Here is a 230,686-nt window from a genome sequence, read left to right as displayed (position 1 = left end):
CGTTGCACCATAAGCGTCGGTAACATAGTTACTAACGTTTCGATCATCGTATTTGGTTTCACGGTAATAAGCGCTGATACCTTGTGATACACCATTTTCTGTGAAGTACGGATCGGTATAACCCAAGCTATAAGAATCACGCGTCTCTGAGCGTGACAAAGAAGCTTTGACGCGGTCACCAGTACCCATAAAGTTGTTTTGGGTAAGATCTAACTGGAAGGTAACACCGCCACTTTGTGAATAACCAGCAGCAATGGTTGAGCTACCAGATGGCTGCTCTTCAACCGTATAGTTTACATCGACTTGGTCTGGTTGATTAGGAACCGGCTTCACATCAACGTTAACATTTTTAAAAAAACCTGTGCGCATCAAACGCGTACGTGACAGCTGAATCTTATCACTAGAAGCCAATGACCCTTCCAACTGACGCATTTCACGGCGAAGTACTTCATCTTGGGTTTTTAAGTTACCCGTAAAATTGATACGGCGCACATAAATAGGACGTGCAGGATCAATATAATAATCGATATCGACTACTTTGGTCTCATCATTGATACGGGGTACTGGTCTGATTTGCGCTAAATAATAACCCTCATTACCATAACGACTCTTAAGAGCGGCAGTGGTGGCATCAAGCTTGGCTTGTGAGTACTTTTCTTTAGCACCAAAAGTGACCAGTTCTTTTAATTCACTGGTTTCAAAAGTTGGCTTACCTAAGAAATTAATTTCGCCAAACTGATATTGCTCGCCTTCGCTAAGACTGACTTCGATAAATACACTGCTCTTATCTTCACTGATATTGAGCACCGCATTGTCTACCGAAAAGCGTACATAACCATCATTTAGGTACAGGGCTTTTAGATTTTCTAAACTTGCCGCGAGCTTCTCTTTCGCATAACGATCAGATTTAGATAATAGACGCGTCCATGAAGACTCTTTTACTGCAAAGACTTCTTTAATTTCTTTATCACTAAAGTGCTTATTACCAATGATATTGATATCAACTACTTTGGCCGGCTTGCCTTCGATAAAGCGCACATCAAGTTTGACGCGGTTGCCATCAAGCAGCGTCTGATCGACTTCAATATTACTATTGTAATAACCTTGGCTGATATATTGCTGTTGTAGCTCGTTTGCAACGCCTTGTAGGGTTGCTTGCTTAAGCACATTACCCACAGCAAGACCTGCATTATTTAAGCCTTGCTCAAGCCCTTCTTTGGGAATAAGTTTGTTGCCATCAAAATTAACTTCTGCAATCGTCGGACGTTCAACGATATCAAAGCGCAGCTTGCCGCCTTCAATACGGCTTTGAATGTCAGCAAAGTTTTCGGTCGCATATAGTGCTTTGATACTGGCAGCCAGATTTGCATCATTGACCGTATCACCTATTGTAATAGGCAGTACTGGATATAAACTATCAGGTGTTAGGCGTTGTAGACCATTAAAGCCAATATCAGTGACCACAAATTCTGCAGCCTGAACCGGCATACTCATCATTGCTACAACTAACGGCAACCCAGCCGCGCTCATAAATAAAGGCGTACGCATAAACACTATCCGTCAATAAAAAACTTGCTTAAGTTAAGTTGAAAAGCACATCTTATCTGGTCTCTTTTGTGTCATATCGTAAACACTTAGGGAACAGACTCAGAACACTTTATATAAAACGCGTCATAAAATAAACTAAAATATAAAATTAGTACAGCATCACGGCGATAAAAGAAATTGCTTATCAGCCTAACAATAGATACAGGATAAGCATAAAACCATTAGTCTATCGCATCTTACCATGCAAGAAGTATGCTATATCATCAAAACAGCCGACTGATATCATTACCAATTGCTAACACCATGAAACCTGCCAGCAAGAGTAAACCAATATTTAATCCTACCATTTGCACGCCTTCAGAGAGTGGCTTGCCACGTATCAGCTCAATCAGATAATAGACAATATGACCGCCATCTAATACTGGAATGGGCAACAAATTCAAAACCGCAAGGCTCAAACTGATTAAGGCTGCGGTAGATAATACCATTTGCCAACTGATATCAAAACTTTGCTTAGCGACTTTGGCAATAGTAATCGGACCTGATAAGTTATCAAGACCTATCATACCTGATAGCATCTTGCCCATTGAGCTAACAGTCATAACAGCCAATTGCTCAGTTTTCTCAAACGATTTGACTAACGACTCGCCAGGACCATAGACCACCGTAGTTTTGTACGCATCAGGAATGACAATCTCAGACTGTGCCACCATAGCACCAATTTGTCCATAATCGTTACCTAAATTGTCTTTTTTACCTTGCGGCATAATCTGCAATTCAATTGGCTTATCATCACGCAATATGCTAAATGTAAGCAAAGTCTCAGGATTGTCGCGGATAATACGAGTGGCGCTAATCCAGTCATTAATGGCTTCATCATTGATAGCAGTGATGCGGTCGCCAGCCTTGAGACCTTGACGACTTGCCGCGCCATCAGGCGTTACATCACCTACTATCGGTGCAATATTTGGTTGCCACGGTATCATACCAAAGCTTGATAAGGCATCTTTACCTTGTGCGGCACCTTGCATAAATTCTTTTATAGGTGCTTGATAAGTTTTGGTTGCATTATTATTGGCTTCTGATTGCAACGTCACGCTTATATTGGCTGTCTCGCCCATGCGCCCAGCAAGGCGATAATTAATCCCTTCCCACGTCTGTACGTCATGACCGTCAATCGCAACGATTTTATCACCGGCAGGCAACTGTGCTATCGCGGCAGGCGTATCCGGTAATACTTGACCAATCTTGGTGGCAAGCTGCTCTGAGGGGGTCATAAATAACACCCAGAACAATGCAATAGCAATAATGAAGTTCATGATAGGACCAGCAGCCACAATAGCTATTTTCTTAAGCGGATGCTGACGATTAAATGCTAAATGCTGCTCATCTTTTGCCACCTCACCTTCACGCTCATCAAGCATTTTGACATAGCCACCAAGGGGTAATGCCGAGATACGATAATCAATGCCACTTTTTTTGCTGGTCCAGCCAAAAAGTTTGGGACCAAAACCAATAGAATACGTAAGTACTCTAACGCCGCAAAGACGCGCTACAATATAATGACCCCACTCATGCAAAGCAATAAGCGGACCTAAGACAAATATTGCCGCAAGGAGTGTTAATAGAAACGTCATGATCTTTTCTCAGTAGGTACTCTTAACATCATTATAAAGGCGATAGCGCTTGATACATCTAGACCAATCTTGCCACTAGCTTCTCAGTATGCTGACGCGCTAGGTTATCGATTGCCAAAATCTCATCAATATCGGCAGTCTCAGTTAATGCCGAAACTTGTATCTCATTCAATGCTTGCTCATTAATATCAGCAATATCCGTCAGACGAATTTGATTATTCAAAAATGCCGATACTGCAATCTCATTCGCCGCATTTAGAATGATGGTCGCGTGAGTACCCGCTTGCATCGCCTCTCGTGCTAGACGTAAGCAGGCAAATTTTTGCAAATCAGGCTCGATAAACTTCAAACCATTGAGCGCAAATAGATCTAATGGTTGTGAGCCACTATCGATACGATCCGGATAGCTTAGCGCATGGGCAATGGGGGTTTTCATATCTGGGCTGCCAAGCTGCGCCAAAAAGCTGCCATCGCTATATTCTACCATTGAGTGAATGATACTTTGTGGATGAATCACCACATTTATCTTATTTTCAGGCAAATCAAATAAATGACAGGCTTCAATCAGCTCAAGCCCCTTGTTCATCATCGTGGCAGAATCGACAGATATCTTTTGCCCCATCGACCAGTTTGGGTGTTTGACCGCTTCAGCGACACTAGCTTGCTGCATCTGTGCAAATGACTGCTGTAAGAACGGTCCACCAGAAGCCGTTAGCCATAGCTTACGCACGCCATGATTTGGTCGGTGAATTTGGGTATTATCCTGCTGGATGGCAAATGGTAAACACTGAAAGATAGCGTTATGTTCAGAATCAAGCGGCAGCAAGGTTGCATGATGCGTTTTGACCGCATTGATCATCACTTGCCCTGCCATCACCAGCGCTTCTTTGTTCGCTAGTAAGATACGCTTGCCTGCACGGGCAGCAGCTAGAGTAGAAGGCAAGCCTGCGGCGCCAACAATAGCAGCAACGACAGTATCAGTTTGTGAATCGGTAGCGATATCCACGAGGCCTGTTTCGCCGCCGACTACTTCGATATCAAGTCCTGCCTCGCTAAGACGCTTGGCGAAGTCATCAACCGCAGCTGTCGGTACGCCTACCCGCTTAGGCGCAAACTGCTGACAAAGCGCAAGCAGCTTATCTAAACGGTGATATCCAGATAAAGCATAAACATCGTAATGCTGTGGTTGTGCCGCCAAGATGGCTAACGTACTGTCGCCAATCGAGCCTGTCGCGCCTAATACGGCGATACGTTGGGTCATAACCATGGGTGCCTATAAATGATACGGTAGTAATAAGATGAAAATTAAATGAGCAGCTAAGCTTATGTTCTGTCAGATAACTACATAAGCGATTTTGATAGTATTAGGCAAGTCAAACGACAATCAAACCAAACTGCTGTATTGCCCAAAAACCAAGCGCAAATATCGGCGTAGCAGATAGCAGCGAATCAATACGGTCAAGTATTCCACCATGCCCCGGTAGAATCGTTCCTGAATCTTTAACATCAGCACGGCGTTTGAGCATAGACTCAAACAAATCGCCCAGTACGGAAGCTAAAATCGTCAGAGCCGATAATGCCACAAAGGCGATGAGCGCTGCACCCGTCAATTGTAATTTAAAGACACTTATAATAACTACGACCAGTAGTCCTGTGACTAAGCCACCCGCCAGCCCTTCCATACTCTTATTGGGTGAAACGTTCGGTGCCATTTTTCGGCGCCCAAGCTTGCGTCCGACAAAGTAAGCACCACTGTCTGCACACCAGACCAATAAAAACACATATAGTAGCCACCATGGCGACAATTGCCATAAGTAAAACATAGCCGTAATTGAAGCCGTTAATATCACTGCTCCCATTAGCGCCAACTGCTTGCCGTACCATTTGGTAGACGTTGGGAAAACTCGTACCCAAGACAGCGCCATTAACCATATGACGAGAGAAGCTACCCACCAAAAAAGCCACGTGACTTTAAACATGAGTGACACTAACGTCAGCAGCAACACCAATACTACAAAGACCGCGGGCTGACGCCACTTTGGCATCAATTTAGTCCATTCATGGGCGGCAATAATCACCCCAATCCCTAAAAGTGGTGCAAATAATATAGGGGTTTGGCTCGCAAACATTGCAATACCAACGATAATAACGAGAACAATTGCCGTCTTAATTCGTTGCCACATACTTATTGAGCCTTATAATAATGAAGAACATTTGGTCAAATTGCGCGATAAATATTTACTATAGATAATGACGTATCATAGCCAGCTGCTGACTATAATAGCGTATTGATAGTGACGCACGCTATTGAAAGTGCTCCAAATTGACAAAAGTCGTCTAATGCTCTTAACATAACCTCTAAGATATTTGTTGAGCCGTCACTATTTGCTCGCTGGTTTTACCAAAGCGGCGTTGACGTTGAGCAAAATCCTCTAGCATTGCTGCTAGCTCATCGACGCTAAAGTCTGGCCACAATGTTGGGGTAAAGAACAGCTCTGCATAGGCTGATTGCCACAATAAGAAGTTGGAAAGACGGTACTCGCCGCCGGTACGTATCAGCATGTCTACTTCTGGTACATCTGCCAATTGCACATACTCTCCAAGTTTTTCCTTATCAATATCATCGATTGATAACTGACCTGCCTGCACTTGCTGTAATAGCTGCTTTGCTGCATGAGCGATATCCCACTGTCCACCGTAACTGATGGCGATGACCAATGTCATAGCATCAAAATCAGCCGTTTTTGCTTCAGCATCTGCCATCAATAATTGCAAATCATCACTAAGCTGACTGCGGTCGCCGATAAAACGCAAACGAATACGGTACTTAACCATACGAGGCATCTGCTCATTGATGGTTAAGCTCAGCAAATGCATCAGCAATGCCACTTCAGTCGGTGGGCGCTGCCAATTCTCACTGGAAAAGGCAAAGACGGTCAAAACCTCAATACCCGTACTGACGCAATACTCAACAATCGGGTCTAGCGCATCTTTGCCAGCGATATGACCCTGACCTTTACCTAAATTATGGACTTTACCATAGCGGTTATTGCCGTCCATAATAACAGCGATATGGCGTGGAAGAAGGGCTGGAGCTAAATTCTCTGACATAGACATAGGCTAACTTGCTTGTTGTTTAGGTAAAATAATCATAACGCGCGCCATACTTTATAAAAACCCTAACTCATAATTTATATAAAAAAATTCATATAAAGTGCTTATAAAAAAGGACAATATAAACAAGCTATAGAGTAAGCTTAGTTGTCTACACGGCAACAAACAGCCAATAGCACTTTGATATTGGCTGTTTGTTTTTAGCGACTTGTTATATAAAATATTGATAGCGCATCATTTTTGACAGCAGAAAAATGTACTTATACTGCCATCAAATCGGTTTCTTTTTTGCTTAAGCGGCTATCGATTGTTTCAATATATTTGTCAGTGATTTTTTGAATGTCATCACTGGCGCGGCGCTCGTCGTCTTCAGAAATCTCTTTTTCTTTTGCTAACTCTTTGATGTCACTCATCATATCACGGCGGATATTGCGAATAGAAACACGGCTGTTTTCTGCTTCGCCACGTGCCAATTTTTGCATATCTTTTCGAGTTTCTTCTGTCAATGCTGGCATGGGAACACGAATCACATCAGCAGTCATTGGATTAAGACCCAAATCTGCTTCGCGGATAGCTTTGTCAATCGCTTGCACCATGGTACGGTCAAATGGCTGTACCAGTAGCGTACGCGAATCTTCAACGTTAACACTCGCTACTTGATTTAACGGCGTAGGCGAACCGTAGTAGCTGACCATCACACCTGTCAACATACCTGGATGCGCACGACCCGTACGAACTTTACTAAAGGTGCTTTCAAGCGCTTCCAAGGTTTTTTGCATGCGCGCTTCGCCGTCTTGCTTAATTTCTTGAATCATGAGGTATCCTTATTTATCGCTACCGACAAATCATTTATTGTTTATTATAAAAACTATTCAGGTGTTTTCACAGATAAGCAGCTGTCTTACTTCTGCCTATCTTTTATCATATTTTTGGGTACGATATTAATGATAGACGCGTGTGCCTTCATTCTCGCCCATCACAACATTTAATAAAGCATTAGGCTTATTCATATCAAAGACTTGTAATGGCACATCGTGCTCACGACATAATGCGATGGCAGTCAAGTCCATAACTCCAAGCTTTTGCTCTAACACCTCATCAAAGGTCAGACCATCATATTTTACTGCATCGCTATGTAGGCTTGGGTCTTTATCATAAACACCATCTACTTTGGTCGCTTTTAGAATCAAGCCTGCTTCGATTTCAATACCACGTAAGCAAGCAGCGGTATCGGTGGTAAAGAAAGGGTTGCCCGTACCCGCGACAAAGATACATACTTCGCCATTTTTAAGATAACGAATCGCATTACGGCTGCTATAACTTTCAGTGACTTCACCAATCGGCAGGGCTGACATTAGGCGCGTTTTGATATTGCGGCGCTCAAGAGCATCACGCATTGCAAGGCCATTCATGACGGTTGCAAGCATGCCCATTTGATCGCCAGTGACGCGGCCGACCAAACCCTCTTTTTGTAATTGAGCGCCGCGATATAAGTTACCACCACCGACCACTATACCCACTTGGACACCAAGCCCGCGCAAATGGGCGATAGATAAGCTCATCTTATCGAGCACTTCGGTATCAATACCCATATCTTTCGTACCCGCTAAGGCTTCACCAGAAAGTTTTAGCAAGATACGAGAATAACGCGGGTTTTTGTCAGACATGAGGTCACCTTGTCAGTATTGAATTATAATTAAAGTTATCGGTAATATACAAATAGAGTTTACTTTGAGACTTGACGGCATTGCCCAACTTAAGGATAAGCAGGTACAAAGGTCAAATTGCGCTAATTGTAGCAAAAACTGCCCGCGATTGGGCAATTTTCATGCGCCTATTACAGTGACTGCTTAGCCTTTGTAACTGGCAAACAAATCATATTCACTAGCATCGTCGATAGTAACCGTTAAGAACTGCCCGACTTTGACGTGAGCGTCAATATCATCGACATAGACATGACCGTCAATCTCTGGTGCGTCAGCATAGCTACGGCAGATCGCAACACCTTCTTCTCTATCAATTTCGTCGACCAACACCATCAAGGTTTTGCCAATTTTCTCTTGCAGTTTTTGGGCTGAAATATCTTGCTGTAACGTCATCAAACGCTCGTAACGTTCTTGCTTGATGTCCTCTGGCACATGATTTGGCAAGTCATTGGCAACCGCACCTTCAACTTCTGAATAGGTAAAGGCACCAACGCGATCAAGACGGGCTTCTACTAACCAATCAAGCAAGCATTGGAAATCTTCTTCTGTCTCACCAGGGAAGCCAACAACGAAGGTTGAGCGAATGACGATATCAGGGCAAATCTCACGCCATGCATGGATACGCGCCAAGGTGTTTTCGCTGTGCGCTGGACGCTTCATTGCTTTTAGGATGCGATGGCTGGCATGTTGGAATGGAATATCAAGATAAGGCAATAATTTCTTCTCGCCCATTAATTCTACGACTTTATCCACATGCGGATACGGATACACATAGTGCAGACGCACCCAAATACCCAAATCGTTTAACGCTTGGCATAAGTCATAAAATTTAGACTTCAGCGGCATACCATTCCAAAAGCTTGTCTTATACTTTAAGTCCAGACCATAAGCAGAAGTATCTTGCGAAATAATCAACAATTCCTTCACGCCAGCTTTTTTTAGTGCCAGTGCTTCGTTCATCACACTATCAATCGGACGCGACACCAAATCTCCGCGTAAGCTTGGAATAATGCAAAAAGTACAACGGTGGTTACAACCTTCTGATATTTTTAGATAAGCATAATGGCTAGGCGTTAATTTGATACCTGCCTCATTAATCAAATCTATTTTTGGGTCATAACTGGCATCCAAACCACGGTCAGGCTTTGGTACATGCAACGCGACTGCTCTAATGACGTCATCATAAGCATGAGCGCCCGTCACTGCTAGTACAGCAGGATGCATTTCACGGATTTTATCTGCCTCTTTACCCAAGCAGCCTGTCACAATCACCTTACCGTTTTTACTGATAGCTTCACCGATTGCATCGAGCGACTCTTGTACCGCTGACTCGATAAAGCCGCACGTATTGACCACTACCAAGTCGGCGCCTTCATAATCACTGGCTACTTGATAGCCATCGCGGCTAAGCTCTGTGATAATGCGCTCACTATCGACCAAGGCTTTTGGACAACCTAGAGACACAAATCCAATCTTTGGCGCGGCATTGACAGGGGCATTGGTCGTTGCTGTTGTCGTTTTAGCTGAAGCTGCTGAAACTACCTCGCTGCTTTGTTCGACACTACGATTTTGATTATGATTGGCTTTATGATGGTAAGGTTGAACACTGTCCGTCGAGCTTTGCGCAGGCATTGCTGTCGGCTTAGCAGGATTAAAGAGAGTGGCAGTGTCTTTTGGTATAGAAGCTGGCTGTGAAGGGGCTATAGTCGTATTAACGGACTCGGTAGAAATATTGGGCATGGCTAACCTTGCTAGAGATAAATTGGCTGTGCGCATTGTACGTTTTTTTTACAAAAATCGCCAGTTTTGCCGCCCTATAGTGTTGATTTATGGTTAAATATTATATCGAGCCTCTATTTATCTAGGTATTACTCATGACCGCTGATTTTATAAGCACAAAACCAACGCCTGACTTAACCTTTATATCGCAGCATTTATTCACGGCTATCTTGTGGGTCAATGATGAATTGTCTATTACTTGGCTAAATGCCCAAGCTGAGCAGCTACTGGCGATCAGTAGTGGACGATTGCTTAATCAGTCGGTGTTGATGCTGCTTGCGCCCGAAGAGTTGAAAACCAAAAGCAGCACACTTATTGACAGTCTAAAAGACAAAACCTGCTCTTTGACTGAACGTTTTTTTCAAGCGAAGCAGTATCAACAACCTTTTATTGACCATGACCATCTGATAAACAGCCCATTAAATGGCAACTTATCACTCTCGATTGACTATAGCGTCACCCCTGTTATCTATCAGCAGCAAAATTACTTTATTATAGAGATATGGGGCAAAGACCGCCAAAGTCGTATCTCAGAAGAACAGCGCCAACAGCAGCAGTACAATGTTGCGCGTCATATGCTGCGCTCGGTTGCTCATGAAATCAAAAATCCGTTGGCTGGTATCCGCGGTGCCGCGCAATTATTGCAACGTCAATTTATCAAATTTAGTGAGCGCTCTTTTAATACTCACACTACTGATACTGACTACCCTAGCCTTATATCGAGCCCGACTTTAAACCCTGATAACAAGCTACAGAAAACCGCTGACAAATTACGCAGCTATACCGACATCATTATCTCAGAGACAGATCGCCTAACTCAGCTGATTGGGCAGTTTCTTGGTTCTAATCAATTACCACATTGGCAAATGCTCAATGTTCATGAGCCAATAGAGCATGTTTTGGCATTGATCATCCATCAATATCCGCAAGTTTTATTACAGCGTGACTATGACTTATCGTTACCTGAACTCTGTGCTGATAAAGACCAGCTGATTCAAGTCTTCTTAAACTTAATTAATAATGCTTGCGAATCCATGACGGAATTTGCACAAACGCTGCAGCAAAGCGTGCCAGCCGTATCCAATCAATTAACATCAGATAGTCCACTTAATAATCTTGATTTTGACGATGGCTATCAACCCAAACTCCATATTCAAACACGTGTTGCCTTTCAACATACGATTGCCGGGCAGCAACATAAACAAGTACTGCAAGTTGCTATCACCGATAATGGTTCTGGCATTCATCCTGATATCATTGGGCAGATATTCTTCCCTATGGTGACCAGTCGCGCGCTAGGAACTGGGCTTGGTTTATCCATTGTGCAAGATATTATCAGCCGTCATCATGGTATGATTGATGTCAGCTCTACTCAATCGCAGGGCACCAGTACAAATACTAATGTCGATAATAAAAACAGCAAGTATAGTCAAACCCGTTTTACCCTTTATTTGCCTTTTCATCAGCCAATTGCTGAAAATTAATGCCTTCACCTCAATTCTTCTCACTGCTTATTAGGCTAAATACATGACCCAGTATAATGACACCCAATCTCTTACAAGCAATGAGCGAACGCCAATGGTCACGGTCAATAACAATCCCGATAATGAGCTTGCTACTTTATGGCTCATTGATGATGATGCGGCGCTGCGTATGGTGCTTGCAGATACTTTTGAAGACGCTGGATTGACAGTTATCAGCTTTACCCAAGCACAAGCAGCGTGGACACGCCTCAATGATATTCTAAAATCGTCAGAGTCAACCGCCTTGTTACCTGATGTGATATTGACCGATATTCGTATGCCGATGATGGATGGTCTGTCGTTTAGTGACTGGGTACACAAGCACTTTCCTAAGCTTCCGATTGTCATTATGACAGCGCATTCAGACCTTACTTCTGCCATTAGCAGCTATCAGACTGGTGCATTTGAATATCTGCCCAAGCCGTTTGATTTAGATGATGCGGTCGCAACGATTTATAAAGCTATTAACTATCAGCCGAATCTAGTCATATCAAACCATTCAATCGAGTCTAATACGAATGTAAGTACCGATACCAAAGAACAGCCTGTGAACAAACCAAATGCAGCCAAATCAGCTAGAAAAACCCCTAAAGCTGCTGAAAGTAAAACTCATGAAAAACCCAAACCCCAAACCAATAACAATCCAAGCGGCATCATTGGTCAATCACAAGCCATGCAAACGGTATTTCGTGCCATTGGTAGACTTGCGCACTCACCGATTACCGTTTTAATCACTGGTGAATCAGGTACAGGTAAAGAGTTGGTCGCTAGCGCCTTACATCAGCACTCACCGCGAAACAATAAAACCTTTATTGCACTAAATATGGCAGCAATTCCCCATGATTTGATTGAGTCTGAATTGTTTGGTCATGAAAAAGGCGCATTCACTGGCGCCACAACTTCACGCCAAGGTCGCTTTGAGCAAGCAGATGGCGGCACGTTATTTTTAGATGAAATCGGTGACATGCCTTTTAGTACCCAAACGCGGCTGCTACGAGTGCTGGCAAATGGTGAATTTTTTCGCGTGGGTGGTCAGCAGCCCGTCAAAGTAGATGTACGCATTATTGCCGCTACCCATCAAAACTTGGAAGAATTGGTCAAACAAGGCAAATTCCGTGAGGATCTATTTTATCGCCTGAATGTCATTCGCCTGCCATTGCCGCCCTTACGGACTCGCCGCGAGGACGTACCAGCATTAACCACTTATTTTATGCAGCGCGCGGCTGAGCAGATGAATACGGCACCAAAACAGTTACATCCGGCAGCAATGCAAATGATGCAGTCTTTTGAATGGCGTGGTAATGTCCGCCAACTTGAGAATGTCTGTCTTTGGCTGACAGTAATGGCGACCGGCGACACCGTTATGATCGATGACTTGCCTCCAGAGTTGCTCGAAAACATCTCCTCTACTCTAGACAATCAACAGCAGCATGTATCCTCACAAGACGCTATTGAAAATAATCATCTACAAAGTCAGGATACTTTTGGCACCCAAAGCTGGCAACAAGCTTTAGGTATTTGGGCGAAGCAGTCACTACAAGCTGGCGCAACCGATATTTTACAGACAGCAACACCTGAGTTTGAACGGGTCTTGCTAACCGCAGCGCTCCATCATAGCGGCGGCAAAAAGATAGCTGCTGCCAACTTACTTGGCTGGGGACGCAATACGCTGACACGTAAATTACAGCAGCTGAACCTCTCATCATATCAAGAGTAATATTAATGTGAATAAAGTGATAAAAAAGATGAATTAAAAAATCAGTAATATCAATTGTTTATGATATTCAGCAAAAAAAATGGCTAAATAATTAAAAATAAGTGCAAATAGGGCTTGCCAAACTATTCAAATTCTATATAATAGCCAACCACTGAGACGCACTACCGAATCAGTTATTTATCTCGATGGGGTTTGAATATCAACACCAAAGATGATAAGGTAACGAAAATGGGGCTGTGGCGGAATTGGTAGACGCACCAGATTTAGGTTCTGGCGCCGCAAGGTGTGAGAGTTCGAGTCTCTCCAGCCCCACCATTTTCGGATAGTACATCTTAGACCAAATATTAAAGCCTGCTAAAAGCAGGCTTTTTTGTGTCTGGGATTTACTAGATTTATCCTTTCAACCTTAGTTGTTGGGCTTATTTACTTTTCAATACTTTCTAAATCTAAAAGCACCTCACCCATACTCTGATACCTTTCCTCTATCTGCTTCGCCAATACCTTATCAACAACGTCCTGATAGCGACTATATTCTAATGGCAAGGTCGGCACAGAGTGTTGGCAATGTTGTGTCGCCCAATCAATCATTGGATCACTACTTTGAGCATCAACGGCAAATGGTCGCTTGCCGACTAATATCTCATACAACATAATCCCAAAAGCGTATATATCGCTTTGAACCGTTGAGCCATACCCTTGCCAACGCTCAGGAGCAAGATAGGCAGGCGTGCCAGCAATATTTGCTACACTTGGCTGATAAAGAGTGCGCGCTAAAGCAAAATCCGTTAATAATAAATCAAAGGTGATACGGCTATTATCCGCATTATTTGGTAAAAAACCTTCTAGCAAAATATTACTGGGCTTAATATCATTATGTAGCCAGCCGATATTATGTAAATGGTAAATAAGATTAGCAGACTGTAGGATAAATTGATTTTTTTGTGCCTGTGTTAATAATAAATGCTTTTGAGCGCTCAGCTGATTTGCCAAGCTGCCATTTGGATAGTAAGGCATGACCAGGATAGTCAGCTGTTGCAACTGCGCTAATATTTTCGAAGTAATATTTTCATAAAACAATAGTGGTGGTACGATAGCGGAAAAGCTATTTTGAAGATTGTTTTGATTATTTGATAAGTTGTTTATAGATGTTAGGACGTCAGCTTCATAGATTAAATCAGACAGGTCTTGATGAGCATTAGCATATAACTGCCATTTAATCATTACGCTCCCAAACTGCGAATGTTGGGCGTGCGTCAAGCCCTGATAATCAAGGTCACTACCATGATTTTTCTGACTGAGTCGTTGATGCGAGATCTCGCTATAATTTAGGCTGAAAAAGAATGCCGTTAATGCTGGCAGGATTTGCTGCGCTTGTGTTCGTAATGCTTGTTTTGCATCTGCTTGTAATACGCGAGGAATACTGGCACTATTTTTCATGGTAAAGTGTTGCCTTTATATATCTAGTAAGCCAAACGTCATTTTAATTTTTATAAGCGACTGAGTATTATGCCCCAATCTACTAAGCCCGTTATGAATTATGCTCTGCCAGACCATTTATTAGATCTGCTAAGTCAGTATTTACAAGAGCAGATCACGCCAACCATTGAGATTGATCCTGCGCAGTTGGCTTATCGCTGGGTCGGTGGGCAGACTGGACATTTAGAGCCACTAGCTGTTAATTTGTTTTTAAATTTAGACGACCTACATGGTATCGACACGCAAAAATCAAAGCTGGTACAGAACACGCGTCAATTCCTCAAAGGCTATCCTGCCAATCACGTTTTGATGACAGGGACACGCGGCGCTGGTAAATCATCGCTGATTAGAGCATTGCTACAAGCCTATCATAACGAAGGTTTGCGCATCATTGAAATTGCCCGAGACGACTTACGGATGCTTGATAAAATACGGGCAGCGATTAAAGCCTTACCAGCTGACTGCAAATGTCGCTATGTGGTGTACTGTGATGACTTGGCATTTAATGGTCAAGATGAAAGCTACCGCACCTTAAAAAGTGTGCTTGATGGTTCTCTAGATTCAGAGCAAGACAAATTATTGGTTTATGCAACCAGTAACCGCCGCCATCTACTACCGCAGCTCATGAAAGACAATGTTAATATTTATAATGGTCAAACCGATGAGGTTAATCCTTATGAGACCATTGATGAGACGGTGTCTTTATCTGACCGTTTTGGTTTATGGCTGTCCTTTCATCCAATGGATCAAAATACTTATTTACATATCGTGCGACATTATTTATCTATTCAGCAAAAAACTGATGCTAAAACTAGTCATGATGACATGTACGTTGATGCAGCAAATAAAGGTGGAGACAGTATTGATGAGCTACCCACCTATATCAGATCAGCCGCATTACGCTGGGCATCAGAACGCGGTGGACGCTCTGGTCGAGTGGCGTATCAGTTCAGTCGTTACTGGATAGGTCAGACCCAATTGGCAGCTGAAGACAGTCAGTCTTAAAAACTCATATCATGTATTCTTACGGTCGCGTGCAGAGCCTAAATACTGTACGCGACTGCCTATATCATCACTCACCTCTTCCACTGTTCCATTCACCAGATATTGGTCAAAATCTGCTGCCAGCCATAGATTACCTTGGTAAATACTTTCGGTATCCAATCGAATATGCGCCATATTTGGCGTGCCGCTATTTGGATTGTCAAAGCTCTGATAACGGGCGCTAAAATGGGTGAGGATTAAGTTCTTAAGCCCATTGTCTTGGGCAAATCGACCCAATAACTGCGCGCTACTATGCATTGGATCAAAAGTTGGATTTTTTGCCTGAATCTTATTTAATACCTCATGAGTATATGTAGCTTCATGTATTAGTAAATCCGCATCAGCTATAGCATTGTTAAGACACTCTGGCGTATCGTTATCTCCAGCCACCACTACCCTTGTACGCTGACTCTCATTATCGACATAATCTGTTGAACGAAGCTTGCGACCGTCTTCGGTCATAACATCTTCGCCCTGTCGCAGTCTGCCCCACAGCGCGCTGGCTGGAATATTATCTGCTATCAGCTTGTCCTTATCAAGATGGCGACGACTGATCGTCTGGTTGATACCAAAGCCATAAGAGGGAACGCGATGCGATAACGGCGTGATATCAATCTCAAGCTGATGTTGATTGTCTAAGCTGATAGTTACCTGAGCTTTGTTTTTACTATCTTGCTCAGATAGCAAATCTTCTATCGCCATAAAGTTAATAGCAAATGGAAAGTGCAATTCGGTAGTCAAAATAAGAGCATCAAGCAGTGTGGCAATCGCTTTTGGTGCAAGCAGTATCAGCGGCGCAGTACGTCCTGACATTGCCGCACTTGCCAACAACCCCGGCAAACCATAGCAATGGTCGCCATGCACATGAGTAATGCAAATCGCTTGTAGCTGATGTAAAGATAACTTGGTATGTAAGAGCTGATGCTGCGTACCTTCACCGCAATCAATCAATAACCACGGCCGTGATTTCTTGTTTTGCTGTTGATTTGTCCCTGAGCTATAAGGATTGAGGCACTCGATGGCAAGCGCCGTTACATTACGTTGCTTGGTTGGCACGCCTGCTGAGGTACCCAAAAAATTGAGTTTTAGCATCGCTTATCTCTGCTGATTATCATTACGAGCTGTTATGACAACTGACATATCATAGTTTTTTTGCCTTCAATCATCTGTCCGCCATTTGCCGTACATTCATTGACCATATTGGATTCATACGACTTCCAGCCACCATAGAAGCTGGCAATGCATAGAATCACTACCAACAGTTTTTGTGACCATGCTTTAATGGAAACTTGCTGACTGTTCACATTATTATCAAACTCATTAAGTGGTTGTTCATTAGCACTGTTGGTATGGTCAGTATTATTCGACTTATTCAAATCTGTCATTTTTCATCCTAAAAAAAGGGTTTGTCTATAAATAAACAAAGCCCTTTATTGTTATATTAAATCAATAATTAATAATAAGCGTCGCACTTAGAACTGTAGACGACCGCCCTTTTCTTCTGCACGTTTGAAGGCGTCACGTTCTTCACAACGTTTAAGCCAAGTTAAGATATTGGTATATTTACTACTGTCTAAACCTGCGCCTGCATTGGCACCGACCACAGCCAGATGCATCTGAATATCAGCGGCGCTAAATTCTGCTCCGGCAAACCAATGGTTGTCTTGTAAATGCTGCTCCATCATATCGAGTATGGCAGTCAAGCTTTTGCTTATCATGCTTTTTTCGACTTGCTTCTTGATGCTTTTACTCACAGGTTTGATCAGCATCGGCGACTGCTCAACCACTTTAGTAAATACCAAACGCATGACTAACGGTGGCATCACTGATGCTTCGGCAAAGTGTAGCCAAAACGTATAGGCCTCCCACGCCGCTTCATTGTCATCAGCAGGCTTAAACTGCTTTTCTTTATCATAGTGCTTTAATAGATACTCGATGATAAAGCCTGACTCAATCAGCACACGACCATCGACCTCTAGCATCGGTGCATGACCGAGCGGGTGTATTTGCTTTAAGCTGTCAGGGGCACGGTATGCTTTGTTACGCTGGTAGCAGGTCAGTTGGTAGTCGGCATTCAGCTCTTCTAATAGCCATAAGATACGAAATGAGCGTGAGTTTGCCAAGTGATGAAGGTGTAGCATAAACCATCCTTATAATAAGTTTTTAGTATTCAATAGCAGATTTTATAAGTCAATTCTTCAATATTCTGTTTAAATAAAGGAGTTTAATAAATCAAACAACCCGATTTAAGTTAATAATAATGCTTGATAATAACTCACTTACTGTTTTTATTATAGCTTTACTATGTAGCTTGACTTATCAAACCACTTTTATCGGGCCACACTACTTATCATTACATCAATAACTACTTTGAATCTAACGCTTGGATTTTACGCGTGATTTTATCTATTCGCTGTTGGTATTTCCTGATTTTACGAAAACGGTGCGCCTTTAATACCCCTTCTATACGATGGTCGATAAAACGGCGACGCGGTGGAAAACTCCCAATTTGCGGCTCTCGGTAACCATGTAAATGATTGTCACGGCGTCGGATAAGAAAGCCTTTCATGCTATCAGCAATCATAATAAACAATGCCAGTGTAATCATGCCATACATGAATAACGAGCCTCCTTCATCCAGACTTTGATTCAACACAGTAATAGATAATACAAATAGCAGCATAGGCTCTATGTAGCTGAGTGCGCCAAATAACGACACTGGCAGCTTACTACTAGCAACCATAGTTAGAGACATGGCAAGCGCACTAAAAGCGCCTAGCAGGGGCAATATGTACCAAAATTTGGTGTTTTGCGCCGCCACACTAAAGCCGCCGCTGCTATAAAGCATAATCAGCACCACTGGCGTCAGTAACGTCAAATCTGATAACAGACCTGTAATAGGCGGCACAGCAAGCTTACGACGTAGCAAATAATAAGGCGGATAACCCAAGCATGCAAATGCGGTTACCCAAGATATACTGCCATATTGCAATATATCATAGCCGATACCGAGCGCAGCACATATCGCTGCTAACCATTGCAAAACACTCATATGCTCATGATAGAAAAAACGCCCAATCACAATCATGACCAACGGCAATAAAAAATAGCCCAAGGTCACATCAAGACCAAAGCCATTGACCGGTCCCCACATAAACAGCCAAATCTGCCCACCTAAAATTGGGGTTGGCAGTACAAAAATAATCCACTCTTTTGGCGTCTTTAGTGTTTTGAGATAATCAAATACATGCTGCCACTGTTTTGTAAGGCTGACCAATAGCACTAGGCTCAGGAGCATCATCAATACGCGCCACGAAGCCACCTGCGTACCCGTTAATGGCAGCATAAATAGCCCAAATAGAAACATCAAAGAAAACAAAAAACTTGATGATACTGAAGCCAAAGTTCCCTGAACGGTCTGATTGGTCGTAAGCATAACAACAGCCTTAAAAAACAGAAAAAAAACAAAGCCTCCAACGATAACGTCAGAGGCTTTTTTTATAAAAGATAATAAAAGAATAGACCAAAAAGCTAACTAATAAAAGCGTTATTCGTCAGTGTCAGTTTCTGTATGACTAGTATCATCAAAGTCTGTCTCTGTAGCATCACTATTCGCCGCATCAACATCCATCTGTTCTTGACCTTTTACTTCAAACGTTCCATCTTCTCTCATTGCATCAATCAGCTCATTGTTACCCTCTTCGTGCTCAACACGCGCCATAGCAACCAGCTTTTCATCTTTTGATAAACGAATCAGCGTGACGCCTTGAGTATTACGACCAGAGCTTGCTACATGCTCAACTGGGGTACGTACTAAAGTACCTTTGTCTGAGATTAAAATAATATCGTCTGTAGAGTCCACCTTAGTAGCACGAACCAGCGCACCATTACGCGTGCTAGTTTTAATAGCGATAACACCGCCACCGCCACGATTTTGGGTGTTGAACTCCTCGATAAAGGTACGTTTACCAAAGCCATTTTCACAAGCAATCAGAATCTCGCGGACATCATCTTCGATAACAACCAATGATTTGATAAACTCATCAGTAGCCAGACGCATACCACGGACGCCTTTTGCCGTACGACCCATCGCACGAGCATCATTTTCATTAAAGCGAATCGCTTTACCACTTGACGCAAATAGCATGACTTCTTGGCCACCATTGGTGATACGAGCGCTCACCAATTTATCGCCTTCTTCCAAGCCAACCGCAATCAAACCGTTCGAGCGGATATTGGCAAACTGTTTCAGCTCTACCCGTTTTACCGTACCATTCGCCGTTGCAAAGAATACAAAAGGCGGCTCTGCTTGCGTGCTGTCGTCTAATAGATCATCATCACTATCTACTAGAGCATCTGCTGATGTTTCCCCTTTGACCGATAACTCTTCTACGATTTTTGGAATAGGCAATATCGTTGTGACCGTTTCATCAGCATTTAAGCCAATCAAATTCACTAATGGACGTCCACGGGCACCGCGGCTGGCGATTGGCACTTCAAAACCACGTAAACTAAAGACACGACCTGTATCAGTAAAGCACAGTACGGTTGCATGCGTCGAGGTCACAACTAAGTGATCAATCACATCGTCCTCTTTCATCGCCGTCGCTGATTTGCCTTTACCGCCACGTTTTTGCGCCACATAATCGTCAATGGGCTGCGTTTTCGCATAACCAGTACGTGATACCGTCATCACAACTGTTTGCTCTGGGATCAAGTCTTCACGGTTAAAGTCCATACGCGAATCAATAATATCGGTGCGACGCTCATCACCAAAATTATCACGGATTTCAATCATCTCATTTGAGATAATGGTCATTAATTTATCAAAATCGCCAAGTATAGATTCTAGATGAGCGATTTCACGCAACAAGTCTTGGTATTCTTCAGTCAGCTTGTCTTGCTCAAGACCCGTTAGACGATGCAGTTGCATGTCTAAAATAGCATTGACCTGCTCAAGCGATAAGCGATAGCTTTCTTGATTATTAATCAGACCAAACGGCGCTTTTGGATCTTCGCCCTCGATAAAGTCAGGACGTACCGACTGGCTGCCTGCAGCGGTTAGCATCGCTACAACACTACCTGAACCCCAAGTATTACCCAGTAAGTTTTCACGAGCTAAGCCGCGGTTTGCAGACGCTTTAATCGTCGCAATAATCTCATCAATGTTCGCTAGTGCAACGGTCAATCCTTCTAATAAGTGACCACGGACACGGGCTTTATTGAGCTCAAAAATGGTACGGCGCGTCACCACTTCTTGGCGATGGCGTACAAATGCTGCAATCAGCTGGCGTAAGGTCAATAGCTTTGGTTGACCATTGTCAAGCGCCACCATATTGATACTAAAGCTCGATTCTAGCGGCGTTTGCAGGAACAAGTTGTTAACGATCACTTCCGCTGTTTCGCCGCGACGTAAATCAATAGCGATACGCATACCGTCTTTATCAGACTCATCACGAATCTCGGTAATACCTTCGATTTTTTTGTCACGCACAAGTTCTGCAATACGCTCAATCAGCTTGGCTTTATTGGTTTGATAAGGCACTTCGGTGAAAACAATACGCTCACGGTCACGGTTGACACCCGTCTCACTCATCGGCTCAATAATATATCGACCACGTACATGCAAGCGACCTTTACCAGTACGATAAGCATCTAAAATACCCGCACGACCATAGATAATACCGCCTGTCGGGAAGTCAGGACCTGAGATATGCGACATCAGCTCTTCAGCAGATATTTGCGGATTTTCAGCATAAGCTAAGCAAGCGTTAATCACTTCCGTCAGATTGTGCGGCGCCATATTGGTCGCCATACCAACTGCAATACCGGTAGCACCATTAATCAATAAGTTAGGAATACGCGCAGGCAACACGCTTGGCATACGCTCAGAGCCATCGTAGTTGTCTTCCCAATCGACGGTATCTTTATCCAAGTCAGCAAGCATTTGGTGGGTCAACTTGGTCATACGCACTTCGGTATAACGCATCGCTGCCGGAGGATCATCATCAATTGAGCCAAAGTTACCTTGACCATCAACCATCGGGTAACGCAAGCTAAAATCCTGTGCCATACGTACGATGGCATCATAGACAGCACTATCGCCATGTGGGTGATACTTACCAATGACATCGCCAACCACACGTGCAGATTTCTTGTAGGCTTTGTTATAGTCATTAGACAATACATGCATCGCATACATCACACGGCGGTGTACTGGTTTGAACCCATCACGCACATCAGGCAGCGCGCGCGAGACGATCACGCTCATCGCATAATCCAAATAGGACTGCTTTAATTCGTCTACAATGGCAATAGGACTGACCGATTCGCTCATATACACTCCCTCACTCACATCTACTCTCTAGCATTGGCATATCTAAGCCATAATGGGCAACAATAACGGCACCAAAGCGCCGTTATATAATAAATACAGTGACCATCAAAAAAGGCTTAGCAACCATTCAAATCTATAGAGAATTAGCGATAGTTTTAATGTTGAATAAAAGAAACTATTTTAGCACAAATTTGTTGATTTAGGGGGTTCTAGGTGCTATTAAAATCAAGCAAAACAGTTCAGTAATTGCTACTTTTTGCATCAATTACCATGATTCAAAAACCTTTCCCAACAGCATTGATATCACTGGCTAATTTTGCCATTGATATATATAAAGACCGTTATTTAGCCAATACCATTTAACGCCCATTTTTTCAAATAGCGCATAATCAGAGTTGGGTGTTGACGCAATTTAAAAACAATCCTAAAAAGACGTCAACGCTAGATTAGCGCCCTGCTTTATTGTACGATACGCCACCATACATCCTCCGATATAGACAACTCTTTATGCCAACCAATCCTCAATATATTAATAATAGCGATGCGGTAGACTCTACAGAAAATGTGACAGTACAAGCGTTAAAAGAAGATGTGCGTACTGACCGCAGCTTTGATGCGATTGCCGATCATTTTGAGAAAAAGGTCTATGGTGGCTTAAAGGGAGACATTCGATTAGCAGTATTGCGCCGTGATCTTTTTGAATACTGCGCGCAGATGAGCAGCACTCTTGGGCGACCTTTACGTATTTTGGATGTAGGCGCAGGGCTTGCGCAAATTGCGATTGAGCTTGCGACTCAAGGACATACACTGGTCATCAATGATATCTCAGCCAATATGTTAGAGAAGGCCCAAGAGCGCGCTGCACAAAGTAGTGCAAAAGATGAAAAATTGAATATTACGTGGTATGTATGCCCCTATCAAGAGCTTGAAGAAAAGCTGGCTGACAAGACGGAGAAATTTGATTTAATCATGTGTCATGCGCTACTTGAATGGTTGGCAGAGCCTGCCACGGTAATGGACTTTTTTGACCAGCAATTATCCGATAATGGAGCATTATCGCTGTGCTTTTATAATCCGGCAAGTTTTGATTATCGTAACTTGATAATGGGTAATTTTAACTTATTAGATAACACTGAATATAAAGCCGACAATAAAAAGAGCCTAACGCCCAATCATCCGGTTGCAAAGGAAGAGGTTGAAGCTTGGCTAAAGGCGCATGAGTATCAGACTCTGATCGCCAGCGGACTGCGCGTATTCCACGATTATTCGCCGCTAAAACGTGGTGGGCATAATGATCCTGAAGCGGTCATACGTATGGAGTTACGCTACTCGCAACTGGATCCCTATAAGTGGCTTGGACGCTACTTACATCTACTAGCGACGCGTGTCTCTTAACAACTTTAGAACTGAACTATCAGGCGTCCTTTTGGTAAAGACAACATAATAAACGCTATCATATGTCCTCAAACCGCTCTGACCTATCGTACTCCGACCACGTGGTGGCGTTGATGTCTTTTTCATCAAATACCACCACATGCTCCAGTATCGGCAAAATACCGATTTGGGTGCCGACTTCATGATTATGATGACTGGCGACCAATGACAATACCGTTTGACCATCATCTAGTTGCAAGCGATAGAGATAATTGGCACCGCGAAACACCCGACCAACCACTAAAGCGGTCTGCGTACTGTCATCATCATGGATAATGTCATCAGGACGTACCAATACCTTAATTGGTGTACCATTCGGATAATCGTACTCACAATACTGTGGCTGACCGGATGCATCGTAGACTTCCATCCGTCGATAAATATCACCAAGCGCCGTCTCAACATGACCTTCTTTGATGATGCCGTCTATCATCGCGCCTTCACCGACGAACTCAGCGACGAATGGGCTGACCGGCTCATGATATAGCTCACTTGGGGTTGCCCACTGTACCAGTTTACCTTTATGCATGACCCCGACTTTATCAGCAAGCGCAAATGCTTCGTTTTGATCATGAGTGACCAAAATGGCAGTGGTATTGGTACGTTTAAGAATATCACGAACATTCATGGCCAGTGACTCACGCAATACCACATCCAAGTTCGAAAACGGCTCATCGAGCAGTAATAACTTAGGCTTCGGTGCCAATGCACGAGCCAATGCCACCCGCTGCTGCTGTCCACCTGAGAGCTCGCTTGGGCGTTTATCGGCATGTTCAGACAATTCTACCAGCGCTAGCATCTCAGCAACACGGGCTTTTTTGTCGGCAGCCGACCATTTATTGAGACCAAAGCCGATATTTTTTGCCACACTTAAATGACCAAATAGCGCATAGTCTTGAAATACCATCCCCATACCGCGCTTGGCAGGCGCAACAGCAAATGAGAGTCGCGCTGCTTGCTCTGTCAGTCGCTGATTGTTAAGCGTGATTTTGCCGCTACGACTCTCTTCTAATCCGGCAATCGCTCTTAATGCCGTGGTCTTACCACAGCCGCTATAACCTAAAAAACAACCAATTTCACCTTGCTGTAGGTTTAGTGACAAACCATTGACTACTATGGTGTCGTCATAGCCAACCACCAAGTCTTGTACACTAAAATACGGCTGAGTGGCAGCGGTTTCATGATTCTGAATAAAGGTACTATCTAAGTTAGCAACACCTTGTTGTAACTCTCTTTCCGCTACAGCTTGAGCCATTTGCGCTTTGGTTATGATAGTCATAGGTGGCTTTTTCGCGTTACTTTGTCGTGCTTTACTCTGAGGCTCTAAAGAATCAGAGTCTGCTGGATTTATTGAATCGTTCATCAAGTCAGTATACATAGACAGTACCAATAAGCTATTAGTGAAGAAAATCCAGCGTCACAACATTCAAAATATTAGACGTTAAAAACATGAAACTTTAAAAGTGTGAATAACGTGAGAAGCACCAATTAGAATCCGTTGATCATTTAAGCACAATATTTTAATTAAAAAATACCTTAACCCTGCTTATCGCTTTGACGCAATAATATCCAAACAGGAATAAGACCGACCAATACAATCAACAAACTTGGTAATGCAGCGCGACCCCACATGCCTTCACTGGTCATCTCAAATACCCGAACGGCTAGCGTATCCCAACCTTGACGCCGCGTCATCAAAGTAATCGGCATCTCTTTCATCACTTCGACAAAACCCATCAACAAACCCGTTAATACCCCTGGGCTCAATACGGGCAACATCACTTGCCGCCAGCGCTGAAAAGGACTATCGCTAAGCAATTTAGCAGCCGCTTCTTGATTGACGGTCAAGCGCTGAAGCTGACGGTCTACCGGCTGAAAACTGACCGTCATAAAACGGGTCGATAGAGCCAGCAGCATTACGATCACACTCCCAGATAAAAACTGCGTGGAGGTTATGCTATAAGCAATCAGCTGATTATCCAGCCACGCAATCGGAATAAAGATCCCGACCGCTAATACCGTACCCGGCACCACATAGCCCAAATTAGCTAAAGTAGTCATAAGCTTGGTAGATTTGTCCGGATATTGACGCTTAATCCACGCAATCATAATCGCTAAGACCGCAATAAACGCAGTGGTAATACTAGCAATCATGAGGCTATTGGTGACAAAATCAATATAGCGGGCATCAAAATCTTGCTGAAAATTTGCCGCTGTCCAATAGATAAGCTGTGCAAACGGGATCAAAAATGCTATCAAGAATACCAGCGTACAAAGCAGCGTCATAGCAAGCTTAGCTGGTTTACTGACTTCAAAACGTTGGCTACTACCTTGGGTAATAATATTACCGCGTTTTGCTTGCCAATATTGTTCAAACAAGACAACAATGAAGACCACACCAATTAATAGTGCTGCCAACTGTGCCGCTGTCGTCAAGCTAAAAAACCCAAACCAAGCTTTATAGATGGCAGTAGTAAAGGTATCAACATTGAATACTGACACCGCGCCAAAGTCTGCTAGCGTCTCCATACTTGCCAGTAGCAAACCACCGATGACCCAAGGTAATGCTTGCGGTAATGCCAACCGAAAAAACACTCGACCACGACTTAAGCCAAGCATCTGCCCAGCTTCAATAGCTCGCCTACCTTGAGATAAAAAAGCTTGGCGCGCCAACAAATAAACATAAGGATAAAAAGCCAATGACAAGATCAGCCCTGCACCCCAGACGTTACGTACCGACGGAATGGCAGTCGTAAAACCAAAATCTCTTAATGCCGTTTGCAATGGTCCACTAAAATCAACGATACCAACTGTAACAAATGCTAAGACATAAGCTGGCATAGCAAGCGGCAACATCAGCGCCCACGAAAAAAACCGCTGTCCAGGGAAGCGGTACATACTCGTAAGCCATGCCAATGCCGTGCCAATCGTGCCAGAAATTACTGTGACCATTAATAATAAAATAGCCGTATTTTTGAGGACTTGCGGCAATACGTACTCACGCATATGCCCCCAAATATCAGCGACGGGCTGTGTCCATGACAATAACACGATTAAAATCGGTACTAGCATAAACAACGAAATCAGTCCTAAGACTGATTTCGAGATGACACGTTTACGGGTAGCATGGTCTTGGCGAATAGATTTACTCGTATTGCCTGTCTCATTACTTTCATTGACAGTATTGTTCTGACTTGCAGACGATTCTGGCATTGTTATCATAAGTTGTTACCGTGTCATACGCATCATAACTCTATTGAATAACTGACAGATTAAATGACTGGCAGACTTTTATTTATAGCCTGCTTTGTCCATCATTTGAATGGCTTGGGTTTGTAATGCACCAAATTTCTGTACATTGATATCGTCTGGTTTGAACTGACCCCAAGATCTAAGCATCTCTGACTCATCAATCCCAACTTTGACTGGGAATTCTTTATCAGCGCTAGCATAAAGACCTTGTGCGTCATCAGAAGACAACCATTCCATCAGTTTCAATGCGCCATCTGCATTGTCTGAACCCGTTACTACGCCAGCACCTGAGATATTAACGTGCGTGCCTGTCGTACCTTGGTTTGCCCAAAATATTTTTACTGGGAAATCAGGCTTTTCATCAAGCAGGCGACCATAGTAGTAACTATTGGCAATACCCACTTCACACTGACCAGCAGCGATAGCTTCTAGTAGATTGGTATCATCACTGAAAACATCAGTAGCTAAGTTAGCAACCCAACCACGGATGACCGCTTCTGTTTTTTCAGCACCTAAATGCTCCATCATGCTCGCAACCAATGACTGGTTATAAACCTTTTTCGAGGTGCGTAGACATAATTTGCCTTTCCACTTTGGATCCGCCAAATCTGCATAAGTGGATAATTGATCAGCGCTTACTTTACTTGGGTCATAAAAAATCGTACGGGCGCGCAATGACAAACCTGTCCAGCGACCTTCTGGATCACGATACTTAGCCGGTACATTTGCTTCCAAAACGCTAGAAGCAACAGGTTGCAGTAAACCTTGCTCAGCCGCTTGCCACAAGTTACCTGCGTCAACTGTCAAAAGCATATCGGCTGGGGTATTCTGACCTTCAGCTTGCAGACGCGCCATCAGTGGACCATCTTTGTCTGTAACCAGCTCAACCTTCACACCCGTCTGTTCAGTATAACGATCCAACAATGGCTTGATTAGCTGCTCATTACGTGATGAGTAGATAGTTACTGTCTGTCCATCAGCACTCGCCGCGTTGTCTTTTGCTACTTCTTGCTCAGTGCTTGGCGCTGGCGTTTCGGCATCAACACTTTCTTCTGGCGTCGATGATTTACTACAGCCAGCAAGCGCCAACATCATGCCAAATACGGCAACCGGTAAAGTAAGTTTAGCAGAAGATAAATTTGCACTGATTACATTCAATGACATGGTTTTCCCCATAATAGCGCGGCAGATAGGTAGAATAAAAAGACATTAAAAATCATGGATTGATGGGATTAAAAAGACCCTAATGTCTGGAAAGCATATACTAATGGAAATGATATTAATTATCAATACATTTATTTAGCCCGATTATTTAGTTAAATAATCGACAATTAATGCTGTGTATAGTGGTTTTTTAATGGGGTTTTGATGCCGTTGTAATGAATCTTGCCGCATTTCCAACTAAGACTTATATCAGTTATTATCTTACAATAGCCATTGTCCCAGAATAGCATTGACTGCCGCTTCGGTGCGCAATATTCGCGCACCGATATGTACTGTTTGGCAGCCTTGCCTTGCAAGCAGCTCAACTTCATAATCAATCCAGCCGCCTTCTGCACCGATAAAAACCATGCTTGGTAATACTGAGCTATGAGGCAATTCAGAGCTTTCTAATTGTTGTTGCACATATTGTGAAAACGATAATTCCGCATAAGGGTGAGCGACAATAGCGCGATTGGTGATTAAGTTTGCCAACTCATCTTCAACAAAGGGCTTAAAGCGTTTTTGCAAACTGATACGCGGCGCGACGGTATCAATGCCTTGTTGCAGACCTTCTAATATAAACTCATCAAGGCGACTCAGCATCGGGCTTTGCCAGTAGCTTTTTTGCGTACGATAGCTATTAATCAGAATAATATCGCTGACACCTAGCGCAGTCATATCCATAATCAGACGGCGCAATACTTTTGGGCGCGGCAGTGCCAGTACTACCGTCAGATTTAGCTTAGGTGGCGGTGCTGTGACCAAACTTACCTCACATAAATCAATACGCTTAGGCGTTATATCAGCAATGATAGCAGTGCCAAGATTACCTTCTAGCTGTCCAATTTTTAGGGTATCGCCTACTTTTGCTCCCAGAACTTGGTTAACATGCTCAATTTGCGCCACGGCATTGATATGTGCAGATTTATTAGAGAAGTTTGCAGCCGGTAATAAGATACAGTTCATAGTGGCTCTTAATTTGAATCTTGGCTAACGTTTTGAAGAGCATGCTGCTCGATGACTTTTTCTATCATCGATAATTGACGGCTCAATACTGCTTGCTGCTGATCGGTCATCCGCGCGCCTGCTTGCCCTGCTTGCTTAGCCAACGTTAAATGACTCATCCAATATTTTAGCTGCTGATAAATCAGCGTCTCATCATCGGCAAATTTTTGGTTTTCGTTCGCTTGTTCATCATGATTATTAGTATGATCAATCGCCTGATAAAAAGGGTTATGGGGCTGATATAACGCCCCTACGCTCGCCAGTTTATCCACGACACTTTGACAAGATTGAGTATGAATACCCATTAACACAGGTGTCGCCACACTTGCAGGCTCAACTGGATTATGTCCGCCAACCTCGACCAATGAGCCGCCAACCACTGCTACATCGGAAAGAGCATACCAATTCATTAACTCACCCATGCTATCCGCCAGATAGACTTGGGTAGTTATGTCGATAGCTTCTGCTGCACTGCGCCGTGCCATGGTCAAGCCTGAATTTTGAATCAGCGCTGCCACTTCATCAAAACGCTCTGGATGGCGTGGAACGATAATAAGTAGCGCTTTTGCCAATGCAGGGTTTGACAGTAATTGCTGCTGCCATGACAGTACCGTATTCTCTTCACCACCATGAGTGCTTGCTGCCACCCAAATTGGGCGATTGACCACGCCCAAATCACTCGCCGTCACACTCGTTTTTTCTGCTAACTCTGGCTGCTCGCTATTTTCAATATCGACATCGATAGTCTTGTCATCATCTGGCTCAGACACATTAGACAATTTAGGCGTATTAATGACCCACTTTAGCGAGCCTGCCACACGGATTTGGGCGCTATGCGCACCCAATTGTCGAAAGCGTTTGGCAGAGTCATTATCCTGCGCAATGATTAAACTCAAATTTTTCATCATGCTAGTGCTGACTGCGCCAATTTTTTGATAGCTTTTAAAAGAGGATGCGGACAGTCGCCCATTCACCAAGATACTTGGCATATGATGCTCAGATAATTTGGTTAAGATGTTTGCCCATAGCTCTGTTTCTACAAATAAAGCAGCAACAGGTTGTACATGAGTCAAAAAGCGCTCAATCACCGCCGGACTGTCAACCGGTACATAACTATGACTCAATCGACCTTGCGCAATGTCTTCTGCAAATCGACTGGCACCGCGCGCAAAACCAGTCTGGGTAGTGTTGGTCAGCCATATCCGATAACCACGAGACAATAGTGCATCCAATAATGGCGCAACGGTATTGGTTTCTCCCAAAGAGACCGCGTGGCACCAGATAGTTTTATTTCGCTTATTAGACTTGATACTGCTGTTTAAATCCGCAGCTGGCAGATACGTTTCTGTGGCTATAGGAGGCGCAGGATAACGCTTACCAAAACGCTGTTCAACTTCTTGCTTATAATTATCACGCGCATGCGAGCGGCGCCATACTTGCAGGCGATATAACGGCTTTAATAAGCTTATGCCGACTTGATAATACACAGGCGGCTTATATACCGCATGGCTTTGCAGAGGCTGTGCCTGAATAGAAAGATTTTTTGAGGTGTCAGAAGATGGCATGCAAAAGCCCAGATAATTAATGGAGCAGATAATAGGAGTCGCGCACAAAAAACGCACCAATTCTACCTGAATTTATTGCCAAACAATACGTTTTTAAATTCAAGGATGTTGGTCATCGTTTTTTAGACCAAAATAATAATGAGTAAGGCTATCACGATAATCACTGCAAACAATAGCTGATAGCGCTTAAGACTATGCTGCTCTTGCTTTTGGGTGTTGATTAACGTTTGTGCTTGTTGCCACTGACCGACCAAGCTTGCCGCTTCGATGTGCCCATTTTCTGCCGCTTGCTCGAGCCAATATTTACCAACCTTAAGGTCTTGCGTAACCCCTACGCCTTGATAATACATTTTACTCAGTAAACGCTGAGCGCGGCTGTCATTTTTACCCGCCGCTTGCTGCACCCATTCAACTCCAGCCTCTATACCAGCGACTTTATCAGCGCCTTCGTTTGCTATCAGACCTTCGCCGAGCAGCTCATACATCGCCAAGCGCAACATCGCAGCACTGTTTCCTGCATTTGCAGCGTCTTCTAATCCCAACAAGGCCTGCTGCTTTGCTTGCAGATGCGCCTCTGAAAAGACGACTTGCTTACGGGGTTTTTCTTGCTTGGCAATATGACGTTCAAACTGATCTAAAACCTTGCACGCCTTCTCATATTCAGTTTCGCCCGTGGTCTGTGTTACTTCTATCTCATGTAGCTCTGTTAATAGTTGGCTAAAAATCTCTGGCGTGGGTGGTTTTTTTGCGACTGCCGTGGTTTTTACTGGTTCTACTATAGGTATTACCGTTGCGTTTGTTATTTCTACATCTTCTGCTAGTGGCACTGATGTAATTGTAGTAGCTGATATAGAAGATACATTACCCATTTTGTCATCTGAAAGTTGAGTTGTCGCCCTGTCTATGGACGACTTACTATTCGAGTAAAGGGATGTGCTACTATTTTCAGGGCTTACTTTCTCAATAAATGCCTTTTCATTTGCTGTTTGAGTGTTTGGTTTATCTGCTATGGTCGCATCAACCAAATGAGGCTGATGATTTACAGCTTTTGGCAATCTGTCACTAACGGCTTGGTATAAGCCGCTAGCGACCTCACCACCTTGCGCCGATTTAAACGCGCGGTCGATATGACCAAATAAACGCATCCCTATCGGTTCTAAAGCAAAGAAAAGCGGGGTATTATCTTTATCACTGCTATCTTTGGTATTAACATCAGTATCAGCGCCATAAAACATCGCCATATGCTGATAAAAATCATCGGTCGTCAGTACTAACTCAGGATAGCGGGCATCTAGCTCAAACTGACCAAACCAACGTGGCGATTGTTGCCATTGCTGCGCCAATACTCGTCCTGCATAAAACGCCAAAAACACCATAAAGTTACGATAGCGCTCATCTTTTAATAACGTTGCTTCATCCCAAATGCTTGTTTTGACCATATCGCGGCGTATCTGAGACAGTAACGTATCTATGCGCTGCAAGCTTGCCAGCGATTCATCCAAACCACAGTGATGCAAATCCACTTCGTAAGCGATACCGCCTGCGACAGCACGCCTTGCCAAAAAATCTTGCCAATAACCTGCTGCAATATAATCAAGGGGCGTTAAGGGCGATGCAGACATAAAAAACGCGTATCCTTTAAAAAAGTAAATTAATCATAGAGGCAATGAACTACAGGCAGTTGTGCAAAATATAGTGCTTACCTTAACTTAAAATATGTAGGGCTACAATAATGGACTAAATAAGCGTATCACATTATCAAACAAGCGTTCAGTCTTATGACGCCGTTGCCACTGATCCAAGGTTAAAAAACGACAGCTTTGTAAATACGAGTCTTGACAAGCGGCAACTTGCGCGACCATTTCAGGCGTATAAATCGCCAAACTGACTTCCATGTTCAGATAAAAGCTGCGCATATCGATATTGACGGTGCCAAATATACAATAATCGTCATCTATAACTACTGTTTTGGCATGCAGCAGACCACCCTTAAACAGAGCAATGCTAACACCCGCTTCTAACAACTCTTGGTAATACGCTTGCGAGGCGTGCTGAACTAAGAATGAATCAACCTTTTCAGGGATAATCAGCGTAACTTTGACCCCGCGCTTGGCGGCCGTCACTAGCGCGCCTGACAAAGCTTCATCCGGTACAAAGTACGGCGTTGTGATACAAATACAGTGATTAGCACGATGTAAAACGGTTACTAAAGTATTATAAATAACGTGAGCGGTCACTTGTGGCGCTGAAGGAATCAGCTGCGCGACCACGCCTTTTACCACTGGCATCTGCGGAATCACTGTCGACATCGCACCAGTACAGGGGTTTTCTACATTTTCTAGCCCATCATCCAATACTTTGATACGACTATTGATGTCATTAATCGTCGGATTGCGCACATATAGCTTACGTGTATAGCTGTTGACTCGTTGATGCAGCGCATCTAGATTGTCACTGTTTTCCGCCCCGATATCGGTCACCACCACTTTTGCCATTGCAGTCGCAATGCTAATGTCATTCTCGCTGACACTGCGTATCGCCACATCAATCCATTCACCGACGTCTTTATTCTGCTTAAAAAACTTAGGATCAACCAAATTGAAGCTACCGATATAACCGATATAACCATCAATAACCACGATTTTACGATGATTACGCAAATCTGAACGCTTAAATAACGTTTTAAACAACCCTACTGGCAATGACTGATGGACAAAAACGCCTGCTTTTTCTAATTTTCGATGGGCCTTACTGTTAAAAAAACTAAAACTCCCCACACTATCAATCAGAATATGACACTCAACTCCGCGTTGAGCGGCTGCCATTAACGATTCTATAACATCAAGCACCTGCCCCTTAGGATAAATAATATAAAACTCCATCAAGATACTGCGCTGAGCGGCATTGATGTCATCAATCAAACGTTTAAAAATAATATTGGCGTGCGTCAACAGTTGCATATCATGGTTTGAGAATACCCCAAACCCTGTCCAGCGCGTACCGATATGACTGACCCCACGGTAATGAGTCGGCAATACCTCTTGCCCTTCATCAAACACCAAGCGCTCCCGTTGCGCCATCTCATTCATCAGTAGTCGCGCTTGATCCATTCGCTGGCGATAACGTCGACCTATCATCGGCTCACCCACCAGTACATAGGCAATCAAGCCAAATACGGGCAAAGTAAACAAAACCGCTATCCATGCAATTGCTACCCCAATATTGCGCTGTACCGAGACAATACGCAACGTCATCACAATCATAAGAATAATATGAAATATCAGACCTAGCCCAGCAAAGTCTGTCCAAGACCATGCTGCCACTTGCTGCTCAGTAGTAGATAAAGCTTCTATTGTTTTCGCCTCCAACTGGTAATAGCACAATATAATCAAATACAACCAATCAAGTATAGTAGCTTTTATCCGCCGCGCAATAGGTAACTATTAGTTGACTAGGTAGTTGTCATATGGGCTATCACATCATCTAGCCATACTCTCAAAAGCCTTTTTAGTAATCATTTTTTAAAAAATGTAAAATAGTGTTTGACAGCCATGTATAAATCTATATAATACACACCCACAGCAGCAGAGCTTAGTGACAAACTTAGAGCTCAGTTGATGTTGAATAAATTGCTTAGCAATTGTTCGAAGGGTGATTAGCTCAGTTGGTAGAGCGTCTGCCTTACACGCAGAATGTCGGCGGTTCGAATCCGTCATCACCCACCACTATTTAGTATAGCGTTACTCTAAAGTAGTAAGCTAAGTGGTTAAATAAACTAAGTACGACCTAAGCAGCGGTAGTTCAGTTGGTTAGAATACCGGCCTGTCACGCCGGGGGTCGCGGGTTCGAGTCCCGTCCGCTGCGCCATATTTAAAACTTAGTTTTAATACAAAAGTTTCAACCTCAAGTATTTATATTTGAGGTTTTTTTGTGTTTATTATTTACCTAAATCTCTATTATATGTAATCCCCGCCTTTTAAACCTTCTGTCCTCCCGTGGCTCACTGTCTCCTTACTCTCCTCCGTTATCTATCTTGAATAATAAATCATCACTATTCTTAAAGTCGCCATTTGAATAGTCGGTGATTAAACGATGACCATCTTTACACGTTTACATGACATACTCATGATGTGGTCAATTTTCATGAAAGAAAGTCTTATGCTAAATGTTGCTAAAAATAATTTTTATACTGGTCAGAACTCACCTCTATTCACTGTAAAAATTGCTAAGCCAGCTCGCGCATTTCATTGTCAAATTGATGAGTAGCAACCAACACCTTTGGTCTCGTTACCACTGCTGGAAACCAAACTCGGAGTTAAATCAATTTTAGTGGAAGATGAATCAAAGCGTTTTGGACTTAATGTCTATAAAACCCTAGGTAGTTCCTACGCGCTAGGATGCATATTAGCAAAACACCTTAATATAGATATAGTTGATATTGATTTAGCAACGGTCGACTCTAAGCTTGATAAACCTTTGGTATTTGCCACTGCAACAGTAGGTAATCATGGTATTGGCGTTGCATGGGCTGCACAGAAAATAGAACAAAAAGCAGTTATATTCCAAAAGGTTCCTTGTTAGTGAGTGCGGGGCGTATACGTGAAGTATAATCTATTGAATCATTAAGGGTTTTTATTATGAAACGCGCCAATCAATTACAGCCTTTATCTCGCCAACATCACCTTGGACTTAACCTATCTCGCCATGCTAAAGAATGTCCTGATGAGCCTGCTGAGATTGCCAAGCATTGGCATTATCTCATGGCTTATATTAAAGATATGCAAGCTCACTTTAATATTGAGGATACCTTAATCACTCATGCTTTGAAGCCTTACCATACCTCTCATACTGAGGTTGCCTCAGTGCTTGAGACTTTAGATGTTCAGCATAAACAGCTATATAAACTAATGGATGAAACTGAGCATTCACAGAAATCCATCAATAAAGAGGTAACCGCTGCGCAAGTTCAAGCATTAGGCATGCTTTTATACGACCTTATTCGTTTTGAAGAGCGTGAGTTATATCCAGCCGTTGAAAAACACTTGAAAGAAGCAGAGCTCAATGCCATTTATGAAGCGAGCTCTAACAGTATCAAACGTACTGATGAGCTGCGTTAAAAATTGAGACAGCCTTATTAATCATGACTCAAATAACACTTCTAGATTATAATTTGGATTATTTAATACAAAAAAGCCTTCAAACAAATTAGCCCAATCATAGCGCTTGATTCATCTGAAGGCTTTCTTGATACCTTTTTTTCTAAGGTGCCGATTTTAAGGTATCTGCTTTAAGGTATCAGTTTAAAGAAATGCTGACGATAGTGCTTAAGCTCACGAATTGAGTCACGAATATCATCTAACGCTAAATGACTGCCGCCTTTCTCAAAATTCTTGAGGACATCAGGACGCCAGCGGAAGCAAAGCTCTTTAATAGAAGACACATCAAGGTTTCGATAATGAAAAAACCGCTCTAGCTCAGGCATTTGACGCGCCATAAAGCGGCGATCTTGGCAGATTGAATTGCCGCACATTGGCGACTTACCACTATCGACCCATTTATTCAAAAATTTAATGGTTTCAGCTTCCGCCTCAGCCAGTGTCACCGTACTACGGCGTACACGGTCAACCAACCCTGATTGCCCATGCTGCTTGGTATTCCAGTCATCCATACCATTTAACTTTTGATCTGATACTTTAATCGCAAAGACAGGTCCTTCGGCAAGGACATTCAAATCTTCATCGGTGACAACAGTCGCTATCTCGATAATCTCATCATTTAGAGTATCAAGACCGGTCATTTCTAAATCAATCCATACCAGCCCTTTTTTGCCTTGGTTTCTGATTTTAATTTTATTGGGATGGTCGCCGGTGGTCATAAAATATCCTATGGTCAATAAAGTTTGAGACAACTTACAAGCAATGCTTTAATAGCAATGTGAATAAAATAATGCGTCTATCTAACTATCTCAGTGCAAAAAATGTTTGTACTTAGGCAGCTGTGAATTTCACTTAGAATTTATGAATACTAAAATATTACAAAATCTCTGTCCAGTGCAGGCGCTTTAGGCTGTATGTTAGCAAATTTTCACGCTACACTGAGCAATATTTTATAATAGGTCACCAACCCATGGCATTAATCCGACAACGCAAACTAACGAAACAACAGATTCGGCGCATCGATAAGCAGCAATTATTAAGTCAAGATAGTATCGATGACAGTTTGATGGATGGTGTGGTCATGGCGCATTATGGCAAGCAATTGGAAGTGCAAGTGACCAGCTTACCATCATTCATACCTGTGCAGCCTGAGGTTGCACCTGATGACCCTGAGCCGTTTTGGCAAGAGTTGGCACTCGGTGATATTTGGCGCTGCCACGTACGTACCAATCTACCAATGCTAGCAGCAGGTGATCAAGTGCGCTGGAATGCTGACTCTAATACAGGCTTTGGTCGGATAGAATCAGTCAAACCACGTACGTCATTGGTATCCCGACCTGACCGCTATCATAAGCTTAAGCCTGTCGCCGCCAATGTCGATATTTTGGCGATCGTATTTGCGCCCTTACCTGCTGCCGCCCCGACACTGATAGATCGTTATTTAGTTGTTTGTCATCATGCTGGGGTCAAGCCTTTATTGGTGCTCAATAAAGCCGATTTATTGGCGCAAGAAAAAGGCGTCGATACCAATGAGTTATTGGCGCAATATGCCGCACTTGGTTATGAGAGCGTTTTGACCTCAGTTGACTGTCCTGAAAACGTCGCGGATAGCGATGACCAGGAAGGACTTGATGAGCTAAAACGCTATATCGATAAAAAGCTGGTTATTTTTGCAGGGCAATCTGGGGTCGGTAAAAGCAGCTTGATCAATGCGCTGCTACCTGAATCAGCACAAAGCGTGAATATCATCTCTGATAATTCAAAGCTTGGTCAACATACTACCACCACCAGTCGCTTACTGCCCTTTAATCCAGCCGATTTGACTCAAGGCGGCATCGTCGATACCCCTGGTATTCGCGAGTATGGTATTTGGCACTTGACGCCTGATGACATTATTTCTGGCTTTGTTGAGCTTGCACCATTATCTGGTGACTGTCAGTTCCGCGACTGTCGCCATACTCATAATAGTAAAGGCTGCGCGTTATGGGAAGCAGTTGCTGATGGCAAAGTATTGCAGCGCCGCGTTGAAAACCTCGTGACGCTAAGAGAAGAGGCAGATACTAAGCCTTATTGAGCCTTATTAATTCTTATCCACTGTTAATCACGATGATGACCATCACACGTTTACTATGGATAGGCTAATCGGTATAATAGCGCCTTGTTCAATCCATTAGGCTGTCTTCTCAGCGTAATAGAACACTTATTTTTTTGGAGGTATGGTTTGGATCGTGCGCTGGAATTTGTGGGCAACCACCCGTTTTTATTTGGTATATTAGCCGTACTAGCCGTGCTATTTTTTGCTATTGAAAACAAACGTAGCGGTAAAAAGATTTCACCCAATACCCTTGGTATGATGGTGAACTCGCAAAATGCGCAGCTTATCGATATCCGTGCCAAAAAGAAGTTTGTCACCGGTTATATCCAAGGCAGTCGTAATATCCCATTTACTGAGCTAAAAGACCGCATTGAGGAAATTCGTGCGATTGAACAGCCAGTGATTATTATCTGCGATATGGGCGTACAAGCAGGTGCGGCCATTCAGATGATTGGTAAAGAAAACGTCTATCGCTTAGAAGGCGGTGTTGGTGGCTGGCAAGCTGCTGGAATGCCACTTGTTGGCATAAAGGATGCTAAGCCGAAGACTAAAGTCAAAGCAAAACCGAGCTTGCATAAGTAGTTTGATAGCGCACTTTATTAAACTATGACTTACTATCTATCGGTAGTGAATAAAAAAGACACCTCTTTATAGGGTGTTTTTTTTATGTGGCATTTATGATACTGACGACGCTTTTATATTTATTTGGCTTGAATTTATACTGCCTATCCCCACTTTATAGTGAGCATAATAGAATATAGGCTTGTGATTTACTTGATTGCAGCCTCTATAGGCAAATTTTATAATACTATCCTCTATCCGATAACAATTGCTCTATACATTTATAAATAAGGATTTATCATGACTGTATCTGTTAAAGTTTATACTACTCCTATCTGCCCATATTGCTCAAACGCTAAGCAACTGCTGAAATCAAAAGGCGTTGATTATGAAGAGATTGGCATGCACGATATGAGCAGCGATGATCGCCGTGCTTTAATGCAAAAGACCAATAACTATCGCACCGTGCCACAAATCTTCGTCGGTGAGACCTTTGTCGGTGGTTTTGATGAGCTCAATCAAATGAACCAACAAGGCAAACTTGACGAGCTATTAGCGGGTTAATTTGCTATCTTGCTATTCTGGCTGTCTTTATTTATTTTACTAGTCTATATGTGAGTCATTTATATAAGTAACGATAGGGACAGCTATAAAGGGCTTTGATAAAAAATATCGAGCTTTTGTCTCGAATTATATTACAATGCTATTTTACTAAAATAACAGTTTGCCCAATCACTTGATTAACTTTTAGAGGAATTATCATGGCTGAAGAACAAGCACAACCGCAATTAGCACTAGAACGTATTTATGTCAAAGACATGTCACTTGAAGTCCCAGGCGCTGGCGTATTCACCAAAGAGTGGAACCCTGAGCTTGATATTAATCTATCTAGCAATGCCGAAAAACTGGACGATGACCATTATCAGGTTGTATTGACCGTTAGTGTCACTGCGAAAAATGCTGAAGAAGCGGCGTTTATCGCGGAAGTTCATCAAGCAGGTATCTTCTTATTAAAAGACATCCCAGAAGATCAAATTGGTCAAATACTAGGTGCTTATTGCCCGAACGTTTTGTTCCCATATGCTCGTGAAGTCATCAGCGATATCGTAACGCGTGGTAGCTTCCCGCAGTTATTGCTTGCACCAGTTAACTTTGACCAAGCTTTTGCGCAAAGTCAGCAGCAAGCACAAGTTGATGCTGAAGGTAACGCTTAAGTTTTAAATTAAACGCTACTGGCTGTATCAATAAGACGTTTTAATAAAAAAGCCGTTTACTTATTATGAGTAAGCGGCTTTTTTATGGAAATTTTTAGAGTTTATTTTCAATCATTTAGATTTATGTTGCTATTGGTCATTATTTTTGACCCATTAAAAAACCCTGCTGATTGCTATTACTAGCGACAGGGTCTTTCATAACACTATTCGATTAATCCGCTATATTCTAGCGTCAGTACAAATATTAGCCTTTTAGGGCAGAAAATATTTGTTGCTTAACGTCATCAATACCTTGAGTACCATCGAACTTATCATACTTAGGTGCATCGCCGCCTTCTTTAGCTTTGTTCTGATAAAAGCCAACGAGGGCTGATGTTTGCTCATGATACGTAGCTAAGCGGTCGCGAATGGTTGATTCTTTATCGTCTTCACGCTGGATAAGCGCTTCACCAGTCACATCATCGATGCCTTCTTGCTTTGGTGGATTGTGATCAATATGATATACACGACCGGAGCCAGCATGTTGGCGACGACCTGATAATCGCTTGACGATTTCATCATCAGGTACACTGATTTCAATTACATGATCAATCGTCACGTTGGCATCTGCAAGCGCTTGCGCTTGTGGAATGGTACGCGGGAAACCATCTAAAATACAGCCGTTAACACAATCAGGCTTAGCGATGCGTTCTTGCACGAGGTTAATGATTAGATCATCAGAAACCAAACCACCAGCGTTCATCACGTCTTTGGCTTGTTTGCCAAGCTCAGTGCCTTCTTTGATTGCTGCACGCAGCATATCACCCGTTGAGATCTGCGGAATATCATATTCTTTAGAAATAAACTGAGCTTGGGTACCTTTACCGGCGCCTGGTGGACCTAGCAAAATAATACGCATCATTACACGATTCTCCTTAATAAATAGGATTTTGGGACTAATAAAACTTAGGGATTGGTGGTTTGCAGAGCTTACCTTACCTTGTGGCTTTCAAAACCTCAAGTATTTTTAGTATTGATGCAGCAACATATGATGACTTATCTGTTCATGAGAGAAGGTTGCGCGCCATAGATGAAACGATAGCGCGCACTAAATGTAGGATGATATTCTGGACTCAGCGAGTTAAGGAACCTGCTGATTAATGGCCACATTGACTTGATTCTGCTCGACGCTTATCACCACAGGATTACCTGATAGATCACCTGACTCGGCAATGGCAGTACCACTATGACTGATGCGAGCAATGACAGCGAGTTGAACTTTTTCATCACGCGCAGATTTTAATGTGCGCTCTGGCATCATGGCATCTAAATCACTTAGACTAACAGTTGCTTCGCCTTGCTTAATCACGCTAATCGGTAAACGCTTGGCGGCAAATGGCGGGCCACCTTTCACATCACGTATCGCGACAAACAATACATCTTCAGCTTTCACTAGGGGCAACAATGACCGATCAATAGAGATGGTAACTTCAATCCCTTCAGATGCTTGCTGCTCTTGTGCCGTGACATTGGCACTTAGCTCATCAAGACTGCTCAATGCTTGGGTATGGTCACCTGGTTTGGCAGCAATACTCTTACGTAACCGCTTAATCCAACCTTGCGCTTGTTCAAAATTATTACCGCGAGCCTCGCCCATTGCCATCAGCATTTGCGCACCTTCATGCTGCGGATTTTTGGCAAGAACATCTTGCAGCACACGGCGGCTATTGGCATCAAGCTGACCTTTATTAGCAAAAAAGCTAATCTGCGCATAAGTGGTGGCGATTTCTTCGTTGTCAGGCGACAGACGATAAGCACGAGACAAAGCCTCAATCGCTGAGTCAGTGGCTTCCAAGGATAAGAACAGCTCTGATAAACGCATCCAGCGATCAGGGTCATCGGCATGACGATAGACGTTGGTCTGCATCGCGCTGATCAATTGAGTACCATCTTCAATCGCCCAAGCGGGTGGCTGGTCAATCTTACCGGTCAATAAATCATCCGCCACTTGAGCAACTTTGTCTTCTGCTGCCCACAAATCAAAGACTGGTGTACGATCACCGACCAAGAAATAAGCCAACGCTGCCAGCACAGGCACCCATACCATGATAATCAGACGGCTCTTAATACCAGGCGCGACCATTGGGGTGACTTCACGCTGTGCATCCAATAGCTGACGCTCAAGCTCGATCTTTTGATTTTGATAATGGGCGTCATCAATCGTGCCGTTGTCTTTGTCTGATTGTAATTCTGTCAAACGCTCACGAAATACACCGATATTGATGTCTAGTAGCTGATTGTCAACAGGATTTTCTCGTAACCTTGAAGCTCGTAGCCAAGGTGTGATAACGATCACTGCCAGTACGAGTGCAATCAGTAAGCTTAGGGCAATAAATAAGCCAAAAGTAGAAAATAGGGTCATTTTTTGTCCTCTATGCTTGTGATGTCATGATCTGTTTTATTGCGATCAGCTCGTGATAACAGACGATCAAGTTCCGCTTCTTCTACTGCTGATAAGGCGGCGGCGCTGTCTACCAAGATGCCACTTTGACCACGAGCAGCGCGCTGACTGCGTTTGCTTTGCCAAAACCAGCCAACGATCAATACAATTAATAATAATGGCGGAAAGAACCATAATATCCACGTTGAAGGACGTACCGGCGGCTTATAAGTGATAAAGTCGCCATAGCGCTCTTGCATATAAGCGCGAATCTCACCATCACTACGACCTTCTTTAATCATGTCATAGGTTTTTTGCTTTAGATCTTGGGCAATCGGCGCATCAGAACCTGCCAAGTTTTGGTTTTGACATTTTGGGCAACGCAGCTCTTCGATAAGACCACGGTACTGGGCTTCTTGCTGCACTGAGTCAAAGTCGTAGACGTCAATGGCGGCATAAGCATTGATACTAAGCACGCCAAAAAGACAAGCAATGATCAAACTTGCCAAATTTTTCGTGATAGATTTTAATGGCATCATAATCATTTGCACGCCTCTTTAACTTGGTCAAGATCAGGGCTGACATTATTTTTATCAGCCTCATTGAGCACCATCAGACAAGGCGTGATACGGCTCTGCCAATTACTCTCATTAATCTCACCAACAATGTGCTGACGAATAATACCTTCACCATCAACCACAAAGGTTTCAGGTGCACCGGTCAAACCCAAATCTAAGGCAAATTGACCAGATAAGTCTTGGATAGACATCGAAAAAGGGTCACCGCCACGGTTTAAATAACCGAGGGCGTCGCCAATATCATCTTTATAATTGACGCCCACCAGATTGACGCCACGTTCCTCTAACTGCATTAAAAAAGGATGCTCAATGATACAAGTTGGGCACCAAGAGCCCCAAATATTCATCAAAAACGGCTGATCTGGCAGGTTGTCATTGGTCATGATACGACTGGTATCGGACAATAACGGCAACTCAAAAGCGGGCACCGGACGCTCAAGAGCGGTATTGGTTACGATTTCGGTCGGCTGACCTAAACGGAAATACAGCATGACTATAAAAGCGGCAAAGATGATCAACGGAATCAAAAACCATATTCTGATTTGGCTTTTTTTCATCGTTTGATTGCCTTTTTTATCAGTACCTTTTTGAGGAGACTTCTCTGATTGGGTCATCTTATTTCTCCCCTATTGTTGCCGTGGCATCTGTCGCATTGTTGCTATCTAAGTCAGCAACGGTCGCGAAACCTGACTTGCTTGCTGTAATTTGAGCGGGCGTCTTAGTTGTTTTGAGACGATAGCGCCTATCAAGCATACTCAATAGACCACCTAATGCCATAATAATAGCGCCGAGCCATATCCAGCGAATCAATGGCTTCACATAAATACGTACTGCCCATTGATTGCTACCCTCAGCGATAGGTTCACCAAGTGCGACATACAAGTCACGCATGAGGTTGGCATTAATTGCCGCCTCAGTCGTCGGCATCGTACTGATGATATAAGTCCGTTTTTCAGGATGAAGTATCGTTACTTCCTTGCCCTTCTTAGTTACTGTGACCTCGGCTTGCGTTGCATCAAAGTTACTGCCTCTCGTCTCTCTCAAATCCGTCAATGCAAAGTCATAACCTTGGACATTAACCGTTTCACCAATCCTTAGTGCCACATCGCGCTCGATGCTTAAGGTACTGGTAAACGCAACACCGATGACCGCTATAATAACGCCGATATGAGCGGTCTGCTGACCCCAGTAACTCAAGCGGAGCTTAGCTAAGCCCTTGAATAAGCTTGGGGCATTTTTGGTTTTGTCTTTAAAATCGACCACCATCCAGAACAATACCCAAAAGCTCACCGCTAGCGTCACACCAATATTGAGCATGGCAGAAGGGCTAACAAAATAGGCAATGACTGCAGCTAAAACAAGGCTACTTGCCGCAATGACCATGCCAGCGCCTAAGAGCGGGCGACTGTCTTGTTTCCAGCGGATATTGGAGCCCATGCCCATTGCTATCATCAATAGCCAAGTCAGTGGCACAAACAGTGCATTAAAGTACGGAGGACCTACGGATACCTGACCTAAATTAAAGGCATCGGCAATGATAGGATAGAGCGTACCAAGTAATACGACTAAGGTCGCAATCAAAATGATGACGTTGTTAATGACTAAAAACGACTCACGTGAAATCAGCTGATATTGACTCTCAATCGTGAGACGCCAGCCACGTACAGCGAACATCAAGAGACCACCGCCCACAATAATGCCAAGAATTGCTAAAATCACTAAACCACGCGTGGGATCCGCAGCAAATGAATGCACAGAGGTAATCACCCCAGAGCGGACTAAGAATGTCCCGAGTAAGCTTAAGGCAAAAGCAAAAATGGCCAGCATAATCGTCCACGCTTTAAAAACACCGCGTTTTTCAGTGACTGCCAGTGAATGGAGCAATGCCAAACCTGCCAGCCAAGGCAATAGCGAAGCGTTTTCTACTGGATCCCAAAACCACCAACCGCCCCAACCAAGCTCGTAATAAGCCCACCACGAACCCAGTGCAATACCAATGGTTAAAAAGCCCCAAGCAGCCAATGCCCATGGACGTGACCAGCGTGTCCATACCGCATCTAAGCGACCTTCCCACAGTGCTGCCATACAAAACGCAAACGGCACTACCATACCGACATAGCCCATATACAGCATCGGTGGATGGATAATTAAACCAAAATCCTGTAAGACAGGGTTTAAATCAGCACCATCAACGGGCAAATTTGGCAAAGTGCGGTCAAACGGTGACGAGGTAAAGATAAGCATGGCCAGCATCATCATCTGTACAGCGGCTAATATCACCAATACACGCGCCCGCATCGACAATGGCAAACCACGACTAAAGTATGAGACCAAGGCACACCACGTTGCCATAATAGTCATCCATAGTAGCAGCGAGCCTTCATGCCCGCCCCACGTCGCTGATAACTTATAATACCAAGGCAGCAAGGTATTCGAGTGCTGCGACACATAGACAAGGCTAAAGTCATTAAAATAAAAGCCTGCCATCAATGCGCCAAACGAGGTAATCATGGCGGCAAATTGCGCCCATGCCAAGCTCGGTGCCAAACGCTGCCAAGCAACATGGTCACGCATAACGCCTATCGTTGGTAATACTACCTGCAAAATCGCCAACATAAAGGCGGCTAGCACGGCAAAATAACCCAATTCTGTGATTAACATACGGTCTAACCTTGTTTACCTTAATACGGTCATTGTTTATTTTAGGGATTGGTATTGCAGGATAATCGAAAGTATCCAGTACTTGTTACTGCTTGTAGTTTAAGCGATTATTATTATCTAAATAACGCCCTAAGCCATTGCAGCTTAGGGCGCTTACAGCATGGTACATTAGCGTCAACTTGTCACGTTTCTGTATCCACTCTGTATGCGATGTGTATAAAAAGCATAAAACATTGCTTATCACTGCATGGCTGGGAAAAACACCAATACCAGATGTAACCAACCTGCCAAAAATCCAGTCAAGCCGCCAAGCACAATTAGCGTCATCTCATCTTCACGAAAGGCAGGACGTAATAAGTTTTGGAATTCATCAGGCGTCAGCGCTCGGATGCGATCACGAAACAGTCCAAATATCTTACTGGCACGACTTTCATTGAGCTCAGGGTCCCTTAGTGGCACCATCGTTGCAACGATAGATTTATCAATGATGGTATTTTTTAATTGCCCAAACTCGCGGCGACCCAGTCCTAATCGTAAAGTCGTATTAATCACTGGTGACTCTAAGACTTTATACAGATGCGACTTCATCAATTCACGCGTCTCAATAGCGCGGTCACCATACATCATCTCATTCATGATGTTCTCAAGCGTCACCAAATCTTTGACCACAATCTCAGCAAATACTTCAGATACCTCTTCTTGGCGCTTCATAAAGCCGCCTTGGAGTCGATATCGAGCGATATGCGGTAATTGTGGCTTAATAAAAGGAAAACGGCTCTGTAGCGCAAAAAACTTCACATAACGGATAAAATGCGGCTCTACAGGATTAAATACCATCCAAATCGCAATCCAATTGGTCAAAAAGCCCCAAATGGCCGCAAAAAACGGTACTGTCCAATGTTGCGGCACTACCAAGAATATAAACATTTGGATAATGCCAAAAATCAGCCCAATCAAAGCACTAATATGCCAAATAAAATTGATTTCTTTTTGTCCGACTTTTAAGAACATATTGACCATCAAACGACGATCACTTTCCATCTTATTGACAATCATCTTACGCATATCGACCAAATCTTCGACATGATAGGTCAAGTCAGTCACCAAAGATTGCATAATGCTTGGCAGCTCTTGGTGCGCTTGGGCATAGACACGGCGCTTGAGCGAATAAGGCAAATTGCCCCACAGTGCTGGCGAATGATCAAGCATAATTTCATCAATCAAGTTTTCAAGGTTTTTATCAACCGCCTCAGTGATGAACAGCGCCATCTGATCTGGTTCCATAGCCTGAAAAAACTCATCAAGCGAGCCAAGCTTAGATAGCGTCTGATCAACAATCACGCCAGATATCTTACCCGCTTTTCTTGGCACAATACCTTGCCAGCCAAGACCCGGCAGCCCAAAGAATGGGAAATTAGGGATGCGTATACCGCGAAACTTAATCGGATAAAACAACATCTTGAGCGCCATCCAGACATGAATCCATGTCACAAATGCTGTCACCGGCGGAATGGTAAGCATGGCAAAAAACTCAGGGTGCTCAGCGATTGTTTGCCACAATGAAGTTACATCCATGACTTTATGTATCCTTGCCGTGATGATCGATGTTGACCAAATATTCTGAGCACATTAACAATGCTTAGCAATAAGAAGCCCTCTCCCCAATAACTACTACAAAATAAATCGCCTGATTTTAGCATACTTGCCATCCATTAGCACATGTAGACCCTAGGCAAGTTGTGACTAGAGATGACACGTTTTACACTGCTACTGTGGCATAAAAAATCCTTAAAATAATCTACTGCCGTATGACCAGTAACCGATTTAATAACTACTTCTTTCGAATTTACTCGGTGATTAGATCCGTTGTGAAATGAGTCACCAACCACAGTCGTATGCATAATGATGCCACCTTTTATAACAGCGATAAAATAAATGACTGTCTACTGCGTCATCGCTTTTGATCTGTTATAATTTGCCGTTGTCGTTTGCGAGATGTTTGTAGATCTATGATGATAATATTTCAGATATTGAATGCTTCTTATATCACGCTATGTTTTTGAAAGTCCTTAGCTTATCCTTTATGCTCACCTCGTTTTGTCTACATGATATTTGACATGGTCGACTGCTACTTCATAAATACCTCCTTTGATAACTTTTTGATTTATTGTCTCACTGACTGTTTGGGTACTGACTTTATATGAACAAACCGCTCACTCCTGATACCGAACAGGTCAATCGAATTTTTACCAGTCGCATTCTTATTCTTGGATTAATCATATTTGTAGGCTTGCTAGGGCTAATAGTACGTTATGGATTTCTGCAAGTTTTTGCTCACGATAAATATACGACCCAAGCAGACAACAATCGCATCAAATTGATTTCTGCCCCACCAAGTCGTGGTTATATTTATGATCGCAATGGCGTTATCCTCGCTGACAATCAGCCGGTTTTCACCGCTATGCTCAGCCCTGATGAAGTCGAAAACCCTGAGCGTACCTTACAATTACTCGCGCCCATCTTTGATTTGACGGATGAAAATATCACCGATATTTTGGCGCGTGTGAGTAAAAGTAAAAATGATCCGGTAACCATCAAGATTGACTTAACCGAGGCGCAGCTGGCGCAGTTTAGTGAACGCAAACCCTTTTTTCGCGGTGTTAGCATCCAAAGTAAGCTCACACGCTCATACCCGTATGACGAACTTTTTGCCCACGTTATTGGCTATGTCGGACGTATTAACGACAAAGAATCGAAGAGAATTAATAAAGATCGCTATGCCGGTACCGACCTTATCGGTAAGATTGGGATCGAAGATTATTACGAAGATATTTTACTTGGGCAACCCGGTTATCAGTCAGTAGAAACCAACGCACACGGCAATGTGCTGCGTCAACTCGATACTAAGCCACCAATCGCCGGTAACGACATCACCTTAAGTTTAGATTATGGGTTGCAGGTTGTGGCGCAGCAGCAGCTTGATGGCAGGCGCGGTGCCATTGTGGCAATAGACCCCAAAACCGGCGATGTACTAGCCTTTGTCAGTAATCCAAGTTATGACCCAAACCCCTTCATCTCCGGCATCTCATTTAAAGACTATGATGATCTGCGTGAAGATTTGGATCAGCCACTTTATAATCGTGCCCTACAAGGTACTTATCCACCGGGTTCAACCATCAAGCCCTTTGAAGCCCTAGGCGGTATTCATTATGGTCTACGTAACTGGGAAACCACTATCTACGACCCAGGTTACTTTAGCTTACCGGGTGACTCACACCGTTTTCGTGATTGGAAAAAAGGTGGTCATGGCACTGTCGATCTCAAAAAATCCATCGTGATGTCAGTCGATACTTATTATTATAAATTGGCGTATGAAATGGGTATTCAGCGCTTACATAACTGGATGGTACGTTTTGGCTTCGGCGAAGAAACTGGCATTGACTTGCCCAATGAAAAATCTGGAATTATGCCTTCACCAAAGTGGAAAAAAGACACGTACGATAAGGGTTGGTTACCGGGTGAGACCATCTCTGTCAGTATTGGTCAAGGCTATTTCTTAGCGACGCCACTACAGATTGCCAATGCAACGGCCATGACAGCGAGTAAAGGTCTTCATATTACTCCGCATCTCTTAAAGAGTAGCGACGGTGCGGCAGCAGTCGATGTCATCACCAAACCGGATGGCAAGATTGATTATAATGGCAAACCCTCTGATTGGCTGCGTATGCATGATGCTATGGAGCAAACGGTCAAGGCAGGTACTGGACGCGGTATATACACACCGCGCTATCGTATCGCCGGTAAAACGGGCACCGCGCAAGTAAAATCCATTGCTCAGGGTAAAAGCTATAACAAATCCGCGCTGGATAAGCGCCACTGGGATCACGCTTGGTTTAATGGCTTTGCACCAGTAGAGGATCCACAAATCGCCCTAGCGGTATTGGTCGAAAACGGCGGTGGTGGTAGTGTCGTTGCTGCGCCTATTGGGCGAGCCTTGTTTGATTATTGGGTATTACAGCGCGACACCAATCCTATTTTGCCGCCCACTGCTGATCAGCTAAAGGTTATTAAACGGCAAAAAGCATTTGAGAAAGCCATGCGTGATGCGATACGTGAAAAAGAAGACAAAGCACTAAAAGCCGCAAAAGAACAGGCTCAAACCGCTACAACGACAGCGACTTCTGACTAACATATTCAGTATAGAATAGATAACTAAGCTAATTTTATGAAAAAATCTTCAAGCACGCGTAAGCCTAATAAAAACCAAAAAACCAAATCTATTACGGCTGGTGATGTACGTATTATCGGTGGTCAGTTTAAACGCCGTATCGTACGTTTTATTGATGCAGAAGGATTACGTCCGACCCCAGACCGGCTACGTGAGACCTTATTTAATTGGCTGATTTCTGATATTCATGACGCTCAAGTGCTCGATAGCTGCGCCGGTAGCGGCGTCTTAGGTTTTGAAGCCTTATCGCGCGGTGCTGCTCATTGTATTTTTATTGAAATGAATGCCGCCCAAACTCAAATGCTACGCCAAAGTGCCGAGATGTTACGTCTTGATAGTGACAGCCATAAAATCATTCACGGCACAGCCGAACAAGTTCTACAACAAAAGCAGCTTGTACCGCGTCCCTTTGATATCGTGTTTATAGATCCACCTTATGCTAAGGATTTATGGCAATCTATTTTGACCACTTTGTTTACCCAAGATCTGATCAATACAGACACGCTTATCTACCTAGAAGCGGATAAAGATTTAGATGAGCAATTGAGCCAACTGGCAACGGTTTTTAATACCACGCTAGCGCTGCAAAAAAACGATGAATCACAAACATTGTATTTTGATTGTTTGAAACAGACCAAAGTTGGGCAAGTTGTTGCTGGACTTTATCGTCTATTATCGTCATAATTGTCCGGTTAATGAATTCTGTTAATAAAATTTATAAATGTTTAAAACCGCTAAAAAACTGGCCAACGCTGCAGTTTAATGTATATAAGGCGAAAATAAACCCCAATGCAGCTTGCAAGCGTAGGCGCTACTGCTTATAATGTGCAGTCTGTTTTTTGAGAGCCCCGTTCCCAGCTAAACTCTCAACGAATTCTAATTTTAAGGTTTTATCATGAAAACACTTAGTGCAAAACCAGCTGAAGTGACCCATGACTGGTATGTCGTAGATGCTGACGGCAAAACCCTTGGTCGCTTAGCCACTCAAATTGCTACTCGCTTACGTGGCAAGCATAAGCCATCTTTTACGCCGCACGTTGACACTGGTGACTTTATTGTTGTCATCAACGCTGACAAAATCACGGTAACGGGTAAAAAAGCGCAAGATAAAAAGTACTATCGTCACAGTGGCTACCCAGGTGGTATTAAAGAAACCAACTTCAGTAAACTGCTTGCACATAAGCCTGAAGATGTTCTACACAAAGCGGTTAAGGGTATGCTTCCAAAAGGTCCTCTTGGCTATGCGATGATCAAGAAGCTGAAACTTTATGCGGGTACTGAACATCCACATGAAGCACAGCAACCTAAAGCACTAGACATCTAAGGATACACTTATGGAACGCAATTACGGAACTGGTCGCCGCAAAACTTCTACCGCTCGTGTCTTTTTAGCGAAAGGTACTGGTAGCATCGTCGTTAACGGCAAACCACTTGATGAGTATTTCAGTCGCGAAACGTCGCGCATGGTTGTTCGTCAGCCTTTAGAATTACTTGACACCCCTACTGCTTATGACCTTTACATCACTGTAAAAGGCGGCGGTATTAGTGGTCAAGCTGGCGCAATCCGTCACGGCATTACGCGTGCATTGATTGAGCTTGACGAATCTAACAAACCTGCTCTAAAAGCAGCTGGCTTTGTTACTCGTGATTCACGTCAAGTTGAACGTAAGAAATTGGGTCTACGTAAAGCACGTAAACGTCCACAATTCTCAAAACGTTAATCAAAGCTATCTCTTATATTTCTGCAACTGTTGTCTTTATCTCAGAGCAACAGCTGCAGCATTAAATAGAAGAATAGATTTGCAAAACCTTATAAGCTGTCCGCAGCTTATAAGGTTTTTTTATGCCTGATGCTTTTATAAAAAACGATTTTCATATATAACTATCTTGCCTATAAATCTGTCTTAACAAAGGATAAATCAACTTGCAAAGTCTCGCTTACTACCCCATCATAATCATAACTTTTCATTACTAGTAACAGTCTTATGAAAGCGCCTGAACAATACGATCCTAGCAAACCTGCCTCAAAGAGCAGCATGCTGCCACCAAGTATACAGCCGCCTGCTAAGTCTCCGGCTCTACCTGTTGGCACACCGACGATTACCCAAACGCATAAGCAGACCGATCAAGCAGAAAAGAAACCTTTTGAATGGCAGTTTTTAATGCCTAAATATTGGGGTATTTGGTTATTATTTGCTATTTTTTTGCCGCTGATTTATCTACCGTTACGGTGGCAATTTTGGCTCGGGCGTAAGCTTGGTATTTTAATCTATACTGTCGTAGGCTCACGCCGCCGTGATACCTTAATTAACCTCAAACTGGCATTTCCAGAAAAGCCAGAAGTGGAACGTGAGCTCATGGCAAAGCAAGTCTTTGTCAATCAAGGCATTGGTGTATTTGAAACCTTATGCGCTTGGTTCCGTCCGAATGTTTTTACCCGTACAGTGTCTATCTCAGGGTTACAGCACCTTGTTAATGCACAAAATGAGGGTCACGCGGTCATCTTATTGGGTGCCCATTATACGATGCTTGATCTAGGCGGTATGCTCTGTACCCAGTTCTTCCCAATGGATGGTATGTATCGTCCGCAAAATAACGCATTGCTTGATTGGTTTATTTATAATGGGCGCACAAGTATTCTGAGTAAACAAATCTCCAACCGTGATATGCGTAGCCTTGTTAGCTCTCTTAAAAAGGGTCGTGTGATTTGGTATTCACCGGATCAAGATTACGGTTTAAAACAAGGGGTCATGGCGCCATTCTTTGGCGTACCAGCAGCAACTCTGACGGCAACGCGGCGATTGGCAACCTTAGGCAATAAAGTGCATCCACCAGCCGTAATGGCGCTGCATACTTATCGACAGACGCCAGATAATTTGCCACGTGGCAAACGCCCCCATTATCATCTGACGATTACGCCAGAGCTGGAGAACTATCCAAGTGATAACGAAGTGGCTGACGCTACTCGCGTTAATGAAGTACTAGAGGGCTTGATTCGTATTGATCCCACTCAGTGGATGTGGTTCCATCGCCGTTTTAAAAATGGTCCCGAAGGTCGTAGAGATATCTATAAGTAAGCTTTTATTCCCACGAAAATCACTGTCAAAATTTGCTATAATTTACAGCTAATATTTTTTGCTATTATCAGCAGATAAATAACCATAAATTTATAATAATTTGATCAATAAATAACGGATTTCCCATGAGTAATAATCAGATTTCTGACGGCCAACCTACTATTAATAGCTCAGCAGCAGCCAAACGCATCCTTACTGGTATCAAACCGACTGGCACCCTACATCTGGGTAATTACGTTGGTGCGATTCGTCCAGCGATTCAGTCTATCCAAAACAGTGACGACGAAGCATTTTTCTTTTTAGCAGATTATCACGGTATTATTGGTTGTTATGACCCTGATATTATTCATGAATCGACTAAAGCCATTGCAGCAACTTGGATTGCCTGCGGTCTTGACCCTGAGCGCGTGACTTTTTATCGTCAATCAGATGTGCCTGAAATCCCAGAACTTGCTTGGATATTGAACTGCTCATGTGCAAAAGGTCTCATGAATCGTGCGCACGCTTATAAAGCGTCAGTCGATATCAATATGGAAAAGGAAGATGTTGATCCCGATCAAGGTATTAACATGGGGCTGTTCGGCTATCCGGTACTGATGGCAGCCGATATCTTGATGTTCAATGCTACGCATGTGCCTGTTGGTCGTGACCAAATTCAGCATATCGAGATGGCTCGTGATATTGCCGGTACTTTTAATCATCGCTATAAGCCACTGTTTACGCTACCATCTGCTGTTGTAGATGACGATATCCCACTACTCACAGGTCTTGACGGGCGTAAAATGAGTAAGAGCTATAGCAATACCATTCCTCTATTTGGTGATCTAAATCCACAAGTTAGCGCTGAAAAGCAGATGCATAAAGCCATCATGAAGATCGTCACCAACTCGCAGTTGCCTGCTGAGCCAAAAGACCCTGATGACTCTGCTATTTTCGAGATTTACAAAGCCTTTGCAACGCCTACTGAGATTGCCGATATGCGTGCGCAGTTTGCCGCTGGTATTGGCTGGGGCGATGCCAAACAAGCGTTGTTTGATAAAATCAATGATGAAGTTGCCCCATTCCGCGCACGTTATGAGGAACTGATGGCAAATCCAAAAGAGCTAGAAGAAATCCTACAGATGGGTGCAGAAAAAGCCCGCCGTCATAGTCGTAAGCAACTAGATAAGACCCGCCGCGCTATTGGTATCCGCCCACTTGCCAAACTTAAGTAAATTATTATTTATGATGACCATAGATTGCTATCATGCAAAGTAAGCGATTAATTGAGTCTAGCGCAGAGATTCATGATATGTCTCTGCGTATCTATCAGACGCCTGTACAGCATTTGCCAGAAGATCTGTATGTGCCGCCACAAGCGTTTGCTATTTGGCTTGAGCAGTTTGCAGGGCCATTAGACTTTTTATTGTATTTGGTTAAGAAAAACAATGTCGATTTGACACAAATGCCGATATTACCGATTACAGAGCAGTATTTGGCTTATATCAGTGAATTGGACACCAATCATTTTGAGTTGGCCGGTGACTATCTACTAATGGCATCAACCTTGATTGCGATCAAGACTGAGTTGTTACTTCCTAAACCAGAAACGCCTACCGATGAGCGCGATCCAAAAGCTGAGCTGATTGAGCGTCTTGAAGAATACGCCCAAGTCAAAGCTGCCAGTCAACGTTTAGACAATTTAATTCGACTTGAGCGCGATGTGTTTTTGGCGATGGTCAGTATGCCAAGCCAAGACATTATGAATGCTGAGCTACCAAGCTATTCACCTACTGTATTGATTGATAGCTTGTTTAAGATGCAGCTGCAACCCGACTATCAGATGCATAGCATCAAGGTCGATGCTGTGCCACTTGCTGATCGTATCGCTAGTATCAGTCGCCAACTGAGTATGGACGGCGCGCGTCCTTTTTATGAACTATTAGATAAAGCCCAAGGAAAAATAGGTGTGGTGGTCAGCTTTGTCGCGGTGCTTGAATTAATCAAGCGCCAACTGATTAGTGTGGTTGCTAATAGTACGGACAGTCGTGTTAACACAGCAAATAACGCTGATAGCAGCCTGCCCACTCATAACGATTTACTCGGAAAATTGACGTTAGAATGGTTAGCATAATCCTAACTGGCTCTATAGTAAGTCTAAAATCATTAAACTGAAGAAGATTATATTGAAATGGCAGATATAGACGACCCTAAGGACCACCTACTATCTATTGAAGACATAAGTAAACAGATTGAAGTTTTACTTCATGCTTCAGAAGCACCCTTAACTACTAATCACTTAAAAAAACACTTGTTCTTAACGACTAATAAGTTAGAGCAGGCACTAGAACTGCTAAAGCAACGCTTAAATCTTGGCGTATTAAGTTTGCATCATACTGCCAGTGGTTATCGCTTGCAAATCGCTGATAGCCATAGTGCCTTAATACAGAGTGTCTTTCCGCAGCGTCAAGAACGTCTCAGCCAAGCCTTGCTAGAAACTTTGAGCGTTATCGCCTACAAGCAACCGGTAACCCGTAGCGATATAGAACATGTGCGCGGCGTGACGCTATCGAGCAACATATTGCGTCAATTGTTTGATAAAGGCTGGATTGAAGAAAATGGTTATAAAGATACTTTGGGGCGTCCGGCATTACTGCATACTACGTCTCAATTCTTAGATGCTTTTGGATTGAGCCATTTAGATGAGCTACCGCCCATGCCAGAGATAGACAGTATTAGAGCATCCTCTTAAATAAATCCGATAAAATACTCCTGCTCAATAAAAAAGGACACACCTATTAGGTATGTCCTTTTTTATTATTCTAATCAGCTAGTTTAATGAATAAAACGCTGATCACTTCTACTGGTTGATAATATCAACACCTTTTGGCGGCGTAAACTTGAACTGATTGCTGCTAATGCTTGGGTTCATTTTGATACCGCTAAACTTAATAGAAGTAGTCTGTCCCAAACTGTCATTTAATACCATCATCACAGGCTTGCCACCGCTAAAGCTCATTGACAAGCTCTTAAAACTGGCACTATCTGACTTTGGATACAGCACATAGTAGTTTTTATTGGCATACGGCTGGGTGATTTTAAAGTTCTTATCGATTTTACTTGGATCACCTGAGAGTAATAGCGCTGGCGTATTACCCACTTGGCTGTCTACGTTTTGTTTAGTAGCTTGCTCCAAGTCCTTATCATAAACCCACATCGAGCTACCATTTGCCACAATCAGCTGCTCTGACGGTGACTTGGTTTCCCAGCGGAAATTATTTGGACGTTGCACACTCATGGTACCACTGAACGTACCACTATTAGCGCCCTTAGTCGTCTGGCTAAAGTTGGCCGTCATGCTCTTAGTATTGGTCAACAGCTTGTTTAAACGCTTAGCTGCCGTTATATTATCAGCTGGCGCTGCTGTCGCCGATTGCGTTATCGCCATCATAGGCGCTGCGACGCCAAGCGTAGTCATTAAGACGCCTGCCAATGCTCCGCCCATCATCTTTTGTTTTAGCGTTGTTGTCTGTTTAGTCGATTGATTAGTCAGTAAAGTCATTATAAATCCTCTCTAAAAATGCAAAATAGCATAAAAATAAAACGTTTTATCAAATTTTTGTTTTCGGTAAATGTTTATCATACGAGTACAAAACCGGTGTGATAAAACAATGAGGACAGTGTGCCAGTTTTTTTATTACGCGCCTAGTCATGATTTGCAATCATTACTACTGCTGGCATACAGGCTTGTAAATACAACAGTTACAAAGTAATAAATAGCCTTTATCGTAGTTTTAACCGTTTTAATCAGTGGTTAACATAAGCTTATAAGCATAAAAAACCCCTACTACCAAACGGTAATAAGGGCTTTTTTAGTCATCAAATTATTTTATCTAAGAGATAAAACAATCTAGATGGGCAACTAGGCGCTTTCAACCATCACATAACGACGGTTAAATTTACCTTTGGTCGCAAACTTTACCACACCGTCATTTAGTGCAAATAAAGTATGGTCACGACCCATGCCAACGCCTTCGCCGGCGTGGAATTCTGTACCACGTTGACGAACGATGATGTTACCAGCGATGATGGCTTGACCGCCAAAGATTTTTACGCCTAGCATTTTTGGGTTTGAATCACGACCGTTACGGCTTGAACCGGCAGCTTTTTTATGTGCCATGAGAAAATCTCCTTGTTAATGTGACTTATCGCTAATGCGACAACTCTTAAGCTTTTAGTGCGTTATTAATCATCAATAAACTGACAATCGTTAATTAAGCATTAATCGCTTTGATTTTTAACAAGGTATACCATTGGCGGTGACCTTGCTCTTTGTGATAATGCTTACGACGGTTGTGCTTGACGATACGGATTTTTTCGCCGCGACCATGCTCAACAACTTCAACTTCAACACTAGCGCCTTCAACGATAGGCTGACCGATCTTGACAGTTTCACCATCAACAATCATCAACACATCTTCAAATTTGATTGTTTCGCCTGTTTCTGCTTTAAGTAATTCAACTTTAAGCAATTCATTAACGACTACACGGTGCTGTTTACCACCAGTTTTTATTACTGCGTACATTGTATGACTCCGTTTAACCCGTGTGCCGTGGCTGATATCATACCAACACTTCGACGACGAACACGACAGGGAAAAATTAAAGGCAAGATTTTACGGCTTTTTGCTGATAAAAGCAAGCCGCACCTCTTGTTTTTGTATGGTGGTGATACCAAAAATCTATACTCGTATCAGACACAATGTCATTGATTAATCAGCGCAATGTATATCGCTATTAATATAGACCCGCCTAATAACACGCAGAGATAGTGGTTAAAATCCAACAGCGGCTATTATAGCTTATCTAATCAGATACTTACAGTTTTTTGTAAATAGACATGTAATAAGTATCTATTCATTAGTCATCGTTGTTTATTCCGCTTAGCTGCTAATAGCTACTTACCAGTGATTTGCTGATTTTCACCATAATAGACGCTGTAATATTCGCCTGAACCTCAAGCGCCGTATCGCATTTTGCTATACTTAAATCAACAATATCACTAGACAGCTATGCTATCATGCATAAAACGCTGGCTTTGCTAAGTATCACTATTAAAAGTATCGCTATTAAAATATTCTTTATTTTTATTGGTATGATTATCTATTATGACTTGTACTCCTTTATCTAAAACCGCTGCGCCATTGTCTACCGCGCCATCAGTCAATCTATCGTCTACACCAACCTATGCTGATATCCAGAGCATTGTGGCTGATGATTTCGATATTATGGACAAACAAGTGTTTGGCAGCCTTAATTCCAAAGTTAAGCTGGTGATGAATGTCTCACAGCACGTGATTAACGCTGGCGGCAAACGTATGCGCCCATTAATTACCTTGTTATGCGCGCGAATGCTTAATGATGAGCCATCGAAGCAAGCCATGCATTTGGCAGCGATTACTGAGATGCTGCATACGGCAACTTTGGTACATGATGATGTGATTGATGAATCAGGACAGCGCCGTGGTAAGCCTACTGCCAATGCCACTTGGGATAATGCAACAGCTGTCTTGGTCGGTGACTATCTAATTGCTCGTGCTTTTAATTTGTTAGTGGGCTTTCAAAGCTTGCCACTATTACAAGTGTTTTCAGACGGTACTTGTGATATTGCTGAAGGTGAAGTATTACAACTGCAGCATCAGCATAATCCTGAAGCAACTGAGCAAGATTACCTCAATATCATCGATGGTAAGACTTCACGGTTATTTATGATGGCAACTCAAGGCGCTGCGATTTTGCAAGGTCAAACGCAGCATTTGCAAGCATTGGCTGATTTTGGTCAGCACTTTGGCAATGCTTTTCAAATTGTCGATGACGTGCTTGATTACAGTGGCGATAGTGCGCTGATGGGTAAAAATCTCGGCGATGATCTAGCTGAAGGCAAACCTACCCTACCTACTATTAAAGCACTCGAACTACTCAAAGACAGCAACAAAGAAGGCTATGAGCAGCTGCGTATCGCCGTCCAAACGGGCAAAACACCCAATGCAGAACAGTTAATCGCCTTAGTACGCCATTCAGGCTCACTAGATTATTGTAAACAGCGGGCTTTAGAAGAAACCAAGCTTGCCCAACAAGCACTCAGCAGTTTGCCGAATAATCGCTATCGTCAGGGCCTATACCAGTTGACTGAACTTGCCAGCGCTCGCTTATTATAATTATCAAATAACAACGCTTAGTTACTATTTATATTGCTATTACATTGATAAGACTCAAATCGATACTGCTTATATTGATATAAGCAGTTAAATGTTTTTATTGCTAAATTTTTACTTAATTATTGCTATAGCAATGTTTTTCTGAACAGACTAAATATTGCTTCTTATGTGTCTCCCTTTATTAATAATGCACTTCTATATTTTTTAAATAAACAAAATTTAACAATGTTATCACTGACTAGACAATGTAAATTTTGCCCTTCATTTTTAGCGTAATGCTTGTGTTTTCAATAGGTTCTAATCTTTTATTATCATAAACGGCAATGATAGCCGCCAGAAACGGTTTTTTTCGCCTTGACTGTGGGGTATACCCTATAGTTTATAATCTCTTATTAAATTTACTTATCCGGTTATTGATCATTCGATGTACTGTGATAACGATAAATGCCTAATAGTTTTTTATATTTTCTACGTTAAGATGTATCCATAAACTTTTTATATTGTCACTATTTATTATTATATGATATTTATATTGCCGAGGACATTGATGAAGCACTCTTATCTTGCGCTTGTAATAGCAACTGTACTATCTGGAGCTGTACTGGTTGGCTGTGACAAAAAAGAGGATGCCGCTGGCGACGCGGCGGCGGCACAGCAACAAATGCCGCCCTCCGTCGTCAACGTTCAGACTGTTACTTTTGGTACTGTGCCACAAGTACAGACTTTTGCTGGACGTACAGCGGCTTATCAAACCGCTGATGTCCGCCCACAGGTGAATGGAATTATCGACGAAGTGTTGTTCCGTGAGGGCAGCAACGTCAAAAAAGGTCAACCTTTATATCGCATTAATACGGATAACTATGCGACGTCTATTACCAGTGGTCAGGCAGCAATAGCCCAAGCAGAAGCCAACTATCAGACGGCATTGGCTAATAATGCCAATGCAAAAGCGGATTTGGCCAGCCGTCAAGCGTCATTATCACAAGCACAAAATGATTTGCAACGTCTGCAAGGTTTGGTGGCTATTGATGCCATCTCAAAGCAGCAATACGATCAAGCACAAACCGCTGTGCGTACTGCACAAGCAGCTGTCCAAAGCGCCAATGCTGCTATCGGTCAATCACAAGCCGGTATTGAAAGCGCAAAAGCAGGTATCCAAACAGCGAAGGCTGGCTTGCAAGCGAGCACTTTAGATCTCAATCGTACCATCGTACGTGCACCTATCTCAGGTCGTACAGATCGCTCTAGCGTTACTGCCGGTACATTGGTTAGCTCAGGTCAACCTACTCCTTTAGTAACTATCTCACGCCTAGATCCTATCTATGTCGATATCAGTCAATCATCTTCTGAACTGCTTAAATTGCGTCAGCAGATCTCTGCCGGCAAAGCAAAAACTGGCATGAACTCAGTTGAATTGGTGTTAGAGGATGGTTCAACCTATCCTGTACGTGGCGAGTTGGCATTGTCAGAGGCGAAAGTCGATGAATCAACAGGGGCAGTGACCTTACGTGCCATCTTCCCAAATAACAGCAATATCTTATTACCCGGTATGTATGTCACTGCGCGCTTAACTCAAAGCGTCATTACCAATGCGGCATTAATTCCGCAAAGCGCAGTCACACGTACACCTAAGAGTGAAACGCAAGTCTATATCGTCGATGAACACAACAAAATCCAAGTTCGTCCGGTCACGATTAATGGTACTTATCAAGGACAATGGGTAGTCACTGACGGTCTTCAAGCTGGCGACAAAGTCGTGATTATCGGCGGCGCAAAAGTGAAGCCTGAACAAGAGGTTATTGCGAAGCCATTAGAAAATCCAAACCCTGCGCCTGCTGCAAAAGAAGCTGCTGCCAAAACACCGCAGCAAGCTGCACAATCAGCCGCCAAATAATTCCATTCAAAGCTAGGAAGACTTAGGGATTTACTATGTCACGTTTTTTTATTGATCGCCCTATTTTTGCATGGGTGATGGCTATTTTAGTCATGCTTATCGGGATAATATCGGTTATTAACCTACCGATCGAGCAGTATCCACGTATTGCACCACCGACCATCTCAGTCAGTGCCAGCTATCCTGGTGCTAACGCACAAACTGTCGAGAACTCAGTCATACAGATCATTGAACAACGTATGAAGGGTCTTGATGGTCTGATGTATATGTCGTCATCGAGCTCGTCAAATGGTAGCGCCTCAGTGACGCTTACCTTTGAGAATGGTACTGATTCTGATACCGCACAAGTACAAGTACAGAATAAACTGCAAGCAGCGATGAGCTCCTTGCCTGAGTCTGTTCAGCGTCAGGGCGTCAACGTCAATAAATCGTCTAGCAGCTTTTTGATGGTGCAAGCATTTATTTCTGAAGATGGCACTATGGATCGAGCGGATATTGCCGATTATATTAACTCCAATGTCGTCGATTCGATCAGTCGTGTAGAAGGTGTGGGTGAAGTTCAAGTCTTCGGTTCTACCTATGCGATGCGTGTATGGCTTGACCCTTCACGCCTACGCAGCTATAACATGGTACCGTCTGATGTCGTCAATGCAATACGAGCGCAGAACGCGCAAGTATCTGCTGGTCAGCTAGGTCAAGCACCTGCTGATACCGATCAACAGGTTATCAATGCCACCGTTACAGTGCAAAGCTATCTACAAACACCTGAAGAATTCCAAAATATTCTGTTAAAAACAGATACCTCAGGCGCACAAGTACGCTTAGGCGATGTGGCAGATGTCGAAATCGGTAGTGCAGACTATAGTGTAGTATCGCTATATAACGGTCAAGAAGCTGCCGCTTTGGGTATTTCACTCGCAGGTGGTGCTAACGCGCTTGAGACTCGTGAAGCCGTTGGCGCACGTATGGCTGAGCTAGAAAAAAACTTCCCAATTGGTCTAGCCTCAGTCGTTCCTTATGACACCACGCCATTCGTACGCTTGTCTATCGAACAAGTCGTCATGACCCTCATTGAGGCGATTGTGTTGGTATTTATCGTCATGTTCATTTTCTTACAGAACTGGCGTGCAACTATTATTCCGACGCTTGCCGTACCTGTCGTTTTATTGGGCACGTTTGCAGTGCTTTATGTAGCAGGCTTTAGTATCAACGTGCTGACCATGTTTGCGATGGTACTGTCCATCGGTCTACTGGTCGATGATGCGATCGTTGTGGTAGAGAACGTTGAACGTATCTTAGAAGAAGATCCTCATATTTCTATTAAAGACGCGACCATTCAATCGATGGGTGAGATTAGTAAGATTGTTATCGGTATTGCTTTGATTCTATCAGCAGTATTTGTACCGATGGCCTTCTTCGGTGGTTCAACGGGCGTAATTTACCGTCAGTTCTCCATTACTTTGATTACTGCTATGGTGTTATCAGCCATTGTCGCCCTTGTTTTCACCCCTGCGCTATGCGTGACCTTATTAAAACGTGGCAAGAGCCATGAAAAAGGCAACGAAGAAAAGCAAAAAGGCTTTTTTGGCTGGTTTAACCGCTCATTCTTTAAGCTTAGTCGTTCATACGAAGGCTTTGTCGGTAAAAGCTTTCGCTTCAAATGGTTATATTTGATTGGTTATGCGGCCATTATTGGCGTCATGGTGGTGGTATTCTTACGTATTCCCGGCTCATTTTTACCAGAAGAAGATCAAGGTATTATGTTTACCTTGGTTCAGCTTCCTTCCGGTTCGACGTTAGATGAAACACAAGAAGTGCTCGATAAAGTAAGAAACTATTACGACACTCAAGAAACCGATAACATTGCCTCCGTCTTTACCATTGCAGGCTTCAGCTTTGCAGGTCAAGGGCAAAATATGGGACTGGCATTCGTTCGCCTGTCAGATTGGGAAGCGCGTTCCGGTGATGAGAACACCGCTCAGGCTGTTGCTGGTCGAGCAATGGGTTACTTCTTTACCCAATTAAATGAAGCGCAAGTTTTTGCGATTGTACCGCCAGCCATTACCGAACTTGGTAACGCCAGCGGTTTTGATTTGATGCTCCAAGATAATGGTAACCTTGGTCATGATGGGCTACTTGAAGCACGAAACATGCTGCTAGGCATGGCAGCGCAAAACGAGCAAGTCGCTGGTGTACGTCCTAACGGTCAGGAAGACTCACCGCAGCTTAAGGTGAATATCAACCAAGAGCAAGCCGCCGCTTATGGCTTGTCACTAGGTAATATCAATAGCGTTATCTCCACCGCTTGGGGCTCAAGCTACGTTAATGACTTCATTGATCGTGGCCGTATTAAACGCGTCTTTGTTCAAGGTGAAGCGAGTAGCCGCACCAATCCGGATGATATTGGTAAATGGTACGTACGAAATGAAATGGGCGATATGATCTCATTTAATGCTTTTTCGACCAGTGAATGGCAATCAGGCTCACCACGTCTGACCCGCTACAACAGCTTACCGTCTATGAACATCCAAGGCAGTGCTGCGCCCGGTCTAAGTACTGGTGAAGCGATGAGCTCGATGGAAGCGATGATCGAAAAGCTACCTGAAGGTATCGGTTACGAGTGGACAGGTATGTCACTAGAAGAGCAAAAGTCAGGCGCTCAAGCACCGATGCTCTACGCACTTTCAATCTTAGTCGTGTTCTTATGTTTGGCAGCCCTCTATGAAAGCTGGTCTATTCCCTTCTCTGTCCTACTGGTCATTCCACTTGGGGTATTAGGGGCAGTCATATTTACGTGGTTACGAGGTTTCGCCAACGATATTTACCTGCAAGTAGGTCTACTGACGGTGGTTGGTCTATCGGCCAAAAACGCCATCTTGATTATCGAGTTCGCTAAAGAGCATCAAGAGGAAGGCTATAGTCTAAAAGAGGCAGTCATGACAGCAGCACGCCAACGTCTGCGCCCCATTATCATGACCTCACTTGCCTTTGGTCTAGGTGTTGTGCCATTATTCTTGGCGAGCGGTCCAGGTTCAGGCAGTCAAAATGCCATTGGTACCAGTGTGGTCGGTGGTGTTGTCTCTGCAACATTACTAGGCATCTTCTTTATTCCGATGTTCTATATCTGGATACGCAGTGTGTTCCCTCACAAGTATGAGAACAACAAGCCAAATAATGGTGGCAGTACGCCTGGCGGCTCTAACCCTGATAATCCAGACAGTCCTGCTGGACCAACAGAGTATAATGAACCACCGATCACACACGTTGACGACGATATGCAAAACATGACGCTTTCTAAGAGCGCTCAGCCTGCAAGCTTTGGAGATAATACACAATGAGTTTACGTTATTTTGTTACCCCCAACTCAGCAACTAAGGCAGTCTCTTTGACTGCCCGCGTTCGCCAAAACAGTGGCCGTTTTCTTGGCTTAACGGCTTTGGCATTCAGCATGGCGGCTTGTAATACCATTCCAAAGGCTGATACACGTCCTATATTGGCGGTGCCTAATATTCCGATCGAACAAACCTATGGTGCGTTTGATAAAGAAACTGTTAGTAGCGCTGAGCAAGGCAGTCTTGCTAGTCAACGCTGGCAGAACTTTTACAGCGACGAGCGGTTAAAGGGTCTGATTGCTCTAGGTCTTCAAAACAATAAAGACTTTGAAAGTGCTCGTTTAGCAATTGAAAAAGCCCGTGCACAATATCAAATTACTGATATCAATGATCTACCTCGCATTGATGGCAGTGGTGGCTATACTCGCTCAGCACAAAATAACCGTGATAGAAACTCTAGCGGTGCTTATAGCGTGAACCTTGGTCTTGCCAATTATGAGCTCGACTTTTGGGGTAAAATTGCCAGCTTAAAAGATCAAGCGTTGCAGAACTTTTTATCAACGACAGCGGCAAAAGACGCGACCCAGATCAGTCTGATTAGCAACATTGCTCAAAGCTATGCCAATTTGAGCTATAGCTTGGCGCAGCTACAACTGGCAGAGGCGACTGTAGAGAGCCGTGAGAAATCGCTATTTATTGCTAGCAAACGCTTTGAAGCTGGTATTGATCCTAAGCTGCCCTCTTTGCAATCTAGCGCCTCACTTGAAAATGCCCGACTTGCCGTTTTACGTGCCCAAAGCAGTATTTTAAAATCACGTAATGCATTGCAGTTTTTAGTTGGTGGACCGATTCCAACCAATCTGATTCCAACGCCTGCGGTCAGTAATATCACAAGTCAGCAAGTATTTAGTGCTGGCTTGCCAAGTGAGCTGCTACGCTATCGTCCTGATGTGTTGCAAGCAGAATATAATCTGAAAGCAGCTGGTGCGAATATCGAAGTGGCGCGCGCGTCTTATTACCCCTCTATCAGCTTGGCCAGTAATATTGGCTTAAGCAGCGGCAGTTTAAATGACCTATTTAAAAGTGGTTCTGTCGGCTGGTCATTCGGTCCAAGCGTTAGTGTGCCTATCTTTGATGCTGGTCGTTTAGATGCCAACTATGATGTGGCACAAATCGAGCGTAAGCAAACGCTTGCAGGCTATGAGCGCTCAATTCAAACCGCTTTCCGTGAAGTGTCGGATGTCTTAGCCACCCGTGCAACTTTGGGCGAGCAGTTAGAGGCGCAGTATCGTTTGCAAGACAACTTTGAGCAAACGTATCAGATTGCTGATGCGCGATTTAAAGCAGGTATCTCAAACTATTTAGACGTTCTTGATGCGCAGCGTTCGTTATTTTCAACACAGCAAGGCATTTTGGATTTAGAGCTGCAGAAAATCATCAGCCAAATCGAGCTTTATCAAGTGTTGGGTGGCGGTGCCAATCTAGATGTACCAACCGTGATTCCTGTACCGCAACATAGAAATCTGGTACAAGTAGTCAATGCAGCTACCAATAGCAACAAGGCAAAAGCGGTTCAGGCTATCGATGCGGCAAGTTCTGCGCGTGTGGTTTCTGCTCAAGAAGCCCTCGCCATTAAACAGGCACAGCCAGTAGAAAAATCGACCTTTAAGCCAACGGCTGTAGTCGATGTCAATAACGATGGCAAGACTGATGCCGCTATCGGTGTAATCACCGAAGAGACTATGCTTAAAGAGAACAGTGTCGAGCAAGTACCAGTCACGCAGATTATTGAGCCGTAAATCTTTATAAAGCCCTAAGCGCGTGACGTACTTTTATCGCGTTGATAGTCGATAACTACAATCAGCCCTACCGACTCATTATAGTAAGTCGGTAGGGCTTTTTGCTTTTGATAGTGCTTTTGCTTTTCATAGCTGGTATTGGGTATAGTATCGACATTGTGTGACGTATCTTTTTAAAACCTTAGTAGTAACCTCATTAAAAATCTCAGTAATTACAAAAATAACCGTGATTGCCATTCAGATAAGGAAACAATATGACTTATACTTTTAATCGCCAATTCCCTGAAACTCGCCTACGTCGCCTGCGCTATAACGACAATATACGGGCGATGATTCGTGAAGTTGAGCTGCATCCCAAGCACTTTATCGCCCCCGTTTTTGTATTAGAAGGTACTAACGAGCGCCAACAAATCGCTAGTATGCCGGGGGTTGAGCGCTTGTCGATAGACCTGCTCATTAAGCACGCCAAAGACTTGTTGAGCGAAGGCGTCACAACTATCGATATCTTCCCAGTGATTGATAATTCACTAAAAACCCCTGATGGTAGGTCTGCTTATGATGAAAACGCTCTCACTGCGCGTGCGGTAAAAGCGGTCAAAGATGCTGTGCCAGAGATGGTCGTCATGACCGATGTGGCATTGGACCCTTATACTTCACACGGTCAAGATGGCTTGCTAGATGACTCAGGTTATGTCGTAAACGATGCAACGGTTGAAGTGTTGGTCAAGCAGGCATTGGTTCACGCCCGCGCCGGTGCCGACATCATATCCCCTAGCGATATGATGGATGGTCGTATCAAAGCCATGCGTGATGCTTTTGAAGCCGAAGGTTTTGTGAATACCGCTATCATGGCGTATTCAGCAAAATACGCTTCTGCTTATTACGGTCCATTCCGTGATGCGGTCGGTAGTGCTGGCAACTTAAAAGGTGGGCATAAGAAGCAGTATCAGATGGACTTTGGTAATCGCGCTGAAGCGCTACACGAAGTTGCCATGGACATCAATGAAGGCGCGGATATGGTGATGATTAAACCGGGTCAGCCATACTTGGATTTAATCCGTGAAGTCAAAAATACCTTTGGCGTACCAACGTTTGCATACCAAGTCTCTGGTGAATATGCCATGCATATGGCAGCGATTCAAAACGGTTGGCTGACTGATGCCGTCATTTTAGAGTCATTAATTGGCTTCCGCCGTGCTGGCGCTGATGGTATCTTGACCTATTTTGCATTAGAAGCGGCAAGACAGCTGAATAACGCTTAATTTCAGCATATTTTTATATATAGTTAATCCACTTTTAAAAGGGTACAGAACTACTGGGGCTAATTATTCGCAGCCTCTGTCTGTGTAGGCACAGCAAGCAAGAAAAATTAACCCCAGTAGTACCTTATTATATTTGTATTTCTTTTATTTAGGATCGACTATACTAAAAAAACCGTACCCGCGACTTTATAGCAGCGGGTACGGTTTTTTATTTCTTTATCCTAAAAACTCAAACAGCATTTTATGAAATAGCACTCGATAAATGTGCTCGCCCATGCGGCTTATCAAAGTCAATAATAGGACCAGCCGGTATCACTCCAGTTGGATTAATCGTTGTGTGGCTGGTGTAATAATGCGCTTTGATATGTTCCATATTCACGGTGCCTTTAATACCCGGTACTTGATACAAATCACGCAGATAGCCCCAAAGATTGGGATAATCAATGATGCGGCGAATATTACATTTAAAGTGTCCGACATAAACGGCATCAAAACGCACTAAGGTCGTGAATAAGCGCCAATCCGCCTCAGTTATTGTGTTACCTATTAAGTAACGTTGGTCTGCCAAGCGCGTCTCTAACGTATCTAGCGCAGCGAATAGCGCAACGACCGCTTCTGTATAAGCAGCTTGCCTGCTCGCAAAACCAGCTTTATAGACGCCATTATTGATAGCATCATAAACAAACGTATTTATCTCATCAATGTCTATTATTGCATCGGATGGTAAAAAATCGCCAGCTACTGCCCCAACGCCATCAAAAGCTGAGTTAAACATACGGATAATCTCAGCGGATTCATTGCTGACGATGGTATTGGTCTTTTTATCCCATAATACCGGTACTGTCACCCGTCCCGTATAATTTGGCTTTGCCGCGAGATAAACTTCATATAAATAACTTGCATTGATAATAGGGTCAGCGACAACACCTACACTCTCTGCAAACGTCCACCCTTTATCGCCCATAAAAGGATGAACCACAGACATCGAAATAATATCTTCTAGACCTTTGAGCCTGTGGTAAATCGTGGTGCGATTTGCCCATGGACATGCCAAAGAGACATATAAATGATAACGGTTGGCTTCGGCTTGAAAGCCACCTTGACCCGATGGACCAACACTACCATCTAACGTTACCCAATTTCTAAAGCCTGCATCTTCTCGCTCAAAGCGTCCACCGCTAGATGCTGTATCATACCATTTATCCTGCCAGTGCCCATCGACCAATAAGCCCATACGGTGCTCCTAACCCTTTCACTGTTGACTTAACTTTATTGAATACTATTCGATTATCATCAGCGTTGTTTTCTATTATCTGCAATAGTGTTACTAGATTACCCAGTACCAAGCGACTCATCGCTATTAACAATAAAAACTAAATTATAATTCTATTATAGCAATTAAAACTACATAAAAATCCTTATTTGACTGTCGATACAAAGCTAAATCACAAGATCACAATAATAAGGCAGTTTTATTAGAAAAAAGGCTTGCAAAATAGTGGGAACTTGATAGAATACTCAACCTAAATAGGCGTATAGCTCAGTTGGTTAGAGCGCTACCTTGACATGGTAGAGGTCAGCAGTTCGAGTCTGCTTATGCCTACCAAATATTTAGAAAGCCCCGGTCTAACGACTGGGGCTTTTTTTGGCCTATAAAATATGGGCTGTAGGGGAAAATCCTTATTGGTATCGCTCTATAATCACAAGTATTTAAGCTCTATAAAATTGCTCAAAAAAGCGACGGTGACCAAATGGTGACCAAAACGTGACCAGCCTTCAAAAATATCTAAACCAAAAACCCTCTTTTTGACCTCTACTCTGAATTTTAGATTAACGTCTATTTTTTTATATCCTCTGGCTCAACCTCTGTTACATATTCAAAAAGATCTCCTACTCCTACTTCTAAATACTCGCAAAGCTTGTCTATAGTATCGAAATCAATTCTTGACGATTGGTCATTATAAATCTTATGTAATGTCGTTTTACTCACTCCTGTCGCTCGTACGGCATCCGCTACTTTTAGCCTTCTTTCAGCTAACAAAGTAGGAAGGTGATTAACTATCATCTTGCAAACTCCAATTATAGTTATAAAAAGTACTTGCATAGTTATAAATACATGGTAAATTACAACTATGGTATCTAAAAGTACCATTATGATTAAACTTTATATAAGGAACATATTATGTCACATACCTACCTGACTACCCAAGAGCTTTCTGAGCTTATCAAATACAATCCTCGTACTATCCGTAACGAGCTTAAGGATAGCGTCCTGATTGAAGGGATTCATTATATACGTCCTTTTGGAGGGCGTAAGATTTTATACATCTGGGAAGAAATTGAAAAAGATATGCGCACTGGCATTGCCGGTAGCATCAACGCCATGGCACTACAATAAGGAGAAGTATGATGGCTAGCATTAGAACTAGATATGGCAGACTTGTAGTCGATTTTTACTACATGGGAAAACGCTGTCGGGAGACGACAAACCTGATAGATACCCCAGCAAATCGTAAGAAGCTCGAAGATATTATTTTGAATATGGAAGCAAAAATCAGATTGGGTATTTTTAATTATGCTGAGTACTTTCCTAAAAGTGATAAAGCAGCAGAGATGGTTGCATTAAACGATCGTAAGGAATGTATTAATACTAACGTTCCTTCTTTTGAGCAGTTTGCCACACTCTGGTTTTCTGAAAAAGAAATTGAGTGGCGCGATACCTACAAACGTAAAATACAGGAGATTATTGATATGTATTTATTGCCTGAGTTTGGGACTAGACCCATTCATCTCATAAAAAAGACAGATGTATTAGCCTTCCGTTCATCGCTCGCCAAAGTAACGTACGGAAAATCTAACAAACATCTGTCAGCAGCACGCATCAATTCGATAATGGTACCTTTAGGTATGATACTAAAAGAAGCCGCTAAACGCTACAAGTTTGATAACCCTTATGATGACATTAAGTCGCTCAAAGAGCCTAAAACTGATATTCAGCCATTTACACTGGAGGAAGTCTGGAAATTCATCAATGGCGTTAGGGAAGACTATCGTAATTATTACTTGGTGCGCTTCTTTACTGGTATGCGTACGAGTGAGATTGATGGATTAACATGGGAGAATATTGACTTTAATCGTCGCGAAATAGTGATCAAGCAGGCGCTGGTTAAAGGCAAAATGGTTCCCCCTAAGACGCAAGAGTCTTATCGTGCGATTCAAATATCACCTTGGGTTTTTGATGCTTTAAAAGATCAGCAAGCCATCACTTATAAGCGCTCAGAGTATGTGTTTTGTGCCCATACTGGTTCGCCGCTTGATTATAACAATATCAATAAACAAGTATGGCATCCCACGCTTAGGCTTTTAGGACTCAAGACACGCAACGCTTATCAGACAAGGCATACGGCAGCGACGCTATGGTTAGCAGCAGGTGAGAGTCCTGAATGGATAGCCAGTCAAATGGGACACTCTACCACTAAGATGCTGTTTAATACCTACAGTCGCTATGTGCCGAATATGACCCGTCAAGATGGCAGCGCTTTTGAGGCTTTGGTTATTCGCAGTCAGACTGCACCAGCCTCTACTAGCAAGGAGGTATCACAATGAAAATCATTGATTACGATAAACTGCATGCGGCGTTCAAACCTAGTGGTTACGTTAGTAAAGATGCCAATGTCATTGCCAATAGTTTAATTTGTGAGTTTCCTATCCAAGCAGGTAATGGTTTAGCTAGGTTCTTAAATGTTGATAGTTGCTTCGATAATCATATGGCAATGCGTGTATGGGTTCAGAAGCGCTTAGATGCCAATAGTGGCTATCTTGTTGATGAGATGTGCCATCAACTGGAGGGCGAGCTTTATAGATTACTGCCACAAACTGGCTATGGTTACTGAGGAGAATGCTATGAGTGTTAAGCTTCAGCCAAGTATGACTCAAAATGCTCGAGATCTAAGAGTTTGTGCAGATTATTGGGCATATTCAAACAATGACGGATATGATGGCTATATTAAACATGTAAATGCGCTTTGTTGCCAATATGAGATCAGCTTACACGTTTTGTTTGAAACAATAGGTCAATGTTTTGCTTATTTAGATGATGTGCTATGCGAATACTGTGGCTATATTTGTCCTTTAGAGATACCAGCAGACATTCCTTATATGCGTGCAAAACAGAGTTGGTGTTGTGAAGTATGCGAGCATGCTGTGTGGCGTGAGCATAACAACCGATAAATTTTTTTAAATATTTAAAGCCAAACAACGTAGGTTGTTTGGCTTTTTATTGTCTCTAATTAACTGACGACATCTGTTGTCGTAAAGGCTTCTTTATACGTTGTTTTACCGACATAGTTCCGTTAAAGTAAATTTGTATTAAACTCTACAATAATTCCAATGGACGGAACTACTATGGCAAAACCTAGCAACGCCTATACTGACAATAGTTTCGCGTCCTCTGATCTAAAGACTATTTTGCATTCTAAACGTGCCAATATCTACTACCTTTCTCATTGTAGGGTAATGCAAAAAGTGACTTAGAAAACGCAAAACCAGTGCTCACCCCTGTGTCTATCCTTCATCACCGCTCAGGTGACTTAGAAATCTTGCGCTAACTCTGACACCGCCATTGATATCTTCATCACCGCTCAGGTGACTTAGAAAAACCGTGGATACCGTCACAGCGTGCTATTGCCCTTCATCACCGCTCAGGTGACTTAGAAAACGGGTGACTGAGCGCATGGCTGTAGCTACATCTTCATCACCGCTCAGGTGACTTAGAAAGTTCACTGTCTGTGAATGGTGAATCCCGTACTCTTCATCACCGCTCAGGTGACTTAGAAATGTTGTATCTCTTCTAAATAAATGAACGCCTTCTTCATCACCGCTCAGGTGACTTAGAAATAGACGCTAGTAGCTCAGCTATTAGCGCAGAGCTTCATCACCGCTCAGGTGACTTAGAAAGTTTAAGTAAGTAAGTGGATTTTTCCGATACTCTTCATCACCGCTCAGGTGACTTAGAAATTTGTACCATCTACCCATTCGTTGCCATTTCTCTTCATCACCGCTCAGGTGACTTAGAAATATGACCACGCCAAAACGTATTGTTTCCGCAACTTCATCACCGCTCAGGTGACTTAGAAATATTAAAACTAAATTTAAACTTCTACTAGCCACTTCATCACCGCTCAGGTGACTTAGAAAATGATGATAAATATAACATTAATTGTTACTAGCTTCATCACCGCTCAGGTGACTTAGAAAAATAGGCTTAGAAGTTGAGATTGAAAGTGAGACTTCATCACCGCTCAGGTGACTTAGAAATTTATATAAAATATTGCATCATTATTGATACGCTTCATCACCGCTCAGGTGACTTAGAAAGTTAGCCACGTTTCGACACTACCAACTGTTTGCTTCATCACCGCTCAGGTGACTTAGAAAAAATCCAGCAGTGGCATGTGTTAAAACCTGAACTTCATCACCGCTCAGGTGACTTAGAAATAAAATTTGAGTTCGTCCAAGTAGTCAGCCCACTTCATCACCGCTCAGGTGACTTAGAAAACAGACGCAAGCAGCGAATAGTGATAGCGACGCTTCATCACCGCTCAGGTGACTTAGAAAAGAAATAATAAAACCAAGAACACCGACAAGCACTTCATCACCGCTCAGGTGACTTAGAAAATCTATTCATATCAGTATCTTCATACTTATTACTTCATCACCGCTCAGGTGACTTAGAAATGATACCGATATTTCCTTTGGTGGCTCATGTCCTTCATCACCGCTCAGGTGACTTAGAAAGTCAAACAATCAGCAAGCGCCTAACCCATACGCTTCATCACCGCTCAGGTGACTTAGAAAGCTTGATATCTCACCGCTTGGCAATCGTGCGACTTCATCACCGCTCAGGTGACTTAGAAATCATCTAAGTCACCGACACCGATTGCTATCTCCTTCATCACCGCTCAGGTGACTTAGAAAGTCATCACAGCCATTCCATACGGCTTTATTAATATCGTCTTGATTAATCTTATTGGTCATTTTATTAGCAATGCTGGTTGGCATTTATGGTTCCTAAACACTTTGTAAAGTCGTTAATCATTTTATTAGTGATTGCTCATCACAGAAGTGAGCTAATGATAGCAGGCTCTAAAATACTTGGCAGATATCATTGCTTAAAAATTCGATTATAGTAAACAAAGGTATAAGCAGATTAAATAAACTAAGGGATTAAGCGATGAAAATACTAGAATTGTGTATCTTAGGCACACTCAGCTTAAATGCTTGTACAACGGGCGTGAATAATAGCGTAGTAATGAATACGCCTAATAAAATCGTCACCTACTACCCCGTTGAGACTGCCATGCTCAATGTCTATACTCGAGCGTATAGTGATCAAGTGGTGGATAAATCAGTAGGTATCAACTATTTCACTTTGGAGCCACTGGTGTTTCATAGCTTTACCATCGACGTAGGTGAGTATTCAATTGCAACCCAAACCTATACCGAAAATAGCCAACATACATGATTCAAGTATGTATCTGACTGAAGAGGTTTATAGCGATAGCAGTAAACGTAACAAGATAAAAACCTATAGGCAGATATGGTTATTCAAACGAGAGAGTAATAATACCGCATGGCTGTATATAGAAAGCTCAGAAAACTTATTACTCAGCTACGACCCTGACGGCACTTCGACAGAACGCTACAAGATAAATACCCAGGGTGATGTCTTATATAACAATGTGACTATTAATAACACTAAGACGGTTTTTTTTAACAGTATGTAGTTATAAGTCACTTAATTAAGCCTAGTCACACTTATGAGGTATTGAATAGATGCCAACTATATGGGCAACCAAATCGCTACAGCCTCTCCAATCCAAAAAAACTATCTGCGGTTAGCATGTGCGCCTTTTTTATCAATTTGTATTCGACCGCTACTAGTAGAAATAGAGTAATACTGTAGCAACAATGTTAAAACTAAAACTTTGTTTTGCAATTAAAAATAGCTTTGACTACTATTGAGCTTCTTATAGGATACTAACGATAGGTAACAACATGAAAATCAATAAGCTATATGCAAGTATTGCATTGACGAGTGCTTTGGCGCTTACAGGGTGTGGCGGCGATGATGATGGTGAATATGTATCAGGCGGCGATAACAATGGTGGCCCTATTGTTAAGAATGAGCTGAACTACACTGCATTCGATCCTTTCAGCGACGTGATCAATGGACAATACAAAACGGGATGGGGCAAGCTTGCTTTCAAGCTCAATAATAATGGCTTGATTCGTAGTATTTCTACCGTCGTGGGCAGCTCACCTACTGCCTATCAAGACAGCAGAAGCGGTGATAGATTAGAATATTATGTTGGTAACAATTTATTTGCCGCTGTTACTGAAGAGTTCGATAGTAAGTTCTATAAAATCAGCTTCGTAGATAGCGATACGTTCAAGCTAAACATTCAGTCAGGCAGCGGTACCGTCAATTCGACTTATGACATTATTACTCTCGACCTCACTGGCGTAGGCAAGCAACCAAAAAATGCTCAGACGGGGATAGATACAGATTTGGAGTATTTCCCCGACGGCTTTAACGCTACTTATCCTAGTGGCTCTCAGTGTTACATATTTTTAGAAACCCCTGATCAAGACTACTATACTTTTTCCGACGGTGAAGACGAAGGCAGTATGTCGATAGATCAGTGGCTTGCTAATGAGAAAAAACGTAATACTGTCAACAATGTGGTCAAAGAAAATGTCGGAAGCAAAAATGAATTGCAAGCGGTAAGATATACCGATGGAGATGGCGATATTAATGCAGCTGTGATATACAAAGGCTTAATTTATGACGCTTATTACTACCAAAAAGGCGTTCAAGAGAAAGAAGATACTAACCCTAATATCGCAGAGGTCTACTGTAACCAATACAATAACGTTGCCACCAATTTTTTAGAAACGCAAATTAAAGCTACTTATCAAAATTAACCAATACAGCTAAGATCTAACTTTGATGTTTGGTAGCTTTTATTAGTCAGTATTTATTATCCTTTTCATGAGAATGGAAAACAGCGCCTAATGTGGGCGCTGTTTTTTATACAAGTAAACTTAGCAGTTAAATACAGTATCCATGAGTATTCTTGCCTTAGTACTTATACTTTGCTCTTTTTGCAGCCGCTATTGTTTTTAATTTTTGCTGTAACGATATCGATTTTTTCTTAATTTTTGTATGTTTATTATCAAATTTCCTACTTACTTTATGGTGATTTACTTGAGCGGCATAATTCTTAGAAAATTTTGGTGCAGCGTTTGCTTGGCGAACCATTGTCAAACAAGCCGTGGCAGCTAAAATAAGATTATAATTATCTTTTTCATTATAATTACTTGATTAAATTCACATCGGTTATGAATAGTGATTGAAAGTGCCTTATTTAGTATCAAGCAAAATAGCTACCATGACAAAAAGCATCGTGATAAAGAGTTGCTTTATCGACAACGGAAATCATAAACGACTCTAAAGTTAAGTAGTTTTATAAAAACTAAAGAAAGGTTGCGATTTTTACTAGCACTTTGACCATTAAAACTCCATCTATCAGAATATAACGACAACCGTTGTCGTCTTAATCAACCTGCCCTTGAAGTTTCCAATCTCTTATTCATATAATCAAAGTCATATCATCTAAGCAACTATATACTCGTATTTAGATTCACCTTTTCTTTTATGCCAACAATATCCCAAATCTACCATGTATTCGCATATTGACTGCAACAGTTTTGATGCCAGCTGTGAGAAGTCTTTTGTTCCGATCTAAAGGAAAAACCTGTAGTTGTAATATCTAGTAACGATGGCTATAGTCAATTCCAAATAAAACAGATACGTTATGTTCCAACGCAGTACTGGTATAAATTTTTCTGGCGTGCTGTGACTACGCTGACAGAGGCTGCGTAAAATTCATCCCAGTCCTACTGTATCGCTTTAATACTGAACTCACTATATGTGATAGCACGTCCACCTAATTACCTCTTAGCTTCTAGCCAACTTGTTCTCAAATCACTATAAGTTACAAATAGATACAATAAAAAATCATTAGAATCTAAATCAAATGAGTATACATATAATATTTAAAATGAATAAAGATTAAGTTTTATGTCTACCTTAGAATTAAGTCAATACGACTGTCTGCAATACATACAATATCTTTATCAAAAAAACCAATATCCATATCGAATACACCCCATCATATTCTCTAAATATAATTAATCATTATTGACTATTATTTTTAATATTAATGAAGATACTTTCCATCTAATCTTTTATTTCTCACTCCAGCGAAGGCTTGTACTCATAAAAAATTTACTATAATATTTTTTATGAGCTAGCTTCATATTTTATATAAAAATACCAAGGTTATAAATCATATGATTAATTCCTTATATTTTATAGATACCAACTGAGTGAATCATAAGTGAAAACAACCACAATAGCTAAACTTAAAAAAGACACTATTCTCATATTTCCAAGTACTGTGGATCTTTTTCTTATCTACAGCCACCATATTCGACCATTTATTGATACTCACACCTTGACTATCGAACAAAATTCTAAGAAATCTAAACACACACTATTTGTTAAAAATGAAAAAAAGCTATTTTTAGTAAATAATTTTGAGCTTTATCACATTATAAAAGATCCAGATACTAATCAAAAAACTCCAAAAAAACAGGTAGAAATTATAAATATAACTGAAGATCAATTTGATTTTAAGATGATGTTTGATGAACTGATTGAAATCATAGCTCAACACAAAAATAATTTAAACGTCAAGATAATTCATAAACACCTCATAAAAATCCTAACAAAAGAAATGAACAAGCTGTTTTTTAATAAAAATATTTTTACTATTCCTAATTTCTGTCAGCTTATAAATATAACCGAGCCAACCTATCATAAAATTCGTTCTACGAGCATATCATGACAAAAAACAATCAAGGCGTTTATCGTCAGAAAAAGCAGCTTAGCTCTGAAATATTAAAAAATATCATTAACACATTTAATGAAGATAAAGACTTTATCTACCAAGAAGCTGTTCTGTCCGCCATCTCGGCAATCGTTACGGCTGTAAATGAAAGCCATATATCCTCTGATAACCCTATTCAGAAGTTGATTGAAAGTATCGTACATACACTGCAAACAGATCCCATCTCCTACCGCCATATGCAAATCAATAAATCTGCGTTAGCAAAAAAGCCGCTCGTGATGCAATTATTGATTCTCATGCAAGATATCGTCAATAGAGGGCAGCAGAGTCGCTCACAAGAAAAGCTAATTTGGCTTTCTATAGCAATGCATACTGCTGTCGTGCTAACGCATTACCAGAAAAAGACTTACGCTAATAATATAATGATGCAGTTTAAATTGGCTCAATTTTCAGGCTCATCTAGACGAACATGGATCTGGTCTGAATTACCTGATATGCCAACTATGAGTCACGATAATATATTATCAATATTGACAAATATATTAGAGAAAAATCAAGAGAGTACTACGGAGCTAGACAGTAAAAACTTTATTACTCAAATAAAACTAAAAGAAGATATGTCTATAGCAATCGCTAAGCTTGGTCAAATAGAGAAAATTGTGAACGCTTATCAAGACGCACACTACTTAAAAATTAGGAAATCTAAAAAACCGTGCAAAGCTCAGACAGATAATACCAAAGTTGAGCCTATTAACTTAGCCGAACAAAAACCATCTTATCAGTCCAACAATGAACACACTCCTTATTATGAGCTATGCTGAAGAAACCGTATAACTAAACTTGGTAAACTAAGCATATTAATCGGAGTTTACCATGACCAAAAAAATCAGAACTTATAGCACAGAATTTAAAGCTGAAGCCGTTAAGAAGATAGCAGACAATAACGGCAACATCTCATCGACCGCAAAGCAGCTTGGCATCGCCATGCAAACCTTATCTAATTGGCATAACAAAGCCAATCAAGGCAAGCTTGTCGGCACAGAGCAATATGATCCTGATCTTATGAGTGCTCTTCAAGAAATAAAGCAGCTCAAGCGGCAGATCAAAGTTGCCGAAGAGGAACGAGAGATACTAAAAAAGGCGACGGCGTACTTCGCGAAAAACAGCCCGTAAAGTACGCCTTTATCAAAGACAATCAGCAGATATTTAGCATCACTACTATGTGCCGTGTATTAAAGATTAAGCCATCGAGCTACTATGACTGGATTAGTCGTGACATCAGTGATCAGCAGATACATCGCAACCAGTCTGAATTACTGGTTAAAGCGGCTCACAGTGAAACGAAAGAACGTTATGGCGTAGATCGACTGCATGCTCATCTAAGCGAGCAAGGCCACAACATTAGCCTGTATATGGTCAGAAGCATTAAAGAAGAACATGGCATTAAATGCCGTCGCCACAAGCGCTTTAAAGTGACCACCGACTCTAATCACAACAAGCTGGTTTATCCAAACGTGCTGGATCAGAAGTTTGATGCCAATCGTCCTAATGAGTCTTGGGTCAGTGACATTACGTATATCTGGACCAATGAGGGCTGGTTGTATTTAGCTGGAGTCAAAGATTTGTACACCAAAGAGCTGGTCGGGTATGCGATCAATAAGCGAATGACAGCAGATCTAGTATGCCGTGCACTCAATATGGCAATCAAGAACAAACGACCTAGCAAAGGGCTAATAGTTCACTCTGACAGAGGCAGCCAATATTGCAGTCATGCCTACCACAAGATCATCAAGCGACATCAGTTTGCAGGCTCAATGAGCGCTAAAGGTAACTGCTTTGATAACGCACCTATAGAGAGTTTCTGGGGCGTATTAAAGAATGAATTAGTATATCACCAAGACTATAAAACAAGATTTGCAGCTATCAGCGATATCATTGGATATATTGAGTTGTACTACAACCAAACTAGGATTCAAAAGAGCTTGGGCCATAAATCGCCAAGACAGGTGTGGTTTGATTATTATCGTCAAGCTGCGTAATTAAATTTCCCAAGTTTAATTGTACGGATTTGACGGCAGGGGTCAAACTGCTAGTATTGTATGTATATTAATAACTACGAAATCGTTAGCAGAGATCAAAACAGTTAATGGGCAATTCAATGATAAAGATAGAACCAGTAATGGACGCAGATATTGTTCCAGGTATTCAGGCTGCTGGTATAAAGTTAGGGATAAGTTTTGACTACTTTAAAAAAAGCACAGAACATATTTATAAACCTACTAAGGAAGAATGTGATGTGCTATCAACTCATAATTTATGGTTTTTTTTCCATAGAGATGAGATGACTATAGGTGGTATACATATAAATGAGATTTATTGCTACTGGGATAATAATATAGTTTGACCCCTGCCGTCAAATCCGTACAATTAAACTTGGGAAATTTAATTACGCAGCTTGACGATAATAATCAAACCACACCTGTCTTGGCGATTTATGGCCCAAGCTCTTTTGAATCCTAGTTTGGTTGTAGTACAACTCAATATATCCAATGATATCGCTGATAGCTGCAAATCTTGTTTTATAGTCTTGGTGATATACTAATTCATTCTTTAATACGCCCCAGAAACTCTCTATAGGTGCGTTATCAAAGCAGTTACCTTTAGCGCTCATTGAGCCTGCAAACTGATGTCGCTTGATGATCTTGTGGTAGGCATGACTGCAATATTGGCTGCCTCTGTCAGAGTGAACTATTAGCCCTTTGCTAGGTCGTTTGTTCTTGATTGCCATATTGAGTGCACGGCATACTAGATCTGCTGTCATTCGCTTATTGATCGCATACCCGACCAGCTCTTTGGTGTACAAATCTTTGACTCCAGCTAAATACAACCAGCCCTCATTGGTCCAGATATACGTAATGTCACTGACCCAAGACTCATTAGGACGATTGGCATCAAACTTCTGATCCAGCACGTTTGGATAAACCAGCTTGTTGTGATTAGAGTCGGTGGTCACTTTAAAGCGCTTGTGGCGACGGCATTTAATGCCATGTTCTTCTTTAATGCTTCTGACCATATACAGGCTAATGTTGTGGCCTTGCTCGCTTAGATGAGCATGCAGTCGATCTACGCCATAACGTTCTTTCGTTTCACTGTGAGCCGCTTTAACCAGTAATTCAGACTGGTTGCGATGTATCTGCTGATCACTGATGTCACGACTAATCCAGTCATAGTAGCTCGATGGCTTAATCTTTAATACACGGCACATAGTAGTGATGCTAAATATCTGCTGATTGTCTTTGATAAAGGCGTACTTTACGGGCTGTTTTTCGCGAAGTACGCCGTCGCCTTTTTTAGTATCTCTCGTTCCTCTTCGGCAACTTTGATCTGCCGCTTGAGCTGCTTTATTTCTTGAAGAGCACTCATAAGATCAGGATCATATTGCTCTGTGCCGACAAGCTTGCCTTGATTGGCTTTGTTATGCCAATTAGATAAGGTTTGCATGGCGATGCCAAGCTGCTTTGCGGTCGATGAGATGTTGCCGTTATTGTCTGCTATCTTCTTAACGGCTTCAGCTTTAAATTCTGTGCTATAAGTTCTGATTTTTTTGGTCATGGTAAACTCCGATTAATATGCTTAGTTTACCAAGTTTAGTTATACGGTTTCTTCAGCATAGCTCAGTTTTAGAGTTCAGTGGAGATGAGTCCATATTAACTGGCATACATGTAATGAGCAAATATTCAGGGTATTTGTTAAAAAAATTAAAAATAGGGGATAGGCTTGATCTACTGAAATACGAACTTGGATTTGATTTTTACTATGGCCATGGAGATACTCATTACCTAAAGCCAAATCCGTTGGAATCAGAAGATATACTAGAAGGAGTGTATATTACTACAAATTATCTATTACCTTATTCTGCTGAATATCCAGATCATATTGTTACAGCAATCACAGTATATTTATAAATACACCGAAATCATTAGCGACTGTTTAGGCTCAAGCCTAACGATTAATCAACATAGTCAAATGGTTCGATTGGGTATACCCCAACGGAACCAGCTATTTCACCCTTCAAACCTATTAACAGACCACTTAAAACAGACTGGTATAATGGAACCACTTATAACAGACTACTTTAGGTGTTTATGTTTATCAGAGCGTATCTACGAGCGTCAACCAAAGAACAAGATGCTAAACGTGCCAAAAGCGAGCTCATAGCATTTGCCAACGATCATGGCCACAAGATTGCCGCCTTCTACGTCGAAAACGAATCAGGAGCTATCTTGGTGCGACCCAAGCTTATGCAGCTGATTGAAGATGCTCATAAGGGTGATGTTATCTTAGTTGAGCAGATTGATCGCTTGGCGCGTTTGAACCAAGCTGATTGGGATACGCTCAAAAGAATGCTATCAGAGAAAAAGCTATCTATCGTATCAAAAGAGCTGCCGACCTCATATATGGCACTTCAACCTGAAAGCAGCACTGAATTTATGAGCAGTGTATTGCAGGCCATTAACTCGATGATGCTGGATATGCTTGCAGCCATTGCTCGAAAAGATTATGAGGATCGCCGTAACCGTCAAATGCAAGGTATTGCTCGAGCTAAGGCAGAAGGTAAGTATTCAGGACGTAGAAAAGATACCGAAAAGCGCAAGATCATTGCTAGTCTACTCAAATCAGGCCGTAGCTATTCTGAGATACAAGGTATGACTAAGTGCTCACGGCATCTGATCGCTGATGTAGCCAAGGAAAGACCTAAACCGATCACTGATCATTAAGTGGTTCCACTACAGCGGTCTACTATGAGTAGTCTATTAATGGATTAATGAGCCTTTTTATCATGAACGCCAAGCGATTAGTCTATCAATAATTTCAATACATTCCTCTTGAGGTAATATGAATTCATCCATATCCATTGCTATCAAGCTGTGCAGATTACTCTGAAGTTCATAAGGTATCTCGTTAGAATAATCAAGCAAAAATTTCATAGCTTGTATTGATACCTTAGTAGGTTGGTAGTCGGTCAATATATGTCTTCTCAAGTCCAACAACTCAGCTTTTATAAGTTCATTCATATTCTCACCTCAAAATTGTCCATCGTAAATATAGTTGATGGTGTATCAAAAAGTATGCTGATTAGAACACCACCCTATCGTTTAATAACAGAAACAAGTCTAATGATAGATAGGTTGTCGTTTAGAGGTTTTATGTTTTGGGTATAGGTTAACGATAGAAAATATGGTCGCTACTAAGCATAGGCTGTTAAGAGCTGCTCATTCTAATTGCAGACTGTCTCGATTAGCTGTATCATATAGACTGTAATCTATATATTGGTTTTTATATGTGGACTGTCATCACAACAGAGCTGTTCAACCAATGGTTTGATCAGCAAGACGATTCAACGCAAGAAAAAGTGCTGGCAGCTTTGATGGTTTTAGAACAGCAAGGTCCAAGCTTAGGTCGCCCTTTAGTAGATACGGTGTATGATTCAAAATTTACCAATATGAAAGAGTTGCGTGTTCAGCACAGAGGCAAGCCACTCAGAGCCTTTTTTGCCTTTGATCCAAAGCGGCAAGCGATTGTGCTTTGTATCGGTGATAAAGGTAATAAAAAGCGTTTTTATAAAGAAATGCTAGCCACTGCAGACCAGCAGTATGAGTGTCACCTCAGAACCTTAGGAGATCCATAACATGACTAAGACACTACAAGAGATGTTAGCTGAGCGCTCTTTAGATAGCCGAGCGCGTATTAAACAACTGGCAGAGCAGTTGCTTTTAGAAAACCAGCTGTCTCGTATCCGTGAAGAGTTAGAGATCTCTCAAAAAGAGCTGGCTCAAACCATGGGTATTAAACAGCCTTCATTGTCTGCTATAGAAAATCGTGGCAATGATCTTAAAATATCGACCATGAAAAAATATGTTGAGGCCATGGGTGGTAAGCTTCGTATCGACGTTGAGCTTCCAACAGGGAAGCACATAGGCTTTAATGTGTAATAATAAATTCAAGTGATTCAAGCGCTAATAAGCCACCTTCTTATGGGTGGCTTATTTATTACTAAGAATAGGCTAATGTTATTAGGAAAGCACAGTAGCGAGTACCTTAATTCAAAGGCCTGTTATATATGGTTCCATTATAGCAGTCTGTTTTAAGTGGTCTGTTAATAGAGTTTTGGCGCTTTTTAGTTGGTTCCGCTGGGGCATAGTCTAACCAAACCTATTGAAATAGCTCATCTAGTTTTGCGACAGCATCATCATATTCTTTGCCTGGATCTAGAAATGCTGTTTTAAATGAATAGTAATCTGCCAAAAACTCCAATGAGCATCCGCCTAAAGATTTTGCTTTTTCCATAAGCTTCATTCTAGAATCAAAAGGTATATACCATGAGTCATCTTCTAATAAGCAATTAACTAACATATCAACATCGAAGCATTCTTCTACTGCTTTATCAAATTTACTGAAAACATCTCTCCATGCCCCCATATCTGCATCTACTTTTGCTTCAGACATTTTCCTAATTTGAGTACTAATGCTACAGATATTCACTTATACCTCTACTTAAGTTCCAGAAAATAAATATCCAAACATATCTAGAATATAGCTTAAAGCACCCTCAACATAAGCTACGATGGAGAGATTGCAAAAGCTAACTTAATAGTTTTCAATCAATGACCTCATAGGTATTAAGATTATATCTGAAACCTACTGTTCGATGCCTGTATAGCGCACCGATCACGAATAGAATATGTATGGTAGGTACACCATGAAGTACACTGTGACTATTTCAGTGAGTTAAAGCTTTGATACCATTAGCCTACAGCTGAACGGAGTTTTTTTGAGTGTATTCTATAGGCAACATAGGTTAGTTTTCCGTATGAGCTCCCTTTTGTAGTTACCTATTTAACTTTTCTCACAGTGTTGATGCGCTAAGCCAATAAACGCTTCAGTAGCCGCACTCTGATAGGCCCCTTTTCGTTGTAGTAGTACGGCAGTACGTTGTAGTAAAGAGGGTGCCAGAGCAATGGCAATAAGCTCATCTCGATTGCTCACGATATTAGAGGGTAATAAGGTGCTCAATTGCGTGTGGCGTACTATTTCAATCACGACACTTAATGAATTTGCCTCCATCATTACCTTAGGCTGGATGTCGTGTTGGCGCCAATAACGCTCAATTTGTCCACGGGTGACAAATTCATGGCTGAGCAACACCAACTCCTGTTCGCTTAGCGTCAGCAGATCAATCGCTTGATGCTTTGCAAGTGGGTGATTTTTGTTCACCACCAACGCCAGTGTTTCAATGAGTAGAATCTGTGCTTCTATATCGGCAGACCCTACATCTGCAAAAGCAATACCCACATCGAATTCATCATCAAGTAATTGCTTTTCCATCTGCTCCTGCGACATCTCTTGCACGCTCAAGGTAACGTTAGGATAACGGTCATGAAATGCTTTTATCAACGGACCAATCAGGTAGGTGGTAAAGGTTGGGGTAATAGCAATCCGCAATGCGCCGCGACTCAAGTTCTGCACATCATGAATTGCTCGTTGACCCTCTTCTAAATCCTGTAGCGCCTTATGGGCGTAGCGCACATATACCTTACCGGCTTGAGTAAGCTTAACACGACGTCCCGACCGATCAAATAAAGGCGCTCCCAGCGTCTCTTCCAATTGCTTAATTTGTTGTGATAAAGCCGGCTGCGAAACATAAAGAGACGCTGCTGCTTGGGTAAAGCTTTGATGCTTGGCAACCGCTAGAAAGTATTTTATGTGTCTGAGTATCATGGTTGCTCGATGGTTTTTCTTATGGTGATTACTTTATCGTTAAGGCGAACGTGGATGATTAGCATCCATCATAATTTATATCTCCCGTTTTATCTATAAGTATTTATTATCGATATCATAATATACCAGTATTTTACCTTATCAGAATAACGGCGTAGTATTCACTTTATCAACACAACAGAGACCGCCGTTATGAAAGATGTTATCGAAGGCTTTTTAAAATTCCACAGCGAAGCATATCCAAAACGCGTTGATTTATTTAAAAATTTGGCAACGCAGCAAAACCCGCGCACGTTGTTTATCTCATGCTCAGACAGTCGCTTGGTCCCTGAGTTGGTGACTCAGCATGAACCGGGTGGTCTGTTCGTGATTCGCAACGCTGGCAACATCGTTCCCTCTTATGGCCCTGAGCCGGGCGGGGTGTCAGCGTCGGTAGAGTATGCCGTCAGCGCATTACAAGTGACCGATGTGGTGATTTGTGGGCACTCAGACTGCGGCGCGATGACAGCAATTGCCAATTGCACCTGCATGGAGCATATGCCCGCGGTGGGTAGCTGGCTAAAGTATGCCGACTCGGCGCGGGTGGTCAATGAATCCATCACTCATCTGAATGACAGCGAGCGCGTGGCATCCATGGTGCGTGAAAATGTCATTGCTCAGATTGAGAATATCAAAACCCATCCCTCTGTTCGTTTGGCGATAAGAGAAAATCGTTTGACCTTACATGGCTGGGTGTACGATATCGAAACGGGTGGCATTGATGCATTAGATGGCGCTAACAACACATTTGTTGCGCTTGCTGAAAATACAGAGGTTCGTGCTTATCCTATAGCATTGCCACTCGCAATTTAAACCATCCTTACTGTTTTATTGATGACAAATACGGCTTACTTAATTGTCCTTATTTACTAATAACAACTTACTCACAACCACTAACCACTAACCACTAACCACTAACCAAGAAAAGGGATTCCTATGATTCAGTCTCAAGTTAGCAACACCGCCCGTCAAGCTTTAACCGATACTATCATTGCCGCTAAAGCTGATAAAAATTTATCTTTTGAGCAGATAGCCGAAGGCACTAATCTTAGCGATGTCTATGTGACTGCCGCGCTACTAGGTCAGCATCCGTTGCCAGCGGAAGCCGCACAAAAAGTCGGCGAAACGTTAGGTCTAGATGACGAAGCGATCGTTTTACTACAAGCAATTCCACACCGTGGTAGCGTCGGTAGTGAAATGCCGACTGATCCTACCATCTATAGATTTTATGAGATGATGCAGGTCTATGGCACGACTCTTAAAGCACTGGTACATGAGCAGTTTGGCGATGGTATCATCAGCGCAATCAATTTTAAAATGGATATCAAAAAAGTGGCCGATCCAGAAGGTGGCGACCGTGCGGTCATTACTCTTGATGGTAAGTTCCTACCTTTTAAACCTTTCTAATCGGTTGTAAAGTTTTATAAGTCTTTTTGAAAAAGCTAAAGGTCTCTCAATTTAAAACCTTAGAAAATGGAAAACGTCGGCTTTTTGTGGCTACACTTTTAGTAATAAAGGACACCACCTTACTAATGACTACTAAATGTATTTCCTCTACGAGACACCAATCGGCGCTGATGCTCTTTTGGCCTATGTTCGTGATTGCTGGATTGGCATTAACGCTACGCCCAACCTTGACGTCCACTGGCCCTCTGCTTGATGTGATTCGACAGAGTACTGGTATGGGCTTACAAGTAGCCTCTTTATTGGTCGTATTACCGATGCTGTGCATGGGTATTTTCCCTTTATTACTACCTTTGATTGGAAAACATCTGAGCGAAAACGCTTGGATAACAGGTGGGCTATTCGCCATTGCTGCAGCTGGTTTATGGCGTTTGGGTTTAGGAACAGGTTGGGCGTTGATTGCTAGCGCTTTAATAGGCGGTACGGGTATCGCTATCGTACAGGCGTTAGCGCCTGGCATAGTAAAACGTTGGTATCCTAAGCGTGTCCCATTAGCCATGGGGGTTTATTCAGCGCTGCTGATGGCTGGAGGCGGTATTGCTGCAACACTGAGCCCAGTAGTCGCTCAGTATTATGGCACTTGGCAAGCGGGTCTTGGAATATGGTTGCTGTTGCCTGTAGTAGCAATTTTTTTATGGTGGTTAAGACCGTCCGAGGTGATGGACAAGAAGCACAATGGCGTGGCAGTCAATTTTTTTAAGAATCGGCGCGCATGGTTATTGGCCAGTTACTTCGGTTTGGCGAACGCAGGCTATGCTTGTATGATTGCATTTTTACCAACCTATGCTCATGATTTAGGCTGGAGCACACAAGGTAGTGGCGAGCTGATCGGTATTATGACTGTTTTTCAAGTATTGGGTGCGTTAGCTGCGCCTGCGCTGTCCGCTCAGCGCTTAGATCGCCGCCCTTGGTTGTTTTTTGCTGTGGGTATTCAGATTATAGGCTTTGCAGGATTAATATTGATGCCAGAATCACTATTGATTTTGTGGGTCGCTATGATGGGGGGTGGTCTTGGGGCTTGTTTTTCATTAACGCTTACCGTAGCGCTTGACCATCTATCCGCACCTAGATTGGCTGGAGCATTGACGGCGTTTGTACAAGGCGTTGGCTTTATTATTACCGCGATTGTTCCTTATTTCGCAGGATTTTTACGGGAATGGTCAGGTAGCTTTCAGATCGTTTGGCTGCTACTTTTGATCACGCTGGTAGCAATGCTGATGGTCACGATGAAGTTTGCCCCCACAGGTTATGCTAAGGCGATGAATCTTCCAAATACTCAATAACGCTTATATTAAATAATCGCTAAACTAACTCTTAGGATTTAAAATGAAAAACTTACTTGTTTGTGCTGCTCTTGCAACGTCAATGTTGTCAATTACGGCTTGTGCCAGCACCTCCTCACACAGCCATCAAATAAAACCGAACGTAAATAATCCTGGAGCTTATGTGGCAACAATTCCTGTATTAACTGGTGAAATAGCACAAAAAATGGTGACAGCCGCCGCACTAGAAGCTAAGAAAAACCAGTGGATGGTGTCGATTACGGTCGTTGATGCCTCTGGGCAGACGCTAGCGGTGTTAAGAGACCATCGAGCAGGGGTGCATACTATCCGTGCCAGTTATAAAAAAGCATATACTGCTAATTCGCAGAAAAGAGAAACCGCCGTCATTGCTAAGGGTATCGCAGATGGAACGATTCCTAGCGATATTCGCTACTTGGATGAAAATATACTTATCTTAGATGGCGGTGTACCCATCTACATTGACAACGTTGTGGTTGGTGGCATTGGTGTCGGAGGCGCACACGGTAGTCAAGATGTGCAGGTTGCTCAAGCGGGCTTAAAAGTTTTAGAGTAGGGGCTGACTAACAATAACAGGATAGGCTTAATTTTTTTGTTTATTGATTATAGGGTAGTCATTACCTTCAGTTTCTGTTGTCTATATTGAACTCAATATACTGATTTATACTAAAGATCAAATATTCATTGATCAACCCCATTATTTCAGGGGTGTTAATTTTATTATGGCTCTTTTAATAATTTTTCAGTCGTTACGAATGAGCTGTAATATTTTAAAAAGATCACTATTTATTCCAAAAACGGATGTTATGGCAAATAAATTGGATAAAAGAAGTAAATCACCCTCCGATATAGTCGGGGCAATTCAACCTAAGGTGTCCCCGTTTGATCAGGCTGTATTTAAGGTCGCGTACTTAGAAGCCTAGCAAGCGTCGATCCGTGACTGAACATCTGTTTTAGATCGCTTTATGTTTGATGACCGTATTAGTAAGCCTTTAATCCAAACGGCAGTTACACAGAATCTAGAATAGACCCTCCAAATCAAAAAAGCCATAAAAGTCATTGCTCTTATGGCTTTACTATTTTTTGTATATTGAAGCTTAGACTTAGCTTTGAGTTAAATGAACTCCTTTAATTCAGTCAGCTTGTCTAAAATCGCATCAGGTGAATATTTCACTAGCTGCTGCTCATTTTGTGCACCAGATAGCACACCTAAAACCAGCCCACACCCTGCATTTTGGCCTTCCTCAATATCGATACCACTATCCCCTGCTTTTAACACCTGCTGTGAGTTATCAATATTAAATTGTTTCATCGCAAGAGTAATCATATCAGGGCCTGGACGGCCATTGTCTACATCATTGGCTGTTATTAATGCATCTACTTGATCCCCCACAGACCAACCTAAAATAGTCAAAATTTTATTAGCAGTCTTAGCATCATATCCTGTATTTAATACCACATGACGACCGCTCGCCTTCAACTGCTCGAACAACTCTGACATGCCTTCAAACTCAGATAAGGTGTCCTTGTTATAAGCAGTTGCAAGGTTGACTTTAAAAACTGCAAATGCAGTATCCGTTAACGATTCAATATCAGCATCAGATAAATCTAGCATGTCCAAAATATCACGGATGGCATTGCGTTTTTCTTTACCTGCACCATATTCTAAACATAACTCAAGACTCACTTGCTTATCTGACTTGCCAGCGCGCATCAGTACTTCATTGATGGCATTACGTACGATTTTATAGACCAGGTTACCTTCATCTACTGTTGTGCCAGCCATATCAAATACACAAAGCTTAATGTCAAAAAATTTATTTTTAATACTGTTTAAACTATCACTATGTGAGCTGCTGCTTGTTACATTATTATTTACTGTATTCATTGCTTTGACTCCAATACCAATTCAATTAACTCTTCGCCAAATGCGAAACCTGTTGATGCCCCTGTACCACTGGTGACTGCACCGACTACCACGCCTTTTTCAGGTGATGTCTTAAATACCACGTCATCTGCACTTGGATATACACCCAACCAGTGCTGAGTAATATCTATCTCACCAATATTCATCACCTGCTTAAATTCATTAATGATTAGATCATCAATTCGAGTGTCTCTAAACGGCAGTTCTCTATCACTATAATCATGACTATCGCCGATGATTAGTGAGCCATCTTCAGATTGAACCACAATTAGGTGGACACCTGCTTGACGCTCTACACTTTGAATATCATCAAGTAAGGTTTTTAGTACCGTAGCTTCAGGTAACTGAGCAAATCCATCATAACGGGCAAAGCTTAAATCTGACATGACAGCGGCATTTAATCTAAATGCCTGTTTGGGCATGACTCGCATCATATTTAGCGTGCACATTTTAGCTTTGGTCTTAGCGAACACGTCTGGATATAAGCCAGTAAAGTCAGATCCTGGGCAGACCACACAATGCTCAGCGTTAAGGAAACCGCGGCTGGTATGCACTTTTGGTAATTCCACCGAAGTCACGGTGGTATGATTATAAAAGTCCACACTCTGCGTCTCTTGTAACCAATGAGCCAGCTTAGCGACTGCAGTATTAGACTCCACTCTAAGCTCATGAGGACTATATAACACCCCTTCTCCCTTGTTCAGATAAGGCGCGGCTTCATTAATTTCAGACTGTGTCAGTAGTCGGCACCCCTCACCCATTTCCGTCTTTAAAAAAGCTTGTGCAACATCTACCGCTTCAGGTCGCTGCATTAACATATGCAGACCGATATGCTCTACCTGAATACCTGCTTTTGGCGCAATCTCGGCCCAAATATTACGTGAGTGCATGGCGCGTTGCCAATGCTCACCTCGACGCTGACCACTAACGGTCACAAATCCAAAATTACGAACGGAAGCATCTTTGTTCTGAGACTGGCGTTCTACAACCGCGACACTCAGGCCTTTTTTAACGGCGGCGTAGGCGCTTGCCAGCCCAACGATGCCGCCACCTACGACAACTACATCGTATGTTGTATCAGAAAGTATTTTGCTCATTGTCATATCTGCTCTTCCCATACATCTTTATTAATTAGCCCTCTACTTGCTTAACCTATGAACTAATATAGCTAAGCATGAATGGGCATTATTTTGATTCAACTAAAATTACTCACCATGGAAAAAAGCACGGTGCTTATCTAACAGCTCGGCAGTTAATGGCTCTGGGTAGGTCTTAGAATTATCAATCTGATTCTCAGCAGCTACTGTCTCGCCGTCATACACAATATTTGGATAAATCTCTAATAAACCTAGGCGAGCTTTAGTGACAATTAACTCAGCCATTTTCATTGCTTTAGGATTGGTTTTCTCTCCTTTATCAATAACAGCAACCGATTCAGTCAATGTGTAATTACCTTCACTGGGATCAACAAAATCAATTGGTAAACCTTTTGCTTTATTAGCGACTGCCTGATGACGTAGACCAAAACCGATAGGCACCTCACCTGCCATTACCTTTTTAAGAGGACCAGAGCCAGATAGTTCTAAATTAGGCCCTGCATTTTCACGAATAGCATTCATGATTTGTTGACCTTCAGCATCGGTGCCATATTCAGCAGCAATATCCTGTACAAATAGCCAACCGGTTGACGAGCCATTTGGATCAACCATAGAAATTTGATTTTTATAAATAGGATTTGCTAAGTCTTTGGCACTGGTAGGTATGGGAAGATTATTGGCTTCCATCTCTTTGGTATTGAGTAAGATGGCACCCGTAAAGCTGAGGATCGGTGCATAGTAATTAGGCGTCGCAATCTGTGGATTTGCCGTAAATGCTAACGCTTTAAACATTGGTTTTTTTGCTTGAGCACTTTCGATATAAAATGAGCTCATTGTCACCATGTCAGCTTCAATATTTTTTCCTTCAGCTAATAGTCGGCCACCCAGCTCACCCGTTCCGAATGATTGAAATATGTATTGACCTTCAAAGCCTGCCTCATCAAGCACCTCTTGAATAACCTCGACTGCCTCCTCATCAGCATTACTATAGATAATCACTTCCTCGCCAGCCGTATCACCTGAGCTTTGCGATCCACAGCCTGCCACTAAAACTCCGCAAGTCAATCCCGTTATTATCGTTTTGAATAAATTCATTGTTTTTCCTAATTATTTGAGTGGTTAACGGTTCAATTGGTTTTCGTCACATCAACGCCTAAACTGTGTTGAAATATCTAAGCGACCGTCGTCACTGTGGTTTTTTTCACTTTTATTTTTGTTGTGCCATTGATGCTTCTGGTATAAAGGTATCGCGCCACTGCGAAGAATATTAATGCCGTGATATTTGTGAGTAGCACCATCAGCGACAAGATAAAGATCTCATCAAAGCGGGCGAAGTGCTGTAATTCAACAATCTTTGTAGTCAGCACCATCGTCTTCGCACCTGAAATGAATATCACTGCACTGATGCTGACCATCGCACTGATAAAGAAGTGCGAGGCCACTTCGATAAGTGTAAATATTGAGTTGGGTACAACAATTCGGCGTAAAGACTGTAGCCATGAGTCTCCAAGTAAAGAAGCTGTGGTCTCCCAGCCTAAGTTCATTTTTGACAGTGCATTTTTGCTCATGAGATAAGGTGTCGAGAAGTAATGAATGATATTACTAATCACAATAATGAAGATGGTGTTCGATATCGATGAGCCTGAAAAAACCATCAGGTAAGCAATACCAATAACCATACCCGGCACTGTATTGGTTACTAAGGCTGAGCTTTCGATCGTCAGCTTTCCTATCTTGAATAACCCTGAGCGCTCGTATATCAACGCGGCAACATAGGTAATAATAGTGCCAAAAATAGCTGTTAAGGTCGCGACAATAAGTGAGTTTTTATACACTCGCATTAGGTTTGAAGACTCAATCACCTTAGTAAATGTGTCTGTACTAAACGCCATCTCATAAGGCCATGTCTTAATCCATGGAATGATGAATATCACAGCGAATACGAATAACAGTGAAATCAAAATGCCACTGGACAATACCCCAAGAAGCCTGTCTTTGATTTTTGAGGTAGGCAAGTTAAAATGCTCTACTGAGTCATACCTGACATTGAATCGAGCCACATACCAAAGCAGTAGAATGCTCAAAACAGAGGGGATTAGCATAAACAAGGCAACCACAGAGCCCTTTTCAAACGAGGGAGATGCACCCAGTATTTGGGTATAAAGCTCAGTGGCGATGACCTTGTACTGACCACCAATAGAGGCTGGAATACCAAAGTCAGTAAAGGCCAAAAAGAAGCATTGAATGATAGCGGCTGCAAACGTACCAATTAAAGGACGAATGACCGTCATATCTATCTGGCGTAAGCGTGAATCGCCCATCAGTTCTGATACGATTACGAATTTCTTATCCAAATACTGAAAGGTATTGTTAAGCAGTAAAAAGGCTATTGGCAAGGTATAGATGGTGTAGCCAAGCCACATACCATAGAAACCATATATGTCTTCAAACAACTGAAAGCCAATTATCTTGGTGAGTAGACCTTGCTTACCAAAGGTGTAAATAATGGCAAACCCATAAGTCACTGTTGGCAATAGCATAGGGAACAGTGACGCAAGCTTAATGGTTTGTTTAAAACCCTTTGGCAAGTTAGTCCAGTGCACCGTATAAGCAAGGATAAATGCCAAAAAGGTGGCACTCATCGCACTAACAATGGCGACAAAAAAACTATTTAACATCACTTGTCTGAAGTCATTACTGCTGATGATATCGACATAGTGGCTTAGACCTAATCCATCAGCCACATTAAATGACAGCATCAACATTTTGCCTAAAGGCACAAACATAAAGACGAGAAATAGCGCACCAATAAAAAGCCACAAGGCTTTCATTAGCGGTGAGTTATTAAGTTTCATAATGACCTACGCGCGAAATAAGTAAGTTTTGAGAGACCAGCGTTGGCCTAGTGCGATCAACCTTTATTAACCTTTGGAGGTATCTTTAATGGATTTAGCGGCTGTGCGCTGGATTATGGAGTTAATATCTTCAGTGACTGAGCTGCCATCTAGCACAGGTCTCATTTGAGTGTATTTTTCTAAGGGGTCAGTTGGCGCATTGTCCGCTTCAAATAGGCTCAAGATATTACGGCGTTTGATATTTAGCTGGTTCAAGATAAAGCTCTCAACAAAATCATTGGCAGGGTTTTTGATGATTTCTGATGGTTTAGCATATTGAGCTATTTTGCCGTCTGATAACAACAAAATGCGATCAGAGAGTGTCATCGCTTCTTCAGGATCATGTGTCACAATCAAAGTGGTTAGCTCATAACGCTCTGCAATCTCGCGAATACGTGCCTTAATGGTCTCTTTAATAACCCCGTCTAATGCAGATAAAGGCTCATCTAATAATAAAATCTTAGGCTTCATCACTAAAGTACGCGCTAATGCAACACGCTGCTTTTGTCCCCCAGAGAGCTGGCTGATTCGCTTGCTCAAATGCGGCTTAATCTCTAAAAGGTCAACCAGCTCATCAACCTCAGCTTGTGTGCTGACGTTAGGTCTATTACGTAGCCCATATTCAATATTCTGCTTTACATTCAAGTTAGGAAACAAAGCATAGTCTTGGAATACAATATTGAAACCTCTGTGCTTCATAGGCACACGTGTGATGTCTTCATTATCATAGGCAAGTCGACCAGAACTAATATCGGTTAGACCTAAAATAATATGCAGTAACGTGGTTTTCCCACAGCCAGATGGGCCCAATATTGAAACAATCTCACCCTTATTCACTTTTAGGGAGATATCCTCAAAAATAACTTTGCCATCATACTTCTTAGTCACATTTCTTAGTTCTAACATAATTCAAGCCCAAACTTATATTTTGGTATTGGCAGTGAGTGATAGCTCAAGCAAATACATTTAGGTAAATTGTTCAATGCTTTAATCGTTTACATGTAACTAATATAGAAGATGAATATGACAGTTTGGCGTCAAATATAAGGTTAGCTTATACATTTAATCATTCAGTCTTATTTATCGTGTATAACTTCTCGTACTTCCCAGAGATAGACCTGACAATCTCTGCAACCGAAAACCGATACGAAAGACGGCGGTCATATGACGAAAAAGCCCTACACCTATAGTCAACTAAACATCTTAGACTCTGTGCTTGAGGAAGGTAATTACACGCAGGCAGCTAAACGTTTAGGCGTATCTCAATCTGCCATTAGCCAAGCACTATCTACGCTTGAAAACAATCTTGGGTTTAAGCTATTTATGCAGCGTGGCAGACACCTTGTGCCAACAGATTACTGCTTAGAGCTTGGATCGTTAACGAGTAAAATACGAGCAGTTGAATATGATCTAGAGCAACTGATTCAAAGAAGTAAAGTTTTTGAAGCAGCTATATTGAAGGTGGGTCTATGCAGCCCGCTGCCGGGCACTGAAATTATCAGGCAGTTTAGTAAGCGCTATCCCAAGCTACAGACTGAAATCTATTTTGGTAATTTCTATGAAACGTTCAGTAGAGTAGTTAACGGTCAAGTAGATGTTGGCATTCTTGCAAATGTACCAAAGGATGACAGGTTGCAGTTTAAGAAATGTGCTACCCAAAGGCTTGTTGCTTTATGCTCACCTAACCATCCTTTTGCATCAAAAGATTCTATGAGTTTAACTGAGCTGGCGTCGGAAACCGTCATATTCCGCACGCACGGCTCTACCACTCAAAAACTTATAAATGAGGCGCTAGCAAAAATTAATTTAGAGATAACCCCTACGTATATCGTAAACACCCAAGAAAGTGTTTACGATGCGGTTTACCAAAACTTAGGTGTAGGATTTGCATGGAGCGAAAGCACAATAAGAAAGGATGGTTTTGTGAAGGTGCCCATTGCGGAGCTACCTTCAAATTATGACGAGGTGGTTTTTTCACTCAAAAATGTAAACAATTTAGTGGTGACTGCTTTGATGAACTCTTTAGATGCTTCTGGTTAGACCGTGTCAAAAGAGCATCCTAGTGTTTTCATTGTATACGTATCTTGCGAATTAAGTTTTTTGCATCAAATCCATTTATCATAATTGCTCTTTTGGGAACAATAAATGTGGTTGTGGAATAAGCATTTAGTTCATTTGAGTACCTGTCACGCTTGTTTTTGCCTGCATGATTAGTGATAAGCAATAAAGAATTACTGCTAAGGCTAAAAAAATAAAAGTCAGAGGTAAAAACAAGCTTTCTTGGAGCACGCCATCAGAAGCAATGTCACCATAAAACAAGCTTTCCATTAGTCCAGACAGTGTAGCGAGGGCCAGCATAATTGAGCCACTGATAAATAATTTAGATGTCATGAAATCTCCATAGGCTGATATTTAAGAATAATAAGTCATTTTAAATTTAGAAGCATTCATCAAGTCATGAGTGCCTAGCCATGTATCGTATATGAAATAATCCGCGGATTGGGCAGTCTCCTATTTTTTCATAAACTATTCATACTCGGTCTTTAATAACATTAACCTTTATGAAAGTGCATTTAGCAGTCATCGACTATAAAAATTTGTGCGATCAAGCTGTAGGCCCAAACTCAAATCGCTATCACGTGTTCTACCAAAAAATCCAAAAAAACGCGTGTTTTTGGTGAAACCATATCTCGCTTTAAATAAATAGCGTAAGTAGCACTAAGCTCTTCATAGGGACTAAAAATATGATCTGGCATGACTTGAACCAATGACCCATTCGCCAGTTCACTTTTAACAGCCCACAATGGGATTAGCGTCAGACCTGTATGATTCAATACCAGCTGCTTCTGACCATTCACCGAGTTCACTGAAACCTGACTATTAATCATCAACTTTTTACGATCTTCTGCTATCAAAAACCACTCTTTCCAACCGTTATAACCATATCGGATACATTGGTGATCAGCTAGATCGTCAATGCTACAAGGCGTGCCATTATTTTTTAAATATTGGGGGCTTGCACACAGCAGAAAATCATTAAATACCAAGCGTCGGGCAATCATAGTCGAATCAGATAGGCGTCCACTTCGAATAGCCACGTCAATATTTTCTTCTATAAGATCTACAACCCGCTCTGTTAACTCAATTTTTATATCAATATCTGGATATAACGACATAAATTTCGGTATTAACGGCAATACCATACTTTCACCAAAACCGACTGTCATGCTGATTTTCAGCTTACCCTGCGGCGTTATTTGTAAGTCATTAACGGCTCTTTTGGCATTATCAAACTCTGACACAATTCGCTGAGAGTATTCGTAATATTTGTGCCCCGCTTCAGTCAAACTGGTGTTTCTGGTCGTTTTATTGAGTAGACGTACCCCCAACTCTTTTTCAAGCACTGCTAACTGCCGTGAAATAGAGGACGGCTGTACATCAAAGATACGGCTAGCTCTGAAATGCTACCGGTTTCGACAACACTATTGAAGTATGCCAGTCGATTTATTGAGCTCATCGCCACTCCTTTATTAAGTTGATAGGTATTCCATTTAACTGTAACTATGGCTTGCTCAAAAAGCAAAAGTAATTTGTTTGCTGGGTAATGGTTTGCTGGATTAGCAATGTCTAAACTGATTGTCCTGAAACAAACAATAAGACATTCACACTAGTAAAGGGTAATAACATGAAAGCGATGATCATTAAAGAAATCGGTACAACTGCAGTTTTTCAATTGGCAGAAAAACCAAAACCAACGGCAACACTAGGTCACATGGTTGTGGAAGTGAAAGCCACTAGTGTGAATCCTATTGATACCATGCTGCGCTCAGTCGAGCTGCCTTGGTCGGAGAATTTGCCAGAGATACTACACGGTGATGTAGCTGGTATTGTGAGCGAGATAGGTGCCGACGTCACTGAATTTAGTATTGGTGACGAAGTTTATGGTATGGCTGGTGGCCTCAACGGTATTGATGGTGCACTTGCTGAATTCATGTTAGTTGATGTGCGTTTAATGGCTAAAAAACCTAAAACACTCAGCATGAAGCAAGCCGCAGCCCTGCCGTTGACCCCTGCCGTCAAATCCGTACAATTAAACTTGGGAAATTTAATTACGCAGCTTGACGATAATAATCAAACCACACCTGTCTTGGCGATTTATGGCCCAAGCTCTTTTGAATCCTAGTTTGGTTGTAGTACAACTCAATATATCCAATGATATCGCTGATAGCTGCAAATCTTGTTTTATAGTCTTGGTGATATACTAATTCATTCTTTAATACGCCCCAGAAACTCTCTATAGGTGCGTTATCAAAGCAGTTACCTTTAGCGCTCATTGAGCCTGCAAACTGATGTCGCTTGATGATCTTGTGGTAGGCATGACTGCAATATTGGCTGCCTCTGTCAGAGTGAACTATTAGCCCTTTGCTAGGTCGTTTGTTCTTGATTGCCATATTGAGTGCACGGCATACTAGATCTGCTGTCATTCGCTTATTGATCGCATACCCGACCAGCTCTTTGGTGTACAAATCTTTGACTCCAGCTAAATACAACCAGCCCTCATTGGTCCAGATATACGTAATGTCACTGACCCAAGACTCATTAGGACGATTGGCATCAAACTTCTGATCCAGCACGTTTGGATAAACCAGCTTGTTGTGATTAGAGTCGGTGGTCACTTTAAAGCGCTTGTGGCGACGGCATTTAATGCCATGTTCTTCTTTAATGCTTCTGACCATATACAGGCTAATGTTGTGGCCTTGCTCGCTTAGATGAGCATGCAGTCGATCTACGCCATAACGTTCTTTCGTTTCACTGTGAGCCGCTTTAACCAGTAATTCAGACTGGTTGCGATGTATCTGCTGATCACTGATGTCACGACTAATCCAGTCATAGTAGCTCGATGGCTTAATCTTTAATACACGGCACATAGTAGTGATGCTAAATATCTGCTGATTGTCTTTGATAAAGGCGTACTTTACGGGCTGTTTTTCGCGAAGTACGCCGTCGCCTTTTTTAGTATCTCTCGTTCCTCTTCGGCAACTTTGATCTGCCGCTTGAGCTGCTTTATTTCTTGAAGAGCACTCATAAGATCAGGATCATATTGCTCTGTGCCGACAAGCTTGCCTTGATTGGCTTTGTTATGCCAATTAGATAAGGTTTGCATGGCGATGCCAAGCTGCTTTGCGGTCGATGAGATGTTGCCGTTATTGTCTGCTATCTTCTTAACGGCTTCAGCTTTAAATTCTGTGCTATAAGTTCTGATTTTTTTGGTCATGGTAAACTCCGATTAATATGCTTAGTTTACCAAGTTTAGTTATACGGTTTCTTCAGCATAGCTCAAACCGCTGCCATACGGATTAAGTAACCAGCAACCAAACTGAGTTATGCTGAATAAGCCGTACACCTAAACTTGGTAAGCTAAACGTATTAACAGGAATTTGCTCATATATCTTGTCTTAACATAATAGACTTGGACCCATTATAAAACCTCTCCAGAGTTAACTCATAGCTCGTACTACGTCCTGAAGCCTCAGATTTTTTCATCATGCCCTTCTCTATCAAATCATTAAATCTTGCAGTAACTAATCACCTCATCACTGTAGAAAACAGACTGGACTATAGTTTATTTTTTGGTCCTCAAAATATAGATATTTAATACTATCACCGACTAAATAATCTCGATTTCAGTATCAATCTCAAAAGTAGCAGCTAGTCCTCCTGTCGCCCTTCGCTGAATATCAACCAGGAGAAGGCTCTGCTTACTTATTACTTATGTACTCAATATTGGTATTATCGGTCTAATCTGACAATAGAGTAGAGGTAAAAACACTATAAAAACACAGTGCCTAAATACGTGTTAAATTTTATTCGACTACAGTTTACATTGTGATTATTCAATTATATAATATCTGTAGGCCAATAATATAGGTACATGTAAGATATTGTCGTATTATGATATTTGGTCGACCTACTTTGACATGGTAGAGGCTATAATTCAAAAATCTGCTTTAAGTAGTCTATTAATAGGTTTGAAGTATGAAATAACTGGTTCCCTTGGGGTATACCTTATTAACTTACATGATGATAAAAAGTATAGCTCGATAACTACATTCTGATCAAAATTTTAAGGGAATCTATAAAATAAGAAAAATATTATAAGATAGAGAAATCATGAGTTACGACTTTAAAGATGTAAAAATAAATAGAGAGTTTAGATACTCTCTTGGAAAAGAAATAACCACAGGCAAGTGCTATTTGTCTTTTCCAGTAAGAAATAGCTATGTTGATTATATAGAGTATTATGAGCTATCTCTTGAGCAGCTTAATATTTTCATGAAAAACGAAGAAGAGTTATTAGATTTTTTAGATAAGTGTAAGAGAAGAAAGAAAGATGAGCTTATGGCATTTTTTCCTATAGCCCCAATTCGAGGATATCCAACCTGAAAAATGTGAAGTATAGAGAAGTGTGTTAGGTTTTCAAATGAACAGAATTACCAAGATTGTCTATAAAATCGTAATAGCGACATATCAAAGTTGTTAATGATTTTGTCTAAATTAGAATAGTAGACGCAAAAAGACTTTAAGTTACAGGTATACGACCTAGTGTTCGACTCCTGTATAGCGCATCGAACTATCGGCTAACTCTTTATCAGCCCATTATTATCATCGGTTTTTAATGCTGGTACACGTTCTTGTATTGCATGATAGAACCTATCTTTGTCTTTTGGTGATATCACTATGCTACCACCTTCATATCTTATCTCAATCCTATCTAAAGACAGTGCTGGAGCAGATAAAGTACTGCTGGTAGGAGTGATATTGTTAATGTCTTTCAATGAAATGCTCTGAGTAGAAAAACCATTTTTCACTAACAATGTGTCAGCTGTCAAAGTGTACTTTATATTAAAAAACAGTACCAATAGCAGTAACGCAGTTGGTATGGTAAAAAGGCTAATAAACATTATTCTTTTAATAGAACTATTGTTATACATCCATTCCCATACAGGCACCAAAACGAGTAGTAAACTAGAACCCAATATTAAAAACGCCAACCAAAAATCAATCTTTGATGTAAATATAGTACTTATCATAATTTGTTAGCAGAAAGCCTTTAGTTAATATTTATGTTTGAATAGCTCAGTTCATGTACACCACGAAGTACACTGCCATTATTTTAATAGATATATTTACTAGCGTATATAGCCTACAGCAAAAGCTTTAAGTCCTCACTAGGGAACCGAACCAATGAAAGCACTTGATTGGTTCGCCATAGGTATAATCAAATACGCTCGGCTTCTAACTTAGTTACTATGTCCTTAAAAACCTCTTCAAAATGCTGGCTATCAGTACATCTTTTGAATACGTTACCATTCCAAAATCCTAAATGAAATGTAATTGTAAGTCGCTTTTTATCCGCAGTTATCCGTCTTATTTCCGATAGGTTAATAATTTCATTGTCTACAACTATAAAACTTGGCATCTCACTCTCTTTATATGTTTTATTTAATAATAGTCAGCTATAAACCTCATTTCACAGCTTGCGCAATTTGGAGGCAAACAACACTGGCGCCAACTGTAGAATAAGTATTCTTATCAAATGATGTGAAATAATGAACATAACATTTAGTCCTGAAGCCACTGAGATTACCGTGACTGTCTCAACTCCACCGGGAGCGTATGAAAGGAAAAGTTGTGAGAACGCTACATTTAAAATTTTTGACACTAAAATAGAGAAGCTTACAGTACAGATCATACCTACACAAAAAACAACGACACTGTCTTTGATGCTAGTTTTAAACTCTTGAAATGAGATACCAGCGAATAAAGACCCTATCAGGATACCTAATACAATAGTGGCACTATCAATCATTAAAGAAGGAACTGTAAAACCAGCCAACAATCCAAACTTGACTAGAACTATCGTCATCAACATTGAAACCAATAAGTATGGAGCAGGTATTCGGTAACTTACTAATAATCTACCCAAGAATGCACATGAGATTAATAACATCATCAATACTATTGACGTTTCTATAGTAAAAATATGGCTCGCTGTATCTACAGCAGCGTACTGCACTGGTCCAAATAGAGTCAAAATTATAGTCAATAAGAACAACCTCACTATATGAGTAATCATCACCTTTGGACTCACTTTAATGATATTAAACATATCAATAACTACCGCTAGAGAGCCAGGATATACTGCAAGGATTGAATCTAACTTGGACCATTTTGCTTTTTTATGAAGCCAAATAAAAGATAGGAAGGATTGAAGGATAAGACAAAATATCATGACAATAATGCTTCCAGCAGTTATGTACAGTACCTCCATAGACCAGTCTTCAAAGTATAATCCTGTTGAGATGCCAAGAACTATTTGAATATATGGAAAATAGAATGTATGTGTGACTGCCCTTTTAGTATAAGTCACAAAAAAAAGTGAAACTAACATTCCCGATAATAGAAAACCATATTTTACACCGGTGACATTAAGAAAAACCCCAAGTAGAGTAGTTGCCACTATACAGATAAACAAATACATTCAATAAGCCTTGAAAAACTCAGCATTTAACTCTAATGACTCCTGACCTGTTTGCGCCGCAACGATAATACCTTCGCCAAATACAAACAAAATGTCAGATTTCTGCTTAGCATTTTCTGCACTTATCTGTTCAAGCTTATCAAATAGCCATTGCCTAACCTTAGTTTTATGCTGCTTGGCTATTACATGCGGTGAAGACTGCTTATCTGAATACTCTGCGCAAGCATTAATAAACATACAGCCATAAAAGTCCTCTGATAACGTCCAGTTCTTGAGGAAGTTTAAGTAGCAAGTGGCAACATCTGCTACTTGCTCAATCTCAAAATTATCAAAGTCATCCTTTAATTGAGTCATAAACATCTGATGACGATAATTAAGCGCCTCCTCAATCAATCCTTCTTTACTACCAAAATGGGCATACAGAGTCCGCTTGGTAGTCCCTGCTTGCTTTGCTAACAGCTCCACTCCACTATCGTGAAAGCCTTGCTTATAAAAGAGCTCATAACTTTTTTGTAGAATGACATCTCGTAATTCCATTGGTTTTGCTCCTGTTATTGTTACTCAATGAATCACAATAATAGCATTATCGGATACCGTTCGGTATACTTAGTATGTATACCAATCAGTATACTCGTAGTGATACCTTTTTATTTATGAGAGGAGTAAGTATGCATTCATTCTTTAACTGGCATAAGTTAAGCGGTCAAGTGAACCAATGCCCAAAGAGATTGCCTTTATCGATGATAGTAGTGGCTTGGCTAGGCGGCACCATTGCAACTGCAACGCTTGCTATGTTAGGAAGCTCAATAGAACTTATTATGATTTTAGGATCGTTTGGCGCGAGCTGTTTATTGATATTTGCCTATCCTGCCAGTCCTTTTGCCCAGCCGAGAAATGTTATAGGTGGACATGTTATTGCGACTTTTACAGGACTGGTATTCATGACGTTATTTGGTATTCACTGGTGGAGTATGGCAACTGCTGTTGGCACTGCCATTGCACTAATGCTGATATTTAGAATGCCTCATCCACCTGCTGGGTCTAACCCTTTAATAGTTATGCTAGGCGCAGTAAATTGGAGTTTTTTGATAACACCTACCCTACTCGGTTCAATCATTTTGGTCATGGTAGCGCTGATTTATAACAATTTGGGTAAAGGTAAACAGTATCCGACTTATTGGTGGTGAACTATCTGAACCGCCTCAGACTGTCTGGGACTTAACATTCTGAGAGTTAGCCTATAGTCAAAGGTTCAAGGTTCAAGCAACCGTATCTATTTAGTACACTTTATAACCCCTATGAACCTGCACCTTGACTCGCTTTACTGATGGCTTTCACTGAGTAAGTGCGATTAATATCAATCAGAAACGACCTACCATTTTTTTAGCGCCACGAACTCACCTTTACCAATGGGAGCTAAATAGGTGTGAAACTGTGGATTACCATTGAAATAATTAAAAACGTCTGTCATTTCATCCTTATGAGAGACTGCGTTATCAAACACAATGATACCTTTTGTCCTAGTTAACCGTATTACATCCTCCAAGATATCTAAATACAATTTTCGATCCATATCAACAAAAACTAAGTCAAAGCTTTCCGTTATTTTTGATAAAATCATGGGTGCATCACCCTCAATAATTTTAATCTTATCCACTAGACCTGTACTTAAAAAATTCTCTCTTGCAGCGCTGATCTTCTTAGGATCATTCTCTATTGTGGTGATCTGAGCGGCTTCATCAGTCCATAATGCTAGCCAAGCAGCAGAATAACCATTTGAAGTACCTACTTCTAATATTTTTTCTGCTGACGTGAATTGAGCCAGAAAACCTAAGAACTGACCTGTATCTGGCGTTATATTGAGGTACTTGTCAATTTTATTGGTAGATTTTGAATCATTAATCTGACCTTTCATATATAGTTCATTCAAAAAAATTTCAATATCTATGTCTTTCATTTAAGTAAAACTCCTCAATTATTAAAACGACTTTGAATCCTTTTTAGTCTCGACCTTACCACCAAGCATCTTTACTAAGTCTGAGCTATGCTGAAGAAACCGTACAGCTAAACTTGGTAAACTAAGCGTATTCATAGGAGTTTACCATGACCAAGAAAATCAGAACTTATAGCACAGAATTCAAAGCCGAAGCCGTCAAGAAAATAGCGGACAACAATACGAATATTTCAGCGACCGCAGAGCAGCTTGGTATCGCCCATGCAGATCTTATCTAATTGGCACAATAAAGCCAATCAAGGCAAACTTGGAACAGCTCAATATGACCCTAAACTCATAGCGGGGATCGAAGAAAACAAGCGTCTTAAATGACAGCTCAAAGTAGCTGAAGAGGAACGAAAGATCCTAAATGAGGAGGGAGAAAGCGAAGCACTGCTTCGCCCCGACGCAAGATGAGAGCTGTGCTCGCAGTGAAACCAGGAATCAAAAGGGTTTAGGCTATCGATCACCAAGACAGATGTGGTTTGACTTTTATCGTCAAGCTGCGTAACTAAAATCTCCCAAGTTTAACTGTAAGGATTTGACGGCAGGGGTCAGTATAGAAAATATAACACTACAGTGCGGCGTGGCTTAAGTCATATCATAACACCTAGACAAACACGCTCTTCCTTGCTTTATTTTTTATAGTTTATTAACTTGGTTAACATACCACTACATCATCTCCTTATTAATACAATCATCCTTATGCAGTGCGTTGTAGAGCTTCGTCTCTGCAACTTTTATCAATGCCTCACGCTTAGCATAATCGTAACTTTGGGTAGCATTGGCATCAACTAATCGGTCTTGATTGTTCTCTTCTTGCCACCCAATGATACTCTGCAAAAGCTGGGCACAATAGGCTTCGTGCGCCTCATCAAACAAGGGCGTATCAGCGGTAGGTGCACTACCAATATCATCTGAGACCGTAGTGATTGCTAACATCATAATGGCGTCAAAACTTTGCTGACTAACTTGTATATCACTTTGTTTTTTTGTGGCGAACATTATCTTTCCCGCTGTCTTGTACTTAAGAATTTATAACTCGCTATACTAGATTTCTGATGTGACAAACTAATGACATCATCACAATTATTGTAATTAATTACAGCTTTCAACCGAACCGCACCAGTATTGCCCGACACTCAACAGGAACGCGTATAAAGCCCATGAGAACCTATTGAACCTCAATTTTAGCCCAACTATGCCCAATCAAATTTGGACGGGCGACGTGACTTATATTCGTATTAAAAGCAGCTGATGCTATCTAGCCGTTGTTTTAAATTTATATGCCCAGCATATGGTGGGCTTTACCATCTCAGTCTCAGACTCCCCTGACAGACAGTGTGCTGACCGCTAAGGCGCTACAGATGGCATATCACAGCAGTCAGACATTCGCTGAAGCTAGGAGTGCCATTATTGATTATATCTGAGGCTATATTCTATCTAATAATGCGCCAACCTCTGAACTTAGCAAAGAAACCCTTAAGTCTTTCAGAAAAATTCAAAGCCTCCGATTCTGTCACTTCTTCGACATGATGGCGAGCCGCCAGTATCGGCTGTTCTACCAATCTTTCGTGATGATCAAAAGCACGATCAAGACTGATACTCATGATAGAGAAGTTGGTCGGCCGTGGTAGGCAGCGATATACTTGACCTTTATTAATTAAATCAATGACCATATGGGCGTCTTTGAATTCAGTCAACATAAGAACCATCAAATCTGGCTGGATGTTTTTTAAGGCATAAACAATAGGGGTAATATTTTCTTTATTGAGTGTCGAATCCGTAATAGTGACGCCAAAGCGTTTTTTTTGTAATAATTTTGCTGCCTGTTCAAGGTTACTGGCCCAGCTCACGGTATAAGCACTCTTAAAGTGACTTTTTATTTGCTGATAGACGCTCTCGTCGTCATCTAATACCAATATATTACGATTGCTACCAGTGCCACCACTAACTTTTTGAGTGTCATTACCTTGCATAGTGTTTTGGGTGATTTCTTGAGTTTGCTGAGCTATTTCTGTGGCTTTATTGACGATTTGTTTAAGCTCATCATTCTGCCATGGCTTTGTGATATAGCGATAAATTTCGCCCTCATTCACAGAATCCATCACGGCATTTAGATCCGCATAACCGGTTAGCAAGATACGAATAGTATTTGGCGAAGCCGCTTTAATGTCACTCAATACTTCCGTACCTTGCTTATCTGGCATGCGTTGGTCGCTGATGACCACTTGTACCTCATTCTGGCTGACATATTCCATCAGCTCAGTAGCATCGGTAGTAATAAATACGTCATGTGACTGGCGAAAATGCATTTTTAAGCTGCGCAAGATACGTGGCTCGTCATCAATAAAAGCGATTTTTGGTTTTTGCATGACGCTCTCTTTAAATAAGTGATGGGAAGTCTCTTAACTTTCAAATAAGGCTTGCGAAGGTTTCTTTTCATGAGCGATAGGCTGTATCGGTAGCATGAGGATAAATGTCGTGCCCTCCCCAACTATTGAGCTAACCTCAATGCGTCCATCATGTTGCTCCATAATTTGTGCCGTAATGGCCAATCCTAACCCTGTGCCATCGCCTGCTTTTTTGGTGGTAAAAAACGGCTCAAAGATATGATTTAAAACATCTTCTTTGATACCAGATCCATTGTCTATGATGCGTACCACAACAGATTTCTGCGCCTTATCCACAGACGACGTGACTTGTAATGTCCCTTTATGATCACTCGGTATGGCTTGGGCGGCATTATTAAATAGGTTTAATAGTACTTGGTTGATTTGTGAAGGATTACATTGAATCAGCGGCAGCTCGGCTAAGTTGGTTTTGACGTCTAGAGTTTTTAAGTTATTGCGAGCCATAATCAATGAGGTATTGATACACTCATTGATATCGATATCTTTTACCTTAGATTCGTCAATTCTAGAAAAATCGCGCAAACTCACGACCAGCTCGGCAATCTGATCGACGCCGTAAAGTCCATCTTTAATCAAATCGGCCAAATCTTCACTGACCTCATCTTCTTTAATTTCCTCACAGCATTGTAAGGTTTGCTCTATCAGTTGCTCGACTTGTTCTTGATTAATAGTTGGTGCTTTTAAGACCTGCAATAATTGATCAGTATGTTGTAGCAACTCATCAAAACGCATGAGATTATCGCCAACCAATTCCATGTTACTACGCACGTAGCCGAGCGGCGTGTTGACCTCATGCGCCACCCCTGCCACCATTTGACCTAATGTAGCCATTTTTTCAGAACGCACCAGATGCACTTGCGAGGCTTTTAATTCATCCATGGCTTGCTGTAAGTCTTGCGTGCGGGCAGCGACTTGTTTTTCTAGATGAACATTGATTTCAGCAAGTGCGCCTTCATTCTCGACGACGCGATCAATCATCTGATTGGTCTGCTCACTAATAATTTGAATCTCGCTGACATTTGAATAAGGCAGTTTATGCGCGCTTAATTGTTGATATTTTTTCTGCTCAATCAACAACCCCATATCAGCCACTGACTGTGCCATGTGCTTTAGCGGCCGCGTAAAGTAGCGACGAAACACCCATGCGGTCAACAATAAGATAGGAATGAAACCAAACAGCATGGCTTGAATCAGTTTATTAGACAGGGCATTTGCCACGCTCATCAGGTCATTATCAGGCTTGACGATGACCATCTTCCAATACGTAAACGGCATGCGAAACACGAAGGCGGTGGCGGGCTGCTGCAACACAAAATCATTGGGCACAGCGATGGTATCGACCAAATGACTGTCTACCAAATTAAACGTTTGGTCGATATTTAACAGCAATAATGCTGAGAGCAATTTGGACTCTTGCTCGCTAATTTTATTCAGATTGGTCGTACTTAGAATACTACGAGCAGCGAGCGTATAGCGGCTTTCATCTTTAGTTACTGCCTCATCTATCAGTGTCTGATTAATACTATCTAGACTGTCCGCAATAGGGGCAAAGCTAGGGTTGGCATCTGCCAACTGACGTGCCGTTACGACCTCGCCCTGACCGCTATCTTTAGTTGCGTGCATGACCATCGACTGATCGGGAAAGGTCAAAAACCGATTGTCCAAGTCTACTAAAAAGACATAACCACCGAGCTTATCTTGCCACTTTTTCATCGCCTCATCGAGGTTATCCAAGAGCAGATTAAAACTCACCACTCCATCAAAAGCCTGATTGCGACTGTCGTATAAAGCCTTGGCACACGTCATCATCGGCTGATTACTCACCGGATCGACATAGGCACGACTCCAAACACAGTGGTCATGACGCGCGTACATCGCAGGAATATACCACCAATCACGATAATAGGGATTCGGGGTTTGGCGCGCTTGATTATAGCCCGCTAATGGCTGCATCTTGCCTGAGCTATCGCGCGCCCACACAAATGACTGCCGCTCTCTACCTTCAGTGTACATATTTGGATCAAACCATACGCCACCGCCTACAATGCGTTGATCCATTTGTTGCATGAGATTACCAAAGGTTTCTTTATAAAGAATGTCTTGTTTTGGTAAGCCACCAGCCATCGTACTGGTGGCTTTGGCCAATCCGTCGACATGATTGATACTCGCCATAATGCTATTGATGGCTTCATTACCTGTTTCAACCACTGTCTCTGAGGTCATCTCCAGTATGCGCGGCTTGGCTTGGGTTTCGATGACCCAATACACCAGCAAAATAATGAGTAAAAAAGCCAATGTTAAAATAATCAGTATACGGGTGGAGATACTACCAAACCGATCAACAACCTTCATAAACACACCTGATATCTATGCGCTAACTGTTATCAACAAATCAGTGAATGACTAAAGATATGAGTGATACGCAACCGCTATTTATAGTGAGCTCAAGAATACGATGCCGTTATGACAATACGATGACAATAATCGTGTTTTACCGTATGGTAGCTATTATCTGTCTATACGCAGCAGCTATATGATTTCTTCATTGTTTATTTTTGCGACTTTTTTAGCATAAACGACATTCCGCTTATTGCGAGCCTACGTCAGGCTTGGCAATGCCATTATTGCTTTAGATAAGGAAAAAAATATAGCTAAAGAGACAGTCCTTATTATGGGAAAGCCCACTCTAATTGGACCATGGAGAAGAGAAGCGACTATAGTCAGTTTAATATAAAATCGATACAGCCCATATCATGAAATAGTTTAGGTAGATTATTCTCTATCCATCCTTAGCGTAGAAATTTAGCTTGTGCCCACTTCTTCTGGATAGGATTTAGATCAGGGCTATATGGTGGTAAAAATAACAGGCGATCGCCGTGCCTATTAATTAGCTTTTGCACGCGTTTATGAAAGCTTGCGTTATTGACCTATGCTGACAATACTGTAGAAACTAACTTAGGAAATTTTAATAATAAAGCTTAATGATGATGACCCATGCTATCGACCTCATAGCCATTAAATTCACATCCAACACTAGAATTTCGATTCCCATATAGGGAATTGAACCCAATTAAAGCACCATAACAAGTATTATGTTATTCAGTGATTTCGGTACCCTAGTGAGGACTCAAATGTTTAGCTGTAGGCTATCTATATCAGTAGTCAAAGTTATTTATGGTAGCTCAGTGTACATAGCAGTGTAATTTTCAATATAAAATGGCGAACCTTCATGTACTGATTCAAAATCAACGACCTGAGCTTGGCCAACGAGGATGATAGTCATCGACTACGAAAGGATGGGTATGACGTATCCCATTGGGTGTAGGAGATCCAGTAGCATGAGCATGACCTTCTGGCAAATCCGAATGCTCGTGTTCAATCTCTGTTAAATCAATAGACGGCCAGACTCTAAACGCCGCCCATACCGCTAGTGCAGCAGCACAGCCTAATACCGCAAAAGCTACGGTCATACTGTAGCGAGCACCTAACCAACCAGCCAAGGGATAAAATACCAACCAACTGACATGAGACAAAGCAAACTGAGCGGCAAACAATGCAGGACGATCTTCTTGATGTGAGGATCGCCATAACAAGCGTCCAGAGGGAGTTTGGGCAGCAGAATAACCCAAACCTAGCACGAACCATAAGGCCATAAGCGAGTTTTGTCCCATCATCAATGTACCAGCAAACATACCCACCACTAACAACCCCACGCCGCTTAACATGACCCTACGGTCTGTCAGCTTACTTAGTAGGCTTGGCAAAGCCAATGCAGCAATCATAGAGCCTGCACCAAAGCTTGCCAATGCTAATGCCACTGCGCTCTGAGTTAGTCCCATGCCACCCTGAATGATTACCACCGTATTTACAAAAACCATAGACGCTGCGGCAGAAACGGCAACATTGACTGCGAGCAATCCGCGCAATCGAGGTGTGGCTAAGTAGATTCGAATGCCGCGTGTGGTTCTATCGTAAATGCTTCGACGCTCTGGCATAGCATGCGGGGGTAGTACCACCGATACTACCAATATGGCAGAGACTAAAAATCCCAGCACCGTCCCCGTAAACAGATTGTGAAAGCTCATTACTGTCAGCAATGCTGCTGCTAACATGGGACTGACCAGACTTTCCATATCGTATGCAAGGCGTGAGAGCGATAAGGCTTTGGTGTAATCCTGCTCGTCAGGCAGAACATCAGGAATAGTTGCTTGAAAGGTTGGCGTGAATGCTGCTGAGGCAGATTGCAAGACAAAGATCAGCACGTAAACCTCCCAAATCTGGGAGACAAATGGTAAAAGCAGGGCTACACCCGCTCGTATCACGTCCAGCGTTACCAGCATCGTGCGTTTGGGCAGCCGTTCGGCAAAGGCTGCTGCAATTGGTGCAATACCAACATAGGCAACCATCTTGATGGCCAATGCTGTTCCCATAACGACCCCAGCATTATTACCAGCCAAATCAAAAGCTAGTAGCCCAAGCGCTACAGTAGCTAAACCTGTGCCAATCAGAGCAATCACTTGCGCGGCAAATAAATGGCGATAAGTTCGGTTTGCAAAGATACTGAGCATCCAATGTCTCCAATGCCTCTTTAGATCAGTCGATTGATCTTATAGGTAACGGGTTATCTCCTTAAACTCCTCGATAGAATTCTGCTGATCTTTGTCAACAGACCCTAATAAGTCTTCAAGGCAATGGTCCAAATGGTCTTGGATTAAAATTTTCTTGGCTTGGTGAATCGCATTCTCTACCGCTTGTAACTGTTGGGCTACATCAAGGCAGGTTCTACCCTCAACCAACATCTCTATCGTACTGCTTAGATGACCATTCGCTTTTTTAAGGCGTGTAATAACGGCTGGATGAGATGCGTGTATGTGCGGTTTCTTCATAGTTACAACGTCCTTCTTCTAGGGGATACGATTATACCCGATAAAAATCTAAGTTTTTATTGACAGTATCCCCCCCTAGGGGATAGTATCTTACTCCTTAATCACTCGGTTTGCATTCGAAAAATTCACGATTTTACTTACCAGTACGTAAGAAAATACTTAGTGACACAAATCATAATTACTCCATTGGTTAGGATTCACTGTTCTTATCGCATCACGCCACGCCACGCACTCATTATTTTCAGACCATAGGATTCTTAATGCACAGCCATGTTTTCAATAGGCTTTCAAGCTCGCCATGGGCGACTTGGCAGACCCGTCTGTTAGTATTCTTAATACTTCTTATTTGTCTTATTACCGGCAGCAATGAGGCTCTTGCTCATGCTGTAACCGCAGGGGATAAAGGGTATATTCAGGAGATTTCAGGGGTCAATATTTTGCCCTTTATGTACTTGGGCGCTAAGCACATGATAACGGGGTATGACCACATTCTGTTTCTCTTCGGGGTTATCTTTTTTCTCTACCGTATGAAGCACATTGGTGTCTATGTGAGCCTATTTGCATTGGGTCACTCCACTACGATGATTTTAGGCGTGTACTTCAACATCGGTATGAACAGTTATCTGATTGATGCCATTATTGGTCTCTCTGTTGTTTACAAAGCTTTAGATAACATTGGCGCTTTTCAGCGATGGTTCGGGTATCAACCAAACACCAAAATAGCAGTGCTTATATTTGGCCTTTTCCATGGCTTTGGGTTATCAACTAAAATTCTTGAATATGAGATGTCACCTGACGGTCTACTTCCTAACCTGCTCGCATTTAACGTGGGTGTGGAAATTGGGCAACTACTGGCTCTAGCGATCATATTGATTGGTATGAGCTACTGGCGACGCACGTCAAGTTTCATCCGTAACGCCTATACCGCCAACGTTGCCATGATGAGCGCAGGATTTATTTTAGTGGGCATGCAGCTCACTGGCTATTTAATGTCTCAATAATCTAAGGATTTCTAATATGTATAACAGTGATACCCCCTTGCAGGCTGAACTTCCCTCTTCAAAGCAGCTTATGAAATCTACTGTTCTGGCTGTAATTGCAGCCATAGTTCTTTTATTTACGGTGGTTCTCCCAGCTGAATATGGTATTGACCCAACTGGGGTTGGTAAAATGCTTCGTTTGACGGAAATGGGACAGGTTAAGCAGCAATTAGCAGAAGAAGCCGCCGCCGATGCTGCTGGTTTATTAGCAAATGACACACCGACATCCGAAACCCCAGACATTGATGATGTGGCAGAACAAGCAATGGATACCACACTTACTGATACTGCTGTCGCTAATGGACAATGGCGTGATGAAATTCCCTTTACTTTGACACCAGGGGAAGGGTTAGAGATTAAGATGAAAATGGCTGCAGGTGACAAGACTGAATACTCTTGGGTCGTGACAGGCGGTGATGTCAACTTCGACACCCATGGTGATGCACCAGGCAAAGCGATTAGCTATGAAAAAGGTCGCGGGGTTGCCGCTGATGAAGGCGTTCTAGAAGCGGCGTTCACAGGTAATCACGGCTGGTTCTGGCGCAACCGAGGACAATCAGATGTTCAAGTCGTTTTACGTACCCGTGGCGATTACAGCACTATTAAAACGATGTAAAAAAAGTAGCGGTTAGTTCTTGCCGCTACTACCTGATTAGAAACAGAGCTGTCTCACTAAGCTTAGAGTAACAAGCTAGACAAACTCAATCCTCGAATTGGAACACAAGCGGTCTAATGCGAGGACTTATTTAGGATTGGATAGCGATATATCTACTTCTAGGAGTTATTGAAGATGTGATCTACGAGAGAGGCACAAAAAAATGTAGTCACAGCTGTATCAAAACTTAGTGGCTCTGCCTAACCATGCTACCAACTCACGGGCAGGAGCCTGACTCAAACACTGCGGACAATTAATATAAGTCATCACGCAGTCGTTCAAATCGGTTAGCATATGTAGAAGTAACCCTAAACCAATTATTTTATAGGGCCTTGATAGACATAGCATAGCCGCATATGCTGCCATTGCATAGTAAGTATGGAGCGGATGAAAGTTAATACTGCAACGATCGGGCGAAAAGATAGGTGTTGCTAGCAAATGATCTAAATCAACTAGCATGGTTGCTAAAAGAATCAAATATACTCGTTTATAGTCGTTACGAAAAAATATATAGGCGATGACCAATGGCATACCAAAGTGTAGAAAATAATGGATAACGGTTTGAATCATCGTTTTTTCCGATTTAAGATGGTTTGTAGTGATACATCAATCTCAGATAAAACATAAGATATTTTCGTCTTTAGAATGCATGTGAAATATATGCATCATACACTCACTCTCTCTCTTATTATTGTACCTGTCCAAAAAATTAATAGTTAATATAGGGCATACCCCAGCGGAATCAGTTATTTCAGCCTTCATACCTATTAATAGACCACTTAAAATAGACCGCTATCACAATGCTGAACTAGCTCGTCTATTGCGTTACGCATCATAGAACCACATGTTCTTTATTACAAAGCCACCTCGTAACTCGTACTACGCCCCGAAGCCTCGGATTTTTTCAGCATCCCCTTCTCTATCAGATCATTGATATCACGCAGTGCTGTATCTATAGAACACTTGGTCATCACTGACCATTTTTTAGTAGTCAGGTTGCCATAAAAGTCTGTGAGTAAATTATTTAACATAGTGACTTGTCTGGTGTTCAATGCATGCTGTCGATGGTTCTGCCAAAAACTCGCTTTATCAATGATTTTATCTGTGGTCATTTGAGCAGCAATGAGTGCTTGTTCTATTGTTTGTAGAAACCAGCACAGCCAATCAGTGATATCAGTATCGCCTTTTTGTGTTCGTTCCAATATTTTATAGTAGTCATTGCGCTGTTCAAGTATCTGCGCTGACATACTATAAAAACGTTGGGCGCTATCCTCGCTTTGTGCCAGTACTCTCTCAGTAATGGCACAGGTCAATCGCCCATTGCCATCATCAAAGGGATGGATCGTCACAAACCATAAATGAGCGATACCTGCTTTAATCACCAGATCTATGTTCTCTTGCTCATTTGGTAACGTGTTAAACCAGGATAAAATTGTCTATCATATTGGCGACTGGTCACTTGTCGGCAACGTTCGCTATGACAATATGCGCTGTAGCGGAAATATAAAGCTAGGCTTGAGCAAAACTTGCCCAATTATAGCCATAGCCAAACTACATCAAAAAATCTATGTGCCCAAATTGGGCCTAAGTTGTGTCTTCTATCAATTTTAACTATAGTCAATCCACTATAAATCAACCACAGTGCTACTGGGATAATTTTTGCGCCGCCTCTGTCTGCGCAGGCACAGTAAGCAAGAAAAATTTATCCCAGTAGCGCTTTATAATATTTGTACTTATTTTATTTAGGACTGACTATATCTTTCAAAATAGCATTTTTGACCTCTACTTTAATGGTATCAATGTTTTTATTCTTTGAAATAGCTACGGTGTATTTCTTGATATACATGCCATACATATACTATTCGTGATCGGTGCGCTGTGTACGTATCAATCAAACTTTAGCATCAATGAAATCGAGCATAAAAAAGACAGTTTATACAAGGTTCATTAAGGTATATATTAATATCAATGACTCGAATTCGGGAATTAAGCCATGTTAACTTTTCATTCAAAATCATCATTGCCGATAATTAAGACGGCAGTGATTTCTACTTTATTAATCGGTACTGTGCAACTGATGACAGGCTGTGACTCACAGCCCTCATCTTCGAATAACGATGGCATTGCACAAACGAATACTGTAGATAAAGACATGGCTAAGAATGATGAGATGTCTGTCAATCCACCGCCTACAGATACGAGTGCTATGGATAAAGCACAAACTAACGAAGCAGCAGATATAGCTAATGAGCAAACCGTCAGCCCGTCAGGGTATCAAAATTTAAGCTTCGGTCAGGTTATTACCCCTGAGCTGCTAAGTAGCCTAGGAATGACCAAAGCAAAGAGCGATAACGAACAGTGCTATTACGTCAGTAATCCGAAACTGAGCTATATCGATAAAGAGTACGGTGAACGTGCTTCTATGCTATATCAAATCATAGATGGTAAAGTTGCTCTGATCAGTATTCAGGATCCAAGCATACCGTTTTATAAAGACATCAACGTTGGTAATTCAGCCACAGCAGTTATGAAAGCACATAATGACGAGCTTAGCTACGAGGTCGATAAATATGCGGTTGATGGTGACTACTATAGCCTGATTGCTAATGTTAATTTCAAGGTAATAAAAGAAAGCTCACTTGGAGAATCATTAAAAGACGAAAATATTGAGCTCAATAATAAACAGGATAAGTTACCCCTACAAATTGAATATCATGTCAAGGGCGGTCAAAAGCTTAATGATTATCAGATTAAGGCGACTGAATGGACAGCAGACAATAAAAGCCTATTAAAAGGTGAGGTAGAAAGCATCGATATGGGTATACCAGAAGCGATTTATTTGGTCGAAGGCTGCTCTTAAAAACTGAACGCAAAAAAACCCAGCATCTGAACTGACCCCCAAATGTTAGACGGTTTATTTTATATCAAGGACTGAGTTCTGTACTTAACAGGACTCAGTCCTTTTAGTTTGAGTTGAATTCTTTCATGATTATAGTAGTGAATATACTCATGAATCTGTTTCTCTAAACCTTCAATCGAATTAGGCTTTTCAATATAAATGGTCTCGCACTTCAGGGTACCGAAGAACCCCTCCATGAGCGCATTATCCAAACAGTTGCCTTTTCTGCTCATACTTTGCTTAATCCCATGCTGTTTCAGCACCTGTCCAAACAGTCTCATTTGATAATGCCATCCTTGATCAGAATGTAGCATGAGCGTCTTATCACGACACGCTTTCGTCTTTGCCAAAGCATCCTCTAGCATCTTGCCAACTAAGTCATAAGTCGGTCTCTTTGAGAGTGTATAACTGACAATCTCATTGTTATAACAATCTAGTATGGGCGACAAATACAGCTTATCATCACCGACCTTAAACTCGGTAATATCGGTGAGCCAGCGCTTGTTCGGTCTATCTGCATGAAACTGGCGTTTTAAATAGTTCTTCGCAATCTTACCTTGTTGTCCTTTATAGGAGCGATACTTCTGACGTCTTATCTTTGCGCTAAGGGTCATGTCATGCATAAGCTTAGCGATGAGCTTATGGTTATGATGACAATCTAACTGCTTTAGCGCGGCCGTTATTCTGCGATAGCCATACCTGCCTTTGTGCTTATGATACAGCTTAGCAATACGCTGTTTTAAGTCTGCATATTTGTCTTTAACGTCAAACTGGCACCTATGGTAGTAAAAGACACTCTTAGCCATCTTAGCGATGTTTAGCAAAGCAGATAAAGGGTGCGCTTGTCTTAGTGCTTCGATGAGCCTTGCTTTTTGCCTGCTTGTTCCTCCGCTTTGAGCAAGGCATCGAGCTTTTTTAGGTAGGCGTTCTCTGCACGTAGGTACTCATTCTCACGCTTAAGCTCTGCTAAGGTTTTCTCATCATCTGGTTTGTCTGTGATAAAGGGTTTACTCATGGCGGTTCTACCTTTGGGTTTGGATATTAGGCCAGACATGCCTTGTTGTCGATATGCTTTGTGCCAATGACTGATTAGCGCCGGTGAGCTGATGTTAAATGTTAAAGCGACCTCGGATTGACTTAATCCTTGCGTCAGCATGGTCGTAATCACTTTGTATTTAAACCCACTGCTGTATTTGGCCTTACTTGTCTTTGGCTTGATCGCGTCTATACCACCGCTTTGGTATTGCTTAACCCATTTTTGTACAAGTTTCGAATCTACTTTAAACTTCTCACTTGTGGCAAGTCCGGTATGTCCTTGCCGATAGTATGCGATGACTTGCATCTTAAAGTCTAGATCGTAACGCATAAAAATACCCCCATAAGTTGTGTCCAACTTATGGGGGTCGGTTCAATCTAGCTGGGTTTTTTATGAAAGGCTATTTTCTATAAGGTTGCTTTGTGACTCAAGATTAATTAACGAGTCATCGCACTCTCTAAAATCGTATAAGCTGCTTTAACCCTATCTGCATTTGGATAGTTTTTATTTGCCAGAATGACAATGCCTGATTTTTCGGCAGGAATATAAGCGATATAGCCACCAAACCCATTAGTAGCGCCTGTTTTGTTGACCCAGACGTTGTTCAAGGTAGGTGTTGGATGATTGTCTGTTTTAATGGCTTGAGGCTTTAGTACCACGTCCATCGAATTACCTTCGAGTAAGGTATCTAGCTGAGTAGGATAAGGGTACATCTCCCATCCTAACCCTTGGGTAAAAGTGCTCGCCTGATAGTAACCCTTTCTATTATTATTTAGTGCTTGCTGAATATTTTTATCCAGCGGTACTAGCCCCATATTAGCCGCCATAAAATGTGTCATATCTGTGATGGTGGATTTAATGCCATAGGCTTCGGCGTCTAACATACCAGGATTGACTCGGATAGCATCGCCAGCAGCGTTATAACCAAACGCATAATCAGCCATCTTGTCACTAGGCACATTGATAAAGGTGTTGGGCATATTGAGTGATGGTAGTATTTTTTCTTCCATCAACTGTGTGTAATCAGCGTCCATGCTCAATGCAGATATATAACCAAACAGACCGATACTGGCGTTGGAATATAAACGCTTTGAGTTGATAGGGAATACAGGCTGCCAAGATTTATAATAACGAAGCAACTCTTTATTGTTTTTAACGTCATCAGGTACTTGTAGTGGTAGACCACCAGCTGAATAGGTGGCTAGGTTTATCAGCTTGGTGTTGCCAATGGCGCTGTTTTTTAGGTAGGGAATATATTTATCAGTGGTATCTTCTAATTTAAGTGTGCCATTTAATTCTGAATAACTCGCTAAGGTAGCAGCAAATGTCTTACTGATTGAGCCTAGCTCAAAAATAGTGTTTTCTGAGACAGGTATTTTGGCTTTCTTATCAGCCAAACCATAATGATAGAAGTGTGATTTACCATCAATAATAATACCAAAAGCCATTCCTGAAATATTATGCTCATTCATTAGTAATTTGGCTTGTTGATCAACTGTGCTCTTTAGATAGTCATTGTTATCTGTTGCTTGTACGGTTCCAGATAGTAATGATGCTGTCACTAAAGCGGTAAGTCCCACTTGATTTAACAGGGTCTGAAAAGATTGTTTCATTATAGGGTTTCTCATTTATTCTGATAGATGTACTGATAATTTAGTGAGCATGCAAATAGCGCTTTGCTTTCAGTTCGGGTGTACCGTTTTACATTATCTCAGAATGCTGAATCCCCGACAATCTTGGCGATTTAGTATCATGGAATGGATCTTTTAGGATATGCCTCAAAGGGATCATTGAAAAATGGCTTCTTCTATCTAAAGCCATTTTTCATAATATTTCTTACTGGAACAAAAGGCGCGCTTCATACTTTGTGCTGATGATCAGCGGTAACAGGGCTAATCTTTATATCTTCAGCCTGAGTACCTACCTGCGTATTTAAATCATTACTTGCAGCGGGCGTACTATTTTCACGGCTAAGCATACGATTCTTGCGAGCATGCTCGGCTTCTTCATCTTTGACCGCTTCTTTAAAACCCTTTACCGCACCGCCTAAATCCTTGCCAGCATTTTTAAGCTTAGCAGTGCCAAATACGACAACAACCACAACCAGTAAAATCAGCCAATGTGTTATAGAAAAACTGCCCATAACGGTATCCTTATATTTTGAGATCTTGTTTAGACCAGTATTTGTAAGTGTGCTTTAAAACCCTCTTCACCGTACCAAAATTACAGCTTCAAACGGCGCAACCGCAGCGCGTTACCAATAACAGATACTGACGAGAGACTCATAGCCGCCGCCGCTATCATTGGACTGAGTAAAAGCCCGAAGAACGGATACAGAACACCCGCCGCAATCGGCACCCCAAGGGCATTGTAGATAAAGGCAAAGAACAGGTTTTGTCTGATATTGCGCATCGTAGAATGGCTCAGTTTATGGGCTCTTACGATTCCCATCAGATCACCTTTCACTAACGTGATCCCAGCACTCTCCATGGCCACATCTGTTCCTGTGCCCATAGCGATGCCGACATCTGCTTGGGCAAGAGCGGGAGCATCGTTAATACCGTCACCCGCCATAGCCACAACCTTGCCACTACTTTGCAACTCTTTGATGATACGGTTTTTGTCTTCTGGAGAGACGTCAGCATGTACCTCATCAATCTTTAACTTACTAGCAACCGCTCTAGCCGTTATCTCATTATCACCTGTCAGCATGACTACCCGCAGTCCCGCTTTGTGCATCAGCGATATTGCCTCACTGGTACTCGGCTTGATCGGATCAGCGACTGATATGAGACCAGCAGCTTGCCCATCTACTGCGACAAACATGACAGTTTCACCATCTTTTCTGCGTTTGTCAGCGCGTTCTGAAAGCGCACTGTCAAAGCTATTAAGGCGTTGCATGAATTTTGAGTTGCCTACGGCGACTTGCTTGCCATTGACCAGCGCCTGCGCGCCTTCACCGGTAGTTGAGCTAAAATCGCTTGCCTTAACCATATCGAGAGATTTTGCCTTTGCAGCCTTGACAATAGCTTCTGCCAGAGGATGTTCGCTAGCAGTCTCTACCGCTGCGACAAGTATAAGCAGCTCATCTTCATCTAAGCTGCCAAGCGCTTCGATAGCGGTGAGCTCTGGTTTGCCTGCTGTCAATGTGCCCGTTTTGTCGACAACGATGGTATCGACTTTTTCCATGCTCTCTAACGCTTCAGCATTCTTGATAAGCACGCCATTTTGTGCTCCTTTACCAGTACCCACCATAATCGACATCGGTGTGGCGAGCCCTAACGCACAAGGGCAGGCAATGATTAATACAGCGATAGCATTGACCAGCGCAAAAGCCATTGCAGGCGCAGGCCCAAATATCGCCCAGACAATAAAGGTAATGACAGAGCAAATAAGTACGATGGGCACGAACCATCCAGCTACCTTATCAACCAGTTTCTGTATTGGCGCGCGACTGCGCTGGGCTTCAGCAACCATCTTGACGATCTTGGACAATACGGTATCATCGCCAACATCGACCGCTTTGATCAGTAGTGTCCCAGTACCGTTGACTGTGCCGCCGGTGACCGTATCCCCTTGTGCCTTTAACACTGGGATTGGTTCACCAGTCACCATCGATTCATCAATGCTACTACTACCATCAAGTACCGTACCGTCTACAGGAAGCTTCTCTCCTGGCTTCACTCGCAATCTGTCGCCGCTGATCACTTCATCAAGTGACACTTCGGTTTCGACATCGTTCTCATCCACACGTCTTGCCGTTGGTGGTGCTAGCTCTAGTAACGCACGGATTGCTCCTGAGGTCTGACTTCTGGCTTTGAGTTCTAACACTTGACCCAATAGCACCAAGGTCACAATGACCGCTGCCGCTTCGTAGTACACCCCTACTTGGCCAGTGGCGTCCCTGAAGCTGTCTGGAAAAACATCCGGAAGGAAGGTTGCTACCAGACTGAAACCAAAAGCTGCGCCTACACCCACTGCAATCAAAGTGAACATGTTCAGGTTTCGGCTTTTTATTGATTGCCAGCCACGGACGAAGAACGGTGCGCCTCCCCATAACACCACTGGTGTTGCAAGCGCTAGCTGAATCCACTGAGCGATCTGTCCAGAGATATCACCTTGACCAAGGTTGTCTAAGCTTAGACCTACCATGTCACTCATAGCATACAGAAATAGCGGTATGGTGAGCACCGTACAAATCCAGAAACGGCGTATCATATCGTCGAGCTCTGAGGTGTCTTCTTCACCAATAGTAGCCGTCTCTGGTTCAAGCGCCATGCCGCATATCGGACAGCCGCTATTCTTCACATCTCTGACTTCTGGATGCATGGGACAAATATAGACTGTACCGCTATAATCAGCTGGGACTTTGTCGTATTTGCCGCCTTTGACAGATTTTACCTTAGTACGGTCAGTATCCTTGCCATGACAATGTGAATGACTGTCTTCATCAGTAACCTCTTCTTCGGGTTTAAGGAACATACTACATATTGGGCAGTCGCTTTTTTCAACATCTCTCACTTCGGGATGCATCGGGCAAATATAGACCGTACCGCTATAGTTCTCTGGTACTTTGTCGTACTTACTATCTTTAGTAGGATGAGTATCAGTATTCGACGCGCTGTGGCAGTTGGTATGGTCATTTTTCATTGCTGCCATCTCGGCAACATTATCTTCGGCAATACTGTCTTCAGGTTTAAGAGACATGTTGCATATTGGGCAGCCGCTATCTGTAACGTCTTTCACCTCTGGATGCATCGGACAAGTATAAACGGTGCCATTATAATCAGCTGGCACTTGGTTATACTCTTTGAAGGTAGTATATGTTTGATTAGTATTCTTCGAATCTTGACCACTAAGGCCATTCTTTTTATCGCTATTATTAGGATTCATCAGATAACTCCTTCACTTATATTGAGTAAAGATTGCGCTCTAACTCAATGGTTAAGAGATGCCCGTTATCATGATTACTATTTGATAAAATCTTAATTTTGATGTTAGAGACGGATGCTAGAGAAAAGGTAATATGTACCAATAGCACTTAAAATTGGGCTACTGTTAGGCTACTGAAGAAAGGCGTATAGCGAAAGTCTCAGCCATCCAATAATATATTTGCACCTAACATTGAAGAACAATAATTCTCTATTGAATAGTTGTATCTAAAATATAGATTCAGACTCTACGAGATTGCTACTCAAAAGCCATTTCTCGACGACTACACGCATCTCTTTATTACAAGCTTTAATCGGGTTTACGCAGATATTTTAGAATTGCCATTAATATCAACACAAGTACAGCAAAAAGAAGTAGCGCAAACAGTAGGCAGAGAATCATCCAGCCCCAGCCCATCCCTTGCATCATCGTTCCCTGCATCATTTCTCCATTCATTATGCCGTTCATAATAGTATTTCTCCGTAGATTATAGTATTGGCATTAATAGTAGTGTGCGCGCTAAGCATGGGAATATCAAATGCTCATTAATTACATCTCTTCAAGATCAGAGCCGATAAATTAACCATCATTAAACGTCGACTCTCTTAAAATCAGTAACGTTATCCTTGAGGGCTCTGCATCATCTGGCGACAGTAAGTGGCTAAATTTTCTGGTAAATCCTCTGGGCAGACGCCACACTGCTGGTTGCCAGGAACAGCATAATCAATGAATTTCGGATACGATAGATTTAGGTTGCTCATGATGACCTTGAATTCTTCGAGTGTTATGTCCCCGCCAAGCCGTGGATTGCGCTTTTTTTCCTGCGCGATTGAAGAGACAAAGCGCTCCTTGTAGTCGTGCGCAGGATAGACCAGCGTGTCGTCTGGTAAAGAAAAAAGTTTCTGCCGCACAGATTTATACAGTGCATCGGCATCGCCATTCTGGAAGTCGGTCCGGCCACATCCATCGATAAGTAAAGCATCGCCAGTGAATACCCGCTCATTAAAGAGATACGCAAAATGACCATCGGTGTGTCCCGGCGTATGCAATGGGTGCAAGGTAATACCAGCAACCTGCAAAGGTGTTCCTTCCTCCAGCCCGACATCCACACATGGTAGACGGTCAAAGGCAGGCGCTGCGATCTTGCTACCGACGGCACGCTTCATCTCCAACGCTGCAGTAATGTGATCTGCGTGGATATGCGTGTCAACTGTGTAGACCAACTCCAGTCCCAATCTATGGATTTCAGCCAAGTCACGATCCATGGTCGCGATGACCGGATCAATCAGGATAGCCTGACCTGTATCCTCGTCCCCTAACAGATAGGTATAAGTGCTCGAAAGGGGTTCGTACAATTGACGAAATATCATGATTATTCCTTGTCTAAGGTAAGGGATGATGCCCAACACACTGGTTATTGCACCTATTTTTTATATATTATGTTCTAATATAGTGTATTCATAAAGCATTACTCTGTATGGTTTTTATGTGACATTAGCAGACCAAAGCTGTTGGACTCGTGGGTCTTCGATATTTGCTCTTGAGCTGGTCAATACGGCAAGCGAGTGATGCGGTATCATCAATGAATTGCTGTATTAAATAACCATAGTGTTAAGATTGGTTCTTAGGTTATTACACGCCCTTTCATAATCTTCTCTCTTTATATAACCTTCCGTAATACTAAACATCATATCTTCAGTCTCAAATACAATTCTTTTAGCTTCCTCTAGAAATAATGACTATGACATTGACAGCACGGTTCATTATCATCGAGCTGACTGATTAAACTCTCCCAAGTTAGTGCCTAAAGATTTGATATCATAAAATCAAATTATTCACTCGGATCAGAACCCGGTGGAAATTCGTGACGGAGCTGAGCAACGTTGGCAGCAGTGACTGTATCGGTAAATTTATTAAGGTCACTATGCACATATTGAGTGACCGCTGCTATTTGTTCATCATTCATCATACTTTGAAAGGATGGCATACCGCGTAAGCCATTCATCACAACACTAATAATATAGTACTTTGATTGCATCTTACTGTTATCAGCAAGCGGCGGATAGTAACCTGCCCCCTTTGCACCCTTACCATCTTGCATATGACAGCCAGCACAAGAATCATTATAGAGCTTTTTAGCATTGGTAGTAATAAACCCCTTTTTACCTTCAGAGCTACCTTCGAATTTTGCTAACCACTTTTGCAAGCTAGCATCTTCTACCATTTTCGGTAGTGAGCTGACATCGACGATATTGGCTGTTGGCGATCTAAGCGCTTCTCTAGTCATATACACTGCACCCCATGCACCATTATTGCGACTGGCTTGATTATCAAAGACCATTTGCGTGGTTTGTTGCTGGCTGGCGAAAGTGACAGCGTTGGCTTTAGTGGATTGGCTACAGCCTGATAGCGCGACTGTGCTTCCGATACCTAATATCATTACCACAGCAAGCAGGTTTGGTTTGATCATGTCCATGATTACCTCTGAATTTATTATGATTAATTTACTGTAATAATCACTTCTACTAACCAAGTTTTTTTGCCTTTTGATGTAGTCGCTGAGCGGCATCCATGCCAGATAAAATTGCCCCTTCTTGCCATGCTGGAATATGCGAGCAGTGCTCACCTGCTAGTACGATACGGTGGTCAATCGCGCATAGCGTATCGTAGTATTGATCACGGCTTGACTCGCTCCAAATGCCATAGCAACCGAGCGACCATGGAATACGGTGCCAAGCGACGGACGTTCCAGAGCGGAAGTCTTTGGTATATTGCGGATGAATATGCTTGCCATACTGTAGTGCCGCATCAATACGCTCTTTTGGATTCAGCGTATTAAATCGATAAGAGGCTTCTCCAAATCCATAGGCACCGAGTAGCACCCCTGAGCCTGTGGTAAACATATCGTGTGAAGGATAGGATATCTGTGAGATAGGCATATCGGTATAGGTGATACCGCCGTAAATCCATTCGTCTTCTTCCCAAAAGCGGCGTTTGAACTCTAAACCTACTTTATAAGAGGTGTCATAAGGTACCGCTGCCATCGCTTGCTTCATCGGCGCTGAGACGTTAATGCCAATCTGGGTCAATACTGATAGTGGAATGTTGCAGATACACCAGTCAGCACGTACAGTTTTAGTTTCGCCATCTAGATTGTTACTGATGCTATCGACATAATCGACATAATCGACAGTGACGCCAGTCTCATCTTGATGAATCTTAGTGACTTTAGCGTTGAATGTAATCATGTCTCGACATTCGCGAGTGAATGCATCACCGATTTTTCCCATACCACCGACAGGCTGAAACATCGCTGGTTGATGGTCATATGTCGTATAGTTACTATAAATATCTGACCACATCCCTGAATTTAAGAGCTTGTCCATCGGTATCGGTGTCGAAGGTTTGGCATCAGGCATCAAACCGCCACCCGGATAAACGCTATAGCCACGATGCTTGCTGGTTTCGTGGCTTTTAACATAGCGATAATTATTATCAAGGACACCCCAACCTTTTAATCCTTCTAATAACTTCTCTTTATCCTCTTTGTTAACTGTCTTATCAAGGCTACCGGTATTGACTGCTTTGGATAATAGCTCTGAGACATAGCCACGTATGTCACTTTGTACTTCACCCAATCGCTGCGGTGCACCATTGAAATGGGTGGTGCGGTGCAAATAGGCGCGGTCATTGGTTTGGATAAAAGGCTGCAGTGCCACACCGAATTTTTTACAATAATGGAATACCGCATAATGATGAACGGGCAATCGCCATGGTCCACCATTAAAGTAATTGCCTTTTTTAAAGTCACAAGTCACCTCGCCGCCACCAAGCTCGGTATATTTATCACCTGCGTTTAGTGTCCAACTGCGACCACCACCGCGATTTTGAAACTCAAGAACAGTGACTTTATAGCCGGCTTTACGTAGCTCATAAGCAGCGGTGAGTCCGCCCAATCCTGCGCCAAGGATCACAATGCTCGCACCAGCAGGCGCACCCTTTAAATTCATCTCTTGTTTAAAGCTAGATTCAGAAGCAAACCCTAACGTAGTCATCGCCTGATACATTGCTGTCGCCCCTGCGGTCTTACCGATCATTGATAGCAGTTGCCGGCGTGTGGGCGATTGAAGCATATCATTCATTTTATTATCCTTATTATAGAACCGTCATCCATGTCATCAGGTTGCATTAAGTATTTTTATAGCTGTATCGATAGTGCGGTTAATGGCACTTACTTTAAGATGCGTTTAACGTCAGCAGCACTAACATCACTACTTTGTAGACCACCAAAAGTTACCCGCACGTAATTGGTAATACTGGCAATCTGCGCATGACTTAACTCTTTCTCGAAGCCTGGCATTTTGGGTGCGGTGTTTAACGCCCCTTTAGCACCATACGCAATGACATTAATGAGTGCGTCTGGCTTAACGCGACGAATACTACTCAGTCCTACGATAGAGGCGTAACGAGCATCGGGCTGCGCGTAACCATCGACCCCATGACAGCTGCCACAGGCAGCAAGATATAGCGCTTTTGGTGAGTTTTGGTCATTATTAGAATGAGCATTCGTAGATGTTTTTGCCTGTGCCAAATAGTCTTTTTGCTCTATTAAATTATAAGCAATAGAGCTGCTGACCGGATTAGGCAGCCGTGATGTATCTATAGGTATCACGTAATCGTCTGTCTTAATGATAGGGACGACTTTTAGATAAGCCGCCATTGCAATTAAGTCGCTATCGCTTAGATAGCGTGTACTATGGGCGACGGCTTCAGCCATTGGTCCACCTGCATAAGCCCGTTTGTCGAGCATGCCAGTACGTAGATAAGTGACGATATCACTCTCGCTCCAGCGCCCAATGCCGCTGTCATTATCTGGAGTGATATTAGGCGCATACCACTTACCAAGCGGCGCACCGGATAAATACTTGTCTTTATCAAGACCTTGCGTGAGGTTGCGCGGTGTGTGACAAGTACCGCAATGTTCCAAGTTATTAACCAGATATTCACCACGCTGCTGGGTTTGGGTGAGCCCTGCACGATTTTCGGTAGAAGGTACGTTAATCAAATTCCAAGCCAACATTAATGTTCGGATATTCAACGGAAATGGTAGCTTAGTTATTTTTTCAGGTGGCTCCTCTACTGGAGTTACGGTTTGAAAGTAAGCAAATAGTGCACTGATATCCGCATCAACCATACCATGATAAGAAGGATATGGCATCGCAGGATATAGCTGATGCGTAGGCGCACGACCTTTTTTCAAGGCATTTTTGAAATCAGTCTCAGTATAGTTGCCGATACCATAACGTGTGGAGGGCGTGATATTGGTCGAGTAAATATTACCAATGGGGGTTTCAATCGCGACGCCGCCGCTATAGTCCTCACTATGACACGCCATACAATCAGCAGTACGGGCAATATAGGCACCGCGATTAACCAAATCACTATTGGCAGGACTGACATTAGGTAAGCTGGTAGCGGGACTGATATTGAATAGGCTCGTCGTATTAGATAAGCCTGCACTATCAGCCATGACAGCGCTGGAAGCCATACTGAGTGCAAGTACTGATAACAGCATATAACTTGGTTTCATACTATCCTCACTAGGCTGGCAAAAACTCATTTTTAATCATTTTAGCCATGACTTTATGACACGTTTATTATTTATCGACGCTAAAAAGATTATTGTTTAGCCGCTTCAACTTTTATATTTAAAGTCAGATTTTTAGTCATACCGAACAAGACATATTTTTTGATATTCCACTGAGTACGGTCAATAGTGGCGGTAAAATTGCCTCCGCAGATATTCTTCTTATCTAGAGCGGTCAGATAGCAACTAAATTTGGTCGCCAATAAGCTAATAGGATGGGTCTGACCGTTTAAGGTTAGCTTGCCATCCACTTGTGTGACCTTTGGATTTTCTGTGTCAGAGGTAAAATGCCATTTGGTAGATTCAAAATGAGCCAATGGAAACTGTTCCATATTAAAAAAATCAGAGCCCATCAGTTTGAGAGTGACGCTTTTGTTGCCTGTGTTTAAGGATTTTATGGGGATAATAAGAGAGATGTCGCCAGTTTTTGCGCTCGGATCATACTGGAGTATTCCCGCCACATTATAGAAGCCGCCAGTGGTGGCAGAGGTTTTGAGGTGGTCAATAGCGAAACGTACGTTAGAGGTGTCAGGCTCAATTTTATAGGTGGCGGCAAAGCTACTAACCGTAAAACCTACCAGCAATAATAGTGTCCCTAATAGCTTGTAGTAATGCAATACTACTTTGTCAAATACAAGCTGGCTCATGACAACATTCCTTTGTTGTGTGATCTTACTTATGACACGATTTCTAAGCGTTTACTAGTATTGTTTTATTTAGAGGAGTTTTTAAGATTAGTGCTGTGTTTATTATTGAACCGCCTTACTATATTGATCGAAAACTCTCAGAATATGATAACCAAGCGGTTAAATGAATTGTAGCAGAGGGTTGGACTCATAATTCCCAACCATAATCACTAAGAATATCTTTCAATCAATCACCTTTTTACCAACCAGTTATACCACAACCGGCTTGCTGCTTTTTTTAGTCAATATGTAGTGAGCAATCATACCGATACAGATGCCCCAAAACACCGAACTCAATCCCAAAAACTGCATGCCAGATGCCGTGGCTAAAAAAGTAATCAGTGCCGATTCTCTTTGACTATCATCTTTCATGGCAACCGTAATATTGGCTGAGATAGCACCTATTAGCGCCAGACCAGCTAGAGCGGCGATCAGCTCTTTAGGTAATAAGCTAAACACCAGCACAATACTACTAGCAAACAATCCCCCCAATAGGTAAAAAATACCATTAGCGACACCGGCGACATAACGCTTTTCTTTGAGCTCGTGCGCATCTTTTCCTGTACATAGTGCAGCGGTGATTGCTGCTAATGTAATGGTGATACCTCCTACGCAAGCAACCGCTAGTGAGGCAATGCTAGTGGCCATGACAATAGGTTTCGCCGGCGTGTCATAGCCACTTAAATTCAAGATAGCCATGCCGGGTAAAAACTGACCACTTAAACTCACAAGAATAAGAGGAATTGCAAGGTTAAACGTTGCGTGCCATGACCATTCTGGCCAGATGAAGACGGGCATGGTCATCGTGAAATTGATATCAACAGGGTTCATCTTGCCAAATAGTAAGCTTAAGATGACGCCACATAATAATACCCAAATCATTGTATAGCGCGGTGACAAGCGCTTGGCCAATAAATAACAGCCCAACATACTAAAAATAATAAATGGCATGGTGTCAGTGGCGACAAATAACCCTAAGCCAAACTGAAATAGGATACCTGCCATCATACCGGCGGCGATACTGTTAGGAATCCACTGTAAAACCTTATCAAAATAGCCGGTCGCACCGACCATAAAAATGACAATGGCTGAGATAATGTAAGCCGCAATGGCCTCATTAATACTCATCTGTGGAAATAATGTCACGAGCAGCACGGTTCCTGGAGCAGACCAAGCAGTCACTATCGGCGCTTTATATTTGATAGAAAGATAAATACCAGGTATCGCAGTGCCTATCGATATACCCCAAATCCAAGACGCCATCATGGCCTCTGACACTTGTGCTGCTTGTGCCGCTTGAAAGAAAATAACCAGTGGCCCTGCATAAGCAATGAGTACCGCTAAAAAGCCAGCAACGGACGCTGAAAGTGACCAGTCTTGTTTTAAATCTTGTATTACAGTTACCATCTTACATTCCTAAAAACTCTATAATTTTATCAATTGATCATCTTTAGGATAAATATGACCTCTTATACGAGTCATTACTAGTCGATAAAATTTTATCTATAGAAACTAAGAAACTCTTAATTTTAAAAATTAAGAGTTTCTTACTACATATCATATCGACAAGAAAATAGATGTCCTTTATATTTTTACGACATACCTGCCCACTGATTTTCCCTCTAGCATCGATGCGTAGGTGTCTTTGATATCTTCTAGGCCAATCTCATTAGTGATACTATCTAAAGTAGCTATTTTAAACTCACCAGCCAGCTTATCCCATGCCGCTTGTTTCTTCTCAATTTTACATTCAACCGAGTCGATACCTATGAGTCTGACGCCTCTTAAAATAAATGGGAATACATTGGTATTGAGTTCATGTGACGCTGTTAGCCCACAGCAAGTAGCAACCCCATCGTATTTTATATATTTTAGGGCATTGGCTAAAATCTCACCGCCAACCGTATCGACAACCCCTGCATATCTTTCAGCCATAATAGGTTTTTTAGCGTCCTCATTAAAAGTATCTCTAAGGATGACTTCTGACGCGCCAATTTGTTTGAGATAATCAATTTGTTCCTCTTTTCCTGATACGGCAACGACAGTAAAGCCAATTTTATTCAGGATAGAAACCGCTAAAGAACCCACGCCACCAGTAGCACCAGTGACTAAAACCTCACCATCTTCTGGCTTGACACCGTTATCTAGCAACTCATTAACACTCAAAGCTGCGGTTAATCCTGCAGTACCGAAAGTCATAATTTCTTTATCAGTTATTGTGTCAGGAATACGGGCGACCCATGACGCTGGGACTTTGACAAATTCTGCATGACCGCCATCAGTATTCATACCCAAGTCGTAGCCAGTCACCAATACTTTTTCTCCGACTGCAAAGGCATCAGATGTCGTTTGGTGTACCACTCCTGCCACATCGATACCGGTGATATGCGGGAACTTTCTAGTCACACCCGGATTGCCTACGGAACTTAAAGCATCCTTATAATTTAATGATGAATAAGTTGTCTTTATGACCACTTCATCTTTATTACATTCTGGTACAGGAACTTCTTGTATTGCGCAAGAAAACGCTCTGTCCGCTACTTTCTCTACTACAAAAGCTTTCATATTTATTCCTTATATATTCTTAGGACTACAAAACCTCAGTATTTGCAACGAGAGGATTGTTCGCCTTTAATCACTTAAATTAGAAGTTAGCATGTCACCAATATATTTTTTATGCTACATTAATTTTCATATATCGATATATAAATTATCGTTATGTAAAATAACATAATTGATTTATCATAACAAGATGTAAACGCTCAAGCCTTCTCGTTATAATGGACGTAGCTATGCGGCGTTGTGTCGCTAAGGATATGAATTAAGCTATGAATAATGCTAAAAAAAAAGGCTCAAGCGTTGAGCGTGTGTTGCAGATAGTTGAAATGTTAGCCAAGTCTCAAAGACCTATGAGTGTCAGTGACTTAGCAGAAGCGTTAGACATACCGATACCAAGTATGTATCGATTGCTAGAACAGCTACAGAATCTTGGATTCGTCCAATTAGATCTACCTGGAAAAGTAACCTGCGGAAAACGAACTTATCAGCTAGCCATAGATTTATGGCAAAACAATCACTTTAAAACTGAAAGGCTGGCAATCTTGCAACAGCTTTCGGCACAAATAGGCGAAACGGTAGGTATTGCGATTATGCAAGATTTAGACGTGGTTTACGTCGATCGCGTATTGTCTGATTGGCCCCTGCAAATATACTTACCTGCGGGTTCTCATATTCCAGTTTGGGCAAGTGCCAGTGGTAAGTTACTTCTAGCACAACTGCCTACTGATAAGTGCGAACGTATTATTGATAAAATGTCGATACATGCCTTGACCACCAATACACAAACCGATAAAAACCAGCTATTGAAGACAATCGCTAAAACGCGTGATACTCAGATAGGGATAGATAACGAAGAGTTTATTCCAGGCATGGTCGCCTGTGCGGTACTCATTCCAAATGGTGAGCAGCAAGCATTTGCCACCGTATTTACTCATGGTCCCACTGTCAAAAAGTCTTTGGAAGAATTATTAAGCCATGTACCTCTTTTGCAGGAAGCTGCAAATGAGCTGTCTGTTGTTTTTAATCAAGACTCTCTATAGTCATTTGTCCAATTGGGTCACTAGCAAAACACCATAGCCGTTTTTTTTTCTTGATTAACAGGGTATAGATCATAAGTAATATAGTTCAAGCAGAACACAAGTTACTTAATAATTGACAACACAGTTGTTTTTTGCCAAGATATTTATGAACAATGATTTGGAGGCGATCATTAAATAGCCGTGATTTTAAATCAACTACTATTCATACCTTTCCGGTTTGTGTGTTAGTAGCTCCTACATCCGGGTTTAAGCGATTAAGATTTTTCTTAATCTTTTCTAAACCTGATGACTATTAGGAGTCACTATGCAGGTTAAATCTCAAAGAACTTGGATCAAAAACCCCCTCGACTGTTTAGACCCCGCTTATGCTGGCGGTATCGTTATTCAAAATGATCTTGTTGTCGAATTAATAAGGGCTGGTGAACAACCCTTGCAAGCGGTTGATGAGGTAGTGGATGCTCATGAACACGTTCTTATACCCGGCTTAATCAATAGCCACCATCACTTTTATCAGACATTGACCCGTGCTTTTCCTGCCGCCTTAAACAAAAATCTCTTCCCTTGGTTACAAAGTCTTTATCCCGTTTGGGCCAGACTAACCCCTGAAATGATAGCAACATCTACCCAAATAGCGCTTTGCGAATTACTACTCTCTGGTTGTACTACCGCCAGTGATCATCATTATTTATTTCCTAATGGTTTAGAGCATGCTATTGATATTCAAGTAGAGCAAGCGACCAAACTGGGTATCCGCGTTCACCTTACCCGTGGCTCAATGAGCTTAGGTGAAGATCAGGGCGGCCTGCCTCCTCGAACCACCATTCAAACAGATCGCGAAATCTTAGATGATAGCCAGCGATTGATTAAAGCCTATCACCAATATGAAGATGGCGCGATGACCCGCATAGCACTAGCCCCCTGCTCCCCATTTTCTGTTAGTGAAGAACTGATGCGAGCGACGGCTGATTTAGCCCAAGAGCTTGATGTCAGATTACATACCCATTTGGCCGAAACCCATGATGAAACAGACTTTTGTATAAAAATGTTTGGCGTGCGTCCTGTGGACTATCTTGAGCGCGTTGGTTGGTTAAATAATCGTACATGGCTTGCGCACGGTATTCACTTTAACGATGAAGAAATAGCACGATTGGGTAAAGCGCATGTGGGTATTGCCCACTGCCCTTCATCAAATATGTTATTAGCGTCAGGGCAGTGCCCTACCCTTGCCCTACAAGAGGCGGGTTGCCCTGTCGGTCTTGGTGTTGATGGCTCAATGACGGCTCGAACATGATTGGTGAAGTCCGCCAAGCATTATTGTTGCAACGCTTGCGCTATGGTGCTGAAGAAATAACCCATCAAAAAGCGTTTCAATGGGCAACTATAGGCTCAGCAGGATGTTTAGGTCGTGATGATATTGGCAAAATAGCGGTCGGTAAACAAGCCGATATCGCGCTATTTAAACTTGATGAAATACGCTTTGCAGGCGCAGGTTCTCCTGTTGCAGCAATACTACTTTGTGGTGCAACCAAAGCAGATAAGGTAATGGTTGCCGGTAAATGGCGTGTATTAGAGGGTCAAATAGTCGGTGTCGATATGAATCAATTGATGGCGAAACAAATTACGCTAGCAGCGAATTTAGCCCGTGCTTAAAAATATGTGAATCTAAACTAGATTGATGGAAATAATAGTGGCTCCCTAATTATGATTCAAACATTCGGGTATGCGGTATAGATAGTAATAATTTTAGATAACGTACAAGATATTTTTTGACACCAAACCAGAGAATGTTATCTATAAAAAACACGTTCACAATTTTATATAGAAGATTCTTTAAGAATACTTTATATTTTATAAAAAATCACACATGGAAAAGTGGCTAGCGATAGCCACTTTTTTTATGCTGCGTCTATAATAGACAACCTTAGCTTTACGCAACCAGACAGGATGTGTCATGAGACATTTTTATTTAGACTTCATCTTCACAGCTATCGCATTGATGGTAGCTGCATGGTGGGGATATTCACATGGCGGTATGGGCGGTTTGATAACCACCCTTTCTATTACTGCTATTTTGGCCGTCATGGAGATTTCATTATCCTTTGATAATGCGGTGGTCAACGCCTCAGTCCTTAAAGGCTGGGACGAGTTTTGGAAAAAGATATTTTTAACCGTTGGTATTTTAATTGCTGTATTCGGTATGCGCTTGGTATTCCCAATTGTCATCGTTGCGGTTACCGCAGACCTTGGCATGATGCAAGTGATAGATCTGGCATTGAACGACCCTAAAGAATACTCAGCAAGACTGATGGCGCATCATGCTGAAATCTCAGCCTTTGGTGGTATCTTCTTGTTACTCGTCTTCTTAAACTTTATCTTTGATGATAAAGAAGTGCATTGGTTTAACTGGCTTGAGAGCCGCTTAGCAAAGCTTGGCAAAGTCGATGCCATGAGCGTGTTTGTTGCACTTATTGTCCTGATGTTTGCTGTATCTTGGGCAAGTGCGGAACAAGCTTCTGCCGTACTGATTGCGGGTGTTTGGGGTATCTTGGTCTATCTTGGTGTCCAAGTTATCTCTGGTATGCTCGAGGGTGACCTTGAAGAAGACTTAGAAAATGAAGAGAAGGGTTCAGGCGCCGCAGCGACCAGCGCGATTATGAAGGGCGGTATTATTGGTTTCTTATACTTAGAAGTTCTTGATGCTTCATTCAGTTTCGATGGTGTGATTGGCGCCTTTGCAATCACCAATGACGTTATCGTGATTATGTTAGGTCTGGCGATTGGTGCCATGTTTGTGCGTTCGATGACCATTTTCTTGGTAGACAAAGGCACACTTGATGAGTTCATCTATCTAGAACATGGTGCGCATTATGCCATTGGTGCTTTGGCAATTATTATGCTGCTATCAGTGAAATTCCATGTACCAGAGATTATTACTGGTTTGATTGGTATTGCCTTTATTGGTTGGGCATTGCTTGCTTCACTTAAGCATCGCAAGCAACAAGCGAAGGCGATGACTTAGTGTTGATTTTAGCTTACGTTTAAACGCTACGTTCAAATTAAGAAAAAGCGCTTTGGTAGAAAATCGTAGTCATGCCAGGTTATATCAAGCGATTGGTATGACCTGTCTTCTGTCACGGATCACTTTCTATTGCCTAAGATAAGCATCTTATTTTATAACGCATATTTCCAAAAACAAGAGATATACATGATAAAGAAAGCTGAACAAACATTAGAGAAAACCATATTTAATAGTCGTTGGCTACTAGCCCCATTTTATTTGGGGCTAGTGATCGGTATTATTTTACTATTTATCAAGTTTTTCCAAGAACTATGGCACATGATTACCCATGTCTTTACTGCTTCTGAAGCCGATGTCATCGTCGGTACGTTGGCTCTTATTGACATGTCATTGGTCGCAAGCTTATTACTCATCATCATATTTAGTGGCTATGAGATCTTTGTCTCAAAAATTGATACAGGTGATCATGAAGATCGTCCTGAATGGATGGGAAAAATTGATTTCTCTGGTCTGAAACTTAAAGTAATCGGTGCCATCGTTGCCATTTCTGCCATTGATCTTCTCAAATCATTTATGGATATACCCAAAGAGATGAGCGATGCTGATGCTGATGTATTGATGTGGAAAGTCATTATCCATATGACGTTTGTATTATCTGGCTTGTTGTTTGCTTTGATGGATAAGATTGTCGGTGATACCAAAAAGCACTAAGAAATCTTTCAGTACAAAGTGAGCTATGCTGAAGAAACCGTATAACTAAACTTGGTAAACTAAGCATATTAATCGGAGTTTACCATGACCAAAAAAATCAGAACTTATAGCACAGAATTTAAAGCTGAAGCCGTTAAGAAGATAGCAGACAATAACGGCAACATCTCATCGACCGCAAAGCAGCTTGGCATCGCCATGCAAACCTTATCTAATTGGCATAACAAAGCCAATCAAGGCAAGCTTGTCGGCACAGAGCAATATGATCCTGATCTTATGAGTGCTCTTCAAGAAATAAAGCAGCTCAAGCGGCAGATCAAAGTTGCCGAAGAGGAACGAGAGATACTAAAAAAGGCGACGGCGTACTTCGCGAAAAACAGCCCGTAAAGTACGCCTTTATCAAAGACAATCAGCAGATATTTAGCATCACTACTATGTGCCGTGTATTAAAGATTAAGCCATCGAGCTACTATGACTGGATTAGTCGTGACATCAGTGATCAGCAGATACATCGCAACCAGTCTGAATTACTGGTTAAAGCGGCTCACAGTGAAACGAAAGAACGTTATGGCGTAGATCGACTGCATGCTCATCTAAGCGAGCAAGGCCACAACATTAGCCTGTATATGGTCAGAAGCATTAAAGAAGAACATGGCATTAAATGCCGTCGCCACAAGCGCTTTAAAGTGACCACCGACTCTAATCACAACAAGCTGGTTTATCCAAACGTGCTGGATCAGAAGTTTGATGCCAATCGTCCTAATGAGTCTTGGGTCAGTGACATTACGTATATCTGGACCAATGAGGGCTGGTTGTATTTAGCTGGAGTCAAAGATTTGTACACCAAAGAGCTGGTCGGGTATGCGATCAATAAGCGAATGACAGCAGATCTAGTATGCCGTGCACTCAATATGGCAATCAAGAACAAACGACCTAGCAAAGGGCTAATAGTTCACTCTGACAGAGGCAGCCAATATTGCAGTCATGCCTACCACAAGATCATCAAGCGACATCAGTTTGCAGGCTCAATGAGCGCTAAAGGTAACTGCTTTGATAACGCACCTATAGAGAGTTTCTGGGGCGTATTAAAGAATGAATTAGTATATCACCAAGACTATAAAACAAGATTTGCAGCTATCAGCGATATCATTGGATATATTGAGTTGTACTACAACCAAACTAGGATTCAAAAGAGCTTGGGCCATAAATCGCCAAGACAGGGGTGGTTTGATTATTATCGTCAAGCTGCGTAATTAAATTTCCCAAGTTTAATTGTACGGATTTGACGGCAGGGGTCAAAGTGTAGTGACATAATATATGGCACAGTTTTCAGAAAATCCACCCGTACAAGCAATGAGTCTTGTTGTAACGGGTATGCCTGTCGGTAGCCCCAGTATGGAGTATAAAGATAAGTTTGAACCGTATCAGATTATGCAGCGTAATAAGGATAGCATCACCTAAGCCTACGCAGATATCGACTCGGTTCAGCAGAAATTATAGTCGGGTAAATATTTTTCCTATTGTCTGTATCTAATCGCTATAAACCAAGAGTATCCATTCAATTAATTGGTGAATTGAATGGATACTGATCAGAGGTCTTACTCTTTTTATATATAGACTTCATAGCTGTGAATGCCATAATCTTCAACTGGTAATTTTACGAACCAATAAAGTAAGTTTGTCTTTGCCATTGTTAACTGTAGCTTCCTTATCATAGGCAACGGTCGTTTCATGTTCCGCAACATCATCACCAACTTTAAGAGCCGTAACGACTTTAGCAGTATGCTCATTATAGGGCTTTACTGTCAGGTTATACTGCAACTTAGTGTCAACAGCGATCGATGCCATCTCTTCAGCATTTACAAGCATCACAGGTGAAGCAATTAACTCACCGTCTTTAAATACAGAGGTAGAAACTTTATAAGCATCAGCAGCAAAGCATGATCCTGACGCCAACACGGTAGCTACTAACAAACCTAATTTTACTTGCATCTTAATTTCCTTGTTTATAATCAATGTATAGTCAATTCCAAATAAAACAGATACGTTATGTTCCAACGCAGTACTGGTATAAATTTTTCTGGCGTGCTGTGACTACGCTGACAGAGGCTGCGTAAAATTCATCCCAGTCCCACTGTATCGCTTTAATACTGAACTCACTATAACTATTCGAAAATATTTATAGCCCACTAAAAGTCTGATATTTCATGCATTCTATAACGGAAGCGCTATACGTTGAAAGTGACACATTACTTATGTAGCGCAGTCGCTGTCTCTTTTAGCTAAGCAACTGCTTCACTTAGTTAGTTTCTATAGGCTTGACATACATCTGCAGGTATTCACGAAAAAAACAGTCAGTCTTCAAGTTTGTGAAGTTCGGCAAACTTGAATTAAGACGGCGTATCACTTGGCAGTAGCTCCGCTATTCGTTTTTGCCATTCATCTTTAGAAAGAAGCGTATTATTATTTGATTTCATTTCTTCTAATACCCTATAACGAGTAGTAAGTTGATTAATGACATTGGTAAGAGCCGCTTGTTCGCTTTTCGCTTGAGCAAGCTTTTCGGAAACGGCAAGCATTCGTTTATCAATACTGAAATTGCCATCATAATAATCATTAAGACCATTTTTAATTTCATTAAGACTAAAACCGACAGCTTTTATATTTTTAATTATTTCGATACGCTCAATACATTCAGGATGAAACTCTGTATATAATCGTGACCCTGCCTGACGCTTACGAGATCTCAGCAATCCCAATTCATCGTAATGGCGAATAGTATCTTTAGTCGTATTGGCTTGTTTTGCCAATGCCCCTATCAATAAAAAGGCTGGATCAGATTTCATGTAATAATCTCGAAAAGGTACGTTTGTCTTATTTCAGACAAGTATACCTCAATGAAACCAGTGTAAACCGACTTCTTCTATCTAGAGTCATTTGCCATAACATTTCTCATGGAAAGAAGTGCGGTTCACGAGCCATGTCATGGTATTCCTTTATGTAATTTCATAACCATTTTCAATTAATACTTTATAGATTTCTAGAACCTCATCTAGAATCTTTGTAGCCATAGTGTCATCTTTCATCATTTGCCACGGCTTACTAGAGCTTCTCCAATCGAAAGGCTCAAACTTGTCCTTAGCTGGCCACCAGCTAGAACTTTCAAACTGCTTATTTTTAATATTCTCGTTTAGCAATCTGTTTATTTTACTTTTATGTTCACTTGCAAATTCAGAATGTCTGAATTTTCCTAAAAATCTTACGCCTAAGCTTGGTTTATTATAATAATCTTGAAATTCAAAACAAATAATTCCAATATTTTCTATACTTCCGAAGCTAAATTTTTCATACTTATTATCTACTTTCATATTTCTTAAAACAATTTTTTGAGGATAGCTTTTAGCATTTAGGTATAAATCTAATTTAAGCTTTCCGACAAACTCTTTTTTCATTTTTTCAACATTACTATGGAAAGCCAGGCTAGCCTCTATAGTATTCTTATTTCGGCTCATAATTTCTAAAGCTGTTTTACACTCATTCATATCTCCAACCTCCGTAAACTATTTTTTCTTGATACTTGTCTGTGAGGTAATATTGATGTTCTTAGAGACCGCGTCCTTGCGCATATGTTGACCCATGATTTATGTGATAACGAGGCTAAAGCGGTCAAAGTGATTTTGCCATATAGCGTCGTATACATTACAGACTGCTCTGTGGGTCAAAACGATGTCTTGGCGCGGATAATAGCGACCAAACTTATGCAGTTGTAGTTGGTCAGATACCTGTTGCATGATGTATGATTGACCTTGCAAAATGACGATCTTGTGAGTAGCTTGATATTGATAGCAAAAGACCACCTTGATAAGTGATCTTTTGTTGCTTATTCTTTTTTTCAGATATTCTTTTTTTTCAGATATAGTGCAGTCAGCTTTCATGAAACCCAATTTAAAAAATCATATGAGCACATAATGCAATAATTGGTAATGAAATAATGGTTCTTAATAGAAAAATTATTAACAACTGAAAAAAGCTCACTGGAATTTTTGTGCCTAGAATCAATCCCCCTACTTCTGACATATAGATCAGTTGAGAGACTGACAAGCAAGCGATGACAAACCGCGTTAACTCTGATTCTATTGAAGAGCCGATAATCGCAGGCAAAAACATATCTGCAAAACCCACCATAATGGTTTTTGACATTTCTGCTGCAAAAGGTATATTCATTAATTCTAAGAATGGAATAAACGGCATACCTAAATAATCAAATACAGGTGTTTCTTCTGCAACGATTAAACCCATCGTCCCGATTGCCATAACAACAGGCAATATTCCGATCCACATATCCAAAATATTTTTTAACCCATCATTTAAGAAAGTAAAAAAGCTTGGACTCTTTTCTGCTTTGTAAACGGCTTTATGTAAACTATGGGTAAATAACGTTTTTCCTTCAGGGATGGTTTCATGATCTCTATCACTATTTTCTACTACATACGTATTGTCAATTTTAGATAAAGGCAATAACCTTGGTACTATTAAAGCACAAACAATCCCGCATAAAGCAACCACCCCAATCATGTTGAGAAAGTAGCTTTCTAGCTTAACCTGAGAGATGACGACTAAACAGAATGTAATCGAAACTGCTGAAAAGCTTGTAGCAATAACAGCTGCTTCTTTCTTGGTATAAAACCCACCTTCCAACTGTTTATCAGTTAATAATACGCCAATAGTGCCATCACCCAACCATGATGTTAGACAATCTACAGATGACCTACCGGGTAAACCAAATAGAGGTCTCATTACTTTACTTAATAAAACACCAAAAAATTCTAATAAGCCAAAATCAAGCAATAACGGTAGCAGTAATCCAGCCAAGAAAAACACAATAAAAAGTATTGGCATTAATTCATATAATATTAAACCCCCAATATTATCTGAATATATTGCCTCAAACCCAAATTTAAAATAGGTAACGACAGCAAAAAACGCACCAAGCATTCTAATAATAAGCCAAGGTGTTGTAACGTTCAGTAAATTATTTAAAAATGCATTATTTAGAATCAATGAAGGCTTCATGATTTTAGTGTATAAAGTACAACACAATGTAATCATAATTGAGATTACAACAAACAGTGGCAAAAGGCTGCCCATGTAACCTTGTATATAATCCTTTAAGACAGAGATAGGAATGGTAAATCCTTCTGCATATGATACAAATTTACCATCTACATAGGGAATTGGAAATACGAAGAGCAACAAACCTATTATAGAGGGTATAAAGAATTTTAAAAATTGTCTAATACTGATACTGCTGACAGCTTGACTTGAAGCATTGGCTTTAATAATGTCCATATTATTTTTACTCGCAGTCCATTTTTTAACTAGCATAAATAGATTTTTTTATGCTAGATTCTTTAACTCATTTTAAATAATTTATACTAATAATTATTTAAAAGAGACTGTGTCACTTTTTCTAAAATTTTAAATATTCTGGTTGAGTCATCTTTTGAATTATTATACAAAGGATTGATTTCTGCCATTTCCCAACAGCATACTTTCTTATTCTTGATTAACTCTATGTTAAGTTGCATGGCTTGTTCATATGACAAACCATTCATTGCAGGCGTACCGGTTCCTGGCACATACAAAGGGTCAACGCTATCAACATCAAATGAGACATAGATATGATCACAATATTCCAATTTTTTGAAGATTTCCTCTACTGTGGAACTGATTCCTTTCTGAGTTATCTCAGCAACACTATATAAAGGGATTTTATGTCTTCTAATTAAATCCATTTCTTCTTCTTGATAATCCCTAACGGCGCAAAAAACCACATTTTCTGGCTTGATTGAGGGTTCGCTTGATGCCATGAACTTTAATTTTTCCCAATACTCTTTTTCTTTTTCAGAGAGTTCGTTACGCTGACATTCTAGATTGTCAATGGCACAAGCCATCGCCAAAGGCATACCATGCATATTTCCTGATCCACTGGTGTATGGTGAATGAAAATCAGCGTGTGCGTCTATATAGACCACACCAATTTCAGCATCAGGATGCGCCATTTTTAGGCCGTGCATCGTTCCTGCGCAGCTAGAATGATCTCCAGCTAAGACAATTGGGAATTTATTCTCATTTCTTATATCTTTTATTTTATGTGCTAACTTAGAGATGATCGGTTCAATCACATCGGCATATTTTGCATGCGCAAACTGTGACTCCCCCTCACTGTTGCTATCATCCTCAATACTGTCGAATTGCAATTTTTCAAAATAATCTGCATTGAGTTCTTTTGATGATGCTTTTAATGCATCAATGCCTAGAGAGGCGCCTTTTTTATATCCTGCAATATCTGAATAAACTTCTACTATTCTTATATTTTTCATCATATCAGTCATGATTTTGTCTCTATTAAATAAAATAATTTTTACATCATTTAAATTAAATTCATTTTTATATAGTAAAGCTCTTGAAAATTAGCAGATATATTTAAAACAATAAACATATCCATAACTGTCCAAGAGCCTTGCTAAATATAGATAAAATTTAAAAAAATAATGCAGATTTTAAACGCTACACAAAATGAGAAGTGCTTGTCGTTTTGTAGTATTAATAACTATTGTATTAATTACTTACGATATAGCCACAGATTCAGCTTCATTCGTCACTAGGCTATGATCTTTGCTATGTTCTTTCACTACCGAATATAAGTTTTTAGGGTCAGCTTGTTGCGGGATTAGATCTAAAATCTCATACCCTCCCTGCTCTCTGATTAAGTCGCGTAAGAAGACCAACGCCGTAAAGTCTTCTGAAGCAAAACCAACGCCATCGAACACGACTAGATCATCATCTGAAGTTCGAGCTTGCACTTCACCTTTGAGAATGCGATGAAATTCAGTAACAGGGAAATCGCTTGATAAATTTTGGATCTCTCCCTCAATGCGTGTCTGAGGCTCAAACTCCACAATCACATGATCTGCGCGCATCAATATGTTGCTATCCAGCTCTGTCTTACCAGGACAATCACCGCCTATCGCATTGATATAAACACCTTTTGTAATTATATCGTCTCGTAAAATAGTGGCATTGGTTTTGTCGGCCGTACAGGTAGTAATGATCTCTGCACCCAAAACAGCTTCTTCTAACGTACGACAAACAATCACTTTCAAACCTGAGTCTGAAAGGTTATCAGCCGTTTTCTGCGATGCTGCTGGATCAACATCATACAAACGAACTTCTGAGATACCCATGATGGCTTTCATACCCAATGCTTGAAATTCAGACTGAGCGCCGTTTCCTATTAACGCAAGTTTTTTGACGCCCTTTGGCGCACAATGTTTGGCCAACATAGCTGATGTGGCAGCCGTACGTAATGCCGTCAGGATACACATCTCTGTCAGCAAAATAGGATAGCCAGTTTCGACGTCAGACAAGATACCCATCGCCGCCACGGTCTGCAAGTTTCGTTTGGTATTGATTGGATGACCATTGACATATTTGCAGGCAAACATCTCTCCATCGCTGACTGGCATCAACTCGATGACACCGTTTTTTGAATGCGAAGCAAAGCGAGAAGATTTTTCAAATTGATCCCAACGAAGATAATCTTGCTCTAAAGCATCCACTAGATCTGTAATACATTGCTCAACGCCATAATCATGAATCATTTTAGCCATCGCTTGTACACTAACGAATGGCACGCCTTCCTTGGGTGATACGATAAATTTAGACATTAATGCTGTTCCTTTTCATGAATATTGTTTGTTGAACCGACAATTAATATCCTACCAACTATAATTGTCAGTTAAAATGTCAATAATTTATTAAATATGGACGTATTTTTGGCATATTGTTAGGTACTACTTATCATAATGTCAAAATTCAGTGAAGGAAGCATTTTTATGGCGTATTACACTTATGACTCTTTAGATAGCGAACTGATATCTGAACTGCGACAAGATGGTCGAGCAACCATCTCAAACCTTGCTAAAAAACTCAAAGTCTCTCGTGCCACTATCCAAAACAGATTGGATAGACTGATGCATAACGGCGCTATTTTAGGATTTACGATTCGAGTGCATGAGGCATTAGATAAAGAAACCGTCAAAGCGATGATGATGATTGAGGTAACAGGAAAGTCTACATCACAAGTGATTAGGAAGTTACGAGGCATCCCGCAACTGATTAAGCTACATACGACCAATGGTGCGTGGGATTTAGTAGCAGAGATACACACTACAAGCCTGAGAGAGTTTGATGAAGTGCTGCGTCAAGTCAGAGAGATTGACGGCATTCTTAATAGCGAAACCAGTGTTCTGCTTTCGAGTTTGTAATATAACTATACTCAGAAAAATATGTTCAGCACAGCCAAAGGTTCAATTCCCTAGTGAGGACTTGAATCTTAGGCTGTAGGCTAAGGGTATCAATGGTTTGATGTAGTGGCATAATAAAACTAGACAGCTTCTAAGAGGGTAGATAAACCCAAAGAAGGAAAATAGCATAACCAATAAACGCAACCAATATATCTGACCCCTGCCGTCAAATCCGTACAATTAAACTTGGGAAATTTAATTACGCAGCTTGACGATAATAATCAAACCACACCTGTCTTGGCGATTTATGGCCCAAGCTCTTTTGAATCCTAGTTTGGTTGTAGTACAACTCAATATATCCAATGATATCGCTGATAGCTGCAAATCTTGTTTTATAGTCTTGGTGATATACTAATTCATTCTTTAATACGCCCCAGAAACTCTCTATAGGTGCGTTATCAAAGCAGTTACCTTTAGCGCTCATTGAGCCTGCAAACTGATGTCGCTTGATGATCTTGTGGTAGGCATGACTGCAATATTGGCTGCCTCTGTCAGAGTGAACTATTAGCCCTTTGCTAGGTCGTTTGTTCTTGATTGCCATATTGAGTGCACGGCATACTAGATCTGCTGTCATTCGCTTATTGATCGCATACCCGACCAGCTCTTTGGTGTACAAATCTTTGACTCCAGCTAAATACAACCAGCCCTCATTGGTCCAGATATACGTAATGTCACTGACCCAAGACTCATTAGGACGATTGGCATCAAACTTCTGATCCAGCACGTTTGGATAAACCAGCTTGTTGTGATTAGAGTCGGTGGTCACTTTAAAGCGCTTGTGGCGACGGCATTTAATGCCATGTTCTTCTTTAATGCTTCTGACCATATACAGGCTAATGTTGTGGCCTTGCTCGCTTAGATGAGCATGCAGTCGATCTACGCCATAACGTTCTTTCGTTTCACTGTGAGCCGCTTTAACCAGTAATTCAGACTGGTTGCGATGTATCTGCTGATCACTGATGTCACGACTAATCCAGTCATAGTAGCTCGATGGCTTAATCTTTAATACACGGCACATAGTAGTGATGCTAAATATCTGCTGATTGTCTTTGATAAAGGCGTACTTTACGGGCTGTTTTTCGCGAAGTACGCCGTCGCCTTTTTTAGTATCTCTCGTTCCTCTTCGGCAACTTTGATCTGCCGCTTGAGCTGCTTTATTTCTTGAAGAGCACTCATAAGATCAGGATCATATTGCTCTGTGCCGACAAGCTTGCCTTGATTGGCTTTGTTATGCCAATTAGATAAGGTTTGCATGGCGATGCCAAGCTGCTTTGCGGTCGATGAGATGTTGCCGTTATTGTCTGCTATCTTCTTAACGGCTTCAGCTTTAAATTCTGTGCTATAAGTTCTGATTTTTTTGGTCATGGTAAACTCCGATTAATATGCTTAGTTTACCAAGTTTAGTTATACGGTTTCTTCAGCATAGCTCAATCCAAGAATTCAAACTTAAAGCTATCAGCTTAGTAGTTGATCACCAACGTAAAATACTCGATGTAGCAAACTCACTTGGTATTGGTAGATCAACTGTAGTGGTCAAATAATTTAGAACATCTGACCACTACAGTACAGTCTCATATTGCATATCTTAATGTATATTGTTTTGTTCTAAACGGGTTAGAAATGCTGCAAAACCTTCGGTTGCTCGAGCCTGTAGTCGGCTACTGGTCATTACACGGACACGATTGCTCCAAGTGATGGCATAGCTTTGAGCTTCAAATCTACTGACCAAGTCCACATCCTCATGACAAGGTATAGATGCAAACCCGCCGATAGCCAGATAAGCCTCACTACTAAAACTTAAATTTGCTCCATGAATATGATGATGTCCCATTCTATCTTGGTAATGAGCGATATAAGCCTTTCGAGTTTGCGGTGTTAACCGTGCCCAACTGTCAACTTGCACTACGCCGCAAATCATATCTGTCGGCTGGTGGCTAATATGTTCAATCTGCTGTGCTAACCAATCCACAGTTACCACGGAGTCAGCGTCTGTACAGGCAATCCATGTGGCACCATTTGTGATCGCATGACGAATACCAATATCTCTCACCCTTCCCACACATTGATAGTCACAGCATAAGTAATCAATGCCAGCGGCTTTGACGATGGACTGCGTATTATCAGTGCAGTTATCCAACACCACTAGCGGATACGCTTTAATCGTTGAGGGCAATTGCTCGATAGCGGTCCGTACTGATGCCAAGCATTTAGCGATGGTCATTGCCTCATTATGAGCGGGAATCACAATGCCAATTTTCATAGCCTATTCACCTCTCTACTCAGTTTTTTAAAACTTACACTCTGTTATATCAAGTTTTCTTGCATAGCTACCGAGCTTGGAGAACGTTGCCAAACGTCTAATAAGAAATCATTGTCTATCACTTGGCTTTGATGATTGAACGCAACCTGATGCTTCTCATTATTTGCAAAGTTAAAGGCATGGTGCAGGCGCTGATGTACGGTTTCACCTGTCATAGTAAAGCCATCAATAGCATAGCGCCAATGACAGCATAGCAACGTACCACCTATAACGAGGTTTTGCTGAGTCCAAGCGATCACTGTATCAATATCATTGGGTGATAAATAATATAAAATCTCACTAATGACAATTAAATCAAAGTCTGGCTCTATAGTAGGTGTATCGTTTGATAAAGGATAAGCCTCTATAATTGCCTCTCTTAAATTTAATAATCTATTAGGAACCACACCTTGAATAACCTTAACATGAGACAATTCTGCCAAGCGCTCTTTGGCAAGTTGCACTGCCCGTTCATTACCATCGATACTCACTAATGCCCGACAACGTTGAGATAATAACTCACTAAGTACGCCGTTTCCGCAGCCCAGTTCAATGGCATTGTTATATTGAGATTGGGGTAGTATCGCTAGGCAAATATCACGTTTTCGTTTTTCATACCAGCGAGTTTGATACTGCCATGGGTCTGTGTTGTCATTATATAATGCGTCAAAATACGATTCTGAATAAGCAGGTGATTGGTGCTTAGTAGCAGAATTATCGTCTAAGACAGTTTTAGCATAATCTAAACTGTCGACTAAGTTATCGGCATTCATTAATGGCTTAGGTTCAGAGGTGTGATTCATATAAATAAACCTCCCAAGGTTGGCTGATTCTAGCGATCGTTTGCGCGGATAAAATTGGCGGATTGCCCGTGCTGTCATCAGCAGTGATTTGACTTTCAAAGCAGGCAGTGGCTTCTATTTTACGCTGTAGCTGCTCAGTGGTTAAGTCAACTCTCATGGCACAGTGCCAAGGAATACGGCTATCCGCAGGTTTTGCCCAATGCCATGCCCAAATTAATACCTGATAACAGGCTAAATGATGCTGCTTGGCAAATGAGACAACCACTTGTCCAGTTGCTTCATGGTCAGGATGCCCGTCGTGCATAAAAGGCGTTATTAAAATATCGTTAGGTTTAATAATGGTGGATAGTTTCTGGTGAAACTGATCTTGTTGGGCAAAAACATTGCCATCTGTTAAGTCTAAAGCAATAGTCATAACTTGATGGGCCACACTCAATACTTCTAGCGCTTTAACACTTTCTTGTGGACGGATGATATTAAGCTTTTCTTGAGAATAAAATTGCGAATTTGGATGACTTTGTGTGCCATTAGTCACGTGAATAAGAACGATAAGATTGCCATTCGCCACCAGTTGTTGCAACAGACCGCCACAGCCTAGCACTTCATCATCAGGATGCGGGGCGAAGATACAGACACGCTGATGCGGGGCAAAGCTTTTTGCAATATCAAATCGAGGCATGTCTTGCAGTCCTGACCATTTTTTCCAAGCATCTTGACTGGTGCCATCACCTTCAATAACACGGTCACCTACAATCGGATGGTTGCCTTCAAGCGTGTCAACATGCGTGACGGCGACATCCTTGTTTATAAGTTTTATAACCTTATTGGATATTACAGTTGCCATATATTGTCCTGCCCATCAGTTAAGTCATTGGCTAAAATACCAGTTAATTCGCCGATTTTCTGTAAGTCAAAAGCGCCATGACTTTGGCGGATAAACACGGGCAAATCGGCTGACAATCTTGCAAAATGGGCATTGCGACAAAATGGTGCTGCTCCCAATGCCTGCCCGACAACCTCCATTACTTGGCGAGCGACTTTCTCAACTTGTAATCTTAGCTGGCGTATGGCAAGTTCATGACTCAGCTGTGGCTGGCTATCTATTAAATCAGCAACATAACGAAAATACTGCTGAGTGACTGCCAATGCCGTACTAATTTGACCCAAATACATGGCTTTATAATTGTTTGGTTTCTGCTGATAGGCGTTGATCAAGTAGCTTGATATGTAAGCGGTTGCCCCATACCAGCAAGCAGCAACGCCTGCCGCCCCATGCCAAAATCCTACACGTTCCAGATAAGCATTGGCTATCCCAACTTGACTGGCTGATACATCATGAAACTGTAAAGTTGCTGTATCAGTGGCTTGCATCCCTACCGCCTGCCATTCCTCATTATCAATTTCAATGCCAGATTGACTCATATCTACGACAAGCAATTGCGCGTGACCATTAGCATCACGATACGTTATGAGTCCATGATCTACCATATTGGCTCCTGAGCACCACTCTTTTGTACCGCTGATTTTACCCTGCTGATAATGAATAGGATTGGAGTGACCCTCTGCTGCCCAAACAGCCCATAACCCTTGATCCGCTTTATCATAGCCCACCTCATGTAAAATACTTAGCGCATCCAAGTGCGACTCAAACCATTTTGCAATCGTTAAATCGATTCCTGCAACGTAGGCCAAGATCTGCCAACGGATCAATGTACTTGATATTGCATCATTTACATTGGTAGCACCACTTGCCGGATGCGGGACTTTCTCGCTATAGGTGATTAAGGCTTTTAGAATGTCATGACGTAATGTATCAGTTAAGCCAAGCGTCCTAATGGTTTGATTATCAGTACATATGATATTGTCTATACTGGCTTTAATCTCTGATAATAAAGGGTTTGTTGCATCTAACAGTAGCATAAGGGTCTCCTAATCGTTCTTATGAGTCAGACATTTGGACTGTGACAGGTTTTGAAATATCTGTTTGTCGCCTTTTAGCATCATACAGATCATTTAAAAAACTCTGCTGCCAAGCTTGTAAATTATCTTTTTGCAGTCCTTGCAATAGCGATTGATAGCGTGACTGCCGCTCACCTAATGGCATCGTCAGAGCAGTGCTTAAACCTTCTGTCATGCTTTTTGGTTGATGTGGGTCGATAATGACCGCAGCTTGCATTTGCTCCGCTGCCCCAGCGTAACGTGAGAGCAATAGCACGCCAGGATTATCAGGATTTTGAGCGGCAATATATTCTTTGGCAACCAGATTCATACCATCTTTAAGCGAATTGACCCAGCCGATATCACTCTGCCAGAACATCGTCATTAATGTCTCATGGCTTATTACACTTTCGTCATAGTTGATAGCTTGCCAATTATCTGTAGAAGCATCTTTTGTATATTTACTATGCATAAACTGCTGATTAATATCATTAACAGCAGTTTTAACATCATGATGAAGTCGTTGATAAGCGGGCACATCTAAGCGACTAGGACAGGCGATTTGTAATAATTTCAGTTGATTCTGATAGGACGGATTTTGCTGTAAAAAATTGCGATATGCCGAAAAACGCTTTAACAAACCTTTTGAGTAATCAATTCTATCTACTGCAATAATCTGTTGGGCGTTAGACTTTATGCTTTTTTTGCTCTGATGGGCTTTGACGTATTGTACTGAGCACTGCGCAGACAAATGGCTGACCTGTTGTTGGATTCTCTCTACATTCACACCGATTGGATAAGCATTAACCACTAAAGAATGCTGGGATTTTAAATCTAAATTGAGCAGTAACTGCACATCAGATGATTCATATAGACTAGCAGCATGTTTGTCGTGTAAAACATTTATTGGTGAGAGCTCTAAAGAACATACTGCTAAAATCTTATCTGTTAAATAATATCTGCAAACCGCAAGGCAGTTGGCTCTACCTTGATGAGTTTGTGTACCAAGTACGTCATAATGAGCAAGGTGCCTAATGAGCTCATCGCTTTTATCAAGCGATTGCCAAAATGGCAATGAGACAAATGGGATGTGTAAAAAAAATCCGATACGATTGTGAATACCCAACTGCCTACAATGATATGCCACACTTAAAAAGTGATAATCATGAACCCAAATCACATCATCAGGCTTAATAATCTTCCTTAATTGCTTAGCAAAAAGACGGTTTACCTCTTGATAGCCTGTGTAATCCTCTGGTGTTTCATGAATTAAATCAGGTCGCTCGTGCAATAATGGCCACAATACATTATTGGCAAACCCACAGTAAAACTGCTGATATTGCTCAGTCGTAAAAGCAGTGGTCATATAAGTAATAGAGGTCTTACCCTGTGATATATCTATGCCTGATAAGACGGCTTGTTTGGTAATACTAAATTCATTAGAGAAATCATCATCAAGTATATTAACGATTTCACCATTCCATCCTATCCAAATGACTGATTTTTCCATTAATACGTCTTGCAGTGCTATCGCCAGTCCGCCTGCCATTGGATTTTTATCAGGCATTTTAACCCGATTAGACAAGACGATTAAGCGGCTCATATCACCTGCCTCACTGTTTCTTTTGCTAGCATTGAATGCTCTTGGCAAAAGCCTAAAAAGCTATTCAGTAATATGGTAACCTCATGGGTATTACATACATAGTAATTGGCATGCGTAGCCTCACTACCAACCTTAATCCCCATCCCTTTTAATGGCTGTGGTTGACTGGCTATTATTTGATTTTCACCTTGTACAGCCACAAACCCTGCTTCATCCGTAATATCATCACCGATAAAAATAGGGAAAATACTATTACTACTCTGCATTCTTTTTAATAAAGTCAGAATCGCGCTACCTTTATCCACTCCTTTTGGCACTATCTCCCAAACATACTTACCGAATTTCAATGTCCAGTTAGCATAAGTTTTTAAGGTTTCTACCATGATGGTATAAGCCACATCAGCCAAAACAGGGTTCTTTCGGAAATGGAGGGCGACAGAATAGGGTTTATCTTCTACGATGAAGTCATCAAAGGGAATGCAAGATTGGATAATAGACTTTCTTATTACAGCAAGTTCCATGATGTCAACAGATACAGCATGTGTCTCATTATGATCACTGATATCATCAAACGCTATTTCTAGTCCATGCGTTGCGGCAATCGGTAATGTTAAAGGAGACAGCATTTGCCTTGCTTCAGCCAAACTGCGTCCTGTTACGACAGCAAGTTTTATACCATGGCTTTGTATTTTTTGTAGAAGAATTAAGGTTGATGTTGGGATAACGCTGTCTTTTGGATTCAGTGTGAAATCAGCTAACGTACCATCTATATCTAGAAACAAATAATAATTTTGCTGAGGGCATAAATAGTCAGCAAAGTTTTTTGGTAGAATATAGATAGGTCGCCTATTTATGCTGGGATTTCTTCCTGAAGTCATGTTTCTTCCCTTTTAATATAAGACCATTTTTCGCTCTAACACCACCTAAGTTTGAAATAATTTAGCTGCTAAAAGTTACTGTCGTTTTTAATATAGATCTATAGGAAGGCCACTATTAAGCAACTAAACCTAATAAGAAGTGTGCCATAGCTCCAGTAAAAATCTAGTGACCAGAGTGTGCTGTTTGACGTGAGTTCTGTAACTCATTAAACACGGTTGCCATTTATAGCAGGCCGCTATACATTGTGTGTAATTCAATGGCGCTTATCTTTTCGCGTAGTGCGCTCATTTGTAACTTGCAGCTCTTGTAATACGCTACTTTCTCTTTATCCTCTAAGCTTTTTTGATAAGTAAAATCGTCCAATAGCATCAAACAATTTGTAATTAACTTGAGATTATTTAATGATAGATCCTCATACTTACCCAAAGTATGCGATTTGATTTTTGAGCGTAATTCAAATAATCCCAAATTACTGTCTTGATAATATTTTTTAATCAGTTCGTCCCTTGATTCTACGTTACTCTTATCATTTTCTTTCATCGCAATCCTCAAACTATATACTCCTGTGCTTATAACTACCCATTTTTTATAAATGACTAAACATCAAGCCAATGCTGTTGTCTGGCATAAAAAAGCTGTTTGGGCGTATCGATATCATAGCTAAGTTGATGGTTTATGACCGTATTTAACTGATTGGGCGGTAAGGCTCTAATCAAATAGCGCAGACCTTTATCCCCTCTCAGTGCTGGTTGCCACTGTTTAAGACGCTCAACATTAATGACTATCGGAAGACCGATGATATTATTTTTACTTGTATCAGCAGAATACACTGTATCTAGATATTGATAACTACTAGCGACCACTGTGCTTTTGAACGCTAATAATTCTTTCAAATGCTCACTATCTAACAATACTTGATCAACCCCCATGATTAACACCCGATTAATCAATGAGATCTTCAAGTTAGTCAGAGCCTCAATACCAAGAGACAAGCTATGCGCCATACCCGTTTCAGGTATTAAATTAATCACGGTATAGATTATTGGATTTTGACGGACCAACCCATTAATCGCATTGGTGATTGCTGGTTGATCTTTAGGGATGACAACAATAACGGCAAGAGGCTTTGTGGCTAATGCTATTTTAGTCATATAACAGATGAGAGGTTCGCCATGCTTGCTGAGCAGTTGCTTAGATTGACCAAGACGCTCGCTCAGACCACTTGCCAAGACAATAATAGCGTGGTTTTGTTCATCATTTTCTGTACTGCTGGGCAATGGATTTTTGGTTGGTAAAATAGAATGATTAGTATCAACGTCGCTAGTCATGGGCGTAATCATTTTTGTAGTTATTGGAGACTGATTGTTCTGAGGTTTGAATAGTATATTGGCTATTTGGCAGTGATGTTTGCGGCGCGTGTCCATAAATCACAGCGCTCATTTGTGCCATGATACTGAGTGCCAATGCTTCAGGTCCATCCCCACCCAACTTATAACCGATAGGATAATGCAGTTTACGAATACCATCAGCTAAAATATGTGGGTTAGCACTTGTCTCACTAATTTCTTTGATTAAACGCTCAGTACGATAGCGAGGTCCCAGTTGTCCAAGATAACGATATTGAGCAGAATGCTCTAGTAGTACGGCTAGTCGGGCGCGGTCTTGGGCCAGACTATGAGACATCACAGCAACGGCGGCGCCAGCACTGAGATTGAGCAATGTTTCACTATCATCCAAAGCCACGCACAGTACTGAGTCTGCTTGGCTAAAGCGCAGACGTGTTGCATATTGGGGTCGACTGTCTATGACGGTGACATACCAATCTTGTAGCTTTGCCATTGTCACCAGCGGTAGAACATCGTTACCTGCCCCGCAAATCACTAATCGTGTCTGTGGGTAAATCTGCTGCAATAACCACTCACTCTCATGTTGCCGATCACATGTGGCTTGTAGCTCTAGGTCGCTCGTTAACTTAATGTATTCAGCATTTTTTTTATGAAACTTATGCTTTGATAGTTTTTGAATGGCATTTAACAACATATCATCTATAAACGTATTCGAATCGCTTATCATGTTGCGGTTCAAATATAAATCGGTCAGACTTCCTGTCTTTAAATACGTATCTAAATAAATGCGGCTACCAACTTGCAGGTCGAGCGCTCCGTTTTCGCTACCATCCGACCTAATAAGAGTGGCAATAGTTACTGGCTGTTGAGTATTACGAACCTGACGGATTAAATCGAGTAGCGGTATCGCTGTCGCTAAACGCTCAAACAATACATGCACTCGTCCATTACAACCCAAGCCAAAATTGAGCTCGCCCTCTAAAAGATCGTCTTCAGAACTATCTGCATCTTTGACAGTAGTGCCTTCTTCTACAACAGTTGAATCAGGATCGTCATTGTTATGATATCCAATGTCATCCCCTGTTTGGTATATCTGGACGCTCGCGCCATGACGGGTCAGCCAAAATGCACGTTTGATAATATGCGGCTCAAGGCAGCCGCCGCTAATCATCCCAACCGAACGTCCATCGGCGCAGATAAGCATCATCGCACCTGGTTGCCGATACGCCGAGCCTTCTGTACGAACTACGGTAGCTAATACAGCATCAATGTTTTGTTGTATCGCTTGCGCAGCAAGGTCAAGGATATCAGCAGCTTGATTCATAACGTTCCTTATAGACTTATCAGTAAGCTTAGAGAATAAGCTAAAAAAACCCGCTGTTTAATCGGGTTTTTTTAAGCAAAACAGTATTTGATAAGAATCAATCTGGTAGTTGGTCAATAAGCTTATCTAGAGTAATGGGGAAGTCTCGAACCCGGATACCGACTGCATTATAGATAGCATTTGCAATCGCTGCTGCTGCGCCTGAAATTGCTGTTTCGCCAATCCCTTTGATATGCATTGGGTTGGTATAACGATCATCTTCTTCTAGCAAAATGACATCCAGTTGCGGTACGTCAGCATTCACAGGAATATGGTATTCAGAGAGGTCATGATTACACAAGCGTCCGTCATGCTTATCATGGATAACTTCTTCCATCAACGCCGAACCTATGCCAAAAACCATACCACCATAGCATTGTGAAATAGCAGTTTTGTGATTGAGGATACGCCCTGCGGCGAACACACCTGTCATACGCTTGACTCGAATCTCACCCGTCACTCGGTGCACAGCGACTTCCGCAAAATTGGCACCGAATGAAGATTGGCGATGGGTTTTTTCATTTTTACCCGGTTTAATCTTGCCTTTAGCACTTAACTTTTGGTCGTCATATTGCGCGATAATATCGGCTAGTGAATAACTATTATGGCCACTAAAATCATACCTGCTTTGTTTAGCCTCCTGCTTTTCCGGCAAGCGTTCCAATACAGATTTAGGGAGAGGCACGCTCGTTTTTTCTGCTAACTTCTCTACAAGTTCAGTGGCAACATCCTTACCAGATTCAATGATAGTCTCTGTTACTGTAACTTCATGCTCTCCTATTTCACTGATCTGACCGTCATTTAGCTGGATAGTGTCGGAATATAGGCCGACTTTGTCTGCTAGCATTTCACGCAATTGCTGACACGCCAGATAAATACTGCTACCTGAGCTTGCCGCACCCATGCTACCGCCTGAACCAACGGCTGACGGCATACTGGTATCGCCAAGTTTCATCTCAATATGGTCAACCGGTAGACCAAGTAGGTCAGCAGCAATTTGGCTAAATACGGTATAAGAGCCCGTACCAATATCGGTCATATCCGTTTCAATAATGGCTTTGATCCCAAGCGTTTTTGAGTCATCGATTTGTAGGGTTGCTCTTGCTTCAGAAAGCTTTAACTGATTACCACGGGCAGCGGCAGCCATACCGATACCCAACCACCAGTCTCCTTCTAAGCACTTAGCAGGCATCTTATTGCGCTTCTCCCAACCAAACTGCTCAGCCCCTTTTTCCATACAGGCGATCAGCTGCCGAGTTGAAAAAGGTATTTCTTGACTAGGATCCTGATGAGGCTCATTACGACGGCGTAGCTCTATAGGATCCATATCTAATTGAATGGCCAACTCGTCCATTGCACATTCAACAGCAATTAACCCCACCGCTTCCCCAGGGGCACGCATAGAACCTGATAGCACCTTATTGACATCAACCATCTGATATTCAACCTGACGATTTTCACCGCGGTATAGATAGTGAGTAGACAGCGCTGCAGGCTCAAAGAAGCTCTCACCGGGTAAGTTACTAGTAATAGTATTATGGATAAAAGTATTAATAATACCGTTCTTATTACAGCCGATGCCAATCCGTTGGCGCGTATCTGAGCGCCTTATGGTAGTTTCCATGACTTGCGGGCGAGTCATCACAATCAATACCGGACGCTTTAGCTCTTTTGCAGAAATGGCCGCGGCAATCGATTCAGGGGCAATACCAAGTTTACTGCCAAAACCGCCGCCAACGTAATGAGCAATCAGTTGTACATTATCTGGATCTAAATTTAAGGCATCCGCCACTTGTTGTTTGCAAGATGACAACATCTGATTGGCCGTATACATGATTAATTTCTCATCCTCCCAATAAGCCAATGTAGCATGTGGCTCCATGGGCGAACTACTCTGGCTTGGCGTATGATAAACCTGATCAAACGAAACGTCAGACTCTTTAAGTCCTTGCTCTGGGTAGCCCTGCTTATAATTCTTGTCCGAGCCTTTTTTTTCATCAACCGAATGCGCATTTACCAATGCTGAGCTGAAATCTATCACAGCATCTGCTGTTTCATCTTCATAAGTCACCTTGAGGGCTTTTGCGCCTTCAGTAGCCGCTTCAAAGGTTTCAGCGATTACGGCAGCTATGGGCTGACCATGGTAAAAAATCTCAGCGACGCCTTGAGTGGGTGCTTTTTTCTCTCCGCCTTGCTGGGCGTTACGCAAAAAATGCTCGGGATCAGTAACCACTTTAATAATACCTGGAATCGCCTCTACTGCATTGCTATCGATGTACTTTACCTTGCCTTTAGCAATGGTCGCACCAACTAAAACGCCGTAAACCTGTCCTTCAATATAAAATTCTGCGCTATAAGTCGCTTGTCCACTGACTTTCAAGGAACCGTCTACACGGTTGATAGGCTTACCAACCAATTGACTGGCAGTTTTATCAAAAAGAGTATCAACTGGATTATCCATGGTCAGTTTTTTTGTGGGTTCTGATGGCAGTACTGCGTCCAATAGTGACATGATTATGCTCCCTTACCCGTTAGTGCGCGCTCAATAACTTGCTTTAACAAGCGACGCGTCAGCGGTATCTTAAAATCGTTCTGACCACTACCCTTGGCATCTTTTAATAGCAAATCTGCCGCTTGCGAAATAATGTCGACATTACCGTCTGTACCTATGAGTAATGCTTCAACCGCTTCATTACGCCAAGGCTTAGTGCCAATACCACCAAATGCCAAACGTACCGTTTCTAATTTTCCTTGATTATTGACGTTTATTACTGCCGCGCATGACACTAAAGCAAAGGCGTAAGAGGCACGATCACGAACTTTGTCATAAGTGTGCATACCTTTCACTGGAGCTGGGAGAACAATATGAGTAATCAGCTCCCCTGTCTCTAAGACAGTTTCGATATTTGGCGTGTCTTTTGGCAAGCAATAGAAGTCTTTAATTGAAATCTGGCGCGAGGTGCCCTCTGCTTGGAGCGTCTCAATGGTGGCATCGAGTAAGCGCATCGCTACCGCCATATCTGATGGGTGCTGAGCAATACAATCATCACTCGTTCCTAAGACAGCAAGCGGACGATTTTCACCATTGATGGCTGGACAGCCAGAACCAGGATTGCGTTTATTACAAGGACTATCGGGCTGATAAAAGTAGTAACAACGGGTACGTTGTAATAGATTTCCGCCTGTAGTGGCTCTGTTGCGCAATTGACCTGACGCCCCTGCTAACATTGAGCGAGCTAATACAGGATAGTTTGCAATCACAGTGGGATGCGCCGCCAAATCACTGTTCGTCACCAGCGTGCCGATGCGTAATCCACCATCAGCGGTAGTCTCTATTTGTTGCAGCTCCAAGCGCGTAATATCAACCAATTTTTGAGGAGTCTCAATCTCAATCTTCATTAAATCTAGTAAATTGGTGCCGCCGGCAATAAAAGATGCATCCTCAGGCGTGGCAAACATCACGGCTTGTTGCGGTTCAAGGGCACGGATATATTCAAAGCGTTTCATAAACGTTCTCCCTTAGCACTGACCGCATTGGGAACATTGGCAACATTGGCAGTTTGCTTTACCATTGAATGACCGCCAATTTGTGCCTCACTAGGCGGCGGCGACCAAATCCCACTAATAGCTGCATCGGCTGGGCTATTATTAGGCGCATCGTCGGTCACTGAAGAAGAGTTTGATACTTGCTTTTCAAGTACCTGTGAGATGGCTTTGATAATATTAGGATAGGCTGAACAGCGACAGATATTGCCACTCATGCGTTCAGCAATTTCTTGTACTAACAGCCCATTGGGATTTTGCAAATCAGTAGTTACATGACTTGGCCACTGTTGTTTGATTTCCTCTATCAATGCCGTTGCAGAACAAATTTGTCCCGGTGTGCAATAGCCACATTGAAACGCATCATGATCTTTAAAGGCCTGTTGCAATTCTGATAGCGATTCAGGTAGTCCGATACCTTCAATGGTGGTAATCTCATCACCATCGTGCATGACCGCTAATGTCAAACAAGAATTGATTCGTCGCCCATTAATAATCATAGTACAAGCGCCGCATTGCCCATGATCGCAGCCTTTTTTCGGTCCTGTGATATGTAGATGGTGACGACATACATCCAGCAATGTCGTTCGCGGGTCAAGATTATCAAACTCATAATCCTGCTGATTAATCGTTAACATTAAATTAGACATGCTGGCTTCTCGCTGGCAAAAGATAATAAAATATTAGATTAGGTCTTGTAACTAGTCTATAGATTAAATGTTAACTGTTAACTACATTCAGTTATTGCTGTTGTATTTTTCGGGACCATGAGATTTTGGTAATTTGAACTACGAACTCATAATGGGCGCAGTTCGACTAATTTCCGACTGCGCTACTTGTTCAGGTGATCCTTGCGCTACAATTTTTCCACCTTCATCACCAGCGCCCTGACCGATATCAATAATCCACTCGCTACTTATGGCAACCTGCATATCTTGCTCAACCATAATAACCGTATTGCCAGTGTCAACAAGAACCTTACAATCACCTAGTTAGCTCTATCAGTACCAGTCAAAATATAAGAAAATCGTATCTCTAAAGAAGATTGGAGCAGTTAGTAACCTTTCGTCAAGTTTCATAAAGCTACGCAACGTCATAATCCTTTATTATTTCCTTTGTCGACAGAGTAAGGCTTCATCAAGACATTTTGTTTGATGGTAAGTCTTGCTTCTTAATCAATAATTCATGTTTGAATACGAATTTAGAAGGAAATGATAATGAAAAATACAATGATAAGCGCTATTGTAGCTGCTACCGTTTGTTTTGCTATGAGTGGTCAAGCAAGTGCTGCACCCGCGCCGCATGTTGCAAAACATCATGTTACCCATCCAAAGCAACATAAAGCTCCTCAGAAAGTAATGGTTAAAAAAGTTGCACATAAGAAGGTTGCACATAAGAGAGTTGTGGCTCAACACCATAAACCTGCACCTAAAGTCGTATATGTTCAAAACCGTCGTTAATTAGCATACATTTAATGGTATTATCTGATGAAAAAATAGCTCCTAGTTAGGAGCTATTTTGTATTGTGTTATAGGTTGTACTTTTATCTATGGTCGTTTCAGCAGCAATGAATGCTTGCTCTATAGGCTATACACCTCCTGCCCCTTTACTTGATGCCTCACTGTTTTCGACCAATATTGCTGCAGCACTTTTTTTCAGAGTTGCCCACTGCCCATCATCAACATAAATGCCTTCTTTCCATGCCCTTTGATGGGTTTCATACAACTCATCTGTTGATACTTTACGATCAAAGTACTGAATATCCTGTTCAATATCAAAGTTGGCCGTTGATAGCTCAATGACCATGTCATTGGTATTATAATTAGCCTGTGCCTCATTAAAAAAATACAGATCAGGATAGACAAATCTTTTATCTAAAGTAAATATCGTATGCTTGGGTGCGCTACCATTGTCCCACTTCGCCAAACAAGCAATGCCTTTTGCCGCCAATTTTGCAAGCTCACTATAAGCCAGCCAGCGGTTATGACAATTCTGCAAATACACTTTAAAATGATCGCGACTGCCCATCTTTTCAATCACATAATCCATTACTGCCGGTAAATGACAGACCAAACTGCTCCCATGCAAGTCTAATCTGACTTCACCCTCGCCTTGATAGATGATATCAATCGCAACATCACGTTCAGACAAAATAAAAGGACTGGCATTATTGAAATGCAAAATACCATTTAGACCAGCCATTTGTAGCTCAGCTACCATGGAAGCAATAAGGTCAGCTTCGCCTACTTCACGTTGCATGCCCAAAAAAGCTTTATTCACCATGGTCACTATTTCGTTATGCGATACGATCATGGGTTAGCCCTCTTTTCGGTACAGATAAATTTGGTAATAAAGGAAACAACCACTCATCGCTGTGTACTTCAGCAAACAAAGGCGCACCTTGGAATAGCGTGACACGCACCCAGCGATCTGATCTTGGATCGAACTTAGTCGCGCCAAACATAGACAATTTACAGCGTAACAAATGCATTGGTAATGCCGTTTTTTGCAGCACATTAATCTGAATATCGCCCATCTTTTTATGCCCCATTGTCCAGACGCGCCGAGCAATAGAACGATACTTTGGTTGCTTTAAGATAAATTCTGATAACAGTTGCTGTGGATCCGCTTGTTGTAATGCCAGATATAAAGTGTTCGCCTGCCTACCAATATCTAACAGGAATTCCTTATCATCACCCCGCTCTTGTCCGCGCACACCCATTCTTGGCTCTTCTTTATCTTCTGAGCGATACCAGAACCAATAGACATTATCTTCTGCCTCAAAATCAATACTTATCGCCCATTGATAACGCGCTTCTAATACGTCAATCAAATCTTGCACGACTTTGCCACCAGGCAGCGACATGGTTTCATCAGCATTGGCTTGCCCTGCAAACACATCAACAAGCTCAGGATACAGCTCCATTAGACAAGAGGTAATGACCTCTTGGCTCTCAAAACTAAGGTACGCCTGACGCTGTAAAAAATCAGCCCACGTAACACATCCTTCAATCTGGCTCATAAAGTTATTTTGTAGCTTATTCAGCTCATCAACGACGGTATTATTCAATAGAATTTGCGGCTCATTGATAGTCACCACTTCAGAGAAATGCTGTATAGCGCGCTTCATTAAGTTTGAGAGCTGCTGGATTTTATTATTACGATCATCTTCAATATCACAGACCAACACCGCTTGTAGCGCGCCTTCACGCGCACTCATCCATTGATCAACGACACAAGGATGATTGATCAAATAAGGCGCCATGCCAAGACCAGTCGCATTACCTATGCCCAGATACTGCTTAATCTCAGGATGCAAGCTGACCGCTTTATCACCGCCCTTTTTCTGAGCCAAGTAATCGACCCAGTCAAGGCTAAACTCTCGAATGAGATACACGGCACACATCTGGGCGCGAAAAGATTGATTAAAATCCTCGCTGTGATCTAGCGGTTTAAAGTCATAAATACCGAATTTACCATTGCCATAAACTGCCGTGGTACGCAGGATATAGCCGACTTGCGCAAGTACGTCCAAATCAGGCTGCTGACCTTCAGCAAGTGAGCTGACAATATGATCAAAGACCCGTACGCTTTTGTTGGCACGTGCCAGCACCATCACCATGTTGGAGTTACGACCCGCTTCTTGTAATGGCACATTGGCTTTTAGGTTTGCCAGCAGCTCGTCCCCTATTTCCCCGTAAACTAGGGCAAATGTAACATCCCATTTTTGCGCAATGACACGATCATTACGTTCTTCATCGGCAATCTGATTGCAAAATACCACCAAGTGATAGACGTGTTCAGGCGTTTGTAAACGATAAATGACCTGTCCATAGCCGTCGTTATCTAAATCCCATAGATGCTTGCTTAATGTCCAATGCTCTTTGTCGATTTTGCGCAATAACGTACGGACGAAGCTAATACGCGTTTGGTGCATAGCGCCGAGTCGTTCAGAATGCATCACCACATCGGGTGTACGGAAGCCGACTGCATCTAGCTTATCGTTGTTTGGCAAAGTATGTTCCATATAACTATCACCTTCAATAATGTGTTGAACCAACCACCTTTTAATACTTTTAATACTTTGGATTTACGGCTTTTATACGCAAATAAATGATCATCTATAATAAAGCGCTACCTAGTCGATTTTTTTATTTTTTTCGACAAGTTGCTCTTCGATGAGTTGATGAGCAGTTTCCACTCTATTAGGGCGATAAAGATCTTGATCCCGTGCCATTTGCTGGGCAATTTTTGGTCCATTCCATAATGATGGCAGCAAAACAAAGGATACAGGCACTGCCGTAATGACAATAAAGGATTGCAACGCTGTCACACCGCCTGCACCAAGCGAGATAAGAACAATCGCCGTTACCCCCATCATCACGCCCCAAAAGGTGCGAATAATAGCATTTGGCTCTCTCTCACCACTGATCACGACACTGATGGTATAGGTCATCGAATCACCAGTAGTAACAATGAAAACCATGGTTAGAATGATAAACAATAAGGAAGTAATTAAAGGAAATGGCAGCTGCTGAGTGATGGCAAGCAGTGCTCCAGGAAGATTAAAGCCTTCAAATGCTGTACTTACACTACCAGGATTGGCAATCTCAAACGCAAGACCTGAACCACCGATGACCGTGAACCAAAAGCAGGTAACCAATGGCGCCAAAATGCACACTGTCGTAATCAATTCGCGAATCGTGCGACCGCGTGAGATACGAGCAATAAATATCGCCATCATCGGACCATAACCCAAAAACCAGCCCCAAAAGAAAACCGTCCAACCACCAAGCCAAGCTTCATCACCGCGATAGGTTGCCATCGGGATAAAGTTTTGCACCATGGTACCAACACCTTGAATATACCCATTAACAATAAATTTGCTAGGACCAAACATCAAAATAAAGACCATCAGACCAAAGGCCAATATGACATTAAAGCGACTGAGCAGCTGCATACCTCGAGCAAGACCACTAATGGCTGAGAGCGTATAAAGTGCAATAGCAAAGATGATAATGATAAGTTGGGTAGTAAAGGTATCAGGAATACCAAACAGCGTATTCAACGCATAGCTGGTTTGTAAGCCCAAAAATCCAATAGGACCGATCGTACCGGCAGCAACAGCGACAATACAGCAAGCATCGATAATTGCACCCGTTTGACCTGTCAGCACGCGCTCACCAAACATAGGATATAAAAGTGTACGCGGTTTAAGCGGTAAGCCTTTATCATAATGTAGATGCATCACTACAATAGCCGTCAAGCTACCGACAATTGACCAAGCTAGAAATCCCCAATGCATAAAGGACTGAGATAGCGCATTGAAAGCGCGTTGTTGGATATCGGCGGTTTCAGCATAGACAGGCGGCGCGCTAACGAAATGAGCGATAGGTTCAGCGGCTGCCCAAAAGACGCCGCCGCCAGCGAGCAGCGTACAGAATAGAATCGCCATCCATTTAAAACCGTCCATCTCAGGCTTCGCTAGATTACCTAAAATAACGCGTCCCGTGCGACCTGCGCCGACTGCTAGTGCAATCACAAAGGTCGCTAACAATAAGATTTGCCAAAAAGGACCAAAGACCGTTGCCGACCAAGAAAATCCGATATTGATGAGTTTTGCCAACCGCTCTTCGGCAAAGATGGCCATAAGAACAAACACAATGATAAAGCCACCACTGTACCAAAATGCTGGGTTTTTTAGCCCTAAAGTATCTGATGGAGTCTCTACATGCATTAAATTATCCGCTATCTTATCGGTTTCGTGAGAGCGTCCTTGCTCATGTTGCTTACTGTTAAATCCTTTTAAATCAGCCATGATGTGATTCCATATGATAATGTTGCGTCATTTAAATTGGCGTTTTATCTAAATCGTCTTACCCATCTATACTTTAATGCTTGTGACTTTCATGCTCGTGAATTTGAGTTTTAGCCAGCATTTTAGAAAGCTACATCTGTGCCTAGCATTTATACTAAAGGCTTAATGCCACTTTCAAGAAAATTAAACCAGTTTTGTCCAATGATTTTTCCAGCATCAGCATCATTAAAGCCATGTTTGAGCAGACCGTTATAAATATTCTCCATCCCATCCTTGCCTGCAAACCATGGCAAAGTATCCGGCCAACCTGAATTGTTGGCATTGCCTTCGCCATAATCCATTGCCTTTGACCAGCGTCCATTGCGCATCCATTCAAGTACCGCTTGCGGTTGATTTAGGCACAAATCACTGCCTATCGCTAAATGATCAACCCCATATTTATCAGCACAATCAGCAACCATGCTGCAAAAATCATTGAGCGTACAATCACTGCCATTCGGCAAATGAAACGGATATAGGCTAAAACCTAACAGCCCGCCTGCTTTGGTTAAGGCACTAATAACGGTATCAGATTTATTACGCAACGCATCGTGTGCAGCCGTTGGATTGGCATGACTGATACATATCGGGCGCGTAGAATGCTCGATCGCTTCAAGCGTTGAACGCTCTGCGCTATGCGACATATCAATAATCATCCCAACTCGATTCATCTCTGCTATCGCCTGCTGGCCAAAGCGCGTAATGCCACTATCATTCTTCTCATAACAACCGGTTGCTAGTAGGCTTTGGTTATTATACGTCAGCTGCATGATCAGTAGTCCTAAGCGGCGCATCACGCTGATAAGACCAATTTCATCATCAATCGGTGAACAATTTTGCGCGCCAAAAAGGATACCGACTTTACCTTGCTGCTTTGCCATCGCAATATCAGTGACTGAATACACCGGCAAGATAAGATCTGAGTTTTGCTCAAAGCGTGCATGCCATTCTGCAAAGCGTGTCATTGTCTGCCGCGAATCCTCGTGATAAACCAAGGTGGCATGTACCGCATTGATACCGCTGGCTTGCAGCATTTTGAAATAGTCACGATCCCAATGGCTATACTGTAAGCCGTCAATGACGATATGGTCTTGATACATGGTTAATTCCTTTTATACTTTTACGAATGCATTGTGGCGGGAGAATCTTTACCAGCCACACATCACTATTAGCACCTGTCATTAACTGACTCTTAATAAGCCTTTTGATAAGCCGTTTTAACAATAGTATAAAACTCTTTAGCGTACTGACCTTGTTCACGCGGGCCAAAGCTAGACTCTTTACGACCACCAAACGGTACATGATAGTCCGTACCAGCAGTGGCTAGATTGACCATGACGCAACCTGCTTGTACTTGCTCTTTGAACATCGCACTATTACGCAAGCTTTGGGTAATGATACCGCCGGTTAGACCAAAGCGAGTATCATTGGTCATCGCAATCGCTTCTTCCAAATTTTTGACGCGCATGACACAAGCTAGGGGCGCAAACACCTCTTCTTGATTGATATCCCAGCTGTTATCAGTCTCAGTAAACAAGGTAGGCGACATATAATAGCCATCATGCGGCATATCTAAACGCTCGCCACCAAAGGCTAAATTGGCACCGGCTTGCTTGGCCTTTTCAATCCAGTCTAGGTTGGATGCAAGTTGCTTATCATCAACCACAGGACCCATAAAGATACCGTCATCAAGCGCATGACCAACTTTTAGGGTTTTCATTTTTGCAATGACACCATCGACGAAAGCATCATGAATGCCATCCATGACGATCAAGCGTGAAGATGCCGTACATTTTTGTCCTGAACCCCCAAACGCACCAGCAACCGCCGCATCAATCGCGACTTGTAAATCGGCATCATCAGCGATAACCAAGGCATTCTTACTACCCATCTCAAGCTGGCAACGGACAAAGTTTGGCGCGGTTGCCGCAGCAACTTTACGACCGGTTGGCACAGAACCTGTGAAGCTAACTGCATCAATATCTTTTGAATTAATGAGTGCATCGCCAACTGATGAGCCGCCACCCAATACCAAGTTGAATGTGCCTTCAGGCAACCCTTGACGATGAATGATTTCAGCTAAGGCGACCGCACTGGCTGGTGTTAAATTGGCAGGCTTCCAAATGACACTATTGCCAAATGCTAAAGCTGGGGCTATTTTCCACACAGCAGTTGCGGTTGGGAAGTTCCAAGGAGAGATAATAGCGACGACACCGACTGCTTCACGAGTGACTTCTACTTTAACCCCTGGACGTACTGAATCCGCAGTATCGCCCATTTGACGCAACACCTCAGCGGCATAATAATGGAAGAACTGACCTGCACGATAAATCTCACCGCGACCTTCCGCAAATGGCTTGCCTTCTTCACGTGACAACAAAGTACCTAATTCATCGCAACGGGCAATCATCTCATCGCCAATTGCCTGCAGAATAGATTGCTTCTTCTCTAACGGCGTTGCCTCCCACTTTGGCTGCGCTTGGCGGGCAGCAGCAATAGCGTCCTTGACTTGATCGCTACTGGCTTGGGCGAACTCGCCGATAGTTTCGGTGATATCAGATGGGTTAATATTAGCAATGGTATCGCTACCCGCTTGCCATTCACCATTGATATAAAGTGATTGCTGTGGGTCTTGCTGTAATACTTTTTGTGTGTTTTGAGCTGACATAGTGGCGTCCTCAGTTTATTAAAATTCAAGTGATAAAATGATTTAAAGAGCTGTATAAATATAGTGAAAAACTATGGTACGTTCGCGTATACGACTAGCTCAACCAACATCTCTTCACGAGCAAGTCCTGCTATCACTAAAGCCGCGCGATTTGGATAGGGTGCTGTAAAATATTCTGCATAGACTTGATTGACCGTTTTTAGATATTCACGATCAGTAACATAAATGAGTACCTGTAACACTGAGTCCATGCCTACATTGGCACATTCTAAAGTATGCTTTAAATTATCAAGGGTTTGCCGAGTTTGGGCTTCGATACCACCTGCGACCACATCACCGTTTTCATCAATAGGAATCTGCGCGGTGTATAATGTGCCATTACTCGTGACTGCCCATTCAAGAGGTGCTTTTGAGGCATAAAGTGAAGTCTGAACCGCTTGTTTGGTTGAGGGAGTCGTCATATCGTCATATCCTTTGAATGAATGGTTTGGCAATTTCTGTGTTATTGATTATCCTACGCAATAAATAATGACAAATCTAACTAATTAAATATTAAATATGATAGATTTAATCTATCGCTATAATAAATAGTATCTGATCAACGGCAGCAAGCACAAAGGCACTAACGATTATGAAACTACAACAGTTACGACATTTTTTGTTTGTGGTAGAAGAAGGGGGTTTTCGTGTGGCAGCCAACCGCGCCAATAGAACACAGGCCGCATTATCCGCCTCTATAAAAGAGCTGGAAAAAACACTGGATCAGCGTTTATTCGAAAGTGGCAATAAAGCAACACTGACGCCGTTTGGGGAAAGTTGCTTGCCAAAGATTCAGCAGTTCATTAGTGTTTATCAAGCGTTTGAAGAGGACTTAAGAGCGACCGCAGCAGGCGATAAAGGGAAGATAAGAATTGCTAGCGTACCATCACTGGTTACTAAGTTACTGCCTAGCGTATTGGTCGCCTATTCAAAGAAATACCCTGATATTGAAATTGTTTTGATAGATGATAACGCGGTTGGCGTCGCAAATCGGTTGCTCACGGGCGAGGTGGATTTGGCATTAGGTAACTGTACCAGTATCAATCAAACAGATATTGATTTTACCCCACTTATATCAGACCCTATCGGTGTGGTTTGTCTTAAAAGCAATGCGCTGAATCATGAATCGCGTCACTCTCAAGGGCTAAAATGGCAACAACTCATGGCAGAGCCTTTTATTTATAATGGCACCTGTCGATTACTCGAGAACACACCCGCAGAAGTGCTCAACCGCAAAGCTCGCTATACGGTAGAAAATATTACCTCACTGTTCTCATTGTTAAGAAACGATCTTGGTATCACCACCCTACCGAAACTCGCCTTTCCTTCTAATGAACCCGAGCTGGTTTGGATAAACTTACTTGACCCTTCTTTAAACAGACAAATCGGCATCTTTAAACTGGCTGACAAATCTATTTCCCCGCCCGCTCAAGCTTTTTATGAGCTATGTGTGACCTATGTTCAAGAGCACTATCTATTGTGATGCATCCAATAATAAAATCACTGATTGCGGGATTGTTGTCTTAATTAGTGAGTAATGACAGACTGAATGAGCCATCAAAGACTAAGACTTATCATGAAAGTAACGTCTAAAGATAGAGTGAACTCATTGATACCAGCGATACGTGATAGCGCTAGTTGTAACTAGCCCGAAGTGTGGCTGTAGCGCAGTGTCAACTTGTGATAAATGTGATAGGTGGTCGAAATACTGTGAGTGTGGTAAAAAGTAAATAGCGTCAGCACTTTTAAATCTTATAATGTATATCCATGTACAATATCGATGACATATAAAAAAGCAGCCTCTAGAATCAATTCTGTAGGCTAATAAAATCAATACATATAAGATATTGTCGTATTATGATATTTGGTTGATCTACTTTGAACGATATAGGGTGTTATCAGCAATTCAAGTCTGCTTATGCCTATCAAACATTAAGAAAGCCCCAGTCTAACGACTGAGGCTTTTTTTATTAGGGCAATATGGGATGTACCGGAAAATACTAGATTGATATCAATCAAAGCTTCGACTCTAACTCTTACGTTCTGTAAAGCACTTTAACCACATGCCAGCCAAATTTGGTTTTCACTAGGTGTGGGGTGAGGAGTTCGCCGCTGAAGCAGATTTTATCAAATGGCGGTACCATATCGCCTTGCTTAAACTCACCTAAGCTGCCGCCTTTTTTAGCTGATGGGCAGGTTGAGTATTTCTTAGCCAACACATCAAACATGTTGCCTTTTTTAAGCTTGGCAAGGATATCTTCAGCTTGTTCTTTGTCTTTTACTAAAATGTGTAATGCGCTAGCTGTACGAGCCATAAGGTAAACCCTTTATAAAATATCGATTGTCGGGGCATTATATCATTACTTACCTTAGTTGCTAACTTTACTGGTCTGCGCTACTTCATCAAAAGTCGTTATCTGCCTTTTGAGTGTCAGTACCATATATCTAGCAGACGCCCATAAACAGTTTAATCTGAGCTAAAAGTAATTGGCAGCTTATGTACCCAGTACTTATGCAGTCGATTTATTAATCGCTGCTAGCCATTGTAACTTAGTCAGCGGAAGAAAATAAACTGGTACTTGTGTAAGAATTTTAGTATTTATATTGCTTAGTACCATAAAAAATTGCTTGGCTACTCTAGGTAGCCAAGCAATTTTAAATTTTATTATTGTTGTACAATTGTTGTATTATTTTTTATAGTTATTGGCTTTTAATGACAAACGCTATTTAAACAACGGTAACATGCAAACGCACATCAACATTGCCACGAGTGGCATTAGAGTATGGGCAAACTTGATGAGCGGTCGCGATTAGAGTTTGTGCTTGCGATTCATCAATACCAGATACTTCGACAGACAGCTCTATATCTAAGTTATAGCTATTATCAGCTTTCATACCAATACCAACTTGAGCAGATGTTTTCGAAGCGGTTACCGGTAGTTTCATTTGTTGTGCAGTCATATTTAGCGCACTATCAAAACACGCAGCGTAACCCATCGCAAACAGCTGTTCTGGATTCACACCTTCTTTATCTTTTTCTTGAAAGGATACCAAATCAAAACCGAGCGAACCATCGTCAAGACCTGTATGTCCAGAACGACCACCAGTTGCTGTAGCACGAGTTTTATAAAATATTTTCATTATGCGTTCCTTATTTAGATTTATTGAATATGATTAAAATCAGACTTGATGCGTCGTGATAGGATTATTATAGATGCGCAACCAACAATTCGTTAGAACAGTCCTACGAAACTCTTGCCTAATTATCCAAAAATTTATATTATTAAGCAAACCCAAATGTAAGAAAAACATCATGCAGACAAAAACCATTGAGCAATTACTTAGACTATTACCCAAAAATAAAACAATCGAATCTATTATTCCAAACTTATTTTTCTATTGCGCTGACAGACCAAGTAAAACCGTCAGCTACATTCAAGAGCCTAGCATCTGTATCGTCCTACAAGGCGAGCGCGAGATTTACTTAGGAAAAGATTGCCAAAAATTTGACAATAGCAGCCTGATGTTTTGCCCTGTCGATATTCCTTTAAGTATGCATATTAAGCATGCTTCGTCAGACCATCCTGTCATCGTTTTATCAATGAAATTAAATCTTGTGATGATTCAAGAAGTACTCGCTAGAATACCGCCTCAACAACAAGTAAAAGAAGGTAATTTGGGAATAAAATGGCAATTAGATGACGCTATAATGCAAGCATTTGAGCGATTGGTAAACTTACTTGATTGTCCAAATGATACTGATTTTTTATCTTCTTTAATACAGCAAGAAATTTATTATCGCATGCTCTCGGCACAACAAGGGAATAAGTTGCGACAACTGGTCATCAATGGCAGTCATACTCACCGTATTGCACAAGCAACCGATTGGCTAAAAGCGCATTTAGACGAACCTGTGGTGATTGGAGACTTGGCGAGCCGATGTGGTATGAGTGTCTCAGGTTTTCACCAACACTTTAAAGAGATTACACAGTTGAGTCCGCTACAGTATCAAAAAAAAATACGATTAATGGAAGCGAGGCGTCTGATCATAACCAATGACTTTCAAATATCACAGATTGCCATGCAAGTAGGCTATGAAAGCCCCAGCCAATTTAGCCGAGAATATAAACGATTATTTGGAAACAGTCCAAATAGCGATTTGAGTTAAGGGGTTGAAAAACTGGTGAAGTTATTACTACAAATGAGTATTTTTTGAAATGGTAATCTTCCAAGTTGATGTCTTCCAAGTTAATGTCTACGAATTTGACAGCAAATGTCAGTTCAATTCCTCACTATGAACCTGAACCTTCGATTGCAGCACCCGTATTTTCGGTCTTTATTATTTTAAAACCTGCTAACTACACTAAGACCTGTATGTCGACTTCTTTAATATGACTTTTGAAGATAAACCCTAAACTTTACGCTGGTTAATCTTTGGCACTCTCTACCCAAGCAAACTCTTCCAAAATGCGCATCCATTGATCGTCTAATCCTGCTTTTAACAGTAATGGCTCACCGGTGACCGGATGGCTGAGCGCTAAACTCTGAGCATGTAGCAGCATGCGAGTACAATCATAGTGATTACGAAAAAATCGTGTGTGACGTATATCGCCGTGGCTGGTATCACCCACGATATGATGGAATAAATGTCTCATATGCCGACGCAGTTGATGCTTACGTCCGGTCTCGGGGGTTAAGCGCATTAGACTATAGCGGCTAGTGTCATGCTTTTTTGACACCGCAAATGGCAACTCAATTTGTGCCAAACTTTGCCAATGGGTCACCGCTTCTTGAGCAGGTTTATCCAAATTAGCGAACTTATCGGCAATAGCATCGGGCTGAAAGCTCAACGCATAATCAACGCTGCCTTGTTCTGACATATAGCCGCGCACCACAGCTAAATATTGCTTGGTCACTTTGTGTTCAGTAAAAGCCTCCGTAAGGCTGCGCGCCACGGCTGAGCTCTTGGCAAACAACAACACGCCTGACGTAGGCTTGTCTAATCTATGCACCGGAAATACATGGCAACCTACCGCATCACGGGTGAGCTGCATGGCAAAGCGTGTCTCGCCTTTATCCAGCCAACTGCGATGCACCAACAGCCCAGCCTCTTTATTAATCGCCACCAGAAATTCATCTTCATAGATGATTTCTATTTGATTAGCGATTTGATTGGCGGTGTCGCTTTCGATATTCATGTTTTCAGTGCCTATATTTTAGATATCATAATTATATATCTTTTTTAGCAAACGCTACCAATTCACGTATAAAAGGTATTCCAATAATTTTGCCCATATTTCTTGCCTATCCTATAATTTTCAATCTCACGCGCTTTTAACCGCCTCGGTATTGCCGCTAACTTAATCCGCTAACTTCTTTAATATGCGAAGTCACCCATGCTACACTTTAGAAGATAGCTTGCCAGCCTTTATCGTCTCATTATTGTGCTGATTCGCTTTTATCAAAAACACTGAGTCTTTGATAAAAGCGAATATTAGTCCTATTCACTGCTCATTACTAAACATTATATTAAGCAGTATTTTTCTTTATACAAAATTACAGATTTACTGCTTCACTATTTTTTAATTAATTTAAGGAGAAGGTCAAGGATGATAATAGATAATGACATATTACGTGAACGCATTAGTTTATTAGGTTCCTTCCTAGGGGATGCAATTTCTCGCCAAACGGGCGAACAGACGCTCGAGACGATTGAAACACTGCGTAAAGGTTTTATTCAACAACGCCGTGAGCCTAACGAAGCGAATAAGCGACAACTTATCGACTTCATCGCCTCGTTAGATAATCAATCCTTAAAAAATGTCATCCGCAGCTTTTCTATCTATTTTTTCTTAGCCAATCTAAGTGAAGAGAATTATCTACGTGAAGAGCGCCATGCATTACGTATGCAATCAGAGCAGAGCTGGGAAGGATCGTTTCGCCGTACTTTACTAGAGTGTCGTGAGCGCAATATTGAGCCAGCACAGATGCAAGAGCTCATTGAGCAACTAAAATTCATGCCTGTATTTACCGCCCATCCTACTGAAGCGCGTCGCCGTACAACGATGAACTTATTACAAGGTTTATTCACGCATAGCGATGCCTTAAATAACGTTGCACAAAACAGTTTTGCCTACGAGCAAGCCAGAGAAAAAACAGCGCAAACGATTGATCTGCTATGGTCGTCTGATGAAGTGCGGACGCGTAAGCCTTTGGTCTATGACGAGATAAATAATGGTCTGCATTATTTCAATGCCAGTTTATTCAACGCCATTCCTAAGGTTTATCGTAATATTAAAAACGCCATTATTGATATTTATCCTGAGCTAACAGACTACCCTCTACCTGCTTTCATAAGCTTTGGCTCTTGGATCGGTGGCGACAGAGATGGCAATCCCTTTGTCACTCATGACACCACAGAAATGGCGGTATTGATGCATGCCGATACCGTGCTACGTCACTATCAAGTGCTGCTTAAGAAACTACGTCGTCAGCTTATTCATAGTGATACGATTGTTACTATCGAACCTGATGTGTATGCCAAGATTGAAAGTTATAGTGAGCTTGACAGACGAGTCTTTGATTACAATCTTGATGATTACGGCAATGAACCTTATCGCAGATTCCTCTCCTTAATCCTAAATAAAGTCAAAGCCACCAATCTTCTAATCCAAAGCAAAGGGAATGATAGTGCGGCTAAAAAAGATGCCTACGCCAATCCACAAGAACTATTAGAAGACTTACGCATCATCCGTCAAAGTGTGAATACTCATGACACAGCACATGGCGAAGGCTTATTACTCGATATAATACGTTTGGTAAAGACCTGTGGCTTCCATTTGGCAGCGCTCGATATTCGCCAAGAGTCGTCTTATCATAGCGAAGTGATTGCCGATATTTTTGCCAATGCTTCTAACTTGCCTGACTATCAAAGCCTCAATGAAACCGAGCGCCAAAAATGGTTGACGCGCCTGCTTGAGAAACCAGGCACACCGCTCATTTATACCGATAATTTAACGGATAAAACCCGTGAACAATTGGCCTTGATGCACTCAGTAGCGACTTTACGCAAACTGGTTGGGCAAGATACTTTTGGCAGTTATGTTATCTCAATGACCAATAACGCCAGTCAATTATTAGAAGTATTGCTACTCATGCGCTTTGCAGGCTTATGTAAAGTGGATGACGAAGGGCGACTGTCTGCCGACTTGCCCGTAGCACCGTTATTTGAGACCATCGAAGATCTTAAAAATATCGATCAGATTTTACCTGCGGTTTTAGATAATCCGCTTTATCGAGGGTTGTTGCAGCATTCAGATAATACCCAAGAAATCATGCTGGGCTATTCGGACTCTTCAAAAGATGGAGGCATCATTACTTCTGCATGGCAGCTTTATAGCGCACAGCAGACCATTAACCGTATCGCAGAAGAATATGGCATCAAAACCCGCCTATTTCATGGTCGCGGTGGCTCCGTAAGTCGTGGTGGCGGCTCAACACATAAAGCGATTGCTGCTCAGCCCGCTGGTACACTGCACGGACAAATCAAAGTGACCGAACAAGGCGAAGTCCTTTATGCCAAATATGCCAACACCGATACCGCTGTATTTGAGCTAACCATGGGTATCACTGGCACGCTTAAAGCTTGCTCCTCAAGATTCGTGGTGCAACCGCCTGAACTGCCACATTATGAAGCGCTCTTTGCGCGTTTAGCAGACGCCGGTGAGCAGCGTTATCGCAAGCTAACGGATCATACCGAAGGGTTTTATCAGTTCTACTCCCAAGCGACGCCAGTGGCAGAAATCTCCTTATTAAATATTGGCTCACGCCCTGCCCATCGTAATAAAGGTCTACCAAGCAAGACGACTTTGCGCGCAATTCCTTGGGTATTTGGCTGGTCATTAGCGCGCTTTACGCTGCCCGCTTGGTATGGTGTCGGCAGTGCGTTGCACAGCGTCATCGATGATGAAGCACTGATGAAAGAAATGATTGACTGCTGGCCATTTTTTAACGTGTTTATTAGCAATATTGAAATGGCATTTACCAAGTCTGATATGAGTATTGCTCATGCTTATAGCCAATTATGTGACGATGAGATATTACGTGAACAGATTATGACAGCGGTGACGGATGAGCATGAGCTGACCTATTCAGGTTTAAACTCCTTGCTTAACCAAGAGTCGTTATTGGAGCATCAGCAGAATCTTGCCGCTTCCCTTGAATGGCGGAATGCGTATTTAGATCCAACCAACTATATCCAAATTGAGCTATTGAAGCGTGCCAGACAAAAAGACGCTACAAGCGATACCAATCATGGTGACCTCGACGTTGAAGATCCATTAATCCGTAGTATTAATGCCTTGGCAGCAGGTCTACGCAATACAGGGTAATTGATAAAACAGAAAAATGTATGCAAAAAAGACAGTACTTTTAGTATTTCCTAAAGGTACTGTCTTTTAATCTGTTTATCTCAAACGGTCACTTAATTATCGATATAGGTTTAATAAACGCCTAAATAATATTAATCTCATAGCTGAACTTCTCTGCCAGCCCATAGGATTCTCTATATTCGATAGGATCGCCTTCTAGATTCTTCGCAATGCGGCATACCTTAACTAAGTTTTCTTGCTTAGTATTGCCCAAATAATCGTCGCTGTGATCGGTTATAAAATACAGCGTCTCTACAGCAGACGACACAAATTGACCACACTTGGTATAGTAAAACGGATAGAGAAGATTCTCGAAATCTTCAGGATTTAAGGTTGCAAAAGCTTGGAAGCGACTCTTAGGTAACCAAATCTTTTCACTTAACAAGACTCTGTCTTCAACCATACGCGTACGCTCTATATAAATGAGCGCTTTGTTTTTACCTATATTTAGTTTTTTATTAATGTCATCAATACCGTCTATAACCATGATTTTTTTAATTATGCCTGTCGGTGTGACATAGCGAGCATCTTTATCACGAAACTTAAAAAACCTTAATAGTGAGCTTGCAAAATCTGGACGTTTTAAGAAGGTGCCTTTGCCTTGCTGCTTTATTAACACCCCATCTTCTACCAATTTTTCGACAGCTTTTCGGACAGTGCCTACAGATACTTCATACTTATCTGCAAACTCCTGCTCCGTCGGTAAGGGTGTGTTTTCATCCCACTTACTCTCTGTCAGTAACGTCTGTATATGCCATCGCACTTGCTCATAACGTGGCATTTTAAATTCTTTGAAATTATTTAGCATTTTTTTCACCACAGTGGAAAGGTTTTTATTAACTGTTTCAATCTCGTCAAGCACTGCTATTGCTGTAAAACTACGTTATCCCTGATCAACTTCTCTTAAGCTTTCAGCGCATTCGATAGGTATCACATTAATATTAAAGCATTATTATATTTTTATGATTAATCTTTCCTAATTAACGCCAACTTTTTTGCTATCATTCTATTCAAAAAAATGCACTTTGAAGATTTATAAGCTCTTCTAGTCCAGAAAACCCTGTGTCAATATTAGCGTAATACTCTTTACTCTGTAAAAACTGCTATAGTTTTTTATAGAATTCATACAGTTAAGGTCAAGGAGTAGTCGTGACTCTTTATATTCTAGCCGCCATCGTGATATGTATCATTTTGGGCTATACCACTAAGATTAATATTGGCCTATTTGCTATTGCATTTTCATATCTAATCGGTTGTTTCGGTATGGGGATGAAGGCACATGAAATTGTTGAGCTATGGCCTCTCAAAATTTTCTTTGTTATTTTTGCGGTGACTCTTTTCTACAACTTTCCCCTAGCTAACGGTGCTTTAGAAAAGCTATCTAATCATTTAATCTATAAGTGCCGTCACTTTCCCGCATTCTTACCTTTGGTTATTTTCCTTGTGGCCACAATTATTGCAGGCTTAGGGGCTGGTTATTATACGGTCTTAGCAACGATGGCACCGATGATCCTGCTGTTGTCTAAACGCACTAACTTGAATCTTGTCATTGCTACTTTATCGGTGAACTATGGTGCCTTAGCGGGTGCTAACTTTATCACCTCACAAAGCGGTGTTATTTTTAGAGAGCTGATGCGCGGCGCAGGCGTCGCAAATGATAATACCTTTACTTATGTGTTAGGGATATTCGCTGTCACTTTTATAATGCCTATGATTGTATTGGGTGCTTATAGCTTTATCAATGCCAAAAACAGCAAAATCGCGATTCAGACGACCATACCAGAGCCCTTTGACAGTAAGCAAAAACAGTCTCTTATACTGATTTTTATTATGATGGCTATTGTACTTATCGTGCCCATTTTAAATTTACTCATGCCACAAGTATCAGCGATTCAGTTTTTGAACGCTCGGATTGACATTGGTTTTATCGCCATATTTTTTGCTTTAGTGAGCTTATTTTTAAAATTAGGCGATGAAAAAGCAGTGATTGCTTTAATACCTTGGAATACCCTCATTATGATTTGTGGTGTCGGTATGTTAATCAGCCTCGGAGTAGAAATAGGCGTTATTTACGAGCTGACAGAATGGCTAAGTACCAATGTACCTATCTGGATGATACCGATTTTAGTCTTTGTGATTAGCGCCATTATGTCGATATTTGCCAGTACTCTCGGGGTAGTCGCCCCTACTTTATTCCCTATGGTCCTGCCCCTAGCCGTTGCCTCTGGACTAAGCCCTTTATTACTATTTACCTGTATTGTTGTGGGGGCGCAAAGCTCATCACTCTCGCCTTTCTCATCAGGAGGTAGTCTGATGTTAGGCGCTTCTCAAGTCGTTATAAACAAAGACAAGCTTTTTAATGCGCTACTATTCAAAGCAGTGCCCTTAGATATTGGTATTGGAATACTCGCAATTTTACTTATCCAGCTGATGTTTTAACGGCTCATAGGCAAAATATACCGTGGTTTTTTAAAAATTTTACACCTGCTTGCTATATTTTGATCCCCATATATCTATTTTTCTCACTAAATTCATAACTTCTTAAATCGTTGTTTTAGCCTCGTAATAGTATTTATATCAACGTGATTTTTGATACATCTAAATCATCTCGGCCATCACTAAATCATCTTATCTATCTGTTTTAGTTAAATTAAATATTTTCTTTCAAAGGTATTCATATCATTTATTCATCCTGAATATTGCTATAACAGGAGATATTATGTCGCCTTCAATTTAATATATTACTATAAAATTCATATATACATACATATGTTTCTTGTTATTTTTAAAATATTCTGTTACTTTTGGCAAGTGATAAATCTCTACTGTTACGAAGTTTAGTCATCTCGTTAATCGAGTCTTCACTTCACCTGTAATAACTTTATATTTTGGCCAAAATTCTATTGAATTTTTATTGTAAAAATACACACAAGGAGTGTCGTGTGAAAAAACTATCCTATCTGGCTCTTGGCCTGTCTATCCTATCTGTGACCGCTTGTAACAATGCAAATGAAACTGCCAGTACAGATGCGACTGCCGCAGATGGCTCAAGTGAGCTCACTGCCCCTTCACGTCCAGAATGTATTGCGCCTGCCAAACCAGGTGGCGGTTTTGACTTGACTTGTAAGCTTGCCCAAGCTGGCTTAAGAGATACTGGTATCTTAAAAGATCCTATGCGCGTCACCTATATGCCAGGCGGCGTCGGTGCTGTTGCTTATAACAAAATCGTTGCCAATGATCGGGATAATGGCGATGCTATTATTGCCTTCTCTACTGGCTCTATCCTTAATTTATCGCAAGGTAAATTTGGTAAATTTACTGAAAAAGACGTGAAATGGCTAGCTGGCGTTGGTACTGATTATGGCGCTATCGCAGTCAACGCAGACTCTCCTATCAAAGATTTAGCTGGCTTAGTTACTGAACTCAAAAAAGATCCAAAAGCGATCAGCTTTGGTGCTGGCGGTAGTGTTGGCGGTCAAGATTGGATGCAAACCGCTATTTTAGCTAAAGCCGTTGGGGTTAAGCCTAGTGACATGACTTATGTTGCCATGGAAGGCGGCGGCGAGGCGATCACAGCTGTGATGGGCAATCATATTACTGTTGTCAGTGCTGGTATTGCTGAGATTATGCCGCAAGCCAATGCAGGTAAATTACGTGTATTAGCAGTATTTGCAGATGAAAGATTGGGCGGGACGATGACCGATATTCCTACTGCGAAAGAGCAAGGTTATGATGTGACGTGGCCAGTCGTTCGTGGTTACTACATGGGTCCAGACGTAAGCCCTAGTGCTTATAACTGGTGGAAAGAGGCTTTCGATAAGATGCTTGTTGATCCGAAATTCGCTGAAATACGTGAGCAACAAGAATTGCTACCTTTCTCTATGACTGGCGATGAGCTACAAGCCTACGTTTATAAACGTACGGGCGAACTACGCGAGTTATCTGCTGAATATGGTCTTGTTGAAGCAGCACCAACCAAATAGTTACGTTAAGATTTAATAACCTTTAGTAATTGAATATCAAATGTTTTGGTATTTCTCAAAGGGCTGGCAGGATGTCTATCTGTCAGCTTTTTGCCCCCAAAATTCAAGGAATGCTCCTTATGACAATGGAACGTTTGTTTTCCGGGCTGATGGCACTGGTCAGTATATTCTTAATATACTTAGCCATTGGTTATGTTGCCCCTATTGCTTATGACCCAATTGGTCCTCGTCCTTACCCTATTTTAATCTTTTCTCTGCTTGCCTTTGGCTGCTTAGTCGTTGCTTTTCGTCCCGCCAGTTTTACTAAAGCGATTGAATTGGGTTTAAACAAAACGATCATCCGTAATCTTATTTTATGTGCGCTTGCCTTATTGGTCTATGGTCTCATTTTTGAAGTATTGGGCTTTATTCTTGCCACTATTCTGATGTCTTTCGCCGTAGGTTTACTGTTTGCAGGTAATCCTCTAAAGAGTTTTATCTTTTCAGTGTTAATCAGTATTGGCTTATATGTCTTATTTGACCTATTTTTAGATGTCAAATTACCACTCGGATTGTTGTCAGGGATAATAGGATAGCCAATATGGATACTTTTGATTTTTTGATGCATGGCTTTGCTGTTGCATCTACCCCAAAAAACTTACTTCTTGCATTAATCGGAGCTTTTTTAGGTACGATTGTGGGTATGTTGCCGGGTCTTGGCCCGATTAACGGTGTGGCGATATTACTGCCATTTGCTTTTGCCCTTGGTTTACCGCCTGAGAGTGCGCTCATTCTGCTTGCAGCCGTGTATCTTGGCTGTGAATATGGTGGTCGTATTTCTGCCATTCTCATTAACGTACCCGGTGATGCCGGCGCCATTATGACGACTTTGGATGGCTATCCATTGGCAAAACAAGGCAAGGCTGGTATTGCACTGTCTTTATCTGCTGTCAGCTCCTTCGTTGGTGCCACTATCGCGACAATCGGCGTGGTGCTATTTGCGCCGTTATTAGCCAAATGGGCAATCTCATTTGGACCTGCTGAATACTTTGTACTGATGGTATTTGCTATCACGTGTTTAAGTGGTTTGGTAGGTGATCAACCAGTTAAGACGGGTATTGCCGCATTAATTGGTCTTGGTCTAGCAACTGTTGGGGTTGATGCCGTTACGGGTATTTATCGCTTTACCTTTGATTCCGTCAACCTATCTGATGGTATTCAATTTACTACCATTGTTATTGGTTTCTTTAGTGTGAGTGAAATTCTAATCTTGCTCGAAAAAACCACGACTGGACACAAGGTTATTGAACAAGGTAAACGCAGTCTCTTAAACTTTAAAGAGTTTACTTTTGCTTTTGGGGCCATGCTACGTAGTGGTCTAATGGGCTTTGTCGTTGGTATCTTACCAGGTGCAGGCGCAACGATTGCCAGTGCCATGACTTATGCCAGTGAACGTAAAATCGCTGGTGATACCGGTACTTTTGGTGATGGTGATCTTCGCGGTGTTGCATCGCCAGAAGCGGCAAATAATGCCTCAGCTTGTGGCTCATTTGTGCCAATGTTGACGCTAGGTGTGCCAGGTTCTGGTACGACAGCAGTCATGATGGGTGCGTTGACGTTATATAACATCACACCGGGTCCGCAGTTATTTACTGAGCAGCCAGATATCGTATGGGGTCTGATTGCCTCACTATTTATCTGTAACGTGATTTTATTGATCATGAACATCCCTTTGGTGGGTTTGTTCGCCAAACTGCTTGACGTGCCGAACTACATCCTGATACCAGCCATTGCTGCGGTCAGTTTCGTTGGCGTATATTCTATCCATAGCACGACCTTTGACCTGGTATTTATGGTGGCACTTGGTGTCTTCGGATATTTCTTACGTAAACTAAACTTCCCCTTATCAGCGCTTATTTTGGGCTATGTATTGGGTGAGCTCATGGAATCTAACTTAAGACGTGCCCTGTCTATCTCTCAAGGCGAGCTTAGTATCTTATGGAGCAGCCCTATCACAGTAGTGCTATGGTTGTTGGCTATTTTGATGGTATTCATGCCTGTCATACGTAGTATCTACCGTAGAAAATTTAAGCCTGCTATTTAAGTTTTAGTTACTCTGTTCTCGAAATACTTCTCCGGTGGTGGTTATACTCTATGTATGACCACCATTTTTTTAGGTCAAACTAGTGGGCTACCCCAGCCTTTACCAAGTCGCTTTTATACTCATATAACAGTAAATAGCAGCAGTTAGCAAAGACTGAGTCATTTTTATTGATATCCTATAATGATAGACAGTCTGCATGAATCGAATCATTATGATCGTTCAGATATTGTTTAACAATATCTATAAATTGCCTTATATCAGAGAGGACGAATGATGCAAAACAAATCTATACCAAGCCTGCCAAGTATGAATCGGCAACCTTTAGGGTTTTTCCCAACGCCTTTAACCGAGCTGACCAGATTAAGCACAGCCCTTAATGGTCCTAAAATTTATATGAAACGCGATGACAATACGGGACTGGCATTAGGCGGTAATAAAACCAGAAAGCTTGAATTTATCATTGGGGACGCCCTTGCTCAAGGTGCGGATACAATCGTGACAGCAGGTGCCGCGCAGTCAAACCATTGTCGCCAGACCGCAGCTGCCGCAGCCAGTTTGGGACTTGAATGCCATTTAGTTTTGGGCGGACAAGAACCAGAACAGTTGCAAGGCAACCTCTTACTGGATAAGATTTTTGGCTGCCATATCCACTGGGCAGGCAGCAACCGTAAAGGGGAAGACATTCCTGATATCGTAGAACAACTTAAAAAAGAAGGAAAGAAACCCTATATTGTCCCTTATGGCGGCTCAAGCGAGCTTGGTGCTTTTGCCTTTGTTGAAGCGTTTAAAGAGCTTGAATTACAACGTCAAGAGAGGGATATTTCATTCACACATATCGTCTTTGCCTCCAGCTCCGGCGGGACACAAGCAGGCTTGATGCTGGGTAATAAAATCTTTAACTTGCCTTATCAGATAGTAGGTATCAATATTGATAAAGGTGAAACCGATAAAGTGCCGTTTGATCAGTATATTATCTCCCTCGCCAATAGCACGTCGGCATTGATTGGGGCAGATTACACCTTCTCAGAGACAGATCTAGTGCTTAACTCTGATTATGTGGGAGACGGTTATGGAGTGATTGGTGCACTAGAAAATGAAGCCATTGCCATGACCGCGCAAATGGAAGGGATATTATTAGATCCTGTTTATACGGGTCGTGCGATGGGCGGACTACTCGATATGATTCGTACCGGTAAAATCAAAAAAACGGATAGTGTGTTGTTTTGGCATACTGGCGGCGCGCCCGCTTTATTTGCTTATACTAGTGATTTAGCGGTATCTCAAAGCGATAATTAATCTGTCTAGCGGCACCAAAAAGGTCGGATACTCTTCATTAGCCGACCTTTTTAACAACCTCTCAATCATTATAAAATCTAAGTTTTAATTTTTAGATAACACCACCATGGGTATTTTATTCGCACAGTCGTTGTCTACCTCAAAGAATGACACTCTTGCTTAATTTTTTAACTGAGCGGTTGTCTGCTTAAAAATGCTATCTAAACTTATCTGCTAACCATATTACCAGTTCACGAGCAGGCGCATTATCAAACGCTTGGGGGATGTGAGAATACGTCATGACGCAGTCGTTTAGGTCAGTTAGTATATGTAATAGTAAGCCCAAACCAATGATTTTATAGGGCTTAGGTAGCAGTAACATACTCAAATATACTGCCATTGCATAATAGGTATGCAGTGGATGGAAGTTGATACTACAGCGATTGGGCGAGAATATGGGCGTCGCTAGCAGATGATCCAAATCAACCAGCATAGTAACCAGAAGTATTAGATAGGCTTTTTTGTAATCATTACGGAAAAACACATACGCAACGATCAAAGGCATGCCTAAATGAAAAAAGTAGTGAATCAACGTTTGCGTCATTGTCTGCTCGCCTATCTGATAGTAACCACAAATCTTTCAAATTTACTTTATTTGATGCTTGGTAAAATCGATCTGCTGACATACATTTATCAATGCACAACAGGCGTACCTTCCGTGCTAAAAGCAAAGCCTTTATTACTAAAATTACCAATCATGACTGCCTCAATGACAGGCGTAACGGTGTCGTCCACCCCTTCTACTTCAATGATAAAGTTGGCACCAGAACCCCCTTTATCCTCTTCTTTTTCGACAATATAATTTAGAGTTGCCATCGCTGGTAACTCAATAGGAGCTCTTAAGTAGGACTTTACTAAGGCACCATCAGTATCATAATAATCAATTTTATTGATATATAATGATTTTTTTAACGTAGTATTACGTACGCTGAGTGTTGCCGAAAGCAATACTTTGCGATTGTCTCGATCGGTATAAATGTCCGAATATATGGGCACATAAAACGTTTGTTTGTAGCCAAACTGGCTGTGATCCGTTTCTTTTGACGTTTTTTCCAGCTCTTGAATGGGGTCCTTATGCTTCTCTGAAAACATCACATTTGGATCTTGTATAGACCGATCACAGCCTGAAAACAATATCAGGGCAGTCAGACATAGCATAGATACTCGATATTTTCTCATGGCCTCTTTCCTTATTTAACGGGCTTTAACCCCAACACTACGTAAAAACTTATTAATATGTTCATTAGCACCATAAATGACCAGTACATCATTATCTTGTAGTACTTGTTCAGGTGCTGCCAAGCCTTGTATATTTGGTTTGGTTTGCATACGACCGAAGCTGTCTTCATAGTGCTCATAACGCATGGTGCTGAGCAATTTGATACTAAATCGGTGTTCAAGCTGTAGCTCGCCGATGGTTCTACCAATCAAATCAGTAGGAATACCAATCTCGACAATACTAAAGTTGTCACTTAACTCGAACGAGTCTACAAAATAACGCAAGGACAGCCGTTTTGCCCAGCGCATTGCCGCCTCTTTCTCAGGATGAAAAATATCATCAACCCCAATCGCTTGTAGGACTTTTTCGTGTAGTGGATTGATACTACGACTGATCAAACGCCGTGCTTTTAGCGTTTTAAAAAGCGCGGTTGCCATGACATTGGCACCTTGGTCTTCACCAATAGCTACCACGACAATATCGGTGTCTTTAATCGGTAGACCATTGACCGTATATTCATCGGTCGCATCCATACAGATGGTATGAGTAATCACTTCTTTATAGGTTTCAACCTTTTGCATACTGCTATCGATAGCAATGACCTCATGACCTTGACTGGTCAGCGCCATACCAAGCGAAGACCCAAAACTGCCCAAACCTGCGATAATGAATTTCATAATACTCCTTGTCACTCACCTCTATACTATAGTGGTAGTTATGGGACGGGTTAGTTAATAGTAATCTCTTCCGTTGGATAACGGTAGTTACGCTCATGTCTATTTTTGAGTAAAGCAATAAAAATCGTCAGCATACTGACACGCCCAACAAACATAATGAATGACACCACAAGCTTGCTAAAAGTAGACAGCTCCGTCGTCAGATTTAAGCTTAATCCCACCGTGCTATAGGCTGAAAAACACTCAAATATCACTTTAATCAAATCAAGCTCAGGCTGATCATAACTGATCAAAGTCACGCCCAGCCCAATGACCAATAAGGACAACCACATAACAGAAAACGCACGGCGAATTGAGTTATCTGCAATTTCGCGTTTGAATACTTCGACTTTGGTCTGTCCACGCGCCAAACTCAAGGTATTTAGGAAAGCAATGGCAAAGGTGCTGGTTTTAATACCACCACCAGTAGAGTTTGGAGATGCGCCAATCCACATCAAAAAAATGGTCAGCATGATGGTTGGAAAAGCCAAGGCATTCATGTCGATATTGTTAAAGCCTGCGGTTCGCGGTGTCGCAGCAGTAAAAAGACCTGCTACCAGCTTGCCATACCAACTGCTGTGCTCAGCCAACACACCATGATACTCAAACATCATCACTCCAATCAGCCCTACTAACAGCAAAGCACCCGAGGTGATTAAAGTGATCCGACTATTGATACTCAACAGCCACGGCTGGTAGGCATAGCGCTGACCATCACGACACAACGCTCTTTGCATACGGTGACGCAGATAGCGGAGCAAGTTAACGACAATTAAAAAGCCCATACCGCCAAATAAAAAGGTAATACTGATAATCAGCTGTAAAGGATAATTAAAGCGCAGTGATTCATCGTATAACCCTGCACTAAAAGTAGAGAATCCAGCATTACAGAATGCCGAAACGGCATGAAATATAGAGAAGAATAAACGCTCAAATATGCTCATGCCTGCCAAATCATAAACACTTATATAAATCAGTATTGCTGCCAGTGCCTCAATACCAAAGGTGACATATAAAATAGACTTTAAGGTTGTCACCATATCGCCCATACGTGGCGAATATGTCATCTCACTGATACTGAGCTGGGTCTCGTAACTGATACCACCCTTAAAGAAGTAACTAAAATAAGTCACAAACGTTAGGATGCCAAGACCGCCAATTTGGATAAGACCTAGGATAATCACTTGCCCAAAAGTAGTGAAATGGGTAGCGGTATCGACGACGATGAGCCCCGTCACACAGACGGCACTGGTCGCAGTGAATAATGCGTCTATAAAGGAGATGGGTTGATTGGTAGCATTTGGCATCATTAGCAATAATGATCCGACCAGTATCACTGATAAAAAACTTAAGATAAAAAATTGACCGGGGTTTAAAAAGGCTCGGTTAAGACTAAAATTATTATCTGATATTTCACGGATGAAAGTGACTAGTACGGCAATCTTGATGGCAATAAAACCATCAGCGGGCGTAGACAACCCCGATTGAAACAATTCAGTAAAATGTAGGACGAGCAAGATTAAAATGGCAATGCTTGTCAGCAAATCAAAGACAGCTACTTTATTGACCGTCAGGCGTGTTTTTGGACGTATATAACGTCTTAGCGTAGTGACGAAACTGAGTAAAATAATACTCATATAAAACAGGTGAAATACTTGTTGTAACCATGCGGACAATGTAAAACCACTATCAATTAAGGCAACACCGACACCAATAAGGCTTATTACAACGATAAATTTATTTAATAACCGATACGGTATGCCCACATACATAGCTTAGGTCCAGAAAAGGAATAACCAGAATACTTATACTCCTTTTTTCTGTCATATACTAAGCGTGGTTTTAGATAATCGTAACCAGTTATGTGCTCTAACATCAGCCACTACAATATTCGTCATAGTTACTTATCTAGCGGTTACTTTAACAAAATCATCTCTACCGTTTTATCAGCAGAGCACCTATGTTAACGGGCACTATTTATTATAATGTATTAACAATAAAACCACTGATTGCGGTAGCGATTATTGCCAGACTGAATAAACGATCAAGGAAGAGGATTTGTTATGAAAATGACTTCTAAAGATAGCGTACACTCATTGATACCGACCATCCACTATAATACTGGCTGTACCTGCCCAAAGTGCGGCTGTAGCGCGGCATCAACTTGTGATAAATGTGATCGCTGTTCGAAATGCTGTGAGTGTGGTGAAAAATAGTCATTCTTTCCATAGCCTTTTGAGCTACTGACATTAAAAAAGCAGCCTCTAGAGGCTGCTTTTTTATACTTCGAATTGCAAAATACTTAGTAAATATAGGGTCTACATTTCATTATAGTAAGGTTTAAGTATTAAAGTTTAGGTGTTAAATTTAACTTTTATTTGCTGCAATCCAGCTTTGCATCTGCTCAATCTCTGGCTGCTGGGCGTCGATGATTTCTTGCGCCAGCTTACGCATCTCAGGATTTTTACCATATTTAAGCTGCGTTTCTGCCATATCGACTGCCCCAACATGATGAAGTAACATGCCACGAGCAAATGCCATGTCTGGTACTGGGTCAGCAATACCTTTCATCATGTCACCATGCATCGCATCCATACCCTTAGCATAAGCTTGCTGCATGGCTTTAGTATCCGCTGTTGGCGTTTTGGCATCAGGATTGTTGGCGAGCCATGTTTTCATCTGCTCAATCTCAGACTGCTGGGCGTCGATTATTTCTTGCGCCAGTTTACGCATCTCTGTATCGGTGCCGTATTTTAATTCAATCTCTGCCATATCTACCGCGCCAATATGATGAGCAAGCATGCCTTGAGCAAATGCCGCGTCTGGATCGTTATAATCCATACCAATCATATCTTCATTCATTTTAGTCATTGAGTCAGTGTATTCTTTGAGCATAGCCGTCATTGGTGTTCCGTCTGCTACCATAGCGCCTGCACTCATATCATGAACTGCATGCGGGTCCGCTGCAGCAGTATTTTCTTGTACAGCCTTTTGCGATGCAGCATCCTCTGGGGCAGTCACGTCAACCTTATCATTGGCTGGTTGACAGGCGCTTAGTGCCAATAAGGCACTGGTAGCGAGAGCAAAGGTACTTAATTTATTATTCATGGTACCGCCTTGTCTGATAATGATTTAATTTAGGTATTACAAAGCAAAAAAGCGCTAGCTTATAGCTGTTGCTCGGTTGAGACAATATCAGCATAAACCTCAGTAGTACCATCTTTATTAAGCTGCATAATCTGATAAGGCGCAAATTTATTTTGATACTCCATACCTGGACTACCAACTGGCATACCAGGTACCGCAAGACCTAGGGCTTGTACTGGTGGGTTTTCTAAAAACTGCGCCACATATTTGGCTGGTACATGACCTTCAAAGACGTAACCGTCGGTTGTGACAGCAGTATGGCAAGAGCGCATCTCAGTTGGTACGCCGTAGCGCTCTTTAAATACTGCCAAATCCGTAACATCGTGCGCAGTGGCGCTCAGACCATTATCTTCTGCATGACTTATCCAGTCTTTACAGCAGCCGCAATTGGCATCTTTGTAGACCGTTGCTGAGACGTTTTTTAATAAATCTGGATTGCTGGCTGGCGTTGTTATTGCCGATTCCGTTTGAGCATTTGATTCAGCAACATTTGCGGTGACTGCTGCGCCATTGTCATTTTGTAAGGAGCTTGCATTGGACGCGCTATTGTCAGGTTGGCTACAGGCGAATAAGGCGGATGCAGCAACTAACCACACTGTACTTTGCAAGAGTTTATAAGAATGACGTTTGAAGGTAGGGCTAGAATCGGATGTAAAGGCGTTCATAATGCAATCTCATGTATTTTTTGCATTATACCAAATAACCCTTAGGCTCAATCAAGACAGTCAGGCGTTTAACACAGTGACTTTAACAAAACATGACATTCAGATAACAATGCTGGCAGGTTGGCATATCATTCACTTACTGACCCTTTCTCTGCTCTCATCATCTTTACACCACCATAAGTGACCAATATTACCCCCAGCGCGATTAATGAAGCGCCTAGGATTAGCCCTTCTGGTGGGCTTTCATTTTGTAAAAAAATAGCAATTGGCACACCGACTACCGCCCCTACTGCCCCTAATAAGCTCAGCAGCACAGGACCGCCCGTTTTTTGCAGTAAAAACAACAGTAAAAACTGCGCAGCGAATACAAATGCTTGTAGCACAATTACACCAAGCGGTAAAAGCGCTGTCATCGGAACCGCTAAAGAGTAATGAGGAATGATACTGACCAGAGCTAGCAATCCTGATGCAGCAATCAGCATACCAGGCGCAAGCGCACTAGCAGAGAGATTGGCTGGCCAATATAGCGTCCGATAAATATTACCAATGGCAAGCAAAACAGGACCACAAAGCGTCAAGACGATCCAAAACACACTGGCATCTGGCGCAGAAAACTTACGTGCTGCCAATACGCCCGCTCCCGCAAGTGCCGCGATCACGCCAAGTGCTCGAAGCTTAGTAAATGGCTCTATACGCAACACGATGGCGGCAAGATAAGTAAGCAGCGGCGGCAAGGAGATAATCAAGGCGACAAAACTTGCGCCAACATGGGGAATCGCTGAGAAAAATATTAAATTGGAACCTGCAACACTAACCAATGCTGCAACAAAATAATAGCTGAGGATAGGTTTATTTAAAGGCGGTAGCTCACGACGCCACAGTGCATAAATAAACAAAATAACTGCGGCACCTGTAATAGACCAAAACAGAAATGCCAGTGGCGTCAGACCAATCTCGCCTGCATATTTTGCCAAATTGGTAGAAATACCGATTAAAGCGCCACCAGCGAGCAGACAAAGCAGAGGAAGGAGCCATGTTTGCTTATGGCCTAAAGTCCCTTGTTGCGCTGACGACACCATAGCTTATCCTATTCATCCACCTTATTATGCCAACCACGATAGATTAGCATTCGCGCCATTGCAACCACAAACGCGTATCCAGCTCCAACTGATGATAATCAGGCTCCATATGACAGCACAGCTGATAGAACGCTTTGTTATGCTCCTGCTCCTTAAAGTGCGCCAATTCATGGACGACAATCATCCGCAGAAACTCAGGCGGCGCCTCTTTGAATAAGCTTGCGACCGTAATGCTATTATGCGCTTTAAGCTTACTGCCTTGTACGCGAGACTGATAAGTATGAATGCCTAGCGCATGTTTGAGCACCGTGAGCTTACTGTTATAAGTCACTTGAGACAATGGATTGCTTTTGCGCATATACTGATTTTTTATGTCATTAATATAATGGTATAACGCTTTGTCGTTTTGGATTTGGTGTCTCTCGGGATAGTTTTTGTCCAAATAATCGCCCAGTTTGCCGCTGCTAATTAACATGGCAGCTTGGCTTTGAATCTGCTCCGAATAATGAGCAATATATTTTAAGGTGGTCACTGCTTTTGTCCTTTATCTTGATGCGCGATATTTATCTATATCAATTATACGGTAAGGATATTTTTTTGCTTTAATAGTTTGCTCAAATAGATAGTGGTTGTTCTATTATTGAGTCATCAACATGTTATTAAAGTAGATAAAATAATGGTGTTATGGTCGATATTTAGACAATTATGATTAGATTTATAATTAATCTCATAATAAGGTTGACAGCTCATGACTACTTGGCTAAAATGTGCCCCACATAACGCAAACAAGACAAGCAATTGGGCATATTAAAGCCTTGCAAAACTTGACGTTATTACCAATTATTCTCCAATAGCTCAGTTGGTAGAGCAACGGACTGTTAATCCGTGTGTCCCTGGTTCGAGCCCAGGTTGGAGAGCCATATACGAAAAGACCTTCATCACTTATTTGATGGAGGTTTTTTTTGGCTTGTATTTATTAGTCCTTTATTAATATGGCTATTAATGCAGCTTCGGTGTTCTTTTGAGGACTTTTGTTGTATGGTAAGGGTAGATATGACTAAGTCAGTTTTGCCTGAGTGCTTTATTCCTACTCACTAATAGTAATGGTTTATTATGATACCTGCACGTATAAAAAATAAGTTTTCTGATCATCCGCAAAAAATCATGCGCCCTATCAGTATTCGCCTCTCTGAAGAGATGATTGAGCTTTTAACGGCGACCGCATCAGAGCTTGGATTTAAGCGTATTCAAGGCTTGATTCGCCTATATATCCGTCAAGGTCTTGATCGTGACCATCAAGACTATACGCTTGCCCATGATGAAGTTTTTATTGAGACATTACGCAAAAAAGGCGTGAGCCAGCGTATTATTGATGAGGCGATTGTGGTGACTCACAATAACAATATCACCCATTCATTGTCTGATCTGCAAGAAAATAAATAGCAGTAGCATTTGAGTGTTTACCGCTTGAGTAGCTAATATTCGAAGCCTTAATAAAGACTAAGTTAACCTAACGGTGCTTGGTCTTTTTTTGCGATTGATAATACTGTACTCACCTTTATTTAGCGATAAATAAACATACACAACTGTGAGATACAATACATTAAGATAACAACTATCACGGCTCATATGGAGGTATCAGATAATGGGTTTATACAAACGTTTAAACAAAGTTGTGTTATTAACTGTGAGCTTGGGACTGTTTCCTGCCCTGTACGGTTGCTCGCAGCCGCAAGTAGATCCTAGCCAGCAAACCATACCGACCAACTCTGATCAGTGGCAAAAGACACTGGGCGATACCTTTGAGCGTCTACCTGAAGCAGATAGAAAGCTGCTAAGTCGTTATATGCTACGTATGAAGCTTAGTAGCGCCTATGAATCAGGCGCGATGCCGCGTATTACTATTAAACAAGCTTTGATCCAGCAGCGCGAATATGAGCGCCTACATCCAAACAACCCAACGGGTAAGAAAAGTCCCATTGTAACCAGTCAAAAGCTCGAAACTGCCAATCACCTCAACTATCCTGTTGCCCTATTACCAGTCAAAACCAGCGATAGTGATAGCTTAAACCAAGTCAAGCTACAGTTTATGCTGTCAAATCATGGCAAAGTAGCTATCGAAAGTTTTCAAGGTACTCTCACGATGAAAGAGAAACGTTTGACCAAAAATAAACGCTTCAACGTGCCATTAACCCAGTTTGAGCCGCCTATCGCTCCAGAACAATCTGGCAAGATAATCATTGAGAGCAGTATTGAAGACATCAATGTTATGCGTGCTATTAAAAATAACACAGGAGTGAGCATTGAAATCACTGAAGGTAAAATGATATTAGCGGATGGGCAGGAAATCAAATTTGACGAGTTACTAGCCAAATAAAACAAAGGTTTTAAAATCTATAGCAATATAAAACAGCAACATAAAAAAATCCCCAATCATTGCTGATTGGGGATTTTCGAATTTGGCGGAGACGGAGAGATTCGAACTCTCGAAGGGCTATTAACCCTTGTCGGTTTTCAAGACCGGTGCATTCAACCGCTCTGCCACGTCTCCATTTGTGCATCATTATAGCGATCTGAAATGAGAATGCAAGCAGTTATGTCAAAAAAATTAAATTATTTTTTAAACGGCTTATAATCATGAGTCTAAAGCTTGTTTGAAGCAAGATGCAAGCACATATCAAGCATGCGATTGGCATAGCCCCATTCATTGTCGTACCAAGCAAAAACCTTGTATTGATTGCCGACTTGCATCAGTTGTTGCCCATCTATAATCAATGATTCAGTCTGATGGATAAAGTCACTTGAGACCAGCGGCTCGTCCGTATAGTCCATGATCGTCGCTAAATGCGCCTGACTCGCTGATTTTAAAACGTCACGTATCGCTTCAATACTGACATTTGGCGTCTCAAATACAAACGTCACATCAATCGCAGCAACATCAATAGTTGGCACTCTTATTGAATGACCATTTATCTTACCCACCATATTTGGTAACACGCGTTCCGTAGCAGCGATACTGCTGGAAGTCGTTGGAATGATATTATAACCAGAGGCGCGCGCACGCCTTAGGTCACGGTGCGCTTGGTCAAGTACAGTTTGATCAGCCGTCACTGCATGAATCTCAGTCATCATCGCCGACTCAACGCCAAATGCTTTATCAAGGGTATCAATAAGCGGTACGAGCGCCTGAGTGGTACAAGAGACGCTAGAGATAATAGGCAGATCACGCGTCAAAGCATCGCTATTGACGCCCATCACGATACAAGCATCGACATGGTCAAAGGGTGCGGCACCGATAATCACTTGTTTAGCGCCCGCCTCTATGTGCAAGTTTGCCTGCTCATATGAGCGATAGTGTCCGGTGCACTCAAGCACCACATCGACCTGCAACTCTTTCCATGGCAGTGTCTCTGGGTTTTCTCTTGATAATAAACGAATGCAGTAAGTAAGATTATTTTTGGTCAAGCACAGCTGAATATCATTTTTTGCTGTCGCACAGGGCTTTTGCTGACGATCGGTGAAGCCATCTTGTACGATATCCGCTGTCACGCCAAGCTGGCTCAAACGCCCATGTGTGCTATCGAACCTCAGTAAATGTAATAAGGTTTCGGCAGGTGCCAAATCATTAATCGCGACCACATGAATAGCACGTCCTAGCACCTCAAAGCGCTCTAATAACGCACGCAATACGTTGCGACCAATACGACCAAAACCATTGATAGCCACTCGCAAAGGCTGAGTCTGGTCACTGGTCGTATGAAACCCTGCCGTAGCAGGATTAGACGTCAAACGGTAGGTAGCACTAGAAAAATCAGGCATAACAAGTTATCGCTGTAATAGAAATAAAAAATGAAGGCTAAAATTGAATGCCATCGGCTGATCAAAAAAGCGCCACGCAGAATATATAGTGAGTTTACTACAAAAGTGTTATAGCGCTATTGGTATGAATTTTACGCAGCCTCTGGGAACGCAGCACGCCAGTAAAATTTATACCAATAGCGCGTTTAAATTTTCATAACATTTTTATTTTCATCTGACTATAGTCGTTTGCGAATAAAATAAATACAAATGTTATAAGGTACTACTGGGGTTAATTTTTCTTGCTTGCTGTGCCTACGCAGACAGAGGCTGCGAATAATTAACCCCAGTAGCTCTGCACCCTTTTAAAAGTGAATTAACTATATAGGCAGTCGCGAATAAAACAGTTGCAGATAAAAGAGTCATCTTTTAAAAAGTTATTTATGACTTCAGAATGACTACGGAGTAATAAATATCAATGCCAAACGAATGGTATTGTAATCAGCGCTTTGTTTTAAATGCTCAAATATCGGACGCAGCTTAATACTACCATCATCATTAAAATCATTTGGGTTATTAGCAACTTTAATCGCCACATAGGCATTACCCACTGCCGTCATAACCTCATCTTCTGGGCGCAGATGATCACAAGCGAGGCTAGGGTCTTGAGATTTCAGCTCAGCAATATGGCGCATAATGGTAGACTGTGACAGCTGCCGTGCTTGCGATATTTCTGCGATACATAAACTTTCTTCAAGAAGTATTCGTGTGGCAAGTAAGGTACTGTCTGACTTATCAGACACTTGATTGCCAAGTTTCTGTTTTTTTCCTATTTGCGCTTGCTGCTGTTCACGGCGCTTTGTCTGTAGGTTTGCGTAGGCTTCAATCACTGACTTGCTTAATGTACCGCCGGACTTTAGAATGAACTTCTCATGCGCCTGTGTCATGCTCTCTTCATCAAGCATTGCATAATTGGCATCCGCTTCATCAGACAGCACTAAAAAGCGCTTATCTGCACCGCGTGCCAAGGGATCAAGCTGCAAGCTCATTTCATTCATACCGAGCAACTGCAGACCTGCCAGCGATTTTAACCGTGATAACGCCACATATCCTTGCCCAAGCTCAAAGGTACGTGACAAGTCAATCTCAGCAGCTTCAAGCGTCATACCTTGCGACTTATGAATGGTAATCGCCCAAGCTAGACATAATGGCACTTGCTCATAGCTTGCGAGCACATCGCCCGTCTCGTCCTCGATAATCCATTCTTCCGGTTCAGCGATAACCTCACGCCCAGTATTTAACCTAACCACTGGCATTTTTAGTGTGGTCGGCTTTTTAATTTTTGCTTTATCTTTTTTGGCTTTTTCTTTTGCGCTTTTGGCAGCCTGCTTATCGTTACCAACATCACTGTCTTTATCGCTACCAATATCATCGTCTTCGATTAAATCGTCACTACCTTCTTTGCTATCATCAATTTTGACAGCGGCAAAGCCAATCAGCTCACCCATCGTACCGTTAGACACGCCAAGCTCGGTATTGTTTTTGATAAACATCACCTTTGAGCCAACTTTTAATACCAAGTCATCTTGAGTACGAACCGTCTTCTTTAGCGTCTCAACCAGTTTACTATCGCCAACAGATGTGGCTTCAAAGCGCATCATCTCGCCAGACAAATCAGCCAACTCTTTGTCATTGATTTTATTAACGTTTAGATTGTGCGTATAAAGACGCGTACGCTTGATATCGACATTTTGATCAAAGGTAGCTTCTAAGGCAGCAATCGCCTCAAAAGTCACTTCTTGACGACGGATTTGATTGAGAATATCGTCCAAATCAAGCCCACCATTCGCCGCTTCACTGACCTGTCGATGTTGCTCAGATAAGTAGCAGATGTGAAACTTGGCATCGAGCCAAGCTTCCGACATAAAAGCAAACTTCTCACGATTGCTCTCGCCCTTGCTACCAATCGGTGGTAACTGAAAAAAGTCTCCTGCAACAACGACTTGGATACCACCGAAAGCTTTGTCATCTTTGCGTACATGCTTAAGCACTTGGCTGACCAAATTAATCTGCTTGGCATGCAGCATGGATATCTCATCGATGATAAGTACCGCGGTGTCTTTTAATCTATCTGCCAAAAACTGCTTACGTGATAAATTGGTTAAATCGCGATCCGTTAGCTCATCTTTGATGCCGATACCCGACCAACTATGAATGGTCGTGCCGTTCATATGTGTCGCCGCGATACCCGTACTTGCGGTCACAGCAACCGGTACCCGACGCGCGCGTAGATAATCGATATATTGATTGAGCGTATAAGTCTTACCTGAACCTGCTGAGCCCGTCAAAAAGACGTTTTGACCTGTTTTTAAAATATCAAGAGCAGAAGATTGACGCATATATCCAAACCAACCAAGAGTATAAGAAAGAAAGCTGACAGGATTAAATTCATAACCATGACGAGCTAAAAGTATTTGACCTCAATTATAACAGCTACATCCATTTTGCGAACCACTTTAACCGTCCTACCTCACATAACTTTAAGTTATGTGATACAAAGCATATCATTATAAAAAGTCATTATCGCTTGGAGCCAAAGCTCAGTACGATAGAGTCATAGCTTGGTCGGGATGACCAAGTATTTATGTTAAAACAACCATAATACACAACAAGGAATCGTTCATGTTATACGCTTATCCCAATACTGAAAACAGTCCCGTCCAATTCCGCGAAAAATATGATAACTTTATCAATGGTGAGTGGGTCGCGCCAATCGATGGCGAGTACTTTGACAACTCAAGTCCAATCGACGGTAAAACCTTCTGCCAAATCGCACGCTCAAAAGAAGCAGATGTCGAAGCTGCCCTAGATGCCGCTCATGCCGCCAAAGACGCATGGGGCAAAACCAGTGTCACTGAACGCTCTAATATGTTGCTTAAACTTGCCGACGGTATCGAAGCCAATTTAGAGGCTATCGCTATCGCCGAGAGCTATGAAAACGGTAAACCGGTACGTGAAACTCTAGCCGCAGATATTCCAATCGCCATTGACCATTTGCGTTACTTCGCTGGTGTGATTCGCGCGCAAGAAGGCGGCATTAGCCAAATTGATGAAGATACGGTCGCTTATCATTTCCATGAGCCACTTGGCGTCGTCGGTCAAATCATTCCTTGGAACTTCCCTATTCTAATGGCGATCTGGAAAATTGCTCCTGCTCTTGCAGCGGGTAACTGTGTCGTTCTTAAGCCTGCCGAGCAAACTCCTGCTTCTGTTTTGTATATGCTTGATTTAATAGGCGCAGCGGACATTTTACCGAAAGGCGTGCTAAACGTCATCAATGGCTTTGGCGTTGAAGCCGGTAAGCCAATCGCTTCTAATCCACGTATTGATAAAGTGTCCTTTACGGGTGAAACCACCACTGGTCGCTTAATCATGCAATACGCCAGTGAAAATATCATTCCAGTCACGCTAGAGTTGGGTGGCAAAAGTCCAAACATCTTCTTTGCCGATATCATGGATGAAGACGATGACTTCTTAGACAAAGCGGTTGAAGGCTTGGTCATGTTTGCGCTCAACCAAGGTGAGGTCTGTACTTGCCCTTCACGCGCATTGGTACATGAAAGCATCTATGATGAATTTATGAAACGCTGTATCGCTCGCGTTAAAGCCATCAAAATGGGCAACCCACTTGATACCGATACCATGATAGGCGCGCAAGCAAGCTCAGATCAGTTAGAAAAAATTCTGTCTTATCTTGATATTGGTAAAAAAGAAGGCGCAAAAGTCCTTGTCGGCGGCGAACTTGCCAAACATGATGGCGACATGGCAAACGGTTATTATGTACAGCCAACCATCTTTGAAGGCACCAATGATATGCGCGTGTTCCAAGAAGAAATCTTTGGTCCTGTGCTAGCTGTCACTACTTTTAAAGATGATGAAGAAGCGATGGCGCTCGCCAATGATACCTTATATGGTCTAGGTGCTGGTGTCTGGACACGTAACGGCACTCGCGCTTATCGTTTCGGTCGTGGCATCAAAGCCGGTCGCGTTTGGACGAATTGTTATCACCTTTATCCTGCGCATTCAGCGTTTGGTGGTTATAAGCAGTCTGGTATCGGACGTGAAAACCATCTAATGATGCTCGATCATTATCAGCAGACCAAGAACATGCTGGTTTCATACAGTCCTAAAGCGATGGGCTTCTTTTAATCTAAAAACATGTACTGATTTTAGATAAATAAATGCAATCTATCGCAAGGTGGGTTGCATTTTTGCTTTAGCAAAGCATGAGCTATCCATAAATGATAAGGAAATTATTATGAACGTCACGGCGACAGAATCGTGTAAAGAGCTAATCGAACTATTAAAATCCAAGCATGGCGAATTGATGTTTCATCTATCAGGAGGCTGCTGCGATGGCAGCTCACCTATGTGTTATCCATTGGGCGAATTTAAAGTAGGCGGACAAGATGTGCTGGTCGGTGAGCTCAGCGGCTGTCCGTTTTACATGGGCAAACCTCAATACAAATTGTGGCAGCATACCGATCTGACCATCGATGTTGTCAATGGACGTGGTGCCAGTTTTTCACTTGAGATACCCGAAGGCAAGCGATTCATTGTGCGTTCAGAAGTCTGTGCGATCTGACCTTTACTAACAGATAATAAGATATCAGACTTACTACGCCGCCCTTTTTTATTACCCAAACAATTGATATATATGAAAATTTATAACAACCTTATACCTTGTAGTCATTTTTACTTCATTATTGCAGCAAAATAATAGATACTCTAAAGCGTAAGCTATTTCAATAAATACGTTTTAATGAGCATGGATGCTACAGGGAATATAAAATGGAACTTGATGGAAACTTTGATTACGTCATCGTTGGTGGCGGTTCAGCTGGCTGTGTGCTTGCCAGCCGATTAACAGAAAACCCAGACATCAGTGTCTGCTTATTAGAATATGGTGGTGAGGGCAAAGACTTGGCAGTTCGCGTACCTGCTGGACTGATTTTGATGGTGCCGGGCAAGCCACTAAAATTAAACAATTGGTGCTTTCACACTACTCCGCAAACACATCTTAATAACCGACGCGGCTTTCAACCGCGCGGTCAATGTTTGGGCGGCTCCTCCGCGATCAATGCCATGATTTATACGCGTGGCAGTGCGCTTGATTATGAACGCTGGGTTGAGCAAGGTTGCACAGGCTGGGGTTTTGATGATGTACTGCCTTACTTTATCAAATCAGAAAACAATATCCACGGCGCGGACGAGCTGCATGGTGATAGTGGACCACTGCATGTCAGTGATTTACTAAGTCCACGCGATATCTCAAAAGCCTTTGTAGAAGCTGCCATTGCCAATGGTTTAGATCAAAATGATGACTTTAACGGCAAAAAACAAGACGGTGCAGGATTATATCAAGTCACCCATTTTCATGGGGAAAAACAAGGTCAACGCTGCTCTGCGGCAGCGGCTTATCTACATCCAGTACAAAGCCGACCTAATTTAACCGTTATCACCCACGCACAAGCCAATCGCGTCATCTTTGATGGCAAGCAAGCGACTGGTGTGGTCTATGAAAAGGATGGTGTCGACCATACCGTGATGGCACGTCACGAAGTCATCTTATCAGGTGGTGCTTTTGGCTCACCCAAAGTTCTGATGCTATCAGGCATTGGTCCTGCTGAACATTTGCAGTCTCATGGCATCGATGTATTGGTAGATGCACCCGACGTTGGCGGTAACTTACAAGATCATTTAGATGTCGTCTTTGATTACGAGGTCAATACTACCGATGTCATCGGTCTTGGTATAGCAACTATTTCAACCTTGACCAAAAGTATTCGGCAATGGCGAAAAGATGGCACAGGTCTGTTATCTACCAATTATGCAGAAGCAGGCGCGTTCTTTAGCGTCGGTGACGACCCACAAGAATGGCCAAATACCCAGCTACATTTTGTGATATCTCGCGTGATTGAACACGGACGTGATCTTAGACGGGGTTTTGCCGTTTCTTGTCATACCTGCTATTTACGCCCTGAAAGCCGTGGTACGGTCAGACTCGATTCTGCCAATCCCTCTGACGCCGTATTAATTGATCCAAACTATCTCTCGCATCCGAAAGATGTAGAGTATATGGTCGCTGGTGCAGAGCGTACGCGCGCCATTATGCAAGAGTCGCCAATGGCTGAATACATCACTGAGGACTACCCTGCACCCTATATCGAAAAAGATGGTATGCTTGGCTATATTCGCAACAAGTCGGACACTATCTACCACCCTGTAGGCACTTGCCGTATGGGCTCAGACAGCGATTCAGTCGTTGATTTAGAATTAAAAGTACGCGGCGTAAATGGACTAAGGGTCATCGATGCTTCAGTGATGCCAACCTTAATTAGTGCCAATACCAATGCACCGACGATTATGATTGCTGAAAAAATAGCAGACCTTATCAAGGCGAATCACGTGCATGCTGAGTCAGTCTCTGCTTAACATAGTCCAAGATGATTATTTGAGCCCAAAATCAAGTTTCATTTGGGCTCAATTTGTATTGACTACTCCGTGACATTTTGGAAATTGGCTACAACCAAAAAAGGTCTGCCCAAGATGTGCGCCTTTTTTTGCAACGCGTTTGACCATCTCACTATTACATCTCGGGCAAGTTGGTGCTTGGATGAAATTAGCTATATTGTCTATCGCCACAAGTGTCGCAGGGTAATGCACTTGTGGCTCAGTCTCTATAACCTCAAAGGGTGTGAGAAAAACCTTATCAGTAATATCATGCGGCGAACTTATCTGCTGAGTACTCAAACTATCAATTGGTAAATTGCTAGATTCAATCTCAGTTTGACCAGACCATCGATGCACTTCTCTGCTTTTCAGCCTGGCTCGTTTAGCGGTTTCTTTTACTATCGGCTCAGATGTAGACTTATCAGTAGTTGTAGCAACTGACTTACCATTAGAGTTATTGCTAGACGACTTACTTGGATTGCTATGCTTATCCTTTAGATAGGCTTTGTGCTCTCTATTAGTGCGCCACGACTTACTAAATCTATTGCTTTCAATCTGCTCAACGATAGATTGAACCTCATCTTCGCTTAATATCTTATCCTGCTTTCTTTTAATATAAGACACCATCCCACTCGTCAATACGTGCTCCGGCAACTCATCGCGAGTTTTTAGCTCACATTCACCGATGAACGCAATCATCGAATGAAAGTAGCTCATATCTAATGCTAATAAATCCGCCAGCGTTTTAATATGCAAATAATTCTGACGTAATGGGTTTTGGAATTTATACTTGCGACCCATAATGACTTGCGTCCACTGTCTTTGCGCCTCATTACCAAATATCCAGCCTTTATAGTTTTTGGTTTCGATGACAAAGATGCCGTATTTAGAGACAATGACATGGTCAATTTGGGTACTACCACCATTGGCTAATGGCAAAGTGATATTATTTAAACGGTGATAAAGGTCTTTTTCTAGCTTTAACCACATGGCAACATTAATGACTATTTCGCCTAAGACACCTTTGAAGCTGGACATGAGGGACATAATCGTCTTCCAATAAAAAAGATAAAAATACTTATAATTAAAATAGTATGCTGTCTGTCTTAAACCATTTACCTAACACGCCTCAAGCGCTTATAACTTTAATAGTACATTGAAATCGCTTAATTGTAGTAGGATATCGCCTTACTATAGTCGATTGATTTTAAAAAGAATAGAGCACGGATTAATTACTATAGAACCACTTAAATTAAATTATTTTAACTACTGATATACCTCCTATTTCTCTTTGGATCAGACATATGACCACACCTGTCACCTCTTTGCTGAAAATCACACTCAGCAGCTGCCTACTATTATCATTACCAGTCATGGGATTGGCGGCGACCGTTCCGCAAAAATGGAAACTAGACGTCCCAAAGACCAATGTCGAGTTCGAGGTCAAGTATTTGGGTAAAGCCACGACTGACGGCAGGTTCAATAAGGTCAATGGAGCCATCAATTATGACGTCAATAAACCTGCAAGCACGACCATTAATTTTACCGTTTTTACCAATAGTATCGATACTGATCGTAGCTTGAGAGATTCATTTTTGCGCCGAAAAGAATTGCTGAATACGAAACAATATCCGACGATGACTTTTGTTTCTAAAAAAGTCAGCATGATAAATGCTAAGGAAGCCAATGTGACCGGCGACTTTACAGTGTTGGGTCAAACCAAACCTTTGACGGTGAGAGTAACGTTATCAGATGTAGAGAATGATCCTATCACCTCTAGACCTACCTTAAAATTTCGCGCGACGGGCTTGGTAGATCGTTACAACTACGGGGTTACTGCTTTTCCAAAAGTGATTAGCAATATCATCCCACTTGAGATATCAGGGAAACTGATTGCTGCTAATTAAGCTCTGAAAGACTTAAAAGAACATAAAAAAAAGAGTTGCTAGAAATCCTAGCAACTCTTTTTTTGGTTTGATGTTTGGCTATGTCCTAGGGTAAGCTACAAAATACAAACTAATATATAGCCTTCTATTTCGAAAAATATACTTCAGTAAATACATGCTTTTCTAAAAAATTGTCTGCTATCATGCCATTTAACTTAAGAAATTCTAGACGGACTTAATATGCTATCTATAAGTAAGCCTACCGAAGAAGAGGTGATTTCAAACTCCCTTCCCAATAAACTATATCAGCATAAACTTAGCAGCGGGAGTTTCTTTTATATCGTGCATGAAGATCTACAAGAAAGTACTACTGACTATACAATTCAACTAGCTCCAAAGACTCAAATAAAAGTTTTCTACAGTCATAATAGTGGTGAAGCTAGAAAGCTTGATATAACTAAAATTACAAATGGCAAAGTAAAGGATAAAATTAGTTTAAGCATTAGCTGCCTTGAACAGCTTAAAGCTTTTCTGAAATTGATGTGTGAAATTGATATAAAAAATTATCCAGAAAACAAATCTCGACACCCTTTTAACATGGTTTTTGCAAATAATGCAGAAAGGTTAGAAACGATTAAAGGTATTCTTGATATTGAAGAAGGTGAGGACGTATTAAAATCGATTCTTGCATCTGATAATATCACCTCTCACGATATCGTCAGTACTGGTTACAGAAAGACTCAACTAGAAATATTTAGAATGTTACTAGAGGAGGATTATATAAGTGAATATAAAAAAGATATCTTAAACAACCCTTCTACTCAAGACGAGAAGGCTTGGCAGGAATTTTTTACCTCAAACCAGTGGATATTCGGCTACGGTTTAGATTATAAATTTCAAAACATACTTCAAAAAGAGTTTCATACTTCTAATACTGATGCTGCAGGTAAAGGTTCAGTTATAGCAGACTTCTTGATTGGTGATAAAAGATTTACTTCCTTTGTAGAGATCAAATTACCAACCACTGCGTTGTTCAGTGGTCGACAAAATCGTTCCGGCTGTTGGAAGCTATCTTCTGACTTACTTGACTCTTACTCTCAGATTCTTGAACAAAAAGCTTGTGGTGAGATTAAAATAGAACAAGAAGAGCTTTACGATGATAATGAAGAGTTAATTACTCAACGTGCTTATGACTCTAAAACGTTCTTGATCATTGGATCATTGAAGAGCTTAGAGGAAAGCAATTGTTCAGCTAAAGAGAAAAAAATAAAGTTTAAAACATTTGAGTTATTTCGTAGAGACTCTAGGAAAGTGGATATCATTACCTATGATGAATTATATGAAAGAGCTAAATTTATCGTTGAACATACATCGTGATTTTTCTACTATATAACATTAAAGCCCCAAGCTAAGATAGTTAGCTTGGGGCTTTAATGTTATTTAAATAGCTCGTTAAACCAAGCTATTCACCGCCTCAACTACTGCGTCAGTCGTGATACCAAACTCTTTATATAGCTCATCAGCAGGCGCTGATTCACCATAAGTCGTCATACCAATCACTTTACCGTCTAAACCAACGAACTTATACCAGTAATCGACATGTGCCGCTTCTACAGCGACGCGGGCACGGATATTGGCTGGCAATACCGCTTCACGGTAGCTAGTATCTTGCTCGACGAAGATTTCTGCACATGGCATAGAGACCACACGTACACCGACGCCATTTTCGCTCAAGGTCGCGTAAGCTTGCATAGCAAGACCGACTTCTGAGCCAGTTGCGATGATAATCGCTTGTAGCTCGCCTTGCTCTTTTGCAAGTACATAACCACCTTTTGTGATATTAGCAACTTGCTCAGCATCACGTGCTTGATGTGGCAAGCTTTGACGGCTGAAAATCAAGGCAGATGGATTATTTTCTGATTTAATTGCCTCAACCCAAGCGCTTGCTGATTCAGTCGCATCACAAGGACGCCATGTACGTAGATTTGGCGTGGTACGTAAGCTAGTCAATTGCTCAACTGGCTGATGCGTTGGACCATCTTCACCTAGACCAATAGAATCATGGGTATACACATGAATCACACGCTGCTTCATGAGTGCGCCCATACGTACCGCATTACGTGCGTATTCCATAAACATCAGGAACGTCGCAACATAAGGAACAAAACCGCCATGCAGTGCGATACCGTTAGCAATAGCCGTCATACCGAATTCGCGCACGCCATAATAGATATAGTTGCCCGCGTCATCGTCTTGGATGCCTTTGGCGTCTTTAAATAGCGTGAGGTTTGAGCCTGCTAAATCCGCTGAGCCACCAAGTAATTCTGGCAATAATGGCTGTAAGGTATTGATGGCATTTTGGCTGGCTTTACGACTGGCAACATCACCGCCCTGCTCTTGAGTTTGCTGGATATACTCTTGCGCTTTTTGCTCAAAATCAGCTGGTAAGTCACCCTCTAAACGACGAAGCAACTCAGTTGCTAACTCTGGATAAGCCTTCTTATAAGCGTCAAAGTTCGCGTTCCAGTTTTTCTGTAAGACGTCGCCTTTGGCTTTACCATCCCATGCTTGATAGATTTCATCATCTAGCTCAAAAGGCGCATGCGTCCAAGATAATGCATCACGGGTTAAAACGATTTCATCATCGCCAAGTGGCGCGCCATGACTGGCTGCTAAGCCTTGTTTATTTGGGCTACCAGCGCCAATAGTCGTTTTGCAAATGATTAAGCTTGGCTTAGTCGTCTCTTTAATCGCTTGCTCAGTCGCTTGCGTAATCTCATCGGTATCATGACCGTCGACCTTGATAACTTGCCAGCCATAAGACTCAAAGCGTGCTTGCGTATCATCAGTGAACCAGCCGTCGACATCACCATCAATTGAGATGCCATTGTCATCATAGAAAAATACTAATTTACCAAGCTCTAACGTGCCAGCCAATGAGCAGACTTCATGACTGATGCCTTCCATCAAACAACCATCGCCTAAGAAGGCATAAGTATGATGATCGACAATATTATGACCATCACGATTAAATTGCGCTGCCAACGTTTTTTCTGCAATTGCAAAACCAACCGCATTGGCAATACCTTGCCCTAATGGACCAGTGGTGGTTTCAACACCTGGCGTATAGCCAAGCTCTGGATGACCCGGCGTTTTCGAATGTAATTGACGGAAACCTTTTAGGTCATCAACGCTAACGTCATAGCCTGATAAATGTAGCAACGAATAGATCAGCATCGAGCCATGACCGTTTGATAAGACAAAACGATCACGGTTGTGCCAGCTTGGGTCAGCAGGATTATGCTTTAAAAACTTGCGCCACAAAACTTCGGCAATATCAGCCATGCCCATTGGTGCACCCGGGTGCCCAGAATTGGCTTTTTGAACCGCGTCGAATGACAGTACGCGGATGGCATTGGCTAATTTACGTTCGCTAATTGGAGCTGGCATAGAGTGTCCTAATATTCGGGTAGAAGTATGGAGGATAAGAGGAGAGTTTACTCAGAGGGTCATAAAATAAGGACGCAATGGGCGCCCTTAACGAATAATCTGTAAATACAGAGGTAATATTAACATATTTGCACTCTATCTAGCGCAAAAATGCGCTGACAGAACCGTTCGTATTTAATAATAATTTGTATCAGTTTTATCAATTTGACCAATACTTACTGCAATAAAACACAATCAGCGAGCCTGAATACCAACTCACTAATTGCATCAATCATCAAATAACTATATGTCAAAAACCCGCATATCAAAAAACTATAATAAAATGGTGTCAGCACCGCCCATAAACGGACGCAATACTTCTGGAATCGTAATGCTAGCATCAGCATTTTGATAATTTTCCATCACTGCCAATAATGTACGACCGACTGCCAAACCTGAACCGTTTAAGGTATGAGCTAAACTGGTTTGTTTACCGTCCTTAACACGTGTACCCATACGGCGTGCTTGAAAATCGCCACAGTTTGAGCAGCTTGAGATTTCACGATAGGTATCTTGGCTTGGTAACCAGACTTCGATATCATAAGTTTTTTGCGCGGCAAAACCCATATCACCAGTGCACAATTTGACAGTACGATATGGCAAATTAAGCTGCTGTAAGATATATTCTGCTTGTCCAGTCATCGCTTCAAGCAACTCATCTGACTGCTCAGCGGTGGCAATATTGACCATCTCGACTTTTTCAAATTGATGCTGACGAATCAGACCACGGGTATCACGACCATGTGAGCCAGCTTCACTACGGAAACACGGCGTATGAGCGGTGAACTTTAATGGCAGCTCTTTGATATCTAAGCGCTCACCACGTACCAAGTTGGTCATCGGTACTTCTGCAGTTGGAATCAGGTAAAAATCCATGTCATCATTATTCGTATGATTGCTTAGCTTAAATAAATCATCTTCAAACTTTGGCAGCTGACCCGTGCCCTTTAAGCTTTCAGAATTAACAATATACGGTACATAGGTTTCAGTATAGCCATACTTGATCGTATGGGTATTGAGCATGAATTGAATCAACGCACGATGCATCTGCGCCAATTGTCCTTTTAAGACGTTAAAGCGACTTCCTGTAAGCTTGGTTGCTGCTTCAAAATCGAGCATACCAAGTGTCTCACCAATATGCGTATGATCTTTAATCTCAAAATCAAACTCACGCGGTGTGCCCCATTTGCGTACTTCGACGTTATCGTCTTCTGATGTACCAACTGGCACATCTGCTGCTGGGATATTTGGAATTTGCATTGCTGCTTGGCTAATGCGCTCTTGTAAGGTACGTAGCTCGTCTTCAGCTGTCTTAATCTCACCACTGACACTTTGCATCTCAGCAAGCAACTCACTAGCATCTTCGCCAGATTTTTTGAGCGCTCCAACTTGTTTTGCGCCTGTATTACGGCGCGACTGCAACTCTTCGGTCTTTACTTGTAGCGATTTACGTTCGTTCTCAATATTTTGCCAGAACGCTATATCAAGCGTATAACCACGGGTGGCCAATTGCTGCTGTAAATCTGTCAAATCGCCGCGTAAGAGTTTTGGGTCTATCATAGTAGGTGCCTGTCGCGCTAAAAGTGGATAAAAGTGGATAAAAGTGGATAAAAGGTGTGAAAATAATGAAAATCTGAGCTCTATAGCCTGATTTTGCTTAAAATTAGGTGGTAGCCGCTATAATACCAAGCTGCGGCTGTTTTGACCATGTTTTGGCAGTTTTTTGCCCATCTCTTGACTGAATTTTGAGTTTCTATTCTCTTAATCTTTACATAGGAAATAGTTATTCGTATTAACGTGCTAATAATATAACTTAAGGTCGCAAGTCCTCTATAAATGTGACTTACCTTTACTAATGGCTTAAATATGGTGTCTATTAGCGAACAGAGTGGCTTATATGTTTCATTTAAGGGCGATTTTCGGTAAGATAAGCGCATATCTTTATTCTATTTCCAGCCAAATATTACCTTGTTGTCGACGTTTGGCTCTTTTAATTTAACGTTTTCACTATAAGTCTTTGAGAAACCTTTATGGCTCTGTACCCCTACACGCTGCAACCTGTTGCCTTAAACCTAACCGAGGCAGAATTCCACCAAGCACAGTATGAGCTATTTTCTAGTGCCAGCCCGTCATTTGGTCTGTCGAGTATCAAGCTTAAAGAATGGATTATCATGGCAGTCGCTGTGGTTTTAGCCGTTGCTGGGCTGGTTTTTTTGACCGGTTATTCGACCATTATTTTTTGGCTGATGCTAGCAGCCGTTGTTATTTACCTACTGGTTCGTACGCTTGGTTTTAAATGGTATGTGAAAAGAGAGTTTGAAAAGCAAGTCGCTGAGCAAGAAATGCCTAACGAGATGCGCCAAATGAAACTGGGTGTACAGAAGCATGGTCTAGTAATGGCAGTGCCTGTTAATCAGTCAGATATGTTTAGTAGCAATCAGATGCGCGGTATGCAGATGCGTGCAGGCAGCACCCAACAAGCGGTGATTCCTTGGAGCGCTGTGAAGAGCTGGGATGAGACCGACGACTATATCTTTATGATGTTTGAGATGAAAGGTCAGCAAGGCAGTCAGATTATTCCTAAACGCTTGCAAGCTCAAAAATTCCCTATCGATACAGTACGCCAGCATTTATTAGAAGTAGTAGCAGTGAAAGGTCTGAACTCTGAAAGCTTACAGATACCTGCTAAATAGGCTTATTGCTTTCTGTTAGACCAAGGATTTAGTTGTTTTATAAAATATATTACAAATTTTAATTTGATTAATTTAACTTATTTTTGCATGCTTGCTACAATAGTAAGCATCAAAGGTTGAGTAACGCGTAGTAAGCGGTTATTTAGGCTTTAGTTCAATAATCGCTCGCTATAAATTGCTTAAGTTTAAAGGTTTAACAACTTGATGTTTGAACCCTACACTCAATGAAAAGGATAATATAATGAGTAACAATAATAACGACACTAACCAGATCGGTCTAGAAAAAGCAGATATGAGCGAAGTCATCAGCAAGTTAAATGGTCTGCTATCTAGTTATCATATGTTTTATATCAATGTTCGTGGTTATCATTGGAACGTCAAAGGTGAGCATTTCTTCACTTTACATCCAAAGTTTGAAGAGCTATATACCGCGCTGCAAATCCAAATCGATGAAATCGCTGAACGTATTTTGACCCTAGGCGGCACACCGTTACATGCTTATAGCGATTTTGCTCAGCATACCAGCATTCAAGAAGATAAGAACGTTAAAGACGGCACTACTTGTGTTAAAGGCGTTGTGACAGGTTTACAAGAGCTCATTGAAGAACAACGTCAAGTATCAACTCTAGCAGCAGAAGCAGAAGATCAGGGTTCAGCAGATCTTGTCGATGCATATGTGCAAGAGCAAGAAAAATTAATATGGATGTATAATGCTTTTTTGGGCTAAAAGCTGAATAGTCACAAAATCTAAGATATAAAAAAAGCACCTATTTAGGTGCTTTTTTTATATGCAATCTTTTTACTTTTTTATCTCAAAGCTTACTTTTGCATCCATTGACGCATTTTTTCACGCTCAGCAGGTGTGGCTTGTAGCCAAATTTGCATAAACTGATCAAGTGAACTGGTAGATGCGTTGACACTTGTCGTTTGCGTCACAGTAGCACCTGTAGTTACTGACTTGTTAGTACTTACGGATGGCTGATCGAGTGCAGCTATCGCACGCTGGTTTTGTAGCTCAGCATCACCGCTACCACCGAATACGCCACCTAATGCTTTACCAAGACCTGAGAATAAGCTATTGCTATTACCACCGACACTTTCTTGACTGGCAATGATGGTGTTATTACTTTGTATCGCAAGCGTTGGACGTTCAGCATACTTCTTGGCAGCTGCATAGTCTTCTGGCTGATTTGGCATGGTTAAGCGATAGGTCTGATTGTCTGCCAACTCAGCGGCAACACTGACGTTACCTGAACGCAAATAATCATGCTCATCACGGCGCAGATCATAAAGACGATCATATTTAGCGGTAATCACATGCTTGCCTGGCTGCAAGGTAAATGACTTGGTCAATGGCTGAAGAAGACTCTGTGTCAGCTCTTGACCATTGATTGCCGTCACTTTGATATGATCATCGACTACTAAAGTAACTGCCGCTTGCGACAGCATAGACACAGAAGCTGCGCTAATAAACACAGCGCTGATAGACAATTTTTTTAGCAAAAACGAATTTGATTTCATAAGTTTTCCAATAGTAGTAAAAAGCATTTCGGATAGAAAGTTTGTGTTCTGACTGCTAAAAATCAAGTGGCATCGTATGCTGAGTATGCTGGTCTTGATCAGCGGCATCATTGTCTACTTGCGATTCCTGTGCGATATCAGCAAGTTCAGCAGCAAGCGTCTGCTCATCAATCGTACGCAGCGCGTCAGCAATGACCGCTTTTGATATATTACTGCGACCCAAATTGGAGAACATGGGTTGAATGTAATTGAGCACCTCCATCATTGCACCAATACGATGCGGTCCTTCAGTGAGCAGATAATTGGTAATACGTTCATCAAACTGCCAACCACGTCTGCGCAATATCGACTGTAATAATGCTTCGCGGTCTGAAAAATCATGTCCTGTCGGTACTTTGAATGAGGGCGCTTGTGCCAAACGGGTGAGCAAATCTCTCAATTGAAACGGCAGCTCGGATGCAGGCTTATTAGCGGCAAATAAAAGTTGGCGCTGCCCTTCGCGGCTACGATTGATCAGATGAAATAAAGCTTCTTGCCATTGACTGTTTTGTTCAATGACTTCCAAATCATCGATCGCAATCAAAGAGAAATTTTCTAGCGATGATAATACATTGACATCGGTATGAATCAACTCGTTTAACGACAGACAAATCGCTGACTTGTCCATCTCAATAAACGACTCACAAATAGCGGATAATAAGTGCGATTTGCCAGTAGCAGGACTGCCAAATAGGTACAGCTGACCTATCAGGCCGACATGGAGCTGCCGTACTGCATCGATAATAGACATCCAACCCGGACCGGCGAAGTCGCTGAGACTTGCATCATGCTTTATGTCCAGATTGAGACTTAGCTGTGCTTCTGCCATGAATCATCAACTCGGTTTGCGTAGCACAATCAATAAAAAGGCTAAACGACTAATATACTTATAAACTGACTTTGGTAAAATTCATTTTAGCCAAAGCCAACCTAGTAAAGGTCAATACCGTTACTACTGCGCCTATATATAACATATTTGCAAAATGACTGACAAGTCTTTTACCCATAACACCCAATCAATCCCGTTTTATCACGCAGGCAAACGACTATGATATGCCCTGTCACATCGAGGACTTTCTGGCAGTTATACATACAACAACATTATTTTTTTTCAAACAATGCCAACTGCTTACGACCTTTATAAAAGTCAGTCGTTTGATAATGAGTATAAAAATGACGGAATAACACGTTCAAGACAGCAGACACTGGCAGCGCAATCAGCATACCAACGAAACCGAGCAAACTTGCACCTGCCAGTACCGAAAATATTACCCATAATGGCGATAGACCAATTTTGTCGCCCAATAGTAGCGGTTGCAAGATATAGCCTTCGGCAGCTTGTCCAATCAAGAATGCGCCAGCAATCAAGGATAAATACGTCCAATCTAGGCCAAACTGGAACAGACAGGCGATAATCGCGGCAACGAAGCCAATCCCAAAGCCCAAATACGGTACAAAGCTAGCAATACCTGCAACCATACCAATAATCAGCCCAAGCTCAAGCCCGATAAGCTGCAATTGCACAGCATAAATAGCACCTAGTAAGACCATCACCAATAGCTGACCTTTAATAAAAGCCATCAACGCACGGTCACACTCTTGCGCAATTTGAATCACTTTTTTACAGTATGGCGCAGGTATCGCCATTTTCCATGTATGTAAGCGTTGCTCCCAATTAAATAAGAAATAAAAGGTCAAAATCGGCACCAGTACAATCAGCCCAGCATTATTGATAAAGTTCATGCTAGACGCCAGTATTTGGCTCATCATGGTACCGGCATCTTCAAACTTATAATTGGTTTGCATGTATTCAACCAAGGTCTCAGAGAAGCCCTTAGACTCAAGCTCTGGTAAACGAATACGGCTATTACTAGCAAACCATTCACGGACGACTTCGTTATACCAAGTTAAAAGCTGTGGCAGATAATCCCATGCTGCTTGCAGCTGATGCCACAATGTCGGTATCAACCACCAGAGTAGTAGCACCATACTCAACGTAATCGTCGAATACACAATAATAATGGCAATCCAACGTTTGATATATTTTGATAAGCGTTTAACCAATGGATTAAACAAATAAGCCAATACAAAAGCAAAGACAAACGGCACAATGACCGGCATCATTAAATACAATAAAACCATAGCCACAACAATAGCAACGACGATAAATAGGCGTCGAAAAAAGGGGTCTATTGATTGGTTTGTCATGAAGGCTAGTCCTACGAATGGGCTTATTTAAAAGAGTGATTTGATTTAAAGTTGATGATAGATCTTATTGAACGACAACATTCCAATAGCAAACAGTTATTGACCATAATTTTAGCCTTCTATTATCGCAGAGTCCTATAAAAAAGCCGTCATTTTTTGTTTCTTAATTTTCATGTCATCTTTATTGCCGTTTTTCTGAAATATTAGATAGATATCAAGCAAATTTAGGTCAAATAAAAGCAAGTTGTTTTGCGAGTAAGGGTGATTTTTGGGTATAATGCGCGCACAATCTGCAAAATTCATATGACCGACACGCGTTTTTACTGACTGACCTTCATTCCCTATAAAATTTGTGAGATGACCATGAGTAACAAGCCTTCTTTAAGCTACAAAGATGCTGGCGTTGATATTGATGCTGGCGATGCGTTGGTGCAACGTATTAAATCCGTGGCAAAAGCCACCTCACGTCCTGAAGTGGTGGGCGGACTTGGCGGCTTTGGGGCGCTTTGTCGCATTCCGACTGGTTACACCTCACCGTTATTAGTTTCGGGTACTGACGGTGTCGGCACCAAGCTTAAACTGGCATTACAACTAAACCGCCATGACACCATCGGTATCGACTTGGTCGCTATGTGTGTCAACGACTTATTGGTTTGCGGTGCTGAGCCTTTGTTTTTCTTAGACTACTATGCAACTGGTAAGCTTGACGTCGATGTTGCAGCTACTGTTGTTACGGGTATTGGTGAAGGCTGTAAATTATCAAATTGCGCACTTATCGGTGGCGAAACGGCTGAGATGCCAGGCATGTATCAGGACGACGATTATGACCTAGCGGGATTCTGCGTCGGTGTGGTTGAAGAAGCGGAAGTTATCACTGGCGAAAACGTGGCTGAAGGCGATGTATTGATTGCCCTTGCCTCAAGTGGCGCGCATTCCAATGGCTACTCATTGGTACGTAAAGTCATTGAAGTCAGCGGTGTGGATGTGACTAGTAGCAATGAGCAGCTAGATGGTCAGTCTATCCAAGATGCCTTGATGGCACCGACACGTATTTATGTTAAAGCGATTAAAGCGCTACAAGATACCCTTGGTAGCTCATCCCTACATGCGATGTCACATATCACTGGCGGCGGCTTAACCGATAACCTGCCACGTGTATTACCTGAAACGCTAGCCGCTAGCATCGATACCAATAGCTGGCAGTTCTCAGAGCTGTTCACTTGGTTACAAACCCAAGGTAATATCGAGCAAAGCGAGATGTATCGTACCTTTAACTGCGGCGTTGGGTTTGTCATCGTCGTACCCAAAGATAAAGCAGATGCTGCTATCCAAACCTTGAATGATGCTGGCGAAAAAGCATGGAAATTAGGTGAAATGGTCAAGCGTGAAGCGGATGCTGTGGTGTACCGTTAATGTCAGACAGCCATACAAAAATTCATAACAAGCCGTTACGCATTGCCGTTTTGGTATCTGGTAGTGGTAGCAACTTACAAGTATTGATTGATGCCATGCAAGCTGGTGCGCTACCAATTGAGATTGTCGGCGTTATTAGTAACCGTGAAGATGCTTATGCCATCACACGCGCTAAAGATGCTGACATTCCTGTGGCGGTCTTATCTCACGTTGCTAGTGGCAAACGCATGGGAATCAAAACTTTTGAGAGTCATGCCAGCGCCCAACTAACCACATGGCAACCTGACCTAATTGTGTTAGCTGGTTTTATGCGTGTTTTAAGTGCTGGTTTTATTGATAACACGCCAGCACCAATGATTAATCTGCATCCTGCGCTCTTGCCTGCTTATAAAGGTTTGGATACTCATCAGCGTGTTATTCAAGCAGGTGAGCGTCAGCACGGCTGTAGCATTCATGTCGTTACCGCTGAGCTCGACGCAGGTGCTGTACTAACCCAAGCATGGCTAGCAGTGCATCAAAAAGATACTGCTGGCAGTTTGCAAACGCGCGTGCAAAAGCTTGAACATCAGCTGTTACCTTGGACAATTTTGCTACTAGCCAAAGGTGTATTATCGTTGAACAACGAGCAATTATTAAATCAGCAACGCACCTGTATGCCGATGCTACCTTTAAAGCTATATTTAAACAGTTAAAGCAATGGCAACAAGCACAAAAAGATAGCACTCATTTCAAACTATCGACCAAAAAAAGCCCAGTCACTCAATTTATGAATGACTGGGCTTTTCGCTACTTAATACTTAAAGCGTTTTAGCTTTAAAAGCTGTATACAGTCTTAGCTGTTATGAACATGTACACCTTTGATATTCACGAACTCTTTGATACCGAAACCACCATGCTCGCGACCATGACCCGAGTTTTTCACGCCACCAAAAGGTAATGCTGGATTTGCAAGGCCATAACCATTGATATAGACCATACCCGTATCAAACTGCTCATTGGCTAGACGAATAGCTTTGTCTTCATCTTTAGAGAAGATAGCGCCACCTAAGCCATAACGGCTGTCGTTAGCAATACGTAACGCATCGTCTTGATCTTTAGCACGTATTAGTGATGCTACTGGACCAAATAGCTCATCATCATAAGCTGGTTGACCTTTTTCGACATTTTCCAAAATAGTCGCTGGATAAAAGCTCCCTCTACCTTCTGGCAATTTACCACCAACAGAGATAGTAGCGCCTTTACTGACACTCTCCTCTACTTGCGCATGCAATTTTTCTTGAAGATCTTTACGCGCTAATGGACCAAGATCAGAGCTGTCATCCATAGGATCGCCGGCTTTTTTACTTGCAAACTCTTCAACGATGCGCTTACGGAACTCGTCATATAAACTGTCGACAACGATAAAGCGTTTTGCAGCAACACAAGTTTCGCCATTATTTATAAGACGCGCTAAAGTACAAGTTTGTACGGCAAGCTCCAAATCGGCATCTTCTAGAACGATAAATGCATCATTTGAGCCCAACTCTAAGACTGCTTTTTTGATTGCTTTTGCTGCTTGCTGACCGACGATGCTACCTGCACCATCACTACCAGTAAGCGTCACGCCGCGTACTTTATCATTACCAATTAACTTTTCTGACTGATCATGATCAATGAGAATAGTACGGAACAAATCATTCGGTAAGTCAGACTCATGGAAGATTTTTTCAATTAATAAGCCAGAACCAGTCACATTTGCTGCGTGCTTAAGCAAAATACTGTTACCTGCCATCAAATTGGCGATGGTATAACGGAACACTTGATACGCTGGAAAGTTCCAAGGCTGCATACCGTAGATAACGCCAATGGGCTGATAAGTGACAATACCCTTTTTGAGACCTTCGATGTCACGTTCATCATCAGCAAGCGCGGCCACACCTTTCTCTGCCGTATAATCACAAATCGCTTTACACAGATCAATTTCTTGTAGACTCTGACTATATAGTTTACCGCGCTCCTCTGTCATAAGACGGGACAGCTCCTCTTTGTACTTCATCAAGGTCTCGCCGATAGAGTTAATAACCTTCGCACGCTCTTCATGGCTAGTTTTACGCCATTCTAGAAACGCTTGATGCGAGGCTTCAACAATGTTGTTGACCTCATCGTTACTCATATAGTTATATTCTTTAATGTCTTCGCCTGTTGCTGGGTTTATAGTAGTAATATCTGCCATGATTGTTATCCTTATTTATTAGAATGTCTTTAGTCTATAAAACAACCTATTGCTAACAGCTCATCTTTATAGAAAAACTTAACAATAGAGATTTTATTCATCATTTTTCTTAATGTTTGACTATCATAACAAAGTGCTTGGTGAGTAGGTTTACAAGTTATAAAGAATTGTGCGTAAGATGTTAAGAATGTGACGGTGTTATTAAGCAAATCTAGATCTTGTATAGAGCCTCTCATGCAGAGAGTTTTGACAATTTTAAACAAATAAAAAACCAGCACGATGGCTGGTTTGATACATAATTGAGCTTTAGAAGACCATATACAGTTGTACAATAAACAACCTAAAACAAGTGATTGATCACAGGGATTTCTTGTGGTGGATTTTCTTCATCATTAACGATTTGACGTGCCACATGCATAATAAGCTGACGTAACCAGCGATGCGCCGGATGATGCTGCAATAACGGCGACCACGCCATCGTTAGTTCAAATTCTGGTATAAAAAACGGTGGCTCTTCCATAATAATGCTGTCGTTATTGGCCTGCATTTTTGCCACACGGGTCGGCAAAGTCGCAATCAAATCTTTGTTTGCTGCCAGCATAGCAGGCATCTGATAGTGACGGGTAAAGACGCTGATTTGACGTTTTTGACCTAAACGTTGCAAAGCTTGATCGATAGAACCTAAGCCACCAGATTTTTCCGGATTGACACCAAAGCCCACGCCCATACCAGTTTTCGATACCCAAACGTGCTGCGCTTTAAGATAGTTTTTGAGATTAAAGCGATGAGCATAAGGACTTTCAGAGGATAACAGGCAGCTAAAGGTATCACGCCATACCAATACTTGATGGAAGCTTTGCGGGATCTCGTTAAAGCGGTTGATTGCCAAATCTACACGCCCCTGCTCCATATCACGATAAGACACATCCGATGGCGTTAAGAAATCTAAAATGACATTTGGTGCCTCTGATCGTAGCGCTTTCACCAATTTTGGTACCAAGGTCGCCTCAGCATAATCTGAGGTCATAATCCGAAAAACGCGTGAGGTGCTATAAGGACGAAACTCGGTACGTGGCTCTAACACTTGTGTCAAATCGGCAAGTATCTCACGGATACGAGGCTGTAATTCAAGGGCGCGCTCGGTCGGTGTCATCCCTTCTGATGAACGCACCAATAAAGGGTCGTTAAATAACTTACGCAAGCGGCGCAAAATATTACTCATCGCCGGTTGAGTAATGCCTAGCTGCTCAGCGGCGCGCGTTACGTTTTTTTCTCGCAACAACACATCCAAATGTACCAATAAATTTAAATCAACCCGCTGCAAATTCATATATGTGTCTCTTTATCTTAGAATAAATATCATCATAAACGTGATATTTTCTATCCTATCATTTATTACAATTCATCCCTAACAGCATGATATAAGGATATTTTTATGTTAATTATTTTGGAATATGCTTATTATAACTGAATCTACCCACCACAAGCCATTGTTTTATATATACTATAATTAAACGAAATACCCAAGATAATAATCATAAACTAGATAAATCAAGGTAACCTAGCTATAGTGGCTAGCAAGCGCTCATTAGGGACTATTCAACATTAGACTGTTAATACATATTTCAATGAATGAGTAACTAAGTGCATTTTATCGTATTTTCATGCTGAAATACGGACATAAAATTTATAACAGCATCTTATAGAAACTTAGTTTTTTGTGCTTATTTTTCAGGCTTGGACAAATATCTTATACGCTTTAAGGCAATAGTTACTTCAGTAGCAAAACATACTTATAAAACAACCAATTAACTCTGAAATAATTGTTCATAAAAGAGACTTAAAAATAAAAGCTGACCAAAGAGACAGGTTTTAATTGCTTTTATCACCATTTTCTTATAGTTTAGTAGAGACTGCTCACGGAAGAAGCTTATATTTCAAATTTTTACTTCTGCCAGCATCTTTCTATATAGACCAAAATTATTTTAATTTACTTATTTATTCACCACCAAGGAGACTATAGATGTCAACTGCATATAAATCAGCGATCGATTTAGTACGTGAACTAAAACAGAAACACGGTAACTGGCAGAACATCAGCGAAACTGATGCGGCACGTATGATGGCACAAAACCGCTTCAAAACAGGTTTAGATATTGCTAAGTACACCGCAAAAATTATGCGTCAAGACATGGAAGAGTATGACAATGACACGTCTCAATACACCCAGTCTCTAGGTGCATGGCATGGTTTTGTTGCACAGCAAACCATGTATGCGAAGAAAAAATATTTCGGCACAACATCTAAAACTTACATCTACCTATCTGGTTGGATGGTAGCAGCTCTACGTTCTGAGTTTGGTCCTTTGCCTGACCAATCTATGCACGAAAAAACGTCTGTACCTAAGCTGATTGCAGAGATCTACACTTTCTTGCGTCAAGCAGATGCAAAAGTATTGAACGACTACTTCCGTGAGCTAAACGCTGCAGAAGAAGCGGGTCAAGATACCTCAGCCATCCTAGAAAAAATCGAAAACTTTGATTCACATGTTGTGCCAATCATTGCTGACATCGATGCAGGTTTCGGTAACGAAGAAGCCACTTACTTGCTAACCAAGCAAATGATTGAAGCGGGTGCTTGTGCTATTCAGGTTGAAAACCAAGTATCTGACGCGAAGCAATGTGGTCACCAAGCGGGTAAAGTCACTGTACCGCATGAAGACTTCATCTCTAAAATCAACGCTATTCGTTATGCATTCTTAGAGCTTGGTGTTGAAGACGGCGTTATCGTTGCTCGTACTGACTCTGAAGGCGCGTCACTCACGCAAAAAATCCCAGTATCAAATGAGCCAGGCGATCTTGCTTCTCAGTACATCGATTTTATCGAGATGGAAGAAGTCACGCTAGAAAACGCCAAAGAGAACGACAGCTTACTTAAGCATAACGGCAAATTAGTACGTCCAGTTCGTTTGCCTAACGGTTTATATCAGTTCCGTGAAGACACCAACATCGATCGCGTGGTCCTTGACTGCGTAACTGCTCTAGAAAACGGCGCTGATCTACTATGGATCGAAACACCGACTCCAGACGTAGCACACATCAAAATGATGGTTGACCGTATTAAAGAGCAACAGCCAAAAGCCAAGCTTGTATACAACAACAGCCCATCGTTCAACTGGACGCTGAACTTCCGTAAGCAAATCATCGCTCAGTGGGAAGAAGAAGGTAAAGACCTATCTGCCTATAATAAAGCTGACTTGATGAGTGCTGATTACGATGGTACTGAGCTTGATACAGCAGCTGACGAAGCGGCTAGAAACTTCCAACGCGATGCAGCACGTGAAGCAGGTGTATTCCATCACTTAATCACGCTACCTACTTATCACACCACGGCTCTTAGCGTTCATGAACTTGCTAAAGGCTACTTCGGTGAAGATGGTATGCTTGCTTATGCAGCTGGCGTACAACGTAAAGAAATCCGTGAAGGCATCGCTTGTGTTAAACACCAAGCAATGGCGGGTTCTGACCTTGGCGATGATCATAAAGAGATCTTCTCTGGTGAAAACGCCCTTAAAGCTGGCGGCGGCAAGAACACGATGAACCAGTTCTAATGTCTGACCACTTATAAGTACATTTTATAAGTAAAAGTTTTAAGAAAAGCCGTCCTACATGGTAGGGCGGCTTTTTTGTGCGCTATAAGTAACGATATCTACCCAAATAACAGAGCTATTCAATCACTTTTTTAATTAACTGATGCTCATTTACTTAATAATTATTTGGCTCGATTTAGCCAACCAAAACGAAAGTTTTACTTGTTATTCACTGATAGCTTTCATACGATGGTAATAATATAAATTTATTAAAACAATCAGGAGCCATCATGCAAGAAATAGAGCTGAAATTCTTGGTACCAGAGTCGCGATTAAAAGGGCTTATGCGCCAAGCGAAAGTCAAATCATCACAAGTAACACAACTGGCTGCGCATTATTATGACACCCCTGACCAGCAGCTTGCACAGGCTGGTATTGGCCTGCGTATTCGTCAGGAGGGTGATGCTTGGGTGCAGACTATCAAAGCGGGTGGCGATGGTATCGCAGCGCGCCTAGAGCACAATGCCACCTTAGATAATGAGCAGGTACAAACCATGCTCGAAAATAACGCGCTGATGCCTGATTTAACGATTTATAAAGATAGCCTTATTGCCCCAGCATTGACAGATTTTAAGCTCAAAAAACTGGCTAAAAAACTGATCCGTTTATATGTGACTGATGTAGAGCGTACCACCCGCTTATTGATAGAAGATACGAGCGATGAAGTCGTTAACAGTATTGAGATGGCTTACGACTATGGAGAAATTATCCATGGTACTGATGATACTCAAAGAGACGCCATTCAAGAAGTTGAATTTGAGCTCATAGCAGGTGAGTTAGATTTTTTATTTACGACGGCTAAAACATGGTGTCAGCGTCATAAATTGTGTCTCTCTACCGTAACCAAAGCAGAGCGTGGCGGCTTGCTTATTAAGGGACAAAATTATAGCTCAGCCACTGCTGCTGACTTGAGCACCCTTAGTATCAATAAAAAAATCACTATGCCTGCTTTTTTACGCGCTGTCGTGCATAACTGCTTATTGCAAATACTCCCAAATAGCAGCGCCATCGTGGCAGGCAGTAAAGACAATGATCACATTTTACAGCTATCTATCGGTATAGAGCGCTTGCACACTGTACTACAAGCATTTGATAGCTTCTCAGATGAAATCAATCCGGATTGGTCAGCCATACTGCAACAAACTGTTACTTTACTCGCTGATTATCGTAAGCTTGCTCATCTTAGTATTCATATTGAACCAATGTTACAACAGCACGGTGCACCTATCGTTGATTGGACAGCGGATATTGATGCTATCAAAATTACACCAATGACTGCAATCAGTGCTAACGACTTCCAGATTGTGTTGCTCGAGCTCATCGCCTTTACTATGAGCGACCCTAGCCTTGAGCCTCAAACAGATAAGCTGGCTATCAATAAGCTTGAAAAAGCACTTATTAAATACTATGACAAATTACTTGAAGCTGAGCAATATTTAGAGGACAGCTATGATGATTCAGATAGTGAGTTAGAGAAAGAATCCATCATAAAAGCATTGCATAACCTACATGCTCATCTAAAAAATCTATGTTCTATCAGCGAATTAGTAGCACCTTTGTATAGCAAAAAGAAAACCAAGCGTTGGCTAAAACGTGCCGTAAAAGCAAAGAAAGCACTGGGTCAACAGCTCGATATGATTGACTATCAGCAGTACTATCAAAGTAAAGCCAGCTCTGACTCTGCTGCTTTATATGCGGCAGGCTGGTTGAATGCTGCTTCGATACCAATCGCAGCAGCCACAGAAAAACATTTGGATAGATTTCATGAGTGCTCTGTATTTTGGTAATTGAGTATATTGTCATTTTATGTTTATAGATATTAGAGAAAAAGACAGCTCACTGAATAAGGGTTGTCTTTTTTATATCGTCGACTCAATTTATAATCTATACATTACTACTACAGCTACTTAATACTACTTTTATTGGGCGATAATATTCACTGGTGTCCCTTCCTCAACCTGCTCAAACAATTCGATAATATCTTGATTGCGCATACGTATACAGCCATGTGAGAGTGGCACGCTCATCGGCTCACTGTCAGGCGTTCCATGAATGTAGATATAACGCTGATAAGTATCGCAGCCACCTTGACTATTACTGCCTTTATTAAAGCCTTCCTCAACACCGCTTAGCCAAAGAATGCGGCTTAGTATCCAATCGCGTTTTGGGTTCAATGCTCTAAGCTCAGCATTATATATTTCTCCCGTCGCTATACGTCCAACAAATACCGCATGACTTGGCGCATTGCCGCCTATTTTTTCTGCAATGATATGCTGACCAAGTGGTGTACAACCACTGTCTTGTTGACTGCCTATTCCATTTTTGGCTGTTGATATAGCATATTCAGCAATAACTTTTTGCCGCCTATAAACGGTCAAATTTTGCTGAGCAATGCTAATCACTATCTGGGTCGTAAGATTTTCGTTATCTGTCATAGCAATTTTCCGGCAGTTATTTCGATTATGGCTGTTATAGTCGATTCAATTTAAAAACAATACAGTACTGTTTGAATAAATTTTGCGAAGCCTTTGGAGTGCGAAGCGCACAGCAAGCGAGAGAAATTTATCCCAGCATAATGCTATTCTGAACGTAACTCTTTTATATTGAACTCACCATAGCAGCATAAGAATGAATGAGTCTTTCTATTATCAAGGGATTGTATCAAGACATTTGACACCGTAATATAGGGGCACACTTTTTGATGCTAGCAGATTATGACGACTATTTCACCGACACGGGTGTCGATGTATGATTTTCTATATCAAGATACCAAGCCATTGGTGTCATTATTAGCAGATGCAGCAGCGCTGTCATTGCCGCAAGCGCGTTTGGCAATGGATGCCAGCTTGCAGGCGATTATCAGCGCCCTTCTCGCGTATCAGCAGCGCCATCAAGGACAGGCTCTAAGCAAAAAGCTATTTGGTCGCAGTGCCGTCAAAGAAATGCGCCAGTACAATTCTATGAATTTTGCCACTCTAAATACAACGTTATACCATCGCCATGATGCCGCCGATGCGATATTCCATGATAATGCACGGGTGAGCAAAGCCAGTGAGTATATTGCAGCACAGATTGACGCGACAGCGCCACAAGTACAAATCTTGCTTACTACCCTATGCGTCATTGTGCTACGTGAGCTTGCTATTTTGGTTGAGTATAGCCAACTTGATCATGATGAGGTGAATAAATGGTTCGCCTTACAGCCACAATTTTTGTCCAAAGCGCGTTTTGCTACCCCTGTCTCAAATTTAGCTCTTAACGAATCAGCTGATGATAGCGATGAGTCACAAACCACATTGTCAGCAATAGAAGCGGTAAAAATACAGTCAGTAGCTAGCGACGAGCGTTACTTATTAATCGCTGAGCAATTGACAGATAACCCGCCAGCTTTTGATCCTTACTGGTATGAGCTGACAGCATTCATACCCGAACAATTTGAGCCAGTAAAAGACGTGCAGTTAGCGACTGGTAACTACTTAAAAGCCATTGGACGCTCAGCTGAAAACATTCAACAAGGTAAACACAATGACTTATTGATGTTTGCACCGATGACGGCTATTGGCTTGCCACATCAACGCTGGCTAGTACAACTGGCTAAAATATCAGAGATATATTTGCAGCGTAATCGATTACGCATTACTTCTGAACCTATCAACCCACCAAAGCCGCCGTTGGTTAGCTCAGGATTGCTGAGCAGTAATAGCAACAATGATAATACACCAAGCACCCTTAGCGAAAAGCCGATTGAATACGAGGCATCAGTCCCCCTATGGAAAAATCCCGTCATTCTGCTGATTATTCTCGTGATTGGTGGGCTTGGAATATTGGCAACCATCAAGTATCAAACGCAAAAAGCCAACGGCGTCGTACTTGCTACCAATGAAGTGTTAGCGCAAGACTCTGAAACGGAAGAGCGAAAACAGCAAGATGTGGCTATCGTTATGGTAGACGATGATATCGCTGATGACGATATATCTAATGAGAATACGAAATCAAAACCAAAGTAAAATCCAAATACATTTAAAAATAGTTTGATAAAAAATATCGCCAATAAAAAATATTGATAATAAAAAAGAGCCACTATTTATATAGCGGCTCTTTTTTTTAATTATTTAAGAATATGATTGTGTTAAAAACAACTTTTAATCAGCAATACTTATTTTGACAAATCACGACCACGGCTGGCTTCAATTGCCAAACGTAGACCATTCAGACGAATAAAACCTTCTGCATCTTTTTGATCATAGGCACCCGCATCATCTTCAAAAGTCGCAATTTTTTCATCAAATAACGAATCATCTGACTTACGACCAACCACGCTCACAGCACCTTTGTATAATTTGACACGTACTGTACCATTAACATATTCTTGTGACTTATCAATCAGCGCCTGTAGCATCATACGCTCAGGGCTGAACCAATAGCCGTTGTAGATAGTCTTAGCATAACGTGGCATTAGCTCATCTTTTAGATGCGCCGCTTCACGGTCAAGTGTCAATGACTCAATACCGCGATGCGCTTTTAACATAATGGTACCCGCTGGCGTCTCGTAGCAGCCGCGCGACTTCATACCGACGTAACGATTTTCAACGATATCCAAACGTCCGATACCATGCTTGCCGCCAATCTCATTAAGCTTAATCATTACTTCATATGGCTTAAGCACTTCACCATCGATGGCAACGATGTCGCCTTTTTCATACTCTAATTCCAGATATTGGGCTTCATCTGGTGCTTCTTCTGGGCTTACTGACCAGCGCCACATGTCATCTTCTGCTTCAGCATACGGATCTTCTAAAATACCGCCTTCATAAGAGATATGTAATAAGTTGGCGTCCATTGAGTATGGGGATTTTTTCTTATTGCCCGCATAGTCGATGGCAATATTATGCTCTTTAGCATATTCCATCAAGCTTTCACGGCTCGATAGATCCCACTCACGCCAAGGCGCGATAGTCACGACGTCTGGAGATAAAGCGACAGCACCAAGCTCAAAGCGTACTTGGTCATTACCTTTCCCGGTTGCACCATGACTGATCGCATCAGCATTATGTTCTTTAGCGATTTCAACCAAACGCTTAGCGATGAGTGGACGCGCGATAGAAGTACCAAGCAGATACTCACCTTCGTAGATGGCATTGGCACGGAACATTGGGAACACGTAATCACGAGCAAATTCTTCGCGCAAGTCTTCAATATGGATATGTTTGATACCCATGGCTTCAGCTTTGGCACGCGCAGGCTCAACTTCTTCACCTTGACCAATATCCGCAGTGAAAGTGATCACTTCTGCATCATAGGTTTCTTGTAGCCATCGAGCGATGATTGAGGTGTCAAGACCCCCCGAATATGCCAACACGATTTTATTAATAGTTTTTGGATCAAGCTGAGCCATGAAACACTCCTAGTATGAGGAATTTAATGATAGGTAAATCGACTATATCACGAGGAAGATAGATTGCTCGCTCAGTGTACATCATATTTACCATTGGCAAAAGTGGCACTGCCGTTAGGCATGAGGTTTTTGCCCAAGTTTAGTTGCCACTAAAGCAATAATTTTCTCGCCAATAATAGAGTGAACATGGCATCTTACTTCTACAGATGAATAAATTACCTACCATTTCTGTAGAGATATTATGTATAGATATTCAGCCACATATTTAGTCAGGTAAGCAAATCTGTTATGATAGCCGCACAGCAAGACTCCCTTTTACTCCCAGATATGACGATATAGAGCGCGACGATACTATGACTGATTCAATTAGAGAATTGACCATCCTACAACCCGATGATTGGCACATTCATTTGCGTGACGATAAGGCGCTAGCAACCACAGTCCCTCATGCGGCAGAGAGCTTTAATCGCGTCATCTGTATGCCAAACCTTGTACCACCAGTCAAAAACGTCGACGACGCGCAAGCATATCGCGCGCGTATCATGCAACACCTAGAAATCAGCAATCTGAGCGCTGAGCGTAAAGCATCATTTGACCCGCGCATGACCTTGTATCTCACCGATCATACCACCGCACAAGATATTGAACTGGCGGCAAAGTCTGGCATCGTACAAGCGGTCAAGCTCTATCCTGCTGGTGCTACCACCAACTCTGCTGATGGCGTCACCGACATCAATGCCTGTGTCAATGTCTTTGAAGCGCTTGAAAAATATAATCTACCTTTGCTGCTACATGGAGAAGTCACTCACGACCATGTTGATATTTTTGATCGTGAAAAGCGCTTTTTGGATGAAGTGATGGTACAAATCATCGCAAAGTTTCCAACCATGAAAATTGTGATGGAGCATATCACCACTAGTGATGCCGCTGATTTTGTCTTGTCACAAGGCAATCAAATTGCTGCCACTATTACGCCGCAGCATTTAATGTTTAACCGCAATCACCTATTGCTTGGCGGTATTAAGCCGCACTTCTATTGCTTGCCTATCTTAAAGCGTGAAAGCCATCAGAAAGTATTACTTGATGTCGCTACCAGCGGCAACCCAAAATTCTTTTTAGGTACTGATTCTGCGCCTCATGCAACCGATAAAAAAGAAGCGGCTTGTGGCTGTGCTGGCTGCTATAGCGCGGCGACTGCACTACCTTTATATGCCACAGCGTTTGATAGTGTTGGTAAAATTGACAGATTAGAAGGGTTTACCAGTCGTTTTGGTGCACAATTTTACGGTTTGCCCGTTAACGAGAGCACTGTCACCCTTGTTAACGCACCTATGCAAATACCAACAAATTATCCTTATTTTGATGGTAGCTCATTAACTCCATTGATGGCAGGCGAGACATTACCTTGGTCGATCAAAGGATAATTTTGATACTTTTTAATTAAAACCCTTTTTTATAAAGTAAAATTATCTGTATTTTATCCTATGATAGCAATGCTATCTTTCCATTGAAAAATAGTATGAGTGTCATAGGATGTTTATTTTTTATTAAACACAATAGCCCGACTGATAAAAGCGATTTAACCTGATATGACCATTAAAAAAGATACCGCTTTACCCAAAATAGATGTAGCCGTTCCTATAGATTCGACGACAGAAACGCTAGCACCCATGAAACTAAAAGAGCGTTTTCGGAAATTCCTACCAGTAGTAGTGGATGTTGAAACGGCAGGATTTAACGCGCAAACTGATGCCTTGTTAGAGATTGCCTGTATTCCTGTACTACTGAATGAGCAGGGTGTTTTTTATCCGGGTGAGGCATTCAATGCTCATATCGAACCTTTTGAAGGGGCAAATCTTGAGCCAAGTGCCCTCGCCTTTACCGGCATTGACCCCAATAATCCGCTACGTAAAGCCATTGCTGAAGACGAAAAAACGGCGCTACGTCGTATTTTTAAAGGGTTAAAAGAAGTACGCCGTACTGAAGACTGCCGTCAATGTGTGTTAATCGGACATAATGCACATTTTGATTTGGCATTTTTAAATGCCGCGGTATTACGCACCAATAATAAGAGCCACAATCCTTTCCATAACTTCTCAGTCTTTGATACGGTGACTTTATCAGCACTTGCTTTTGGTCAAACGGTACTAGCACGCGCCTGTAAAGCCGCAGGACTTGATTTTGATGGTAACGACGCTCATTCTGCACTCTATGACACGCAAAAAACCGCTGAGCTATTTTGTTATATCTTAAATAATTATCCTATGCTCGCTAATGCCATGCACAGCGAGCCTGAAATCACAGAAACTGCGACTGATAATAGCAAATAAATCAGTTATTACAGAGTACGTGTTGCTCGCTACCCATAATAGTGCTATTTGTAAGGTCTGCTAACTTTAACCTTACAATTTAACAGGACGATTTAATCATTTGCGTACATCTTGCTCAAGCGATGATTAGATCTATAGATGGTTTAAGTTACCTATTGTGCTTTTAGCGTCTGTTATAGACGATTAAAGCTTATTATGAGGGACTTTATGATGGAACCACAGTTTAAATTATGGGCGACGATCATCGGCTATATGCTGCTTGCATTAACGATTAGTACTTGTACTTCGTTGTGGATTCGATATCATTTGAAGCGTAATGACCTGCATCCACGTCGCGCGCTTAAAAAAAGATATTTAATTTTAAAAAGACGTAGAAAAAGGCTTGACAGCAAGCGCAGACCCCATTAAAATACGCACCACTTCAGCATAAAGGTGAAAGCAGCTGAAGCGTTGTACTAGTCCCCATCGTCTAGAGGCCTAGGACACCGCCCTTTCACGGCGGTAACGGGGGTTCGAATCCCCCTGGGGACGCCACTATTTGGCGTCACTTATTAGCAAATATGCTTGTTAAGCATTAGATAAGACTAATAAGCGTACCACTAAAAACCCTATCACAACATACTGTGATAGGGTTTTTTTATGTGGATTAGTTTCTACTTTTCAGCATAAAATATATCTATTACGCCTTGTCCATGCAGCCTAACAGCCACTTAATACCTGATTGTAAAAACAAAAAAAGCCAGCAATTTATGCTGACTTCATAAATACATGTATAGATATTTAGAAAATCTTATCGGATAAAATCAGCCACAGTAGTGCTAACACAATCAATCCACCCAATATGGTTTGGATCAAGAAAAATGCTTGGTGCTGCCCTACTACTTTGCCTAATGTTAACCCTAGCGTGCTGTATTTTATCGGCTGAGAATCAGTATCACCAGTCACTTCCTGCGCTTCATAATAGCCTTGCAGAATATCTAAAAACTGCTGCCATTCGTTTGACTTCCAGCTATCAGGTCTAAAAGGCATAAAGGCTTTTAGCTTAGGCTCATTAACCATCCAGCGCTCAAGCGTAATAGAGCGTAATGACCATCCTTCAAAGCGGCGTTCATCAATCGCTGAAAAATCCAATATTTTTAAATCTTTGTGGCGATCATCTATTAACAAGCGATTTTTAAGGTTGGTCAGTGCTTGCTCAGTACCTTCGACATATTGAAAAAAGTAACCATTGCCGTAGCAAAGAATACCCGTAAGATCATCAATTTTATTCAGCTTATTTGCGACTTCTGCGATATCATTAAGCGTACTAGAGTTAGATAGACCAGTAGACGTAATGTGGCTCAGATATACAAGCTGGCATAGATCTGGCATTACTGGGTTTGTAGAATCAATCGTTGGTGACAATCAGCTTCTCCCTATAATTAGGTAAATGTAGCTAAGACAACCATACTCATTTTTAGAAAAAACCATAGAAGCAAGACGTTTCTAAACACAGATCGGCTTGGTATATTATTGATTTTATAAATATTTATATTAATTGTATTAAGTTGGTTACATCATAGGCTGTTTTAGTGATCAAAGCAATGTATGTTTATGGCAAATAACAAGTTGTTAATATTGAACAATATTTAGGTAATATTCATATAAAAAATATCTACAGCTATAAAAAATATTATAGGAAAAATAAACGGCTATTTAGCAAATATAAATAATAAAAATTTATGAATATAATTTCATGTCTCAAATTTAATACTAGCTATAAAGCTTGCAACGCAACCTTACAGAGGTAGATACAATGAATATTCGATATTTTTATGACAGAATAAAAAATCTATATAAAATTAAAAAATACAGAAATCAGAGTGTGATAAGAATTTTATGAGCTAGGGGCAAATTGAGCCTTGAGAATGGCTGTCAGTAAAATAATATCATCAGGATAAGTCAGTTTGATGTTTTGACGGCTGCCTGTTACCAATCGAATTGGCAGTTCTAAATGCTCAAAAGCACTGGCTTCGTCAGTAATAGCCAGATTATGCTCAGTGACATAGTTCAAGACTTGTTGCAATTGTCCAAGCCTAAATACTTGCGGTGTTTGTGCCTGCCACATATGGCTGCGATCAATGGTTTTTTGAGCATAAGTATGAAGCGTGTCATAACCACTCTGACTATTAGCAAGCTCCGGCTGAGTATTCAGTTGCTGAAGATATAGTGGAGCTTCATATGCTGGCGTTGATAGTGTGTTAGATGCTATGTAAGACTGTTTTAGGGTATCAGCAACCGGTGTCGCTAAAATAGCACCATAAGGCTCTAGCATCGCTGCTTGAATGACGGCATCAATATCATGACTTGGTACGGCAGGACGAGCTGCATCATGGATCACAACCAAATCCGACTCATCTGCGCCCGCATTAATCATTGCCTCGACTCCTGCCTGCACCGATTGCCAACGTTCAGTACCGCCAATAGCATAATATATAGGAAGCGCAAAGCTCAGTGTCTGGGCAGTGCTATCCTCTTGAGCCACAACCAATAGACATTGATCAATATAATTACTCTCAGCCAGACGTGCCACACTGTGCTGTAATAAGGTTTGACCTTGCAGTAAGGTATATTGTTTAGCAATAGACGCGCCAAAGCGACTACCGCGTCCAGCAGCAACGATCATGGCATGGATATTAGGAGTGGTATTCATAATGCAGTACTCATGGGTTGATTCCATGAAAATAGGATAAGAGAAAAATGGGAATTAAGAGGTATAAAAATGAAAAAAAACTATTATTATCAATAATAGCTCATTGCAACGACTTTAGAATCAATACCGACTTTACGTCAAAATCAATAACGACTATGAGTAGTAGGCGCGGTTGATACTTGTACAAAAGTCTCATTTGGCTTAATCAAACCCAAATCCAAACGAGCATGCTCCTCTACCGCTTCGAGACCAGTCTTTAGATCATTGACATCGGTACGCAGTAAGTTATTTGCTGAGACTTGGTTGTCATTTAAGCGCTGCTGCTCATCCACTTCAGTCAGAAGCTTATTGTGCTCGACGCGACCATTTTCACCCAGCCAATACTGATATTGCAGTCCTGACAGCACGGCAACGGCTAACGCAAGTAGTATAAATTGGCTAAAGTATTTCATAATATAATAACGCCAAACGATATAAAGAGAATATAAAATTGCTGAGCGATATATTTATATATCGCCCAGCGTAAGCGACAATTTTGGCTGATTAACCACGTAGACCAATGAACTCTTCGCGACCACGATAGCTTGCACGTACTTGCTGCTCGATACGAAGCAATTGGTTATACTTTGCAACGCGATCTGAGCGGCATAATGAGCCAGTTTTGATTTGTCCGGCAGCGGTACCTACCGCTAAATCAGCAATGGTGCTGTCTTCCGTTTCGCCTGAACGATGCGAAATAACCGTCGCATAACCGTTTTTCTTCGCCAGATAAATCGCATCTAGCGTTTCTGACAAGGTGCCGATTTGGTTAAACTTAATCAAAATCGCATTGGCAATTTTCTTATCAATCCCTTCTTGCAAGATAGCAGGGTTGGTTACAAACAAATCATCACCGACCAGTTGAACCTTATCACCGATTTGCTCAGTTAGGTATTTCCAGCCATCCCAATCTGACTCATCAAGACCATCTTCGATAGAGATAATAGGATATTGACGCGCAAGACCCACTAAATAATCTGAAAACCCTTGGCTATCAAAGGATTTATTACCCTCGCCTGCCAAGACGTATTTGCCATCTTTATAGAACTCAGTAGCAGCACAATCTAAAGCTAAGTGAATATCTTTACCAGCTGTGTAGCCTACTTGCTCAATCGCTTGCATGATAACTGTAATGGCTTCTTCGTTGCTGCGAAGATTTGGCGCAAAGCCGCCTTCATCACCAACAGCAGTATTCAAGCCTTGTGATTTTAGAACAGACTTTAAGCTATGAAAGATTTCGGTACCAGCACGCAATGCTTCTGAGAAGCTGCTAAAACCAACCGGCTCAATCATAAACTCTTGAATATCGACGGTATTGTCCGCGTGCTCACCACCATTAATGATATTCATCATCGGTACAGGCATCGTAAGCGACGTCTGGTTGCGCAGATCAGCGATATACTGATGTAATGGCAGACTTTGTGATTTAGCAGCCGCTTTAGCAACCGCAAGTGAAACCGCAAGTATGGCATTGGCACCGAGATTGTCTTTATTTTCTGTACCGTCTAGCGCAATCATTGCATCATCAATGGCTTGCTGAGCAGTAACATCTTTGTCCATCAAAGCACTGCGGATTTGGCTATTGACGTTAGCTACTGCCTTTTTGACGCCTTTACCCATATAGCGGCTTTGATCGCCATCACGTAGCTCAAGCGCCTCACGTGAGCCAGTCGATGCGCCGCTTGGAGCAGCAGCACGGCCAATAGTGCCATCAGCTAAAATCACATCAGCTTCAATCGTTGGGTTACCACGCGAGTCTAAAATCTCACGAGCGCGAATGTCTTTAATTGCGGTGACGTTGTTGGTTTCTTCAGCGTACATAATGTCTGTTAATTCCTTTGGTCATGCCAAGTTTATGAGATAAATAACGGCAACTAGAATACAAAAAAGATAAAGCAGAATATCGTATAGTAATGCGCAAAAAAAGCTTTAGTGATTAATACAATCGGCTCATTTTAAACGTAATCAAAGGTTTATTTCATCCCTTAACCATTAGCTATAGTGCTTGGTATCATAGCATAAATTTTGCCAAACTTCCCTTATCTTAAAGCAACAGACGGTCATAAAATCGCTAATCAATAGTTAAATGAGCCGCTATC

Annotated in this window: 203 protein-coding genes, 7 tRNA genes, 4 pseudogenes and 1 CRISPR repeat array (1 of these 215 running past the window's edge); of the genes and pseudogenes, 88 read left to right on the top strand and 126 right to left on the bottom strand. The window is 41.9% G+C overall.

The window, feature by feature from the left end:
* From bamA to rimO, 8 genes are all read right to left on the bottom strand, one after another.
* On the bottom strand, positions 1 to 1,548 hold the 5' portion of the coding sequence (gene bamA, locus OEG80_RS04285) for an outer membrane protein assembly factor BamA (RefSeq protein WP_263241951.1). Its footprint begins 876 nt before the window's first position; only the first 1,548 of its 2,424 coding nucleotides appear in the window; the start codon lies at positions 1,546 to 1,548; its stop codon lies beyond the left edge, outside the window.
* Positions 1,549 to 1,811: 263 nt separating this feature from the next.
* On the bottom strand, positions 1,812 to 3,185 hold the full coding sequence (rseP, locus tag OEG80_RS04280) for an RIP metalloprotease RseP (protein ID WP_263241949.1): 1,374 nt from the start codon (positions 3,183 to 3,185) through the stop codon (positions 1,812 to 1,814).
* A gap of 58 nt (positions 3,186 to 3,243) precedes the next feature.
* Complete coding sequence (ispC, locus tag OEG80_RS04275; protein ID WP_263241948.1) at positions 3,244 to 4,452, bottom strand: 1-deoxy-D-xylulose-5-phosphate reductoisomerase; 1,209 nt, start codon at positions 4,450 to 4,452, stop codon at positions 3,244 to 3,246.
* A 106-nt stretch (positions 4,453 to 4,558) separates the two neighbouring features.
* Positions 4,559 to 5,368, bottom strand: a complete 810-nt coding sequence (locus tag OEG80_RS04270; protein ID WP_020443808.1) for a phosphatidate cytidylyltransferase — start codon at positions 5,366 to 5,368, stop codon at positions 4,559 to 4,561.
* 175 nt (positions 5,369 to 5,543) lie between these two features.
* Positions 5,544 to 6,302: a polyprenyl diphosphate synthase gene (gene uppS / locus OEG80_RS04265; RefSeq protein WP_149491899.1), complete on the bottom strand. Its 759-nt coding sequence runs from the start codon at positions 6,300 to 6,302 to the stop codon at positions 5,544 to 5,546.
* Between the two features lie 257 nt (positions 6,303 to 6,559).
* Positions 6,560 to 7,114: a ribosome recycling factor gene (gene frr / locus OEG80_RS04260; protein ID WP_263241947.1), complete on the bottom strand. Its 555-nt coding sequence runs from the start codon at positions 7,112 to 7,114 to the stop codon at positions 6,560 to 6,562.
* 126 nt (positions 7,115 to 7,240) lie between these two features.
* Positions 7,241 to 7,966: a UMP kinase gene (pyrH, locus tag OEG80_RS04255; protein WP_011514039.1), complete on the bottom strand. Its 726-nt coding sequence runs from the start codon at positions 7,964 to 7,966 to the stop codon at positions 7,241 to 7,243.
* A gap of 183 nt (positions 7,967 to 8,149) precedes the next feature.
* The gene (gene rimO, locus OEG80_RS04250; protein WP_263241946.1) at positions 8,150 to 9,745 is read right to left on the bottom strand and encodes a 30S ribosomal protein S12 methylthiotransferase RimO; all 1,596 of its coding nucleotides are present in this window, start codon (positions 9,743 to 9,745) and stop codon (positions 8,150 to 8,152) included.
* 134 nt (positions 9,746 to 9,879) lie between these two features.
* Between rimO and OEG80_RS04245 the strand changes: the two genes are divergently transcribed.
* From OEG80_RS04245 to OEG80_RS04235, 3 genes are all read left to right on the top strand, one after another.
* Positions 9,880 to 11,268 (top strand): two-component system sensor histidine kinase NtrB, encoded by a 1,389-nt coding sequence (locus OEG80_RS04245; RefSeq protein WP_263241936.1) that lies wholly within the window; start codon positions 9,880 to 9,882, stop codon positions 11,266 to 11,268.
* Positions 11,269 to 11,311: 43 nt separating this feature from the next.
* Positions 11,312 to 13,024 (top strand): sigma 54-interacting transcriptional regulator, encoded by a 1,713-nt coding sequence (locus OEG80_RS04240; RefSeq protein ID WP_263241935.1) that lies wholly within the window; start codon positions 11,312 to 11,314, stop codon positions 13,022 to 13,024.
* A 230-nt stretch (positions 13,025 to 13,254) separates the two neighbouring features.
* A tRNA-Leu gene (locus OEG80_RS04235) sits at positions 13,255 to 13,339 on the top strand.
* A gap of 108 nt (positions 13,340 to 13,447) precedes the next feature.
* Here the strand turns inward: OEG80_RS04235 and OEG80_RS04230 are convergent.
* Positions 13,448 to 14,461 carry a serine/threonine-protein kinase gene (locus OEG80_RS04230; protein WP_263241934.1) on the bottom strand — a complete coding sequence of 338 codons (1,014 nt, stop codon included), beginning with the start codon at positions 14,459 to 14,461 and terminating at the stop codon, positions 13,448 to 13,450.
* Between the two features lie 69 nt (positions 14,462 to 14,530).
* Between OEG80_RS04230 and OEG80_RS04225 the strand changes: the two genes are divergently transcribed.
* The gene (locus tag OEG80_RS04225) at positions 14,531 to 15,505 is read left to right on the top strand and encodes an ATP-binding protein (protein ID WP_263241933.1); all 975 of its coding nucleotides are present in this window, start codon (positions 14,531 to 14,533) and stop codon (positions 15,503 to 15,505) included.
* 9 nt (positions 15,506 to 15,514) lie between these two features.
* Here the strand turns inward: OEG80_RS04225 and OEG80_RS04220 are convergent, their stop codons facing one another.
* The 5 genes from OEG80_RS04220 to gyrA all read right to left on the bottom strand — a co-directional run bounded on the left by OEG80_RS04220 (position 15,515) and on the right by gyrA (position 21,881).
* On the bottom strand, positions 15,515 to 16,636 hold the full coding sequence (locus OEG80_RS04220) for a ribonuclease Z (protein WP_263241932.1): 1,122 nt from the start codon (positions 16,634 to 16,636) through the stop codon (positions 15,515 to 15,517).
* A 32-nt stretch (positions 16,637 to 16,668) separates the two neighbouring features.
* The gene (locus OEG80_RS04215) at positions 16,669 to 16,929 is read right to left on the bottom strand and encodes a hypothetical protein (protein ID WP_263241931.1); all 261 of its coding nucleotides are present in this window, start codon (positions 16,927 to 16,929) and stop codon (positions 16,669 to 16,671) included.
* 87 nt (positions 16,930 to 17,016) lie between these two features.
* Complete coding sequence (locus OEG80_RS04210) at positions 17,017 to 17,685, bottom strand: glutathione S-transferase (RefSeq protein ID WP_181210142.1); 669 nt, start codon at positions 17,683 to 17,685, stop codon at positions 17,017 to 17,019.
* A gap of 224 nt (positions 17,686 to 17,909) precedes the next feature.
* Positions 17,910 to 18,980 (bottom strand): EamA family transporter RarD, encoded by a 1,071-nt coding sequence (rarD, locus tag OEG80_RS04205; protein WP_201531214.1) that lies wholly within the window; start codon positions 18,978 to 18,980, stop codon positions 17,910 to 17,912.
* A 111-nt stretch (positions 18,981 to 19,091) separates the two neighbouring features.
* The gene (gene gyrA, locus OEG80_RS04200; RefSeq protein ID WP_263241927.1) at positions 19,092 to 21,881 is read right to left on the bottom strand and encodes a DNA gyrase subunit A; all 2,790 of its coding nucleotides are present in this window, start codon (positions 21,879 to 21,881) and stop codon (positions 19,092 to 19,094) included.
* Positions 21,882 to 22,388: 507 nt separating this feature from the next.
* Here gyrA and OEG80_RS04195 point away from each other — a divergent pair.
* Entirely contained in the window at positions 22,389 to 23,276 is an 888-nt protein-coding gene (locus tag OEG80_RS04195; protein WP_263241925.1) for a methyltransferase domain-containing protein, read from the top strand.
* A gap of 58 nt (positions 23,277 to 23,334) precedes the next feature.
* On the opposite strand, the gene OEG80_RS04190 is transcribed toward OEG80_RS04195, so the two are convergent.
* From OEG80_RS04190 to OEG80_RS04160, 7 genes are all read right to left on the bottom strand, one after another.
* Positions 23,335 to 24,594: an ABC transporter ATP-binding protein gene (locus OEG80_RS04190; protein WP_442792453.1), complete on the bottom strand. Its 1,260-nt coding sequence runs from the start codon at positions 24,592 to 24,594 to the stop codon at positions 23,335 to 23,337.
* Positions 24,595 to 24,851: 257 nt separating this feature from the next.
* Positions 24,852 to 26,537, bottom strand: coding sequence for an ABC transporter permease (locus OEG80_RS04185; RefSeq protein WP_263241921.1), 1,686 nt, complete (start codon positions 26,535 to 26,537; stop codon positions 24,852 to 24,854).
* Positions 26,538 to 26,606: 69 nt separating this feature from the next.
* Positions 26,607 to 27,731 carry a Fe(3+) ABC transporter substrate-binding protein gene (locus OEG80_RS04180; protein ID WP_020443822.1) on the bottom strand — a complete coding sequence of 375 codons (1,125 nt, stop codon included), beginning with the start codon at positions 27,729 to 27,731 and terminating at the stop codon, positions 26,607 to 26,609.
* Between the two features lie 261 nt (positions 27,732 to 27,992).
* Positions 27,993 to 28,736: a 16S rRNA (uracil(1498)-N(3))-methyltransferase gene (locus OEG80_RS04175; protein WP_263241918.1), complete on the bottom strand. Its 744-nt coding sequence runs from the start codon at positions 28,734 to 28,736 to the stop codon at positions 27,993 to 27,995.
* 8 nt (positions 28,737 to 28,744) lie between these two features.
* Positions 28,745 to 30,340 (bottom strand): 3-deoxy-D-manno-octulosonic acid transferase, encoded by a 1,596-nt coding sequence (locus OEG80_RS04170; RefSeq protein WP_263241916.1) that lies wholly within the window; start codon positions 30,338 to 30,340, stop codon positions 28,745 to 28,747.
* A 122-nt stretch (positions 30,341 to 30,462) separates the two neighbouring features.
* Complete coding sequence (locus OEG80_RS04165) at positions 30,463 to 31,962, bottom strand: tetratricopeptide repeat protein (protein ID WP_263241914.1); 1,500 nt, start codon at positions 31,960 to 31,962, stop codon at positions 30,463 to 30,465.
* A gap of 102 nt (positions 31,963 to 32,064) precedes the next feature.
* Positions 32,065 to 33,708, bottom strand: a complete 1,644-nt coding sequence (locus tag OEG80_RS04160; protein WP_263241911.1) for a cardiolipin synthase — start codon at positions 33,706 to 33,708, stop codon at positions 32,065 to 32,067.
* Between the two features lie 281 nt (positions 33,709 to 33,989).
* Here OEG80_RS04160 and OEG80_RS04155 point away from each other — a divergent pair.
* The 4 genes from OEG80_RS04155 (at position 33,990) to OEG80_RS04140 (ending at position 35,457) form a co-directional block, all read left to right on the top strand.
* Positions 33,990 to 34,065 (top strand) — tRNA-Val (locus OEG80_RS04155).
* A gap of 65 nt (positions 34,066 to 34,130) precedes the next feature.
* A tRNA-Asp gene (locus OEG80_RS04150) sits at positions 34,131 to 34,207 on the top strand.
* 411 nt (positions 34,208 to 34,618) lie between these two features.
* On the top strand, positions 34,619 to 34,921 hold the full coding sequence (locus OEG80_RS04145) for a hypothetical protein (RefSeq protein ID WP_263241909.1): 303 nt from the start codon (positions 34,619 to 34,621) through the stop codon (positions 34,919 to 34,921).
* 56 nt (positions 34,922 to 34,977) lie between these two features.
* Positions 34,978 to 35,457: a hemerythrin domain-containing protein gene (locus OEG80_RS04140; RefSeq protein WP_263241907.1), complete on the top strand. Its 480-nt coding sequence runs from the start codon at positions 34,978 to 34,980 to the stop codon at positions 35,455 to 35,457.
* Positions 35,458 to 35,627: 170 nt separating this feature from the next.
* Here OEG80_RS04140 and orn read toward each other — a convergent pair whose 3' ends face one another.
* A complete protein-coding gene (gene orn / locus OEG80_RS04135; protein ID WP_011514059.1) occupies positions 35,628 to 36,215 on the bottom strand; it encodes an oligoribonuclease in 588 nt (195 codons plus the stop codon).
* A 251-nt stretch (positions 36,216 to 36,466) separates the two neighbouring features.
* Here orn and rsgA point away from each other — a divergent pair, with 251 nt between their 5' ends.
* The 4 genes from rsgA to secB all read left to right on the top strand — a co-directional run bounded on the left by rsgA (position 36,467) and on the right by secB (position 39,366).
* Positions 36,467 to 37,570, top strand: a complete 1,104-nt coding sequence (rsgA, locus tag OEG80_RS04130; protein ID WP_020443829.1) for a ribosome small subunit-dependent GTPase A — start codon at positions 36,467 to 36,469, stop codon at positions 37,568 to 37,570.
* Between the two features lie 147 nt (positions 37,571 to 37,717).
* Positions 37,718 to 38,173: a rhodanese-like domain-containing protein gene (locus OEG80_RS04125; RefSeq protein WP_149409625.1), complete on the top strand. Its 456-nt coding sequence runs from the start codon at positions 37,718 to 37,720 to the stop codon at positions 38,171 to 38,173.
* 279 nt (positions 38,174 to 38,452) lie between these two features.
* Positions 38,453 to 38,716, top strand: coding sequence for a glutaredoxin 3 (grxC, locus tag OEG80_RS04120; protein ID WP_011280820.1), 264 nt, complete (start codon positions 38,453 to 38,455; stop codon positions 38,714 to 38,716).
* 197 nt (positions 38,717 to 38,913) lie between these two features.
* Positions 38,914 to 39,366: a protein-export chaperone SecB gene (secB, locus tag OEG80_RS04115; RefSeq protein WP_011514062.1), complete on the top strand. Its 453-nt coding sequence runs from the start codon at positions 38,914 to 38,916 to the stop codon at positions 39,364 to 39,366.
* A gap of 244 nt (positions 39,367 to 39,610) precedes the next feature.
* Here the strand turns inward: secB and adk are convergent, their stop codons facing one another.
* The 6 genes from adk to OEG80_RS04085 form a co-directional block, all read right to left on the bottom strand.
* The gene (gene adk, locus OEG80_RS04110; RefSeq protein ID WP_187289141.1) at positions 39,611 to 40,264 is read right to left on the bottom strand and encodes an adenylate kinase; all 654 of its coding nucleotides are present in this window, start codon (positions 40,262 to 40,264) and stop codon (positions 39,611 to 39,613) included.
* A gap of 222 nt (positions 40,265 to 40,486) precedes the next feature.
* Positions 40,487 to 41,767 carry a c-type cytochrome biogenesis protein CcmI gene (ccmI, locus tag OEG80_RS04105; RefSeq protein WP_011514064.1) on the bottom strand — a complete coding sequence of 427 codons (1,281 nt, stop codon included), beginning with the start codon at positions 41,765 to 41,767 and terminating at the stop codon, positions 40,487 to 40,489.
* Positions 41,764 to 42,330 carry a cytochrome c-type biogenesis protein gene (locus OEG80_RS04100; RefSeq protein ID WP_263241902.1) on the bottom strand — a complete coding sequence of 189 codons (567 nt, stop codon included), beginning with the start codon at positions 42,328 to 42,330 and terminating at the stop codon, positions 41,764 to 41,766. The genes ccmI and OEG80_RS04100 overlap by 4 nt, the downstream gene beginning before the upstream one ends.
* Positions 42,327 to 42,977, bottom strand: a complete 651-nt coding sequence (locus tag OEG80_RS04095) for a DsbE family thiol:disulfide interchange protein (RefSeq protein ID WP_263241898.1) — start codon at positions 42,975 to 42,977, stop codon at positions 42,327 to 42,329. Before OEG80_RS04095 ends, OEG80_RS04100 begins: the two co-directional genes overlap by 4 nt.
* A 1-nt stretch (position 42,978) precedes the next feature.
* On the bottom strand, positions 42,979 to 45,024 hold the full coding sequence (locus OEG80_RS04090; protein WP_263241895.1) for a heme lyase CcmF/NrfE family subunit: 2,046 nt from the start codon (positions 45,022 to 45,024) through the stop codon (positions 42,979 to 42,981).
* A 240-nt stretch (positions 45,025 to 45,264) separates the two neighbouring features.
* On the bottom strand, positions 45,265 to 46,599 hold the full coding sequence (locus tag OEG80_RS04085; RefSeq protein ID WP_263241893.1) for a hypothetical protein: 1,335 nt from the start codon (positions 46,597 to 46,599) through the stop codon (positions 45,265 to 45,267).
* A gap of 625 nt (positions 46,600 to 47,224) precedes the next feature.
* Between OEG80_RS04085 and mrdA the strand changes: the two genes are divergently transcribed.
* The 8 genes from mrdA to scpB all read left to right on the top strand — a co-directional run bounded on the left by mrdA (position 47,225) and on the right by scpB (position 55,060).
* A complete protein-coding gene (gene mrdA, locus OEG80_RS04080; protein ID WP_263241890.1) occupies positions 47,225 to 49,213 on the top strand; it encodes a penicillin-binding protein 2 in 1,989 nt (662 codons plus the stop codon).
* Positions 49,214 to 49,249: 36 nt separating this feature from the next.
* On the top strand, positions 49,250 to 49,936 hold the full coding sequence (gene rsmD, locus OEG80_RS04075) for a 16S rRNA (guanine(966)-N(2))-methyltransferase RsmD (RefSeq protein WP_263241888.1): 687 nt from the start codon (positions 49,250 to 49,252) through the stop codon (positions 49,934 to 49,936).
* Positions 49,937 to 50,147: 211 nt separating this feature from the next.
* Positions 50,148 to 50,576, top strand: a complete 429-nt coding sequence (gene rplM, locus OEG80_RS04070; protein ID WP_010199223.1) for a 50S ribosomal protein L13 — start codon at positions 50,148 to 50,150, stop codon at positions 50,574 to 50,576.
* A gap of 10 nt (positions 50,577 to 50,586) precedes the next feature.
* A complete protein-coding gene (gene rpsI, locus OEG80_RS04065; RefSeq protein WP_011514071.1) occupies positions 50,587 to 50,973 on the top strand; it encodes a 30S ribosomal protein S9 in 387 nt (128 codons plus the stop codon).
* 264 nt (positions 50,974 to 51,237) lie between these two features.
* On the top strand, positions 51,238 to 52,329 hold the full coding sequence (locus OEG80_RS04060) for an LpxL/LpxP family acyltransferase (protein WP_442792451.1): 1,092 nt from the start codon (positions 51,238 to 51,240) through the stop codon (positions 52,327 to 52,329).
* A gap of 125 nt (positions 52,330 to 52,454) precedes the next feature.
* Positions 52,455 to 53,543, top strand: a complete 1,089-nt coding sequence (gene trpS / locus OEG80_RS04055) for a tryptophan--tRNA ligase (RefSeq protein ID WP_263241885.1) — start codon at positions 52,455 to 52,457, stop codon at positions 53,541 to 53,543.
* Between the two features lie 32 nt (positions 53,544 to 53,575).
* On the top strand, positions 53,576 to 54,442 hold the full coding sequence (locus OEG80_RS04050) for a segregation and condensation protein A (protein WP_263241882.1): 867 nt from the start codon (positions 53,576 to 53,578) through the stop codon (positions 54,440 to 54,442).
* A 57-nt stretch (positions 54,443 to 54,499) separates the two neighbouring features.
* The gene (scpB, locus tag OEG80_RS04045) at positions 54,500 to 55,060 is read left to right on the top strand and encodes an SMC-Scp complex subunit ScpB (protein WP_133104404.1); all 561 of its coding nucleotides are present in this window, start codon (positions 54,500 to 54,502) and stop codon (positions 55,058 to 55,060) included.
* A 108-nt stretch (positions 55,061 to 55,168) separates the two neighbouring features.
* On the opposite strand, the gene lolA is transcribed toward scpB, so the two are convergent.
* The 3 genes from lolA to rplU all read right to left on the bottom strand — a co-directional run bounded on the left by lolA (position 55,169) and on the right by rplU (position 56,894).
* A complete protein-coding gene (lolA, locus tag OEG80_RS04040; RefSeq protein WP_149409638.1) occupies positions 55,169 to 55,870 on the bottom strand; it encodes an outer membrane lipoprotein chaperone LolA in 702 nt (233 codons plus the stop codon).
* Between the two features lie 360 nt (positions 55,871 to 56,230).
* Positions 56,231 to 56,488, bottom strand: coding sequence for a 50S ribosomal protein L27 (gene rpmA, locus OEG80_RS04035; protein WP_263241880.1), 258 nt, complete (start codon positions 56,486 to 56,488; stop codon positions 56,231 to 56,233).
* Between the two features lie 94 nt (positions 56,489 to 56,582).
* Positions 56,583 to 56,894, bottom strand: coding sequence for a 50S ribosomal protein L21 (gene rplU / locus OEG80_RS04030; RefSeq protein ID WP_011280837.1), 312 nt, complete (start codon positions 56,892 to 56,894; stop codon positions 56,583 to 56,585).
* Positions 56,895 to 57,596: 702 nt separating this feature from the next.
* Here rplU and OEG80_RS04025 point away from each other — a divergent pair.
* The 5 genes from OEG80_RS04025 to hemB all read left to right on the top strand — a co-directional run bounded on the left by OEG80_RS04025 (position 57,597) and on the right by hemB (position 66,813).
* Positions 57,597 to 58,526, top strand: a complete 930-nt coding sequence (locus OEG80_RS04025) for a polyprenyl synthetase family protein (RefSeq protein ID WP_263242463.1) — start codon at positions 57,597 to 57,599, stop codon at positions 58,524 to 58,526.
* A gap of 547 nt (positions 58,527 to 59,073) precedes the next feature.
* Positions 59,074 to 60,420: an efflux RND transporter periplasmic adaptor subunit gene (locus OEG80_RS04020; protein WP_263241878.1), complete on the top strand. Its 1,347-nt coding sequence runs from the start codon at positions 59,074 to 59,076 to the stop codon at positions 60,418 to 60,420.
* Between the two features lie 35 nt (positions 60,421 to 60,455).
* A complete protein-coding gene (locus tag OEG80_RS04015; protein ID WP_263241876.1) occupies positions 60,456 to 63,758 on the top strand; it encodes an efflux RND transporter permease subunit in 3,303 nt (1,100 codons plus the stop codon).
* A complete protein-coding gene (locus OEG80_RS04010) occupies positions 63,755 to 65,551 on the top strand; it encodes an efflux transporter outer membrane subunit (RefSeq protein WP_263241875.1) in 1,797 nt (598 codons plus the stop codon). Before OEG80_RS04015 ends, OEG80_RS04010 begins: the two co-directional genes overlap by 4 nt.
* A gap of 254 nt (positions 65,552 to 65,805) precedes the next feature.
* Positions 65,806 to 66,813, top strand: coding sequence for a porphobilinogen synthase (gene hemB, locus OEG80_RS04005; RefSeq protein WP_133104399.1), 1,008 nt, complete (start codon positions 65,806 to 65,808; stop codon positions 66,811 to 66,813).
* A gap of 241 nt (positions 66,814 to 67,054) precedes the next feature.
* Here hemB and OEG80_RS04000 read toward each other — a convergent pair whose 3' ends face one another.
* Complete coding sequence (locus OEG80_RS04000) at positions 67,055 to 68,047, bottom strand: glutathione S-transferase family protein (protein ID WP_263241873.1); 993 nt, start codon at positions 68,045 to 68,047, stop codon at positions 67,055 to 67,057.
* 295 nt (positions 68,048 to 68,342) lie between these two features.
* Here OEG80_RS04000 and OEG80_RS03995 point away from each other — a divergent pair.
* A tRNA-Val gene (locus OEG80_RS03995) sits at positions 68,343 to 68,419 on the top strand.
* Between the two features lie 231 nt (positions 68,420 to 68,650).
* Here the strand turns inward: OEG80_RS03995 and OEG80_RS03990 are convergent.
* Positions 68,651 to 68,878, bottom strand: coding sequence for a helix-turn-helix domain-containing protein (locus OEG80_RS03990; RefSeq protein WP_181210928.1), 228 nt, complete (start codon positions 68,876 to 68,878; stop codon positions 68,651 to 68,653).
* Between the two features lie 117 nt (positions 68,879 to 68,995).
* Here OEG80_RS03990 and OEG80_RS03985 point away from each other — a divergent pair, with 117 nt between their 5' ends.
* The 11 genes and pseudogenes from OEG80_RS03985 to OEG80_RS03940 all read left to right on the top strand — a co-directional run bounded on the left by OEG80_RS03985 (position 68,996) and on the right by OEG80_RS03940 (position 79,194).
* Positions 68,996 to 69,211: a hypothetical protein gene (locus OEG80_RS03985; RefSeq protein WP_045447035.1), complete on the top strand. Its 216-nt coding sequence runs from the start codon at positions 68,996 to 68,998 to the stop codon at positions 69,209 to 69,211.
* A gap of 11 nt (positions 69,212 to 69,222) precedes the next feature.
* The gene (locus OEG80_RS03980; RefSeq protein ID WP_263241867.1) at positions 69,223 to 70,419 is read left to right on the top strand and encodes a site-specific integrase; all 1,197 of its coding nucleotides are present in this window, start codon (positions 69,223 to 69,225) and stop codon (positions 70,417 to 70,419) included.
* Positions 70,416 to 70,706, top strand: coding sequence for a hypothetical protein (locus OEG80_RS03975; RefSeq protein ID WP_263241865.1), 291 nt, complete (start codon positions 70,416 to 70,418; stop codon positions 70,704 to 70,706). Before OEG80_RS03980 ends, OEG80_RS03975 begins: the two co-directional genes overlap by 4 nt.
* A gap of 10 nt (positions 70,707 to 70,716) precedes the next feature.
* The gene (locus tag OEG80_RS03970) at positions 70,717 to 71,043 is read left to right on the top strand and encodes a hypothetical protein (RefSeq protein WP_263241864.1); all 327 of its coding nucleotides are present in this window, start codon (positions 70,717 to 70,719) and stop codon (positions 71,041 to 71,043) included.
* Positions 71,044 to 71,217: 174 nt separating this feature from the next.
* Positions 71,218 to 71,337 (top strand): annotated as a pseudogene (locus OEG80_RS12970) (type I-F CRISPR-associated endonuclease Cas1f); the annotation flags it as partial.
* Between the two features lie 44 nt (positions 71,338 to 71,381).
* Positions 71,382 to 72,789: direct repeats of the CRISPR family, unit length 28 nt; unit sequence CTTCATCACCGCTCAGGTGACTTAGAAA.
* Between the two features lie 256 nt (positions 72,790 to 73,045).
* The gene (locus OEG80_RS03965; RefSeq protein WP_263241862.1) at positions 73,046 to 73,336 is read left to right on the top strand and encodes an HpaA family protein; all 291 of its coding nucleotides are present in this window, start codon (positions 73,046 to 73,048) and stop codon (positions 73,334 to 73,336) included.
* 533 nt (positions 73,337 to 73,869) lie between these two features.
* Positions 73,870 to 74,799: a hypothetical protein gene (locus OEG80_RS03960; RefSeq protein ID WP_263241861.1), complete on the top strand. Its 930-nt coding sequence runs from the start codon at positions 73,870 to 73,872 to the stop codon at positions 74,797 to 74,799.
* Between the two features lie 1,478 nt (positions 74,800 to 76,277).
* Positions 76,278 to 76,787: a hypothetical protein gene (locus OEG80_RS03955; protein WP_263241859.1), complete on the top strand. Its 510-nt coding sequence runs from the start codon at positions 76,278 to 76,280 to the stop codon at positions 76,785 to 76,787.
* Positions 76,784 to 77,611: a hypothetical protein gene (locus tag OEG80_RS03950; RefSeq protein WP_263241858.1), complete on the top strand. Its 828-nt coding sequence runs from the start codon at positions 76,784 to 76,786 to the stop codon at positions 77,609 to 77,611. The genes OEG80_RS03955 and OEG80_RS03950 overlap by 4 nt, the downstream gene beginning before the upstream one ends.
* A 52-nt stretch (positions 77,612 to 77,663) precedes the next feature.
* A protein-coding gene (locus tag OEG80_RS03945) for an IS3 family transposase (protein ID WP_263241287.1) occupies positions 77,664 to 78,829 on the top strand; the annotation gives its coding sequence in 2 pieces (ribosomal slippage) (positions 77,664 to 77,922 and positions 77,922 to 78,829; 1,167 coding nt in all).
* Positions 78,830 to 78,969: 140 nt separating this feature from the next.
* The gene (locus tag OEG80_RS03940) at positions 78,970 to 79,194 is read left to right on the top strand and encodes a hypothetical protein (RefSeq protein ID WP_263241857.1); all 225 of its coding nucleotides are present in this window, start codon (positions 78,970 to 78,972) and stop codon (positions 79,192 to 79,194) included.
* A 42-nt stretch (positions 79,195 to 79,236) separates the two neighbouring features.
* On the opposite strand, the gene OEG80_RS03935 is transcribed toward OEG80_RS03940, so the two are convergent.
* A protein-coding gene (locus tag OEG80_RS03935) for an IS3 family transposase (RefSeq protein WP_263241287.1) occupies positions 79,237 to 80,402 on the bottom strand; the annotation gives its coding sequence in 2 pieces (ribosomal slippage) (positions 79,237 to 80,144 and positions 80,144 to 80,402; 1,167 coding nt in all).
* A 533-nt stretch (positions 80,403 to 80,935) separates the two neighbouring features.
* On the opposite strand from OEG80_RS03935, the gene OEG80_RS03930 reads away from it, so the two are divergent.
* The gene (locus OEG80_RS03930) at positions 80,936 to 81,568 is read left to right on the top strand and encodes a recombinase family protein (RefSeq protein ID WP_263241855.1); all 633 of its coding nucleotides are present in this window, start codon (positions 80,936 to 80,938) and stop codon (positions 81,566 to 81,568) included.
* Between the two features lie 60 nt (positions 81,569 to 81,628).
* Here OEG80_RS03930 and OEG80_RS03925 read toward each other — a convergent pair whose 3' ends face one another.
* Positions 81,629 to 81,865 carry a hypothetical protein gene (locus tag OEG80_RS03925; RefSeq protein WP_263241854.1) on the bottom strand — a complete coding sequence of 79 codons (237 nt, stop codon included), beginning with the start codon at positions 81,863 to 81,865 and terminating at the stop codon, positions 81,629 to 81,631.
* Between the two features lie 266 nt (positions 81,866 to 82,131).
* Here OEG80_RS03925 and OEG80_RS03920 point away from each other — a divergent pair, with 266 nt between their 5' ends.
* Together OEG80_RS03920 and OEG80_RS03915 are read left to right on the top strand one after the other, a co-directional pair.
* Positions 82,132 to 82,479 (top strand): type II toxin-antitoxin system RelE/ParE family toxin, encoded by a 348-nt coding sequence (locus OEG80_RS03920; RefSeq protein WP_263241852.1) that lies wholly within the window; start codon positions 82,132 to 82,134, stop codon positions 82,477 to 82,479.
* A 1-nt stretch (position 82,480) separates the two neighbouring features.
* Entirely contained in the window at positions 82,481 to 82,783 is a 303-nt protein-coding gene (locus OEG80_RS03915) for a helix-turn-helix domain-containing protein (RefSeq protein WP_068408813.1), read from the top strand.
* 220 nt (positions 82,784 to 83,003) lie between these two features.
* On the opposite strand, the gene OEG80_RS03910 is transcribed toward OEG80_RS03915, so the two are convergent.
* Positions 83,004 to 83,297 carry a hypothetical protein gene (locus OEG80_RS03910; protein WP_020443287.1) on the bottom strand — a complete coding sequence of 98 codons (294 nt, stop codon included), beginning with the start codon at positions 83,295 to 83,297 and terminating at the stop codon, positions 83,004 to 83,006.
* Positions 83,298 to 83,687: 390 nt separating this feature from the next.
* On the bottom strand, positions 83,688 to 84,569 hold the full coding sequence (gene cynR / locus OEG80_RS03905; RefSeq protein WP_263241848.1) for a transcriptional regulator CynR: 882 nt from the start codon (positions 84,567 to 84,569) through the stop codon (positions 83,688 to 83,690).
* 192 nt (positions 84,570 to 84,761) lie between these two features.
* Here cynR and OEG80_RS03900 point away from each other — a divergent pair, with 192 nt between their 5' ends.
* The 4 genes from OEG80_RS03900 (at position 84,762) to OEG80_RS03885 (ending at position 87,929) form a co-directional block, all read left to right on the top strand.
* Entirely contained in the window at positions 84,762 to 85,421 is a 660-nt protein-coding gene (locus tag OEG80_RS03900) for a carbonic anhydrase (RefSeq protein ID WP_263241847.1), read from the top strand.
* Positions 85,422 to 85,544: 123 nt separating this feature from the next.
* Positions 85,545 to 86,015 (top strand): cyanase, encoded by a 471-nt coding sequence (gene cynS, locus OEG80_RS03895; protein ID WP_020443882.1) that lies wholly within the window; start codon positions 85,545 to 85,547, stop codon positions 86,013 to 86,015.
* A gap of 170 nt (positions 86,016 to 86,185) precedes the next feature.
* Positions 86,186 to 87,355 carry a CynX/NimT family MFS transporter gene (locus OEG80_RS03890; protein WP_263241846.1) on the top strand — a complete coding sequence of 390 codons (1,170 nt, stop codon included), beginning with the start codon at positions 86,186 to 86,188 and terminating at the stop codon, positions 87,353 to 87,355.
* 43 nt (positions 87,356 to 87,398) lie between these two features.
* Complete coding sequence (locus OEG80_RS03885; protein ID WP_263241844.1) at positions 87,399 to 87,929, top strand: GlcG/HbpS family heme-binding protein; 531 nt, start codon at positions 87,399 to 87,401, stop codon at positions 87,927 to 87,929.
* A gap of 558 nt (positions 87,930 to 88,487) precedes the next feature.
* Here OEG80_RS03885 and OEG80_RS03880 read toward each other — a convergent pair.
* From OEG80_RS03880 to OEG80_RS03860, 5 genes are all read right to left on the bottom strand, one after another.
* Positions 88,488 to 89,261: an HAD family hydrolase gene (locus OEG80_RS03880; RefSeq protein ID WP_263241842.1), complete on the bottom strand. Its 774-nt coding sequence runs from the start codon at positions 89,259 to 89,261 to the stop codon at positions 88,488 to 88,490.
* Positions 89,258 to 90,403 (bottom strand): TIGR03364 family FAD-dependent oxidoreductase, encoded by a 1,146-nt coding sequence (locus OEG80_RS03875; protein WP_263241840.1) that lies wholly within the window; start codon positions 90,401 to 90,403, stop codon positions 89,258 to 89,260. Before OEG80_RS03875 ends, OEG80_RS03880 begins: the two co-directional genes overlap by 4 nt.
* Positions 90,404 to 90,505: 102 nt before the next feature.
* Entirely contained in the window at positions 90,506 to 91,492 is a 987-nt protein-coding gene (locus tag OEG80_RS03870) for an ABC transporter substrate-binding protein (protein WP_263241839.1), read from the bottom strand.
* 77 nt (positions 91,493 to 91,569) lie between these two features.
* Entirely contained in the window at positions 91,570 to 93,252 is a 1,683-nt protein-coding gene (locus OEG80_RS03865; RefSeq protein WP_263241837.1) for an iron ABC transporter permease, read from the bottom strand.
* A gap of 66 nt (positions 93,253 to 93,318) precedes the next feature.
* Positions 93,319 to 94,197, bottom strand: coding sequence for an ABC transporter ATP-binding protein (locus tag OEG80_RS03860; RefSeq protein ID WP_263241836.1), 879 nt, complete (start codon positions 94,195 to 94,197; stop codon positions 93,319 to 93,321).
* Positions 94,198 to 94,455: 258 nt separating this feature from the next.
* Between OEG80_RS03860 and OEG80_RS03855 the strand changes: the two genes are divergently transcribed.
* Positions 94,456 to 95,331, top strand: a complete 876-nt coding sequence (locus OEG80_RS03855) for a LysR family transcriptional regulator (protein ID WP_263241834.1) — start codon at positions 94,456 to 94,458, stop codon at positions 95,329 to 95,331.
* A 126-nt stretch (positions 95,332 to 95,457) separates the two neighbouring features.
* Here the strand turns inward: OEG80_RS03855 and OEG80_RS03850 are convergent, their stop codons facing one another.
* Together OEG80_RS03850 and OEG80_RS03845 are read right to left on the bottom strand one after the other, a co-directional pair.
* On the bottom strand, positions 95,458 to 95,682 hold the full coding sequence (locus OEG80_RS03850; RefSeq protein WP_263241832.1) for a hypothetical protein: 225 nt from the start codon (positions 95,680 to 95,682) through the stop codon (positions 95,458 to 95,460).
* Positions 95,683 to 95,915: 233 nt separating this feature from the next.
* Positions 95,916 to 96,695: a LysR family transcriptional regulator gene (locus tag OEG80_RS03845; protein ID WP_263241831.1), complete on the bottom strand. Its 780-nt coding sequence runs from the start codon at positions 96,693 to 96,695 to the stop codon at positions 95,916 to 95,918.
* 281 nt (positions 96,696 to 96,976) lie between these two features.
* Between OEG80_RS03845 and OEG80_RS03840 the strand changes: the two genes are divergently transcribed.
* Positions 96,977 to 97,474 (top strand): alcohol dehydrogenase catalytic domain-containing protein, encoded by a 498-nt coding sequence (locus OEG80_RS03840; RefSeq protein WP_263241830.1) that lies wholly within the window; start codon positions 96,977 to 96,979, stop codon positions 97,472 to 97,474.
* Here the strand turns inward: OEG80_RS03840 and OEG80_RS03835 are convergent.
* A protein-coding gene (locus tag OEG80_RS03835; RefSeq protein ID WP_263241287.1) for an IS3 family transposase occupies positions 97,401 to 98,566 on the bottom strand; the annotation gives its coding sequence in 2 pieces (ribosomal slippage) (positions 97,401 to 98,308 and positions 98,308 to 98,566; 1,167 coding nt in all). The genes OEG80_RS03840 and OEG80_RS03835 overlap by 74 nt on opposite strands.
* A gap of 896 nt (positions 98,567 to 99,462) precedes the next feature.
* Between OEG80_RS03835 and OEG80_RS03830 the strand changes: the two genes are divergently transcribed.
* Positions 99,463 to 99,735 (top strand): hypothetical protein, encoded by a 273-nt coding sequence (locus OEG80_RS03830; RefSeq protein ID WP_020443888.1) that lies wholly within the window; start codon positions 99,463 to 99,465, stop codon positions 99,733 to 99,735.
* 194 nt (positions 99,736 to 99,929) lie between these two features.
* Here the strand turns inward: OEG80_RS03830 and OEG80_RS03825 are convergent, their stop codons facing one another.
* The 3 genes from OEG80_RS03825 to OEG80_RS03815 form a co-directional block, all read right to left on the bottom strand.
* Positions 99,930 to 100,382, bottom strand: a complete 453-nt coding sequence (locus OEG80_RS03825; protein WP_020443889.1) for a PH domain-containing protein — start codon at positions 100,380 to 100,382, stop codon at positions 99,930 to 99,932.
* 440 nt (positions 100,383 to 100,822) lie between these two features.
* Positions 100,823 to 101,833 carry an AbrB family transcriptional regulator gene (locus OEG80_RS03820; protein ID WP_263241829.1) on the bottom strand — a complete coding sequence of 337 codons (1,011 nt, stop codon included), beginning with the start codon at positions 101,831 to 101,833 and terminating at the stop codon, positions 100,823 to 100,825.
* Positions 101,834 to 102,370 carry a TetR/AcrR family transcriptional regulator gene (locus OEG80_RS03815; protein ID WP_263241827.1) on the bottom strand — a complete coding sequence of 179 codons (537 nt, stop codon included), beginning with the start codon at positions 102,368 to 102,370 and terminating at the stop codon, positions 101,834 to 101,836.
* 131 nt (positions 102,371 to 102,501) lie between these two features.
* Between OEG80_RS03815 and OEG80_RS03810 the strand changes: the two genes are divergently transcribed.
* Positions 102,502 to 103,020, top strand: a complete 519-nt coding sequence (locus OEG80_RS03810; protein WP_263241825.1) for an HPP family protein — start codon at positions 102,502 to 102,504, stop codon at positions 103,018 to 103,020.
* Positions 103,021 to 103,205: 185 nt separating this feature from the next.
* Here the strand turns inward: OEG80_RS03810 and OEG80_RS03805 are convergent, their stop codons facing one another.
* The gene (locus tag OEG80_RS03805; protein WP_263241824.1) at positions 103,206 to 103,790 is read right to left on the bottom strand and encodes an O-methyltransferase; all 585 of its coding nucleotides are present in this window, start codon (positions 103,788 to 103,790) and stop codon (positions 103,206 to 103,208) included.
* Positions 103,791 to 103,936: 146 nt separating this feature from the next.
* Between OEG80_RS03805 and OEG80_RS03800 the strand changes: the two are divergent.
* A pseudogene (locus tag OEG80_RS03800) lies at positions 103,937 to 104,156 on the top strand (transposase); the annotation flags it as partial.
* A gap of 342 nt (positions 104,157 to 104,498) precedes the next feature.
* On the opposite strand, the gene OEG80_RS03795 reads toward OEG80_RS03800, so the two are convergent.
* The 6 genes and pseudogenes from OEG80_RS03795 to OEG80_RS03775 form a co-directional block, all read right to left on the bottom strand.
* Positions 104,499 to 104,831 carry a hypothetical protein gene (locus tag OEG80_RS03795; protein WP_020443904.1) on the bottom strand — a complete coding sequence of 111 codons (333 nt, stop codon included), beginning with the start codon at positions 104,829 to 104,831 and terminating at the stop codon, positions 104,499 to 104,501.
* A gap of 434 nt (positions 104,832 to 105,265) precedes the next feature.
* On the bottom strand, positions 105,266 to 106,201 hold the full coding sequence (locus OEG80_RS03790; RefSeq protein ID WP_263241823.1) for a response regulator: 936 nt from the start codon (positions 106,199 to 106,201) through the stop codon (positions 105,266 to 105,268).
* Positions 106,202 to 106,234: 33 nt separating this feature from the next.
* Positions 106,235 to 108,592 carry a sensor histidine kinase gene (locus OEG80_RS03785; RefSeq protein WP_263241822.1) on the bottom strand — a complete coding sequence of 786 codons (2,358 nt, stop codon included), beginning with the start codon at positions 108,590 to 108,592 and terminating at the stop codon, positions 106,235 to 106,237.
* Between the two features lie 437 nt (positions 108,593 to 109,029).
* Positions 109,030 to 109,152 (bottom strand): annotated as a pseudogene (locus tag OEG80_RS12965) (transposase); the annotation flags it as partial.
* 333 nt (positions 109,153 to 109,485) lie between these two features.
* On the bottom strand, positions 109,486 to 110,808 hold the full coding sequence (locus OEG80_RS03780; RefSeq protein ID WP_263241821.1) for an MFS transporter: 1,323 nt from the start codon (positions 110,806 to 110,808) through the stop codon (positions 109,486 to 109,488).
* A gap of 39 nt (positions 110,809 to 110,847) precedes the next feature.
* A complete protein-coding gene (locus tag OEG80_RS03775) occupies positions 110,848 to 111,126 on the bottom strand; it encodes a metal-sensing transcriptional repressor (protein WP_011514090.1) in 279 nt (92 codons plus the stop codon).
* A gap of 260 nt (positions 111,127 to 111,386) precedes the next feature.
* On the opposite strand from OEG80_RS03775, the gene OEG80_RS03770 reads away from it, so the two are divergent.
* Both OEG80_RS03770 and OEG80_RS03765 read left to right on the top strand, forming a co-directional pair.
* The gene (locus OEG80_RS03770) at positions 111,387 to 112,127 is read left to right on the top strand and encodes a HupE/UreJ family protein (RefSeq protein ID WP_263241820.1); all 741 of its coding nucleotides are present in this window, start codon (positions 111,387 to 111,389) and stop codon (positions 112,125 to 112,127) included.
* Positions 112,128 to 112,143: 16 nt separating this feature from the next.
* Positions 112,144 to 112,782, top strand: a complete 639-nt coding sequence (locus tag OEG80_RS03765; protein ID WP_263241819.1) for a transmembrane anchor protein — start codon at positions 112,144 to 112,146, stop codon at positions 112,780 to 112,782.
* A gap of 219 nt (positions 112,783 to 113,001) precedes the next feature.
* On the opposite strand, the gene OEG80_RS03760 is transcribed toward OEG80_RS03765, so the two are convergent.
* On the bottom strand, positions 113,002 to 113,391 hold the full coding sequence (locus OEG80_RS03760) for a DUF6122 family protein (protein WP_263241818.1): 390 nt from the start codon (positions 113,389 to 113,391) through the stop codon (positions 113,002 to 113,004).
* Positions 113,392 to 113,675: 284 nt separating this feature from the next.
* The gene (locus OEG80_RS03755) at positions 113,676 to 114,254 is read right to left on the bottom strand and encodes a Fic family protein (protein ID WP_442792461.1); all 579 of its coding nucleotides are present in this window, start codon (positions 114,252 to 114,254) and stop codon (positions 113,676 to 113,678) included.
* Between the two features lie 560 nt (positions 114,255 to 114,814).
* Between OEG80_RS03755 and OEG80_RS03750 the strand changes: the two genes are divergently transcribed.
* Positions 114,815 to 115,681, top strand: coding sequence for a hypothetical protein (locus OEG80_RS03750; RefSeq protein WP_263241815.1), 867 nt, complete (start codon positions 114,815 to 114,817; stop codon positions 115,679 to 115,681).
* Positions 115,682 to 115,740: 59 nt separating this feature from the next.
* Here OEG80_RS03750 and OEG80_RS03745 read toward each other — a convergent pair whose 3' ends face one another.
* The 13 genes from OEG80_RS03745 to OEG80_RS03685 all read right to left on the bottom strand — a co-directional run bounded on the left by OEG80_RS03745 (position 115,741) and on the right by OEG80_RS03685 (position 130,586).
* Positions 115,741 to 116,580: an IS3 family transposase gene (locus OEG80_RS03745; protein WP_263242443.1), complete on the bottom strand. Its 840-nt coding sequence runs from the start codon at positions 116,578 to 116,580 to the stop codon at positions 115,741 to 115,743.
* On the bottom strand, positions 116,568 to 117,086 hold the full coding sequence (locus tag OEG80_RS03740; RefSeq protein ID WP_263241012.1) for a helix-turn-helix domain-containing protein: 519 nt from the start codon (positions 117,084 to 117,086) through the stop codon (positions 116,568 to 116,570). The genes OEG80_RS03745 and OEG80_RS03740 overlap by 13 nt, the downstream gene beginning before the upstream one ends.
* 107 nt (positions 117,087 to 117,193) lie before the next feature.
* Positions 117,194 to 118,369, bottom strand: coding sequence for a class C beta-lactamase (gene ampC / locus OEG80_RS03735; protein WP_263241814.1), 1,176 nt, complete (start codon positions 118,367 to 118,369; stop codon positions 117,194 to 117,196).
* Between the two features lie 245 nt (positions 118,370 to 118,614).
* Complete coding sequence (tatA, locus tag OEG80_RS03730) at positions 118,615 to 118,899, bottom strand: Sec-independent protein translocase subunit TatA (RefSeq protein ID WP_263241813.1); 285 nt, start codon at positions 118,897 to 118,899, stop codon at positions 118,615 to 118,617.
* An 80-nt stretch (positions 118,900 to 118,979) separates the two neighbouring features.
* Positions 118,980 to 121,649: a copper-transporting P-type ATPase gene (locus OEG80_RS03725; RefSeq protein ID WP_263241811.1), complete on the bottom strand. Its 2,670-nt coding sequence runs from the start codon at positions 121,647 to 121,649 to the stop codon at positions 118,980 to 118,982.
* 348 nt (positions 121,650 to 121,997) lie between these two features.
* Positions 121,998 to 122,144: a hypothetical protein gene (locus tag OEG80_RS03720; protein ID WP_263241809.1), complete on the bottom strand. Its 147-nt coding sequence runs from the start codon at positions 122,142 to 122,144 to the stop codon at positions 121,998 to 122,000.
* Positions 122,145 to 122,308: 164 nt separating this feature from the next.
* On the bottom strand, positions 122,309 to 123,058 hold the full coding sequence (locus tag OEG80_RS03715; protein ID WP_133104391.1) for an MBL fold metallo-hydrolase: 750 nt from the start codon (positions 123,056 to 123,058) through the stop codon (positions 122,309 to 122,311).
* A gap of 461 nt (positions 123,059 to 123,519) precedes the next feature.
* Positions 123,520 to 124,164 carry a c-type cytochrome gene (locus OEG80_RS03710; RefSeq protein ID WP_263241807.1) on the bottom strand — a complete coding sequence of 215 codons (645 nt, stop codon included), beginning with the start codon at positions 124,162 to 124,164 and terminating at the stop codon, positions 123,520 to 123,522.
* A gap of 49 nt (positions 124,165 to 124,213) precedes the next feature.
* On the bottom strand, positions 124,214 to 125,830 hold the full coding sequence (locus OEG80_RS03705; protein WP_263241805.1) for a flavin monoamine oxidase family protein: 1,617 nt from the start codon (positions 125,828 to 125,830) through the stop codon (positions 124,214 to 124,216).
* Positions 125,831 to 125,919: 89 nt separating this feature from the next.
* The gene (locus OEG80_RS03700; protein ID WP_263241803.1) at positions 125,920 to 127,278 is read right to left on the bottom strand and encodes a cytochrome c; all 1,359 of its coding nucleotides are present in this window, start codon (positions 127,276 to 127,278) and stop codon (positions 125,920 to 125,922) included.
* A gap of 89 nt (positions 127,279 to 127,367) precedes the next feature.
* The gene (locus tag OEG80_RS03695; RefSeq protein WP_263241800.1) at positions 127,368 to 127,982 is read right to left on the bottom strand and encodes a YceI family protein; all 615 of its coding nucleotides are present in this window, start codon (positions 127,980 to 127,982) and stop codon (positions 127,368 to 127,370) included.
* Between the two features lie 249 nt (positions 127,983 to 128,231).
* Positions 128,232 to 129,428 (bottom strand): benzoate/H(+) symporter BenE, encoded by a 1,197-nt coding sequence (gene benE / locus OEG80_RS03690; RefSeq protein WP_263241799.1) that lies wholly within the window; start codon positions 129,426 to 129,428, stop codon positions 128,232 to 128,234.
* Positions 129,429 to 129,605: 177 nt separating this feature from the next.
* Positions 129,606 to 130,586: a YhdH/YhfP family quinone oxidoreductase gene (locus OEG80_RS03685; RefSeq protein WP_263241798.1), complete on the bottom strand. Its 981-nt coding sequence runs from the start codon at positions 130,584 to 130,586 to the stop codon at positions 129,606 to 129,608.
* A 263-nt stretch (positions 130,587 to 130,849) separates the two neighbouring features.
* On the opposite strand from OEG80_RS03685, the gene OEG80_RS03680 reads away from it, so the two are divergent.
* From OEG80_RS03680 to OEG80_RS03650, 6 genes and pseudogenes are all read left to right on the top strand, one after another.
* A complete protein-coding gene (locus tag OEG80_RS03680; protein WP_263241797.1) occupies positions 130,850 to 131,620 on the top strand; it encodes an IclR family transcriptional regulator in 771 nt (256 codons plus the stop codon).
* Between the two features lie 304 nt (positions 131,621 to 131,924).
* A pseudogene (locus OEG80_RS03675) lies at positions 131,925 to 133,270 on the top strand (8-oxoguanine deaminase).
* Between the two features lie 301 nt (positions 133,271 to 133,571).
* Positions 133,572 to 134,639, top strand: a complete 1,068-nt coding sequence (locus OEG80_RS03665) for a DUF475 domain-containing protein (protein ID WP_263240383.1) — start codon at positions 133,572 to 133,574, stop codon at positions 134,637 to 134,639.
* Positions 134,640 to 134,825: 186 nt separating this feature from the next.
* Entirely contained in the window at positions 134,826 to 135,350 is a 525-nt protein-coding gene (locus OEG80_RS03660) for a TIGR00645 family protein (protein WP_011514108.1), read from the top strand.
* A gap of 84 nt (positions 135,351 to 135,434) precedes the next feature.
* A protein-coding gene (locus OEG80_RS03655) for an IS3 family transposase (protein WP_263241793.1) occupies positions 135,435 to 136,600 on the top strand; the annotation gives its coding sequence in 2 pieces (ribosomal slippage) (positions 135,435 to 135,693 and positions 135,693 to 136,600; 1,167 coding nt in all).
* A 64-nt stretch (positions 136,601 to 136,664) separates the two neighbouring features.
* Positions 136,665 to 136,808 (top strand): hypothetical protein, encoded by a 144-nt coding sequence (locus OEG80_RS03650; RefSeq protein WP_263241792.1) that lies wholly within the window; start codon positions 136,665 to 136,667, stop codon positions 136,806 to 136,808.
* A gap of 183 nt (positions 136,809 to 136,991) precedes the next feature.
* On the opposite strand, the gene OEG80_RS03645 is transcribed toward OEG80_RS03650, so the two are convergent.
* The 7 genes from OEG80_RS03645 to OEG80_RS03615 form a co-directional block, all read right to left on the bottom strand.
* A complete protein-coding gene (locus tag OEG80_RS03645; protein ID WP_263241791.1) occupies positions 136,992 to 137,339 on the bottom strand; it encodes a hypothetical protein in 348 nt (115 codons plus the stop codon).
* Positions 137,340 to 137,737: 398 nt separating this feature from the next.
* The gene (locus OEG80_RS03640; RefSeq protein WP_263241789.1) at positions 137,738 to 138,193 is read right to left on the bottom strand and encodes a MerR family transcriptional regulator; all 456 of its coding nucleotides are present in this window, start codon (positions 138,191 to 138,193) and stop codon (positions 137,738 to 137,740) included.
* A gap of 150 nt (positions 138,194 to 138,343) precedes the next feature.
* Positions 138,344 to 138,889 carry a hypothetical protein gene (locus OEG80_RS03635; RefSeq protein WP_263241787.1) on the bottom strand — a complete coding sequence of 182 codons (546 nt, stop codon included), beginning with the start codon at positions 138,887 to 138,889 and terminating at the stop codon, positions 138,344 to 138,346.
* A gap of 99 nt (positions 138,890 to 138,988) precedes the next feature.
* A complete protein-coding gene (locus OEG80_RS03630; protein WP_263241786.1) occupies positions 138,989 to 139,138 on the bottom strand; it encodes a hypothetical protein in 150 nt (49 codons plus the stop codon).
* A gap of 154 nt (positions 139,139 to 139,292) precedes the next feature.
* Positions 139,293 to 140,732, bottom strand: coding sequence for a YjiH family protein (locus OEG80_RS03625; RefSeq protein ID WP_263241785.1), 1,440 nt, complete (start codon positions 140,730 to 140,732; stop codon positions 139,293 to 139,295).
* A gap of 50 nt (positions 140,733 to 140,782) precedes the next feature.
* Positions 140,783 to 141,742, bottom strand: a complete 960-nt coding sequence (locus OEG80_RS03620) for an arginase (protein ID WP_263241784.1) — start codon at positions 141,740 to 141,742, stop codon at positions 140,783 to 140,785.
* Between the two features lie 234 nt (positions 141,743 to 141,976).
* Positions 141,977 to 143,077 (bottom strand): ornithine cyclodeaminase, encoded by a 1,101-nt coding sequence (locus OEG80_RS03615; RefSeq protein ID WP_263241783.1) that lies wholly within the window; start codon positions 143,075 to 143,077, stop codon positions 141,977 to 141,979.
* Between the two features lie 168 nt (positions 143,078 to 143,245).
* Between OEG80_RS03615 and OEG80_RS03610 the strand changes: the two genes are divergently transcribed.
* Complete coding sequence (locus OEG80_RS03610; RefSeq protein ID WP_020443938.1) at positions 143,246 to 143,677, top strand: Lrp/AsnC family transcriptional regulator; 432 nt, start codon at positions 143,246 to 143,248, stop codon at positions 143,675 to 143,677.
* 238 nt (positions 143,678 to 143,915) lie between these two features.
* On the opposite strand, the gene OEG80_RS03605 is transcribed toward OEG80_RS03610, so the two are convergent.
* The 14 genes from OEG80_RS03605 to OEG80_RS03540 form a co-directional block, all read right to left on the bottom strand.
* Positions 143,916 to 145,081 (bottom strand): IS3 family transposase gene (locus OEG80_RS03605; RefSeq protein ID WP_263241287.1). Its coding sequence is split into 2 segments (ribosomal slippage): positions 143,916 to 144,823 and positions 144,823 to 145,081, totalling 1,167 coding nucleotides; the frame shifts between segments, so codons are not numbered across the junction.
* Positions 145,082 to 145,301: 220 nt separating this feature from the next.
* Positions 145,302 to 145,976 carry a glycosyltransferase gene (locus tag OEG80_RS03600; protein ID WP_263241782.1) on the bottom strand — a complete coding sequence of 225 codons (675 nt, stop codon included), beginning with the start codon at positions 145,974 to 145,976 and terminating at the stop codon, positions 145,302 to 145,304.
* 44 nt (positions 145,977 to 146,020) lie between these two features.
* Positions 146,021 to 146,818, bottom strand: coding sequence for a class I SAM-dependent DNA methyltransferase (locus OEG80_RS03595; RefSeq protein ID WP_263241781.1), 798 nt, complete (start codon positions 146,816 to 146,818; stop codon positions 146,021 to 146,023).
* A complete protein-coding gene (locus tag OEG80_RS03590) occupies positions 146,802 to 147,662 on the bottom strand; it encodes a PIG-L deacetylase family protein (protein WP_263241780.1) in 861 nt (286 codons plus the stop codon). Before OEG80_RS03590 ends, OEG80_RS03595 begins: the two co-directional genes overlap by 17 nt.
* Positions 147,650 to 148,738, bottom strand: coding sequence for an acyl-CoA dehydrogenase family protein (locus OEG80_RS03585; protein WP_263241779.1), 1,089 nt, complete (start codon positions 148,736 to 148,738; stop codon positions 147,650 to 147,652). The genes OEG80_RS03590 and OEG80_RS03585 overlap by 13 nt, the downstream gene beginning before the upstream one ends.
* A gap of 19 nt (positions 148,739 to 148,757) precedes the next feature.
* On the bottom strand, positions 148,758 to 150,359 hold the full coding sequence (locus tag OEG80_RS03580; RefSeq protein WP_263241778.1) for an alpha,alpha-trehalose-phosphate synthase (UDP-forming): 1,602 nt from the start codon (positions 150,357 to 150,359) through the stop codon (positions 148,758 to 148,760).
* The gene (gene otsB / locus OEG80_RS03575) at positions 150,356 to 151,237 is read right to left on the bottom strand and encodes a trehalose-phosphatase (protein ID WP_263241777.1); all 882 of its coding nucleotides are present in this window, start codon (positions 151,235 to 151,237) and stop codon (positions 150,356 to 150,358) included. Before otsB ends, OEG80_RS03580 begins: the two co-directional genes overlap by 4 nt.
* 223 nt (positions 151,238 to 151,460) lie before the next feature.
* Positions 151,461 to 151,778 (bottom strand): hypothetical protein, encoded by a 318-nt coding sequence (locus tag OEG80_RS03570; RefSeq protein WP_263241776.1) that lies wholly within the window; start codon positions 151,776 to 151,778, stop codon positions 151,461 to 151,463.
* A gap of 56 nt (positions 151,779 to 151,834) precedes the next feature.
* The gene (locus OEG80_RS03565) at positions 151,835 to 152,566 is read right to left on the bottom strand and encodes a nucleotidyltransferase family protein (RefSeq protein ID WP_263241775.1); all 732 of its coding nucleotides are present in this window, start codon (positions 152,564 to 152,566) and stop codon (positions 151,835 to 151,837) included.
* The gene (locus tag OEG80_RS03560; RefSeq protein WP_263241774.1) at positions 152,559 to 153,908 is read right to left on the bottom strand and encodes an XdhC family protein; all 1,350 of its coding nucleotides are present in this window, start codon (positions 153,906 to 153,908) and stop codon (positions 152,559 to 152,561) included. Before OEG80_RS03560 ends, OEG80_RS03565 begins: the two co-directional genes overlap by 8 nt.
* 97 nt (positions 153,909 to 154,005) lie before the next feature.
* On the bottom strand, positions 154,006 to 156,459 hold the full coding sequence (locus OEG80_RS03555; protein ID WP_263241773.1) for a xanthine dehydrogenase family protein molybdopterin-binding subunit: 2,454 nt from the start codon (positions 156,457 to 156,459) through the stop codon (positions 154,006 to 154,008).
* Between the two features lie 2 nt (positions 156,460 to 156,461).
* A complete protein-coding gene (locus OEG80_RS03550) occupies positions 156,462 to 157,454 on the bottom strand; it encodes an FAD binding domain-containing protein (protein WP_263241771.1) in 993 nt (330 codons plus the stop codon).
* Complete coding sequence (locus OEG80_RS03545) at positions 157,451 to 158,140, bottom strand: 2Fe-2S iron-sulfur cluster-binding protein (protein ID WP_263241770.1); 690 nt, start codon at positions 158,138 to 158,140, stop codon at positions 157,451 to 157,453. Before OEG80_RS03545 ends, OEG80_RS03550 begins: the two co-directional genes overlap by 4 nt.
* A 138-nt stretch (positions 158,141 to 158,278) precedes the next feature.
* The gene (locus OEG80_RS03540; RefSeq protein ID WP_263241769.1) at positions 158,279 to 158,437 is read right to left on the bottom strand and encodes a hypothetical protein; all 159 of its coding nucleotides are present in this window, start codon (positions 158,435 to 158,437) and stop codon (positions 158,279 to 158,281) included.
* 270 nt (positions 158,438 to 158,707) lie between these two features.
* Here OEG80_RS03540 and OEG80_RS03535 point away from each other — a divergent pair, with 270 nt between their 5' ends.
* The gene (locus OEG80_RS03535) at positions 158,708 to 158,950 is read left to right on the top strand and encodes a hypothetical protein (protein WP_263241768.1); all 243 of its coding nucleotides are present in this window, start codon (positions 158,708 to 158,710) and stop codon (positions 158,948 to 158,950) included.
* Between the two features lie 127 nt (positions 158,951 to 159,077).
* Here OEG80_RS03535 and OEG80_RS03530 read toward each other — a convergent pair whose 3' ends face one another.
* The 6 genes from OEG80_RS03530 to OEG80_RS03505 form a co-directional block, all read right to left on the bottom strand.
* Positions 159,078 to 159,803 carry a DUF3726 domain-containing protein gene (locus OEG80_RS03530; protein WP_020443954.1) on the bottom strand — a complete coding sequence of 242 codons (726 nt, stop codon included), beginning with the start codon at positions 159,801 to 159,803 and terminating at the stop codon, positions 159,078 to 159,080.
* Positions 159,787 to 161,517 carry a hypothetical protein gene (locus tag OEG80_RS03525; RefSeq protein ID WP_263241767.1) on the bottom strand — a complete coding sequence of 577 codons (1,731 nt, stop codon included), beginning with the start codon at positions 161,515 to 161,517 and terminating at the stop codon, positions 159,787 to 159,789. The genes OEG80_RS03530 and OEG80_RS03525 overlap by 17 nt, the downstream gene beginning before the upstream one ends.
* Before the next feature lie 111 nt (positions 161,518 to 161,628).
* Positions 161,629 to 163,308, bottom strand: a complete 1,680-nt coding sequence (locus tag OEG80_RS03520) for a BCCT family transporter (RefSeq protein ID WP_263241766.1) — start codon at positions 163,306 to 163,308, stop codon at positions 161,629 to 161,631.
* Positions 163,309 to 163,457: 149 nt separating this feature from the next.
* Positions 163,458 to 164,447, bottom strand: a complete 990-nt coding sequence (locus tag OEG80_RS03515) for a dipeptidase (protein ID WP_263241763.1) — start codon at positions 164,445 to 164,447, stop codon at positions 163,458 to 163,460.
* Between the two features lie 92 nt (positions 164,448 to 164,539).
* Complete coding sequence (locus OEG80_RS03510) at positions 164,540 to 166,015, bottom strand: aldehyde dehydrogenase family protein (RefSeq protein WP_263241761.1); 1,476 nt, start codon at positions 166,013 to 166,015, stop codon at positions 164,540 to 164,542.
* A 71-nt stretch (positions 166,016 to 166,086) separates the two neighbouring features.
* Positions 166,087 to 166,476, bottom strand: a complete 390-nt coding sequence (locus OEG80_RS03505; RefSeq protein WP_011514136.1) for a RidA family protein — start codon at positions 166,474 to 166,476, stop codon at positions 166,087 to 166,089.
* Positions 166,477 to 166,646: 170 nt separating this feature from the next.
* Between OEG80_RS03505 and OEG80_RS03500 the strand changes: the two genes are divergently transcribed.
* The gene (locus tag OEG80_RS03500; RefSeq protein ID WP_011514137.1) at positions 166,647 to 167,537 is read left to right on the top strand and encodes a LysR family transcriptional regulator; all 891 of its coding nucleotides are present in this window, start codon (positions 166,647 to 166,649) and stop codon (positions 167,535 to 167,537) included.
* Positions 167,538 to 168,090: 553 nt separating this feature from the next.
* Here the strand turns inward: OEG80_RS03500 and OEG80_RS03495 are convergent.
* Positions 168,091 to 168,369, bottom strand: a complete 279-nt coding sequence (locus tag OEG80_RS03495; RefSeq protein ID WP_011514138.1) for a peptidylprolyl isomerase — start codon at positions 168,367 to 168,369, stop codon at positions 168,091 to 168,093.
* Between the two features lie 412 nt (positions 168,370 to 168,781).
* A complete protein-coding gene (locus OEG80_RS03490; RefSeq protein ID WP_263241758.1) occupies positions 168,782 to 169,195 on the bottom strand; it encodes an organic hydroperoxide resistance protein in 414 nt (137 codons plus the stop codon).
* Between the two features lie 172 nt (positions 169,196 to 169,367).
* Between OEG80_RS03490 and OEG80_RS03485 the strand changes: the two genes are divergently transcribed.
* Complete coding sequence (locus OEG80_RS03485) at positions 169,368 to 170,222, top strand: AraC family transcriptional regulator (RefSeq protein ID WP_263241757.1); 855 nt, start codon at positions 169,368 to 169,370, stop codon at positions 170,220 to 170,222.
* A gap of 259 nt (positions 170,223 to 170,481) precedes the next feature.
* On the opposite strand, the gene truC is transcribed toward OEG80_RS03485, so the two are convergent.
* Positions 170,482 to 171,252 carry a tRNA pseudouridine(65) synthase TruC gene (gene truC, locus OEG80_RS03480; RefSeq protein WP_263241756.1) on the bottom strand — a complete coding sequence of 257 codons (771 nt, stop codon included), beginning with the start codon at positions 171,250 to 171,252 and terminating at the stop codon, positions 170,482 to 170,484.
* 411 nt (positions 171,253 to 171,663) lie between these two features.
* On the opposite strand from truC, the gene ppc reads away from it, so the two are divergent.
* A complete protein-coding gene (gene ppc / locus OEG80_RS03475; protein ID WP_263241754.1) occupies positions 171,664 to 174,444 on the top strand; it encodes a phosphoenolpyruvate carboxylase in 2,781 nt (926 codons plus the stop codon).
* Positions 174,445 to 174,565: 121 nt separating this feature from the next.
* On the opposite strand, the gene OEG80_RS03470 is transcribed toward ppc, so the two are convergent.
* Positions 174,566 to 175,291 carry a GntR family transcriptional regulator gene (locus OEG80_RS03470; RefSeq protein ID WP_133105025.1) on the bottom strand — a complete coding sequence of 242 codons (726 nt, stop codon included), beginning with the start codon at positions 175,289 to 175,291 and terminating at the stop codon, positions 174,566 to 174,568.
* 341 nt (positions 175,292 to 175,632) lie between these two features.
* Here OEG80_RS03470 and OEG80_RS03465 point away from each other — a divergent pair, with 341 nt between their 5' ends.
* The 5 genes from OEG80_RS03465 to OEG80_RS03445 all read left to right on the top strand — a co-directional run bounded on the left by OEG80_RS03465 (position 175,633) and on the right by OEG80_RS03445 (position 181,845).
* Complete coding sequence (locus tag OEG80_RS03465) at positions 175,633 to 176,922, top strand: SLC13 family permease (RefSeq protein WP_263241753.1); 1,290 nt, start codon at positions 175,633 to 175,635, stop codon at positions 176,920 to 176,922.
* A gap of 503 nt (positions 176,923 to 177,425) precedes the next feature.
* A complete protein-coding gene (locus OEG80_RS03460) occupies positions 177,426 to 178,466 on the top strand; it encodes a Bug family tripartite tricarboxylate transporter substrate binding protein (protein WP_263241752.1) in 1,041 nt (346 codons plus the stop codon).
* 119 nt (positions 178,467 to 178,585) lie between these two features.
* On the top strand, positions 178,586 to 179,041 hold the full coding sequence (locus tag OEG80_RS03455) for a tripartite tricarboxylate transporter TctB family protein (RefSeq protein WP_041753189.1): 456 nt from the start codon (positions 178,586 to 178,588) through the stop codon (positions 179,039 to 179,041).
* A 5-nt stretch (positions 179,042 to 179,046) separates the two neighbouring features.
* The gene (locus OEG80_RS03450) at positions 179,047 to 180,549 is read left to right on the top strand and encodes a tripartite tricarboxylate transporter permease (protein ID WP_020443969.1); all 1,503 of its coding nucleotides are present in this window, start codon (positions 179,047 to 179,049) and stop codon (positions 180,547 to 180,549) included.
* Positions 180,550 to 180,822: 273 nt separating this feature from the next.
* Positions 180,823 to 181,845, top strand: coding sequence for a D-cysteine desulfhydrase family protein (locus tag OEG80_RS03445; RefSeq protein ID WP_263241751.1), 1,023 nt, complete (start codon positions 180,823 to 180,825; stop codon positions 181,843 to 181,845).
* A 196-nt stretch (positions 181,846 to 182,041) separates the two neighbouring features.
* On the opposite strand, the gene OEG80_RS03440 is transcribed toward OEG80_RS03445, so the two are convergent.
* From OEG80_RS03440 to OEG80_RS03425, 4 genes are all read right to left on the bottom strand, one after another.
* Positions 182,042 to 182,428 (bottom strand): DUF6122 family protein, encoded by a 387-nt coding sequence (locus OEG80_RS03440; protein WP_263241750.1) that lies wholly within the window; start codon positions 182,426 to 182,428, stop codon positions 182,042 to 182,044.
* Positions 182,429 to 182,517: 89 nt separating this feature from the next.
* Complete coding sequence (locus OEG80_RS03435) at positions 182,518 to 183,063, bottom strand: DUF3124 domain-containing protein (RefSeq protein WP_149409190.1); 546 nt, start codon at positions 183,061 to 183,063, stop codon at positions 182,518 to 182,520.
* Positions 183,064 to 183,078: 15 nt separating this feature from the next.
* Positions 183,079 to 183,780 (bottom strand): potassium channel family protein, encoded by a 702-nt coding sequence (locus OEG80_RS03430; RefSeq protein ID WP_263241749.1) that lies wholly within the window; start codon positions 183,778 to 183,780, stop codon positions 183,079 to 183,081.
* Positions 183,781 to 183,830: 50 nt separating this feature from the next.
* A complete protein-coding gene (locus OEG80_RS03425) occupies positions 183,831 to 185,591 on the bottom strand; it encodes a TrkH family potassium uptake protein (protein ID WP_181209831.1) in 1,761 nt (586 codons plus the stop codon).
* 291 nt (positions 185,592 to 185,882) lie between these two features.
* Here OEG80_RS03425 and OEG80_RS03420 point away from each other — a divergent pair, with 291 nt between their 5' ends.
* Positions 185,883 to 186,035 (top strand): hypothetical protein, encoded by a 153-nt coding sequence (locus OEG80_RS03420; protein ID WP_187289115.1) that lies wholly within the window; start codon positions 185,883 to 185,885, stop codon positions 186,033 to 186,035.
* Between the two features lie 151 nt (positions 186,036 to 186,186).
* Here OEG80_RS03420 and copM read toward each other — a convergent pair whose 3' ends face one another.
* The 4 genes from copM to OEG80_RS03400 form a co-directional block, all read right to left on the bottom strand.
* Positions 186,187 to 186,927 carry a CopM family metallochaperone gene (gene copM / locus OEG80_RS03415; protein WP_020443977.1) on the bottom strand — a complete coding sequence of 247 codons (741 nt, stop codon included), beginning with the start codon at positions 186,925 to 186,927 and terminating at the stop codon, positions 186,187 to 186,189.
* A 59-nt stretch (positions 186,928 to 186,986) separates the two neighbouring features.
* Positions 186,987 to 187,631, bottom strand: a complete 645-nt coding sequence (locus OEG80_RS03410; RefSeq protein WP_020443978.1) for a DUF411 domain-containing protein — start codon at positions 187,629 to 187,631, stop codon at positions 186,987 to 186,989.
* A 128-nt stretch (positions 187,632 to 187,759) separates the two neighbouring features.
* Positions 187,760 to 188,710 carry a DMT family transporter gene (locus tag OEG80_RS03405; protein ID WP_263241748.1) on the bottom strand — a complete coding sequence of 317 codons (951 nt, stop codon included), beginning with the start codon at positions 188,708 to 188,710 and terminating at the stop codon, positions 187,760 to 187,762.
* A gap of 43 nt (positions 188,711 to 188,753) precedes the next feature.
* On the bottom strand, positions 188,754 to 189,242 hold the full coding sequence (locus tag OEG80_RS03400; protein WP_020443980.1) for a M48 metallopeptidase family protein: 489 nt from the start codon (positions 189,240 to 189,242) through the stop codon (positions 188,754 to 188,756).
* 312 nt (positions 189,243 to 189,554) lie between these two features.
* Here OEG80_RS03400 and OEG80_RS03395 point away from each other — a divergent pair.
* From OEG80_RS03395 to OEG80_RS03385, 3 genes are all read left to right on the top strand, one after another.
* Positions 189,555 to 189,630, top strand: a tRNA-Asn gene (locus tag OEG80_RS03395).
* 193 nt (positions 189,631 to 189,823) lie between these two features.
* Positions 189,824 to 190,153 (top strand): hypothetical protein, encoded by a 330-nt coding sequence (locus tag OEG80_RS03390; protein WP_011514160.1) that lies wholly within the window; start codon positions 189,824 to 189,826, stop codon positions 190,151 to 190,153.
* 202 nt (positions 190,154 to 190,355) lie between these two features.
* The gene (locus OEG80_RS03385) at positions 190,356 to 191,087 is read left to right on the top strand and encodes a hypothetical protein (protein WP_201532214.1); all 732 of its coding nucleotides are present in this window, start codon (positions 190,356 to 190,358) and stop codon (positions 191,085 to 191,087) included.
* 83 nt (positions 191,088 to 191,170) lie between these two features.
* Here OEG80_RS03385 and OEG80_RS03380 read toward each other — a convergent pair.
* From OEG80_RS03380 to OEG80_RS03370, 3 genes are all read right to left on the bottom strand, one after another.
* Positions 191,171 to 191,261, bottom strand: a tRNA-Ser gene (locus tag OEG80_RS03380).
* A gap of 92 nt (positions 191,262 to 191,353) precedes the next feature.
* Entirely contained in the window at positions 191,354 to 192,529 is a 1,176-nt protein-coding gene (locus tag OEG80_RS03375; RefSeq protein WP_263241746.1) for a type I glyceraldehyde-3-phosphate dehydrogenase, read from the bottom strand.
* Positions 192,530 to 192,966: 437 nt separating this feature from the next.
* Entirely contained in the window at positions 192,967 to 194,907 is a 1,941-nt protein-coding gene (locus OEG80_RS03370) for an AAA family ATPase (RefSeq protein ID WP_263241744.1), read from the bottom strand.
* A 283-nt stretch (positions 194,908 to 195,190) separates the two neighbouring features.
* On the opposite strand from OEG80_RS03370, the gene exaC reads away from it, so the two are divergent.
* The 3 genes from exaC to OEG80_RS03355 all read left to right on the top strand — a co-directional run bounded on the left by exaC (position 195,191) and on the right by OEG80_RS03355 (position 199,003).
* Positions 195,191 to 196,717, top strand: coding sequence for an acetaldehyde dehydrogenase ExaC (exaC, locus tag OEG80_RS03365; protein WP_149492186.1), 1,527 nt, complete (start codon positions 195,191 to 195,193; stop codon positions 196,715 to 196,717).
* A 109-nt stretch (positions 196,718 to 196,826) separates the two neighbouring features.
* Positions 196,827 to 197,153: a DUF779 domain-containing protein gene (locus OEG80_RS03360; protein WP_263241742.1), complete on the top strand. Its 327-nt coding sequence runs from the start codon at positions 196,827 to 196,829 to the stop codon at positions 197,151 to 197,153.
* A gap of 206 nt (positions 197,154 to 197,359) precedes the next feature.
* Positions 197,360 to 199,003 (top strand): GMC family oxidoreductase, encoded by a 1,644-nt coding sequence (locus OEG80_RS03355; protein WP_263241740.1) that lies wholly within the window; start codon positions 197,360 to 197,362, stop codon positions 199,001 to 199,003.
* 48 nt (positions 199,004 to 199,051) lie between these two features.
* On the opposite strand, the gene OEG80_RS03350 is transcribed toward OEG80_RS03355, so the two are convergent.
* Positions 199,052 to 200,059, bottom strand: a complete 1,008-nt coding sequence (locus OEG80_RS03350) for an NERD domain-containing protein (protein WP_263241738.1) — start codon at positions 200,057 to 200,059, stop codon at positions 199,052 to 199,054.
* Between the two features lie 266 nt (positions 200,060 to 200,325).
* On the opposite strand from OEG80_RS03350, the gene OEG80_RS03345 reads away from it, so the two are divergent.
* Positions 200,326 to 200,928 carry a YceI family protein gene (locus OEG80_RS03345; RefSeq protein ID WP_263241736.1) on the top strand — a complete coding sequence of 201 codons (603 nt, stop codon included), beginning with the start codon at positions 200,326 to 200,328 and terminating at the stop codon, positions 200,926 to 200,928.
* Between the two features lie 219 nt (positions 200,929 to 201,147).
* Positions 201,148 to 202,284 (top strand): Shedu immune nuclease family protein, encoded by a 1,137-nt coding sequence (locus OEG80_RS03340; protein WP_263241735.1) that lies wholly within the window; start codon positions 201,148 to 201,150, stop codon positions 202,282 to 202,284.
* Positions 202,285 to 202,359: 75 nt separating this feature from the next.
* On the opposite strand, the gene tkt is transcribed toward OEG80_RS03340, so the two are convergent.
* Positions 202,360 to 204,357, bottom strand: a complete 1,998-nt coding sequence (gene tkt / locus OEG80_RS03335) for a transketolase (protein ID WP_263241734.1) — start codon at positions 204,355 to 204,357, stop codon at positions 202,360 to 202,362.
* Positions 204,358 to 204,669: 312 nt separating this feature from the next.
* A complete protein-coding gene (serS, locus tag OEG80_RS03330; protein ID WP_263241733.1) occupies positions 204,670 to 205,956 on the bottom strand; it encodes a serine--tRNA ligase in 1,287 nt (428 codons plus the stop codon).
* 470 nt (positions 205,957 to 206,426) lie between these two features.
* On the opposite strand from serS, the gene OEG80_RS03325 reads away from it, so the two are divergent.
* Positions 206,427 to 207,089, top strand: a complete 663-nt coding sequence (locus OEG80_RS03325; protein WP_263241732.1) for a YcxB family protein — start codon at positions 206,427 to 206,429, stop codon at positions 207,087 to 207,089.
* Between the two features lie 241 nt (positions 207,090 to 207,330).
* Complete coding sequence (locus OEG80_RS03320) at positions 207,331 to 207,816, top strand: Dps family protein (protein ID WP_011514172.1); 486 nt, start codon at positions 207,331 to 207,333, stop codon at positions 207,814 to 207,816.
* Positions 207,817 to 207,908: 92 nt separating this feature from the next.
* Here OEG80_RS03320 and OEG80_RS03315 read toward each other — a convergent pair whose 3' ends face one another.
* The 3 genes from OEG80_RS03315 to OEG80_RS03305 all read right to left on the bottom strand — a co-directional run bounded on the left by OEG80_RS03315 (position 207,909) and on the right by OEG80_RS03305 (position 210,857).
* Positions 207,909 to 208,610 (bottom strand): DUF2057 domain-containing protein, encoded by a 702-nt coding sequence (locus OEG80_RS03315; RefSeq protein ID WP_263241730.1) that lies wholly within the window; start codon positions 208,608 to 208,610, stop codon positions 207,909 to 207,911.
* A 55-nt stretch (positions 208,611 to 208,665) separates the two neighbouring features.
* Entirely contained in the window at positions 208,666 to 209,478 is an 813-nt protein-coding gene (gene hda, locus OEG80_RS03310; protein WP_263241729.1) for a DnaA regulatory inactivator Hda, read from the bottom strand.
* A gap of 272 nt (positions 209,479 to 209,750) precedes the next feature.
* Complete coding sequence (locus OEG80_RS03305) at positions 209,751 to 210,857, bottom strand: AI-2E family transporter (protein ID WP_011514175.1); 1,107 nt, start codon at positions 210,855 to 210,857, stop codon at positions 209,751 to 209,753.
* 363 nt (positions 210,858 to 211,220) lie between these two features.
* On the opposite strand from OEG80_RS03305, the gene purM reads away from it, so the two are divergent.
* Complete coding sequence (gene purM, locus OEG80_RS03300) at positions 211,221 to 212,270, top strand: phosphoribosylformylglycinamidine cyclo-ligase (RefSeq protein WP_181209818.1); 1,050 nt, start codon at positions 211,221 to 211,223, stop codon at positions 212,268 to 212,270.
* Entirely contained in the window at positions 212,270 to 212,962 is a 693-nt protein-coding gene (gene purN / locus OEG80_RS03295) for a phosphoribosylglycinamide formyltransferase (RefSeq protein ID WP_263241728.1), read from the top strand. Before purM ends, purN begins: the two co-directional genes overlap by 1 nt.
* A 140-nt stretch (positions 212,963 to 213,102) precedes the next feature.
* Here the strand turns inward: purN and OEG80_RS03290 are convergent, their stop codons facing one another.
* Together OEG80_RS03290 and OEG80_RS03285 are read right to left on the bottom strand one after the other, a co-directional pair.
* The gene (locus tag OEG80_RS03290) at positions 213,103 to 214,482 is read right to left on the bottom strand and encodes an NAD-dependent succinate-semialdehyde dehydrogenase (protein ID WP_263241727.1); all 1,380 of its coding nucleotides are present in this window, start codon (positions 214,480 to 214,482) and stop codon (positions 213,103 to 213,105) included.
* A gap of 340 nt (positions 214,483 to 214,822) precedes the next feature.
* Positions 214,823 to 215,812 (bottom strand): LysR family transcriptional regulator, encoded by a 990-nt coding sequence (locus OEG80_RS03285; protein WP_011514179.1) that lies wholly within the window; start codon positions 215,810 to 215,812, stop codon positions 214,823 to 214,825.
* A 693-nt stretch (positions 215,813 to 216,505) separates the two neighbouring features.
* Here OEG80_RS03285 and OEG80_RS03280 point away from each other — a divergent pair.
* Together OEG80_RS03280 and OEG80_RS03275 are read left to right on the top strand one after the other, a co-directional pair.
* Positions 216,506 to 218,092 (top strand): isocitrate lyase, encoded by a 1,587-nt coding sequence (locus OEG80_RS03280; RefSeq protein ID WP_011514180.1) that lies wholly within the window; start codon positions 216,506 to 216,508, stop codon positions 218,090 to 218,092.
* Between the two features lie 269 nt (positions 218,093 to 218,361).
* Positions 218,362 to 219,918 carry a CYTH and CHAD domain-containing protein gene (locus OEG80_RS03275; RefSeq protein WP_263241726.1) on the top strand — a complete coding sequence of 519 codons (1,557 nt, stop codon included), beginning with the start codon at positions 218,362 to 218,364 and terminating at the stop codon, positions 219,916 to 219,918.
* A gap of 132 nt (positions 219,919 to 220,050) precedes the next feature.
* Here OEG80_RS03275 and OEG80_RS03270 read toward each other — a convergent pair whose 3' ends face one another.
* Positions 220,051 to 220,566 carry a L,D-transpeptidase gene (locus OEG80_RS03270; RefSeq protein WP_263241725.1) on the bottom strand — a complete coding sequence of 172 codons (516 nt, stop codon included), beginning with the start codon at positions 220,564 to 220,566 and terminating at the stop codon, positions 220,051 to 220,053.
* 279 nt (positions 220,567 to 220,845) lie between these two features.
* On the opposite strand from OEG80_RS03270, the gene OEG80_RS03265 reads away from it, so the two are divergent.
* Complete coding sequence (locus tag OEG80_RS03265; RefSeq protein ID WP_263241724.1) at positions 220,846 to 222,138, top strand: hypothetical protein; 1,293 nt, start codon at positions 220,846 to 220,848, stop codon at positions 222,136 to 222,138.
* 149 nt (positions 222,139 to 222,287) lie between these two features.
* Here the strand turns inward: OEG80_RS03265 and OEG80_RS03260 are convergent, their stop codons facing one another.
* On the bottom strand, positions 222,288 to 223,526 hold the full coding sequence (locus OEG80_RS03260; RefSeq protein WP_133105055.1) for an argininosuccinate synthase: 1,239 nt from the start codon (positions 223,524 to 223,526) through the stop codon (positions 222,288 to 222,290).
* A gap of 353 nt (positions 223,527 to 223,879) precedes the next feature.
* Between OEG80_RS03260 and pyrC the strand changes: the two genes are divergently transcribed.
* The 3 genes from pyrC (at position 223,880) to OEG80_RS03245 (ending at position 226,390) form a co-directional block, all read left to right on the top strand.
* Positions 223,880 to 224,950 (top strand): dihydroorotase, encoded by a 1,071-nt coding sequence (gene pyrC / locus OEG80_RS03255; protein ID WP_011514185.1) that lies wholly within the window; start codon positions 223,880 to 223,882, stop codon positions 224,948 to 224,950.
* 165 nt (positions 224,951 to 225,115) lie between these two features.
* The gene (rnt, locus tag OEG80_RS03250) at positions 225,116 to 225,856 is read left to right on the top strand and encodes a ribonuclease T (RefSeq protein WP_020444050.1); all 741 of its coding nucleotides are present in this window, start codon (positions 225,116 to 225,118) and stop codon (positions 225,854 to 225,856) included.
* A 458-nt stretch (positions 225,857 to 226,314) separates the two neighbouring features.
* Positions 226,315 to 226,390, top strand: a tRNA-Glu gene (locus tag OEG80_RS03245).
* Between the two features lie 246 nt (positions 226,391 to 226,636).
* Here OEG80_RS03245 and OEG80_RS03240 read toward each other — a convergent pair.
* From OEG80_RS03240 to eno, 4 genes are all read right to left on the bottom strand, one after another.
* Complete coding sequence (locus OEG80_RS03240; protein ID WP_020444051.1) at positions 226,637 to 227,260, bottom strand: BLUF domain-containing protein; 624 nt, start codon at positions 227,258 to 227,260, stop codon at positions 226,637 to 226,639.
* A 472-nt stretch (positions 227,261 to 227,732) separates the two neighbouring features.
* Positions 227,733 to 228,575: an IspD/TarI family cytidylyltransferase gene (locus OEG80_RS03235; RefSeq protein ID WP_041772301.1), complete on the bottom strand. Its 843-nt coding sequence runs from the start codon at positions 228,573 to 228,575 to the stop codon at positions 227,733 to 227,735.
* 116 nt (positions 228,576 to 228,691) lie between these two features.
* Complete coding sequence (locus tag OEG80_RS03230; RefSeq protein ID WP_020444053.1) at positions 228,692 to 229,000, bottom strand: FtsB family cell division protein; 309 nt, start codon at positions 228,998 to 229,000, stop codon at positions 228,692 to 228,694.
* Positions 229,001 to 229,091: 91 nt separating this feature from the next.
* Entirely contained in the window at positions 229,092 to 230,408 is a 1,317-nt protein-coding gene (eno, locus tag OEG80_RS03225) for a phosphopyruvate hydratase (protein WP_011514190.1), read from the bottom strand.
* Between the last annotated feature and the right edge of the window lie 278 nt (positions 230,409 to 230,686).

The organism is Psychrobacter sp. SC65A.3 (assembly GCF_025642195.1).
In the GTDB taxonomy this organism is placed as follows: Bacteria; Pseudomonadota; Gammaproteobacteria; order Pseudomonadales; family Moraxellaceae; genus Psychrobacter; species Psychrobacter cryohalolentis.
The sequence above is the reverse complement of the archived record's forward strand: the minus strand, read 5'-3'. Positions and strand labels throughout refer to the sequence as shown.

Excerpts from the sequence above, each read along its gene's own strand:
- OEG80_RS03795 (WP_020443904.1), bottom strand. The coding sequence starts at position 104,831 with ATGTTCGCCACAAAAAAACAAAGTGATATACAAGTTAGTCAGCAAAGT.
- OEG80_RS03375 (WP_263241746.1), bottom strand. The coding sequence starts at position 192,529 with ATGCCTGATTTTTCTAGTGCTACCTACCGTTTGACGTCTAATCCTGCT.
- OEG80_RS03545 (WP_263241770.1), bottom strand. The coding sequence starts at position 158,140 with ATGTCTAATTTAATGTTAACGATTAATCAGCAGGATTATGAGTTTGAT.
- OEG80_RS03595 (WP_263241781.1), bottom strand. The coding sequence starts at position 146,818 with ATGAATCACACCTCTGAACCTAAGCCATTAATGAATGCCGATAACTTA.
- OEG80_RS04165 (WP_263241914.1), bottom strand. The coding sequence starts at position 31,962 with ATGTCTGCATCGCCCTTAACGCCCCTTGATTATATTGCAGCAGGTTAT.
- copM (WP_020443977.1), bottom strand. The coding sequence starts at position 186,927 with ATGAATAATAAATTAAGTACCTTTGCTCTCGCTACCAGTGCCTTATTG.
- OEG80_RS03570 (WP_263241776.1), bottom strand. The coding sequence starts at position 151,778 with ATGAAAGAAAATGATAAGAGTAACGTAGAATCAAGGGACGAACTGATT.
- OEG80_RS03490 (WP_263241758.1), bottom strand. The coding sequence starts at position 169,195 with ATGAAAATATTTTATAAAACTCGTGCTACAGCAACTGGTGGTCGTTCT.
- OEG80_RS04170 (WP_263241916.1), bottom strand. The coding sequence starts at position 30,340 with ATGCCATCTTCTGACACCTCAAAAAATCTTTCTATTCAGGCACAGCCT.
- OEG80_RS03645 (WP_263241791.1), bottom strand. The coding sequence starts at position 137,339 with ATGCAAGTAAAATTAGGTTTGTTAGTAGCTACCGTGTTGGCGTCAGGA.
- OEG80_RS03305 (WP_011514175.1), bottom strand. The coding sequence starts at position 210,857 with ATGACAAACCAATCAATAGACCCCTTTTTTCGACGCCTATTTATCGTC.
- OEG80_RS03810 (WP_263241825.1), top strand. The coding sequence starts at position 102,502 with ATGCATTCATTCTTTAACTGGCATAAGTTAAGCGGTCAAGTGAACCAA.
- OEG80_RS03535 (WP_263241768.1), top strand. The coding sequence starts at position 158,708 with ATGAAAAATACAATGATAAGCGCTATTGTAGCTGCTACCGTTTGTTTT.
- OEG80_RS03270 (WP_263241725.1), bottom strand. The coding sequence starts at position 220,566 with ATGACAGATAACGAAAATCTTACGACCCAGATAGTGATTAGCATTGCT.
- frr (WP_263241947.1), bottom strand. The coding sequence starts at position 7,114 with ATGATTCAAGAAATTAAGCAAGACGGCGAAGCGCGCATGCAAAAAACC.
- purN (WP_263241728.1), top strand. The coding sequence starts at position 212,270 with ATGTCAGACAGCCATACAAAAATTCATAACAAGCCGTTACGCATTGCC.
- OEG80_RS03770 (WP_263241820.1), top strand. The coding sequence starts at position 111,387 with ATGCACAGCCATGTTTTCAATAGGCTTTCAAGCTCGCCATGGGCGACT.
- lolA (WP_149409638.1), bottom strand. The coding sequence starts at position 55,870 with ATGACTTTACTGACTAATCAATCGACTAAACAGACAACAACGCTAAAA.
- benE (WP_263241799.1), bottom strand. The coding sequence starts at position 129,428 with ATGGTAACTGTAATACAAGATTTAAAACAAGACTGGTCACTTTCAGCG.
- OEG80_RS03890 (WP_263241846.1), top strand. The coding sequence starts at position 86,186 with ATGCTCTTTTGGCCTATGTTCGTGATTGCTGGATTGGCATTAACGCTA.
- rarD (WP_201531214.1), bottom strand. The coding sequence starts at position 18,980 with ATGCTTACGACCAATCAGACCGTTCAGGGAACTTTGGCTTCAGTATCA.
- OEG80_RS03550 (WP_263241771.1), bottom strand. The coding sequence starts at position 157,454 with ATGAAACGCTTTGAATATATCCGTGCCCTTGAACCGCAACAAGCCGTG.
- OEG80_RS03870 (WP_263241839.1), bottom strand. The coding sequence starts at position 91,492 with ATGAATTTATTCAAAACGATAATAACGGGATTGACTTGCGGAGTTTTA.
- OEG80_RS03500 (WP_011514137.1), top strand. The coding sequence starts at position 166,647 with ATGAAACTACAACAGTTACGACATTTTTTGTTTGTGGTAGAAGAAGGG.
- OEG80_RS04190 (WP_442792453.1), bottom strand. The coding sequence starts at position 24,594 with ATGACTATCATAACCAAAGCGCAAATGGCTCAAGCTGTAGCGGAAAGA.
- OEG80_RS03985 (WP_045447035.1), top strand. The coding sequence starts at position 68,996 with ATGTCACATACCTACCTGACTACCCAAGAGCTTTCTGAGCTTATCAAA.
- OEG80_RS03350 (WP_263241738.1), bottom strand. The coding sequence starts at position 200,059 with ATGTCCAGCTTCAAAGGTGTCTTAGGCGAAATAGTCATTAATGTTGCC.
- OEG80_RS03290 (WP_263241727.1), bottom strand. The coding sequence starts at position 214,482 with ATGGCAGATATTACTACTATAAACCCAGCAACAGGCGAAGACATTAAA.
- OEG80_RS03285 (WP_011514179.1), bottom strand. The coding sequence starts at position 215,812 with ATGAATTTGCAGCGGGTTGATTTAAATTTATTGGTACATTTGGATGTG.
- OEG80_RS03340 (WP_263241735.1), top strand. The coding sequence starts at position 201,148 with ATGCTATCTATAAGTAAGCCTACCGAAGAAGAGGTGATTTCAAACTCC.
- OEG80_RS03515 (WP_263241763.1), bottom strand. The coding sequence starts at position 164,447 with ATGTATCAAGACCATATCGTCATTGACGGCTTACAGTATAGCCATTGG.
- OEG80_RS04215 (WP_263241931.1), bottom strand. The coding sequence starts at position 16,929 with ATGACAGATTTGAATAAGTCGAATAATACTGACCATACCAACAGTGCT.
- OEG80_RS03825 (WP_020443889.1), bottom strand. The coding sequence starts at position 100,382 with ATGATAAGTACTATATTTACATCAAAGATTGATTTTTGGTTGGCGTTT.
- OEG80_RS03425 (WP_181209831.1), bottom strand. The coding sequence starts at position 185,591 with ATGTATGTGGGCATACCGTATCGGTTATTAAATAAATTTATCGTTGTA.
- OEG80_RS03275 (WP_263241726.1), top strand. The coding sequence starts at position 218,362 with ATGCAAGAAATAGAGCTGAAATTCTTGGTACCAGAGTCGCGATTAAAA.
- OEG80_RS03865 (WP_263241837.1), bottom strand. The coding sequence starts at position 93,252 with ATGAAACTTAATAACTCACCGCTAATGAAAGCCTTGTGGCTTTTTATT.
- OEG80_RS04025 (WP_263242463.1), top strand. The coding sequence starts at position 57,597 with ATGGACAAACAAGTGTTTGGCAGCCTTAATTCCAAAGTTAAGCTGGTG.
- OEG80_RS04060 (WP_442792451.1), top strand. The coding sequence starts at position 51,238 with ATGAAAGCGCCTGAACAATACGATCCTAGCAAACCTGCCTCAAAGAGC.
- OEG80_RS03630 (WP_263241786.1), bottom strand. The coding sequence starts at position 139,138 with ATGCAACAGGTATCTGACCAACTACAACTGCATAAGTTTGGTCGCTAT.
- OEG80_RS03760 (WP_263241818.1), bottom strand. The coding sequence starts at position 113,391 with ATGATTCAAACCGTTATCCATTATTTTCTACACTTTGGTATGCCATTG.
- rpmA (WP_263241880.1), bottom strand. The coding sequence starts at position 56,488 with ATGGCACATAAAAAAGCTGCCGGTTCAAGCCGTAACGGTCGTGATTCA.
- OEG80_RS04210 (WP_181210142.1), bottom strand. The coding sequence starts at position 17,685 with ATGCTACACCTTCATCACTTGGCAAACTCACGCTCATTTCGTATCTTA.
- pyrH (WP_011514039.1), bottom strand. The coding sequence starts at position 7,966 with ATGTCTGACAAAAACCCGCGTTATTCTCGTATCTTGCTAAAACTTTCT.
- grxC (WP_011280820.1), top strand. The coding sequence starts at position 38,453 with ATGACTGTATCTGTTAAAGTTTATACTACTCCTATCTGCCCATATTGC.
- OEG80_RS04195 (WP_263241925.1), top strand. The coding sequence starts at position 22,389 with ATGCCAACCAATCCTCAATATATTAATAATAGCGATGCGGTAGACTCT.
- rplM (WP_010199223.1), top strand. The coding sequence starts at position 50,148 with ATGAAAACACTTAGTGCAAAACCAGCTGAAGTGACCCATGACTGGTAT.
- OEG80_RS03390 (WP_011514160.1), top strand. The coding sequence starts at position 189,824 with ATGATACCTGCACGTATAAAAAATAAGTTTTCTGATCATCCGCAAAAA.
- OEG80_RS03710 (WP_263241807.1), bottom strand. The coding sequence starts at position 124,164 with ATGGACATGATCAAACCAAACCTGCTTGCTGTGGTAATGATATTAGGT.
- OEG80_RS03720 (WP_263241809.1), bottom strand. The coding sequence starts at position 122,144 with ATGAATGGAGAAATGATGCAGGGAACGATGATGCAAGGGATGGGCTGG.
- OEG80_RS03980 (WP_263241867.1), top strand. The coding sequence starts at position 69,223 with ATGGCTAGCATTAGAACTAGATATGGCAGACTTGTAGTCGATTTTTAC.
- OEG80_RS03820 (WP_263241829.1), bottom strand. The coding sequence starts at position 101,833 with ATGTATTTGTTTATCTGTATAGTGGCAACTACTCTACTTGGGGTTTTT.
- OEG80_RS03680 (WP_263241797.1), top strand. The coding sequence starts at position 130,850 with ATGAATAATGCTAAAAAAAAAGGCTCAAGCGTTGAGCGTGTGTTGCAG.
- rseP (WP_263241949.1), bottom strand. The coding sequence starts at position 3,185 with ATGACGTTTCTATTAACACTCCTTGCGGCAATATTTGTCTTAGGTCCG.
- cynR (WP_263241848.1), bottom strand. The coding sequence starts at position 84,569 with ATGATACTCAGACACATAAAATACTTTCTAGCGGTTGCCAAGCATCAA.
- OEG80_RS03360 (WP_263241742.1), top strand. The coding sequence starts at position 196,827 with ATGAACGTCACGGCGACAGAATCGTGTAAAGAGCTAATCGAACTATTA.
- OEG80_RS03280 (WP_011514180.1), top strand. The coding sequence starts at position 216,506 with ATGTCAACTGCATATAAATCAGCGATCGATTTAGTACGTGAACTAAAA.
- OEG80_RS03840 (WP_263241830.1), top strand. The coding sequence starts at position 96,977 with ATGAAAGCGATGATCATTAAAGAAATCGGTACAACTGCAGTTTTTCAA.
- OEG80_RS04050 (WP_263241882.1), top strand. The coding sequence starts at position 53,576 with ATGCAAAGTAAGCGATTAATTGAGTCTAGCGCAGAGATTCATGATATG.
- truC (WP_263241756.1), bottom strand. The coding sequence starts at position 171,252 with ATGAATATCGAAAGCGACACCGCCAATCAAATCGCTAATCAAATAGAA.
- scpB (WP_133104404.1), top strand. The coding sequence starts at position 54,500 with ATGGCAGATATAGACGACCCTAAGGACCACCTACTATCTATTGAAGAC.
- rnt (WP_020444050.1), top strand. The coding sequence starts at position 225,116 with ATGACCATTAAAAAAGATACCGCTTTACCCAAAATAGATGTAGCCGTT.
- OEG80_RS03700 (WP_263241803.1), bottom strand. The coding sequence starts at position 127,278 with ATGAAACCAAGTTATATGCTGTTATCAGTACTTGCACTCAGTATGGCT.
- OEG80_RS03420 (WP_187289115.1), top strand. The coding sequence starts at position 185,883 with ATGAAAATGACTTCTAAAGATAGCGTACACTCATTGATACCGACCATC.
- OEG80_RS03345 (WP_263241736.1), top strand. The coding sequence starts at position 200,326 with ATGACCACACCTGTCACCTCTTTGCTGAAAATCACACTCAGCAGCTGC.
- OEG80_RS03725 (WP_263241811.1), bottom strand. The coding sequence starts at position 121,649 with ATGAATCCTAATAATAGCGATAAAAAGAATGGCCTTAGTGGTCAAGAT.
- OEG80_RS03775 (WP_011514090.1), bottom strand. The coding sequence starts at position 111,126 with ATGAAGAAACCGCACATACACGCATCTCATCCAGCCGTTATTACACGC.
- ccmI (WP_011514064.1), bottom strand. The coding sequence starts at position 41,767 with ATGACCCTATTTTCTACTTTTGGCTTATTTATTGCCCTAAGCTTACTG.
- OEG80_RS03485 (WP_263241757.1), top strand. The coding sequence starts at position 169,368 with ATGCAGACAAAAACCATTGAGCAATTACTTAGACTATTACCCAAAAAT.
- eno (WP_011514190.1), bottom strand. The coding sequence starts at position 230,408 with ATGTACGCTGAAGAAACCAACAACGTCACCGCAATTAAAGACATTCGC.
- OEG80_RS04225 (WP_263241933.1), top strand. The coding sequence starts at position 14,531 with ATGCCCCAATCTACTAAGCCCGTTATGAATTATGCTCTGCCAGACCAT.
- OEG80_RS03320 (WP_011514172.1), top strand. The coding sequence starts at position 207,331 with ATGAGTAACAATAATAACGACACTAACCAGATCGGTCTAGAAAAAGCA.
- rplU (WP_011280837.1), bottom strand. The coding sequence starts at position 56,894 with ATGTACGCAGTAATAAAAACTGGTGGTAAACAGCACCGTGTAGTCGTT.
- OEG80_RS03750 (WP_263241815.1), top strand. The coding sequence starts at position 114,815 with ATGTTAACTTTTCATTCAAAATCATCATTGCCGATAATTAAGACGGCA.
- OEG80_RS03235 (WP_041772301.1), bottom strand. The coding sequence starts at position 228,575 with ATGGAATCAACCCATGAGTACTGCATTATGAATACCACTCCTAATATC.
- OEG80_RS03830 (WP_020443888.1), top strand. The coding sequence starts at position 99,463 with ATGAGTTACGACTTTAAAGATGTAAAAATAAATAGAGAGTTTAGATAC.
- OEG80_RS04015 (WP_263241876.1), top strand. The coding sequence starts at position 60,456 with ATGTCACGTTTTTTTATTGATCGCCCTATTTTTGCATGGGTGATGGCT.
- serS (WP_263241733.1), bottom strand. The coding sequence starts at position 205,956 with ATGATAGACCCAAAACTCTTACGCGGCGATTTGACAGATTTACAGCAG.
- OEG80_RS03625 (WP_263241785.1), bottom strand. The coding sequence starts at position 140,732 with ATGCTAGTTAAAAAATGGACTGCGAGTAAAAATAATATGGACATTATT.
- OEG80_RS04270 (WP_020443808.1), bottom strand. The coding sequence starts at position 5,368 with ATGTGGCAACGAATTAAGACGGCAATTGTTCTCGTTATTATCGTTGGT.
- pyrC (WP_011514185.1), top strand. The coding sequence starts at position 223,880 with ATGACTGATTCAATTAGAGAATTGACCATCCTACAACCCGATGATTGG.
- OEG80_RS03910 (WP_020443287.1), bottom strand. The coding sequence starts at position 83,297 with ATGTCTGAAGCAAAAGTAGATGCAGATATGGGGGCATGGAGAGATGTT.
- OEG80_RS03915 (WP_068408813.1), top strand. The coding sequence starts at position 82,481 with ATGACTAAGACACTACAAGAGATGTTAGCTGAGCGCTCTTTAGATAGC.
- OEG80_RS03660 (WP_011514108.1), top strand. The coding sequence starts at position 134,826 with ATGATAAAGAAAGCTGAACAAACATTAGAGAAAACCATATTTAATAGT.
- rsgA (WP_020443829.1), top strand. The coding sequence starts at position 36,467 with ATGGCATTAATCCGACAACGCAAACTAACGAAACAACAGATTCGGCGC.
- OEG80_RS03855 (WP_263241834.1), top strand. The coding sequence starts at position 94,456 with ATGACGAAAAAGCCCTACACCTATAGTCAACTAAACATCTTAGACTCT.
- OEG80_RS03590 (WP_263241780.1), bottom strand. The coding sequence starts at position 147,662 with ATGGCAACTGTAATATCCAATAAGGTTATAAAACTTATAAACAAGGAT.
- OEG80_RS03510 (WP_263241761.1), bottom strand. The coding sequence starts at position 166,015 with ATGTCAGCTCAAAACACACAAAAAGTATTACAGCAAGACCCACAGCAA.
- OEG80_RS03455 (WP_041753189.1), top strand. The coding sequence starts at position 178,586 with ATGACAATGGAACGTTTGTTTTCCGGGCTGATGGCACTGGTCAGTATA.
- OEG80_RS03520 (WP_263241766.1), bottom strand. The coding sequence starts at position 163,308 with ATGGCTGATTTAAAAGGATTTAACAGTAAGCAACATGAGCAAGGACGC.
- orn (WP_011514059.1), bottom strand. The coding sequence starts at position 36,215 with ATGACCACCGGCGACCATCCCAATAAAATTAAAATCAGAAACCAAGGC.
- ampC (WP_263241814.1), bottom strand. The coding sequence starts at position 118,369 with ATGAAACAATCTTTTCAGACCCTGTTAAATCAAGTGGGACTTACCGCT.
- OEG80_RS03685 (WP_263241798.1), bottom strand. The coding sequence starts at position 130,586 with ATGAAAGCTTTTGTAGTAGAGAAAGTAGCGGACAGAGCGTTTTCTTGC.
- ispC (WP_263241948.1), bottom strand. The coding sequence starts at position 4,452 with ATGGTTATGACCCAACGTATCGCCGTATTAGGCGCGACAGGCTCGATT.
- OEG80_RS03975 (WP_263241865.1), top strand. The coding sequence starts at position 70,416 with ATGAAAATCATTGATTACGATAAACTGCATGCGGCGTTCAAACCTAGT.
- OEG80_RS03325 (WP_263241732.1), top strand. The coding sequence starts at position 206,427 with ATGGCTCTGTACCCCTACACGCTGCAACCTGTTGCCTTAAACCTAACC.
- OEG80_RS03555 (WP_263241773.1), bottom strand. The coding sequence starts at position 156,459 with ATGTCACTATTGGACGCAGTACTGCCATCAGAACCCACAAAAAAACTG.
- OEG80_RS04230 (WP_263241934.1), bottom strand. The coding sequence starts at position 14,461 with ATGAAAAATAGTGCCAGTATTCCTCGCGTATTACAAGCAGATGCAAAA.
- OEG80_RS04140 (WP_263241907.1), top strand. The coding sequence starts at position 34,978 with ATGAAACGCGCCAATCAATTACAGCCTTTATCTCGCCAACATCACCTT.
- tkt (WP_263241734.1), bottom strand. The coding sequence starts at position 204,357 with ATGCCAGCTCCAATTAGCGAACGTAAATTAGCCAATGCCATCCGCGTA.
- OEG80_RS03620 (WP_263241784.1), bottom strand. The coding sequence starts at position 141,742 with ATGACTGATATGATGAAAAATATAAGAATAGTAGAAGTTTATTCAGAT.
- purM (WP_181209818.1), top strand. The coding sequence starts at position 211,221 with ATGAGTAACAAGCCTTCTTTAAGCTACAAAGATGCTGGCGTTGATATT.
- OEG80_RS03790 (WP_263241823.1), bottom strand. The coding sequence starts at position 106,201 with ATGCAAAAACCAAAAATCGCTTTTATTGATGACGAGCCACGTATCTTG.
- hemB (WP_133104399.1), top strand. The coding sequence starts at position 65,806 with ATGACTTATACTTTTAATCGCCAATTCCCTGAAACTCGCCTACGTCGC.
- adk (WP_187289141.1), bottom strand. The coding sequence starts at position 40,264 with ATGCGTATTATTTTGCTAGGTCCACCAGGCGCCGGTAAAGGTACCCAA.
- OEG80_RS03370 (WP_263241744.1), bottom strand. The coding sequence starts at position 194,907 with ATGCGTCAATCTTCTGCTCTTGATATTTTAAAAACAGGTCAAAACGTC.
- OEG80_RS04085 (WP_263241893.1), bottom strand. The coding sequence starts at position 46,599 with ATGGATGTAACTTCATTGTGGCAAACAATCGCTGAGCACCCTGAGTTT.
- OEG80_RS04175 (WP_263241918.1), bottom strand. The coding sequence starts at position 28,736 with ATGAACTGTATCTTATTACCGGCTGCAAACTTCTCTAATAAATCTGCA.
- OEG80_RS03665 (WP_263240383.1), top strand. The coding sequence starts at position 133,572 with ATGAGACATTTTTATTTAGACTTCATCTTCACAGCTATCGCATTGATG.
- OEG80_RS03580 (WP_263241778.1), bottom strand. The coding sequence starts at position 150,359 with ATGAGCCGCTTAATCGTCTTGTCTAATCGGGTTAAAATGCCTGATAAA.
- gyrA (WP_263241927.1), bottom strand. The coding sequence starts at position 21,881 with ATGAGCGAATCGGTCAGTCCTATTGCCATTGTAGACGAATTAAAGCAG.
- OEG80_RS03260 (WP_133105055.1), bottom strand. The coding sequence starts at position 223,526 with ATGGCTCAGCTTGATCCAAAAACTATTAATAAAATCGTGTTGGCATAT.
- OEG80_RS04095 (WP_263241898.1), bottom strand. The coding sequence starts at position 42,977 with ATGACCCAATCAGAGAAGTCTCCTCAAAAAGGTACTGATAAAAAAGGC.
- OEG80_RS03445 (WP_263241751.1), top strand. The coding sequence starts at position 180,823 with ATGCAAAACAAATCTATACCAAGCCTGCCAAGTATGAATCGGCAACCT.
- mrdA (WP_263241890.1), top strand. The coding sequence starts at position 47,225 with ATGAACAAACCGCTCACTCCTGATACCGAACAGGTCAATCGAATTTTT.
- exaC (WP_149492186.1), top strand. The coding sequence starts at position 195,191 with ATGTTATACGCTTATCCCAATACTGAAAACAGTCCCGTCCAATTCCGC.
- OEG80_RS04185 (WP_263241921.1), bottom strand. The coding sequence starts at position 26,537 with ATGATAACAATGCCAGAATCGTCTGCAAGTCAGAACAATACTGTCAAT.
- OEG80_RS03650 (WP_263241792.1), top strand. The coding sequence starts at position 136,665 with ATGGCACAGTTTTCAGAAAATCCACCCGTACAAGCAATGAGTCTTGTT.
- OEG80_RS03470 (WP_133105025.1), bottom strand. The coding sequence starts at position 175,291 with ATGCTAAATAATTTCAAAGAATTTAAAATGCCACGTTATGAGCAAGTG.
- OEG80_RS03585 (WP_263241779.1), bottom strand. The coding sequence starts at position 148,738 with ATGCTACTGTTAGATGCAACAAACCCTTTATTATCAGAGATTAAAGCC.
- OEG80_RS03435 (WP_149409190.1), bottom strand. The coding sequence starts at position 183,063 with ATGAGAAAATATCGAGTATCTATGCTATGTCTGACTGCCCTGATATTG.
- rpsI (WP_011514071.1), top strand. The coding sequence starts at position 50,587 with ATGGAACGCAATTACGGAACTGGTCGCCGCAAAACTTCTACCGCTCGT.
- rimO (WP_263241946.1), bottom strand. The coding sequence starts at position 9,745 with ATGCCCAATATTTCTACCGAGTCCGTTAATACGACTATAGCCCCTTCA.
- OEG80_RS04090 (WP_263241895.1), bottom strand. The coding sequence starts at position 45,024 with ATGTTAATCACAGAATTGGGTTATTTTGCCGTGCTAGCCGCCTTTATG.
- OEG80_RS03315 (WP_263241730.1), bottom strand. The coding sequence starts at position 208,610 with ATGAAATCAAATTCGTTTTTGCTAAAAAAATTGTCTATCAGCGCTGTG.
- OEG80_RS03965 (WP_263241862.1), top strand. The coding sequence starts at position 73,046 with ATGAAAATACTAGAATTGTGTATCTTAGGCACACTCAGCTTAAATGCT.
- OEG80_RS03540 (WP_263241769.1), bottom strand. The coding sequence starts at position 158,437 with ATGGTTGAGCAAGATATGCAGGTTGCCATAAGTAGCGAGTGGATTATT.
- OEG80_RS03565 (WP_263241775.1), bottom strand. The coding sequence starts at position 152,566 with ATGACTAGCGACGTTGATACTAATCATTCTATTTTACCAACCAAAAAT.
- tatA (WP_263241813.1), bottom strand. The coding sequence starts at position 118,899 with ATGGGCAGTTTTTCTATAACACATTGGCTGATTTTACTGGTTGTGGTT.
- otsB (WP_263241777.1), bottom strand. The coding sequence starts at position 151,237 with ATGACTTCAGGAAGAAATCCCAGCATAAATAGGCGACCTATCTATATT.
- secB (WP_011514062.1), top strand. The coding sequence starts at position 38,914 with ATGGCTGAAGAACAAGCACAACCGCAATTAGCACTAGAACGTATTTAT.
- OEG80_RS03405 (WP_263241748.1), bottom strand. The coding sequence starts at position 188,710 with ATGGTGTCGTCAGCGCAACAAGGGACTTTAGGCCATAAGCAAACATGG.
- cynS (WP_020443882.1), top strand. The coding sequence starts at position 85,545 with ATGATTCAGTCTCAAGTTAGCAACACCGCCCGTCAAGCTTTAACCGAT.
- OEG80_RS03925 (WP_263241854.1), bottom strand. The coding sequence starts at position 81,865 with ATGAATGAACTTATAAAAGCTGAGTTGTTGGACTTGAGAAGACATATA.
- OEG80_RS03940 (WP_263241857.1), top strand. The coding sequence starts at position 78,970 with ATGGACGCAGATATTGTTCCAGGTATTCAGGCTGCTGGTATAAAGTTA.
- OEG80_RS03850 (WP_263241832.1), bottom strand. The coding sequence starts at position 95,682 with ATGACATCTAAATTATTTATCAGTGGCTCAATTATGCTGGCCCTCGCT.
- OEG80_RS03385 (WP_201532214.1), top strand. The coding sequence starts at position 190,356 with ATGGGTTTATACAAACGTTTAAACAAAGTTGTGTTATTAACTGTGAGC.
- OEG80_RS03695 (WP_263241800.1), bottom strand. The coding sequence starts at position 127,982 with ATGAGCCAGCTTGTATTTGACAAAGTAGTATTGCATTACTACAAGCTA.
- OEG80_RS03815 (WP_263241827.1), bottom strand. The coding sequence starts at position 102,370 with ATGGAATTACGAGATGTCATTCTACAAAAAAGTTATGAGCTCTTTTAT.
- OEG80_RS03525 (WP_263241767.1), bottom strand. The coding sequence starts at position 161,517 with ATGGAACATACTTTGCCAAACAACGATAAGCTAGATGCAGTCGGCTTC.
- OEG80_RS03990 (WP_181210928.1), bottom strand. The coding sequence starts at position 68,878 with ATGATAGTTAATCACCTTCCTACTTTGTTAGCTGAAAGAAGGCTAAAA.
- OEG80_RS04020 (WP_263241878.1), top strand. The coding sequence starts at position 59,074 with ATGAAGCACTCTTATCTTGCGCTTGTAATAGCAACTGTACTATCTGGA.
- OEG80_RS03230 (WP_020444053.1), bottom strand. The coding sequence starts at position 229,000 with ATGAAATACTTTAGCCAATTTATACTACTTGCGTTAGCCGTTGCCGTG.
- OEG80_RS04220 (WP_263241932.1), bottom strand. The coding sequence starts at position 16,636 with ATGCTAAAACTCAATTTTTTGGGTACCTCAGCAGGCGTGCCAACCAAG.
- OEG80_RS03960 (WP_263241861.1), top strand. The coding sequence starts at position 73,870 with ATGAAAATCAATAAGCTATATGCAAGTATTGCATTGACGAGTGCTTTG.
- OEG80_RS03410 (WP_020443978.1), bottom strand. The coding sequence starts at position 187,631 with ATGAACGCCTTTACATCCGATTCTAGCCCTACCTTCAAACGTCATTCT.
- OEG80_RS03440 (WP_263241750.1), bottom strand. The coding sequence starts at position 182,428 with ATGACGCAAACGTTGATTCACTACTTTTTTCATTTAGGCATGCCTTTG.
- OEG80_RS03880 (WP_263241842.1), bottom strand. The coding sequence starts at position 89,261 with ATGAATACAGTAAATAATAATGTAACAAGCAGCAGCTCACATAGTGAT.
- OEG80_RS03610 (WP_020443938.1), top strand. The coding sequence starts at position 143,246 with ATGGCGTATTACACTTATGACTCTTTAGATAGCGAACTGATATCTGAA.
- OEG80_RS03885 (WP_263241844.1), top strand. The coding sequence starts at position 87,399 with ATGAAAAACTTACTTGTTTGTGCTGCTCTTGCAACGTCAATGTTGTCA.
- OEG80_RS04000 (WP_263241873.1), bottom strand. The coding sequence starts at position 68,047 with ATGGGCTTATTGGTCGATGGGCACTGGCAGGATAAATGGTATGATACA.
- OEG80_RS03450 (WP_020443969.1), top strand. The coding sequence starts at position 179,047 with ATGGATACTTTTGATTTTTTGATGCATGGCTTTGCTGTTGCATCTACC.
- rsmD (WP_263241888.1), top strand. The coding sequence starts at position 49,250 with ATGAAAAAATCTTCAAGCACGCGTAAGCCTAATAAAAACCAAAAAACC.
- OEG80_RS03875 (WP_263241840.1), bottom strand. The coding sequence starts at position 90,403 with ATGACAATGAGCAAAATACTTTCTGATACAACATACGATGTAGTTGTC.
- OEG80_RS03505 (WP_011514136.1), bottom strand. The coding sequence starts at position 166,476 with ATGACGACTCCCTCAACCAAACAAGCGGTTCAGACTTCACTTTATGCC.
- OEG80_RS03530 (WP_020443954.1), bottom strand. The coding sequence starts at position 159,803 with ATGATCGTATCGCATAACGAAATAGTGACCATGGTGAATAAAGCTTTT.
- OEG80_RS04100 (WP_263241902.1), bottom strand. The coding sequence starts at position 42,330 with ATGATTATGATGCCATTAAAATCTATCACGAAAAATTTGGCAAGTTTG.
- OEG80_RS03860 (WP_263241836.1), bottom strand. The coding sequence starts at position 94,197 with ATGTTAGAACTAAGAAATGTGACTAAGAAGTATGATGGCAAAGTTATT.
- OEG80_RS03920 (WP_263241852.1), top strand. The coding sequence starts at position 82,132 with ATGTGGACTGTCATCACAACAGAGCTGTTCAACCAATGGTTTGATCAG.
- OEG80_RS03765 (WP_263241819.1), top strand. The coding sequence starts at position 112,144 with ATGTATAACAGTGATACCCCCTTGCAGGCTGAACTTCCCTCTTCAAAG.
- OEG80_RS04240 (WP_263241935.1), top strand. The coding sequence starts at position 11,312 with ATGACCCAGTATAATGACACCCAATCTCTTACAAGCAATGAGCGAACG.
- OEG80_RS03970 (WP_263241864.1), top strand. The coding sequence starts at position 70,717 with ATGAGTGTTAAGCTTCAGCCAAGTATGACTCAAAATGCTCGAGATCTA.
- OEG80_RS04010 (WP_263241875.1), top strand. The coding sequence starts at position 63,755 with ATGAGTTTACGTTATTTTGTTACCCCCAACTCAGCAACTAAGGCAGTC.
- OEG80_RS03495 (WP_011514138.1), bottom strand. The coding sequence starts at position 168,369 with ATGGCTCGTACAGCTAGCGCATTACACATTTTAGTAAAAGACAAAGAA.
- OEG80_RS03780 (WP_263241821.1), bottom strand. The coding sequence starts at position 110,808 with ATGCTCAGTATCTTTGCAAACCGAACTTATCGCCATTTATTTGCCGCG.
- OEG80_RS03950 (WP_263241858.1), top strand. The coding sequence starts at position 76,784 with ATGACAAAAAACAATCAAGGCGTTTATCGTCAGAAAAAGCAGCTTAGC.
- OEG80_RS03265 (WP_263241724.1), top strand. The coding sequence starts at position 220,846 with ATGACGACTATTTCACCGACACGGGTGTCGATGTATGATTTTCTATAT.
- OEG80_RS03640 (WP_263241789.1), bottom strand. The coding sequence starts at position 138,193 with ATGAAATCTGATCCAGCCTTTTTATTGATAGGGGCATTGGCAAAACAA.
- OEG80_RS03600 (WP_263241782.1), bottom strand. The coding sequence starts at position 145,976 with ATGAAAATTGGCATTGTGATTCCCGCTCATAATGAGGCAATGACCATC.
- OEG80_RS04180 (WP_020443822.1), bottom strand. The coding sequence starts at position 27,731 with ATGTCATTGAATGTAATCAGTGCAAATTTATCTTCTGCTAAACTTACT.
- OEG80_RS03930 (WP_263241855.1), top strand. The coding sequence starts at position 80,936 with ATGTTTATCAGAGCGTATCTACGAGCGTCAACCAAAGAACAAGATGCT.
- ppc (WP_263241754.1), top strand. The coding sequence starts at position 171,664 with ATGATAATAGATAATGACATATTACGTGAACGCATTAGTTTATTAGGT.
- OEG80_RS03805 (WP_263241824.1), bottom strand. The coding sequence starts at position 103,790 with ATGAAAGACATAGATATTGAAATTTTTTTGAATGAACTATATATGAAA.
- hda (WP_263241729.1), bottom strand. The coding sequence starts at position 209,478 with ATGGCAGAAGCACAGCTAAGTCTCAATCTGGACATAAAGCATGATGCA.
- OEG80_RS03635 (WP_263241787.1), bottom strand. The coding sequence starts at position 138,889 with ATGAATGAGTGTAAAACAGCTTTAGAAATTATGAGCCGAAATAAGAAT.
- OEG80_RS03355 (WP_263241740.1), top strand. The coding sequence starts at position 197,360 with ATGGAACTTGATGGAAACTTTGATTACGTCATCGTTGGTGGCGGTTCA.
- OEG80_RS03705 (WP_263241805.1), bottom strand. The coding sequence starts at position 125,830 with ATGAATGATATGCTTCAATCGCCCACACGCCGGCAACTGCTATCAATG.
- OEG80_RS03560 (WP_263241774.1), bottom strand. The coding sequence starts at position 153,908 with ATGAATCAAGCTGCTGATATCCTTGACCTTGCTGCGCAAGCGATACAA.
- OEG80_RS03430 (WP_263241749.1), bottom strand. The coding sequence starts at position 183,780 with ATGAAATTCATTATCGCAGGTTTGGGCAGTTTTGGGTCTTCGCTTGGT.
- OEG80_RS03615 (WP_263241783.1), bottom strand. The coding sequence starts at position 143,077 with ATGTCTAAATTTATCGTATCACCCAAGGAAGGCGTGCCATTCGTTAGT.
- uppS (WP_149491899.1), bottom strand. The coding sequence starts at position 6,302 with ATGTCTATGTCAGAGAATTTAGCTCCAGCCCTTCTTCCACGCCATATC.
- OEG80_RS03740 (WP_263241012.1), bottom strand. The coding sequence starts at position 117,086 with ATGCGTTACGATCTAGACTTTAAGATGCAAGTCATCGCATACTATCGG.
- OEG80_RS03715 (WP_133104391.1), bottom strand. The coding sequence starts at position 123,058 with ATGATATTTCGTCAATTGTACGAACCCCTTTCGAGCACTTATACCTAT.
- OEG80_RS03900 (WP_263241847.1), top strand. The coding sequence starts at position 84,762 with ATGAAAGATGTTATCGAAGGCTTTTTAAAATTCCACAGCGAAGCATAT.
- trpS (WP_263241885.1), top strand. The coding sequence starts at position 52,455 with ATGAGTAATAATCAGATTTCTGACGGCCAACCTACTATTAATAGCTCA.
- OEG80_RS04245 (WP_263241936.1), top strand. The coding sequence starts at position 9,880 with ATGACCGCTGATTTTATAAGCACAAAACCAACGCCTGACTTAACCTTT.
- OEG80_RS03785 (WP_263241822.1), bottom strand. The coding sequence starts at position 108,592 with ATGAAGGTTGTTGATCGGTTTGGTAGTATCTCCACCCGTATACTGATT.